The organism is Flavobacterium defluvii, assembly GCF_900129555.1.
Taxonomy (GTDB): Bacteria; Bacteroidota; Bacteroidia; order Flavobacteriales; family Flavobacteriaceae; genus Flavobacterium; species Flavobacterium defluvii.
Window position 1 is genome coordinate 57,672 of the sequence record NZ_FQWC01000007.1, and the last position, 210,607, is coordinate 268,278.

The window sequence follows — 210,607 nt, forward strand, 5'->3', positions numbered from 1 at the left end:
AACGATGGCGTCAGCCATTTCCATAATACCGCGTTTAATACCTTGAAGCTCATCTCCAGCACCGGAAATTTTCAGTAAAAGAAAAAAGTCAACCATGCTGTGAACCGCAGTTTCGCTTTGACCAACACCAACTGTTTCAATAATTATAGTGTCAAAACCTGCAGCTTCACAAAGAATAATCGTTTCACGGGTTTTGCGAGCCACGCCTCCTAAATTTTCTCCGGAAGCACTCGGACGAATAAAAGCATTTTCATCTTTTACCAATTCCTCCATTCGGGTTTTGTCGCCTAAAATACTTCCGTGTGAAATTGTACTGCTTGGATCAACGGCCAGAACAGCCACTTTTTTTCCTGCTTGCGTTAAGTAAGTACCAAAAGCTTCGATAAAAGTACTTTTTCCAACTCCGGGAACACCCGTAATTCCTATACGAATTGATTTATTAGCGTGAGGTAAACAACCTTTTATAATTTCTTCTGCTTTTTCAGTATGTTCAGGATTTGTGCTTTCGACAAGTGTAATCGCACGACTCAGGGCCGTTCTGTTTCCCAAAAGAATTCCCGAAATTAATTCTTCTGCCGAAGGCTGCTGTCTGCGTTTGTTTTTAATTTGATTTATAGCCGAAACATTGGTGATTTCGGGAGGTGAAATTCCAGCTTTTTCAGTTAAACTGCCGGCTTGTTTATTAAAATCAGACAAAACGCATTTTTTAGAATTGTAAAAGTACTGAAAACAAAAACAGTTTCAAAAAGTTAGTTTGCCACGAATTACACTAATTTTAACTAATTTGTTATCATATTTTTTTCATCCTGAGCGAAGTCGAAGGACACGCAAGCAGCTCGACAAAGATTGTTAATTACAAAGTTTTGAGACAAAGAGACCCGACAGGTTTTTAAAACCTGTCGGGTCTAAATAGTATTGCGGAGTTTCTAGCGTGTCCTTCGACTTCGCTCAGAATGACACACAGAACTTAATTTTAATTATAAAAAATTCGTGAATTTGTGGCTATAAAAAATTAATACGCCGCAGTAAAACGAACCTGATGATGTTTTGGATTTTCGATTTCATCTGCAATAACAACTGCTAAATCTTCTACAGATAAAATACTTCTTTGTTCATCATTGAAAACTGGATTTTCTAAACCTAAACGATATTTTCCGGTTCTTCCTGTTGTAATTCCCTGATGCATTTCAAGAGCTGGACTAAAAAATGCCCAATCTAATTCTTTTTCTTCTTTAATAACATTTAGATAATCTCTTGCTGCAGAAGCTGCTGTGTAATATTCTTTCGGGAACTCTGGAGTATCAACTGCTTGCACGCCTGGCGCAACATATAAACTTCCAGCTCCTCCAATGGTAATAAAACGTTTTACACCTGATTTTTTTGCAGCTTCCTGAATCGATTTTGATCCGTTTTCGAAATCAACGGCATAATTTGTATTTGTCCAGCCTGGATTATAAGCGTTGATGATGACATCATGACCTTTTAAGATTTCTGCCAAAGCAGCTGCATTAAAAATATCTGCTGCAACCCAAGTTGCATTTGCAGTATCTTTTGGAGTTCTTGCAATTGCTGTAGTTTCGTGTTTTCTGTCTGCTAACTCATTTAAAATTGCTGAGCCTACAAACCCTGTAGCTCCAATAAGTGCGATTTTCATAATATATAAATTTATTTAGTAATAAAAAATGTTACAGTTTTGAGTAAAAAAATAGCTTTAAAATTGGTTCGAAAAATCTTCCAAAGAAATTCCCTGCAATTGTGCGCTGACTTTCTCATTCATATCGGCATATAAATTAGCCAAATGCTGATTTATATTTTTACCAACGGGACAATCCGGATTTGGCTGATTTTTGGCATAGCCTAAACCAATAGTTTCAAAAGTCATTTCGAAAATTTCTTTTAACGTCAGTTTAGACGAATCTACGGCCAGTTTTGTGCCGCCATTTTTTCCTTCTTTACTTTCTACAATATTGTGTGCTTTTAGGTTTGCAATTTCTTTTCGAACCAAAACCGGATTCAAATTAATGCTTCCCGCAATATATTCTGATGACAAATAATCATTTGGGAATTTATTGAGCAGAGTAAGAATGTGAATTGTTATGGCAAATTTACCTGAAAGCATACTGTAATAAAATATATTACAAATGTAATAAGTTTTTATGATTGAAAAAAGGATTTAAGGTTTTTTTAGTAATTAGTTTTTTAGTGATTAATATAAGTTAGTGATTAATAATTGGTTTAAATGTGCCTAACGGCACGTTTTTAACTTTGTAAATAAATTATTTATGCTAACCACTAAAATATAAATAACTACTTTTGTCCTGAAGCCTTGATATGAACAACTTTATTATAATATTCTTCTTTTTGTTTTTAGGATTGCTTTTGCAGAATGTAAAGCGGTTTCCAATTCATATTTATAAAACAATCAATAAAATCGTCATTTCTATATGTCTTCCGGCGATAACATTATATCACATTCCGAAAATAAAATGGAACAATGAATTGTTGTTCCCGATAGGAGCCGGATGGATTAGTTTTTTTCTTGCTGTTGTATTTTTTCATTTTTTAGGAAGGAGACTAGGCTGGTCAAATAAACTTATTGGATGTTTAGTTTTAACCGCCGGATTAAGTAATTCGTCGTTTCTTGGTTATCCAATTGTGGAAGCATTATTTGGAAAAAAGGGTTTAGAAACTGCTGTTTTGGTAGATCAGCCGGGAACTTTTGTTATCGTTTCTACTTTAGGTGTTTTTGTTGCAGCTTTTTATTCTAAAGGAAATCCGGATTTTAAAAGTATTTCAAAAAAGATTCTTTTATTTCCGCCTTTTATCACATTTGTCGTTTCATGTTTAATGAATATTTTCAATTTTGATTTAGATGAAAATATCCAATCTTTATTATTAAAATTAGGAAGTTTAGTAACACCTTTAGCATTATTTTCAGTCGGTTTACAGTTGACTTTTAATAGAAAAAGCAAACATTGGAAGTTTTTACAGCTTGGACTTCTTTTTCGACTTATTATTGCGCCGCTTATTATTTTCGTTTTATATGTTTTTATTTTTAATCAGCATTCTGAAGCTATTAAAATCACAATTATAGAAATTGCAATGGCACCGATGATTACAGGTGCAATTCTGGCTTCAACTTATGGTTTAAAGCCCAAATTGAGCAGCATGATGATTGGTTTTGGAATTCCAATTTCGTTTGTAACCCTTGCCATTTGGTACTTCATTGTGAGTTTTATTTAATTTAGAATATTAATTAGATAGAGAATGTAGAATTTTAACTTTTTTTTAATTCTTACATGTTTTCTAAATGTATTTTTTAGTTAATTTTAGTGGAACTAAAAAATATAAATTATGTCAACATTAAGATTAGGCGATATAGCTCCGGATTTTCAGGCAGAAACCACACAAGGACCAATCAGTTTTCATGAATGGTTAGGAGATTCATGGGGCGTTTTATTTTCGCACCCGGCAGATTTTACTCCGGTTTGTACAACCGAATTGGGTACTGTGGCAAATTATGTTCCGGAATTTGCCAAAAGAAATACAAAAGTTATTGCTTTGAGTGTAGATGGTTTAGATTCTCACAAAGAGTGGATTAAGGATATTAACGAAACTCAGAATACTGAAGTTAATTTTCCAATTATTGCCGATGAAGATAAAAAAATAGCGAATTTATACGATATGCTTCACCCAAATGCAAGTGATAAATTTACCGTACGTTCTGTATTTGTTATTGGCCCGGATAAAAAAATCAAATTAACATTGACTTATCCGGCTTCAACCGGAAGAAATTTTGACGAATTACTTCGTGTAATTGACAGTTTACAATTAACTGCAAATTATAGTGTTGCAACTCCTGCAAACTGGAAAGACGGAGAAGATGTGGTAATTGCGCCGGCAATTCCGGATAGTGATATTCCTGCAAAGTTTCCAAAAGGACACACTCCAATTAAACCTTATTTGCGTTTGACGCCGCAGCCGAATAAATAAAAAAAAGGTTCTGAGATACTGAGGGACTAAGGTTCTAAGGTTTTTTTTAGAATATAATATAAAGGCGCTGAGTTTTTTAGAAACTCAGCGCCTTTATTATTCCTTAAGATATATTAACAAAGAAAGATCTTAGAACCTTAGTACCTCAGAACCTTAGCCTCTTAAAAGATCATTCATTTTCTTTTTATCTCCTACCACCCAGATAATATCATTTGGCTGTAAAAGTAAACTCGATTCAGGATTTAAAATACGATTTCCATTTCGCTCAATTCCCACAACCATTCCATTGGTTTTAGCTCTGAATTGTCCGATGCTTTTTTGGATAAATTCATCCTGAGAAACCTCAAGCTGACGCAGTACAATATCAGTTTCTTCTATTTTTCCGGGATCTTCGGTTTCATTTTTATTTAAGTACTTTGTAAACTCAGTAATTTGAGCATCGGTACCAATTACACAGATTTCATCGCCGGGAAATAGACGTTCGCTTTTGGTAGGAATAGGAATCGTAACCTCACCTCGTTTGATGTATGCAATATTGATCCCTAATTCTTCGCGAATCCTTAATTCTTCTAATGTTTTACCCACTAAATTAGATTCTTTTCCAATATCAAAAAATGACATGTGACCATCCCAAGGAGTTAAATTGGCATATCTTCTGTCTATTTTTTTGTTTTCACGATCGTTGAGGTTTTTCAGAAAGTGACTTTCAATTCTATGGTATTGTTCGTTTAGTTTTTTAGGGAAAAGCTGATACGCTCCAATTGCAATAATCAGGGCAACAAAAGCAACTAAAGGAGAGAAGAAAATATTCAGTAAAAAACCAACGAAAAATAAGCCTAGGCTCATTCTAATTAAAATGAGCATTAAAAGCGCGCCGCGATATTTACGTTCTTCCCAAAGTATTTCGACTTCATCAACTTTTACTCGACGAAGTGAAAGTGCCCATAAAAACGGAGCAATTACAACAAGTGTCAGGAAAGCAGCCAAAGTGTTTCCGAAACGTGTATCGGCAACTAAAGGCGCTACAAATTTTGATGATAATAAAATAATCGCGGTTATGATTATCGTGTGAAGAATAATTTGTGTAATCGAAGATCGTAATACAATCTGCCAGGTACTTACAGATTTGATAGCCTGTGCATTTACACTGTAACGATTAATATTTTTAACCCATCTTTTGGGCATTTTTTGTTCTAAAAGTAATGCGAAAGATTCAGAATATTTAATTAAAAACGGCGTCGTAAAAGTCGTTATGGCCGAAACTGCTACAATTATTGGGTACAAGAAATCGCTTGTAACTTTTAATGTCATTCCTAAAGTCGCAATAATAAAAGAGAATTCCCCAATTTGTGCCAGACTCATTCCGGTTTGAACGGATTGTTTAAGCGGCTGTCCGGAAAGTAAAGCTCCAATAGAAGAACTAAATGCTTTTCCGAAAATGGTTAAAAGTGTAATTAAAGCAACAGGAAGCGCATACGTTACTAAAGTTTCCGGATTAATTAACATTCCTACAGATACAAAGAAAACGGCTCCAAATAAATCTTTTACAGGCTGAATTAAATGTTCGATTTTTTCGGCCATTGTAGTTTCTGCAATAATAGAACCCATAATAAAAGCTCCTAAAGCCGGAGAAAACCCAACATTTGCGGCAAAAATTACCATCATTAAACATAATGCCAATGAAATAATAAGCAGCATTTCATCGGTTAAAAGATGTTTGGCTTTTTTCAAAATCGTTGGAATAATGAAGATTCCGCCCAAAAACCAAATGATTAAAAAGAAAACTAATTTTAAAACAGATTGTAATAAAGCACCGCCCGAAACCTGATCGCTTACGGCAATGGTCGATAATAAAACGAGCATTAAAATTGCTACAATATCTTCAACAATTAAAGCTCCAAATACAATCCCAACAAACTTTTTTCCTTTAACTCCTAATTCGTCAAAAGCCCTGATAATGATTGTTGTTGACGAAATGGAAAGTGTCGCCCCGAGAAAAATACTGTCCATTTTTCCCCAGCCCATCCATTGTCCGACACAATAACCAATGAGTGTCATAAATAAAATCTGTGTTATGGCGGTGACAGAAGAAGTCCCTCCAACTTTCATTAGTTTCTTGAAGCTGAATTCGAGTCCTAAACTAAATAATAAAAATATAACCCCGATTTCGGCCCAGACTTCCACACTTTTCATGTCGGTTATCGAAGGGAAAAAATCAAAATGGTTTCCGGCTAAAAAACCTGCAATCAGGTAACCTAAAACCAAAGGCTGTTTCATTTTTTTAAATAATAGAACGGCGATTCCGGCAGTCATCAGGATTAATCCCAGATCACTAATTAAAGGTTGTAAATGGTGTGTAGTTTCTGCTGTGGCATTTAAGGCAATCATAAATAGGTGTTTTAGTTTTAGAAAATCATTCCGTTTTTATTTTAATAAAAATCACTGGATTTCTTTCTAAATAAGGTTAAGTGAAGTATTCTGGTCTACTCCGGATTAAAAAAAAAGCTATCTCGATAAAGATAGCTTTTTTTGACAAAATATTTTAGGTTTTCTTTAAATTCCTGTGTAATTACTAGGAGTTATCTGCAATAATTCTGCTCGAACAGCATCAGAAACTTCTAAAGTTGCAATGAAATTATGAATCGCATTTTTATCAATTGCTTCATTAGTTCTGGTTAAACCTTTTAAAGCTTCGTATGGATTTGGATACGCTTCACGACGTAAAATAGTCTGAATTGCTTCAGCCACAACTGCCCAGTTTTTCTCTAAATCTTCGGCAAATTTACTTTCGTTCAATAATAACTTGTTTAATCCTTTTAGAGTTGCTTCAAAAGCAATAATGGTATGTCCCATTGGTACACCAACATTTCTTAAAACAGTACTGTCTGTTAAATCACGCTGTAATCTTGAAATTGGAAGTTTTGCAGCTAAATGCTCAAAAATAGCATTGGCAATTCCTAAGTTTCCTTCAGAATTTTCAAAATCAATTGGATTTACTTTATGCGGCATTGCCGATGAACCAATTTCTCCGGCCTTGATTTTTTGTTTAAAATAATCCATCGAAACATACGTCCAGATATCACGGTCTAAATCGATAATGATATTATTAATTCTTTTTAAACCATCAAAAAATGCAGCAAAATGATCATAATGCTCAATTTGAGTTGTTGGAAATGAATGCTGTAAACCTAAATTGGTTTCAACGAATTTATTTCCGAATTGTTTCCAGTCAATTTGCGGATAAGCTACATGATGTGCATTGAAATTTCCTGTCGCACCGCCAAATTTAGCAGCAAACGGAACATTGAATAACAAACGCATCTGCTCTTCTAAACGCTCAACAAAAACCAGAATTTCTTTTCCTAAACGAGTAGGAGAAGCCGGTTGTCCGTGCGTACGTGCCAACATCGGAATATCTTTCCATTCTACACTTAATTCTTTTAATTTAGAAATTAGAGCAATTAATGAAGGCATATAAACCTGCTCAAAAGCTTCTTTTGTAGAAAGCGGAATTGCAGTATTATTGATATCCTGAGACGTTAATCCGAAGTGAATGAACTCTTTGTATTGAGATAAACCTAATTTTTCAAAAGCATCTTTAATAAAATATTCAACCGCTTTTACGTCGTGATTCGTTACTTTTTCAGTTTCTTTAATCCAAAGTGCATCTTCAGTAGAGAAATTTTTATAGATATTTCTTAAGCTTTCAAATAAACCGGAATCAATACCTTGTAACTGAGGTAAAGGAATTTCGCATAAAGCGATGAAATATTCCACTTCAACCAATACGCGGTATTTTATTAAAGCTTCTTCAGAAAAGAAAGGGGCTAAATTTTGAGTTTTATTTCTATATCTTCCGTCAATTGGCGATATAGCATTCAATTCGTTTAAAGTAGTCATTGTTATGTTGTTTTTCGAAAGGTGCAAATATAAACAGAATTTGCGGATTTAAAGTAATCAGAAAGTCAATTGAAGACAATTTAAAAGTAAAACACAAATTTCACAAATTGACACTAATTTTTTTATTGCTTATTGGATATAGCAAAACATTCGTGTTAATTCGTGAAATTAGTGTTCAATAATTGCGTTTATATCGATTTTAATTTTTCTCTCATTTCAGCAACTCCTTCGGATGCAACTTTAGCAATAACTTCAACTTTGTTTCGAATATTCGGAATTGAAATGGGCTTTGGATCAATGTAAAAAACCGGAGTTGTACTTGGTGTATACGAAATCAAACCCGCTGCCGGATAAACTTGCAGAGAAGTGCCGATTACGGCAAAATAATCTGCCGTTTCTGTTATATCAATGGCTTGTTCAAGTGCGGGAACTTCCTCACCAAACCAAACAATATGCGGACGAAGCTGATGTCCATTTTCATCTAAATCGCCCGTAAGTAAATCCTCTGTCCAGTCTAAAATTAAATCACGATTTTTTGTACTTCTTACTTTTAATAATTCCCCATGCAAATGCAAAACTTTTGTACTTCCGGCGCGTTCGTGCAGATCATCAACATTTTGAGTGATAATATAAACGTCAAAATCCTTTTCTAATTCGGCTAAAATCTGATGACCTAAATTCGGCTGAACTTCTTTTAACTGCTGACGTCGCTTGTTGTAAAAATCTAAAACCAAATCCTGATTTTTATGCCAGCCTTCGGGAGTTGCAACTTCCATTACATCATGACCTTCCCATAATCCATCGCTGTCACGAAATGTTTTAATTCCACTTTCGGCACTAATTCCGGCGCCGGTTAAAACAACAAGTTTCTTTTTCATTTTCAAATTTTATTAAAAGATAAAAATAGTGATTTTTACAAATTAAGAATTAAAATGTGCCGTATGGCACATAATATCGGTAGAAAAAAGTGTTTGAATTGATTTGGCGTGCCGTAAGGTACGCAATGTTAGTTCTGTTGCGTACCTATGGCACGCTAAATTTGTGTCTATTTTATATTTTCTACCGATATTATGTGTCATACGGCACATTTGTACGATTCTTTTTTTTAATATTTTTGAGAAAATAAAACCGTAATTATACTTATTGTTTTGACTTTGCAGATTGTCTAGTTTTAATGCCTCATATAAACAAAAGATTTTCTAAATGATTTTAATTCAGTTTACAGGATTATCGGGTTCCGGAAAAACGACTTTGGCAGAAAATGTTCGGCATTTATTAATCGAAAACGGTTATAAGGCTGAAATTGTTGATGGCGATGTGTATAGAAAAACGGTTTGTAAAGATTTGGGATTTTCTAAAGAAGACCGATGTGAAAATGTCCGAAGGTTATTTAAAATTGGAAAAAACTTTGTCGAAAAAAATACAATTGTATTAATGTCGGTAATAAATCCGTATGAAAATCTTCGAAATGAATTAAGGGCAAATGATTTTGTAAGAACTATATTTCTGGATTGTTCAATAGATAATTTAATTGAAAGAGACCCGAAAGGATTGTATAAAAAAGCATTGCTTCCGGATAATGATGCTAATAAAATTAAAAACTTTACCGGAATAAGCGATGTTTTTGAAACGCCGCAAAATGCAGATTTAATCTTAAAAACCGATTTTGAAACAGTATCATTTTCAACAAATAAACTCTACCAGTTTATTATTGACAATTTATCTTAGACAGTAAGATTGTAAGATAAGAATTTCTCAATTTGTAAAATTTTGCTTATTTATTCGACAATTGGTTTCGTGTATTTTATATATTTACACAACCAAAACAAATCTCAAATTTAATCCTTCGTAGCTTATGAATCCTTCGTCAAGCAAACTGCCTATTACTTTTTCGGTCGAAAAATTGCAGCATGAACTTACCATTTGCGAAAATGATTTATGGACACCGCATTTTAATACAAACCGGTACGAAGGAAATTGGACAAGTGTTTCGCTGCGGTCGCAGTCTGGTTTGGTAAACGATATAACTTCTTTTTCTAACAAGGAATACAAAAATACGCCGCTGCTTGATAAGTGCCATTATTTTAAAGAAATTATGGATTGGTTTGAGTGCGAAAAAGAAGCCGTGCGTTTGCTTCGGTTAGGGCCAAACAGTGAAATCAAGGAACATAGAGATAATGATACTTCTTATGAAGATGGATTTTTTAGAATTCATATTCCAATTGTAACAAACTCAAATGTCTTTTTTTATGTAGATAAAAAACTCGTTCCTATGAAAATGGGAGAGTGCTGGTATGCTAATTTTCAGCTTCCGCATAGTGTTGAAAATAAAAGTGATGAACCAAGAATTCATCTCACACTTGATTGCATACGGAATGAATGGTCGGATAAATTATTTGAAAAAATGGGATTTGATCTCAATTTTACTTCAAATAAAAATGAATTTTCGGATGAGGTAAAACAACAGATTATTGCTGAACTTCAGCGGAATCCATCTGAAGTAAACAATAAAATTATCGCAGGTCTTCAATCTAAATAAAATCAAAAATGGAAAATATAAATCACCCTCTTTCAAACTGGATTCCTTATAAATTAATAGAAAAAGACAACAATATTTATTTTGAATGGATTTATTTGGGTGATATAAAATATCTCGATCCTTTTTTTGATGAGACGATTTCAAAATGCATGAAACTTGACTACAATTCAAAACGATTTAGAGTAATAAGTACTGTAGAAAATCTTATTGAATGGTCTGATGAATTAGTTTCTGTCGATTTAAAATCTTTAGTGTTTCATGTTTCAAGATGCGGCTCTACAATGCTGAGTCAGTCACTTGCAACTTCTTCAGAAAATATTATGGTTTCTGAAGCTCCCATTTTTGATGAAATTTTAAGGAGTAATCTTTTTGGACTTGATACAAAAACGACTCTCCTAAAAGCGGTACTTAAATTTTTAGGGCAAAAAAGATTTCCCGAACAAAATAATCTTATTCTAAAACTAGATGCCTGGCACATTTTTGACGCCGGATATTTGAGATCTCTTTTTCCTGAAATTCCCTTTGCATTGCTTTACAGAAACCCGACAGAGGTTTTAAAATCACACCAAAAATTAATGGGAATGCACATGGTCCCGAATTTACTGCCGCCAAGCGTTTTCGGAATTACACCGCAGGAAATTAATGAAATTAGTTTTCAGCAGTATGGCGCTTTGGTTTTAGAGAAATATTTTCAGGGCTTTTTAAGTTTTTATGAATCAGATCAAAATGTTACATTCCTTAATTATAATGATGGAATGAAATCCGTTATCGAAAAGTTTATTTCTTTTATTGATGCCCGTTATGCTGATCAAGAAATTGATAAAATGTTTGAACGCTTAAACAAACATTCTAAAAATGAACATGCAGATTTTAAAGGAGATTCTTTTAAAGAAGAAGCACTTAATGTTGATTTTACGAAACTAGTTCTATTACATGAAAAACTGAATAATGCATTGCTGGAGCATTCAGAAAGTTAGAAAACAAGAATGAATTTTCATTCTGTTTATTTATATGTATTTTTGCGCCAAATACAAATAAAATGATTGATTTAGATTACCTCGCTTTTCTTGAAGATATATTAACTGATAACCGAAAGGAAAGATTTTTAGAAGTACTTAAAAACCGCACCAAACATTTTACAGTAGCAGTTGAAGATGTATACCAAATGCACAATACGAGTGCCGTAATGCGCAGCTGCGAAGTTTTCGGAATTCAGGAATTGAATATAATTGAACAGCGTTTTGGCAAAAGAATCGATAAAGAAATTGCTTTGGGCGCGCAAAAATGGGTTGACATTAACAGATTTGATACTATCGATGGCTGTGTTTCAAATTTAAGAGAAAAAGGATATCAAATCATCGCTACAACGCCTCATGAAAATGATTGTATGATTCAGGATTTTGATATTTCTAAACCAAGTGCTTTATTTTTTGGAACTGAAAAAGACGGACTTTCACCGGAAATTCTGGAAAAAGCAGACGGTTTCCTAAAAATTCCAATGGTGGGTTTTACAGAAAGTTTGAACATTTCTGTTTCGGCTGCAATCATAATCCAAAATCTAACAAACCGATTACGAAATTCAGATATAAAATGGCAGTTATCTGACGAAGAAATTCTGCAAAAACGTCTGGATTGGGCTAAAAATTCGATTAGAGATATTAAAAGAATCGAAGCCAGATATTATCAGGATAATCCGAGATAAGATACTAAGGTCCTAAGAGGCTGAGGTACTAAATCTAAGTTTTTAAAAAGAAAATTTTAAATAAAATAGCCACAAATTCACGAATGTATTTAATAAAAATTCGTGAATTCGTGGCAAAAAAACTTAGATCCTTAGTACCTTAGCATCTTTAAAAAAAAATCTATCTCCCAAAAGAATCATAATTATCTTGGGCATATTTTTCAAAACGTTTTAACAACACGATATTTTGTTTTTCAATTTCTGTTAATTGGTCATCAACATTTGTCGAAACAGGAATATACCATTCAACATTATCAAAAAACTGACGAACGGTTTTGGTTTTAAACGAAAGTCCGTGTCTGGCAAAAATTGTATTTCTAAGAATTTCTAAATCAATTTTCTTTAAATTTTTAACATCAGATTCTTTTAGTTTTTGTGTAGATGAATTGATTTTTATAATGCTTTCTGATGCAGCGCGATATACACTTTCAATATAAGTTTCGGTTTTTGTAGTGTCTGTTTCTTCTTCATCATTTTCTTCTTCATAAGTCACTTTTTCTTCTTTTGGATTTTCATAATCGATATACATATCGCTGTCCGGCAGCATTACTCCAGGATCATATTTGAATTGTTTTTTTACAAGTTCAAATTTTCTTTTGGTAACTTCTTTTTTAGGATTATTAGCTGTCCAGGTTCCTACCAGAAGAGTGTCTTTTTGTATTTCAAAAGTAAAAACACCGTCATTTTTGTCATCTCCGGGTTCTTTAAGAGTAAAGTAAAAAGTATTTCCTGTTCTTCGCATAGTACCTTTGAGCGGTCTGTTATTACCAGCGACAATACTTTGACCTATAACTTCTGTTTCAGTAATTCTTTTAATGACAATGTTAATCTTGTTAATGTATCTTTCTTTTTCGGGCTGAGTTGTATCGCGTTCTGCAACTATAAAATCACCAACCCATGAGCCATAAAAATCGGTTCTTATTTCTTCGGGTATTTTGTTATCGGCACTAATTTTGGGTTGTTTTTCTTTAGAATTACAGGAAAAAAGTAAAACGGCTAAAAATAAATAAAGAAGTTTTTTCATTTTTTTGATTGATGATAAAGATAGTATTCGACGATTAATAAATTCGGAACCCAGCCCAGCCATGCTATAATTTGGTATAAATCCATTGGTGCAGGATGAAACAAATATGCAAGAATAACCTTCCAAAAACGTAAGGTGACTGCTGAAAATGTTAAAGCAAAACTTCGCATTAAAAATGCCCTGTGCTGTGGGATATTTTTGTTTTTTATATAAAGAAAACCTTTTAAAGTAAAATAAAACCAAAATAGAGATAATGCGACAAAAGATATTTTGGAATAAAATCCGCCATTGGCAAAAAAGCCAATAAATAGTCCCGAAGGTGCGCTTAGAAACAGAATTACAAAAACATATAATTTTCCAAAATTTCTGTGAATGCTTGGGTTTTTCTTTAAAAGAGAATCACTAAACTGGAAAAATCCCGAAAATAAAACAAAAATTGCCGAATAAACATGAATATAAAAAAAGACAATATAATATGGAATTTCAGAAACTTCTGTTTGTTTAATTTGAAGAAAAGCAGCGTCACTTTTTAATGGAATATACTGCAAAGTTAGTTTCAGCATTAAAATAAAGAAATAGCTAAAAAGGATTGTCCAAATTAGTATTAATGAAAACTGAAGCTTTTTTCTCAATTTTTGTAAGAGTTTGTTAGTTGTTAAATATAAAAAATCCCCAACTACTTTTAATAATTGGGGATGGTTTTTTGCCACAAATTTACGAATGTATATTTACAGTAATTAAAAGCGAATTTTTGCTGTACGCAGCTAGTTTTTGAAATTTCTTCCTGATACGTTTAAAAGAACTATAAACAAAGAAACTTATAAAGAAGGGAGGAAAAGAGTATGATAAAAAATCTTTTCACAGCTTATTTCTTCGTTGAATGTTAAAGTGTGTAATTCAAATTAATACTCCATCTATAATTAGCTTCCATATTGCCATTTGAAAGATTTTGCTGAATAGGCAGCATCGCATTTATACCAATTGAAAAACGATCTTTTCCAGCTTCAACACCAAATTTTCCAAATAAAATATCTCCTGCAGTATTCGGCAGATCCAGATTGTGCTGCTTATTAGTTTGATAGACCTCTCCGGCAAGTCCTGCTTGCGGAACAATCTGAAAATTATTTATGTCAAATAAATAAAAGAAAGTTCCGGCATAGTTAAACTGATCACCGTATTGATAATTTTTACTGTTTTCTGTTTTAATAATATAATTAAGCGTTGTGTTTAAACCAAGATTATTGTGTTTAATAACATATTCGGTAACTAAAGGAAAGTCCCAGCTTCCGGTTCCTAACTGAAAACTTTGGTTGATTGTTCCCAAATTATTAGTCTCTTTAAATTTTCCTGTTGGCAGTTTAACTCCACCGCCAATATTTAATTTATGGGAAAAAACAGTGCTGTCTTTTTGGGTTTCATAAATTGTGTAAAGCCCCATAATTGTAATGTCTCCAAGGCCTTCAATACTTTGTGTTCCGGCAGTTAATTGTCTTTCATGAAAATGATAGGGAACTAAAGCCGAAATCTGGATTTTCTCTGTAACGGGAATTCTTGCCCAAGCCTGAATAGTGTTGAAGTTTTCATCGATCCACGGAGAATTGGCAAAGATTCCGTCGCGGCTTGTATAGCTTTGTTTAAAATACCTTACGCCAACAAAATTATTATTAAGCATAGAACTAAAACCCATACTTCCGCCGCTTGCCGAACATCCACACGCATCACAGTCAAAATCTTCCATCATTTCCAAACGATGAAAAGTAAATGCCGAAATGCTATCTTTTTCAGTAAAACTAAAGGCTGAAAACCCAACCAAAAAAGTACAAATTACTACTAATTTTTTCATTTTAATTATTGTTTATGCCTTAGATTTCACAGATTATAAGGACTTTTTATTGAGATTCAATTTGGTTTTTAATCTGTGAAATCTGCGGCTATATTTTTATTCTAATATTCTGCAAAACGTTTATCTGTCAAATATTGAGTATCAGTTAATGTTTTCAAAAAGGCAATTATCTGCTGTTTTTCAGTTGTAGAAAGCGGAATTCCAAATTTTCCGTTTTGTTTCAAAATTGGATCTAATGTTGGAGAATCTTCAATTCCGCTTGCATAATGATCTAAAACGCCTTCAAGAGTTCCAAATCTACCATCGTGCATATAAGGTCCTGAAACTTCTACATTTCGCAAACTTGGTACTTTAAACTTATAATAATCGCCTGCCAGTTCGGTTACTTTATACCGGCCAACATCGTTAACAGCCGGATTGACAGCTAGGCCATTGTTTCTAAAAGAATTATCAGTCTGCAAATCGGTTGCATGACATGACGCACATTTTGATTTAAATAAATCATAACCTGCCAATTCATCAGAAGTCAATGTTCCACCGGTTTCATTTCTTCTGTATTTATCAAACTTTGAATTTGATGAAACTACCATAACCATAAACTGAGAAAGAGCTTTTAGCATATTTTCGGTTGTAATAGCATTCTCTCCAAAAGCCTGCCCAAATAATTTTTGATATTCTTTATCAGCTTTCATCATTTTCAGAATCGCATTCAAATCCCCATTCATTTCGATAATACTTTTAAGCGGAATAAGCGGTTGTAAATCTAAATGATCTGCAGCACCATCATACATAAATATGGTTTGATAAGCCAAATTTTGAATTGATGGTGTGTTTCTTGTTCCTTCGGCATTATTAACACCGTGACTTACTGTATGTCCGTGATGCGTAAAAGCATTGGCCTGAATATGACAGAATCCGCAGGAAACTACTCCGTCTGACGCTAAACGTCCATCATAAAATAGTTTTTTTCCTAATTCGAATCCTTTTTCTGTTGGCGGATTTAATTCGATATTGTAAGCAAGTGCAGGAAAGTTGGATGGAACTTTAAATTCAAGCGGAATGTTTACATATTGACTGTCATCATCCTGATCTGAACAACTCCATAATAACGGGACGATCAGCCAAAGAAAATATTTTATTTTCAACATGATTTTTTGGTTTTAAAGAGTACAAAAGTTCTGGTTTAGCCCTTCCGATAGCAATCGGGATACTCGGCATCCTTTTGTTTGCAGCAACAAACGTAAACATATAGCGGATAGCGGGACATTTTTTCTGTGGAACCTTAACTTTTGTGCTCCCGAAAATAAATTTAATCGTTGTGTACGTGATCTACTCTAAACATTGCGCTAATGTTTTCAGTGATTAATGGCAAATTAGTACCGCCCATAATCATCGCACCCATTCCGTTTGTGTTATTGTCAGAAAGTTTGATTTTATTTTTACCGTCAATGATTTTTGAAAGATCAGTAATTAAGTGAACTTCCGGAGTAATTGTAGTACGAACCAATGCTTTTGTTGGCATATCAACAGTAACTTCGGTGTAGTTGTAATCTGTTCCGGTTTTTCCAGTATGAATCATAAACGGAGTTGCAGTTGTAACAGTTGGAGACGTAAAAGTGCCCTCGAAAGCAAGAAATTTATAGCCTGCAGCCCAGGTCCACATCATTCCAGCTGCATCAGCCTGAGCAAGAAAATCGTCCTGACCGGCAGCACCTAATTCCCATTGTGCTTTGTCAACACCAATCCCGAATTTTACTTTTACATAATCTCCAGCAGGAACATCTGTAAGTTCAAATTCACGGCCAGCTGCAGATGATTCATCGGCAATAAAATAGCTTTTGCTTTTTGGATAAGTAAAAGTAGATCCATCAGCTTTTGTTAAAACAACATTACTGATAATATATTTAACCAGACTTATTTTTAAAACTTCATTATTTGAAGTTACATTTCCCTGTGTATTTAAAATAAGGTCATTTGCTCCGTAAGCATTGTCAAATTCTAAGATAAGTTTTCCGTTTCCTGAAACATTATTGTCGTCATCATTTGAACAAGAAAATAAAGATATAGATAGTGTTACAATAGCTAAAGCTCTGTATAAAGTATTTTTCATTTTGTGAATTTTATATAATTTAATTAAAATTTAAGTATGCGTAAACGCTTTTTCATTGGCTTTACAGCAATGAAAATTGATTTCAATTTTGAAATGAAATCTGATTTTTAAAAATTATATAAAAAGGGAAGGAGGGTGAAAAGCAACAATCGAAACCGAAATTGGTTTTTTGTTTAAAACTGCAAAGTTTTGCGTTTTAGGTTCAATTGGAGCGATCAATTTATATTGTGCAGTAATTGTATTTTGAATATAAACAACCTCTGATTTCTCTTTTAAGTTGTCTTGCATTTTCTTTTCGTTATCGGCGTATTTTTTCAAACTTTTTTGAAGTTCGCATCGGCCATTACAGGTATTAAAAACTTGCTTGCGCTGTACACAGATAGTTCTTACGATTTCGTCCTGATTGATTTTAAAAGAAGCGTAAACAAAGAAATTGCCAAAAGATGGCACCAAAAGGATACAAGAAAGTAATATGATAAAAAACTTCTTCAAGGTTTGTTTCGTTGTTTCGAATGCAAAAATACATTATTTATTATTATTAAGTATTATGATTTTTGTCATTTTGCGAAAAAAGTTTTCAGTTTACAGTTGCAGTTCTTAGTTTCCATGCAGACTGAATACTGCACTGTAAACTTAGACGGAATACTGAAAAACGAAACCCGACAGGTTTCAATAAACCTGTCGGGTTTGATATATATTTAAAGTTTTAGTCTATAAACTACGACTGTAAACTGAAAAAATTATTCTTTAACCAAAACCCAAGTTCCGGCAGCTAATAAACTTTCAGCTTTTTTATATTTCATCGTTTCTGTTTTGCCAGTTGAAACTTCCTGAACAGTTACAGTATCATTTCTGTTGATTTTTGGCATATCTCTCACGATAGTTTCTGTAACCTGACGCTGTTGAGTTTCTCCAGCCTCACGGTTGATGCTTTCGCTGTTTGGAATTTCGTCTTTACTTAGTTGTAAGTTTTCTTTTTGACGAATTTCTCTTGCTTCTTGAATTTCAGAAGTAACATTTTGAGCCGGTAAATCTCCTTTGAATAAGAATGAAATTACTTCTTTGTTAACGTTGTCTAACATTGCTCTAAACAAATTAAAAGCTTCTAATTTGTAAATAAGCAATGGGTCTTTTTGTTCGTGAACAGCCAATTGAACAGATTGTTTCAATTCGTCCATTTTACGTAAATGTTTTTTCCAGGCTTCGTCAACAATAGAAAGTGTGATATTTTTCTCAAAATCAGCAATCAATTGAGTTCCTTCGCTTTCGTAAGCTTTTTTAAGGTCTGTAACAACATTAAGAGTTTTAATTCCATCCGTAAACGGAACCACGATTCTTTCAAAATGGTTGTTTGGTTCTTCGTAAACTCCTTTGATGATTGGGAAAGCTTCTCTGGCGCTTCTTTCTGTTTTTTCTGTATAGAAAGCCAATGCTTCTTTGTATACTTTTCCTGTGATTTCAATATCTGATAATTTTGAAAAATCAGCTTCTGAAATTGGAGATGTGATTCCGAAATAACGAATTAAGTCAAATTCAAATCCTTTGAAATCATTTCCAGCTTTGTTGTTGCTTACGATTAATTCACAAGTATCATAAAGCATGTTCGCAATATCAAGTTTCAAACGTTCTCCGAATAATGCGTGACGACGACGTTTGTAAACTACTTCACGCTGCGAGTTCATCACATCATCATATTCTAATAAACGTTTACGAACACCAAAGTTATTTTCTTCAACTTTTTTCTGAGCACGTTCGATAGATTTGGTCATCATAGAATGCTGAATAACTTCACCTTCTTTTAATCCCATTCTGTCCATTACTTTAGCAACTCTTTCAGAACCAAATAAACGCATTAAGTTATCTTCAAGAGAAACATAAAATTGAGAACTTCCCGGATCTCCCTGACGACCAGAACGACCACGTAACTGTCTGTCTACGCGACGAGAATCGTGACGCTCAGTACCTACGATTGCTAAACCTCCGGCAGATTTTACTTCTGGAGATAATTTAATATCGGTACCACGACCAGCCATGTTTGTTGCAATTGTTACAACTCCCGCTTTACCAGCTTCTTCAACGATTTGTGCTTCCTGCTTGTGCATTTTAGCATTCAATACGTTATGTGTGATTCCTCTCATTTTAAGCATACGGCTTAATAATTCTGAAATCTCTACAGATGTTGTTCCAATTAATACGGGTCTTCCAGCTTGTGATAACTCGGTAACATCTTCGATTACAGCGTTGAATTTTTCACGTGTAGTTTTGTAGATATAGTCTTCTTTATCTTGTCTTGCAATTGGACGGTTTGTTGGAATTTCAACAACATCCAGTTTGTAAATCTGCCATAACTCGCCAGCTTCTGTAACAGCTGTACCAGTCATACCCGCCAATTTGCTGTACATTCTGAAATAATTCTGTAATGTAACGGTTGCAAATGTTTGTGTAGCTGCTTCGATTTTTACATTTTCTTTTGCCTCGATCGCTTGGTGAAGACCATCTGAGTAACGACGTCCATCCATGATACGACCTGTCTGCTCATCGACAATCATAATTTTGTTGTCCATGATCACGTATTCTACATCTTTTTCAAAAAGAGCATACGCTTTTAAAAGCTGTGTCAAAGTGTGAATACGCTCGCTTTTTACGCCAAAATCCTGGAACAATCTTTCTTTAGCTTCAGCTTCAGCGTCTTTGTCTAATTTTTGTTTTTCAATAGCTGCGATTTCAGTTCCAATATCCGGTAAAATGAAGAAATCAGCATCTGTATCTCCAGATAGATATTTGATACCGTTGTCGGTTAATTCTACCTGATTGTTTTTTTCTTCAATCACAAAATATAAAGCTTCGTCAACTTTATGCATTTCGCGATTGTTATCCTGCATATATTGATTTTCGGTTTTTTGAAGTAATTGTTTGATTCCTTCTTCACTCAAAAATTTAATTAATGCTTTATTTTTAGGTAAAGATCTGTAAGCTCTTAATAATAAGAAACCTCCATCTTTAGTATTTCCTTCTTTGATTAATTTTTTAGCTTCTGCTAAGAAACCATTTGCTAACTGACGCTGCTGAGAAACTAAGTTCTCGATTTTTGGTTTCAATTCATTAAATTCATGACGGTCTCCCTGAGGAACCGGTCCTGAAATGATAAGCGGTGTTCTGGCGTCATCAATTAATACAGAGTCAACCTCGTCGACAATAGCAAAGTTGTGTTTTCTTTGTACTAAATCACTAGGCGAGTGCGCCATGTTATCTCTTAAGTAGTCAAAACCAAATTCATTATTGGTTCCGTAAGTGATATCAGCATCGTATGCTTTTTTTCTAGCTTCTGTACTTGGCTGATGATTATCGATACAGTCAACAGATAATCCGTGGAACTCGAATAAAGGCGCTTTCCACGTGCTGTCACGTTTTGCTAAGTAATCATTAACCGTTACTAAGTGAACACCATTTCCAGTTAAAGCATTTAAGTAAAGCGGAAGAGTAGCTACCAAAGTTTTTCCTTCTCCCGTTTGCATTTCGGCAACTTTACCTTCGTGCAATACCATACCTCCAATTAACTGAACATCATAATGAATCATATCCCAAGTGATGTCTTTTCCGGCAGCATTCCATTTGTTAGCCCAGATCGATTTTTCACCGTCAATAACGATATAAGGTTTAGTTGCAGAAAATTCGCGGTCTTTTGCAGTTGCAGTAACTTCAATATGAGAGTTTTCTTTAAAACGACGAGCTGTTTCTTTTACTACAGCAAACGCTTCCGGAAGAATTTCTAATAAAGTTTTTTCAGAGATTTCATAAGCTTCTTTTTCAAGAGCGTCTATTGCATCATAAATATCTTCTCTTTTGTCGATATCCTCAATATTTTCAACTTCAGCTTTAAGCGAAGCAATTTTTGCATCTTTATCTGCTCTTGCTTCTTTAATTTTTTCTTTAAAATAAACGGTTCTAGCTCTTAGTTCGTCATGAGATATACTCATTAAACTAGTTTCGAAAGTTTTAATTTTGTTTAAATAAGGCTGTAAAGCTTTTACATCTTTTTGAGATTTATCGCCTACAAAGACCTTAATGATGCTATTTATGAAACTCATAATTTATTTGTATTTCTTTATTATATAATGTGTATTTGAACCAAAAAAAAAGCCTCTGTGATGAGACTTTTTCATTTGGTTTATTTTTTTAATATTCATCCTCATTCCAAAGATAATCTTCGTCTGTTGGATAATCAGGCCAAATTTCTTCCATTGATTCATATATCTCCCCTTCATCTTCGATAGACTGAAGGTTTTCTACTACTTCTAATGGAGCACCAGCTCTAATAGCGTAGTCAATAAGTTCGTCTTTGTTAGCAGGCCATGGCGCATCACTTAAATAAGATGCTAATTCTAATGTCCAATACATCTGTTATCTGTTTAGTTTGTGCAAAAATAAATTTTTTACTGAAAAAGACAAGTAAAATTTGATTTATTTTAATAAAATTTAAGAACGTCCCATTAATTGCAGATTTTTGATTCTTGATTTTAGATTTAGGAACTCTTAAAAATCTAAAATTCGAAGTCTAAAATCTAAAATTTTACTTCCTCGGTATCCATTTCACTTCTTCCGCTTTTAAGTCTGAGGACAACTTTCGTGCCAAGACAAAAAGGTAGTCAGAAAGTCGGTTTAAATACATAATTGCAATTTCAGGAACGTGTTCATTATGGCTTAAATGTACTGCCAAACGTTCTGCTCTACGGCATATACAGCGCGCAATATGACAATGTGACACGGTTGGATGGCCGCCAGGTAAAACAAAATGGGTCATTTGCGGAAGACTTTCTTCCATTTTATCAATTTCGTTTTCAAGTAATTCAATATCCGAATCAATTATTCCGAGATTTTTTAAACGAAGTTCACCATTTTTTAAAACTTCTTTTTCTGGCGGAGTTGCCAATATGGCGCCAACAGTAAAAAGACGGTCCTGAATTTCGATTAAAATGGTTTTGTAATGTGAATCAATTTCCTGATCCCGAATTAATCCTATATAAGAATTTAATTCATCGACAGTTCCGTAACTGTCAATTCTAATATGGTCTTTTGGAACACGTGTGCCTCCAAAAAGTGCTGTTGTTCCTTTATCGCCAGTTTTGGTATATACTTTCATGGTTATTTTAGATTGTAGATTTCTGATTTTAGATTGAAATGCAAGAGTCTTAAATTTTAGATTTAAAAAATAATCTAAAATCTAAAATCAGAAATCTAAAATTATTTCGTCGTGTCGCTTTCAATTAATCCGTCTCTTAAACGAATAACTCTATGCGCATAAGCTGCAATATCTTCTTCGTGAGTTACTAAGATTACTGTATTTCCCTGTGCGTGAATGTCTCCAAAAAGTTTCATAATTTCTACAGAAGTTTTACTGTCTAAGTTTCCTGTAGGTTCATCGGCTAAAATAATTGAAGGTTTATTGACCAGTGCACGGGCAATGGCAACACGCTGGCGCTGTCCTCCTGATAATTGGTTCGGCTGGTGATCCATTCTGTCGGCAAGATTTACTTGTTTTAAAACCTCTGTAGCTCTTGCGTTTCTTTCTGTTTTTGAATATCCGGCATAAATCATTGGTAATGCCACATTGTCTAATGCTGTTGTTCTTGGTAAAAGATTAAAGGTTTGAAAAACAAATCCTATTTCTGTATTACGAATTCCGGCCAATTCATCATCACGCATTTGGCTCACATCTTTTCCATTTAAAACATAGCGTCCGGAAGTTGGCGTGTCTAAACAGCCTAATAAATTCATTAAAGTTGATTTTCCTGATCCCGAAGGTCCCATTAATGCAACATATTCTCCTTTATTGATTTCTAAATTAATTCCTTTTAAAACATATACGATTTCATTACCTAGTACAAAATTTCGTTTTATGTCGGTTATTTTAATTAATGGATTTGCCATTTCGGTTTACAATTTGGATTTAAAAGTACAAAACACTTTTGAATTAAAAAGATAAGTAGTTTAGAATTGGATTTTGTTACAAAAGCTTTTTGATAAATATATCGTAAAAAATTATAAGTTTTTAATTTGGAAAATGGTTATATCTTTCTTGATTTGTTTTGCATAATTATCATTATTTTAAGAATTTTATAGTTTTAAAATGTTTTTAAATTTATAAATGTGATAATAATGTAATTTCTTTGATTGTGTATTTGGTAAATTTGATTATCAATTAATTAAAACAATCAAGATTATGAAAAATATCAAAATAACTGCAGCAGTTACATTATTAGTATTAGGATTAACATCATGTAAAGATGAAAAACAAGAACAAGCACAAAAAAAAGTTGATGCTTATGTAGCCTATGTTGATTCAGTAAAAAATGTTTCTGCAGAAAATTTAAAAGCAGACTGGAAAGCAGTTGATGCAGAATACGATAGAAGATCTCAGGAAGCTCAGGCAGCACTGGCAGATTTAAAAGATAATTCGGCAGCAACCGAAAAGGTAAATGCCAGCAAAACTAAATACGAAGAGTTTAAAAATGAAATGTCCACCGTTTTTGCCCCTCCAGCTCCGGCTCCAAGTCCGAAACAGCAATTAAGAGACGCATTATTTGGAGCAGGAAAAATTGGTGATGATATGAATTTTAACTGGGTGAATGCTCAAAATATTCATAGCGTTTACCAGCAGTTCGTTCATACTGTTGAAGATAATAAAGATAAATATTCCCGTGAAGACTGGGACGAAGTTAAACTGATGTATGAAGCACTTGACAGCCGTAAAAATACAGTTGAAAAAGAAGGACTTACAGCAGAAGATAACAGAAAAATTGCTGGTCTAAAAATTAAATTTGCACCAATGTATACCGTTAACAGAATGGGTGCAAAATCTGAAGAGAATAAAGACGCTAAAAAATAATTGTAATTATTTTGAATTAGTATAAAAAAGGCGATCAGTAATGATCGCCTTTTTTATGCTCGAATAACAAAATGTTCTTTTTCTTGTTCGTATCGAAAAAATACAAATCCCCATTGAAATGTATCGATTGTAACCTTTACTTTTGGATGATTTTTTATAGTCTCCCATGCTTCTTCCATTTCCGGAGACCAATGTATATCATCAAAAATCCAAACCGAATCGTTATTGATTGTTTGGAGTAAAATCTCAAAATACGTTAAAGTCGCTTTTTTTGAATGATTCCCGTCGAAATATATTAGATCGTAGATTTTAGAATTAAGATTTTCTGAAATCAAAAAAGATTCAAATTCAGAAACTATATTTTCAACATTTTTACAATCAAATCTATCTAATTCATTTTGAGCAACGTTTGCCGTATTTGGACAGCCTTCAATTGTAATGACTTTTGCATTTGTATTTCCTAAGGCCAGGGCAGCAGTTGCCAGACCTAATGAAGTTCCAATTTCAAGAACATTTTTTGGCTGAAAATAATTTGTTACGCGAAATAATAATTCGGCTCTTTTAGGAGAAATTCCAGCAGTTGATGCAATTTTAGAAATTTGTCTTCGGTTTGATTTAAAGATTTTAGAACCTGCTCCAAAATCTGTTACTTCGATAAAGTTTTTATTTTCAAGAAGTGATTTTCTATAGTTTTTTAGAATTTGATATTCTGGTTTTGGTTTCTTATCATAGAAGCATTTGGTTAGTAAACTAAAAACAAATGGAGAATGAACGCCATGTTCGTTTTTAGAATTCCAAAGAAATTTTAAATAAGATTTAATTTGAAAAAACATGTAGAATTTTAAAATTTCTTAATTAACCGATTTTAGCTTTATATCAAATATAAGTACAGATCCTCCGGGAATACTTTGGTAATCTTTACTCCCGTAACCTAAATGTGCCGGAATAAAAAGTTTACCTTCTCCGCCTGGTTTAAAAAACGGAATTCCTTCTTTCCAGCCCTGAATTACCTGATTTAAGCCAAATGAAATTCCTTCAGCATCACTTTGATCGAATACTTTTCCGTCTGTAAAATAACCTTTGTAAATTACAGTTACATTTGAATTAGCCACAGGATTATCGCCTTCTCCTTGTTTTTCAATGATATAATACAATCCAGAATTGGTTTTTTGGGCTGTTAGATTATTTTTAGCTAAATATTCGGTAATCTCCTTATCGTTTTGAGCAGTATAATCTTTTACTTCATCTTTATCTTTAGAACAAGAAATAAAAAGCGTTAAAGCTAGTAATGCTGATAAAAGTTGTTTCATATTTTTATTTTTTTTGTACTTAAAAATAAGTTTTGTTTTTCAAAGATTCACAAAGAAAATGCAAAGATTCATAAAAATTTCGTGCACCTCTGTGCTTTCTTTTTGAATCTTTTGTAATAGCTATCCTTCAAGTTTCGCAGAAAGTTCAAACCATCGTTCTTCTTTTTCGTCAATTTTATTTATAATATTTTGCAGCTCGTTTGCTTTCTTTTCAATATCAGCATCGGCCACTTTTCCGTCAGAGAATAATTGTTCGATTTTAGCTTTTTCTATTTCTAAATCTTTAATCTCTCGTTCGATTTTCTGATATTCTTTTTGCTCGTTAAAGCTTAAATTTCCAGTCGGATTATTTTGCTTCCAGTCTTTTTTTTCAGCTTTGTTTTCTTCTTTTTGAGCAACATCGGCGCTGTCTTCGTAAGCGCGGAAATCTGAATAGTTGCCCGGGAAATTTTCTATTTCGCCCTGTCCTCTAAAAACAAATAGATAATCGACAATTTTATCCATAAAATAACGGTCGTGAGAAACCACTAATAAACATCCCGGATAATCTAAAAGGAAGCTTTCCAAAACATTAAGCGTTACAATATCCAAATCGTTTGTTGGCTCATCTAGAATCAAAAAGTTCGGATTCTGAATCAAAACCGTACATAAATACAAACGTTTTAATTCGCCGCCACTCAGTTTTTCTACATAATCATATTGTTTTTTCGCATCAAAAAGAAAACGCTCCAACAGTTGCGAAGCCGAAATAATTTTTCCTTTTGTCAGCGGAATATATTCTCCGTATTCTTTTATAATGTCAATAACACGCTGTCCCGGTTTTGGATTAATTCCGGATTGTGTATAATATCCAATTTTTATTGTATCGCCTTTTACAACGCGGCCGCTGTCTGGTGGGATTGTTCCTGTCAACAGATTTAAAAACGTCGATTTTCCGGTTCCGTTTTTACCAATAATCCCGATTCTTTCGCCACGCTGAAAATCAAAACTGAAATTATCCAGAATAACTCTGTCTTTGAATTTTTTAGAAAGTTTATGAAGCTCAATAATTTTGCTTCCCATTCTTTCCATATTAATTTCAAGTTCTACTTTGTTTTCTTTACGTCGGCTTTGTGCTTTTTCTTTAATAATGTAAAAGTCGTCCTGACGAGATTTAGATTTGGTTGTTCTCGCTTTTGGCTGACGGCGCATCCATTCTAATTCTTTTACAAACAAGTTTTTAGCTTTGTCAATACTTGCATTTTCAGAAGTGATTCTTTCTTCTTTTTTCTGAAGGTAATAAGAATAATTTCCTTTGTATTGGTATAATTTTCCGTTGTCAAGTTCGATAATTTCGTTGCATACGCGCTCCAAAAAGAAACGGTCGTGCGTTACCATAAACAGCGTAATATTTTCTTTGGCAAAATAACTTTCAAGCCATTCAATCATTTCAAGATCTAAGTGGTTGGTTGGCTCGTCTAGAATCAATAAATCTGGGCGATTGATTAGAATTATAGCCAATGAAAGACGCTTTTTTTGTCCTCCAGAAAGATTTTTTACTTTAAGTTTAAAATCTTCCAGTTTTAATTTAAATAAAATCTGTTTGTATTGTGTTTCAAAATCCCAAGCATTGTGCTGATCCATAGCATCAAAAGCTTTTTGATAAGCTTCTTCGTCAGAAGGATTTTCTAAAGCCTTTTCATAAGCTTCAATAACTTTAAGCGTTTCATTGTCTGAAGCAAAAATACTTTCTTCAATCGTAAGTTCATCCTGAAGATTATTGTCTTGCGAAAGAAACGCCATTCTGATTCCTTTTCTTAAAACAACCTGTCCTGTATCTGGTTCTTCCAATCCGTTAATGATGCTCATCATCGTGGTTTTTCCAGAACCATTTTTTGCAATAAAAGCTATTTTTTGGTCTTTGTTGATTCCAAAAGAAATGTTGTCAAAAAGGACTCTTTCGCCAAATGACTTCGATATATTTTCTACAGATAAGTAATTCACTTTGTAAATTGTATGTTATAAATTGTACGTTATGACTTTTTTGAAAACATAACTTTTTTGCAAAAGTAAACTTTTATCCTACGATTTGCGAATTGTTAATCTTATTTAAGTTTTTATCTTTTAAAATATAAGCAGATGTAACAATTTAAAACTATCTCCGACATATTCGAAGTTAAAGACTTAAATATGAGTAAAAAAGAAATAATTTAAAAAAAGTTTCTTAGGAAAAGATTTAAATTTAAAACATAAAGAATGAATCAAGAATCAAAACTATCGTTTAGAAATACAGGAAGAATTGCGGGTTTGTTATATTTAGTAGTCGTAATAACAGGGATTTTTAGTTTAGGATATGTTCCTTCAAAATTAATAGTCTGGAATGATGCTGCTGCAACTTTTAGCAAAATTGTAAATTCTGAGTTTCTTTTTAGACTAGGTATCGTAAGCGGATTAATTTGTTATACTTTTTTTATATTTCTGCCTTTAGTTTTATATAAACTGCTGAAACAGTTTCATAAAACATATGCTCTATATATGGCAGTTTTGGCTATTGTAAGCGTGCCGATTTCTTTTGTAAATATGCTGAATAAGTTTGCAGTGCTTTCAATAATTAGCTCGGCTGGACAGGAAAAAGACCTCGTAATGTTTTATCTCAATCAATATGATTATGGAAATCTAATTGTTCAGGTATTTTGGGGACTTTGGCTTTTTCCGCTGGGTTATTTGATTTTTAAATCAGGAATAATTCCCAAGTTTTTCGGAATATTATTAATGCTTGGCTGTGTGAGTTATTTAGTAAATTTCTTTGGAAATGCATTGTTTTCAAATTATTCAGAACTCGGAATATCTTCTTTTGTAAGACTTCCGGCAACTCTAGGAGAAATCGGAACATGTTTATGGCTTTTAATAATGGGGGCAAAAAACAACATTTTTACTGCCGATTAATATATTCAGTTAAAAGTGAACTCAAATCTAAATAGTGAATTTGCTGCTGCGTATTTAAAATAGGTTTGCGAACCAAAGATTCATTGGTAATAAAATAATGAAGTCCATCTTTTGTCGTAATTCCTTCTATTTGATGAAACGGAAGTTTAAGATCGATTTTTCGTTTGTTTCCTGATAAAAAGGCATTGTTTTTAAAATCGTATAAAAGATAAAGAAACGATCTTCCGGTTTTTGAATAGCCGCAAAGGGCTAAAATTTTCTTTTTTTCAAAAAAAACTGCGCCTGTCACTAAACCTTTTGTGTCTAAAGTTTCTTTAAATTTTGCAATATAATTCCCCGGTTGATTGGGTAATACATAAATATTGGTTTTAGACGATTTCCATTGTTTCGAAAATAAATAAATACTGTCTTTAGAAACGATAAAAGCTTCGCAGTCAAAATCGGTCGAATTTGGGCTTTGTGCCGAAAAATCATTTTGGTCAGCATACAGAAATGAAATTTTTTCAATAACCGGATTTTGCTCCAAAAATGATTTTTTTTCGATTTTTAGAATATTTAAATCTTTTCGGTTTCCTTTAAAATTATTTCCAAAATCACCAATATATACGTATAAACTATCCTGTGAAATCTCTTCCCAATCGTGATTTACAGCTTTTTCTAAAACAATTTTCTTTCTAATTTTTCCTAAAGAATCCAATCCGTAAATTGTTTTGTCATGATCGTCATTGTGCGTCCAAAACAAATTATCAAAAGCAATTAATCCGGAAGTTTCTCTAACAGAATCGCTTAGTTTTTTAGAGTATTTGGGTTTTATTTTGATGTTTTCGTAAATGCAGCTGCCGTTGTTTTGAATTGATTTTGGGTTGTAATTTTTTGAAAGCGGATCTGTACAGCCTGAAGTTTGAGACCTAATCGAGAAAACAGATATAAGAAAAAGTAAAATAATCCTGCGCATAATATCCCTTTTAAATTTGGATTACTATAAAATTAAAATTTTAAAGAAGAATATGATTTCTTAGAATTTAAAAAACTGATTATTCTTTATAACTTCTTTTAAGTTTTCGTTCGAATCTATCTTAATTTTTTGATGCAATGATTCTATATGCCTGCTATGATGGACATCGGTTCCAGAAAAATCATACATGCCTTTTTTAAGTAAAAGCTCGGCCGTTTTAGTGATTTCGCTTCCATAATAACCCATAACTGCCAATAAATTCAACTGAAACACACATCCGGCTTTTTTTAGTTTTTCGTATTCAGAAAAGTTTTTATGATAATATAAATACCTTTCCGGATGTGCCAAAACCGGAATATAGCCTGCAAGCTGAATATCAAAAATGATTTTATATAAGTTTAACGGAGCGCTTAAATACGATATTTCAACTAAAATATAATTGTCTTTTAAAGTTAAAAGTTTTCCTGTTTTTAAATGATTTTGAAACCAGTCATCCATAAAATATTCAGATGCGGCTTTAAAGGGAATATTGATGCCTTCTTCTTGTAATAAAAGCTGAGTTTCATTTAGTTTACTTATAATATTTTCCTCAGAATTGTTCCATACATAATGGCTGATGTGCGGTGTAGTAACAAATTGAGCAATTCCCAATCCATCAAAAGCGTTTGCCAGTTTTATTGTTTTTTTGATATTCTTGGCGCCGTCATCAATCCCTGGGAGTAAATGCGAATGAATGTCGATATAATCGCCGGCTAAAAGATCTTTTAAAAATGGTTTTGATTTAAGGAATGAAAGCATTCGGCAAAAGTAAAGAATTGATATTGTTTTTGTTCAACCATAAAAAAATATTTCAAAAGAAAATTTATGTAACAACGTAACCAACATTTTATAATTATGCTATATTTGAATAAAAAGTAAAAATTTATGAAAATAAAGGAGAATTTATACAATAAAAGGATTATTTCGATAGACGCTTTACGCGGAATTACCATATTTGTAATGATATTTGTAAATGAACTCGCAAGCGTCAAAAATGTGCCTCAATGGATGAAACACATGCCAGCCGATGCCGATGCCATGACCTTTGTTGATTTAGTTTTTCCAGCCTTTTTATTTATTGTAGGGATGTCAATTCCTTTTGCTTTTAATGCCAGATTGATTAAAGGTGACAGTCCAAAAGTAATCTGGACACATACTTTAAAACGAGCTTTAGCTTTGATAATAATTGGCGTTTATATGGTAAATGCCGAATATGGGTATGATACCTCAAAAATGATAATCGCGCCTGCTTTCTGGGGACTTTTGGCGTATGCAATGCCAATTCCGATTTGGAATAAATATCCCAAAGATTTTTCGGTTTGGCTGAAATACATTCTTCAATATGGCGGAATATTAGTTCTAATTATGCTTTACTTTTTATACGTTCAGGAAGAAACGGGAAACATAGGAATTACGCCAAAATGGTGGGGAATTCTGGGTTTAATTGGCTGGGCCTATCTTATCTCGGTAATTTATTATTGGCTCGTTTCAGGAAGATTATGGGCAATGATTGCTTTTCTTGTAGTTTGTGTTGCGGCAAATTCTGCTAATTTAACAAAAGGTTTAATTTTGCCAGAATACGTGAAATTTATCGCCGGACATTTAACCCATGCAACTTTAGTAACAGCTGGAGTTATAATTTCATTATTGTTTTTTGACCGAAAAATCGAAAACAAAATTAATTGGACGGTAATAGCGTTTATAGCTCTATTTTTTGGTTTTGGTTTTTTTCTGCGTCAATTTTATGGAATTTCAAAAATACAGGGAACTCCGGCATGGACTTTAATCTCTGCTGGAATTTGTACCACTCTATTTTACTTTTTGTATTGGTTGATGGAAGTAAAAAAACAAACCAAATGGAGTGATTTTTTTATGCCCGCAGCAGCAAATCCGTTATTGATTTATATTCTGCCGGGCGTTATTTATTATTTTAATCTCGCTTTTAAAATCTCCATTATTCCGGAATATTTCCGAGAAGGAGTTCCTGGAATTATTTGGTCATTAGTTTTCTCTACTATAATGTTATTTGTGATGAAAATCTTTAATAGGTTTAAGATTCAATTGCATTTATAATATTTTTTAACACAAAGCACGCTAAGGTTTTTCGCAAAGTGCACAAAGTTTTATTTAAGTGAGTTTTACAAACTGCAAAGTTCTCAAAGCTTTGTGTTGATAAAGCTTTGAGAACTCAGCTAATTTTTAGCTATAACTTAAATCTTCGCGAACTTTGCGGTTAAAACTCTCATTTTAGAACAACAGATTTTATCTCCAAAACCGCTCCCGAAACCGGATTATAATTCACAAAGTTGAATTTACAAATATTGTAAATATCTAAAGTTTTCCCGTTTGGATCGCCATCTTGTTTAAAATCCGTCCACGGAATTTTTATCGTTGTGAATTTTTTATCCGAAACAGGCAAATCAACTCTTGGATGCGAGCCGCCGTGAATACAGCCAGTTCCTTCAAGATTTCCTTCTCTTGCCTGTAATTTTATTAAATGAGAAGATTTATAGGTAATACTAACATATTTTGAGTCAGATAAATTTGTGGGAGTTCCGTCATTAGACCCCGATTCTGTAATCATTACATTTAATTCAATTTCACCAGTCGGATTATCTTTTGCAGTAACTTTAACTACGGCTTTTTCTTTTCGGATTTTATTGATTGTTTCCTGATTTTCTTTGGCCGGACCTGCAATAAACCAGGTTGAAGTTTTTACAAGATCAATTTTTGTGTTCGAAATTTCCTCTGCAGGAGCGAAACTTAAAAACACAAACAAAATGGTTGTAAAAATCAATGAACCAAGTATAGAGAATATTTTACTTTTCATAGAAAACAACGTTTGATTTGAACTCAAAAATAGAATTTTCTTTTTTATTCTTTTAAAAAAAGCGACTATTCTGAATAAAATTTTAATTTTGTAAGATATTGTATTTGAAAAACTTACATTATGAAGAATGCGAAATTTCTTTTGGGTTTATTTTTCTTTTTTCAGATACAATTTTGTTATTGCCAAAACGATTCCATTTCAAGAAATAATAAAGATATTTTGGATGTTTTGTATAAACTTTTTCATAAAAATGATTCTATCAGAAAAAATCAGGATAAAAAAATAGCTTTTTCTTTACTTCCCGTTCCAATCGATGCTAATAAAAATGCGGGATTAGTAGTCTCTTTTTTAACCACTTTTTATCTCGGTGACAGCGAAACTACAAAAATGTCTCAGGTTTCATTCTCGCCTTATTTTAGTTTCACAAATCAATATGTTTTTCCTGTTCAAAGCTATATTTATACAAAAAATAACAACTGGAATTTTATAGGAGATTATCGTTTTATGATTTATCCGCAGGATACTTACGGTTTGGGCGGCCATAATACAGATGAAAAAATGTCGACTCTTGATTATCAGCAATGGCGTTTTTATCAATTTGCGACCCGAAAAGTTATTGGTGATTTCCGACTTGGGCTGGGACTTTTATTCGATAATTATCAAAACATTTCCGAAGATTCTTATATCGATACCGAAACGGATTATTCTAAATATATGAATAGTGATTTTTCAGATGAAACTTCTTTTGGGATTGCTATTCAGGGACTTTACGATTCCAGAGAAAACAATGTAAATCCCGAACAAGGTCTATATATAGAAACAGATTACCGAATTAATACAAGCGGCGTTGATGGAAAAAAATGGAATTCGGTTTATTTTGATGCACGAAAATATCATTCTTTTAGTAAATACAAACATCACATTTTAGCGTACAGAGCCTTTTATTGGTCAACTTTTGGCGGAAAACCCCATTATTTAGATCTGCCGAGTATCGGCTGGGATCGGGATGGAAGAACGGGCAGAGGTTTTACCAGAAACAGATTTCGAAGCAATGCTTTAATTTATTTTGAAACCGAATATCGAACGGATATTTCTAAAAACGGATTTTGGGGCGCTGTATTTTTTACCAATATTTCTTCGGTTTCAAAATTAGATACGTATCAGTTTAAAAAATGGAATCCGGCAGTTGGAACCGGATTACGTATTAAATGGAACAAGAAAAACAACAGTAATCTGGTTCTCGATTACGGAATTAGTAAAAACGACTGGTCTTTGCGTTTAGGTTTAGCTGAAAATTTCTAACTTTCCCCAAAATCAATTTTAAAATTTTAAATGCAGTTATCGGTTATTATTCTTAATTATAATGTGCGTTACTTTCTGGAACAATGCGTTTTAAGTGTTCAGGAAGCCATTGCCGGTCTTGATGCCGAAGTTATTGTTGTAGATAATAATTCGTCTGATGACAGCTGTTTGATGATGAAAACAAGATTTCCTGAAGTAAAATTGATTGAAAATAAACAAAATTTCGGTTTTCCGAAAGGTAATAATATAGGTGTAGAAAATGCCAGCGGCAAATATATCTGTATTTTAAATCCCGATACCGTTGTTGCCGAAGATACTTTTACTAAAATTTTAGCTTTCGCCAAAGAAAAACAAGATCTCGGAATCATTGGCTGCAAATTAATCGACGGAACCGGAGAATTTCTTCCCGAAAGTAAACGCGGAATTCCCACGCCATGGGTTGCATTCACAAAAATTTTTGGATTGTATAAAGTGTTTCCAAAATGGAATCTTTTTAATCGTTATTATGCCCAGCATTTAAATGAAAACCAAACCGGAAAAGTTGAAATTCTCGTTGGCGCATTTATGTTTTTAGAAAAACATTTGTATCAAAAATTAACCGGTTTCGATGAAGACTGTTTTATGTATGCCGATGATATTGACTTGTCTTACAGAGCACTTCTCAAAAAAAAGAAAAATTATTATTTTCATGAAACAACTGTGCTGCATTATAAAGGAGAAAGTACCGTAAAAGATGAATTGTATATGAAACGTTTTCAGGATGCGATGAACTTTTTCTATCAAAAGCATTTTAAAAAGTCATGGTTTTTTAGTTTTTTTATTCAAACAGGAACATGGTTTTTTTCTTTTGTAAAAATGTTTCAGGGAAAACCTAAAATAAAACCGCTGCCGGAAAGTTATATTGTATACTCTGAAAATGAGAATTTGTCAGTAAAGTTGGCTCCGATTTTAGAAAATAAAGTCAGTTTTTTAGATTTCAAAAAAGAAAAAATGGTAAATTCGTCGCTTATTTTAAAGGGTAAAAAGACAGAGATCATTTTGGATAATCAATATGTTTCATTCAAAAAATGTATCAAAATCATAGAAACTCTTAAAGATAAGAATATTACTTTTAAGATTTTCCCTAAAAAGACAAATTTTATAATAGGAAGTAATTCGAGAAATGACAGAGGGCAAATCAGAAAAATTCAGTAAAAATTATATTAAGTGTAATTTATATTTAAAATTTTCATTAATTTCGCAATCAGAAAATCAAAATCACCCTTTAGAATAACAATATGGCAAGATTTGAATTAAAGCTTCCAAAAATGGGAGAAAGCGTCGCTGAAGCAACCATTACTAACTGGTTGAAAGAAGTGGGAGACAAAATTGAAGCTGATGAAGCTGTACTGGAAATCGCAACAGATAAAGTTGACAGTGAAGTACCAAGTGAAGTATCAGGAATTTTAGTTGAACAATTATTTGGCAAAGATGATTTAGTTCAGGTAGGGCAGACTATTGCAATTATCGAAACAGAAGGTGGTGATACACCTGCAGCAACTCCAGCTGCTGAGGTTTCTGCGCCAGTAGAAGCTGTCGAAATCGAAAAGACTATTGAAGTAGTAAAAGAAACTGTTGCAGCTCCTCAGGATTTTGCAGGATCGGATAAATTCTTTTCTCCTTTAGTAAAAAATATTGCAAAAGAAGAAGGCGTTTCTGTTGCTGAATTAGATAATATTCAGGGTTCAGGAAAAGACGGCCGAGTAACCAAAGATGATATTTTAAAATATATTGACGATCGCAAGTCTGGAGTTGCACAAACTCCAAAAGTGGTTGAAGAAGCTCCAAAAGCGGTGGCTGCTGAAACTCCAAAAACAGTTCAGGCTCCAGAACCAGTTGCGCAAAAAAGCCAGCAGGCGGTTCCGGTTTCTGTAAACGGAGCTGATGAAATTGTTGAAATGGACAGAATGCGTAAACTAATTTCAGGTTACATGACGGCATCTGTACAAACTTCGGCTCACGTTCAGTCATTTATTGAAGTTGACGTGACAAACATTGTAAAATGGAGGGATAAAGTTAAAACAGCTTTTGAAAAAAGAGAAGGTGAGAAGCTTACTTTTACTCCAATTATGATGGAGGCAGTTGCAAAAGCTTTAAAAGATTTCCCTGGAATGAATATTTCTGTTGATGGCGATTATATCATCAAAAAGAAAAACATCAATTTAGGAATGGCGGCGGCACTGCCAAACGGAAATTTAATTGTACCTGTAATTAAAAATGCAGATCAGTTAAATCTTGTTGGAATGGCAAAAGCGGTTAACGATTTAGGGAATCGTGCAAAAGCAGGAAAATTAAAGCCAGATGATACACAAGGCGGAACATATACGGTTACAAACGTAGGTACTTTTGGAAGTGTTTTCGGAACACCGATTATTAATCAGCCGCAAGTGGGAATTTTAGCGCTTGGAGCGATTCGTAAAGTTCCTGCAGTGATCGAAACTCCTGAAGGTGATTTCATTGGAATCCGTCAAAAAATGTTCCTTTCCCACTCTTACGATCACAGAGTTGTAGACGGTGCATTAGGAGGAAGTTTTGTGAAAAGAGTAGCAGAATATTTAGAAGCTTTTGATATAGACAGAGATTTCTAATTTGATTCATAAATAAATTTTAAACCCGAAAAATTTTAAAAGTTTTTCGGGTTTTTTGTTTTACACCTAAAACTGAAAACCGGGTTATTTTGGTCTGATTTTAAACTTAAAATCAACAAAAAAAGCCAATTTTGCTCAAAAAAATAGAAATTTGGGCAGGAAATTTGGCTTTAAAAATTTACATTTGTAATCTTATAAAAATTAAAAATGGAATTAAAACTTAACAAACCAATCTGCTTTTTTGATCTTGAAACAACCGGAATAGACATCGGTAAAGATCGGATTGTAGAGATTTCGATATTTAAAGTTTTCCCAAACGGAAATAAAGAAAGTAAAACCTGGCTGGTTAATCCAACAATTCCAATTCCTCCACAAACTACAGCTGTTCATGGAATTACAGATGAAAAAGTAGCCAATGAACCTACCTTTGCAGAACTGGCGCCTCATATTCATAATATGATTAAAGATAGTGATTTAGGAGGATTCAATTCAGATCGTTTTGATATTCCCTTATTAGCAGAAGAACTGCTTCGCGCCGGAGTTGATTTTGATATGAAAAATAAAGTTTCTGTAGATGTACAGACTATTTTTCATAAAATGGAAGAGCGTACATTAAGTGCGGCTTTTAAATTCTACTGCGGAAAAAGCCTGGATAACGCTCACTCAGCAGAAGCGGATACGATGGCAACTTATGAAATTTTAAAAGCGCAGCTAGATCGCTATCCAGAATTGGAAAACGACATGAAATCATTGTCTGAATTTACAACCCGTAAAAAGATCGCCGATTTTGCAGGAATGATTGCTTTTGATAAAGATGATGAAGAAATCTTTACTTTTGGAAAGCATAAAGGAGCAAAAGTGGAAAAAGTTCTGGAAGCAGAACCGGGTTATTTCAGCTGGATTCAAAACGCTGATTTTCCTTTGTATACCAAAAAAGTTTTGACAGGAATTAAATTAAGAAAATTAAATACAAAATAAGGTTCTAAGATTCTGAGATGCTAAGGTTCTAAGTTTTAAGCTTGATGCCTTAGAATCTTAGAACCTTAGCATCTCAGCACCTTTAAAAGAATGAAAATTATCTGTATCGGTAGAAATTATACCAATCATATAGAGGAGTTAAAAAACGAACGTCCGGATGAACCTGTAGTTTTTATGAAGCCGGATTCGGCGGTTTTGTTGAAACAGCATCCGTTTGTAATTCCGGAATTTTCTGAGGAAGTTCATCACGAATTAGAAATAATTGTGAAAATTAACAAAGTTGGAAAATACATCGAACCTAAGTTTGCGCACAAATATTATGATGATATAAGTGTAGGTATTGATTTTACTGCCAGAGATTTACAGGATAAATTAAAAGCAAAAGGGTTGCCTTGGGAAAAAGCAAAAGCTTTTGATGGTTCGGCAGTCATTGGAGATTTTTTACCAAAAAGTGATTTTGTTTCGTTAGAAAACCTTACGTTTGAACTCAAAAAAAATTCTGAAACGGTTCAAAAAGGAAATACAAGTTTGATGCTTTGGAAAATTGATGAATTGGTTTCTTATGTATCACAGTTTTTTACACTAAAAATTGGAGATATTATTTTTACAGGAACACCAGCAGGTGTTGGGCCGGTAAAACCAAATGATGTTTTGGAAGGCTTTTTAGAAGATAAAAAATTATTCAGAATACAAGTAAAATAATGGCTTTAAAGTACAATCTTTCGAAAGTGTATGCGCTTTCAGACAATGACCCTGAATTTGTAAACGAAATTTTAAAATTGTTTGTTACAGAAGTTCCTGAAGATTTAAAACAAATCAAAGAAGGAATTAAGAAAAAGGATCATAAATATGCTTATTCCTATGCGCATAAAATTAAACCTACATTAGATTTAATGGGGTTAAATGTTGCCTTTGAAGAAATTCTTCAGGTTGAAGCATGGACAAAAGCAGAAGGAAAGAAAAAAGATATTATCGAAACTTTTAAAAGCATAAAAGTTCAGGTAAAAGAAGCTATCAAAGAAATCAAGAAAGATTTTGATGTATAAAACTCAAGATAATTCCGCTTTTTTAAAATGTTAAAAAAGCGGAATAAAATTTTGGTTATTTAATTTTGCATTTCTTCAAAAGATTGACTTCATAAAAAAAGAAAAATTTCTTTTATTCCTGCCTCAAATCATTTCCGCAATCCAACTTCATAATAACTTATATAATTTATAAGTAAAATATTTTATAAATATGAAAGCAACAATAGTTACCATTGGAGATGAAATTTTAATTGGTCAGATCGTAGATACAAATTCGAATTTTATAGCCAAAGAGCTTGATCGTATTGGTGTTGAAACATATGAGATGATTTCAATAAGTGACGATAAACAACACATTCTAAACACGTTTGCCCAATTACAAAACAAAGTCGATATTGTTATTATAACAGGAGGTTTAGGGCCTACTAAAGATGATGTTACCAAAAAAACGTTCTGCGAATATTTTAATGATGAACTGGTTGTGAATCCTCAAGTTCTGGCACATGTAACAGAATTAATAGAAGGTTTTTACAAAAGACCGATCTCGCAGTTAAATAAAGATCAGGCACTTGTTCCGTCGAAATGTACGGTGCTTCATAATAAAATGGGAACGGCGCCGGGAATGTGGATGAAAAAAGAAAATACAGTGTTTGTATCGCTACCGGGAGTGCCGTATGAAATGAAATATCTGGTAGAAAATGAAATAATTCCAAAAATTGCAGAAGAATATAAACGTCCTTATATAATTCATAAAACCATTTTAACCTACGGTCAGGGCGAAAGCTTAGTTGCAGAACGTATTGAAAACTGGGAAAATAGCCTGCCTGAATTTATTAAACTGGCATATCTTCCTAATCCCGGACGCGTTCGCCTTCGTATGACTGCCCGCGGAACGGATAAAGAAGAGTTAGAAAAAGCAATTGAAGAAAATGTTCAGTCGCTCGATGCTATAATTCATGATATTATAGTAGGTTATGAGGAAAATGAAACAATAGAAACTGTAGTAGGAAAACTGCTTGCAAAACAAAATAAAACAATTGCAACTGCAGAAAGCTGTACCGGCGGAAAAATTGCATCGCTTTTATCATCTGTTCAGGGAGCGTCACGATATTTTAAAGGAAGTATAGTATCGTATGCTACTGAAACAAAAGTTAATGTTCTTGGTATTTCACAAGATTTAATAGACCAGTTTTCAGTAGTTAGTGCTGAGGTTGCAACAGCTATGGCTTTGAGCGCGAAAGATTTGCTTAAAACCGACTATGCAATTGCTACGACAGGAAATGCAGGTCCTTCCAAAGGTGATTCAGAAGCTGAAATTGGTACTGTTTTTATTGCTCTGGCAACACCAAACGGAGTAATTACAGAAGAATTTAACTTTGGTCAACCGCGTGAAAAAGTGATAGATAGAGCGACTATTAAGAGTTTAGAAATATTGCAGAAAGAAATTTTAAAAATTGTGCAATAATTTTTTGCTACAATGGTTTATTTTTCTTTTCTTTGCACCCTGATTTTGAATAACGATAAAAGATAAGTATAATGTCAAGAGTTTGTGACCTTACAGGTAAAAGAGCGATGGTAGGAAATAACGTTTCTCACGCTATGAACAAAACTAAGAGAAAGTTTTCTGTAAACTTAGTTAAAAAGCGTTTTTATCTTCCAGAAGAAGATAGATGGATTACTCTTAGAGTAGCAGCATCTACGATAAAAACAATTAATAAAAATGGAATCACTGCTGTTTTGAAAAAAGCGCAGTCAGAAGGATTTATCAAATAATCTTTTCCTAAATAAATATATAGCAAGATGGCAAAGAAAGGTAATAGAATCCAGGTAATTTTAGAATGTACTGAGCACAAGACTTCTGGTGTTCCGGGAACTTCTAGATATATTACAACTAAGAACAAAAAAAATACTCCAGATAGATTAGAGATTAAAAAATTTAATCCAATCTTGAAACGTGTAACTGTTCATAAAGAAATTAAGTAATAATTAGAGATTTTTGTAAATCTCAATGGTTTGGCCATTAGAGTTTTATAAAAAACTTCAAATAACATTTGAATCATGGCAAAGAAAACCGTAGCATCGTTACAAACATCTTCTAAGAGATTATCAAAAGCCATTAAAATGGTAAAATCTCCAAAAACTGGTGCATATATATTCGTAGAATCTATTATGGCTCCTGAATTAGTTGATGAATTCTTGAAAAAGAAATAATTACAAATACAATATATAGAAAAGCTACTTTCATTCGGAAGTAGCTTTTTTATTTTTTATATTTGTCTAAAAATTTAAAGAAAGTATAACAATTGACCTTCTTTAAAGATTTGGATTTCTGATTTATGAATCTCGAAGTCTGATAATCAAATAATCTACAAAAAAAATGAGTTTTTTTAAAAAATTATTCTCTACCGAAAAAAAAGAGACTTTAGATAAAGGTCTTGAAAAAACAAAAACTACTTTTTTCTCTAAATTAAGTAAAGCTGTAGCCGGAAAATCTAAAGTTGACGACGATGTTTTAGATGATCTTGAAGAAGTTTTGGTAGGTTCTGATGTTGGAGTTAATACAACATTAAAAATCATCGAAAGAATTGAAAAACGCGTAGCCGAAGATAAATATTTAGGAACAGAAGAGTTAAATCAAATTCTTCGTGACGAAATTGGCGGATTATTATCTGAAACCAATACAGGCGAAGCAACTGAATTTGAAATTCCAAAAGATAAAAAACCGTATGTTTTAATGGTTGTTGGTGTAAACGGAGTTGGAAAAACTACAACGATTGGTAAACTTGCTTATCAGTTTAAAAAAGCGGGGCATAAAGTTGTTTTAGGAGCTGCTGATACTTTTCGAGCTGCTGCCATTGATCAATTGCAGGTGTGGGCAGATCGTGTAAATGTGCCTATTGTAAAACAGAGTATGGGAAGTGATCCGGCTTCTGTAGCTTTTGATACGTTGCAATCTGCAGTTGCTCAAAACGCAGATGTTGTTATTATTGATACTGCAGGTCGTTTGCACAATAAAATCAATTTAATGAACGAACTTTCGAAAGTAAAACGCGTTATGCAAAAAGTTGTTGCTGATGCGCCACATGATGTGCTTTTGGTATTAGATGGTTCTACAGGTCAAAATGCTTTTGAGCAGGCAAAACAATTTACTGCTGCTACTGAAGTAACTTCATTAGCTGTTACGAAACTAGACGGAACTGCAAAAGGCGGAGTGGTGATTGGTATTTCTGACCAGTTTCAAATTCCGGTAAAATATATTGGTGTTGGTGAAGGAATTGAAGATTTGCAGGTCTTTAATAAATATGAATTCGTTGACAGTTTCTTTAAATAAAAAATAATGAGTTTAGAATCTTTAAAAAATATATCTGCTGTAGCTTTTTATTTTGCCAGCGTAGTTTGTTTTGTTTTAGCAAATATCTTGAAAGATAATAACCCATCAGTTTATTATGTATTACTTGTAGGTGGAATCGTTTTGTTCTTTTTGGGGGTATTTAAAAGGATGCGATCTAATCGATAAAAGAAATATTATTTTAAAATATTTAGAGCTTTTAAATAAAAAAGATTGACTACCTTTTTTTATTTAAAAGCTCATTTTTTTTATTGATATAACGCACTAATCTTTTCCCATAAAACTTTATCAAAGTCAGAAAGTGCAAGATTTACATTGTCTGCCGCGTCTCCCATTCTAATGACTACCATGTTTTTGCTTGGGACAACATAAATTTTCTGATCGTTTTTTCCTAAAGCCATAAACATATCATTTGGTCCAGTTGGAATTACACTTCCCTGAAAAGTAAGTTGAGATTGTGGTAAATGATAAGAACTTTTTCCGTTAAGCCACCATAAATAGCCGTATCCTAAATTAATATTTTGTGAAGTGTTCGTTGCTTCATTAAAATAAGCTTCGTTTAAAATTATATTGTTTTCCCATTTTCCTTTATTGAGCATTAACAATCCAAAACGTGCCATGCTTCTTGATGTGCTTGTATAAACGCTGTTTACGCCAAGCTGGACCCAAGTTCCATTCATGCCGATTTTGTCTCTTAATTTAGCATTGAAATAATTTTCCCAGGTTTGCCCGCTTGCGCTTGCAACAACGTCCTGAAGTTTTACATAAACATTGTGATAGGCCCATCTGGTTCCGGCATCGGCTTTATAAACTAAACTTGCTGGATCAACATCATCGGTTGCGTCGTCAAGTCCAGATGTCATAGTTAATAAATGTTTACAGGTAATTTTGTTTTCCTGTGCCAGAGTTTCACTTGTCCATCCGGTTCCGATATATTGCGAAACTTTGTTGTTGATGTTTAGTAAATTTTCCTGCTGTGCAATTCCGGTAACGGTTGATGTTAATGTTTTTCCTGCACTTGCCCAATACCAGTTTGTTGTTGCCGAATGTCCGTTGAAATAATTCTCAAGAACAATTCGTCCGTTTACTAAAATAATAAAAGATTTTGAGTGTTTTAGTTCCAGATAATCTAAAAGCGGTTGTACTGCACTTTGATTCCATTTTAAATCGGCTATGGATCTTGTTTCCCATGTCGTTCCCGTTAATGGCGGAAAATACATAGTTTCTGATGGTGCTGGCGTAGGATCTGGTTCTGTCGAATCTTTACTGCAGCTTATAAATAGTAAAGCTGTCAGAAGTGTGCAAATAGTTTTGATCATGGTTTTTTTATTTTTGGTTTTGGGGTTTGACCAAAAATATGCAAAAAAGTTTAATCGTAGTTACAACTTATTTTGCATAAAGACCTGAATCATTGATTTTTTTATTTAAGCTGCCACTTCGTTCCATCTGTAAATACTACATAATAAGCCCTTGCTTTTATGACACGATTTGCGTCAGTTGAAAAGTCTTCCCAGATTTTTGACCTTGTCGTTCCTGCTTTCAATAAATAAGTGATTTCTCCGGTAGATCTTCCTTCTCCATAAAAAAATCTACTGTTTGCAGGCTCATCAAAAGAGTTTTCACAATACCATTCAAATTTGACTGCCTGAATGTCTTTTTTTTCAGAATTTTTAAATACGAGTTTAATATCCTTGTGGTTAGAATATTGAGTTTGGGATAACTGAGCTGCTATAATTTTTACTGGTGAGTTTTTTGCGTTTTTGTTGTTGAGAAAATCATTTTTTATTGATTTTCTTTTTTCATAATCGTGATTTTCATTGGTATGATTAACCTCAGAGTATACAGGTTTATAAGCAGCAATACTTTTTTTCTTGGGCTTAGTGCACCCGGAAATCATTAGCAATATGCTAAACAAAAGAATTAACGATTTTTTCATTGTTTTTTAAGTTGAGAAATTTTTGATCTTAATTTTTAATGTCCTTATATATTGTTGGAGAAATCAAGGATAATTTTTGCTGCAAAATTCTTTTTTATTTATAGTTTTTTTAGCCATAATATGGTATAAGGCTGTTAGAATAGGTTTTTTTTGTTTAGGGAAAAGTTTTTTAGAAATTGGAATAATAATTTGTTTGTGAATATTTCTTTTGAATTTTATAAGTTACCTTTGCAAATCACTAAATTTTCTTTTGAAAACGTAAGCTCTAGCCCTGATGGAAGCGGCATCCTTTTATGGCCTCGTTAAAAGACGAGGTGATAAAAGATATAGCGGACAGCAGGAAACAGCTTCGAATAAATATTATAAATATTATGAGAAACACTTTTATGATTTTGGTTTTATCGCTTTTGTTTGTAAGTTGTAAACAAGAAATAAAACCGGCAGATATTGCAAAATTAAATGGTTATTGGGAAATTGAAAAAGTGGTTTTTGATAAAGGAGAAGACAAAACTTATGGAATGAACGAGAATTTTGATTTTTTTGCATTTAAAGGAAATAAAGGAACCCGAACTAAAGTTATGGCACAGCTTGACGGTACTTTTTTGACAACCAATACTTTTGAAAATGTTTCGGTGAGGTTTACAGATAAGGGGACTTTTTTGGACTATAGTACTAATTATGCTAAATGGAGTGAAGAATTAATTTCGATTTCTAACGAGGAATTTGTCGTAAAAAATGACCAGAATAAAGAATATCATTATAAAAAAGCAGGACCAATAAATATTTTAAACGATGGCAAAGAGACTAAATAATGAGAGTACTATTGGGGCTGTTTTACAGCAAATCATTGAGGTAAATAAATTACAACCGGGAATGGATCAAATTGATGTAAGAGAGGCTTGGGGAAACTTAATGGGAAATGGTGTTAAAACGTATACAAGAAATGTTATTTTAAAAGGTAGTACACTTTATGTAGAACTGGGGTCATCTGTTTTAAGAGAAGAATTAACTCACGGGAAGTCTAAAATTGTGAAAATGATTAACGAAGAACTTGGGCGTGAGGTTGTTAAAGATGTGGTTCTGCGATAGCATATTTTAGTTTTCTCAGTAAATTTTAATGTTAAAAAATAAAAAAACACTTCTTAATTTAGAAGTGTTTTTTTTATGATATATTTGAACGGTAAGTATTTTTTTATTAAAGCTTACTTTCATTTATAAACATTTAAAAACTACCAAAAAACAATGAAAAGAATTTTACTTATTTTAACTGTATTATTTGCTTTAACTGGTTATTCACAAAAGAAAAAAGTGGCTGTTGTTTCGTTTTACACAGATAAAACAATAGATCTTTCTGATTTGGGTTTAAATGGATTAGCTGCTATTGCTGATTTAGGAAACAATCCAAATTTTAACCTTTCTCCAATTTTAGAGAAATATCATAATGCATTTTTTAATGATTATTCTAAAAAATTTCCGTTTGATTTACTTCCAGAAACTGAAGTAACCCAGAAACCGGAATACATTGCTTTTACACCTAAATTTGCAAGAGAAGGTGGAGAAAGCGGTACTATCATCAACTATCCGGGATATAAATATATTTATGAAGGAATGAATGGTTCTGTAAATGAGGAAGCGTCTGCTAAGATTTTTAGTGAAGTTGCTGATGGTGTTTTATTTACAGAAATTCATTTTGCTGTAGTAAAAGGATTTGCTGTTGGTGGAACTGGAACTATAAAAATGAGAGCTAATGTAAGACTAGCTTTGTATGATAAAACAGGGAAAAAAGTATTTGCTATTTCTGAAGGGGCAAACTCTAAGAAAACCGGAACAATTGTAGGCGGAGTTCCTGTTTTAAGTGTTGATAAAGTATTGCCTATGTGCGAAAGTGCATTAGAAGAACTTTTAAAAGATCTTGATGATAGACTTGAGAAAATCGTTAAAAAGTCAGACAAGCTTTAATCGATATTTCTATTAATAAAAAAATCCCGTTTCATTTGAAACGGGATTTTTTTATCTGAACTTTAAAATCTAAAATTAGAATTGCTCTCTTCCTGCAAAGTGGAATGCGCTTTCAATTGCAGCGTTTTCATCGCTGTCAGATCCGTGAACTGCATTTTCTCCAATAGAAGTAGCGTATGCTTTACGAATAGTCCCTTCAGCAGCTTCAGCTGGGTTTGTAGCACCAATTAAAGTTCTGAAATCTTCTACTGCGTTGTCTTTTTCCAAAATTGCTGCAACAATTGGTCCGCGTGACATAAATTCAACTAATTCTCCGTAGAAAGGTCTTTCTGCGTGAACTGCGTAAAATGCTTTAGCATCAGCTACAGTTAATTGAGTTAATTTTAATGAAACGATTTTGAAACCACCATTTGTGATCATTGCTAAGATATTCCCGATGTGTCCGTTTGCAACAGCATCTGGTTTAATCATTGTAAAAGTTCTATTTGTTGCCATTTTTATTTTATTAAATTTTGTGCAAAAGTAGACTTTTTTTGTGAATTGATTTTAATAAATTCATAATTAAAACGTGGTAGAATAATGTTTTTGACTAAGAAAAAGGTTTTTAAATAAAAAGAGACGTATTATCGGTACGCCTCTTTAAGATATGGTGAAATGTTTTTAAACTTTAAATATTAATTTGTTTCTGTAGAATATCCATAAAATAAATGTCCAAATCCCCACGTAAACCAATGCACCTGCTAAAGAAGCAGTCATCGGGTTGTCGAAAAATGGTGCAATCCAAAAGCGATACAAGTAATTTAATAAGTTAATTTTTTCTGAAGGATTATGCGGATTTTGAAACTCGATCATTACCAGTGCCTGCGGAATAATTTGCGAAGTAAAGAAAACAATCATTGGGTTTACTCCCCAGATTAAGAATAGTTTGAACCCTTTTTTATAATCCGCAATATCAATAATATAATATAAAATAGTTAAAAATACTGTGGCTAGTCCTGTTGTGTATAAAACATAACTGCTTGTCCAAATCGATTTATTTATTGGGAAAATCAAATCCCAAATTAGTCCAAAGAATATTAATAATGTACCAATAATCCCCATTTTTTGTGCTTTTTTGATTTTAATAGTACCTGCCTGTAAAACCTGTCCAATTAATAAACCGATAATTCCGTTTACAATTGACGGAATTGTGCTCAAAATCCCTTCAGGATCCCACGTTACGGTTCCGCGATACATATGTCCTTTTAATAAAACGCTGTCGAGCCAAGCTGATAAATTTGTTCCTTTGTCAAGGTTTGCATCACCAATTCCGGGAACGGGAATTAAAGTCATGATTGCCCAATATCCTAGTAATAAAACGATTCCGGTTATGATTTGGGTTTTCTGTGAAGTTTTTAAATATAATAAAGAAACTACAAAATATACGATAGCAATTCGTTGTAAAACGCCAGGAAGTCTCACATCACTGTAAGCTTCTATGCCGCTGTAAGCCAAAAACAAATAAATAATCAAAATTGAAAATGCTAAAACATTCTTGATTTTAGAACTAAAATTTCCCATTAAGGCATAACCCACTGCGATAGTAATAGCAAGTCGGCCAATTAAAAGCGGAATTCCTTCAAGTCCAAATAATTGAATTTTTCCAAAAAAATTGAAGAAAATCCCCAAACAGAGCATTCGCAGAGAACGAACCAAAATTTTGTTGAAAGTTGTGCCGTCATAAAATTTGTCGGGCATTGCAAGTGGGACAGCAACTCCCATTATAAAAACAAAAAACGGAAATACTAAATCTGTTGGCGTACAGCCGTTCCATTCGGCGTGTAATAATGGCGGATAAACATTGCCCCAGTCACCGGGGTTGTTTACAATTGTCATTAATAAAATTGTTAGTCCACGAAAGACATCTAGCGAAATTAAGCGTTCTTTTACCATTGGTTTTGGGTAAATTGGTTAGTTAATAATTTTTAAAAATCGCTATTTGGTTAAAGAATAATAATTTTGAGAAGATAGGTGGTTATTTGGATCTCAAGGATTATTATTTTATAGTTTTTAAATCGTTATAATGTTAAAATTCATTTCTAATGGTTTCAGTTTCTGTAATAAAAGCGGAATTAATTGTTCCCCTTTTTCTAAATAGAATTCAGAAAAATTATTTTGACGCTCCTGCAAACTGTTATTTGGGAACAGTTCGCATTGCAAATCTACTACACGCTGTAATTGGTCACTCAATTTTCTTTTTTGCGCTTTTAATAAACGTTTTTCTAAATTTTCAAGACCTTTTGTTTGTTTTACTTCCTGAGCTTTTACCGCGCCAGAAAAAGATTTATCGGTTTGATCGGCCAGTTCGTAAAGATATTGAAATTGGGTTTTCAATATTTCTTTTTGAGGCGTTAAATCAATTGGAAATGCTGATATTTTATGCGTTATAGTGTTTATTAAATTTTCTTGTTTTGTGAATAAATCTTTCCAGCTCAAATTTAACTGATCTGCTTTTTTAGCTTGTTTTTCGGTTGCCAAAAGAACAGAATTACGTACTAAAAGTATAGGGAAAGTGATTTTTACAGCATCAAAAAATGATTTCAATTCGAGCCAGTAGGCAATTTCTCCGCCTCCTCCGATGTAGCATAAATTAGGCAGGATAATTTCCTGATAAAGCGGACGCATGATAACGTTTGGACTAAATTTTTCAGGATGATTTTCCAGTTCAGCGAAAATTTGTTCTTTAGAAAAAGAGAGTTTTGTATGGTTTACAAAGTATTTTTCTTCTTCAAAAATAATTCTTTCACGCAAGTTGTCTTCAATGTAAAATAAATTAATCTCACGCGGATTTACCTGAACGGTATAATCTTTAAATTGTTTTTCAATTGTTTCCTGAACCGTTTTGTATGAAGTCTGGTTTTCTAATTCTTCTTTTACATACGGAATAAAGGCACGTTTTAAACCAGCGTCATCGGCATCTAAAATTACTAAACCATAATTAGCAAATAAACTATTTGCTAAAAAACGAGTTGCATCGGCCAGATTATCGTGTTTAAGGTAAGCATCTTCAAAAAGTTTTTTCAAAGTATTGGCGTTTGTACTTGAACCTAATTCCTGAGAATAAATTTCTAAGAATTCTGCCAGGCCTTCAGTTGAAAGTCTTCCAACAGGACCGTTACTTTCTTTGTTCCATCTAAATTTTTTTCCTTTAAAATTAAAATAGTTAATTTCTTCAAAGTCATGATCTTCAGTAGCCATCCAATAAATTGGTACAAAATTATATGACGGATATTTCGATTTTAACTCTTTGGTTAAGTTAATCGTTGAGATAATTTTATATAAAAAATACAAAGGTCCGCTGAATAAATTCAACTGATGTCCTGTTGTAATAGTAAAAGTATTTTCAAGCGATAAAAGTTCAATATTTTGTTTGGTTGAATCTGAGATTTCAATATTCTGATATTGTTTTTTTAAAGTTTCAACTAAAGGAATTCGATTGCGGTTGTCAAAGTTAGAAGCTTTTTCAGCGATTTGTTTTTCGAAATTTTCTAATGTTGGAAAATGGTTGTACAGCGGTTTTAACTCTGATTTTTGGTCTAAATAATCCTGTATTAATTTAGAAAAATATCCGGAGGTTTGGTAGCTGATACAGTCGGTAGGCATAATTATAAATTTATTTTTGACAGCTGTAAATTTAATGAAAATATACAGTTAAAAACGGTTTTAACTAATGCTTAAGAATTGATTTTTATTTTTTGCTTCAAAGTTCATAAAATCAGGTTTTTAAATTTAAGTAAAATAAGGTTGGATGGAATGTAAAATATATTGAATTTGTTAAAAATGTATTTATAGTTTAAAACTAATTTGTATAAATATGAATTATTAATAATGAAACTATATTTTTGTAAACAAAAAAAGATATATCTATTTTACATGGAAGCTAACCCGAATCAAAAGAACTCATTAAAGCATGTTCTTTTTGGAAGCCTTATTGGCACCACAATCGAATTTTTTGATTTTTATATTTATGCCAATGCAGCGGTGTTGGTTTTTCCTCAATTGTTTTTCCCCAGTTCAAATTCTACAATGGCAACCCTGGAATCGTTAGCAACTTTTTCAATTGCGTTTTTATCGCGTCCTTTAGGTTCAGCTTTTTTTGGGCATTATGGTGATAAAATTGGTCGTAAATTTACATTAGTTGCAGCCTTACTTACCATGGGGATTTCGACTGTAACGATTGGATTTCTTCCAAGTTACGCCAGTATTGGTATAGCTGCGCCGTTATTGTTAATGCTTTGCCGATTTGGTCAGGGTGTAGGTCTTGGAGGCGAATGGGGTGGAGCGGTTTTACTGGCTATAGAAAATGCACCGCCAAATAAGCGTGCCTGGTATGGAATGTTTCCGCAATTAGGGGCACCGATTGGATTATTGCTTTCGGGAGGAACTTTTTTGCTCTTGACTGATTCAATGAGCAATGAAGATTTTATGGATTATGGCTGGAGAATTCCATTTATTGCCAGTGCACTTTTGGTAATTGTTGGGTTTTACATTCGAACAAAAATTACTGAAACACCTTCTTTTGAAAATTCTAAAAAAGAAAAAGAAGAAGTCAAAGTACCTTTTCTTACAATAGTAAAATCGTATAAAAATCAATTGATTTTTGGAACATTTGCAGCCATTACAACATTTTTAGTTTTTTATTTGATGACAGTTTTTACATTAAGCTGGGCAACATCAGATCTTGGAATTGTGAAAAGAGACGGTTTATTGATACAATTATTTTCAGTACTGTTTTTTGCTGTCTTTATTCCGGTATCTGCAGTAGTTGCAGATAAAATTGGTCGTCGCAAAATGCTTATTGCTGCTACAGCTGCTATTGCTGTTTTCGGATTTTTCTTTTCTTATTTTTTAAGTACAGGAAATATTGGTTTAGTGACAACTTTTGCCTGTATCGGAATGGCCTTAATGGGATTCACTTATGGGCCATTAGGAACTTTTTTATCAGAGTTATTTCCAACCAATGTTCGTTATTCTGGTGCATCATTAACTTTCAATTTAGCGGGAATACTTGGAGCAGCTTTTGCACCTATGATTGCAATTTGGCTGGCAAAGAAATACGATGTGAGCTATGTAGGGTTCTATTTAGTTACCGCGGCACTTATTTCTCTAATTTCATTTTTAGTAATAAGTAAAGACGAACACAAGTTTTAATAAATTTCAATATATGAGAAAAAGCAGCAATTTAAATTGCTGTTTTTTTTTGCCAATTTAAAAAGTATTTAGATATTTGTCTAAATATATAAATGTTATGAATGATATTTTTAAAGCTTTAAATGATGCCACAAGAAGGGAAATTTTAGATCTTTTAAAAGAAAAAGATATGTCTGCTGGTGAAATCGCTGACGCTTTTAATATTTCAAAACCAAGTATTTCTCACCATTTGGATATTCTAAAACGAGCAGATTTAATTACGTCTGAAAAAAACGGACAATTCATTATTTATTCCATCAATACCACCATAATGGAAGATGTTTTGCAATGGATACTAACTTTTAAAAAATAATAAAATGAATTTAGAATTAAAAAAAGAGCTTCCAATAATTGGAATTGTTTTAGCGCCTTTTGTTTATTTGGCCAAAATTTGGAATAGTCTTCCGGAAAGAGTACCTATACACTGGAATTATAGAGGAGAAATTGACAAATGGGGAAGTAAGTTTACTTTAATAATCATACTTTTTATGCTTCCTGTTTTAGTATATACTTTGATGCTTACGGCGTTAAAATTTGATCCTAAAAAAAGATTATCATTAATGGGCGGTAAGTTTTACCAGCTTAAATTTATATTAGTTCTTTTTGTATCTCTGCTGGCTTTGTTTATTATTTATATTTCCAAGAATCAATCTCTTACCAGCCCGAGTTTATTGCATGTAGGAATTGGCGTTTTATTAATGGTATTAGGAAATTATTTTAAAGTAATTCAGCCTAATTATTTTATTGGAATTCGAACGCCATGGACATTGGAAAATAATGAAGTTTGGAAAGCCACACATTCATTTGCAGGAAAACTTTGGTTTTTTTGGGGATTGCTCTTAATGATAGGTGGATTAGTTTTTCAAGACGCCTTTTTTTCTAAAGCCTTTTTAGCTGTAGTTCTTGTTTTGGCAGTTGTGCCAATCGTTTACTCTTATTTTAAATTTAAAAGTTTACAAGAATAAAGAAGATTGAAATGAAAGGCTTTACGGTTTTTATAAACTGTAAAGCCTTTTTAAATTTATCTTTTTAAACTAAAATGCCCTCTAAATTCGGTTCCGTTTAAACGTTTAACAACAAACCAATAATCAGATGCAGGCTCTTGATTTCCTAAATATAATCCATCCCAGGAAGCGCCGGGAGCTAATTCTTTAATTAATTTTCCGTAGCGGTCATATATTCTGATTCCTGTATTTGGAGCTAAATATGCCGGATCAATCGTCCAATAATCGTTAAAGTTATCATTGTTTGGAGTAAAGAATTTTGGAAACGGAAGTTCGTCTACAAAATTTATACAATCTCCGATTGTCGCTCCAAGAATATTAATAATGATTGGAATTCGATCACTTTCGCAGTTGCTGATTGTTTGTGAAGCATAATAAGTTATTCCATTTTCAAGAGGCATTGATTCAGATAAAGGAATATTTGAAGATATATTATCAAACCATTTTATATTTTCACCTGTAATATCAATATCTCCAATTTTCGCATTTTTTTGAATACAAAATGACTGAGGCGAATCAGCAATCGGAATTTGAGTATCCTGAATTTTTACATTAACAGCAAATCTGCCACTTTCGCAGTTATTTAATGTTTGAGAAACGTAATAAATGCTATTTTGTAATAAAGTTGTTTCAGGCAAAATGTTTCCGCCAGAAGCTGAATCATACCATTTTAAATTTGTTCCAGCAACATTAAGATTATCTATTGTGGCAATTTCATCAATACAAAATTGTTGATTACTACTTCCTGTTGGCAAAGGAGTATCATAAATCCTAACTAAAATTGGAGTTCTGTCACCTTCACATCCAATTGTCTGTGAAGCATAATAAGTTTTGTTATCTTCTAATAAAGTCGTATTTGGCAGGCTGGAAGCAGAAAAGTTAGTGTCATACCATTTTATATTCTGTCCAGAAATTTGAATGTTGTTTAAAGCAGCATTTTCATTTTTGCAAAAAGATTGAGTTCCGTTTGCAGTCGGAGTTGAAGGTGTATTTACAATCGAAACAGTTATTCCTAGTCTTTGACCTTCACAGTTATTTTCTGTTTGCGAAGCATAATAAGTTTGACCATTAACAAGGTTTGTAGTTTCTGCTAATAAAGTACCATTACTAATGGCATCATACCATTTTACTGATGTTCCCGTAACCTGAATATCTGCAATTGTTGGATTTTGTCCTGAACAAAAAGACTGATTTACATTTCCTGTTGGAGGAAAAGTAACCTGAATATTGATTTTTACAGGAACTCTTTCACTTTCACAGCCATTTATGGTTTGCGAAGCATAATAAGTTGCTTTATCCTGAGCTACTGTTGTAGCGGGTACAACTGTTCCTCCAGTTTGGTTACTGTACCATTTTATATTTTGCCCAGTTATTTGAATTTCATTTAACGTTGCATTTTGCTCAACACAGAAAGTTTGTGTTGAATTTAAAACTCCGGGTACTGGTAAAGAATTGATAAAAGGCACTATAGTCACTTTTGTACTTTCTGAAATGCAGCCGCTGGAATTTTTGATTTTTAGATAATATTCACCCGGCTCCAGAGATCCTGAAGCTGGATTGTTAGTCCATGTCATTCCATTATCAAAACTATATTCTGAAGCATTAGAAAGAATATTTATTTTTCCTTTACTATCACTACAATTTGGCTGAATAGTATTATATGAAGGAGGAAAAGGATAATCTGCTGGTGGATTTATCTGAACAGTAACGGGATCAGATATACAACCAGCTGAATTCTGAATTTTAATTTTATAAGTTCCAATAGTTAAATTGCCAGAAACTGTACTGGTTTGCCAGCTAATTCCATTATCGAAACTATATTTTGAAGCTGGAGTTAAAATTGTGATGCTTCCAAAGGGATTAGTACAACTTGTGGGCTGGATAGATGTATAAGCAGGATTCGTTATTGCATCTAACGGAGGATCGATTGTTACTTTAATAGCAGGAGAAGGACAGGCTACAGCACTATTTCTTACTCTAACAAAATAATTTCCAGGATCCAATCCTGTTACCTTATTATTCCTTGTCCAGTTTATTCCGTTGTCAAAGCTATATTGATAAGCAGTTGTTGATACTGCCGTAATAGTTCCTTTTGAAGATGTACAGCTGCTTGGCTGTTGAATTAAAATGCCAGGTGCCTGAGCAGCAGGATCTGGATCGGTAAGAGTAAGTAATTTAGGGCTGGATTCGCATCCTAATGCTGATTTAATTATTAAATAATAATCACCGGCTTTTAAATTTGAAAAGACAGGATTTGTACTCCAGTTTTCCCCATTATCAATACTGTATTCAAATGCTGGTGAAGTAAACTTAATACTTCCTAAAGATTCGCAATTAGGCTGAGTCAACGTAATTGAAGGTTCATCCAAATAGAATCGGGATATATTAACCGCTTTTGGATAAGATTGACATCCAAATTTATTTTTCAATATTATATAATAAGTTCCTTCGTCTAAATCAGTAGAAACCGGGTTTTTAGTCCACGTCATTCCATTGTCAAAACTATATTCATCTCCAATCGGATCAATAGAAATACTTCCGCCTTTCTCGCATGTGGGTTCTGTTGTTGTGTATTCAGGTGTTTCTATGAATATAGCGGGAATACCTATAACGGACTGATAAGACTCGCAGCCTGTTTCGTCTTTTATCATAATATAGTAATTTTCAGAGTAAATCGATGCTGGAATATTCAAAACTTTATTGGAGTTACTCCATGTTCTTCCGCCGTCAAAACTATATTGTGCAGCAGGAGTATTTACTATAATACTTCCTTGTGATCCACATTTAGGCTGAGTTACCGTTATATCGGGATAGATTAATTTTGGTTCTGTAAAATTGACGCTATAATAAGTTGGGGAAACACAGCCGAATTCATTTTTGATTTTGGGATAATAAAAACCTGGCGGTAAATTTAAAGCGGTTGGGTTAGTTCCCCAAGTTTGTCCGCCATCAAAGCTGTAAAATGGGGCTGGAGTTGTGATAGTAATACTTGCTCCTTTATTACAAGTTGGATTTGTATAAGTATACTCCGCATTTCTTAGTTCAAATGGTATGAAATTAATATAGATGCTTTCTGAAACACAACCATCGCTGTTTTTGATTTTTATACGATATTCAGAATCAACAGGAAGATTTTCAGCCGTAGGATTGGTGCTCCATGTTGCTCCATCATTAAAGCTGTAAAAATCAGCTTTAGTTCTTACAGTGATACTTCCAGTAGCATTTTCGCCACAAACAGTAGGCTGAGTAATGTCTAAGGATGGCATTGGAAGATAAAATGGAAAAAGATGGATATAAAACGGTAAACTAGTACAACCCTCTGCATTTTTTATTACAACATAATAATTACCTTCTTCTAAATTAGATTTTGCTGGGCTTGTTCCCCAAGTTACTCCACCATCAAAACTGTAAAATGGAGCCGGAGTAGTAATTGTAATACTCCCTTTTTTATTACATTCAGGCTGGACAACCGAACAAGTTGGAAAACTTAAATAATTATCATAGATAGAAACCCTTGTTTGGTAAGTTATGCATCCATTGCTGTTTCTTGTTTTTAAATAATAATCACTAGCTTTTAAATTTACAGCCGTGGGATTTGTAGACCAAGTTTGACCATCATCAAAGCTATATTCTTCGGCTGGCGATGTAATAGTTATACTTGCACCTGAGTCGCATGTTACTTGCTTATTTATTACGTATTTAGTGTCCCCAGTAATAATTTCGGGATTCATATATACATATTGAGGATCTGATGTACAGCCAAATTCATTTTTTATAGAAATAAAATATTGCGAAAAAACAGTAGGTACTGTCATTATTGGATTTGTAGTCCAGGTTAACCCTCTATCAAAACTATAAGCAGCTGCAGGAGTTGTAATTGTGATACTTCCATTAGTAGTACAGGTAGATTGTACAGTTGCATAAGTCGGGGTAGGAAGAAAATAAGGTTTCAGATAAATATATAATGGCTCAGTTTCACAGCCAAGGCTGTTTTTAGTTTTTACTGCATAAGTTCCAGATTCCAAATTTATCGCTTTAGGATTTGTTGTCCATGTTATGCCATTATCAAAACTATATTCAGCTGCAGTGGTTAAAATAGTTATAGAACCTAAATTTGCACAAGAAGGTGCAACCGATCTTACTTTTGGAAAAGGAGCATAAAACTTTTTCAAATAAATATATTCATGAGGAGTATTGGATTCACATCCATTTTGATCCTTAATTTTTATAGAATAATAACCTGAAGGCAGATTTGTTGCAGTTGGATTTGTTGTCCACGTGACCCCATTATCAAAACTATATTCAGATGCAGGCGTTGTAATAGTTATACTCCCTCCAGAAGTACAGCTCGGAACTGTAAAGGTGTATTTAGGGAAATCTAAATGCGGAATAAAAAGTAATACGTTTTGCGAATAAGACTCACAACCTAAATTGTTTTTAATTTTAATGTTATAATTTCCTGCCGGTAAATTGCCTTTTGTAGAATTCGTATTCCAGGTTAATCCATCATCAAAACTATATTGTGATCCGGGAGTTGTAATAGTGATACTGCCATTAGTATTGCATGTTGGCTGTACAATTGAAAATGAAGGTCTGTCCAATAATACTGGATCAATAATAGTTATAATAGAAGGTGATGAAATACATCCAGCGGAGGATTTAGTTTTAACATAATATTTTCCTGGGCCAGTTGGAATAAAAACAGGATTGGTCTGCCAGGATTTGCCATTGTCAAAACTATAATTTAAACCAGTTTCTTTAACAGTTATGCTTCCTTTAGTATTATTACAGTTAGGTTGAGCGACAATTGTTTCGGGACTTAAAAGCGAATTATTTATGGTGAAATTTGAACTCACAAAGCAAGTATTTCCATTCGTTATTTTAACTGAATATGCTCCAATATTAGATGGCATCGATGATATGGAATTAGTTTTATTTGTTGCTCCATTTATAGCAATTCCATCTTTATACCATTGATAGGTGGTGTTTGAGTTTAGATTTTTAGTAATGTTCGCAGTTAGTTGTAAATTACCATTACAAAAAGATCCTGTTTCAGAAATAGTTACGCCAAAATTTTCTGAAGTGTTCAAAATTAAATTGTCGTAAAGAAATGCCAGTGTTTCTAATGTGTCAAATAATGGCGGTAATTTCCCTGAAGGCGGCCCCAGCATAATTGAATTTATGTTTACACTTGGAGTAAAAGTCATGGTGATTTCTCCCCAAACTGATTGAGGCTGATAGGTTACATGACCAATCTCAATCCAGCTAGGATCAAAAGTATCTGGACTTGAATTGGTGTATAATGGTAAATTATCACGATTACTACATCCAAAAAGGGTAATATTAACAGGTTCTAAGTAGTTAAAATCAAAATCTTTATTATTACTTTCATCTATATAGATACTAGTTAACGTAGCGATGTTTAATTTTAATTGATATTTTGTTCCTGCGATTAAAGGGGTTAGTAATTTAGTTGCAAGGTATTCTTTTCTGCTATTTTTATATTCAGCCCTGATTATTCCATCACCATCAGGAAAATTTTGAAGTTGTTTATTGTAAATTGCATTTTGTTTTTCACAATTCATATAATCAGGCGAAGGCTGTGTTCCTTTTACCCATGAAACTACCGCACTTAAATCGTTTAAATTATATGGGCAATTTGTTTTTTCTTCAAAAGATGGATTTGCTAAAATAGAAGTTGTTTTATTACAAATGCAATCACTGTCATTTAAGTCTATTTTTCCGTCACCATCGTCATCAATACCATTATTACAGTTTTCCTGAGCATTAGTAAATAAAGAAAATAATAAAAATATAAAGAGTAATTTATGTTTCATTTGAATAATTTGGCTCCGGCAAATGTAATTAAATATCTACAAAACCAAATTAAAAAGTCAGGAGTCAGGCCAATAAAATCTTTTCCTGAAAAAGTCCCTAATATCCCGTATTTTTGCAGAAAAATAAATCCTTTTGAAAACGAAAATTTTTATAATTACACCACCTTTTACGCAGCTGAATACACCGTATCCGGCAACGGCGTATATAAAAGGTTTTCTAAATACAAAAAACATAGAATCTGTTCAGGCAGATTTAGGTATTGATGTGATTTTAGAATTGTTTTCGAAGAAAGGACTTCAGGATTTGTTTCAGGTTTCAGGTTTGAAGTTTCAGGTTGTTGGAAACGAAATCTCAGATAATTCCAAAAGGATTTTCGCTTTGCAGGATGAATATATCAAAACTATTGATCCTGTTATCCAATTTTTGCAGGGAAAAAATCCAACATTAGCTTTGCAGATTTGTCAGGAAGATTTTCTGCCCGAAGCGTCTCGTTTTGCACAACTGGAAGAACTTGACTGGGCTTTCGGAACAATGGGAACTCAGGATAAGGCAAAACATTTAGCAACTTTATATCTCGAAGATATTTCGGATTTTATTGTAGAATGTGTCGATGAAAATTTTGGTTTTAGCCGATATGCCGAACGTTTAGGCCGAAGCGCTAATTCTTTTGATGAATTATACGAAGCGTTACAGCCAGAGCCAACTTATATTGATTCGATTTTGATTTCTATTTTAAAAGAAAAGATCGAAGCCGTAAAACCAACATTGTTTTTAATTTCTGTTCCCTTTCCTGGAAATTTATACAGCGCTTTCAGATCTGCACAATGGGTAAAACAAAATCATCCCGAAATTAAAATTTCAATGGGCGGCGGTTTCCCCAATACCGAATTACGTTCACTTTCAGATAAACGAGTTTTTGAGTTTTTTGATTTTATTACTTTAGATGATGGTGAAGTTCCAATCGAAGAATTAATTTCCAATTTAGAAAATCCAGATTCTGTCACTTCGAGCGAAGTCGAGAAGCGTTTCAAAAGAACATTTTTATTAGAAAACGGAGAAGTTGTCTATAAAAATAATTCACTTAAACACGATTACAAACAATTACAGGTTGGAACTCCGGATTATTCAGATTTACCTTTGGATAAATATATTTCGGTTATCGAAATTGTAAATCCAATGCACAGAATGTGGAGCGACGGACGCTGGAATAAACTCACAATGGCACATGGCTGTTATTGGGGAAAATGTACTTTTTGTGATATTTCGCTTGATTATATTAAAGTTTACGAACCTGTTGCGGCAAGTTTACTTTGCGATCGAATGGAGGAATTGATTGAGCAAACGGGACAAAACGGATTTCATTTTGTTGACGAAGCTGCACCGCCGGCATTAATGCGGGCTTTAGCCTTAGAAATTTTAAAAAGAAAACTCGCCGTAACCTGGTGGACAAATATTCGATTTGAAAAAAGCTTTTCTAAAGATTTATGTTTATTGCTAAAAGCTTCGGGTTGTATTGCCGTTTCGGGCGGTTTAGAAGTGGCTTCAGATCGATTATTAAAACTAATTGATAAAGGTGTAACGGTAGAACAAGTCGCCAAAGTAACCCGAAACTTTACTGAAGCTGGAATTATGGTTCACGCGTATTTAATGTACGGATATCCAACACAAACCATTCAGGAAACAATTGATAGTCTTGAAATGGTTCGCCAATTGTTTGAAGCCGGAGTTTTACAGTCAGGGTTCTGGCATCAGTTTGCATTGACGGCTCATAGTCCGGTTGGATTATATCCTGAGCAATTTGGTGTGATCAAAAAAACAGAAGTAATTGGAACTTTTGCCAATAATGATATTGAATACACAGATTCTACAGGAATCAATCACGATAAATTCAGTTTTGGGTTAAAGAAATCGCTATTCAATTTCATGCACGGAATTTGTTTTGATTATGAACTGCAGGATTGGTTCGATTTCAAAATTCCGAAAACAAAAATCCATCCCGATTTTATTTTTAATGCGCTTGAAGAACAAAACGATTTCAACACAAAACCAAATGCAAAAGTAGTCTGGCTTGGCGGAAAACCTTCGGCAGAAATCTTCACCAAATCAAAAAAGGGAAGAAGCTGGGAAATGATGTCCCTGACTTTTCATGATAAAAAAGAAAGTTTTTCTATTCAGACGAATCAGGAAGAAGGAAATTGGTTAATCGAAATTCTAAACAAAATATCAGTTTCAAATCCTAAAAATTATACTTTTCAGGAAGTGAAAAATGATTTTGAAAATCAGGCTTCTTTAGAAGATTTTGAATTATTCTGGTATTCAAAACCAATCAATACTTTGCGTGAATTTGGTTTGTTAGTTTTGTAAATCAATAATCTACACTAGTTCCATCACTCGGAATGGCAACTTTCGATAAAAGATTATTTTCAGTCAAAGCTTTTCTTAATTCCTCACGAGTTGTCGGGCAGTGATTTAAAGCTTCAAGATGATTGGCAAAAACTTTTCCGGGAGCAAGAGCAGTAAATTTCAAAATATCATTCATTCGCATCAACAAAGGCTGTCCAATGTCTAATCGGGCAGTACCGCAGGCGACTGTTGCAATGTCTGGTTTAAGTTCAATTAAAACTTTTTGAACATCGTCTGTAAAAATAGTGTCAGAACTAATATAAATTGATTTTTGATTAGGAAGTTCTATATGAAAACCCATTACATTTCCCATCAATTTAGCAATGAATCCGTAACCATGACGAGCGGGAATCCCAATGATTCTTCCACCCAAAAAAGGCTGTGGTTCCCAATAATTTAAAGTTTGTACAATATTGAGTCCTCTTTGTAAAAGAACTTTTTCATCTTTTGTACTGCAAATAACCGGAATACTTTTTCTTCTCAAAAAAACTTCACCAGCTTTGTCGATATGATCAGGATGTAAATGCGTAATCAAACAATGTGTAACATTACTCAAAATATCTCTGCTGTTTTTGGGCAGAGCCACAAGCGGATTTCGTTTTGGCTTATATCTAAAAATAGTAAATGGCGCGATTGTTTTTCGTTTTCCTAACATCGGATCGACAAGAATCACATGCTCTTCTGTCTCAATAACCAACGTGGCATTTCGCAAATGATGTATTTTCATATCTGAGAAAATTAGAACTTTAAAAATACAAAGATTTTTGAAAATCTATTTACAGATTATTCTTTATTTTTAACAGAATTGTGATTATTTGAAAGAATACACATCGTAATTATTGAATTGAAAATCTAAATCCAATTCCGTGCAGATTTTCAATAGAAATGCCCTTTTCATTAGATAAAATTTTACGGAGCCTCGAAATAAAAACATCAAGACTTCTTCCCATAAAATAATCATCTGTTCCCCAAAGAGCGGTTAAAATCTGCTCTCTTTTAAGAACTAAATTTTTATTGTCAATGAAAAGCTTTAACAATTCGGCTTCTCTTTGTGTCAGGCCAACTTTTTCCTCATCATTAAAAAGAATAAAATTTTTAGTATCAAATTGATATTTGCCAATTTCGTAAACTGATTTTTCAGACTTAGTATTTTTTTGAGAACGTTTTAAAAAAACTTCAATTTTCAAAATCAATTCTTCGATACTGAAGGGTTTTACCAAATAATCATCGGCGCCAAGACGAAGCCCTTTTATACGATCTTCCTTTAAAGTTTTGGCCGAAAGAAAAATAATTGGAACATCTGTGTCAATTTTTCTAACTTCTTCTGCCAGTTCAAAACCGTCCATTTTTGGCATCATAATATCAAAAATGCAAATATCAAAATCTTCATTTTTAAAAGCTTCCAGACCAGATTTTCCGTTAGTACAATGAATAACTTCATAATTATTCTGCTCCAGATTATCTTTGGTTAAAAACGCTAACGTTTCGTCGTCTTCTGTGTAAAGTATTTTGAAATTTTTCATTTTTTATAAGGAATTGACAAAGTTAAAGTAACTCCATTTTCAGTATTGTTTTCGGCTTTTATTTTCCAGTTCTGTAAATTACAAATTTCTTTTACATAATATAAACCAAGACCAAAACCATTTACTTCATTACTTTTTTCGTTTTGAATACGGTAAAACTTATCAAAGATATAAGATAATTTTTTAGAAGAAATCCCAATTCCGTTATCGATAAATTCTAATTTTAAAATTGAATTTTCTTCTACAATCTTAATCGTAATTTCGGGTTTTTTATTGCAGTATTTAACTGCATTATCTAAAAGATTATAAACCAGATTTCCAAAGTGAAAAACATCAGTTTCTAATAAAAATTCCTTCGACGAACTTTCAATATTAATAATAGCATCAGGATATTTAAGCTGAATATTTTCAATTGCTTCTTCAATAATCGGAACAATTAAAACCGGTTCTTTTTTTAATTCTAAAGGCGCGTGATCTGATTTTGCAATATTTAAAATCTTCTCAACATGATGATTCAGTTTATTGCTTTGATTGATAATAATTTCAGTATAAGTATGCAGTTTTTTATCCTCTTTAATGGGGTTTTGTTCGCTTAAATATTTCGAAGCAATTAAAATAGAAGACAAAGGCGTTTTAAATTCATGCGTCATATTATTGATAAAATCACGCTGTAATTCAGAATATTTCTTTTGCTGTAAAAGCGTAAAAATCGAATAAACATAAATCAATAAAATCAAAATCAGCATAATCGAAAGCACAAACCAAAAACGCATCGAACTAAATAAATAAGTCGTTTCATTTGGAAAACGAACCGCAAAATAGTAGACTAAATTTTTATGCTTTGGGAAATAAACCGTCTTTTTACATTCTGATTTTTTTTTCGATAACGAAATATAATCGCCATAAATCATTTCATCGCTCTGGCAATTGTACATCGCATATTCAAAATCGGTTATAATATTCATTTTTTTGAATTCTGTTTTTAGATAAAATTCTAAAATATCAGGTTCAAACTCATTGTCGACATTTACAATATAATAGTCATTCGAAATTTTCTGCACAGGACTTTGGGCCGGAAGTTCGTGACTCGTTCCTTCATACAATTTTTTAGCCACTTCAATAAGTGCAATATGTGCCTTTTGGCTCAGCTTTTTTTGTTCAATCGTAAAAGCTTCTTTCGTCCAAAGCAATTGCGCCACCAAAATACTGATAATGGCGACCAAACCTAAAACGATAATACTATTGAGTTTATTAATTTTCAAGAAAACAGACTTTTGAGAGTGTAATATTAATCAAAAATATACTTAAAAACAGCGATTAACAAGTCATTAACAAACATTTGAAACCGCTTAACAGCGATTTCTTTTTGTCTGAAATATCTTTGTAATATAAAATTCGAACTATAAACCATTAATATATTTAACTATGAAAATCATTAAAATTTCTATGCTGTTTTTGGCTTTAAGCCTAATGTCTTTTTCAGCAATTGCTCCGGTAAAATCATTAGTTTCTGAAACAAAAGTTTCGACAGCAGAATCTACAATTGTTTGGAAAGCAGAAACAATCGATGTGGGACAAATTCCGCAAGGAACTCCAAAAGCAATTGTTTATGAGTTTAAAAACACAGGAAAAACAGCCGTTGTAATTACACAAGTTCAGGGTTCATGCGGTTGTACTGCGACAGATTATACAAAAGAACCAATTCAGCCTGGTAAATCTGCAAAAGTTACCGCAACTTACAATGCAGCAAACAAAGGTGCTTTTACAAAAACAGTTACAGTTACTACAAGTGCTGAAACAACTCCAAAAATACTTACTTTAAAGGGGACAGTTATTTAAAAATAAGGTTAGTTATAAAGTGGAAAGCTCTGAATACATTGCGTATTTGGAGCTTTTTTATTTTGAAATTACATCAATACATTTATAAAAACGATTTGTATAATGTTCTGTATCAAGTGAAGTAATAGTAACTTGCTGCGCTTTTCCTGATGAAGCGTGAATAAATTTAGAACTCATTCCGTCGGCCTCGCAAATTATACCAAGATGACCAATAACGGTTTTGTCTTTATAGCCGTAAAAAACCAAAATATCTCCAACCTTAAAATCTTCGGGTTTTAATGCCGTTCCTAAATTTTTATATCCGCTGGAACTTCTTGGCAAAGTCATTCCAAAATTTTTAAAAACATAACTCACAAAACCAGAACAGTCAAAACCTTTTTCAGGATTACTGCCCGCATACAAATACGGAGTTCCCAAATATTTTTTGGCAAAAACAATAATAGAATCCCGATCAATTGTCGATTGCTCTTTTTCAATTATAGTCTTGTTTTTTTCTTTAGGTCTAAAAGAAGAAAAAACAATAACAGAAACTAAAATTATATAGAAGTAGGTTTTCATTTTTTATAAGTAAGAAAATATTTAAACGATAAAAATAGATGGTTATTTTTAAAATACACATAAATTGTAAGAATTAGCATTTAAATCATGCATTTGCGTGGTGTTTTTTTATTACTTTTTGATGTTTTAGTATCTTTTTGTCTAATAGATTTGAGATATATTTGTGAATCGTATTTATATTTTAACAAATAAATTATGTTTCTAAAAAAAAATGCACTTTTAATTCTGTTTTTACTGATTTCGATTGTTTCGACATCACAAAATCAAAACACTTTTCTTTATAACGGAAGAGTTGACAAACTTCAAAACAACCAGGTTATTTTAATCGGAACAGCATCTTCTGTATCATTCAATTTTACGGGAAATGAATGTTCGATTTTACTTCAAAGCGTTGATTCATATGAACATCATAATTATGTTCAGCTGGTTTTGGATGGAAAATATATTGGAAAAATCAAAATTGAAAAAGGTTCAGTACAATCATTTCCAATAAAAATTACTTCAAACAAAAAAGAACATCATTTAGAAATCTATAAAAATACCGAAGCGCAAAGCGGTAATATTCTTTTTGCCGGAACAACTGCAAAACTGACGTCAATTTCGTCTAAAAAGAAAAAGAAAATAGAGTTTATCGGCGATTCCATTACTTGCGGAGCGGCCAGCGATTCGTCTGATATTCCGTGTAATGAAGGCGAATATATGGATCATCATAACGGTTATTACGCATACGGACCAAGTGCGGCCAGAGAAATTAATGCTGATTATTTGATGAGCTGCGTTTCTGGAATTGGAATTTACAGAAACTGGAACGATGAAAATAAAGACGAAGCTATAATGCCGGATATCTATCAAAATCTTTATTTGACAAAAGATCCGTCAAAACCTAAATACGATTTTGCTTTTCAGCCCGATATTATCAGCATTGCTTTAGGAACAAATGATTTTTCTGGCGGTGATGGAAAAAAAGAACGCCTGCCTTTTAATCCCGAAAAATATGTTTCGAATTACATCAACTTTATAAAAATGCTTTACGAACACAATCCAAATGCTCAGATTGTAATCACAAACAGTCCAATGGTTGGCGGAGACAGAGCCGTTGTTTTTGAAGATTGTCTGAATAAAGTAAAAAACGCTTTCGCGGAAGATAAACAGCACAAGCCCATTCAGATTTTCAAATTTAAACCAATGACACCAAAAGGTTGTTTAGGTCATCCGGATGTGGCAGATGAAAAAGTTATGGCCGATCAATATGCTCCATTTTTAAAAAAGCTTTTAAATGAAAAATAATATATTCTACGTTTTCTTTTTAATGATTTCAAGTTCAGTTTTAGCAAATGTTACGCTTCCGAATATCTTTGGAGACAATATGGTTTTACAGCGCAATTCTGAAGTAAAAATCTGGGGTTGGGCAAATCCGAAAGAAGAAATTAAATTAGTTTCAAGCTGGAATAATCAGGAATATAAAACCGTAGCAAGCAATCAGGCGAAATGGGAACTTACCATTAAAACTCCCGAAGCGGGCGGACCTTACACGATTTCGATAAAAGGATATACCGAAGTTATTTTAAAAAATATTTTAATTGGTGAAGTCTGGATTTGTTCCGGACAATCCAACATGGAAATGTCGGCAAGCTGGGGAATCGAAAATGGCGATGAAGAAGTAAAAAATGCCGCAAATCCGAATATCCGTTTTTTTACCGTTTCAAAATCAACAGCGACAAGTCCGCAGAATAATGTATTAGGAAATTGGGTCGAATCGACTCCCGAAACCATGAAATATTTCAGTGCCGTTGGTTACTTTTTTGCTAAACGCTTACGCGAAGATTTAAAAAATGTTCCCATCGGATTAATTTCTTCTAACTGGGGCGGAACTCCAGCCGAAATCTGGATGCCGGAAGAAGTGATTCAAAACGATCCCATTTTATTAGAAAATGCTAAAAAACTAAATGAACAGGAATATGGCCCGCATCAACCCGGACGTGCCTATAATGCTATGATTGCCCCAATTGTAGGTTTTAAAATTGCGGGAACAATTTGGTATCAGGGCGAATCAAATGTTGGTTCTTTGGTTTATGACAAAACTTTAGGCGCCTTAATTACTTCATGGAGAAAAAACTGGAGCGATGAATTTCCTTTTTATTTCGTTCAAATCGCACCTTATAAAACCGGAACAAATAATTTCTCGAATGTAACGGTTAGAAATTCTCAAAGAAAAATTTTAAAAGAAATTCCGAAAACAGGAATGGTTTTGACTTCGGATATTTCGGATACAATTGATATTCATCCCAAAAACAAAAAATCAGTCGGAATTCGTCTGGCAAATCTGGCTTTAGCCGAAGTTTATAAAATAAATTCAAATTTGGTTAATGGCCCGCTTTTTAAAGAAATAAAAATTGAGAAAAACAAAGTAACAGTTTCTTTTAATTATGCTGACGGATTATATTTTAAAAACAAAATTTCGAATCAATTTGAAGTTGCCGGAGCCGATGGAATTTTTGTTCCAGCAGAAGCGTTGATAAAAAATAATCAGGTGATTGTGACAAATAAAAAAGTGTCAAACCCAGTAAAAGTGAGATTTGCATGGGGAAACACAACACAATCCGATTTGTTTAATAAAGCAAATTTGCCAGCTTCTTGTTTTACGACTGAATAAGGAATTTTAGATTTTAGAATGTAGATTTTAGTCCCGATAATAATCGGGATTGCCCACGGATTTTACTGATCGAACTGATTAAGACTGATTTTTTGTTTTTGTTTGTCAGGCTGAGCGAAGTCGAAGCCCCGCAATGTATAATTTGAATCTCGCAAAGACGCTAAGTCGCAAAGTTTTGAAAAAAAACTTAGAATCTTAGCATCTCAGAACCTTAGCACCTCAAAAAAACTAGCCATGAAAAATAAAAAAATAATAATTATTATTGGGGTTTTGTCCCTGTTTACCGTTGGAAATATGAATGCACAAAAAAAGCCGTATTTAGATAAAAACAAAACTATTGAGCAAAGAATTGATTTGCTTTTGCCGTTAATGACTTTGGAGGAAAAAGTAGGGCAGATGAACCAATACAATGGTTTTTGGGATGTTACGGGACCAGCACCAAAAGGCGGAACGGCTGAATTAAAATACGAGCATTTAAGAAAAGGTTTAGTTGGCTCAATGCTTACAGTTCGTGGCGTAAAAGAAGTGCGTGCCGTACAGAAAATTGCGGTTGAAGAAACCCGTTTAGGGATTCCGTTAATTATTGGTTTTGATGTAATACATGGTTATAAAACGTTAAGCCCGATTCCGTTGGCAGAAGCGGCGAGTTGGGATTTAGAAGCGATTAAAAAATCGGCGGCAATTGCAGCAGATGAAGCTTCGGCATCTGGAATAAACTGGACTTTTGGGCCAAATGTCGATGTGGCAAATGATGCCCGTTGGGGACGTGTGATGGAAGGTGCGGGAGAGGATCCGTATTTAGGAAGTAAAGTGGGTTATGCACGTGTGAAGGGTTTTCAAGGCGAAACGGTTGCAGATTTGGCGAAAGTAAATACGATTGCGGCTTGCGCGAAACACTTTGCGGCGTATGGTTATGTTGAAGCAGGATTGGAATATAATATTGTAGATATCAGTAATTCTAAATTGTATAATTCGGTTTTACCTCCTTTTGAAGCAACGGTTCAGGCTGGAGTTCGTACGTTTATGAATTCGTTTAATACGTTGAATGGCGTTCCTGCGACTGGAAATGCATTTTTGCAAAGAGATATTTTAAAAGGAAAATGGAAGTTTGACGGATTTGTGATTTCTGATTATGCTTCTATCCGCGAAATGATTCCGCACGGCTACGCAAAAGATGAAGCCGATGCAACAGCAAAAGCAGTTATTGCGGGCTCAGATATGGACATGGAATCGTATTTGTATGTCGCAAAATTGGTTGATTTGGTAAAATCTGGAAAAATAAAAGAATCTTTGGTTGATGATGCCGTTCGCAGAATTCTTCGTGTAAAATTTGAATTAGGATTATTTGATGATCCGTACAGATATTGTGATGAAAAACGTGAGAAAGAAGTTGTTGGAAGTAAAGCTAATAATGATGGCGTTTTGGATATGGCGAAAAAATCTATCGTATTATTAAAGAATGAAAAGAATTTGCTTCCGCTGAAAAAATCAGGACAAAAGATTGCTTTGATTGGTGCTTTGGCAAATGATAAAAACAGTCCGCTTGGAAGCTGGAGAATTGCGGCCGATGATAATACTGCGGTTTCTGTTTTAGAAGGAATGCAGCAATACAAAGACAATCAATTGGTTTTTGAAAAAGGTGCTGATTTATTAAAACAAAAAGCAACTTTTTTAACCGAAACAGTTTTCAACACAACAGACAAAAGCGGATTTGAAGCAGCAAAAACTGCTGCAAAAACTGCCGATGTTGTTGTAATGGTTTTAGGTGAATACGGTTTTCAAAGCGGAGAAGGAAGAAGTAGAACAGATTTAAATTTGCCAGGTTTACAAGAAGAATTACTAGAAGAAATTTATAAAGTAAATCCAAATGTAGTTTTGGTTTTAAATAACGGTCGTCCGTTGAGTATTCCGTGGGCTGCAGAAAATATTCCGGCTATTGTTGAGGCTTGGCATTTAGGAACGCAAGCTGGAAATGCAGTTGCACAGGTTTTATACGGAGATTATAATCCGAGCGGGAAACTGCCTATGTCGTTTCCTAGAAATGTGGGTCAGGTGCCAATTTATTACAACAAATACAGTACAGGAAGACCAACAGACAGTGATAAAAATGTTTTCTGGTCACATTATATGGATGTAGAGAAAACGCCTCAATTTCCGTTTGGTTTTGGATTGAGTTATACAACTTTTGATTATAAAAATCTGAAAGTAAATAAAACTGCTTTCGCAAAAGGAGAAAAGGTTCAAGTAAGCGTTGAGATTACAAACTCAGGAAATTACGACGGAAAAGAAGTTGTTCAATTATACATTCATGATGAATATGCGAGCATCGTTCGTCCGATAAAAGAATTGAAAGGTTTTGAATTGGTAAATCTGAAAAAAGGAGAAACTAAAACGGTAAACTTTATTTTAACGGATAAAGAACTTGGTTTTTATAATAATGAAGGGAATTATTTAGTTGAACCTGGGACTTTTAAAATTATGGTTGGAGGAAGCTCGGATAAAGGTTTGCAGAGCGCTTTTGAGATAAAAGACTAAAAGGTTTAATCTCGCAAAGTCGCATAGTCGCAAAGTTTTTTTCGCCACGAATTCACGAATTAATTATTTAAAAATTCGTGAATTCGTGGCGATTTTAATTTTTCAATAGAATAAGATTGAATATAAAAGGGCTTTAGCCGAACTTTACAGGTTTGGCTAAAGCCCTTTTGATTGCGTTACTATTTTTCATCCAGCTAAAGCTGGACGCTATTGATCTTAAATTAAAAAAAACTTTGCGACTCTGCGACTTTGCGAGATTAAAAAAACACAACTTTTGAATTAATAGCTTTTGATATTTTTCTACCTTTAAATTCTATTAAATCACCAACCTTTAAACTAAAACAATGAAATATAACAGATGTGGAAAAAGCGGGTTATTACTGCCTGAAATTTCTTTAGGATTATGGCATAACTTCGGTTCGGTAGATAATTTTGAAAATGCCGAATGTATTGCCGTAGAAGCTTTTGACAAAGGAATTACCCATTTTGATCTGGCAAACAATTATGGACCTGTTCCGGGTTCTGCCGAAGAGAATTTTGGTAAAATATTATGGCATAATTTTCAGGGAAACCTGCGTGATGAAATCGTGATTTCTACAAAAGCAGGTTATACCATGTGGAAAGGTCCTTATGGTGATTGGGGTTCGAGAAAATATCTTCTTTCAAGTTTAGATCAGAGTTTGAAAAGAATGAGTATTGATTATGTAGATATTTTTTATTCACATCGTCCAGATCCGGAAACGCCTATTGAAGAAACAATGATGGCTCTGGATCACGCTGTGAGAAGCGGAAAAGCTTTATATGTAGGGATCAGTAATTATTCAGCAGAGCAGACTCGCGTTGCGGTTGATGTTTTAAAACAATTAGGAACGCCGTGTTTGATTCATCAGGCAAAATATTCAATGTTAGAACGCTGGGTTGAAAACGGGTTATTGGATGTTTTAGAAGAAAAAGGAGTAGGCTGTATCGCATTTTCACCTTTGGCACAAGGACTTTTAACAGATAAATATTTAAATGGAATTCCTGAAAATTCAAGAGCGCATAATCCAAATGGACATTTAAAAGAAGATGAGGTGACACAGGAAAGAATTCAGAAATTGATCCAATTAAACGAAATTGCGCAAAATAGAAATCAGTCTCTGGCACAATTGGCTTTAGCCTGGCTTCAAAAAGATAAACGAATTACATCGGTTTTAATTGGTGCAAGTTCTGTAAAACAATTGTGTAATAATATTGATTGTCTGCAGAATACTGAATTTACATATGATGAATTGAATGCGATTGAGAAGATTTTATCTTAATCATGAATTCATATATTAACACCCGCATCGTAGAGACGCACCGCAGTGCGTCTACGTCCAGTTTACGTTGCGTATATTCGTTGCGCATAATACGCACAGCAGTGCGTCTCTACGGAAAATTGGAATGAATAATAATCTTATTTTTTTAATTGTAAATTATATTTTCTCACAATTTCCAAAGTAGATTTATCCGAAGAAAAAACAGAATTCAGACCTTGTGGTTCCTGCGGAGGATCTGTAGTTAAAGGATTGCCCGGATTCCATTTTCCATCTTGAGTTACCGCTTTTCCTTCCCCTCCAAATCCCCAGAAATTGGCAGCTTGCAGCGGACCATTATTTTTTACACTTTCTGCAACTCGTCCAAAAATATAATTGTAGAAAATATCTCGATTTACAACAGAAGATCCTGCAATTAGATTTTCATTTTCTCTAGGTAAACCAAATTCTTCAATAATAATTGGGCGTTTTAAATTGTCTGCTACTTTTATGTGATCGTCAATATATTTTCCGGCATTTTCTAAAGTTGTCGGAAGCGTTTTTTCGGCGTTATCTGCTTTAAACCAATTCCAGTTTTTTGGCCAAATATGCATTGTCAAATAATCGATATTTGGATTCTGATGCGTGCGTTCAAAAATTTCCATACTGTCATTTGAACTGTTTTTGCCTTCAGAACCCGTCGAGATTAAGTGGTTTTTGTCTAAGCTGTCAATTAAATCGACAATGGTATTTAGCCAAACTGTGAATTTTTTTTCGTTTTCCGGCGTAAAAGTTCGCGGTTCATTTCCAACCTGCCACGCCATAATGGTATTGTCTTCGGTGTATTTTTTTTTAGAATACGAATTTATTCTGCCAATAATAAACTTTACATGATTTTCAAGAGCTTTCATACAAGGTTCACAGCTGTGAAATTGCTCTGTATACGACATAAACTGCGGCCATGTATTGGGTGGAATTGCCGGAACCGGAATTGGCCCTTTTCCATTCCATTCTAAATATTGTGACATTCCGCCAGACCATTCCCAATTGTTGGTCAAATACAAAACAGCATACATTTTGCGTTTGCTCATTTCATTTATTAAAAAATCTAACCCGTCTAGTAAATCTTCATCGTATTTTCCCTGCTCATACTGTAATGCTGGACGAACGGTAAAATCATATTTTCCACCGTCAGCTCCAACTAAAATGCGAAGATTATCGATTCCGTTTTTCTTCATCAAATCTAGCTCGCGAAGCAGTCTTTTTCGGTCACCAACTTTTTTCGAAGCCAGTAAACTTCCGTACCAATAATTGGTTCCAATGTAAGCGTAAGGTTTGTCGCCTTTATAAAATTGGTTTCCTTTTACAGTAATTCTTTCCTGTGCCTGACAAGCGATTACAGAGAAAATTAAAGCAAGGCTGAGGTTTTTTAGAAATATGTTTTTCATATGATATTTTGTTAGAACTTAACGTAAAACTGGACTGAAGTCCAGCTCTACAATATTTGGCCGAGCCTTTGACTCTTTTTTCTGTGTCGCACAATCTGCTAAATTTGCGTGCCGTTAAAAATGCTATTTTGGCATTTCATACATTTTTGGCAGGGAATTTAATAATGTCGATTTTGTTTTGGTACTAAAGGTTTTAAAATCTGCTGCATTCGAAACCGAACCATTTGGAACATAATATCCGTCATTGTTATTGTTCCAGAACATGACATAACTTACCTGAATATCATTTGCTGTTAAAGCGTCGTATAAATAAGTTGAAAACCAGTCTGTAACTGGCGGAATTGAGCTTGTAACTCTGTAACCGGTTTCGGTTAAAGCTGCGATTTTTACTTTCGTTTTCGCAATATCAGAGATTATTTTCAGCTTAGCATTGGCTTTGCCAGAACCTGTAGAACCTTGATTGTTGAAATCTCCATAATTATCCATTCCCAGAATATCTACATATTTATCGCCCGGATATCGGCTTAAATAACTGGCTTCTGTTGTGTAGGAGTTGTCTGGAGAAAAAGCGTATAAAATGTTGTGAACGCCTTTTGTGTTTTTCAAATAATCAACCGTAAACTGATACGCTTGTTTGTATTCATCGGCAGTGCAGAAATTTGCGCCCCACCAAAACCAGCTTCCGTCGAATTCATGAAATGGCCTGAAAATTATCGGAATCAATTCTCCGTTTGAGCCTTTTAAATTTAAAACTATGCTGGCTACTTTATCCAGTTTCTTTTTGTACCATTCGTGATTTGCTCCCCCTGGTAAAATACTTTTAAAAGCCGTTGCTTTTTCTTGTGCAGACATATCTGCTGCATAGAAAGATTCATCTTTAAAAGGTTCTCTGATATGCCAGCTGAAAGTGTTGATTATGCCTTTCGCGTAAGCGGCTTTAACATCGCTTGTAATTTTTAGTTCCTGTTGATAAAACCAGTTATCGGTCTGATTGTTATTGTTTTTATCGGTAATAAACATAAAATCTGAACCCAAAACTGCGGGATCAAAACCTGTATTTTTTTTGATGTCAGAATCTCCTCCGGCATCCTGATAGAATCCATTAAAAGCGTCTTGCTGACCAATAGCAACTTTCGTTTGTGCCAGTCTTTTTAAATTATAAAATAAAGCAACAGTTTCTTTAGTTGCGCTTGCATCAACCATATAAGTTGAGGCATTTTGAGTCGTTAAGGGATCGTTCTGCGTTGGCGGATCAACAATAACTTCCTCTTCAGATTCTTTGTCTGAAGAACAGCTAAAAGTTAAGATTGATAAGCTTATCAGGGTTATTTTTAGAAATATCTTTTTCATGGTTTATTTTTCAGGATTTTGTTTTAAATACTCTTCTTCTGAAAGAGTGGTAACTTTTACATCATCAAAATAAATAGTGCCGTTTGTTTGTGCAAGAGCCAGCATGATTCTCACTTTTTTAGCTTCGGCGGGAACTTTTACGATTTTTTTGTAATTCATCCAATCGGTTGTGCCTTTTACTTGTGCAAAAGTTTCTGCTGTAATTTTTTTATCGCCAGATGACGTAAACTCTGCAATGGCTGCACCGGCTTTGTAGGCTTCTTTTTGTTCTTCGATGCTTTCAGATTTTATCCAAATACTGAATTCCAGTGCATAAATATTTTTCGGAATGTTTATAATTTGGTCAACAGCTTTCCATTCTGCACCCACAAACTGATTGATGGCAGCGCAGTTTTTCCCTGATTTTTTATCATAAGGAGTTATATAGGCAGTTTCGCCGCCGTTCCAGTTTACAAATTCGTATTCGAAACCGGGATTTTTGACAAGATTACCTTGTGCATTTGTAATTGTAGTTAGAAATAATAAACTAAAAAGAAAAAGTGTTTTCATGAGCAATATTTTTAATACAATTAATTGATTTATAATAAAAAAGAATTTAATCTTTTATTCTCTGAATGAGTTCCATGCACGCTCGGCTGTTATGATACGGACATTTCCAGAATCCGGCTTTGTCTTTTTCGATTAATGAATAATCACGGTAAACGCCCCAGAACCATTCTCCGTTTTTAAGATCGAGAATGTGTTTTAGTATAAATTCCCAGTTTTTAAAAACAATTTCAAGATACTCTTCATTTCCGGTTAATTGATAAGCGTTGTAAAAGCCAATTAAAGCTTCGGCCTGAACCCACCAATGTTTTTCGGCAATTAATTCGTTTTTTTCAGGATCAAATTCATACCATAAACCACCGTCAGAATCCAAACCTTCTTTGGTAACTTCGGCCATTTGAACGGCGTGTTTTTTATAATTTGAAATCAGATTTTCATCTTCTAAAACTTCAGCACATTGCAATAAAAGCCACGCTGCTTCAATATCGTGTCCGTATGAAATCACGTCCGGTTTTTCGATCCAGTTTTCATCAAAAAATAAACGAAGATGTCCGGTTTCAGTATTAATGAAATGTTTTTCTATTGTTTCTAATAATTCGATGCTGTTTTTTCGAAGCGTTTCATCTTTCCATACTTTATACAAATTCGCATAACCTTCAATAATATGCAAATGCGTGTTCATTGTCTTTTTTTCGTTGGCATCTTTATCGCTTAAACGCAAATCTTCAATGGGCTGCCAGTCTCGTGTAAAAGCTTCCAGATAACCTTTATTTACAGGATCGTAACTGTGTTCCTGAATTTTGAAATATAAATTTTTGGCAATTTCTAAAGCTTTTTCATCTTTTGAAATCGCATAATATTCGGTTAAACCATAAACAGCAAAAGCTAAAGCATAGATTTGATTTTTAGTATCTTTTGGTGTTTTATCAGCATTGATACTCCAAAATAAACCTCCAAATTCTGGATCATAAAAATATTTTGAAAGATATTCAAAAGCTCTTTCGGCAATTTGTTTATAATTCTCTTTTTTTGTGATTTGATAAGCCGATGAAAAACTCCAGAGAATTCTGGCGTTTAAAACAGAACCCTTTTCGGCATTGGCAATTACATGATCGTTAAAATCAATCTGGCCAATGAAACCTTCATTTTCGTTATCAATGGTGTGCTTTGTCCAATAATTAAAAATAGAATCAAGTTCAGTTTTTAATTCAGATTTAAGCTGCTTTAGTTTTACTGGCACGGTGTATTAAATTGCGTTATTTTTTTCAATTTGATTGATGATCGTTTCTACTGAACCTGCAGAAATAAAAGTATCTGCCGGAGTATTAATAACATAATCAACTAATTTTTCTACAGATGAAACGGCAACGTGCATTCTTGTATCTGATGATGCATAATATACGTAAACTGTTCCGTCAGTATCTTCAATCCATCCGTTTGAAAATAAAACATTGGATACATCGCCAACTCTTTCAATTCCTTGCGGTCCCATAAAATGTCCGGCAGGAACGTGTGTCACTTTCGAAATATCATTCAAATCGGTCATGAACATATATAGTGTGTAGCGTAATCCTGCTGCAGTATTACGAACGCCATGTGCCAAATGTAACCAGCCTTTTTCTGTTTTGATAGGAGCAGGGCCAAGTCCATTTTTCAATTCATAAATGGTATGATATTGTTTTCCGAAGATGATTTTTTCGTCTTTTACAACCGGATTTGTCATATCGTCAACATATCCTAAACCAATTCCGCCGCCGCTTCCAACATCAATAAATCCATCTTGCGGACGTGTGTATAAAGCGTATTTTCCGTTTACGAATTCCGGATGCAAAACTACATTTCGCTGTTGTCCGGTATTTGAAATTAAGTCCGGTAATCTTTCCCAATTTACTAAATCTTTCGAACGCACGATTCCTGCATTGGCTACAGCCGAACTTGTATCGCCTTTTGGAGCTTTTGGATCCTTTCTTTCGGTACAAAAAATGCCATAAACCCAGCCGTCTTCGTGGTTAATTAAACGCATATCGTAGACGTTTGTGTCTGGTTCTGTGGTTTGCGGAATTACGCACGGTTTGTCCCAAAATTTGAAATTATCAACTCCATTTGGACTTTCTGCAATAGCAAAAAATGATTTTCTGTCGATTCCTTCTACGCGAACTGCCAAAAGATATTTTCCATTCCATTTCATTGCTCCGGCATTAAAAGCAGCATTTACGCCAATTCGTTCCTGCAAAAACGGATTTGTTTTTTCGTTTAAATCGAAACGCCAGTTCAACGGAACGTGAGCTGCTGTAACAACAGGATTTTTGTAACGTTCGTAAATCCCGTTTCCGGCATTTTCTTCCGGTGTATTTTTTTGTTCGATTAGTGCTTTATGTTCTTTTTCTAATGCTGCTTTTCGGTTTTGAAAAGTAGTCGAAGAGGTTATTGTTGTCATATTTTTGATTTCGGTATCTGATTTGTATTTATTTCATTTGGTCTCTTTTTTCGTTTAAATCTTGTTCTATCGTCTGGAGTTTTTCTTCAGATAAAGGATAGAATAATATAAAAGCGACTGATATTGCTGCTGCGATTGCAGGAAGAATACTTAGCATTAATTGAATTCCGTTTTGAGTTACGGCTGTTTGTTCGACATTGGCCTGAAATCCGTAATAACCTAAAAGCCATCCGGTTCCGGCACCGCCTATTGTCCATCCAAATTTTTGTGACATTGAGGATGCTGAGAAAACTAATCCGGTTGCTCTTCGGTCTTGTTTCCATTCTGAGTAATCGGCGCTGTCAGCATACATTGACCAGATTAATGGGAAAATACAGCCTGCACAAATGCTGATTAAAACCTGAAAACTCATAATTAGGAAAACGTCTTCTTTTCCGAAGAAATAAAAGATTAAGCTTAAAATTGAGGCGATTGCCATTGCGCCAAAGAATGTTTTCTTTTTACCAATTTTATTGGCGATTGGCGTTGCGATAATTACGCCAATAATATTTGCTGCCTGACCCAAAACCAAATAAATTGAAGTTGGTGTCATATGGAAATCGGTTCCGAAAAGTGAAAAATCAAAATTTACATTGCTGCTTACATAATATTTGAAATAGTAAACTGCAGCTCCGTCTCTGATAGAATTAAAAACCAAAGTTCCGATTCCGGCTCCTAATAAAATCCACCAAGGTCTGTTTTTTAGGAGATCTTTTAAATCTTCTTTTAAGTTGGATTGTTCATTTTCGATAGGTTTTACTCTTTCTTTTGTAAAGAAAAAACAGGCCCAGAAAAATGCTGTTGTAATAATTCCGAAAACAATAATTGTTGCAAGCCAGCCAGTTTTAGAATTTAGGTTTCCTCCAAAATAATTGACAAACGGTTCAATTAACCAAAGCGCCAAAAGACTTCCGCCAAAAGCGAAAACCATTCTGTACGATGATAAAGTGTTTCTGTCTTTTCGGTCAGAAGACATTACGCCCAAAAGAGATGCGTAAGGAACATTGATTAACGAATATATCATCATCATTAAGGAATAGGTTACGTAGGCGTAAATTATTTTTCCTTTTTCGTCAAAATCCGGTGTGTAAAAAGTTAAAACTCCAATTACGGCAAAAGGAATCGCAACCCATAAAAGATAAGGTCTGAATTTTCCCCATTTAGTTTTTGTTCTGTCGGCAATGATTCCTACGATTGGATCAAAGCAGGAATCCCATATTCTGGTAATCAGAAACATGGTTCCTACTACGGCAGGCGCCAACCCGAAAACGTCGGTATAGAAAAACAAAAGATACATACTAAATATTTTCCAGAACATTGATGACGCAGCGTCGCCAAGTCCGTAGCCGATTTTTTCTTTTAAACTAATTTTGTCGTGCATTAGGTTTTTGTGGTTTTATTTGGTTAATTATTTTAATGTTTCTGTATATTTTTTTGACGCGGATAAAACGGATTTACTTCGTAAAGACGCGGATAAAAACAGATTTTTGGTTGTGAATTCTTTAGCGCACAGATAACGCGGATTTTTGATTTTTAATTCTCAATTTTTAATTTTTTAATGTCTTTTTCGAACAATGTGTTTTTCATATTATAATATTCGATAAAATCTTTTTCGCTTGTCTGACCTTTAAATGGCGCATAATAATGCATTTTTTGTTCTTTTTCCTGCCAGCCGTGATTTCGCCATAATAAAACATACGATATTTTATAATCGCCAATCGCTTTTGAGAAAGTTCCTGTCCACCATTTTGGGTCTGGAATTGCTTCGTATCCTGCTTCGGCGACGGCAATTAATTTGTGTTTTTCCTGTCCAATTTCATTCAGAATTTTTAACTGATTTTGAACTTCTGCAATAAACTTTGTTCCTTCTTTATCATTATTATTTTGATAGGAATCAAAACTTAAAATATCAGCAAAATCATCTCCGGGATAATTGGTCAGAAAATCTTCTTTTGAGCTGAAACTTCCTGTGTTATAAACATAAATTAAATTATGCACGCCTTTTTTCTGTAGATATTCAAAGGTAAATTTCCATGCAGTTTTAAATTCTTCTGGTGTGCAGTTTCCTTTTCCCCACCAAAACCAGCCTCCGGAAAGTTCATGATAAGGTCTGAATAAAATCGGAATATTTTTTCCTTTTTTATCTTTTAAAGAAAGAAAGAAACTTGCCGCTTTGTCTAACCAAGAAGTAAATTTTTGATGATTTTCTCCGCCTGGTAAAATGGTTTTTAAAGAATTTGGTTTGTTGTCCCAGGCACTTCCTCCGGTTGCCGGATTATCAAAATGCCAGCTTATTGTTGAAATTCCGCCTCTTTCGTTGGCATCAATAATATATTGTTTCATTTTTGAGAACGGAACGCCGTCTATATTATTAACGTTGCCTTTTTCTAAACCTGCAATATCCCAGCCGTAAACTGCGGGATAATCGCCAACAACATCTTTAATGTCGCTTCTGCCTTTTTCGTATTTCCAGTTTACGCCATAAGCAAGATCATCCTGATGTCCGAAAAGATATCCTTTTTGAGTAAGCTGGTTTAGTTTTTTGTATAGTAAAACGGTTTCAGATGTTGCTTTTTTATCTGAAAGTGACAAATTCGTATTACTATTATGATGCTGTGCAGAACAGGAAGATCCTAATAATGCGGTAACTAAAAGCTTAAAAAAATATTTTTTCATTTTGAGAATATTGTTTTTCAGTGCATTCTTGATTTTTGATTAGAAAATATCAACTTGCTGCTGAAGCTTATTTTGTCTATTTGTAATTCGGTATTGTTTTCCTGCTAAAATTATTAAAACTATAAAAAGACCGAGTATTAAAAACGATTAATGTTTATTATTAATACCGATTCTGCAAAGTTGATAATTCTATTTTTCAAAGATAAATTTATGTTTATAGCGCAATTAATATTATTTTATCAATTATATATCATATTATTGCAGGAAAAAATCAATTGATATCACCTAATAACAGTTTTAAGAGATGAGTACTGCTAAAAATTTTTATAGAGAAATCGCTCCGCTTTCAGCCGGAGATAGTTTTTTAGTCTTTGACAGAGTTAAAGATAGTTTTGATTTTCCGGTTCATTATCATCCTGAATTTGAGATCAATTTTATTTTGAATGGAAAAGGTGTAAGACGTGTTGTAGGTGATAATATTGAAGAAATTGATAATGTAGAATTGGTTTTAATCGGACCAAATTTATATCACGGCTGGGAACTAAATAAATGTACAAACAAAAAAATCCACGAAATTACGATCCAGTTTCATAATGATTTGTTTCATGAATCTTTACTGGCAAGACGAATTATGAATCCGATTCGTGATATGTTTAACCGATCGATTCACGGAATTTTATTTTCTAAAAAAGTGGCCGAAGAATTAACACCAAGACTCGTAAGGCTTTCTAAATTAGATGGTATGGACTATTTCCTGGAAATTACTTCCTTATTATATGATCTTGCTAATTCCAGAAATCAACGTTTGCTTTCTACTTATACGGTTGACTACGATAAATTTGATGATTACGACAAAATGAAATTGGTGTATGAATATGTACAAAAACATTTTGCGGATAAAATTACTTTAGAAGACGTGGCTAATGTGGCGAGCATGTCGATAATTTCTTTTAATCGTTTTATTAAAAAACGCACCGGAAAAACTTTTGTCAATTATATTAATGATATTCGAATAGGATATGCGGCCAGATGGCTGGTTGAAAAAGACATGAGTGTTTCTGAAGTAGCGTTTAAATCCGGCTTTAATAATATTGCGAACTTCAATCGTAGCTTTAAGGCTATTAAAAATTGCACTCCTAGTCAATATCGTGAGGATTTTTCTGGATTAAAACGTATTTTGTAGTGATACTTTTTTTGCACAAATAAATATTATTTTTAACGAAAACGTTTGATTTTTGCAATTTTGTTAACTTTTCTTTATTATTTGTGGTTGTTAAAGACTGATTGATTGCGAATAATTTAATTTTTTACTAGTTTTATTTTGATATGTGTTTTTTTAAGCAGATATAGTAAAAATATTATCATTAAATGATGTAATACTATCGATTTGATAATTTCTTCTGTTATAGATTTGTTAAATAATTTCGAAGTAAAAGTTACCCTTTATTGCTTAATTATAAGAAGACAAATTTAAAATAACCAAACACTTATTATGAAAAAACTACTGACCAATTTTATTCATTGGAATGCTAACCACAAAGCAATTCCCTTGATATTATTTTTGTTACTGAGTAATTTTGCTCTTGCTCAGGTAAAAGTTTCGGGAACGGTATCTGATGAAAAAGGATTATCGATTCCTGGTGCAAATGTCTCCATCGCAGGTTCAAAAACAACCACTTCAACTGATTTTGATGGAAAATATTCTATCGATGTTCCTGTAAACGGAACACTTGTATATTCATTTATCGGATTTAATACGCAAAAGATTGCTGTTGATGGAAGAAAAACTATCAACGTAATTTTAAAATCAAGTGCCGAAGACTTAAAAGATGTTGTTGTAATTGGTTACGGTACGCAAAAGAGAAAAGATGTTAATAGTGCTATTTCAAGCATTAGCTCAAAAGATATTGAAAACCTGAAAGTTGCTTCATTTGACCAAATGATGCAGGGTAAAGCGGCTGGGGTTGTTGTAAATAGTAACTCCGGAGAACCTGGAAGTAACGTTTCGGTAAAAATTAGAGGGGTTTCTTCTTTAACAGGAACAAACGAACCTTTGTATGTAATTGATGGAGTTCCAATTTCGGGAGATGCGAGAAACTCGTCTACTTCTGGAAGAAATGCTCAGGGGAATTCTAACTTTTCAAATAATGGAAATATTACGCAAAGCCCGTTAGCACTTATTAATCCAAGTGATATTGAGTCTATAGATATTTTAAAAGATGCTTCTGCAACTGCGATTTATGGTTCGCGTGGTGCAAACGGGGTTGTAATTGTTACTACAAAATCGGGTAAAAAAGGAACGGGAAAATTATCTTTCGAAAATTCTTATTCTGTGAGTAATCTTCCTAAAAGACTTCATTCTATGAATCTACAGGAATATGCCATTCACCAAAATGCTTTGGCAGATGTTTACGATCCTACAGCTCGTCGTCCTGAATTTGCTCACCCTGAATTATTAGGAAAAGGAACAGACTGGCAGGATGCGATTTACCAAACAGGATTTATGTCTTCTAATCAATTGTCTTTCTCAGGAGGCAAAGAAGGAATTAATTACTATATCTCCGGAGGAGTTTTAAAACAAGACGGTATCGTAATTGAATCTGGATTTAAGAGATATAATTTTAGAACAAATATTGATGCTAAAGTAAACAGCTTTATTAGAGTAGGAGTAAACATCAGCGGTGCCATTACGGATGAAAAATTAACTTTAAACGGTCAGTTTAACGGAGTTGTTGCTACTTCATTATTAGCGACTCCGGATGTGGCTGTTAGAGAATTATCTGGTGCTTTTGCAGGACCTCCAACTGGTGGAAACACTTCATTTGTAAATCCGGTTGCAGTTTCTTTATTAGGTTCTAATACTTTAGTTAGAAAAAACTATTCTGGGAACTTCTATACTCAGGTAGATTTATTAAAAGGTTTAGATTACCGTTTTGAAGCGGGTGGATATATCTATGATAATTTAGGTCAGCGTTTTGATCCGATGTATTCTTTAGGAAATGCGGTAAAAAGCTATGCAAACTTGTATTACAATCCATCAACTGGAAATTCCTGGAACTTAAAAAACATGCTTACTTATAAAAATACTATTGGTAAACACAATTTTACAGTTTTGGCTGTACAAGAGTCAAACAGAGCTCATTGGGAAGGATATTCTATAACAGGTTACGGTTATAAGGATAATAATGACAAATCGCTTTCTGCTTCAGATTTATCTAAGGCAGTTACAAGCGGAGTTTATTCAGGAACACAAACTTTGTCTTCTTATTTAGGAAGGGTTGTTTACGATTATGCTGACAGATATAGTCTGACAGGTGCCGTTAGAACGGACGGATCTTCAAAATTCTTCGTTGGAAATAAATGGGGTGTTTTTAGTTCTGTAAGCGGTTCATGGAAACTTTCGAATGAATCTTTCATGGAAAGCACTAAAAAATATGTAGACAATATTAAAATTAGAGCCGGGTGGGGACAAACTGGTAACAACCAAATCGGAAATAATTTATACGATTCTAATCTGCATATTGTAAACAGCACAATGGGAACTTCTTACCTTCCATCAAATACGCCAAATAAAGATTTGAAATGGGAAACTCAGGAGCAGACAAACTTAGGTTTGGATTTTACAATGTTTGATTCTAAACTTACTGCAACGGTTGATGTTTACAAAAAAGTATCTAAAAACTTCTTATACCAAGTACCCCTTCCAAATTACCTTTCTGGTGGTGGAGATTATGAGGGTGGTGTGAATCCTCCATATTTTAACCTTGGAAGTATGCAGAATAAAGGTATTGAGATTACTTTGGGCTACACAGAAAAATTCTCAGATAACTTTACATGGAATTCTAACTTAAACTTTACTAAATATGTAAATAAAGTGACAGATATGGCTGGTTTAAATATTGTGAAAACAATGAACACACTGGCTTATAACACAGTAACAGTTTCAAGAACTCAGGAAGGACTTCCAATTGGTTCATTCATTGGTTACGAAGCCGTAGGGATTTACAGAACAGATCAGGATTTATTGACTTATGGACATACAGCCGGAGGAACTCAGGTGCCTTTAAAAGACGGAACAAACTCTCTGAAACCAGAATTTCAAAAAGGAGATGTTATCTATAAAGATCAAAATAATGATGGTGTTATTGACTTAAATGACTTAGTTCCTATCGGAAATCCAAATCCAAAATTCACTTACGGATTCACTAATAATTTCAAATACAAAAATGTCGATTTGTCAATTTTCCTTCAGGGAACTGCCGGAAATAAGTTAATGAACTTGACTCGTTTGTCTGGAACGATGAACAGTTATATGGGAACAAATTATTTAACTGAAGCTGCGGATTTCTATTCTGCAACCAATACAGATGCTTCTCTGCCAAGACCTTCAACTTATGACAATATTAATAATGCAATTTCAACACGCCATATAGAGGACGGCTCTTATTTAAGAATTCAAAACGTAACATTAGGATATTCTCTTCCTTCTGATATAATTTCTAAAATTAAACTGTCAAGATTGAGACTTTATGCTTCAGGACAAAATTTATTCACTTTTACAAAATACAAAGGATATGATCCAGAAGTAGGTTCATATAACCAGGATGCTTTACTTTCTGGTGTTGACAATGGCCGTTATCCGGTACCAAGACAAATAACTTTTGGTTTTAATGTTGAATTTTAATACGAAATTAATATGAAAAATATATTTAAAAGAAGCAGTGCAGTTGCTTTGACATTTTTAATGCTGATGTCATCATCTTGTTCGCAGGATTTTATCGATGTACCGGCAGAAGGAACTCCTACGATTGGTAATTATTACGATTCAGATGAAAAGCTTGATAATGCATCAAACGGATTGTACGGAATTGTATGGTTTAATATGAATAAATCGGCATTTTATGGAATCACAGATGTTATTTCAGGAAATATGTACGCAAGTCAATATAATGATTTTGGAAAATTTACAGATTTGAGTTTTACCAATTCACAGGCATTTATTTCAGATGCATGGAGATCATGTTTTGGAGCAATTGCAAACTCAAATGCATATATAAACAATTTGCCTCAAAGTGTTGGGCCGGCAGTTAGTAACGAGGCATTAAACAATGCATTGGGAGAGGCTCATTTTATCAGAGCGTTTTCTTATTTCTTCTTAGTAAGACTTTGGGGAAATGTGCCAATTATCGAAAACAATGCTGATTATTCTAAAAATTATGTTATCCCGAGTAATCCGGTTGCAGACGTTTATACTTTTATAGAAAACGACTTAAAATTTGCAATCGCTAATTTAAGATCAAAAAACAGAGGTTCAAATTATGCTGCAAATGCACACGTGTCAAGCGGATCTGCAAAAGCATTTTTAGCAAAAGTGTATTTATATCAAAAGAAATATGAATTGGCAAGAGCAATGGCTCAGGAAGTTATCAATAGTGGAGAATTTAAGTTATTAGGAGGAGACGAACTTCCAACAAAATCTTTTGCAGATTTATGGCTTCAAAAAAATAATAACAACGAAGAGTCTATCTTTTCATGGCAATGGACAGGAGCAGGAACTTATTTTGAAGGAAACTTTTCAAACACATTATTCGCTCCGGAAAACAGATTGGTTGAAACAACGTATTCTGGACAAATTGCGCCATCTCAGGATTTAATTCATAATGTTTTTGAAAATGGAGATAAAAGAAGAATTGAAACTTTTATGCTTCCGGGTGATTATTATCCAAACATCACGTATGCGCAGACGCTTGCTGTTGATTCTCCAAAACTTTTAGGATATACATTTGAATTAGCAAATGAAGCCCAAAATTCTGGAGCAGGATTAAAAAAATATGTAATCGGAAAAGAAAATTTGCCAATAACAGGACCATTCAATGCGCCATTTAATGGAGAAAGCAGTATGAACAGCTACATGATGCGTTATGCTGAATTATTATTAATTCATGCCGAAGCAATTTTAGGATCTCAAACAGGAAGTACTACAGATGCAAATGCATTAAAATCATACAATGCAGTTCGTAAAAGAGCAGGTTTAGCGCCAAAAACTGCTATTACTTTTGATGATATTTTTAGAGAAAGACGTGCAGAGTTGGCTTGTGAAGGAGATTATTATTTTGATTTAGGACGTCTTCCGTTCAGTCAGGCCAAAGCCATTTTAGAAGCACAAAACAGAGGAGATAAACAAAACGAAAAACACATTACCATTTCGGCATCCAATCTTTTACTGCCTTATCCTGCAGATGATTTAATTAAAAATCCAAAATTAACAGAAGTAGCACCGTATACTTTTAAATAATTTTAAAAATATAAATTATGAAAAATATAAAAATTGTTTCGTTAGCGGCATGCATGGCATGGATGTTATCCTTAATGCTTTTTACTTCATGCTCAAATGATGATAATAATGGTTCCGAAGCTTACAGCGGTCCGCCGGTTATTGAATCAGTTTCTCCATCGGGATATAATGAAGATGGAAGCATGAAACCCTTAACTCCGGTTACAGTTGGAGACCCGAAGAATTATTATGTAATTCACGGAAAAGGATTGCTTTCAACTACGAAAATCTATTTTAATGATTATGATACGTATTTCAGACCCACTTTTGTAACTGATACAGATATTATTGTATTAATTGATGAAAACACACCATATGCAAACGCATCAAATAAATTAAAAGTAGTTACCAAAAGCGGTACAGCTCTTTTTGACTTTACAGTTGCACCGCCGGTTCCAACTTTCTCAGGGTTTAATTTTATTAATTGTGCAGAAGGCGATCAGGTAACTATTAAAGGTAAGTATTTCTTAAATCCGGTTGTAACACTTGCAAAAACAGCAACATTACCAGAAGTTCCGGTAACCGTAGTTTCTTCAACATTAGAAGAAATAGTGATCAAAGTTCCTGCAAATGCAGATAAAAGATATCTTGCCGTAACGAATATTTCTGGAACAGCGGTTTCTAAAGAAGCGATTGGAACTGCATTGTATGACGATAAATTGTACGGCATGCAATGGGGAGGACCTTGGGCGGGAAAAGGTGTTGATTTTGAATATGATGGAGATTCTTATCAGGGTGAAAAATCATGGAAATGGGAATTCGGACAATGGGACGGTGGAAACTGGGGCTTCAATGTTGATATGACACCTTATAAAGCAATCAGAATGGCCGTTAAAGGATCTAAAAACGGTCAGGTTAATTTTAGTGTAAACGGAGGACCAAATTATGTAATTCCGGTTACAACTGCGTGGGTTTACATGGAAATTCCTTTAAATAAATTAGGAGATCCAACAAGCGTAACAATGTTAACATTCCAGGAATCAAATAATGATGGTGGAAATACTGTATTGTTTGACGACATCGGATTTGTATTAAAATAAAAAAAATATCAAGTTGAGTTAGTTTGAGATATTCCCTAATTGAAAAGTTAGGGAATATCTTTTTATAATGTATTTTAAAATTTTATAAAATGAAGAAAATAATTTTAGGATTAGCTTTATGTGTTTCTTTTTTTGGCTTTAGCCAGGGAAATACACACACGCAGACAGCCGGAAAATTTGAAGGTTTAGCCATGACGCCGCCAATGGGATGGAACTCATGGAATACATTCGCAACTAATATCGATGAAAAATTAGTAAAAGAAACGGCTGATATTATGGTTTCATCAGGATTGGCCGCCGCGGGTTATAACTATATAGTATTAGACGATGGCTGGATGACAAAAGAACGTGATACAAATGGAGATTTGGTTCCGGATCCGGTAAAATTTCCTAACGGAATGAAAGCCTTAATTGATTACGTACACAGCAAAGGTTTAAAATTTGGTTTGTACAATTGTGCAGGAACGCAAACCTGCGCCGGATATCCGGGAACTCGCGGTTACGAATATCAGGATGCCCGTTTTTATGCCAAATTAGGAATCGATTTCCTAAAATACGATTGGTGTAACACAAAAGGAATTACAGCGCCAGAAGCTTATACAACAATGAGCAACGCACTAAAAACTGCCGGAAGACCTATCGTTTTCAGTCTTTGCGAATGGGGAGACAATCAGCCGTGGGAATGGGGAAAACCTGTCGGAAATCTTTGGAGAATTTCGGGAGATATTTATCCTTGTTTTGACTGCGAATTCAAACATCCTGAAAACTGGTCGTCTTGGGGATTTATGAAAATTGCAGAAATGCGAAAAGACATTCGTAAATACTCAGGGCCCGATCACTGGAATGATTTTGATATGATGGAAGTTGGAAACGAAATGAACGATACCGAAGATAAATCGCATTTTGCGATGTGGTGTATGCTTTCGTCGCCATTATTTACAGGAAACGATTATAGAAAAATGTCAAAAGAAACGCTGGCAATTTTAACTAATAAAGAATTGATTGCCATAAATCAGGATAAATTAGGAATTCAGGGTTTTAAACATTCGGCTGAGGATGGACTGGAAGTTTGGGTAAAACCTTTGTCAGATGGAAACTGGGCTGTAACTTTTTTAAACAGAAGTGAAGTTTCGAAAAAAATTAATTTCGACTGGAAAAAAAATGCAATAAAAGATGTAGATTTCGGCTATGAAGCTGACTTTCAAAAAACAACGTTTAAACTAAAAAATCTTTGGACAAATAAAGATGCAGGAAACACAAAAAAGAATTTTACAGCAGAATTAGCTTCACATGATTGCATAACATTAAAATTGTCTCTTTAAAATTTAAATTTATGATGAAGTTTAAAAAGTTAATTACAATTACATTCCTATTAATGTGTGTTTCTATAAATGCACAATTCGTTAAAAAACACGGACAATTAAGTCTTCTGGGAACTCAGCTGATTGATAAAAATAACGAACCCATAGTTTTACGCGGACTAAGTTTTGGCTGGCATAGTATGTGGCCTAGATTTTATAATGAAAAAGCAGTAAGCTGGCTCAAAAAAGACTTTAATTGCAATGTGGTTCGTGCCGCAATGGGAATTGAACTTGGCGATTACTCCTATACTAATGATCCGCAGTTTTCAAAAGAAAAAATCGAAGCCGTAATAAACGGAGCAATCAAATCTGATATATATGTAATTATTGATTGGCACAGTCATAATGTTAATTTAAAAGAAGCAAAAGCATTCTTTGCCGAAATGTCTCAAAAGTATGGTAAGTATCCTAATATAATATATGAGATATTTAATGAACCGGATTATGAAACGTGGTGGGAAGTAAAAACCTATGCCGAAGAAGTAATAAGTGTAATTAGAGAAAATGATCCCAACAATATTATATTGGTTGGATCGCCGCATTGGGATCAGGATGTAGACCTTCCGGCAGAAGATCCAATTTTAGGATACAATAATATAATGTATACTATGCACTTTTATGCAGCCACCCACGGCAAAGAATTAAGAGACCGTACTGATTTAGCTTTAAAAAGAGGTATACCCATATTTGTATCCGAATCTGCCGGAATGGAAGCTTCAGGTGATGGACCATTAAACTTAAAAGCCTGGCAGGAATATATCGACTGGATGGAATCAAAAAAACTTAGCTGGATAACATGGTCGGTTTCTGATAAAGATGAAACGTGTTCAATTTTAAAGAAATCTGCGAAATCAGATGGAAAATGGAAAGATGAAGATTTAAAAGAATCTGGAATAAAAGTTCGTGAGTTTTTAAGAAAATATAATAATAGCCAAGAGTAAAAAAAACTCTTTTAGAAACAAAAAGCCTGTTCAAATTTGAGCAGGCTTTTTTGTTTTTTAGAACTAAATATCAGCGTTTAGAACAATCAATTCTGAAAGTGTTTAAGGATGTTGTTTTTGTAAGAATTTTTATCGTGACTTATAATTGTATGTATTATAGTGAATTTGTTTTTTAAATTGTGTTCTTGTTTTTTAATTTTAAACATACCCCTAAAAAAAATAGGGGTATTGTTTTTAAAATACATTTTTAAGTCTTTTTTTGGTGTTTTTTACATGTGGTAAATGCTTAAAACCCTCATTTTTTATGTTTAAATTGTAAAATTGTGTTATTGAATTTTCAAAAACAAAACGCTATTAATGTCAAATCACGATTATTGGCAGTTTAATTTTTGTAATCCATAATTCTTCGTTGAAAACGTCAAAAAAGTACTTTCTGATTATTCTACTCATACAAAAGTTAATAAATTCGCTAATGAAAATGAGGAGGTTTTAGGGGAAAGATTCAAGGTTTTAAAAATGACTTATACTATTAAACTAGATATATAAACGATTAACTAACCAAAATCAATTAATAACTAAAAACCAATTAACACATGAAAAGAGTATTTTACATTTTAGCTGCCACGTTAACGAGTTCTTTTGCCTTTGCACAAGAGGATGATAAACCTACTTCACCAGCAACAACTTGGGGAGGGTCTGCGGATGCTTATTATAAATATGATTTTTCTAAACAAATGAACGGATTAACGAGCTTTACCAACTCACAAGATTCGTTTGAATTAGGAATGGCTTCGATCGAGGCAGGTCATACATTTGGAAAAGCTTCTGTTTTTGTAGACTTAGGTTTCGGAAAAAGAGCAGGAGAGTTCTCATATAATGAAACAACAGATAAAGATATAAATGCTAAATTTTTAATTAAACAATTATTTTTCACTTACCAGATTACAGACGAATTTAAAGTTGTTGCCGGTAGTTTTGGTACACACATTGGGTATGAAGTATTAGATGCCGTAGATAATAAAAACTACAGTATGTCTTATGCCTTCTCATATGGGCCATTCTTTAATACAGGGGTAAAAGCTCAGTATACATCAGGGAAATTTACGGCTATGTTTGGTATAACTAACCCAACAGATTTTAAATCAGCCATGGATGCCGGTTCAACTCAAAAAACATACATCGGACAAGTGGGATACATTGGAGAAACCGGAAGTGCCTATTTAAATTTTACATCAGGAAGCAGCAACCCTGCGTCTGACGAAAACAAAACTCAGTTTGATTTAACAGCTTCTAAAACAATAAGCGATAGTTTTGGTTTAGGTTTAAATGCAACTTATGCTAAAACTAAAAATGATTTCGATTCAACTTTAGATGGCGAGTGGTTCTCATTAGTAGGATATGCAAATTACTCTTTCAGCCCATCATTATTATTGGCTTACAGAGTTGAATATTTCGATGCAAAAGATGCAGCTCCAAGTTTAGGCACATTAACAGGATCTAGCGTATTTGCTAATACAGTTTCATTAAATTACAAAGTTGGAAAACTTACAATTATTCCCGAGTTAAGATACGACGCTGCTTCTGAAGATATTTTCTTAGATAGCGATGCTGCTCCAACAGGAGGTTCATTTTTCGCTTTGCTTGCTACAACATACTCTTTCTAGAGATAAAGATTGATATTTTTTTTTTTTTTTGGAGCTGTCGAAACATACTAATGTTTTGGCAGCTTTTTTATTTTTTTTGTTTCAGGTTTCAAGTTTGAAGTTTCAAGTTTGAAGTTTCAAGTTTCAGGTTTCAGGTTTGAAGTTTCAGGTTTGAAGTTTTGATCATCCTAATATTGTTTAATTGTATATCATCCCATTTTATTTGTAGAGACGTACTGCAGTGCGTCTTCCCTTTATTATTGAATGTTTTATAAATAAATATTTTATTGCTGCTAGTACAAAAAATAAAAACGCATTTCTAAAATTCATAGAAATGCGTTTTTATATTTTTTAAAACAGCTGTTTACTGTATCTGTTTTTTGTAAATTGAATAGATTGTATCAATTGTTTTTCGATCTAAAACAGATGTTGCATCAGTTTGGATATAATGTAGTTTAAAAGCCTGTATCGCCGCAGAAAGATTTTTAGTATTATAACCAATAATTCTCAATGCAGGTTCAATTTTAAAATCAAAAGGAGCTTCTTCTAAAACTTCATCCGGCCAGATTCCAAAACCTTTTTCGGCTAATGTTTTCCACGGAAATAAGGCACTAGGATCTTGTTTTCTTCCCGGTGCAATGTCAGCATGACCTAAAAAGTTTTGAGTTGGAATATTATAATCTTTTTTAAGTTTTGTCAATAATGCGACTAAACTGTTTATTTGAGCTTCAGTAAAAGGTTTAAACCCATTATTGTCTAGTTCAATTCCTATAGATGAAGAATTTAAATCAGTATTTTTTCCCCATGTTGATGCTCCGGCATGCCAGGCTCTTAAATAATCATTCAGCATTTGAACTACTTTTCCGTTTTCAGAAATCACATAATGAGCACTAACCTGAGTTTTGGTTTTAGTAAACGTATTTATGGTCTGCTGAAGAGAATCCTGAGCTGTGTGGTGAATAATAACAAAACTTGGTTTTCTTAAGTTGAAATTTACAGTACCAATCCATTCCGTACTAATGCCGTTTAATAAAGCTGTAGAACCAGTTTTAGATAGGGTGTCTTTTACAATTCCTAATTGTGAAGCATAAGTAGTATCAATAATCAGCGGACTTACCGGCGGAATTGTTTGAGCTTCTTTACTCGTGATTTGATTTTCTAAAGTTTTCAACTGTTGATCATAAGCCTTTTCGGTATGCTTATAAGGATTAGTTGAGCAAGAAGTAATGATAATTGCTAAAATCAAATAACAAAAATGTTTTTTTACCATGGTTAATTACATTTGTGATAGAATTAGAACAATTATTCCTGAACTTTTTCAGCTGGCTTTTCTTCTTCTTTTATATCTTTTGAATCTTTATCTTTTTTCTTTTTTGATTTTGTTTTCTTAACCTCTTTAAAATCAGCCATGAAGTTATTATATTTCTCTATTTGGTCAGGATTTAAAAAAGCGGTTATTTTTTTAGTCATGGCTTCTTTTAGAGCTTTTAGCTGCTCCATTTTTTCGTCCTGGCTGCTGCTTTCATTTTTTATAAGAATTCCTTGTTCTCTCAAACCATCGGCAAAAACATTTGTAATTGCAATTGCCTGAAGCTCGTCAAGATTTACTACCGGTTTCATCTGTTCAACGATCTTAGCAGCTGTTTCTTCAACAGGAATTTCTTTAGGTTTACTTGTGTTTTGCTGCGGACCACCCATCATGCTTCTGTCCATACCCATTCCGCCGGCTCTTCCGTAGCCACCATAGCCATTGCCGTAACCATTACCATATCCGTTTCCGTATTGAGCCGAAGCAAAATTGAAACAGAATAACGTAAAAACCAGAATAATTAAGTTTTGAGTAGCTTTCATAAAGTGTTTTAGTCTAAGTTAACAATAGTTTACGGTAAATTTAAGCAGGTTCTCCGTATAAATCAAATTCTGTCGCTTCAATTATCTTGATATTAACAAATTCGCCGGTTTTTACATAATGTTTAGATGCATCAATTAATACTTCATTGTCTACATCCGGGCTGTCAAATTCCGTTCTTCCCACAAAATGAGCGCCTTCTTTTCTATCGATAATACATCTGAAAACTTTTCCAACTTTTTCCTGATTCAGGTCCCATGAAATTTGAGATTGTAATTCCATAATCTCATTAGCTCTTGCTTGTTTTACATCATCCGGAACATCATCTTCCAGTAAATAAGCATGAGTATTTTCTTCATGAGAATAAGCAAAACATCCCATTCTGTCAAACTTCATTTCCTGAACAAACTCTTTCAAAATTTCAAAATCTTCCTGTGTTTCACCAGGATATCCAACAATCAGCGTAGTTCTAATTGCCATTCCAGGAACCGCAGCACGAAAATCTTTTAATAGCTGAGTTGTTTTAGCCTGAGTTGTACCGCGGCGCATAGATTTCAAAATAGTATCTGAGATATGTTGCAATGGAATATCAATATAATTACAAATCTTAGGTTCGCGTTTCATTAATTCCAAAACATCCATCGGGAAACCAGTTGGATATGCATAATGTAAACGAATCCATTCAATTCCTTCAACTGCTGCTAAAGCTTCTAATAATTCTGCCAGATTTCTCTTTTTATAAAGATCTAAACCGTAATACGTTAAATCCTGTGCAATTAGTATTAATTCTTTAACGCCATTTTTAGCTAAACCTTGTGCTTCTTTAACTAATTTTTCAATTGGCTGAGAAACGTGAGAACCACGCATTAATGGAATTGCACAGAAACTGCAAGGTCTGTCGCAGCCTTCTGCAATTTTTAAATAAGCATAATTTTTAGGAGTTGTAGTCAATCGTTCTCCTAATAGTTCATGTTTATAATCGGCGCCAAGAGCTTTTAAAAGCTGAGGTAATTCAGTTGTGCCAAAATATTGATCAACATTTGGAATTTCTTTTTCCAAATCAGGTCTGTAACGTTCAGACAAACATCCGGTAACGAAAACTTTATCAACTAAACCTTTATCTTTTTTATCAGCATATTCCAAAATCATGTTTACCGATTCTGCTTTTGCATTATCAATAAAACCACAAGTGTTAATTACAATAATGTTTCCTTCATCCTTTGGAGCTGCCTCGTGAGTAACTTCTTTTCCGTTTGCACGAAGCTGACCCATAAGTACTTCACTGTCATATACATTTTTTGAACACCCAAGAGTGATTACGTTAATTTTGTTCTTTTTTAAAGACTTGGTTCTCATACTTTTATAAATTGGAGTGCAAAATTACACTTTTTTATTCAAACACCGCTTTTTTCAGTTTCTTTTAGATGTTTTTTATGAAAGAGTTTGCTAATTATTTTATGCCAAAAAAAATCCGCCAAGTTACACCTGACGGACTTTTCCATTCATCTATTTAATTTTAATTACAATTCAAATAATAAAGTCAAAGAAACATTATTTAATTTAGAGGTAATGTTAGCTCCGTCAGTAAACCCAGTGGCAAAGAAGCCCTGATTTGATTTTCTTTCTAAATAAGAATAAGCTAGATCTAATTTGGTTGCTCCAAAGTTATATCCTAAACCTCCGGAATAGCTGTTTAAATCTCCAATTGTAGTTCCGTTTTTATAAGGACTTCCTTCAAAGCGATATCCACCGCGTAAGCTTAATCGGTTTATTTTGAATTCTGCCCCAACTCTCAATTCTCCATTTGTGGTTAATTGATTGCTCATGTCTGAATTTAATTGTCTAAAACCTGAGTCGCTAGTTGGTCTAAATTTGGTGTTGCTATAGTCTTTTATTGAGTAGTCTACGCTAATTAAACCTGATTTGCCAAATACATACGCACCGCTAAAAGTAAATTTTCCAGGTGTTTGCAGAGAGTAAGAGTCGTAAACATTTACGACATCAGGGTTTACATTTTTGTATAGTTCTGGTCCGCCATTTGCTTGTCTTGTAGTATAAAGACTTTGTGAAACTTCATCATACAATTCATACCATGTATTTGATTCATAAGCTAAACCAAGTCTGAACTCTTCAGTAACTTTTGCAATTGCACCTAATTGGAAAGAAAATCCATTTCCATAAGTATAAAGTTCATTATTGAAACGAAGATTGGAAATTGTAGGGGTGGGTTCTAGTGGATTAGAATTGTCTTCATAAAAACTACTTGATCTTCTATAGTCAGTAATATGAACGTTTAAATTAGCTCCTAAGTAAATACGATCTCTATATGAAGTTGCTATGTTAAAACTTGCCTTACTATTGTAGCCTCTAGTGTAAACTTCATTTTCATGATAGTAATTTCCTCCTGCAGGAACATTTGAGGTGTATTGAGTGTTATTGTTGTTGTCGGCAACAGGATTTATTACAAAACCTTGGTAGCCAAAATAAGCTTGTTGTTCATCATAAAACTGATCTCTGTAAGGAATGTTTGTTATGTCACCCAGAGGTATTCCATTGGCATAAGCTAAAAAATAACGATCAATAGAGTTTGTTGGGTTTGTTCCTGCAGAAAATACATTGTTATTGAAATTATTTGTATTCTCATAACTTGCTCCAATAGCTATTTTATTCCAGCCGTTATTTGGGTTTCTATCCTTAAAAACAAAAACTCCGCCAGCTTGGTTTAGAATAAAAGAATTGTCTTTGTCTGAAGTTTGAGTTCCAAAATAGTTAGAATTGTTCTTAATATTTTGATTGCTTAAAGTTATTCCAACCTGATTATTGTTAAAAATTGCTGATCCAGCCGGATTTACTGAAATTGCTGACAAATCTCCGCCAACAGCTCCGAATGCTCCACTCATAGCTCTAAATCTTGCGGTTCCGGTTATGTTGTCTTGTGCAAAACGAACAGCATCAGAAACTTCCTGAGAATATGACGCGCTGAAAGTTAGCCCAGTAATTAAAAGGAAAAATATTTTTTTCATTTGGGTAAGTTTTTAATGTCTTTTTATTAGATGTTCAAAAGAAGGAAAATGTTACCTTCTTCCGCCTCCTCCGCCTCCGTAGGATCTTCCACCGCCTCCGCCGCCGGATGATCTCATGCTTCCGCCTCCACTGTTCATAGAGCGTGATGGGCTAGGAGAGTAAGTTCTTGATGGACTGCTGTTGTTATTGTTGTAGTTATAACTTCTGTTAGTTGCCGAACTTGATCTTCTGTTAGAATAATCGTAGCTGTTATTTTGACCTTGAGAATAACTTCTTCTATTTGTAAAAGTAGGACTGGAGTTGTAAGTTCCTCCGTTTATAGAAGAGCTTCTTCTGTAGTCAGAAAAGCTATTTCTGCTTGTGTAATTTCTGTTTGAATTGTAGTAGCTTCCTCTATTTGTATAGTTTCTGCTGTTTACGTAGTTTCTGTTATAAGCATAATTTCTGCCGCCGTAGTAAGCTGCTGATCCTCTTCTTCCATAACTGTAAGAGTAATTTCTGTAATAACCGCCCCAGTAGCCAGGATATCCCCATCCAGGTCCCCAATACCCTGGGTATCCCCAAGCGTATCCAGGATAGCCCCAGCCCCAATAGCTGCCCCAGTATCCGCCATATCCCCATCCGTAATAAGGGTATCCCCATCCGAATCCGAATGACCATGTTGGGTCAGAATAAACGTTTACAGAAACATCAGAATTACTGCTTCCCCATGCCGGGTAAGAAGCAACAGCTGCGGTCTGTGTGCTGTCGCTTTCAGAATAATTGCCATAATTGTCTACATCTGTAAAAATTTCTGTTGGCTGATTATCATCCTGAAGAGATCTGAAATAATCTTTATATTGATTGTTTGTGTTTGTGGTATTTGATTGCGCGTATCTGTTGGTAGAGTTACCATAAACACCATCGTTGTCCTGATATGATGTATTTTGGTAAGAACCACACGATGCTAACAGAAAACTCAGTAATCCAATTAAGTAAAAATGACTTGAGTTTTGGCGGAGAGTAATATTAGTTTTCATATCTGTGGTGTTTTTTATTGTTGCACATTACAAAAATAGTTAGTTTTGTCAAACTATTTAGTTAAAATTATTAAAACAAAATTTGTGCCAAACTATATAATATGAGTAAGAACCTTACTACACGATCAGAAGATTATTCTAAATGGTATAATGAGCTGGTTGTTAAAGCAGATTTAGCTGAAAATTCAGGAGTTAGAGGATGTATGGTGATCAAACCATACGGCTATGCAATTTGGGAAAAGATGCAGGCAGAGTTAGATAGAATGTTTAAAGAAACAGGACATCAAAATGCTTATTTCCCTTTATTTGTGCCGAAGAGTATGTTTGAGGCTGAGGAAAAAAATGCAGAAGGATTTGCAAAAGAATGCGCTGTTGTAACGCATTACAGATTAAAGAATGATGAGGAAAGACCTGGGAAATTAATGGTTGATCCAAATGCTAAACTTGAAGAAGAACTGATTGTTCGTCCCACAAGTGAGGCAATTATCTGGTCTACATATAAAGGATGGGTGCAGTCATATAGAGATTTACCTTTACTTATTAATCAATGGGCAAATGTGGTGCGTTGGGAAATGCGTACACGTTTGTTTTTAAGAACAGCAGAATTTTTGTGGCAGGAAGGGCATACGGCTCATGCAACAAAAGGTGAGGCATTAGAAGAGTCTGAAAAAATGATGAATGTCTATGCAGATTTTGCTGAAAACTTTATGGCGATTCCGGTTGTAAAAGGTTTTAAAACTGAGAGCGAGCGTTTTGCTGGTGCTGATGAAACGTATTGTATTGAAGCATTAATGCAGGATGGAAAGGCATTACAGGCTGGAACTTCTCACTTTTTGGGTCAGAACTTTGCAAAAGCTTTTGATGTGAAGTTTGCTAATGCTGAAGGAAAACAAGAACATGTTTGGGGAACTTCGTGGGGAGTTTCTACCCGTTTGATGGGTGCATTAATTATGACACATTCTGATGATCAGGGATTGGTCCTGCCTCCAAACCTTGCGCCAATACAAGTTGTAATTGTTCCTATTCATAAAACAGATGAGCAGCTTGCTGAAATTACCACAGCTGTAAATGAATTAACTGCTAAGTTGAGAAAACTTAGGATTTCAGTTAAATATGATGACAGAACAACTCAAAAACCGGGATTCAAATTTGCGGAATGGGAATTAAAAGGAGTTCCTGTTAGAATTGCTGTTGGTCCAAAAGATTTAGAGAACGGAACTTTTGAGGTTGCAAGACGTGATAATTTGACAAAAGAGGTTGTTTCTGCTGAAAAAATTGTAGAACATGTAAATAATCTATTAGAGCAAATCCAAACAGATTTATTTGACAGAGCATTAAATTACCGAAACACTCATATTACGGAAGTAAATAATTTTGAGGAATTTAAGCAGGTTTTGGAAGGAAAAGGAGGGTTCATTTCGGCTCATTGGGATGGAACTGCTGCTACTGAAGAAAAGATAAAAGATTTGACAAAAGCGACGATTCGATGCATTCCTTTAGATGCTGTTGAAGAGGCGGGAACCTGTGTGTTTACTGGGAATCCTTCTTCTAAAAGAGTGCTTTTTGCGAAGGCGTATTAAAAAATTATATATTTTTTTGTGTTAGGTGTTGCGCAAATAAAAAATAGATGTATCTTTGCATCCGCAATACAGAAGCGCGGTCCGTTCGTCTATCGGTTAGGACGCCAGGTTTTCATCCTGGTAAGGGGGGTTCGATTCCCCCACGGACTACAAGTTATATTACATGTTGAAAAGTTTCCAACTTAGGAGAATTTAGGTCCGTTCGTCTAGGGGTTAGGACGCCAGGTTTTCATCCTGGTAACAGGGGTTCGATTCCCCTACGGACTACAAAATTAGTTGTAAATAAGTTTTGTAAAATAAAAATTGGTGTCTCGGTTTTTATTTTATTAGTTAAAACCAAAGTGATTGTTTTGCAATTGTGGGAGGTTTTTCTTTTTTAACTAGTATTTATAATAATTATTACATCTAAAATTAAAGAAAATGGCAAATCATAAGTCAGCATTAAAAAGAATCAGAAGTAACGAAAAGAGAAGAGTTCTTAACAGATATCAACATAAAACTACTCGTAATGCTATTAAAGCATTAAGATTAGCTACTGATAAAGCTGATGCTACTGCAAAATTATCAACTGTAATTTCTATGATTGATAAATTAGCTAAAAAGAACATCATTCATGATAATAAAGCTTCTAACTTGAAGTCTAAATTAACTAAACATGTTGCTAAATTGTAATTAATTACAATATGCTAAATATATAAAAGTCCTCTTTTAGAGGACTTTTTTTGTTTATATCTGTATGGAAAAACTCAATTTTAAAATCCCCTCAGGAATTTAATTACATAATTTTCTTTTTAAGGTATTCCAGCATTGCCTGTGTAATTGGCTTTGAAAGGAAGTCTATTATAATTGGATATTTTTTTGCTTTCATTAAATCTTCGGGATCTATAGTAGATGAAAGTACTATTACTTTGGCAGAATTGAATTCTGCGTAAGCATCTGAAGTAAAGTGGTCTAAAAATTCCCAGCCTCCCATAACGGGCATATTTAAATCTAAAAAAATCAGTTCGGGTTTTTTGCTTACTTTGTTTTTGTTATTGGTGTATTTTAAAGTATTAAAATGATGTAGTGCTTCTTCGCCGTTTTGAGCTGTAATAATTTCACGAGAAAACGAAGATTTTAAAATTACTTTTTTGCAAAGCATCAATGTAATTGGATCATCGTCAATACATAAAATTTGCTCAAGCATACGTGTTAGTTTTTAAATGTTATGGTAAATGTGGTGCCTTTGTTTACTTCGCTGTCAATACTAATTGTTCCTCCCATGGTTTCTACCTGAGATTTTACAAGATACAAACCTAGTCCTTTACTGTCGGGATAATTGTGAAATCTTTGATAAAGCCCAAAAACTTTGTCTCGGTTTCTTTCTAAATCAATCCCTATTCCATTGTCTTTAAATGTTATAATAGCTTGATTTTCTATTTGTTCAGCGGTAATAGATATTTTTAATTTTCTGTTTTCTGATTTGTATTTTATTGAATTAGTCAGTAGGTTAAGTAAAATGCTTTCAATATACGCTTTGTTAATATTTAGCAAAGGTACTTTATCAAACTTTAATTTGATAATTGGTTTATGTAATTCGATTTGAAAAGATAACTGACTGAAAACATTCTCAAAAACTTCTTTTAAAGAAACTTCTTCTTTTTGCATAGAAGGATTGTCTTTTATTATAATGACTTTTACCAAATCATTTATGGTTTCATTTAATAAATGAGTAGATTTGGTAAAACCAGCCAGAATTTCTTCAAGTTCTTCATCTTCAATTGGGATATCTTCTATAAGATTTAAGAGACCGATTAAATTAGATAATGGCGCTCGAAGATTATGGGAGGTAATGTATGAGAATTGTTTTAAATCTTTATTGTTTTGGGTTAATTCACGGATAAGATGTTCTTTTTCAGTTTCTAGCTTCTTTTCATCCGTAATGTCTCTTTGAATAGAAATCCAGTGTGTGATTACACCTTCATTATTAAAAATTGGAATCATGGCAAAACGAACCCAATATTCTTCTTGTGTTTTGGTGTACGTTATGGTTTCGATTACACATTCTTCTTCGTTTTCAATGGCTCTTAAAAGCTTTTTTAATTCTTCAGAATCAGATTTTGGACCTTTAAATATATTAGTAGATTTTCCAATAATTTCATTTGATTCGTAGCCCGACATTTGAGAAAATGCAGGGTTAACGTAAACAATTTTGGGTATTTTATGATCTTTAGAGTTTGCCTCTGTAATTAAAATGGAATCTTTAGATTGTGTAATTACTGTTTCTAATAATTTTAATCGCTGTTCTTCTTCCTTTTGTTTGGTGATGTCCTGAATAGCCCCGATCATTCTGATGGCTCTTCCATTTTCATCTTTTAATAAAAAACCTCTGTCTAAAACATATTTATAAGTTCCATCGGCGCATTTAAATCGGTATTGATCCTGCCATTTTTCGGTTTTTTGCTCAATAAAAGAGTATAATTTAATAGACATTCTGATGCTGTCTTCGGGATGAATTTTGTCAAACCACCATTTTGAAGTTTTTCCAACTTCTTCGGGATTATAACCGAAAACACTTTCAATTCCCTTGTTCCAATTTATCTTGTCTTCCTGTATTTTCCAGTCCCAAATTGTATCGCTTGTTGCCTTTGCTACAATGTCGTATTTTTCATTAGATTCCTTAATTTCTTCATTCGTTTTTTTTAATTTTTTAAAAACAGAAATATTTTTGCTTTCATTTTTTGCTAATATGTATCTGAAAATGAATGCTGTAGTTATTATGAAAAAAACGTCTTTTAGAAAAAACAAATAAGAATATCTGGTTTCAAAAAAGTACTTAGTAAGTAGATTATGGCAGATGATTGCCATAATTAACGATATGATAACGTAAACGAGAGTAATTTTGAGAGTTTTACTTTTCATTACTCAAATATAGTTAAATTAACTATAACTAAACAATATGTAAAGTTCATTTTAGGTCTTAAAATAATACTGATTTAATGAACTAATTCGTTGTATATACGATAACTATCGCAGAAACGTTTTTTTTATCAAAATAAAGTGTACTTTTGCACCCATTAAAAATAACAAATGGAATCTATTAGAAATATTGCAATTATTGCCCACGTCGATCACGGTAAAACCACTTTGGTTGATAAAATTATGTATCACTGTCAATTATTTCGTGAAAACGAAAACACAGGTGATTTAATTCTTGATAATAACGATTTAGAGCGTGAGAGAGGTATTACTATTACTTCAAAAAACGTTTCTGTTCAGTACAAAGGAACAAAAATCAATATTATCGACACTCCAGGCCACGCCGATTTTGGAGGTGAAGTAGAACGTGTATTGAACATGGCCGATGGTGTATGTTTGTTAGTAGATGCTTTTGAAGGACCTATGCCGCAAACGCGTTTCGTATTGCAAAAAGCTATTGACCTAGGTTTAAAACCATGTGTTGTAATTAATAAAGTTGATAAAGAAAACTGTACTCCTGAAGAAGTTCATGAAAAAGTTTTTGACTTAATGTTCGAATTAGGCGCAACAGAAGAGCAATTAGATTTCCCAACTGTTTATGGTTCTGCTAAAAACAACTGGATGTCTGATGACTGGAAAGTACAGACTCAAAACATTGAGCCATTATTAGATATGGTTATCGCTAATGTTCCGGCTCCTAAAGTTTCTGAAGGTACTCCTCAAATGTTAATTACATCTTTAGATTTCTCTTCTTTTACAGGTCGTATTGCTATTGGTCGTCTTGAAAGAGGTGTTTTAAAAGAAGGAATGCCAATTTCTTTAGTAAAAAGAGATGGAAAAGTAATCAAATCAAGAATTAAAGAATTACATACTTTTGAAGGTTTAGGCCGTAGAAAAGTTGAAGAAGTTGTTGCTGGAGATATTTGTGCTGTTGTAGGTATTGAAGGTTTCGAAATTGGTGATACTATCGCTGACTTCGAAAATCCGGAAGCTTTACAAACAATCGCTATCGACGAGCCAACAATGAGTATGTTGTTTACAATTAACGATTCTCCTTTCTTTGGTAAAGAAGGTAAATTTGTTACTTCTCGTCATATCCGTGAAAGATTAACAAAAGAGCTAGAGAAAAACTTAGCAATGAAAGTTGGAGAAACTGACTCTGCTGATAAATTTATGGTTTTTGGTCGTGGTGTACTTCACTTATCAGTTCTTATTGAAACGATGAGAAGAGAAGGATACGAACTTCAAATTGGTCAGCCGCAAGTTATCATCAAAGAAGTTGATGGTGTTAAATGTGAGCCAATTGAGGAATTAACAATCGACTTACCAGAAAACCTTTCAGGTAGAGCGGTTGAATTCGTAACAATTCGTAAAGGTGAAATGCTTTCTATGGAAGGTAAAGGTGAGCGTATGATTATTAAATTTAACATTCCATCTCGTGGAATTATCGGTTTAAGAAATCAATTACTTACTGCTACAGCTGGTGAAGCTATTATGGCGCACCGTTTCATAGGATATGAACCATACAAAGGAGAAATTCCTGGACGTAACAACGGTTCATTAATCTCTATGGAAAACGGAAAAGCAATTCCTTACTCTATCGATAAATTACAAGACCGTGGAAAATTCTTTGTTGATCCTAACGAAGATATCTACGAAGGTCAGGTTATTGGAGAAAATACTCGTAGCGACGATATGACTGTTAACGTTACTAAAACTAAAAAACTTTCAAACGTACGTTCTTCTGGAGCTGATGATAAAGCTAGAATTATTCCAGCTATCAAATTCTCTTTAGAAGAAGCTTTAGAATACATTCAAAAAGATGAGTATGTTGAAGTTACTCCAAAATCTTTACGTTTAAGAAAAATCTACTTGAACGAAAATGATAGAAAAAGATTCAAAATCTAATCTGATAAAGATTCGATATAAAATCCCAAATTCCAATTCTGGAGTTTGGGAATTTTTTTTGAATTATATTCTCTTTTGGAATTTTTTTTAAATGGAATTTGCAAAAAGTTATCTCTTCAAACTAAAATGTCCTTTTACATTTCTTCCATCTGCAAAAAGTAATGTAAACCAGTAATCATCAGAAGGTAGCTGCTGGCCATTGAAAAGGCCATTCCATCCAGAACTGTTTTGATTCATTTGTTTTATGAATTTTCCGTAGCGATCAAAAATTTGGATTGTATAATCAGGAAGAATATTAGAGTTTTGAATAAACCAAAGATCATTAAATCCATCTCCGTTTGGCGTAAAAAATCGAGGGTAATCCAAAACATAAACGACAAACGAATTTGATAATCCGCAGCCGTTTTTATCTCTGGCAATGGCATTATAAATTCCCGGAAGTACATTTTGAAATAATGGCTCATTCTGAAAAACTTCTCCATCTAATGAAAATTCATAATTGCCAACACCATTATATTGTATTAAAACAGAATTATCATTTCCGGAAAAATCCTTAACTACTGCTTCGGTTATGGCTGCCGGCTCAGATAGAATTATTTTAAATTTTTTAGTTTTTTCGCATCCATTCATATCTGTTACAGTCACTGAATAATCACCCGGAACATTTATCAATATCGAATTAGTAGTTTCTCCATTATTCCATAAATAACTGCTAAAACCTGTAGCAACTGATAATGTTATTTGATCATTTTTGCATATAATAGCAGATTCATCTTCAAAATTAGGCGGATCAAAAGTATTTACAACCAGATTAACTGGTATTATACCGTAACAATCGGGTCCATTAATAACTCTGGCATAAATAGTTTGATTAAAAGCTGAAGTATTTTTAAAAATATTAGGAAGCGCGTTCGTTTCTGTAACGGCATCATTTGCAGTTGTATAGTAAAAAACCGTTAATCCGTTAGGAAGTCCCGCTGTAATTTTTGGAGTAACTTCTGCATTCAAATCAAACTGATATAAACCATCCTGAATTTCGTCGCCGTCGCAGGTACTTATCGGATTTGGATTTGTAATGCTGTTATTAGCAATTTGTAATGTTACTTGGGAAATTTTAAAGCACCCAAATTCATTTTCTAATCGGGCATAAATGATTTGATTAGCCGTTTTATTAGTATAACTTTCAGGATTAGCTATTTTGTTGATTTTGTTTTCGGCATTAGCTTGTGATTCGTAATATCCTTCATTCAAGATAGCGGCATTATTGTTTTTTACAATATTGTTTACTTTATTCAAATTAAAAATAGTCGTTCCGTCTGCATTGTCATCACATTGAACTAAAGTTGTATTGGTAAAAAGGATTTCAGGAGCGATATCAATTTTAATTTCCCCTTCTAAACTACAGGAAGAAGGTGTTAACGTAACTTCTACTTTGTAATTTCCTGTTTGAGTAACTGTATATGTTGGCGTAGTGGCAACTTCTACATTGTCTTTAAACCATTTATAAGAATAGGCAGGGGACAATTTAGGATCTAATAAATAACTGTCTCCAAAACATAAAGGATCATCATTAGCGGTTGTTTTATTAGGTCCAAAATCTATTTTAGAAGCAAAACTTCCGGCTTGTAAAAAAACAGCCGAATCATAATATCTGTTTTTATCATCGGCAATAACTAATTTTATATGATATTTTTTCCCGGCAACTACGTCAGTTTGCGCAGTCATAACAATAGTTTGTCCGGCATAATTAATGGGACTTGTATTATTGTTGAGACCATTAAAATAATCAATATTGACTTCTGAACATCCCGGATATTTATCTCCATTTGGAGCAGTTCCCGGTTCAATTTTCGGGCGAACATTTAGCGAAGAAACCGGAGTATTTGTATTGGGTAAAACGGCTAAATTTTTATAAGGATCTGCAGTCCCTGCTTCTTTAATTAAAAAAGCAAAACCATCTGAGTATTCACAAGGATAAAAATATTGATATTCGTTTGAGGCAAAAATATAATTGAAACTCAGAAAATCGGTTAAAGGGACAAAATCAAATTCGAATGAAGTGGCGTTTACAGAACTTATACCCAAAATTTGATTTAAATCATTATCTCCAACCCAATTTTCGCTTCCACCACCTTCATTGCTAAAATAAGGACCAATTCCTTCTGTGCTTGTAGAAGTCGAAAGTATAATTCCTTCCTTAAACGGAAAATTACTTGTACCTGAATTAAAGTAAGCAAAACTCTTTTTTCCGGGAGTATATGTATCCCCAATTCCGGTTATATTGGTAACAGCAGCGCATGTACTGTTTACTAAAACATCTTCTATGAGCTGCTGTGGTGTTTTTTGATCATCAATAGTTATATATTGAGCATTCATCTTTGAAGATAAACAGCATAAGAATAAAATAATTAAAAAACATTTTCCCTGATTCATAGCATAACAAATATACTACAAATCTCTTCTTTTTAATAATTTGTAAGAAAAATAAACAAACAAAAATGTCCAGACTGCAACGATAAAAATCGAAAGATAATGAACACTGTAATCCTTTGTATTTTCTACTCCAATTTGAGTTCCGATGCTTTTTATTACTGATAATCTTGAAAAAGGTTCTATGATTAAATTTGACATTGCTTCCAGCGGCAAAAATTGCATAATGTAATCGCCGGTATTGCTATTTGGGAAAATTCTAAAAACCAAAATTCCTTTTATTATGCCTTCAAGAATACTCCATACTAACAAAAATCCTAAAGCAAAAGCAGAGCGTTTTACTAAAATTCCAAGGAATAAACAGAAAGAAAAGAATCCTGTTAGTTTTATAAAAAAAGCTAACAAATAATCCAAATCCATTAAAATGACATCCAGTTCATTGTAAGACGAAAAACTTAAACCAAGAAGTAAACTCATCACAAAAACAAAAATAGTAGAGCAGAATGCAAAAACCACAACGGTAAGAAATTTGGATAAAATGAATTCTTTTTTGCTTAAACCGTCAATTAAATTTTGTTTTAAAGTTCCGTAACTATATTCATTTGCCATCATCGAAACGATAACAATAGCAAGGAAAAATTTAAGAAAAGCAGCAATGAAAGTATTAAAATGCCATATAAAAGGAAAATTAAAAATTCCCATTTCGGCCAAATGAAATTTAAAAGGGCCAATGTCAAATTTAATTGAGGCAATTAAAGCTATAAATGAAAGTAAAATAAAATATGTTAAAGTAAGAATACGGCTGGCTCTGTTTTTCCAGATTTTTTGCAGTTCTATAGAAATAAGTCTGTTCATGGCTTAGTTAGTTTTTTGGATTTGTATTTTTTGTTAATTCTAAAAATTGGGCTTCCAAACTATTTTTACGTTTGACCAAATGACTTAAAATAATATTTTTAGAGAATAAAAACTGATTCAGTTCTGAAGCTGATAACTCTGATTTTAAATAAATTAAAACTTTCCCGTCTTCATCTTTAATTTCGGCAATAGATGGATGGTTATATAAAACAGATTTTAGCGCCAGATTATCATTCGAAGAAACTTCAAAAAAACCTTCATTTGCAGACATTCCATCTACAGAACCAGAATATAAAACTTCGCCTTTTCGTAAAACCACAACGTGTGAACATACTTTTTCGACTTCGTCTAATAAATGCGAAGCCAATAAAATGGTAGTGCCCTGCGAAGCAATTTCTTTAATAATATCACGAATTTGATGAATTCCCTGCGGATCTAATCCATTTGTTGGTTCATCCAGGATCAAAATTTCAGGATCATTTAAAAGTGCCGATGCAATCGCCAGACGCTGCTTCATTCCCAGCGAAAAAGTGCTGAACCTAGAATCTTTTCTTTCCATTAAACCCACAAGATTCAATTTTTCTTCGATTTTAGAATAATTGATGCTTTTGATTTTGCAAACCAATTTAAGGTTTTCTTCGGCTGTCATGTACGGATAAAAATTTGGACGCTCAATAATGGCACCTACTTTTTTCAATGCGTCATGCGTCTGTACATTTCCGTCAAACCATTTATAATCGCCTGATGTTTTATTTACAACATTCAGGACAATTCCTAAAGTAGTCGATTTTCCGCTTCCGTTAGGGCCTAAAATTCCGTAGACATGCCCTTTTTGTATGCTAAAAGATACATTTTTTAACGCCTGTATGCGCCCGTATTTTTTGCTTAGATTTTGAATAGTAAGTATGGTTTCCAAATTTGTTTCGGTTTTAGTTTTAAGTATGACGATTCAAGTTCTATATTGTTACGTCAAATTTATTTTTATCAGCTTATTGATGTAAATTTGTAATAAAGATATTCAAAATGAGCGAGCCTTTGATGGTGTTAAAGAAACCTTCTTTTCCTTTAACACAGCCACTTTTAAGTTATTTAGACAGATACGAACGTATTTCGAAAGTATCTGTGTTTTATGATGACTTGCTGCGATTTGCGGGTTCAATTAATGTTTATGATAAAAATGAAACCGATACTTTATGGATTCGCGTTTATTACAGCGAATTCGAAAGAAACGAAATCGACCTCAATCTCAAAAAAATATATTCGCTTTTGCATTCTGATGGAAACAGTGAGATTATTCAGTATTTAAATATTGATGCAATCGACTATTGTACTTTTGGAAATTCGAAACCTTTTAGAATAAAAGTTCGAAATATTCTCAATGATAACTACGTTCATTTTTATATTAAAAAAGCCGACGCTTCAAGAATTTACGGACTCGAATTAGAAGATATCCTTTCTCCGGATAAAATCAACTTTTTGGTGTATAACGATACTTTGATTGAAGAACATATTATCGGAATTCCCGGTGATGTTTTTATGGATACTCTGCTGGACAAATGTTCCGAAATGGAAAAAGCCCAAATCGCAAAAGAGTTTGTAAAATTTAACGAACGTTGTATGATCAGGCTTTTGGGTGATATGCGCGCCTACAATTATGTAATTGTTCCTATTCACGATTTTGATCAGGTAGTGTACAAAATTCGCCCGATTGATTTTGACCAGCAGTGTTACGAAGGCAACTTTAAAGTGTATCGCCCACAGTTTTTCAAGGAAAATTATCCGATGATTCAATTGATTAAGGAAAAATTAGAAGAACGTTCGATCATTCAGTATAAAGATGAAGAAAGAGCGATTTTAGCAAAAAGAATCCATTCTGCCGAAAACAGAATCAAAAAATTATTGAATATAATGTGTCACGATACCATTTCGACAGAAGAACATCTGAACCAGCTTAAAATGGAATTGTACCGATATACAAACGATATGAAATTTAAAAATGCGCGCTCAATGGGACACATCATGCAGGCCGCTTTTGAATTTATTATCCGTAATTTTAAAAACACAAACTTAGTTTAAGGATAAAACCCATATAAGTTATATAATTTCATTTAAAGCAAAACTTAATTTTTTTTGTATTGTTATTACTTATATGATTTAAAAGTTAATACAAGTTTACAGAGCAAAACTTAAATTTTCTTACATCACTTATATGGTTTAAAAAAAACAATCTTATGAAAAAAACTTTTTTAATAGGTATTTCTATTGTTTTATTAGCTTGTCAGCAGCAGTCTGGCAGTGATTTAAAAACGCTTTATTCGCTTCCGAAGAAATTAAAAGAAGTTTCCGGAATTGCTTATTTTCCTGAAACGAATACAATTTATACCCTTGAAGACAGCGGAAATAAAAATGCCATTTATGCCATCAATTCAAAAGGAAAATTAGAAAAGACAATCACAGTTTCAAACGCCACAAATGTGGATTGGGAAGATATTACTAAAGACAAAACCGGAAATATTTATATTGGTGATTTTGGAAACAACGATAATGAACGCAGGGATTTATGCATTTATAAAGTGGCAAAAAATCAGTTGAATAAAGAGGTGGCTTCTGCCGAATATAAAATCTCATTTTCATATCCAGAACAAACTGAATTTCCGCCAAAGAAAAAAGAAATGTTTTACGACGTTGAAGGTTTTTTTGAACAAAACGGTTATTTTTATCTTTTTACCAAAAACAGAAGCAAAGGTTTTGACGGTACCGCATTTATCTACAAAATAAAAAATGCAAAAGGAACTCAGAAAGCAGTTAAAATCGGGGAATTTAAAACCTGTGATAATTACAATCATTGTGTTTTAACAAGTGCAACAATAAGTCCTGATGGTAAAAAAGTAGTTTTGTTAAGTCACGATAAAATAGTTTTATTTAAAGGTTTTAAAGGCGATTTATTCCACAAAGGAACACAAACCGAAATAAGCCTAAACCATTTTTCTCAAAAAGAAGCCATAGTTTTCAAAGACAACAATACTTTATTAATCGCCGACGAAAAAACAAATAAAACAGGAGGGAAGGTTTATGAGTTTAAGCTTTAAGATTCTAAGTTGCTAAGGTTCTGAGATGCTAAGATTCTAAGAAAAAATTAGCCACGAATTCACAAATTAATTTTAATAAAAATTCGTGAATTCGTGGCTGTTTTTTAATCAGAGCTAAGAAAAAAACTTAGAACCTTAGCATCTCAGTATCTTAGAACCTTTTTTAAAAACTATACGCTGCTCCAAAAATAACTCTCCCAACTTCATCAGGAGATTTAAAATAAGATATTCTGGCCGTTAAAACATTAATAGCGTTTAACCAAAGTCCGCCACCGTAATCCTGGTGCCATTTTCTTGAATTTTCTCCATCAAGCCAGATTCTTCCGTAGTCGAAGCCGCCTAGTATTCCGTATGTAAACGGTGCAAGTGTTTTACGGATTTTACCAAGACTTAGACGTAAATCAGAACTTTGAGAGAAATACGAATTACCTAAAAAACGCTCGTTTCTAAAACCTCTCAAATCAGTATCGCCGCCCAAAGCAGCTCCCTGATAAAATTCGTAATTATTATTTAAGATCGCTTTTCCTTTTAGATACGTTGCCAAAACCAGTTTTCCGTTGTGATCGAGTCTATGTGTGAAACCTAAAATACTTTCCAGCGTTGGGAAGTTTTTATTAGTATCATCTAAATTGGTTGTCCAGGTTCCGGCAATCATAAAATACATTCCCAAAGTTGGTTTTGCAGCAAAATCAGAATTTTTGAAAAGATACTTCACTTTCAGACTTCCGTAATTCTGGCTGTTAAATACATCAGGATTTACAATGTTCGGAAGATTAATAAATCTGTTCTCTGTTTCTTCAACCGTCATTCTCTGGAAAATTGGCTGAATGCTGAACTCACTTCCGTATCTTCCAACATGACGAATTGCTCCCGAAGCATTAAATTTTCTGATTCGAACACGGTTGTAATCCATGCCTAAATCGTCATTATATTGAGATTCATTTCCGTAACCAAAATAATTCATTGCAAAATTCGGTGTTGTATAAAGTGATTCAACATCAATAACCCATTTTCCTAACAAACCAGGAAAATGCGCCGCATAATTAAACTCTAAACCTCCGGTTGCGAAATAGTAAAAAGCATTTAAAACATGTCTCTGTGTATACGGATTTTGTTTAAAATTATTTACTGTATAATTTACATTAACACCCACTTTTACACCATCATCAGGATTGTAGCCAATATTTGGCAGACCAGAAACTACATTATATTTTGGTTTTTGATAATTATATAAGTTAACATCGTAATCATCAGTTAACTGCGTTTGTGTTTTAGAATCTAAATTGTATGTGTTTTCTTTTGATTTGAAGTCGTAAACAATAACCTTTCTTCCGTTTTCGATATTATAAGTGTCATTGTTTTGACCGCCTATTAAACGAACTTTAATTCTTGATTTTTGATCGCCTTTTACTTCAAAAATATCATTATCATCCAAACCATAAATCCATACATTTTTGGTTTTAGAGTCGTTTACTGTTTTAGAATAAACCAATTCATCGCCTTCTTTTTTAACTCTGAAAACCTGAATTTCAATACTTTTTTTGTTTTTATGATCCAGAACAAATTTGTCTTTTTTATCCGTTCCGGCAATCATAACTGTTTTGCTTAAAACATCAGAATATTTTATGGCATATTTTTGAAGCTCTCTTTTTCTGTTTTTAAATTTTCGAATGATTTCATCAACCGTTCCATCCTGAACTTCTTTTGGCATAGCTTTAAAAGCGTTTTCAATATCGCTGTCCGTTAAATTATCCTGAATAAATTTTGCCTGTTCAACCCAGTCTTTTTCTTCGGCAGTCCTTAAAAATGCCAAATCCATTGGATAAGGTTCACGGCTCAGCCATTTTACATTACCAATTTTATCTTTAAAAGTTCGCATGTGGCGCAGTGCCGGAATATTCATCAAGATTGAAAGCAAAGCACCGTCGTATTTCGCAAACGCCTGATCCCGATCACGCGGAATTGGTTTATAAATAACTTTACCGTCTTTTTTAAATTCTGCCCAGCGCCATTGATCGGCGTGTCTGTCCCAATCGCCAATAAGGATATCAAATAATCTTGCTTTTATATATTCTTTTTCGTCAACCGAATATTTTTCATCCTTATGAAGATTCATCATCATATCATCTGTACTGATAATATTGCTTGGATTTCCAAAGTTTTTTCCATCCAGATGATTATCGGCTGGTCTCTCTTCAATCATATACAACTGATCGCCAAAACCAGCATTAAATTCACCTAAACCATTTTGTTTCGGGATATAATATAAAATGGGATTGGTATGATAAAGACCAATTTTATCTGACATACTTCCCGTTACATAAGGCGCATACGGATGTGAAGTCGTATAGAAATCAAACAAGAAACTTTCGGTATAAGTATCTTCAAAATCATTTACGACATACTGATCTTTAAAAGCAACAGATTGTAAAAAAACCGAAGCGCTTTTTTTCATACCTCGCATTACATATTCGCGCCCTTTTGGATCAGACATTCTCAATGAAACAGACTGATGCCCGCCGCCTTCGCGTATAGGTTTCAAACCACCTTTTAAAGTATCTACAGTTGCAACCTGAGCTTCAATTGGGGTACTGTAATATTTTCTGTAATGCTGCCCGAAAAGAAAGCGATGAAACATACTTTTATCTGTCATTTCAGGAGAATAGATAGAAGTTGTAATTTTAGAAGGAAAGTTATTCGGAATATCTGAAGCCCAGTTTATTTCTTTCGCCTTAATAATTTCACGTTCAAAAAGTAGTTTTTCTTTATTATTTTCATTTCCGTAAAAAGAAACTTTGGCATCGCCGCTTTTATATAGACTTAAAGTTGCATAACCATTCCCGCCATACGAAAAATCAAAAGGATTTACGGCTCTTGCAGCTTCAGATTTTGATCCTGCGCCGCTTATGATCTGCTGAATGTTTTCTTTGCTGATATATTGCAGATTATGATCGTGGCCCGAAACTACAATTACATTTCGCTGTTTTTGTAAAAGCGTCTTTATTCTTTTGGCATAAATGGTATATTGCTTATTTTGAAGATCCTGCGGACTTACTCCGGATGTTTTTCTTAATAAATTAATAAATGATCCAATTACAGGAAGTGGAATTTTTTTCTCCAACGGAAATAATTGTTTTTCCATCGAAAATTGCCCTCCATGTGTTCCGTTGCTTAACAAAGGATGATGAATAGCAAGAACAACTGTTTTTTCCTGATTTTTGTTTAAGATATTTTCCAGTTCCTCAAAAAAATCTTCTCTCGTTTTTATATCGCAATTATCGTTTATTGTTGGATGATCGTCCCAGTCTTCCAGAAACCATTCACTATCAACGGTTACCAACGTTGTAATACTATCAATTTTTACATCTTCGATAGGACAGGTCTTTCTTGGCAGAAAAGCTTTTTTATCATTTAAGTTCTTCGTTACAAAATCAGCCTGTAATTCTAAACCTTTTATACCGCTGTACCAATCGTGATTTCCGGGAATAAAAATAGTTTTTCCCCTAAAACCTTTGGACAATTTTAGTTGATTGTTAAGTTTTGTTTCTGCCAAAGCAGCAGCGTCGGCGTTTTTATCACTCGGAAAACCTTTAGGGTAAATATTGTCTCCTAAAAAAAGCAAAGTAGATTTTTTACTCGCTTTTTTAAGTTTTTGATGCAAAAGTTCGAGCGTTTGCTGCGACTGTTGTTCATCAGCATTTCCGGCATCTCCAACAAGATAAAAAGTATGGGCAATTTTTATAGTATCTGTTGCGTTTTCAGTTTCGTTAGCACTTACACTTTTCCCGTATTGTGCTTTATGAGTAGCACAAGAATAAATAAATGTTAAAATTATAATTGCTAAAGAAAAGTTTTTAATCTTAGCAATAAAATGAATATCCAAAAACAATTTCATAATTTAGTGGTATAAAAATATTCTTTTATGAATCTAATAGAACAATCCGAAGATTTCGTCAGTAATTTACTCAAAGATAAACTTTCTAATTTATATTCTTACCATAATTTTAACCATACTTTTAGTGTTGTAACAGCAGTAAAAGAGCTTTGCAAAAAAGAAGATGTAGAAAGTGATGATAAAGAGGCACTTTTGGTTGCAGCCTGGTTCCATGACACCGGATATGTTGAAGGGTATGAAAATCACGAAAATAAAAGTGTAAAAATTGCAGCTGATTTTTTAAAAGAAAAAGGAAAATCAGAAAAATTTATAGAGCTGGTTTCCAGCTTAATACTGGCTACATCCAAAGAATATGTTCCTAAAACGCATTTAGAAAAAATTATTAAAGATGCAGATTATGCCCATTTAATGGGAACTGAATATGTAACAACCTGCGAATTATTACGTTTGGAATTAAAAAATACAGGAATTGTAAATTTCTCGAATGCAGAATGGACAAAAGAAAATCTTAATTTTCTGCTGAATAAACATCGCTTTTACACCGATTATGCCCTGAAAAAGTGGCAGCCTTTAAAAGAAAAAAACCTGCTTTTGATTCAGAAAAAAATAAATAAGCAGGAACTGAAAGCCGCAGAAGCACTTGAAAAAGAAAATAAAAAGAACGAAAAAATCGAAAAACCAGACCGTGGTGTTGACACTTTATTTCGTGTTACACTCGGAAATCATACACGTTTAAGCGGCATTGCCGATAGTAAAGCCAATATTTTATTGTCTGTAAATGCAATTATTATTTCGATTGCACTTTCAACCATTATCCCAAAATTAGACAGTCCGAAAAATGCGCATTTAGTTGTACCAACATTTATAATGCTGATGTCTAGTGTAATCACGATAATTTTTGCGATTCTTTCAACACGTCCAAAAGTAACTTCAGGCGTTTTTACCAGAGAAGATATTGAAAACAAAAAAATCAATTTATTGTTTTTTGGAAATTTCTACAAAATGCCTTTAGAAGAATACGACTGGGCCATGAACGAAATGATGAAAGACCGTGATTATCTTTATTCAAACATGATTAAAGACTTGTATTATCTGGGATTGGTTTTACAGCGAAAATATAATTTGCTGCGTATTGCGTACAATCTTTTTATGGTTGGAATTATCGTTACGGTAATTTCGTTTGTTATTGCATTCAAATCAATTTAAATTTTAACACAGATACAATTAAAGGCAGATAAAGCGTATTCGCTTTGCGAAGACGCAGATTACACGAATTTGTATAATACAATAAAAAAATCCGTTTTATCCGCGCTCAATTCTATAAATTTAGCGAGACAAAAAAGCTCAACTTTTAGTTGAGCTCATCTAATAAATCCTGATAAGTAATTTTCTTTATTTTCGAATTATTTACGTTATTAATCACTTTTACTCGAATGGCTTTTAAGCCCGAAACTCCCTGAAGATCTTCGACTTCAAATTGTTCAATCGAAGGTTCTAAAACTTTTTTATGCTGCAAATATTTAATGTATTTTAAATATTCAGCTTCTTCACTATTTTGAGAATATACAATTGTAATTTTCTCTTTTTCAGTAATTCTTTCGTTTGTCCCTTTAATGTGGGATTTGTCTATACGTTTTTTAACGACTTCATATCTTGCATTATACGTTCCGTCAACGTCAAAACGTTTTTCATCCATTCTAAAACGAATAGAAAGCGGAGAACTGAAAACCAAAATCAGCGAAGTAACATCAAGTTCATACGGAAGCGATTCTTTAAGCTGATGATGTTCTAATTCCATTTCGCATAAAGTCTGCAATTGCCATAAACGTAAATTATGCAGGTACATAATATCAAACGGTTTTGTTGGCGAAATAGAAGCTCCAATATATAAATTATGTTCTACACCATCCGTTTTAAAACGCTCATAATAATGCGGATAAATCTGCTGTGCTTCAACTTGTTTTTTATCTAAAACCGAAGCCAGTTTTTTGTTGATAATCGACATCGCATTATCAAACTTTTTTCTTTCCTGATAAAACATTCCGGTTTTTTCATCCAGACTTTCAAAATACAATTTTTCAAATTTTTCGTTTTTAGAATTGCTTTTAGTGTTTTTTAATATCGGATGAATTTCTTCTTCTATATAACGCTGAACATGCTGTTCCATATCTGCTTTAAGCGGAAAATCTAATTCGCTTCGAAGGGATTCTAATTCAAATTTTCTTTGTTCAAGAAGTACTAAATTAGTGTTTGGATCCTGATTTTCGAAAATTTCCAAAAGAGCCGTAAGCTGATTTTTCAAGTCGATTTTAACCGTTTCGTTTCGATGTTCAGATGAACCTTTTATATCGATTTGTCCGTAAAGCGGAAATACATTTTTAAATACAATTTCCTTAAAAATATAATCTTTCGTATGATTTATATTTTGGAAATAGTTTTGCGATTCTTTTCTGAATTTCCAATAAACACTTGGGTGAATCGTAGTGTATTCACGCTGAATAATCGCTTCAACCTGATGCTGCATATCCGTATTATAGCGATCGATAGTATCTGTTAAATACGGCAGAACTAATTCTAGTTTTGTGGCATTTACACTGTTCAAATCTCTAGGATTTTCAGAAACTAATTCGACAACGCCCAATAAATGACCATCTTTTACAACAGGAGCAAAAACACAGCTTTGAATTCCTTGTTTTAATAAATGTTCTCCAAGTTTTTTGCTAGAAGATTCTTCGATGAATTTTTTAACATTAGAGATTGTAAATGGCTCTTTATTATTTAGAAGATTCTCAAAAGAACATCCAAAGAAAGCATTTTTACAATCGACTTCCTGATCTGTTTTTAATAAAAAACTCTGAATCTGATTATCAAATTTTATTGGTCTTATGAATTTTTCCTCTTCGGGGTTGTAAATAATAAAACCAACTTTTAAACTCGGAATTTTAAATATTGATCTAAAAATATTCTCAATAATATCATTAGAGGCAACCGTTTTGGAATCGGGTTTTAATAAATTACTTTTTAAATTTGAAATAGCACTTTCGGTAGTGGCATCAAATAAAGAAACAATTCCAAAGCCTTTTAAAATCCAGCTTCCCGGAGGGAATTTTGATTTCCAAAGATCGATATCATTGTAATTATCAAATAATAAATCAATATCGTCCTGAGTTAAAGGCACCGATTTATCTGTTGGAAGAATTTCCATGAAATCTGCATTGTACAGAATTCGATAATGTTTTTCTACACCTCCTTCATCAGGAATATCGTAGAAAAAAGGTTTATTAAAATCAATTTTTTGATTGTAATAATACGCCAATATTAAACAGCAGTTGTTTATATAAAATTGGTGATCATCAAAATCACGAATTTCCATATAAAACTCATCTCCTGCATTACGCAGAATTTTTTTGAAACGTTCTGTATAATTGAATGAAATATTCTGAAAAGGAATTGTTATAGCTTTTATTTCATTGTTTGTCAAAGCAGTAGGAAATAAATCGGCTGTAATATTTTTAATTAATGCTTCATTATCCTTAATAATACTGTAATCGCGAATTCCGGTTCTAAATTCCGGATAAGCTTCAACTTCTTTTAAAATAGCTTTGGCGTAGTTAGATCGGTAATCAACATCTGATAAAGCAATCTCTTCAAAAGATTCGATCAATTTATGAAATGAGATTATCGTTTCGAAAGGGCTTTCGCTTGGTAAAAGACGATCCATCTTGTTTTTTGTTTTTAGAAATACAAAATTAAGCATAAATTAAGAATTCGCATCATTTTACGATTTGTTTCATTTATAGTCGCATAGATATAATCCCTTATAGATTGGGGCTTTTGAAACGACTTAATTATTTTAACTAAAAATTAACATATTAAATAACGGAACGATCGTTCCGTTATTGTATCTTTGTACCATAATAATTGAATAATCAATAACTTAAATAACAACAAAATGAAAAATTTAGAAAACAAAGTAGCAATCGTGACAGGTGGAAACAGCGGAATTGGATATGCAGCCGCAGCTGAATTAACTGCAAAAGGTGCAAAAGTAATCATAACAGGTAGAAATAAAGAAGCTTTGGCAAAAGCAGAAACAGAATTAAACGTTACCGGCATTGTTGCAGATCAATCTGATTTAAAATCGATTGACAATTTAGTAGAAGAAATAAAAGCAAAATTTGGTAAAATTGATATCGTATTCTTGAATGCAGGTGTTGCTTCTTTTGCTCCGGTAGAATTTGCTCCGGAAGATCATTACGATACCATTATGAATGTAAACACAAAAGGAGTTTATTTTACAGTTCAAAAATTGCTTCCAGTTTTAAACGATGGCGGTTCTATTATTTTTAATACTTCTGTAAATGCTCATCTTGGAATGCCAAATTCAAGTGTTTATGCAGCAAGTAAAGCAGCAGTTTTATCTTTCAATAAAGTATTTGCAGTAGAATTAGCTCCTAGAAAAATCAGAGTAAATGCGGTTTCTCCTGGTCCGGTTGAAACTCCACTTTATGGAAAATTAGGTCTTCAAAAAGAAGAAGTAGAAGGTTTTGGTGCTGTTCTTGGCGAAAAAATCTTGTTGAAACGTTTTGCGCAATCTGAAGAAATTGCAAAAACTGTTGGCTTTTTAGCTTCTGATAATTCATCATTCATAACAGGAACTGAAATTGTGGTTGATGGCGGGCTTACTGTAAATGCTGTAGTATAATTTTTTTGATTTATTCAGGAACGATTGTTCCGTTTTATTTGTATCTTTGTATAGAATTTTAATTGAAAGTCATGGCTAGAACGAAAGAATTTAATGAGGATAAGGCTTTAGATAAAGCTATTGAAATTTTTTGGCACAAAGGCTATAACGGAACATCGGCCCAGGATTTGGTAACACACTTAGGTTTAAGTCGTTCGAGTTTATATGATACTTTTGGCGATAAGCAAAAATTGTTTGCGAAAGCTTTAAAAAAATATCATGAAGAGAATTACATTAAGATTAAAGAAATTCTGGAAGCTTCTGTAAATATAAAAGAAACACTTTCAGTTATTTTTAAATTGGCCATCGTAGAAAGTCTTGAAGACCGAATTACAAAAGGCTGTTTTATGGTCAATTCTTCTGTAGAATTGGCTATGCACGATGAAGAAATTGCCAAAATTGTAACAATGAACAGTCAGCTTATGGAAGAAGTCTTTACCAATGCAGTAAAAAAAGGGCAGGAGGCAGGACATATTTCAAAAAAACTGGAAGCAAAAGTTTTGGCTCGATTTATTTTTAATAATTATTCAGGAATCAGAGTTTTAGCTCGTACAGGAGAAAGAAACAAACAAGTTTACGATGATATTGTAAAAGCGGTATTTTCAGTTTTATAAAATCGAATTTATCTTAATAAAAAATGGCAGTTACATCTTGTAACTGCCATTTTTTGTTTTAAGTAAGTAATAGAAAATGAAAACTTCTTAGCTTTTTTCTTCTTTGTTGAAATACACTAAGTAGTAATACATTTGTTTTTCTTCATCCCAGCCTTTTTCAACAAATTTTTCTGCGCTTTCAGGATTAATAAAATCCATTTTAATCTGAATGTGAGTATCCAGGTTAATCACATTTTTAATCGATTTTCTGGCGTCAGAAACTGCTGCGTTTGCAATAGGGAATGAGGTTACATCTTCGATGCTGTATTTTTCTCCTTTATCAACTTTATAGTTTTTGAATTCAGGAATTAAGTCCGGATTGTCTAATACTTCATTCAGGAAATTCTGTTCTTCAAACTGATCATTTTTAGCGAAATAATTCACAGATCGGTTCATAAACATTACTTCCTCTTTTTTGTCTTCTGCTGGCAAAACCACGTCTTTTGCGAAGTTCTGGCAGAATTTTAAATATTTTTTAGTGATGAAGTTTTCATCTTCAAAAGCGTCTACAGATAAAAAATGCTCTAGCCAGTAACGCGCGTCATAACGGTTGCTGTCTACAGTCAGGATTTTGTAGCCTTCTTCTTTTTTGTAATTGAAGATCAAACATCCTTTGTCTAATTTACTAAGATTAATACCTTGCTGCAGAATCATCTCAAGGTTACTTTCCTTTTCTTCAAACTGTAAAAAGTCAGACTGCAATTCGCTTTTAAAAATACCAATTGCATCAACGACATTATTATCAATACTTAAGTTTGTCAAGTAAGTAACATATACCTCTCCGTTTTTAATGTGCGGATGATTTGACTGCTCGAATAAATGCTTTGTGATGTTTTTCGAAATTTCATGAACATTTGACGGATTTGCAAAAATCTCAGTTGCATATTTGAACATGTCGTTGTAATCCAAGTCCACTTCGTGTGCAAACTGATAATAGTTTTCTTCTTTTTCTCTAAAAGGCTTAAAAAAGAATTCTTTAATCAAAGGAACAATCTCATCATTTAGATTAAATGGCTGCTCTGATAAAAAAATCGCTTCATTACGGCTTTTGTTTCCTACGCGGTGTATCGAAAGTGATTCGATGTGGGTGTTGAATAAGTTTATCATTTTTAAGGTGCTGAGGTTCTAAGTTGCTAAGGTACTAAGGTTTAGTTTCTATCTTTTATTTTTTTTATAAAAGAAACTAACATTCTTTCCACCTCTCGACTATCCTCGTATAGTTTGTTAAAATCTTCTTCTTTTAAATAAGATATATTTTTTGCGATCTCTAATTGCGTCTGCATTTCAAATAGAGAACCGATAGAAATACTTAAAAAGCGTAAAAGTTCTTTATCACTTTCTCTTCCATATCCTTCGGCAATATTGCTGGGAATAGAAATCGAGCTACGTCTAATTTGTGAAGTTAATCCGAAGACTTCTTCTTTGGGAAATTTGTTTGTTAAGGAATAAATTTTGGTAATCAAGGTCATTGATTTCTGCCAAACTAATAAAGTTCTAAAATTGCTCATTTCTTATTTTTATATTCGAATTAAAAATAAGAAAAATCTTTCAAAATAAAAACCTTAGTATCTTAGCATCTTAGTACCTTAGAACCTCAAAAAAAACTAATTCCAATTCTCCTCAAACCCATAATCTTCGAAGCTGTCGTCGCCGTCGAACATATCAAGGTCATCTTCGTCAAGATCATCTTCAAATTCTCCGTAGATATCGTTGTGCATATCATCGGCTTCGAAGTTTTTTTCGATGGCTTCGTCCGGCATAACTCCATGAGAAAATAAAGTTTCAGGATAAGTTGCACCAACAGTCTCTTCTTCAATTGCTGCCAATTCTACTAAGAAAGTCCACATGCTGATGAAATCATAAACGTAGATAATCTTTGTATTTTCTTTATCTAAAATACTAGATAACGGATAATCGTTCATGGTTCTTTGTTCTCCCGGAACATCGCCCGTATCAAAAAGAGGAATTTCATCTTCCTGATTCCAAGTCTCATCACAAGTATAAAATGAAGCAACTTCTGATCCGTCAAAACCAAAAGCATTGAAGATTGCATTGTGTAAATCCTCAAGTGTATCGTCTTCAAGAATTGCAATGTCTCTGAAAATATCTTCTTCGGCGTCTAGAATTACTCTAAATTTATAAACCATAATCTTTGTTTTTATTGAGAGGTCAAAGGTAAAATATAAAAAATGAAATACGAATCGTGAAATACGATTTGTTGAAAAGATTTTTTCAGTTTTTTGGTTAAGCGATGTCGATTGTCAGGCTGAGCGAAGTCGAAGCCTTACACCAATAGGAAAGCCCTTCGACTTCGCTCAGGTTGACAAACTATAGAAATAATATCTATTTGCCAGTCAGTCTCTTTCTAATTTTATGATACTGTTTGTGGTAAGTACTGTGACTTGGATAACTTCTGCTCGAAGTCATATTGTTAAAAATCAAAGCTGTAAAAAATAAAATTAAAACTCCGGTTAATACTGGAGAAAGTACATACATGTATCCTAAAGCTTTTACTTTTTCGGTACCGATAACAGCGATTAAAGCCGTTGCACCTCCCGGTGGATGAAGTGTTTTGGTAATCTGCATTAAAATTATGGCAATAGAAACGGCCAGCGGAGCTGCTATATACATAATATCCGGAACCAATTTATGAACGGTTACGCCAACAAAAGCCGAAATTACATGACCGCCTATCAGGTTTCGAGGCTGCGAAAACGGACTTTGAATAATACCGTAAACTAAAACACTCGAAGCTCCAAAAGAACCAATTAAGTAAACGGCATCATTTCCTGAAAAATGCATCGATTGAAAATAAGCTAAAATTCCAATTCCGACAAATGATCCTAAAAAAGACCAAAAATGCTCTTTATAATCGATTAGAGTTTCTTTGTAAAGTATGTAACGGGTTTTGCGATAGCTTCTTTTTATCTTTTGAGTTGGCATAATTTTAAATATTCGTTGTGGTATTAATAGTCATGAATTCACGAATTTGTATGTTCAATTAAAGAAAAATAATTCATGAATTCGTGGCAAAAAAAATTATTTCGTCAGGTTTGGAGCATAGCTGTATACTGTATAAGGATAAATTGTTTTTGCTGTATATTTTGAAATTAAACAAACAGCCAGAATTGGTAAAAACAGAGTATAATCGTTTGTTAATCCGCATACTAAAAAGATAGCTGTAAACGGAGCGTGGATACTGGCGCTTAAAACAGCAGCCATTCCGATAATTACAAAGTTAACCGGAATTACATTCACATGAAAAAAACGGTTTAAAGCCGAAGCCAATAATAATCCTAAAAAAGCACCAATAAAAAGACTCGGAGCAAAAACGCCCCCGTCACCTCCGGAAGCCAGTGTTATTGAAGTAACAATTGGTTTTAAAATTAATATTCCGATGAAAGTTAAAGCCAAAGTTACCGTTAATGTAATATCTGCCGAATTTCCGAAAATGTCTTTTATTGCGTGGTAACCTTCGCCATATAATTGCGGAAAAAAGAACAATGAAATACTCAAAACTGCAGAACCAATTATGATTTTATAATAATGTGTATCGATTTTTCCGAATTGCGATTTGAAGAATAAAACACATTTGGTTAAGTAAACTGAATTCATTCCGGCTAAAATCCCTAAAAGAATAAAATACGGAATTGCTTTAAGATGCCATGTCGTTATAGAAACGGCAAATAGAGGCTCTTCTTTTAAAATAAAAAGTAAACCAAAAGCAATCGAGACTGCAATTGCATTTGTAATAACAAATGCTCGTGTTACTTTTCTGGAAATTACTTCGAAAGCAAATAAAATTCCCGCAATCGGACTGCTGAAAAGTGCAGTAACTCCGGCTGCAACGCCAGCGCAGATTAATTCGGTTTTGTATTGACGGAAAACATTTTCTTTTTCGTGTGCTACAGAACCAATTGTAGCCGTGGCAACAACGGTAGAAACTTCGATTCCGGTTGAACCGCCAAAAACTACAGTAAGTAATCCGTTTATAAAGTGTGATGGAATTTTATATGAAGGAAGATTTTTTGTGGTTTTGGTACTTTCAAAAACTTCTTTAATTCCTTTGTTTTCTTTTTTCTTAAAAAGATATTGTCTTAGAAAATAAATTACAGATAATCCAAAAACCGGAAAAATAATATAATATATTGGGTTTACCGAAACTTCGTGAAAGAAGATTTCTTCATAATATTCGGTTATTTTTTTGAGTGAAATTCCGAGGAAAGCCGACAGGAAGCCAATTAAAATAGAAACAATAACTAATTTTCGGAATTTAATGAATTGATGATTTTTCTTGATTTGCGCCGTTTTATTCATCAGGAGAGAATTTGTATTCGCATTTTTTTATGCGGATTACAAAATTAAGGATGAAATTCGGTTTTTTATAGGAAATATTAATTTTAGTGTGTTAAAACTGGTGTAAACAGGAAAATTCTTTCAGTATGTTTTTCTTGAATATTACTGATTTAGGGCAAAGGTTCAAAGGAAAAGAGGTTCACAGTTTTGAAATATTAAATAGCATAAATTGCCTCCAGCTTTAGCTAGAGGAATGAATTAGATTAGTAAAAAGGCTTTAGCCAAACTAACGTTAGTTTGGCTAAAGCCTTTCAAGTTTGACTTTTAAATCATCCAGCTAAAGCTGGACGCAATTAAACTATTTGTTCTTTAGACAAACGAGAAATCACACAAGTGAATCGAAGAGATTGGTAATAAAAAAGTAAACCTATGTACTTCCGTTCCTTTAAACCTTTGTTTCTTAGAATTTATCTTTCATAAAACTCAATCGGTAATAAATCAGGATCTGAAATAAATGTAAAACGCTTTTCAGTCGTTTCGTCAATTCTTATAGGTTCAGATTCTATATTTTTTGAAGTTAAAAAAGCAACAGTTTCATTTAAATTAATTACTTCAAATGCCAAATGACGCAATCCAACGGCTTCTGGTCTTGAAGGTCTTTTTGGCGGATCTGGAAAAGAGAATAATTCAACCACATAAATTCCATTTAAAGCCAAATCTAATTTATAAGACTGGCGTTCTTCTCTATAGATTTCCCGAATAATTGTTAATCCTAAAATTTCGGTATAAAAAGTTTTAGATTTTTGATAATCAGAGCATAAAATGGCAATATGGTGAACTTTATTTAAGGTAAGCATTTTTTATTTTGATTCAGATTCTTGATTTAATTTTCGGATTACTTTTGCCGGATTCCCTACTGCCAATGAATTATCAGGAATATCTTTTGTAACAACCGATCCGGCACCAATAACGCAGCCTTTTCCAATCGTTACGCCTGGACAAATAACAGAATTTCCGCCAATCCAGCAATCGTCTCCAATTGTTACAGGATAAGCATTTTCGAGTGTTTTTCGTAATTCGGCGTCAAGCGGATGCGATGCTGTATAAATTTGAACATTTGGCGCAATAAACACATTCGATCCAATATTTACAGGCGCACAATCTAAAACAACACAATTTACATTGAAATAAACGTTTTCTCCACAGAAAATATTATAGCCGTAATCACAGTGAAAAGGTGGTTCGATGTAAAAACCATCTCCTGCATTGGGAATCAGTTCTTTTAAAATTTCTTTTGCTTTTTTGGTAACTCGGTATTCTTTTACATTTAAACTATGCAGAAGATTTTTTGCAGTTCGGCGGCCTTTTACTAATTCCGGATCAAAAGCGTTATAGTATTCGCCCGAAATCATTTTTTCTTTCTCTGTTTTCATTTTTTACATTTTCGTCTTGGCAATCTTATCATGTATTTTCACAGTTTCCTGCAAAGCTGCGGTACAATACCAAGGCGTTAATTCGGCTTCGAGTAAATTGGCTTTTATGGCAGGATCTGTTACTACGAGTGCTTTTGCTTCGTCTACTGTTTCAACATTAAAAATATATATACCACGATAATTTCTATCATTTTTCATAAAAGGTCCGGCAACAACCAGTTTTCCTTCTTTTGCCAGTTTATTGATATTGGCCATATGCCCTTCAAAAAGTTTTTTGGTTTCTTCTTTTGAAGCCCTTGTATTGGTTCCCGATTTCAAAAGACAGAAAACATATTTCTTCATTCCGTATTCATCGGCATTTAAAGATTTTGCCAGATTTTCATCAAATTTGATTTCAGTTTCTTGAGAAAAACCGATTACATTAATCAATAAAAAACCTAATAAAAAGAAGGATTTTTTCATGACAATGTTTTTAAAGAAGTTTTTTCAAAATTACAATTTGTCCCATATGATACACATCATGCTGAATGATCCCGTGAATATCTTCATAAAAATTATGATTGTTATTTTGATCTATTTTCTCGAAATCCTCATCATTAAAATTACTCAAACACTCATTCCATAATTCCTGAGATTTTGCCAGACTTTGCAATGATTGTTCCCAAGCTGGTTCAGATGAATCTAAAATGGGTACAAAATAATTATGATCGGGAGTTGTGATTATTTCCCCCTGAACGCGTTTTAATATGTTTCTTCGCCATTGTATTAGGTGATTGACAATTTCCCAAATTGTGTTTAAATTAGGATTGATTTTTTTATAAGCCTGAGCCGCAGTTACATCCTTTAAAGTATCTGCTAAGGTAACTTCAAGCCACGGATTTCCATTATAAATGGATTGATACAAATTCGAAACTCTTTTACTTTCTGACATAATTAATAGTTTTAGAAACACTACAGCTAAGATACAAATTAGTAATTTACAACTCATCCTTAAAATTCTACAATTCGGTTATTATATATTTTTTAACAGGAAATGTTAAAATACATTTGCTTCATCAAAAACCAATACTATGAAAACCAGAATTACTTTTATTTTATTATTACTAAGCACTTTTACTTTTGCTCAAAATATTATTTCAGGAAAAGTTTTGGACCAAAAAGGGAAACCAGTTGCCGGAGCAAACATTTATATTGATGGAACTTACGACGGAGCTACAAGTTCTGAAACAGGAGATTTTTCTTTTGAAACTTCTTCAACAGGAAATCAGTTTTTAGTTGTTAGCTTTTTGCTTTTCGAAACTTTCAAAAAAGAAATCGATGTTACGAACTTTAAAGATCAAACGGTAAAATTAAGAGAAAATGTAAATGCTCTTGATGCCGTTGTCATAACAGCCGGAACTTTAGAATCTGGAGACAAAGCGAGAGTATCGGTTTTAAAACCTTTGGATATTGTTACAACGGCAGGTTCAGCGGGAAATATTGTTGCGGCTTTACAGACTTTACCGGGAACACAAAGTGTGGGCGAAGACGGACGTTTATTCGTTCGTGGAGGTGAAGCAAGTGAAACACAAACTTTTGTAGACGGAATTCGCGTGGCACAGCCGTACGGAGCAACGACAAATAATTTACCAACAAGAAGCCGTTTTTCTCCTTTCTTATTCAGCGGAATTGCATTTTCTACAGGAGGTTATTCTGCCGAATATGGTGAGGCTCTATCAAGTGTTTTACTTTTAAATACACAGGATGAACCGGATCACAATAAAACAGATATTGGTTTAATGACAGTTGGGTTGAGTTTAGGAAATACTCAAAAATGGACAAAAAGTTCATTAAGCGTTAATATGGCTTACATTAATTTAGCGCCTTATCAGGCAGTAATTCCACAAAATGTGGATTGGAATAATCCGTATCAATCACTTGGAGGTGAAACAGTTTACCGATATAATTTTACAAACGGAATTTTCAAATTATACGCTGCCTTTGATTCTGAAAAATTCGATTTAAATCAAAAAAATATCAATTTCGAAAATCCTGTCAGAACAGATTTGAACAACAATAACTTTTATTTAAACTCTTCTTATAAAGGAACTTTTGGAACGGGATGGCAGTTAACAACCGGAATTAGCTACGGTTACAGTAAAAACAAAACAAAATACGACATTAACGATATTAATGCTGATGAAAATGCAGCACAGTTGAAATTAAAATTAGGAAAGAAATTTTCAAACTATTTCAAATTGTCTTTTGGTACAGATTATTTCATCACTAAATACAATGAAAACTTTAATGATAATATTTCTATTAATGTAGATAACGGATACGATTCTAATATTTTTGCAGCTTATACCGAAGCAGATATTTTATTCTCTAAAAAACTGGCCATGAAAGTTGGTCTAAGATATTCAAACAATAGTTTATTAGACGAAAATAATATTGCGCCAAGAGCATCATTAGCTTATAAAGTTTCAAAAAGCAGCCAGTTTTCTTTTGCTTACGGAGATTTTTCTCAAACACCTGTTGTAGATTATATTAAGTATTCAAAATACCATCAGTTTGAAAGCGAAAAAGCACAGCATTATATTTTGAATTATCAGTTTACGCAGCCGGGACAGACTTTTAGAGCTGAGGCTTATTATAAAGATTACAGCAATTTAGTGCAATATAATACAAGAGATATTCAGTACAATTCGGTTTTCAATAATAACGGAAAAGGTTATGCAAAAGGATTGGATTTATTTTGGAGAGACAGCAATTTGTATAAAAACTTAGAATATTGGATTTCCTATTCTTATATCGATTCTGAAAGACAATACAAGAATTTCCCAACCATGGCAACGCCAAGTTTTATTGCCAATCATACTTTATCTGTAGTAACAAAATATTTTATTACAGATTGGAAATCACAAATCGGATTCACAAATAGTTACAGTTCAGGTCGTCCGTACAACGATCCAAACCAAACGCAGTTCATGAACGGAAAAACTAAATCATATAATAGTTTGAGTTTTAACTGGGCGTATTTATTGACAACACAAAAAATCTTGTATTTCTCAGTTTCAAACATTTTAGGAACGCAGAATATCTTCGGATACGATTACGCAAAATTACCAGATCCAAATGGAGTTTACCAAAGACAAGCAATCACACCAACTGCCGATAGATTTTTCTTCGTAGGTTTCTTCTGGACAATCAGCCAGAATAAAAATGAGAATCAATTGAAAAATTTGTAGCCGCTAAGTTGCGAAGGTTCTGAGGTGCTAAGATTTTAAAAACTAAAAAAACTCAGAACCTCAGAACCTTCAAAAAAACAATTCATCATCAAAAATCAACAACTCAGTATCATTTAATTTTAAGAGAGTAAAATCTGATATACTTTTGAAGAGTAAATTAAAAGGAACAAAGAAATAAAGTAACAAAGTGACAAAGGTTCAAAGTTTTTTAGAATGTCAATAATCATAAAATCTAACCTTTGTCCCTTTGCCACTCTGAACCTAAAAAAAAGAGTTTTAATCATCAACAAAAAAACTTAGAATCTCAGAATCTTAGCAACTTAGAACCTTAAAAAAAAAGAACCCATGACCAAAATTATTACCATAATCACGTTATTTATTTGCAGCTTAATGTCTGCTCAAAATGTTAAATTGACTGTTTCTGTTACAGGTGTAAAAAACAATACAGGAATTGTAAAAGTAGGTCTGTATAATTCAGACGGTACTTTTCTTAAAACGACATACAAAAGCCTTTCTTCTGAAATTAAAAATAATGAGGCTGTTGTAACATTTACAGATCTTCCGGCAGGTGAATATGCAATTTCAACATATCACGATGAAAACAATAACGGAAAGCTTGATAAAAACGCAATGGGAATTCCTTCAGAAGATTATGCCACTTCAAACAATGCAAAAGGATTTATGGGGCCGCCTTCTTACAAAGATGCTAAATTTGTTATAGCAAAAGATTCTAAAATTGAAATTATATTATAAATAGTAACTAACAAACAAATCAAAATAACCATTTAATAACTTATAAAATGAAAAAAATCATCACTTTAATCGCATTATTTGTAGTAGTAATAAGTTCAGCTCAAACGCAGTTTGAACAAGGAATGACAAAGGCTTTCGGACTTTGGAAAGAAGGTAAAAATGCAGAAGCTTCGGCATTATTTGAAAGAATTGCTGCAGCTGATAAAACAAGCTGGCTTCCTAATTATTATGTAGCGATGGTAAACGCAACAGCGGTTTTTTCAGAAAAAGATAAAACAAAAATTGATGCTCTTTTAACTAAAGCTCAGGATGCATTAGATGTAGAATTTATTAAAGATCAAAATAATGCAGAATTATATGTGCTTCAGGCTCTAATTTATACAGGATATGTAGTAGCAGACCCAATGACAAACGGAATGAAATATTCTGCAAAAGTTATGGAAGCTTACGCAAAAGCAAAAGCCATTGACCCAAATAATCCAAGAGCTGTTTTTGGAGAAGCTGATTACCAGATTGGCGGCGCAAAATGGACTGGTGTTGATACAAAACCGCTTTGTGCACAAGTTGATAAAGCTATTGAACTTTTTGCTACTTTTAAACCAGAAACTCCTTTTTCTCCAAAATGGGGATTAGACAGAGCTCTTGAAGTTCAAAAAAATTGTAAATAATTTAATTTAAAATAAAAAGAATGACCTTAAAACCAAATATCTTAAAAGCACTTTTAATAGGCGGAGTAGTTTTTATATTCTCCTTTTTGATTCGCTTTGCATCATTTGGAACTGCGGTATTTACCAAAGATTTGTACATCTATTTTTTGTACTGCATGTTGTACAGCGTTGTTTTGTATGTGGTAAACGCTTCATTATTTGTGTATTTGGATAAGGTTTTTGAAGGAGCAAACAGATTTTCTGCCAGACGAATTTTTATTGGCTTTATGAGTTCATTTTTCATTTCGCTTTTCGTCATTTTTATATTGCGCATTTTTACGCAGGTTGTTATAGAGAGACGTCCTTTATTGAGCTTTTTAGCAAATGAAGATCCGGCAAATTATATAGAATCCTCGGTCATTACTTTTATCGTTTTACTGATATTTCACGCATTACATTTTTATAAATTATATCAGGAAAACAAAGTTATACAACAAAAGATTATTGCGGGAACGGCTAATGCCAAGTTCGAAAGTTTAAAAAATCAAATCGACCCACATTTTCTTTTTAACAGCTTAAACGTTCTAAGTTCTTTAATTGAAGAAAACCCGGATAATGCACAGCGATTCACCACTTCTTTGTCTAAAATTTACAGATATGTTTTGGAACAAAAAGATAAGGAACTGGTTTCTGTAGAGGATGAATTATCATTTGCAAAAACCTATATGAACCTGCTGAAAATGCGTTTCGAAAATAGTTTGTTTTACGAACTGCCTGCAGAAAACATAAATCCGGATGCCAAAGTGGTGCCGCTTTCTTTACAGCTTTTACTAGAAAATACAGTAAAACACAATGTAGTAAGCGAACAGAAACCATTACATATTAGAATTTTTATTGACAAAGATTATTTGGTTATTCAAAATGATCTTCAGAAAAAAGAAGTTCTGCAGGATAGACAAGGTGTTGGATTGCAGAATATTGTAAACCGTTACGGAATTATAACCGACAGAAAGGTGCTGATTGAACAAGATGAAAAGAATTTCTCGGTTAAGATTCCAATTTTAACAAAACAAATTACTGTTATGGACATAAGTACAGAATACAACGACGAAGCTAAAGCGTATTACAGAGCTAAAAAAAGAGTAGAAGAGTTGAAAGGATTTTATGGAAATTTAATTTCATATTGCTGCGTGATTCCGTGTTTGGTTTTTATCAATTTACAATTCTCACCTGGATTTCAATGGTTTTGGTTTTCAGCTTTAGGCTGGGGATTTGGAGTTGCCATGCATGCATTTAAGGTGTTTGGTTACAGCTCTGACTGGGAAGAAAGAAAAATTAGAGAAATTTTAGAAAAAGAGAATAATCAAAAAACCTGGAAATAATGACCGATAAAAATCATCTTGAGGGAGAACGATATTATCATGCTCAAAAAAGAGTAAAAGAACTCAGAGAATTTTACGAGCATCTAACAGTTTTTGTTCTTGTAAACCCAATTGTAATTGTTGTGAACATTATGACTTCGCCAGGATATTTATGGTTTCTGTGGTGTTTGATGGGATGGGGAATGGCAATTGTTTTACACGGATTGAAAGTTTTTAATCTTCCGCCTTTTTTTAATAAAAAATGGGAAGAAAGAAAAATCAGGGAAATTTTAGAAAAAGAAAGCAATCAAAAAAACTGGGAATAATGGAAACAAATTCTAGTAACAGTTCAGAAGAAAATGTTTTGAAAGAACTGGCCAGCAAAAAAGTAGTTAAGTTAAAATCATTTTATAAACATACATTTCTGTACCTGATTGCTTTAGCACTTTACCTTTTAAAAGAATATACAGAACTGCCGCTGCATTTCATTCCGATTAATTTTCTAAATGATGTAGTAATAATTATTTGGTCGGCCGTATATGTTGGATCTGCTATAGATATGTTTGTCTCTTTCAGAATCTTTGGACATGATTGGGAAGAACGTAAATTGAGAAGTCTTTTAGAAAAGAAAAATAAAACACAAAAATGGGAGTAATCATGGAAATGAATTTTAATGAAGACGATAAATACTTTCAGGCAAAAAAGAAAGTAGAAAGTATTAAAGGATTTTACGGAAATCTGGTTGCTTATGTATTAGTAAATGCAATTTTGATTTTTATAAACCTGTATACTTCACCAAAATATTTATGGTTTTTCTGGCCATTAATGTGGTGGGGAGTTGGAGTAGTCCTTCATGGTTTGAAAGTTTTTGAAGTATTTCCAGTTCTTGGAAAAGGCTGGGAAGAAAGAAAAATCAAAGAATTCATGGATAAGGAAAAAGAGAACAAAAACAAGTGGAAATAATTAAATAAATAATATATGGGACGTTTTAGAAGACGTATGTATGAAGCATATGCGCATGAATTCAGCACAGACGAAAGCTACAATAATGCATACAGAAAAGTAAAAAGATTAAAAGGTTTTTACTCACACTTAAGAATTTACCTAATTGTAAATGTGATAATTATTATCGCAAATTTAAACAGGGATATTTTTACTGAAAACATTCACGAAAGCGGATTAATGGACTGGCAGACGTATTCGACAGCATTTTTCTGGGGAATTGGTTTATTGGCTCATGCAATGTCTGTTTTTGGCCGTGATCTTTTCTTTAGCAACGACTGGGAGCAGAAAAAAATCCAAAAATATATGGAAAAAGAAGCCGCAAATACAAATAAATGGGAGTAACTTTGAACTAGTATTTTTCTAAATTTTGCATTATAGTAAATGATCACATTAATTATAGAAGACGAAAAACCAGCTGCAAGACTACTGCAGAGAAAACTTGAAAAATTAGATGTTACAGTAGAAACGATGCTTCACTCGGTTGAAGAATCGGTTGAATGGTTTGCAAATAATCAGCATCCTGATTTGATTTTTCTGGATATTCAATTGTCAGATGGTTTATCGTTTGAAATTTTTGAAAAAATAGATATCAAAAGTGCCATTATTTTTACAACGGCTTATGATGAATATGCTTTAAAAGCATTTAAATTAAATAGTATAGATTATCTTCTAAAACCAATTGACGAAGATGATCTCGAAGCTGCCGTTTCTAAATTCAAGTCAAGGCTTCCAAAAACAACTGCTGAAACTTCAAATATTCAGCTTGATTTTGAGCAGATTCGCCAAATGCTGTCAAACCCTTTTGAAAAAACTTATAAAAAAAGATTTACAGTTAAAATCGGCCAGCATTTAAAAGTAATTACTAAAGAAGAAATTGAATGTTTTTTTAGCGAAAACAAAGGAACGTATATTCATACCTATGACAATCGAAATTATTTAATCGATTCTACTTTAGAAATTCTTGAACAGGAACTAGACAAAAAAGATTTCTTTCGCGTAAGCAGAAAATTTATTGTTCCGCTTCAGGCTATTAAAGAAATTCAGGTTTATACCAATTCACGTTTAAAAGTAATTTTACCAACTTACAAAGAAGATGAGGTAATTGTAAGCCGGGAAAAGGTTCAGGATTTTAAATCCTGGCTGGGATAAAATTGATTTGTTTTAAATGATTATTATTTTGGATGGATTGTCTGACGGATTTAAATCCGTCCCTCAATATGAATCATTCCTTCAGAATTTTAAAATTATGCAAAAAAGAGCCAAAGACTCGGTTTATATTGTATGGCCGGATTTCATCCGGTTAACGAAACGTAAATTTTCAAACAGAAGTAACCAAACACATAAAATAAAAAAGAGCCGAAATTTTCGGCTCTTTTTTATTTTATTTAAAACATTATTTGCTCAATCGATGCAAAGTATACGTCATCGCGCTTAAAAGGAAAAACGCCATAATTTGGTGAATCAATCCTAAAGCCAAAGGAACGCTGTACAATAAAGTAAATACACCAAGAAGAAATTGTATAAAAACAAAAACAACTAAAGTGTTGATTCCATTTGCCTGTGTATTAGTAAGCGTATATTTTTTGCTTTTAAAGAAAAGAAAAAGAATAGCAGCAACCACAACATAAGCAAAAGTTCTGTGAACAAACTGAACACCACTTTTTCCTTCAATTAAATTCTTGATTAAACTTGACTGCTCAATAAAAACCGATTCGTGAATAAATTCTCCGTCGCTCATTAAAGGCCAGTGATTGTGAATTAATCCTGCGTTTAATCCTGCGACAAATCCACCGTAAATAATCTGGATTAATAATGCAGCCAAAGCATATCTTGCAATTGTGCGAAGCGGTAAAATTTTATTAATATTTCTTTCAGGATAAATCAAATCCAGCGCAACCCAAAGTGTATAAGCAAATGTTATGAAAGCAAAAGTTAAGTGAAGAGAAAGTCTAAAATGACTCACATCCGGATTATCAATTAATCCGCTTCGAACCATAAACCAGCCCAAAAATCCCTGGAAAGCTCCCATTGCCAAAAGAACAATACATTTTTTGATTGTTGGGGTATCTAATTTCTTTTTGGCTAAAAAGTAAACAAACGGCACAAAGAAAACCAATCCAATAATACGACCGATGAAACGATGAAACCATTCCCAGAAATAAATGAATTTATAATCTGCTAATTGAAAATCGTTGTGAATATTGATTTTTTGATATTCAGGAAACTTTTTATACTCGTCAAATGCAGCCTGCCATTTGGCTTCCGTTAAAGGTGGAAATGTGTCGGTTACCAAATGCCAGTCCGTCATAGATAAACCTGAATTGGTTAAACGCGTGATTCCGCCTACAACGACCATTAAAAATAATAAAACACAACCTGATAGTAACCAAATGATTACTGATTTATTCTCTTTTTTCATTCTTTTCCGATTAATTCGATTTCATTTTTTGTTTTTGAAATTCTTTTCAAGTAGAATTTCGCGAAATTATAGTTTGTAATAATAATTAAAGTGAGTGCTGTAATGGATTTTATAATTCTATTAGTATAACGATTAGTAATTTCGATCTTTAAATATTCAATTAGTATATGACGCTCAAAGGCGTAACAAAGTAAGCCAATGGCAATAATTGAAAAAAAACAGAATAAAAAAAATAGAAATATATATTTAAAACGTCTTTGATTTTTTCTTAGTCTTTTAATAAAAAGAATATTTGAGACAATTACTATTAGTATAATAATAACTAATAAAACACCACCGAGAGCATCCATATTACTTTTTAAGCGTTAGATTCAACTTCGCAGCTCTTTTAATCACAAAATCATAAGCCGCCTGATATTCATTTGGAATATCTCCTTCAAGAATTGCTTCTTTCACCGCTTCTTTCAAAATTCCGATTTCTCGTGAAGGTTTCAAATCGAACATTTCCATAATTTCTTCTCCCGTAATTGGCGGCTGAAAATTACGCACATGATCGCGTTCTTCTACTTCAACGATTTTTTTGCGAACGAGTTCGAAATTTTTATGATATTTCTTGAATTTTGACGGGTTTTTGGTTGTGATATCCGCCTCGCACAAAGTCATTAAATTTTCAACATCTTCTCCAGCATCAAAAACCAAACGACGAACCGCACTGTCAGTCACAATATCCTGAGCCAAAACAATCGGGCGCGAACTCATAATAACCATTTTCTGAACAAATTTCATTTTGTGGTTCAAAGGCATGTGTAAACGCTCGAATATTTTCTTTGCCATTTTTCCGCCCAAGAATTCATGTCCGTGAAAAGTCCATCCTTGTTTTTTTGTGAAACGTTTCGTTGGTGCTTTTCCAATATCGTGCAATAATGCCGACCAGCGTAGCCAAACATCATCTGTGTTTGGGCAAATGTTATCGACAACTTCCAACGTATGATAGAAATTGTTTTTATGCGTATGACCTTCAATTTCTTCCACCTGATTTAAAGCCGTTAATTCAGGCAAGATTAGATCTAAAAGTCCTGTTTGGTATAACAGTAAAAATCCTGTTGAAGGTTTATCGGTCATGAGAATTTTGTTTAACTCATCAACGATTCTTTCACCAGAAATTATTTTGATGCGATCTGCATTTTTTGTGATGGCATTTAATGAATTTTCTTCAATTTCGAAATTCAATTGAGTAGCAAAACGAATCGCGCGCAACATTCGCAAAGGATCATCAGAATAGGTAATATCTGGATCCAAAGGCGTTTTGATTGTTTTATTTTCTAAATCTGTTAATCCATTGAACGGATCTAAAAGATCTCCGAAATTATTTTCGTTTAATGATAGAGCCAGCGCATTGATTGTAAAATCACGACGATTTTGATCGTCTTGCAAAGTTCCATTTTCCACAATCGGATTTCGGCTGTCGCGAGTGTACGATTCTTTTCGTGCACCAACAAATTCGATATCGGTATCTTCAAAACGAAGCATCGCTGTTCCGTAAGTTTTAAAAACCTGAACTTTTGGTTTATTCGGAAGTAAACCTGAAACTTTAAGAGCCAATTCGATGCCGCTTCCAACTGCTACAACGTCAATGTCTTTTTTAGAACCTCGGTTTAAAAGCAAATCACGAACAAATCCGCCGATCACGTAAGAGTCAACTTTTAATTCCTGAGAAGCTTTCGAAATAATATCGAAGATTTTGTTTTGTAAAGCAGTTTTATAGTTTGTTTGTATCGCCACGAATTCAATTTTTGAATAAAAAAGTGCATTCCAAATTTTCAGTCGAAATAAAATGCATGCAAATTTACAACATAGAAAATGCCTATTATAATCTAGAGCTGACTTTTTTGAACAATTTCACATTTTGTAGCGTCAATTTTCATGAATTGGAAAGGTTTGCCACTAATTGCACGAATTTCCACGAATTTATTTTTTGTAAAGATTTTTTTGCCACAGATTAAAAAGATTTGCACAGATTTTTTTAATCATTTTAATCCTGTAATCTGTAGCTATAAAAAAGATAATTCGTGGAAATTCGTGGCGAAAAAAAATACAGCGATAGAACAAATCAATTGCAAACGATAAATTTTAAAATTGCAATTTGTATTTTTGATTCATATAAAAATGCACAAATGAAAATTGTTATATCGCCAGCGAAATCATTGAATTTCGAAAAAGAATTACCAACATCTCAATATACTGAGCCTTCATTTTTAAAAGAAGCAAGATTGGTTCATAAAGTAGTAAAAACCAAAAAGCCAGCTGAATTATCACAACTAATGTCGATCTCAGACAAACTAGCCGATTTAAACTGGAAACGCAATCAGGATTGGAAAACTCCATTTACAGTTGAAAATGCCCGTCCTGCAGTTTATACTTTTGATGGTGATGTTTACACTGGTTTGGATGCTTATTCTATTCCGTTAGAAAAATTAGATGTTCTTCAGGATAAACTTAGAATTTTATCTGGCCTTTACGGACTCTTGAAGCCACTTGATTTAATGCAGGCTTACCGTTTGGAAATGGGAACAAAAATGCCAGTTGGTGAATCTAAAAACTTGCACGAATTCTGGAAACCAACGGTTACTAAAGCTTTAAACAAAGAATTGAAAAAAGGTGAATTATTCGTGAATTTAGCGAGCAACGAATATTTTTCTGCTGTTGATGTAAAAGCTTTAAAAGTTCCTGTAATTACTCCGGACTTTAAAGATTATAAAGACGGAAAATTAAAAATGATCAGTTTTTTTGCTAAAAAAGCGAGAGGTATGATGGTGCGTTATATTATTGATACCAATGCTGAAACTATTGATGATTTAAAAGGTTTTAATTACGAAGGATATCAGTTTGATGCGAATCTTTCAAAAGGAAATCATTTGGTTTTTACAAGGTAACTTTTTAAGGGCCTGAGTTGCTAAGATGCTAAGGTTCTAAGATTTTTTGCTAGAGAGCCGAAGGCTCGGAACATATTGTAGGCAGGGATTTTAATCCCTGAAGAGATAGAAAAAATAAACGCCGAATTCTAAATGATGAATTCGGCGTTTCTGCGTATTATAAAATTATTATCATTAATGCATTGCGTCGGCTGCATTAATTTTGTTCTTCCCTTTTTTGATAAAGAGAATAATCGGTATGCAGCATAAAAACATAATTCCCAGATAAAGGAAAATATCCATATAAGCCATTACTGTGCTTTGTTTTAAAACAGAAAGGTCTATCGCCTGATATGCTTTTTTCAATGCAACATCTGCGCTGTAACCTTTTGCCATAAATGCGTGCTGCATTCCGGTAATACGCTGCTGCACGTCAAATCTAGCAGGATCTAAATTGTTAATTAAATCTACTCTGTGAGCCTGGCTGAAACGTGTTATAAAAGTGGTAATAATCGCAATACCAAAAGATCCTCCTAACTGACGCATCATTCCTGTAAAAGCTGCTCCTTCACCAATTTGTTTACCTTTTAATGTAGAAAGAGAAAGGGTTGTAATAGGAACGAAAAGCAATCCTAAACCAATTCCTCTTAAAATCAAAGGCCAATACATATGTTCTACACCAGTATCTGGCGTCATACGGCTGTACATCATAAAAGTAAAGAAGAAGAAGATTAAGAATCCTACTCCCACCATATATCCCTGAGGGACACCTCTCTGAATCATATTACCCACAAATGGCATCATGATTGCCGTTGTAATAGATCCGGGAATTAATAACAATCCGGCATCAGTAGCTGTCCATCCTAAAATGGATTGCGTATAAATTGGGATAATTAATGTCGATCCGTATAGACCAAAACCAAGAATAAAACACATTACGGTTCCAATTCTTAAGTTTCCATCTTTTAGAACACTTAAGTTTACAATTGGATGTTTGTAAGTCAGCTCTCTCCATATAAAAAGAACTAATCCTAAAACGGTCACAACACTTAAAGTTACAATAAGTGAATCGTTAAACCAATCGTCCTGTTGTCCGTGTTCTAAAACGAACTGCAGTGATCCGATAAAAGTACTCAACAAAATAATTCCCCACCAGTCAACCTGGTTTGCTTTTAATTTCTCACCGTATTTCGGGCTTCGTACGAAAGTTAAAGCCAAAATAGTAGCAATAATTCCTAAAGGAATATTGATGTAAAATATATAAGGCCAAGAATAATTGTCTACTAAATATCCTCCCAAAGGCGGACCAAGGGTAGGACCAACAATTACACCCATTCCGTAAATCGCCTGTGCCATTCCACGTTTTGCGACCGGATAACTTTCTGTAATAATCGTTTGGGCTGTTACTAATAATGCTCCACCGCCCATACCTTGTACAAAACGGAAAGCGACTAGTTCCCAAATATTTGTGGCATTACCACACAAAAAGGAACAGACCGTAAATATTATAATGGAAGCCACAAAATAATTACGTCTTCCAAATTGCTGCGATAGCCAGCTCGTCATCGGAATTACAATAACATTCGCAATTGCGTATGCTGTAATTACCCATGCCACATCGGTCAAGGTAGCACCAAGACTTCCGCGCATGTCTGTCAGCGCTACGTTTACAATCGTAGTATCCACGATTTCCAGCAGTGCACAAAGTACTGCCGTAATCGTAATGATAACACGTCTAAAACCGTATTCTACTAAATCGTCGTCTGCTTGTACTGTTCCTGCCATGTTTTATTTTAAATGTACATCTACATCAACATTCATTCCTGGTCTTAAAAGTTTTACTTTTTCAGGATCGTTAGATTCGTCAATACTAATTTTTACTGGTAATCTTTGAATTGTTTTTACGAAATTTCCTGTTGCGTTATCTGGCGGCAATAATGAAAAACGTGATCCTGTTGCCGGAGAAAATGAAGTTACAGTTCCTTTGAACTCATAGTTTGGATAAGCATCAACTTTTAAACTTACTTTTTGTCCCACAACCATTTTGTTCAATTGTGTTTCTTTGAAATTAGCCACAACCCAAGCTTCAGAATTATTGATGATATAAAATAATGACTGACCAGGCTGAACTAATTGTCCCGGCTGAATATCAACTTTTGAAACTTGTCCGTCGATAGCAGCTGTAACTACAGTATAGCTTAAATTTAAGTGAGCAACATCAAGCATTGTTTTTGCTTTTTTGATATTTGCTGCAGCAACTTCTGTCTGTTTGTCTGAAACTTTAGATTTTGACTGAATAACCGATTTTTGATAAGAACTAGCTTTTTGCTGTTGTTCTAAAACACGTACTTGGTTTTCAGCTTCTTCTTTTGCAGTCAAAGCTTGCTCGTATTGTTGTTTTGTAATAGTATGAGTTTTGTACAAGTTATTGTAACGGTTGTAATCGTTTGTAAGCTGTCTCAATCTAATTTTTGCACTTTCGATAGAACCTGTTGCAGATTTCATTTGAGCATCTGAAACTGAGATGCTAGCATTTGCACTTCCAATATCTGCTTTTGCAGCTTCGTATTGTCCTTCAGCTCCTAATAAAGCAGCATTTGCTTCATCAATTTTTAATTGATAATCTCTTTTATCGATAGTAAATAAAGTATCTCCTTTTTTTACATAATCATTGTCTTTCACATAAACTTTGCTGATATATCCTGATACTCTCGGGATAATTGGGTTCATTCTTTTCTCAATTTGAGCATCATCTGTTTCTTCGTGAGCCTGAGCGTGTAGATATTTAGAGATTCCGTAAGTTCCGCCTCCTAAAATCAGAACTGCAAGTATGATGATGAATTTTTTATTTGTCTTTTTCTTTTCCATGAGAGCTATCGATTATATTTTAGAAAGATTGAATGATTGTGATAATTGTCCTGATACTGAAAGTAATTCGTAATATTTTTGAATAATGGTTGCCTTTGCTACAGCTGTATTGATTTTTGCACTTAATTGTTCAACATCAGCTTCAACTAGATCGTTGGTGTCAGCGAGTCCATTGTCAAATTTGTCTTTTACAAGTCTATAGTTTTCAGCTGCTTGCTGTAAAGCTTCTTCATAAACCACACTTTGGTTGATTGCCAAGTCATAATCTTCAATAGATTTCTGAACTTCAACTTTAATGCGGTCTGTCATAATGGCTTCCGTATTTTTTACCTCAAGAGCTTTGCTTTCAGCTTGTTTTACGTGTGCGCTGTTTTTTAAGATTCCTGATAAATCATATGATAAACCTAAACCGAAATTCATTGCATATTTTACAGTAATGATGTCTTTAAGATCCAAAGCTGTATAACCTCCAAGGAGTGAAATTGTTGGGTAATATCCTGCTTTTGCAATTTTTACATTAGCTTCGGAAGCTTTTTGTTGTAAACGAATTGCTTCTAAATCTTTTCTGTTTTCAAGTGCCAAGGCATCAGATGTTGGTGCATTGGTTGTTTTTAAATTGAAGAAATCATCTTCATTAACCTGAATTTTTACAGATGGATCTAATTTAAGTAATGTCGTTAGATAAAAATTAATGTTATTGATATTATTATTAGCTTCATCAATAGATAATTGTGTTTTTGAAACCAATAATTGGGCTTTCAATAAATCATTTCTTGGGATGATTCCGTTTTTTTCTAATTCAGTGAAATCCGTAACACGCTGTTTTGCGCTTTTTTGGTTTTCGTTTAAAACATCCAAAGTTTTTTGCGCCTTGTATAAAGCTGTATAGTAAGTAATTACTCTTAAAGCAACATCTTCTTTTGTTTTAGCTGCATTAACAGTTTCTGCTTCATATAAACTTTCATAAGCATCAATACTACTTTGAATTTTAAATCCTGCAAAAAGAGGTAAACTCAAATTTGCCATTCCAAGCATTGCGCGGTCTGGAGAAGCAAGAGAAGCGCTTTCACCCTGATTTGGCATATCAATCGAAGCTTTTGTTAATCGTTGATATTGTCCGGAAATTTTTAAATCCGGATATTGGTTATTCTTAACCGTTTGTAATTCGTATTTTTTCGAGTTTACCTTAGTATTGGCAAGCGTAACTTCGTTACTCTTTTCCCAGGCCATTTTTACGGCTTCGTCTAAAGTTAAACTTGTTTTTTCTTGTGCTTCTATTGAAGATATTCCGATGAAGAAAACTCCAAAGAGCATTAATTGACTAATTTTCATAAACAAGTAGCGCTTTTATAGTTTGTTGAATGTGCTTTGTAAGATCGTTTTTAATGTAATTGTTAAACATTTCTTCTGTTTTTAAATCAAATAATTCTTCGAAGAAAGAGCGATTCATGTGAAAATGAAAAAAGGTTCCAATAATTGTTGGAGTGATGAGCTGGATATTGACATCTTTTCTAAAAACTCCCTGGGCTTGACCTTGTTTAATAATGCTTTCTACAGATTTTAAGTTTCCTTTTTTAAGTTCTGTAAAAGCCTGCAGGCTTTTTTCTCTCTTTTTATTATAAAGTTCAAAATGTAAAACCCTGTAAATCCCTTTGTTAAGGCAGATTCTATTGATGTAAATTTCGATTAATTTATTGACTTTTTCAAGAGGTTTTATGTCTTCTTGTAATAAATTTTCGAGTTGTAGTTTTAAATCAACAGTTTTGTGAAAAATAAGAGCTTCCAGAAGTCTTTCTTTTGACCCAAAATAATAAGAGACCATGGCAATGTTAATCTTGGCCTCTTTGGAGATATCCCGTATCGATGTACCTTCAAATCCTTTCTCAGAAAAAAGCTTTTCTGCTACATTAAGAATCTGAATTTTTTTATCGTTCAATTCGATGTGTGACATGGTATTGTTTCTAATCGGATGCAAAATTAAACACTTGTTTAATTTAAACACTTGTTTAATTTTGTTTTAACATAATATTAACATAATACGTTTTCGATAATTTATGTTAAATCGGCCTTAATTAATTAAAATAAAAAAGCCTGAAAACTCTATTTTCAGGCTTTTTTTCGCAATCTTGTCATTTCGACGAAGGAGAAATCTTCACAAGTAGCTCCGTAAAGTGAAATCCAATCTTTGTCGATTTTGCAACGAAGATTTCTCCTTCGTCGAAATGACAAACTAAACGTATATTATATTTTAATTAGATTTATTTATCGAATCCTTCCAACAAACTCAGCAATTTTCCCACTTCCGCTTTCGCTTAAATGTTTAATAAAAGCACTCCCGATAATAGCGCCTTTTGCATATTTAGTTGCCTGACTGAAAGTTTCTTTATTTGAAATTCCGAAACCGACAATCTGTGGATTTTTTAAATTAAGATTTGCAATTCTCTCAAAATAATTTTCCTGAACATCTCCAAAACCGCTTTGAGATCCTGTAACACTCGCAGAACTTACCATATAAATAAATCCGTTTGAAACACTGTCGATAAAACGAATGCGTTCGTCTGAAGTTTGGGGGGTAATTAAGAAAACATTGATCAATCCGTATTTTTCAAAAATAGCTTTGTATTCATCTGCATAAACATCAACAGGAAGATCTGGAATAATTAAACCATCAATTCCAATTTCTGCACATTTCTGACAGAAAGCTTCAACACCGTATTGCAGCATCGGATTAAAATATCCCATGATAATCAATGGAATTTTTACGCTTTCGCGAATGTTTTTCAGCTGATCGAAAAGAAGTTGAGTTGTCATCCCGTTATGAAGTGCCTGTGTTGAACTCGCCTGAATTGTCGGTCCGTCTGCCAAAGGATCACTAAAAGGAAGTCCGATTTCGATTAAATCAACTCCGTTTTTTTCTAAATCCTGAATAATCTGCACAGTATCGTTTAAATTCGGATATCCCGCAGAAAAATAGATCGAAAGGATCTTTTTATCTTCTTGTAATTTCTGAGTTATTCTGTTCATTTTATATCTTTTTATTTTAACAGGTTTCAAAAACCTGTTAGGTATGTTTATGTTATGCTTTAGCCAAAGATTAAAAGTTTATTTTCACGCAGATTTAAACTGATTTTTGCAGATTTTTTTTTAAAATAATTTTAATAGAATCAGCTTTAATCTGCAAAATCTGCGTGAAAAAATCTTTGAAAATCTGTATAATCTGTGGCATTATTTTTAAAATTTTAAAACCTTGCTTATCCAATCATTATTTTGTTTTTCAACCAATAATAAACCAGAATCTGAGTCATTCATTTGAGCAGCTAATTCTCCTTTGTTGTTCCAAAAAGCACTTTGACCTGCCGATGGAGATCCCCAGGATTCTCCGCTAAAATTCGACATTAAAACATTCATTGCATGTTTTTCAGCATAATGCTGTAAATCTCTGTAGGCATTTGGAATTCCGTTTGGAGAAAAGAAGATACTCGCAATATAAATATCTGCGCTATTTTTTGCTGCATTTTCAGGATGTTTTGGGTTGTCAATATCAGCACAAATTGCAAATGCAATATTTTGATTATCAATTGTAATCATCGGATTATTATCAAATGAAGACTGGAAAAACTCATCTTCACCCTCATGCAAAAACTGCTTTGTATAAATAGAAACCGAATCGTTAGGCGCAATAATATATTCGCCAATAAACAACTGATTTTCAATTAAAATTGGAGCGCCGGCAATAATGACAATATTATTATCGGTTGCCAAATCTTTCAGATGGTCTATTCTGTAATCATCTTCGGCGAAAGCCATTTCTTGAGCATTTTCTCTTTCATATCCGGTAATAGACATTTCAGGAAAAACAATTAGTTGAGCGCCATTTTGTGCCGCCAGTTCAATAAACCGATAATGATCTAATAAATTTGAGGCAATATTTCCTCGTTTTGGTTTTGTTTGTGCCGCAGCTAAAATCATTTCTTATTATTTATTTTCGGTATAAACCCAGGCAACTGTTCCTGATTTTAACTCGACCTGAACTCTTCTGTACGAATTAGATTCAAATAAATCTACTTTTGCTAAATCTGTAATGGAGACATTAAAAACGACACCATGAATGGTTTCTGATGCATTTTCACTTGGTATTGCTACCACATAATCGGCCATTCCAAATTCTTCTTCAATTTGAAGACTTTTTAGTTTATAGCCCAGTAATTGGTCTGCAGTTCCTGTTAAAACTTTATTGAAAATCTGCATTTGAATTTGCTTTGATCGTAATGTTCCGTAAGAGAATAACTTTTCCATATTTACTTTTTTCTCGTTATTTGTTTGCGTTAGGGATGGAGCGGCATTCTTTTTATTTTTTCTTTAAAAATAAAAAGATATAGCGTACAGCCTCCCGATAAATATCGGGATTGGAACGCCCAAATTACGATTTTTATTACAATTTAAAATAGTCAATATAATTATCTAAATCTTTATCGCCACGGCCAGAAAGACTGATTACTACAACATCTGTAGGTTTAAATTTCTTTTGATCTAAAACTGCAAATGCGTGAGCACTTTCGATTGCCGGAATAATTCCTTCTAGTTTTGTTAATTGCAAACCTGCATTCATTGCATCATCATCAGTAACAGAGAAAAATTCGCCGCGTCCGGTTTGTGCCAAATGTGCATGCAAAGGTCCAACTCCCGGATAATCTAATCCTGCCGAAATTGAATACGGTTCTGTAATTTGGCCATCAGGAGTTTGCATTAAAAGTGTTTTACAACCGTGAATAACACCAACTTTTCCTAATTTACTAGTTGCTGCACTATGTCCGCTGTCGACACCCTTTCCAGCAGCTTCAACCGCAATAATTCCCACTTCCGGTTCGTGCAAAAAGTGGTAGTAAGTTCCTGCAGCATTACTTCCTCCACCAATACAAGCTACAACGTAATCAGGATTTTCACGCCCTTCTTTTTCTTTTAACTGCCATTTGATTTCTTCAGAAATAATACTTTGAAAACGCGTCACCATATCTGGATAAGGATGAGGCCCAATTGCCGATCCGATAATATAATGGGTATCAACCGGATTGTTAATCCAGTCACGAATCGCTTCGTTTGTTGCATCTTTTAAAGTTCTTGATCCAGAAAGTGCGGGACGAACTTCTGCGCCTAACATTTTCATACGCGCAACGTTTGGAGCCTGACGCGCAATGTCGATTTCGCCCATATAAACGATACATTCAATTCCCATTAAAGCACATACTGTTGCAGTCGCAACACCATGCTGACCCGCTCCGGTTTCGGCAATAATTCTTTTTTTACCCAAGCGTTTCGCCAATAAAATCTGCCCGATTGTATTGTTTACTTTATGTGCTCCGGTGTGGTTTAAATCTTCTCTTTTAAGATAAATTTTTGTGTTGTATTTTTCAGATAAACGTTTTGCAAAATACAGCGGACTTGGGCGTCCTACATAATCTTTCAGTAATTGATTAAACTCAGCTTTAAAATCTGGTTCATCCATTATGCTTAGATATTTTTGACGTAATTCTTCTACGTTTGGATAGAGCATTTCCGGGATGTATGCTCCTCCAAATTCTCCGTAATATCCTTTTTCGTTGACGTTAAAACTCATTTTGTTAAAGTTTAAAAGTTGGCAACATCAAATTTGCGTTTGAAATTGCTAAATAAATTTCTGTTTTTAAGCCCTGGTTCGATTTCAAATTTACTATTTACATCGATAGCATAAATAGGTAAATTGCTTTTTGAAATTTCTTCAATGGCTTTTAATTCTTTCATTCCGATTCCGCCGCTCAAAAAGAACGGTTTCTCAGAATTGTATTTTTTTAATATTGTCCAGTCGAATGTTGTTCCGTTTCCGCCAGGAAGTTTTCCTTTTGTGTCAAAGAGAAAATAATCGCAGAATGGTTCGAAAGGTTTTATCGTTTCAAAATCGAAATTTTCATCTGCCGAAAAAGCTTTTATGATTTCAATTTTCTTTGACAATACTTTTTTTAGTTCCGATAAAAATTCAACGGATTCATTTCCATGTAACTGAACGGCTTGTAAATTGTATTTTGCGACTTTTTCCAGAATCTCTTCCTGACTTTGATCTACAAAAACACCTGTTTTTTTGATTGTTTTTATAAGTTCAGGAATTGTTCCGTTAAAATATCGCGCGGATTTTTCCCAGAAAATAAATCCCATGTAGTCAGGCAGAAGTGCGCCTACTTCGAGAATGTTTTCGGGATATTTCATACCGCATATTTTGAGTTTCATTTTGTTGTGGTTTTTTAACGCAAAGTGCGCTAAGTTTTTTTCTTTATATTATGTTTAAAATGCGAAAAAGTTCGCAAAGGTTTTCCGCCACGAATTCACGAATTAGATTCACTATCATTCGTGAATTCGTGGCTAATTTTTAAACGCTTAGATTTTTAATAAATTCCGTTGCTGCTTGTCCGGCGTTGTCGGTTTTCATGAAGTTTTCTCCAATAAGGAAACCTTTGTAGCCGTAAGGTTTTAGTTCCTGAATTGCTTCGATGGATGAAATCCCACTTTCGGAAACTTTTACAAAATCATCTGGAATTTGAGATGCTAATTCTTTGCTGAAATCCAGACTTACTTCGAAGGTTTTCAGGTTTCGGTTATTTACACCAATCATATCTAAACTTGGCATAATTGATTTTTCTAATTCTTCCTGATTGTGAACTTCCAGTAAAACTTCTAAACCTAAATTTTTAGCAAATTCAGATAATGATTTGATTTCTTCGCGTGTTAAAACAGCAGCGATTAATAAAATCAAATCTGCTCCGTGAGCTTTTGCTTCTAAAATTTGATATTCATCTACAATGAATTCTTTTCGCAAAAGCGGAATATTTACAGAAGCTCTTGCTAACAATAAATCATCTAAAGATCCACCGAAATATTTCCCGTCAGTTAAAACCGAGATTCCGCAAGCACCAGCATTTTCGTAGCCTTTTACTACTTCTTCAACTGTAAAATTATTGTTGATTATAGATTTTGACGGAGAACGACGTTTGTGCTCCGCAATAATTCCAGAATTGCTTTCTTTTAATTTCTGGCTTAGAGAAATAGTTTGTTTTCCAAAAAACACAGAAGCTTCCAATTGCGAAACCGGAATAATCGATTTCTTTAAAATTACTTCTCGTTTTTTGTCTATAATTATTTTGTCTAGGATATTCATTTTTTAAGATGCTAAGTTTCTAAGGTGCTGAGGTACTAAGTTTTTATTTTAAATAGATAGTTTTTGTAATTTTTTTAATGCCTGATGTCCTTTTCCAGATAATAAACTTTCTTTTGCTAATTCAAAACCTTCTTTTGGAGAACATTTTGTAACCGTTGCAATTGCCATTGCAGCATTAGCGCAGACCACATTATTTTGAGCTTCAGTTCCTTTTCCTGAAATAATATTGGTAAAGATTTCAGCCGATTCTTCGATAGTTTTTCCGCCTTCAATTTCTGTCTGAGATAATAAACTAACGCCAAAATCTTCTGGATTTAACATTCCTTCCATATGATTAGAAATGGTTTTTGTCGGACCAGTTAATGAAATTTCGTCATATCCGTCAAGCGAATGTAAGATGGTAAAATTTACATCTGTATTTTGATATAAATAAGCGTACATTCTCGCCAATTCTAAATTGAAAACTCCAACCAATTGATTTTTTGGGAAAGATGGATTTACCATTGGCCCCAGCATATTAAAGAAAGTTTTTACGGCCAATTCTTTTCTAATTGGTCCAACATTTTTCATTGCCGGATGAAACAGTGGAGCGTGCAAAACACAAATTCCTGCCTGATCGATACATTTTTCTAAAAATGAAGGATCGTTGCTGAATTTAATTCCCATTTTTTCCATTACGTTACTTGATCCTGAAATAGAAGAAACACCGTAATTTCCATGTTTGGCTACTTTAATTCCTGCTCCGGCCGAAACAAAAGAAGCTAAAGTTGATATATTGAAAGTATCTTTTCCGTCACCGCCCGTTCCGCATAAATCGATTGTATTGTATGCTGATAAATCAACACGAATACATAATTCTAATAATGCTTCGCGAAAGCCCGAAAGTTCATCAATCGTAATGCTTCGCATCATATAAACAGTCAAAAATGCCGAAATCTGACTCGGATTGTATTGACCTGTTGAGATATTAATCAAAACGTTTTTGGCTTCTTCTTTAGAAAGCACTTCGTGGTTGATTAATTTGTTTAATATAGTTTTCATTTTTTTTTAAGTCTTAAAGTCGAAAGTCGAAGGTCTTAAAGTCTTCACTTTTGACGTTTTTTAGAATTGATTAATTTTTAGTTTTAATGTGAAAGGTTAAGTTCTTAATATTTGACTTTATGACTTTCGACTTTTAAACTTTCGACTAACTTCTAACTCTTAATCCAATTCTCCAAAATCCTTTTTCCTTTTGGCGTAAGCACACTTTCAGGATGAAACTGAACGCCTCTTACGTCAAATTTTTTGTGTCTTAGTGACATAATTTGTCCGTTTTCGTCGATTGAAGTTGCTTCTAGAACTTCGGGTAAATTACTGTCAACAACCCACGAATGGTATCTTCCAACTTCAAATTCGTTTCCTAAACCTTCAAACAAAATCTCATCAGAAACTACCGTTTTTACGTTTGTCGAAACGCCGTGATATACTTTATCAAGGTTAGAAAGCGTTCCGCCAAAAACTTCTCCAATTGCCTGTTGTCCTAAACAAACACCAAGGATACTTTTTGTTGGGCTGTATTTTTCGATTACAGCTTTTAATAAACCTGCTTCATCAGGAATTCCTGGGCCAGGAGAAAGTAATATTTTATCAAAAGAAGCGATTTCGTCAATTTCGAATTCGTCGTTTCTATAAACCGTTACTTCACAGTTTAAATCTTCCAGATAGTGTACTAAGTTGTAAGTGAAACTATCGTAATTGTCTATAACTAATATTTTTTTCATGTCTTTTGTTTTTGTTTCAGGTTTTCTTTGTTTCAGGTTTCAAGTTGTTGGAACGCGAAACCTGAAACTTTAAACTTGAAACTATTTTTTTATTTTTCTCGAACGTATTTTTCAGTAATAATTCGGTCGATTCCTAATTTTTCTACTTTTTCTACTCCTTTTTGAGTTAAGGTGTCGTTTTTAACTTTTACAACAAACTCAAATTTTCCATTTTCCCATTGACGATTATTGAAGTACTCTAAATTTTCAGTATAAATACTATCTTTTAAAGTATATTTTCCGCCTCCGCCAAAAAACACCGCATTTGTTGAATCTTTACCATTATTTAAATCATGATTAAAAAAAGCAAAATGTGTATCGTTTATAATTTTAATCATTTTTGTTTTAGGGTTAAAAGTCGAGAAAGTTGAATCTTTTTCTGTCGTTTCAGCTGATATCAGACGCCAGGTTCCTTTAATTGGATTCTCTTTTTTTTCCGAATTACAAGCGGTTATACTAATGATTAAAACTAAAATTGAAATTGCTTTTTTCATAATTTGTGGTTTTTATAGTTTGTTGTTATTGTTTCAGGTTTCATGTTTCATGTTCTAACAACTTGAAACCTGAAATAAAAGAAAACTTATATTTTCTCAGCCATTTCCAGCGCTGTATTCAACGCTCTTAATTTATTATACACTTCCTGCATTTCGCTTTCTTCATCAGAACTTGCTACGATTCCCGCACCGGCCTGACAATGCAGTTGATGGTTTTTTGAAAGGAAAGTTCGTATCATAATCGCGTGATTAAAGTTTCCGTCGAAATCCATGAAACCAATTGCACCTCCATAGAAATTACGATTTGTTTTTTCGTAATCTTCAATCAACTGCATCGCTCTGTGTTTTGGAGCGCCGCTTAAAGTTCCTGCAGGAAAAGTATCGGCAACAACCTGCATTGTGGTCGCTTTGTCATGTAAATGTCCCGTAACTTTTGAAACCAAATGAATTACATGCGAGAAAAACTGAACTTCTCTGTATTTCTCCACATTCACGTCGTGACCATTTCTGCTTAAATCGTTTCTTGCCAAATCGACAAGCATTACGTGTTCGCTATTTTCTTTTTTATCTTCCGAAAGTTCTTTGGCTAAAAGTGCATCACGTTCGTCATTTCCGGTTCTTTTAAAAGTTCCGGCGATTGGATGAATTTCGGCTTTTCTGTTTTTTACGATAATTTGTGCTTCTGGCGAAGAACCAAATATTTTGAAATCTCCGTAATCAAAAAAGAATAGGTAAGGAGAAGGGTTGATGCTTCTTAAAGCTCTGTAAACATTGAATTCGTCACCTTTAAAACCTTGTGTAAAACGACGAGAAAGTACTAATTGAAAAACATCTCCGCGGAAACAGTGTTTTTTAGCTAAAGCGACGTTATGTTTGAATTCGTCATCGGTTAAGTTAGAAAAACCTTCGCCTTCTTTTGAAAATTTATAAGAGGCAATATTTCTTGACTGCAGTAATTGTTCAATTTCAGAAATATTGTTTTTCCCATCTACGCTGTGGCAGAAAATATAAGCTTCATTCTTAAAGTGATTAATTGCAATGATGTTTTGATAAACTGCATAAAAAACATCCGGAATTGAAGTGGCATTATCTTTTTTAGCTATCGAAACTTTTTCAAAATAACGAACGGCATCATAAGAAATGTATCCGAATAAACCGTTATTAATGAATTTAAAATCGTTTTTTTCTGATTGAAATTTGCTTGAAAATTCCTGAATAACTTCTGGAATGTTTGTTGAAGCATCGATTTTAGTTTGTTCCGAAGTTCCGTCAGGAAAAGTTTTAGAAATTGTTTCGTTTTCGATTTTAATCGTTGCAATCGGGTTACAGCAGATGTACGAAAAGCTATTGTCATTTCCGTGATAATCACTACTTTCCAGTAATAAACTATTAGGGAATTTGTCTCTTATTTTAAAATAAATACTAACCGGCGTAATGGTGTCTGCCAGAATTTGTTTGTAATGTGTGTTGAGTATAAACGGTTTCAAAGTATGTTGTTTTTTTAGTTTTAATATATTTTTCTACTAAAGTTTTGATCAAAAAAAAAGGCTTGTCGTGATGACAAGCCTTTTAAATTTATAGTTTTGAAAATACCATAGGAAGCTTCGTTCACGACGTTTGACGTAAATTCTTCCACCACCAAGTATTGTTCATTATTGTTCTCATTTCTTTATTTTGATGTGACAAAGATATAAATGTAATTTGAATTAGAATACATAAAATCTCAAAAAAAACTTTTCGAATTTTTAAAATTTGTTAAATTTTGAATTCTGAGTTTTTTATAAAAGCTTAATTTCCAATTGCAATAGTGTTATTTACATTAGCTCTAAAATCTGGATTTCCTTTGATATTTGGCAGTGTAAACAACTCGCTATTCTTCCATTTTGAGTATTCTATATTCGAATTTGGATTGTAATAATTTTGAATTTCGTCATTTGCGCTAGAAGATTCGCTGGTGATTCCGCCATTGCAATTGTTTACAATTATGTTTTTGAAACTCAGTTTAGCCAGATTTTCTTTCCCGCTTCCAATGTTACTTTCTAACAAAACAAAAGGCGAAAAACCAGATACAATGGCATTGCTTAAATTGAAATATGTATTTTCTCTAACAAAAACAGATTCTCGAACTAATCCCTGATTGTTTTCTTCTAAATTAACCAAAGTAATGTTGCTGGCATTAATTTTAGTCATTTTTTTGCTCATATCTGTGTTTTGAACTTTGTCGTATGAATCAACTTCGAAACATCTTGAGCCTGAAATATCTGATGAAAAAGGATGACGAATCGCAATACTATTATTGATATTGATTTGTGCGCCTTGTGTAAAATCAAAATCATCATCTGTAGTTCTATACGAAATTAAATTTGTCATATTCAAATCTCCACCGTAACATTCGAAAGAATCGTCGTTAGAAAAGCTGATTTGAATATTATTTAAAATCGTTTTTCTTCCAACACCTGCTAACGAAAGTCCGTTAAGTTCTTTTTCAGAACTTAATTTTCTGCCGGCAAATTCTACTCTGACATATTTTAAAATTCCGGAATTATCTTCGGCATCCTGACCTCCGTAATGATTTAAAATAGGATCTAAATTAAAAGGAAGTGTATGAAGTCCGCCAAGTGAGTTAATTGGTGCTTTTCCTAAAATGATGATTCCGCCCCAGTCGCCCGGGCGCCTGTCTGCAATTTCTTTGTTTGAAGTAAAAACAATTGGATCAGTTTCTAAACCTTCGGCTACAATTTTTGCTCCATTTGTAACTACAAGTGTACCGCAGGTTTTATCATCGCCTCGAATTACTGTTCCTGGCTCAATAGTTAAGATTGCATTATTGGTTACATAGACAATTCCGACTAATTGATAAGTATTTCGCTTTACCAATCTTGTGTCTTTGTCGATTGTTCCCGCAATTATATTCGTAGCTTCGCTGTATTCTTGTTTAGCAGGATTAAAATTGGTCCAGTTGTTCATCCAGTTATTAGTACCAATAATTCCTTTTGCCTGCTGCTGGGCTTGTAGAAAAAAAGTGCTTAAAAGTGTAATAATTATAACACGTATTTTTGTTTTCATAGCTATAATTTTAATGTCTAGTTTTGGATTTTTAATTCCTCAAAATTAGACCCCGAATGTTAATCAATACGGGCATAGTTATTATGAAAGCGTTATTTTACGGTTAAGAATGTTATGTTTATGAAAAGGATAATAAAAAAAAGAAACCCCAATAGAATTAACTATTGGGGTTTTTCTTTATATATGAATTAGTAAGCCTGAAATTAGAATTTTAAAGCTACAGTTAATTCAAATTCGTCATTGATAGTTTTATCTCCTAAACCTTCGAAGAAACTTCCAGAACCATATTTAATATCGTATTTAGTTCTGTCTACTTTAAAAGCAGTTGTTGCAGTGTTTCCAGCTACAGTAATATCAAAAGTTACAGGTTTAGTGATTCCTTTGATAGTTAAATCAGCAGTTACAGTATAAACGTCAGCAGATTTAGCACCAATTTTTTTGAAAACTAATTTTGAAGTTGGGAATTTTTCAGTTCCAAAGAAATCGTCAGCTTTTAAGTGACCGTTTAATTTACCTTGGTATTCTCCAGTTAAATCTGTAGAAGTTAAAGAAGTCATATCAACTGTAAAGCTTCCTCCAACTAATTTTTTTCCTTTGAAAACTACAGCACCTTCTTTAAAGTTTACTGTTCCAGAGTGCTCTCCAGTTACTTTTTTACCTACCCATTTAATAGTAGAAGCTTTTACGTCGATTTTTTTAGTTTGAGCGTTTACTGAGATACCAGCAGCTGCTACGAATAATGCAATTGCAATTGTTTTTAAATTTTTCATGTTGTTAAAATTTGAATTTGATTAATAATAATTATATAGTGATAAATAATTCCTCGTGAGATTTTCTAACTTTTTTGAAATGCTGAGCGTCATCCTCATCATGTCTGTACCCTACAGCAGCAATAACAGCAGCATTTAAGCCAAGTTTATCGAAACCTAAGATTCTGTTGAATTCTGCCGCGTTGAAACCTTCCATAGGTGTAGCATCTATTTTTAATTCAGATGCTGCAGCTAATAATGTTCCTAAAGCAATATAAGTTTGTTTTGCTGTCCAGATATTTTTAGCATCCTGTGATAAATTTGAAATCACGCCGTTCATCATATCTGCAAAGCCACCTAAAGCTTCGGTAGGAATACCTCTTGTTTCGCTAATGTTTTTGATGTAAGCGGCTACAGATTCTTCTCCGGTGTTTAAGTCATTTGCAAAAACAAAAATTTGAGAAGCATCTGTAAGTTGTGTTTGTCCGTAAGCAGCTGCTTTTAATTGTTCTCTAATTTCAGGATTTTCGACGATAACAACTTTATAAGGCTGTAATCCGTATGAAGAAGCAGCTAATCTAACAGCTTCTTTAATAGTATTTAAATCTGCAGAAGATATTTTTTTAGATGCATCATATTTTTTAGTTGCATATCTCCAATTTAAATTCTCTAATAATGTGCTCATAATATTAATTTTGTTGGGTTCGGTATTTTTCTAATAATTTATTTAATAATTCTAATTCTTCCTGACTTATATTGTCGGCAAACATACGCTCGTGCTCGTCTACCTTTGGATCTAATTCTTTTAAAACATCCAGTCCTTTTTGTGTAATTAAAACCTCGATCTTGCGGCGGTTTCCGGGACAAACATTTCTTGTCACAAATTCCTTCAATAATAATTTGTCAACTAATCGGGTAGTGTTGCTTGTTTTAGCCAGCATACGTTCTTGTATCACACACATATTAGCAGGTTTTCCTTTTTGTCCTCTTAATATACGCAGCACATTATATTGTTCTCCAGACAGATCATACGGTTTCATTATTTCGCTGAAATGATCCTGAATCACATTTTGTGTGTACATAATGTTCAGAATAACTTTTTTCGCATTATCCATCTTAACCGTACTCTTAATAACCTCTTCAATTGTCATAGTCGTAAGTGTATAATTTGTATATACAAATGTATAAACTTTAATAGTTGTATATACAAATGTTGTGTTAATTTTTTGTTAATTTGAAATATTGCTGATTCTCAATAAAATAAAACTAGAATAAAAATAGCATATTTTTAGTTTTAAAACGCTGACATAATGATATTTAACTTAAAATTAAAATGGCTTATTTCAACTTGTGCAATGTTTTGGATTCTAATGGAGTTCTTACAATTCAAAATATGCATTTTTACAAAATCAAATTCAAAATTTTAATAATAGGGGCGTGCCACCATCCCGATAAGAGGGCAAAACAACTTTGCGCTTATACGCCCTCTTATCGGGATGCTGTCGGGCTTTCGCTGCTACTTCGGTAGCTTAGCTCAATCCCTCACGCAGGCAAACGAAATAAAAACCCCGACAGGTTTTCCAGAAACCTGTCGGGGTTTAAATATATTATTTAAATAAAGAATTAAATTAGTTGTTTTTCATAAGCTCTTCTGGCACCGCCTCTAAAATAGACCTGACCACAATATGTATATTTTAATTTATCCAAAATTTTCAGCATCGGAACATTATCAAAATTGGTATCTACCTTTATGCTGTAAATATTATTTTCAAGAGCTAAACCTTCAATACTTTCAAATAGTTTTGTGGCGATCCCTTTTCCTTTTGCCAATTTTGAAACTGCTACGCGATGTACAACAGTATAATCGCCATTGCTCAGCCATTTGCCCTCGATACCTTCGTAAGCAGGTTCTTTGTCGAAAATAATAGCAGCATAACACAAAATCGATTCATTTTCTGTTAATACGTAACCGTAACCATTATCTATATCATTTTTAATAGAAAGCTCATTAGGGTAACCGTCCTGCCATTGTGTACTTCCGTCTAATCTTCTTTGTTCAATTGCATCCTGCAGTATTTTCCATATTACAGGTATTTCAGTAATAGCAGCTTTTCTTAATACTAGTTTTTCTGTAGAATCCATTTTTAGATTTAACTTTATAAGGAATTAATGAGGCAGTTTATCTTTTATCAAACCATAAAACCAGGTTCCTGCAATAGCACTTAACAATGTAACTACAATTACAGTTGCTCCAGTTCCAATTTGGGCAAAAAGCGGTCCCGGACATGCTCCGGTAATTGCCCATCCAAAACCAAATAATAATCCGCCATAAATTTGTCCTTTATTGAAAGTCTTAGGCTGAATTTCGATTTTTTCTCCATCAAGAGTTTTGACGTTGAATTTTTTAATCAGAAATACTGAAATTACGCCAACTACAACAGCGCTTCCAATTACCCCATACATATGAAATGACTGCAAATGAAACATTTCCTGAATACGGAACCAGCTGATAATTTCGGCTTTTACGAATACAATTCCGAAAAAGATTCCGACGATTAAATATTTAAGATTTGCTAATGCATTTTCGTTTTTGTGACTTGCATTAATTCCTTCGCCGTCTATATTTTTATTTTCTAAATTGCTCATTTGTCAAATTTTAAAGTGAAAGAATATAAGGTAAAATCAAAAGTGACATTACAAAACCGCCAATCATAAAACAGATGGTAGCTACCAATGATGGCCATTGTAAATTTGATAATCCCATAATAGCGTGTCCGCTCGTGCATCCGCCTGCATAACGAGTTCCAAAACCTACTAAAAATCCGCCTGCAATAATCATAATAAATCCGCGAAGCGTTACTAAACTTTCCCACGAAAATAATTGTGAAGGAACTAATCCCGTATGATCTGTAATTCCATAAGAGGCTAATTGATTTGAAAGTTCTGGCGTAATTTGAATATCATTTGGATTTGATAAAAAGTAAGCAGCAATAACGCCACCGAAAAATATTCCCAAAACGAAAAATAAGTTCCAGCTTTCTTTTTTCCAGTCGTATTTAAAAAACGAAATATTTGCGGGAATACAAGCCGCACAAATATGACGAAGGGAAGAACTAATCCCGAAAGATTTATTTCCTATAATTAATAAAATAGGAACAGTTAATCCAATTAACGGACCTGCTACATACCAAGGCCAAGGTTCTTTAATGATTTCTAGCATTTTTTTTAAGGTTATAAGGTGCTAAGATTCTAAGTTACTAAGGCTTATTTAAGATTCTGATTAATTAAGTTTAAAAGTAAAAAAAACTCAGAACCTTTGCATCTTAGCAGCTTAGCCTCTTTAAAATTATTTTAATACTTTACTCTGGCAAACGAAATCTGATTTTGGAATTTCAGTTTTTGCGATAGCTCCAAAACCACCGTCAATTTCGCTAAAATTCCTGAAACCACGCGCTTGCAAAATCGAAGCTGCTATCATACTGCGATAACCGCCGGCGCAATGCAGGTAAAAATGCTCATTCGGATTAATATCTTTTACCCAGTCATTAATATAAGCCAAGGGTTTGCTGTAAGCATCTTCAATATGCTCTGCTTCATATTCGGTTTCTTTACGAACATCAACAACTTTATCTTCTTTAAGATTAAACTTAGCAGCAAATTCTTCTGCCGAAATTCGGTTTATGGTATCAATTTCAAAACCGGCTTTTTCCCACGCTTCGAAACCGCCTTCAAGATGACCAATAATAGTATCAAAACCAACACGACTTAAACGTGTTACGGTTTCTTCTTCAAGACCCAATTCGGTTACTAGTATAATAGGTTGTTTTACATTTCCAATTAAAGTACCAACCCAAGGAGCAAAATCACCATTGATTCCAATATTAATAGATTGCGGAATAAATCCTTTGGCAAAGTCACCGCTTTTACGAGTGTCTAAAATCAAAGCTCCGGTTTCTTCGGCAACAGCCTCAAATTCTTCGGCTTTAATTTCTTTCATTCCGTTATGCAAAACAGTTTCAAAGCTTTCATAACCGCCTTTGTTCATGGCAACGTTCATGCTGAAATAGGCTGGAGGAGGAAGTAAACCGTCGGTTACTTCTTTAATAAATTCAGCTTCGGTCATATTAGCGCGCAAAGCATAATTTGTTGCTTTTTGATTTCCGATAGTCGAAACAGTTTCTTTACTCATGTTTTTTCCGCAGGCACTTCCAGCACCGTGCGCAGGATAAACAATTACGTCATCGGCTAAAGTCATAATTTTATCTCTTAAGGAATGAAATAAAATTCCGGCTAATTGATCCTGAGTCATTCCGGCAGCTTTTTGCGCCAAATCCGGACGGCCAACATCACCAATAAATAACGTATCACCAGAAAAAATGGCGTGATCTTTTCCGTCTTTGTCAATCAATAAGTAAGTGGTACTTTCCATAGTATGACCCGGAGTATGTAAAGCTTTTATCGTTACATCTCCAATTTTGAATTCCTGTCCGTCTTTTGCAGAAATGCAGTCAAATTCGCAGGCAGCATTTGGTCCGTAAACAATTGGAGCCTGAGTTTCTTTGCTTAAATCGATATGTCCCGAAACAAAATCGGCGTGAAAATGTGTTTCAAAAATGTATTTTAGTTTAACATTATCGCGTTCCAAACGATCCAGATAAGGCTGAATTTCTCTTAGCGGATCAATAATTGCCGCTTCTCCGTTTGAAGTTATATAGTATGCACCTTGTGCGAGGCATCCGGTGTAAATTTGTTCTATTTTCATGATATGAATTGAAAAATGATGGGATACAAAGATAACTTTGTTTTCTTTTAAAATAGGTGACTTATGTTACAGAAATTTGATTTTTGTGTAAAAAACATTGATTTTCTCATGAGGCGTTATATTAATTAATTTAAACTTGAGCAATTACGCCTTAAGCTTTAATTTTGCAAATGACGAATATCATTTTAAACTAAATAAAAATGAACACAGAAGATTTATTAAATCAAATTGCTTTTATAAAAGAAATTGATAAAGTAAAATATATTCAGCGAAAAACGAAGCTCTTTAATAGCGACCGATGCGAAAATGACGCAGAACACAGCTGGCATCTGGCTTTAATGGCAATTGTTCTGGCCGAGCATTCTAATGAACCTATTGATATTTTGAAAGTCGTAAAAATGGTTTTGATTCATGATATTGTAGAAATCGATGCTGGGGATGTTTTTATGTACGATACAGTAAAAAATCACGATAATACAGATGAAGAACGATTGGCGGCGAATAGAATTTTTGGTTTACTGCCCAAAAAGCAATCGGAAGATTTTATCGCTATTTGGGAAGAATTTGAAGCGGGAGAGACCAACGAAGCCAAATTTGCAAGATCTATGGACAGATTAGAACCTTTATTACAAAATACGTCTAACAATGGCGGAACATGGAAAGAGTTTAACGTAAAATATGATAAAGTTTACGAAAAGAAAAGCGTTATTAGAAATGGTTCAGAATCAATATGGAATTATGCTGAAGGTTTGATTAACGAAAGTGTAGAAAAGGGGATTTTGGAGAAATAATCAATAATAATTACTTAATCAATCAAACATAGCCTGCGGTTTCAACCGCAGGAACACAATGCATATCACAATATGTCTCCCGTGGTTGAAACCACGGGCTATGTTTAATCACGCAAACCTATACATAATATTGTCATTTCGACCGAAGGGAGAAATCACACGCGGTATTCCGCAACGTATGTCTCCAATCTTTGGAGTTTCTCGTGCGATTTCTCCCTTCGGTCGAAATGACAAACTTTGGCTTAAAACATAAGTGCAGTTTGCACATTTAAATTGTTGAAAAGTTTCACAAATATCAAGCGATAAACTTCTTTTTAACAACAACAATTCGGGTTGTAATGGTTAAATTTGTAGAACTTCATAAACAAATTACCATTATGGAAGAAATGCTCTTTTATGATCGAATGCAATTTGCCTTCACGATTACGTTTCATTATCTTTTTCCACAACTTACAATGGGTCTTTCGCTCATTATTGTTTACTTTAAGTGGAAATATCTAAAAACTAAAAACGAACAATACAATCACGCTACCCATTTCTGGATGAAAATCTTTGCCCTCAATTTTGCAATGGGCGTTGTAACAGGAATTCCGATGGAGTTTCAGTTTGGAACCAACTGGGCAAAATTCTCCGAATTGACTGGGGGAATCATAGGACAAACCCTCGCCATGGAAGGAATGTTTTCCTTTTTTCTCGAATCGTCTTTCTTAGGTTTATTTCTATTTGGAGAAAAACTTCTCGGACATAAATGGCATTTTGTAACCGGATTATTAATTATGATTGGTTCCTGGGCCAGCGGATTTTTAATCATTGCCACACATTCCTGGATGCAGAATCCGGTGGGTTATGAAATCCTTGAAAACGGAAAATTTGTGCTGAATAATTTTCAGGCTTTGTTTTTAAATCCTTGGCTTTGGCCTTCTTATCTGCACAACCAGGCTGCATCACTTGTAACAAGTTCCTTTGTTGTGGCCGGAATTGGAGCTTTTTATATTTTGAGTAAAAAGAATGTTTCTTTTGGGAAATTGTTCTTGAAAACAGGAGTTATTTTCGGATTGATTTCGAGTATTGTTGTTGCAGTTCCTACTGGAGATTTACTGGCCAAAAATGTTGTGAAATACCAACCCGTAACTTTCGCCGGAATGGAAGGAATTTTTCATACCGAGAAAAAAGGTTCTGAAATTGTTTTAATAGGTCAGCCCGATGTAAAAGATAAAAAACTCGATAATAAAATTGCTGTTCCTAATATTCTGAGTTTCCTGACTTACGGAAACTGGAATCAGGAAATTAAAGGTTTAGATCAGTTTGAAGAAGATTTGCATCCAACCAATATTTCGGGATTGTATTATGCGTATCATATTATGGTGGGACTCGGAACTGTATTTATCGGTTTAATGGTTCTTTCGCTTTTCCAATTAATTAGAGGAAAATTATTCGAAACCAAATGGATTTTATGGTCATTAATGTTCATGATGCCGTTTCCTTATATCGCCAATACAACAGGCTGGTATACTGCAGAATTAGGAAGACAGCCATGGCTGGTTTATAATTTACTGAGAACCGCATCCGGTGCATCGCCTACAGTTTCATCCGGAAATACGTTATTTACATTACTTGGTTTCATTGGTTTATACCTTTTACTGGGAATGTTGTTTTTACTTTTGATTGGAAAAATTATAAATAAAGGACCGCATCATGTGGAACTTTCAACAGAAAAAATATAAGTATGGAATTTTTTTGGTACATAGTTTTAATGGGAATTCTGGCCGTTTATCTGGTTTTAGACGGTTATGATTTTGGTGCAGGAATTATTCATTTATTTTTTGCCGATACAGAAAGAGATAAAAAAGTAATTACAAATTCGATTGGTCCGTTTTGGGATGCTAATGAAGTTTGGCTGATTGCGGCCGGAGGTGTTTTGTTTTTTGCTTTTCCAACTTTATATGCGTCATCTTTCAGCGGATTTTATCTGCCTTTGATTATGATTTTATGGCTTTTGATTTTCCGTGCAGTAGGTTTAGAAATGCGCGGACAAGTGCATCACCATATGTGGGAAAGTATCTGGGATAAAGCTTTTGGAATTGCGAGTTTACTTTTGGCACTTTTCTTCGGAATTGCCCTAGGAAATATTGTTCGCGGTGTAAATCTAGGAATGGTTCAAAATGGCGTTTCAACTCAGGAAGCGCATTATTTCTTTCTTCCTTTATGGAACCCGACTTTTAGTCCGCAGGCAAATGAATTGGGAATTATCGACTGGTTTACGCTTTTTTTGGGAATAGTAAGTGTTGTTGCATTAACGATTCACGGTGCAAACTGGATTATTTATAAAACAAATTCATCTTTAAACCCAAAACTTAAAAATGTGGTTTTTGTATTGAATATTGTTCTGCTGGTTTTAGTTTGTATATCCTTGCAGGTTTGGCATTTTATCGAGCCAAAACCGTTTCATAATTTCGTTGAAAATCCAATTCTTTGGTTTTTTCCGCTTTTGACTTTCGTTGGAATTTTGGGATTATTTAAAGTACGTTCGTTTCAAAAAGACGGTTACGGATTTATGTTTTCGACTTTCTTTTTAGTGGGTGGATTTGCTTCAACAGCCGTTTCGATTTTTCCGAATGTTCTGCCTTCGACTAATAAAGTAAATCCGTCGCTAACAATCTACAATACAGCCGCTCACGAATACGGATTGAATGCCGGATTGAGCTGGTTTTTTATCGCTTTGTTTTTGGTGATAGTTTATTTTGTTATTCAATATAGAGTTTTTAGTGGTAAAATGGATGATGTCGGGTATGGGGAGCATTGATATTTGTTTTTTAGTCACGACTCGAGCGATAGCGAACAGGCGAAGCAATTCACGAATTAATTACATCAATAGCCTCCAGTTTTAACTGGAGGTTTTTTGTTGAGATTTGAATTGGGCTTTAGCCAAACTTTGCGTTTTTTGGCTAAAGCCTTTTTTGTATACATTTGTTTACCTCCAGCTAAAGCCGGAGGCAATTCATTAATAATATTAAAACCAAAAAACGTCATTTTACCTGAGTGTGCGTTAGGGATAGAAGCGGTATCCTTTTTGTTTTTTCTTTAAAAACAAAAAGATATAGCGGATAGCCCGGCCGGAGGAAACGTCCAAATATTTCATATTAAATTTCTTTAATATAATTTTTCCAAATATTGTATTTGATTTCCTTTTTCTTAGTTTTGTTAGAAGAGAAATAATTAAAATTTTGAAAGATGTATAATTGTTTTGATATAGCGAAGTACTTCATAGAATTGGCAAAAGAAGAAGGCATGGGACTTGACCCAATGAAATTGCTAAAGCTTACTTATATTTCTGATGGATGGCATTTGGGAATCACCGGAGAGCCCCTTTTTGACAATGAAATCCAGGCATGGAAATACGGAGCGGTTATTCCGGATTTGTATTATGCCATACGAATGTTTGGGAAAGATCCTGTTGATCCGTTTTTGTTGAATATTTATGCCAAAACTCCATTAAAAGAAGAAGACAAAGAATTCCTGAAAAAAATCTGGGACAATTATAAAGGTTTATCGGGATTACAGCTCTCGGCATTGACGCATGAAGAGGGAAGTCCGTGGTCGCAGACTTGGGACGGAACGCAGGATGCTGTTATCGGAAATGATTTAATTAGAGAATATTATAAGGAAAAACTAAATAGTTAATGGAAAAAACTTTAGCAGAAAAATTACCGCAAAGCGCTTTAGGAAACGATATTATTAATGTTCCGAAAGATGTAACGAAAGAAGCTGAAAAAGAAGATCATTTAATGAGACCTTATGATCCGAAAAGTCATTCGGAATATATTGAATTGAAAAGGTTTGAAATCGAACAAGCAAATGAAAGTCTGGAGCGAAAGCTTAGACAAGAAAATGCCAAAAAAGCTTTTATTTTTTCCTCAAGATGGGCTATTTTTATTGCTCTTGTTATTTTACTGCATGGAGCGGGTGCATCTTATAAATTCTTTATTTTATCGCAAACAGAATTTTTGTTTGTGGTTGGCACTTTAACAACTTCAATTTTTACTTTTTATACTTTGGTTTTAAGATATTTATTTTACAGAAAACCAAATGCCAAAACTGCTGAAAAGAAAACGGTATAAATAGTTTTAATCTTTGTCAAAGTTTTAAACTTTGACAAAGATTGTCTACAAGTAAAACTAAAACAAAACCTCTTTAGCAATTATATAAAATCCCATTATGAGAACAAACCAGCCAAAAAGCGGTTTTAATTTTGCGCCGTTAATTTTTTTAGAAAGCTGGCTTCCAATAAGCATTCCTAAAAGAGCCATTCCCGAAACGCCTAATAAAAAAGTATAATCGATTGGAGTTCCAATATATAAATCACCTCCAAAACCTATTGAGGAATTAATTGTAATAATCAATAATGAAGTTCCAACGGCTTGTTTCATTGGTAATTTGGCAAAAAACAAAAGTGCCGGAATAATCAAAAATCCGCCGCCGGCTCCAAGAAATCCGGTTACAATTCCCACTAAAAAGCCGATGATACTTAATTGAATATAATTGGTTTCGGTACTTTTTATTTCAGGAAGGTTTTTTCGAATCATCGAAATTGCTGCGGTTATCATTAAAACCGAAAAGACAATCATTATCAGAAAATCTTTTGAAACCGTATATGAAGCAATTGAAAAAAGTGTTGCCGCAATTTGAGGAAATATTACTTCGCGGATTATCAAAATCGAAATCACAGACGGAATGGCAAAATAAAGTGCCGATTTCAATTTCAAATTCCCCATTTTATAATGGCTGTAACTTCCGAATAAAGCGGTTAATCCAACAATAAATAAAGAATAAGAAGTGGCCTGATCAGGATTTACTTTAAAAAGATAAACCAAAATAGGAATGGTCAGAATAGATCCGCCGCCGCCAATTAAGCCCAGCGAAATCCCGATTATAATCGAAGCAAAATATCCTAAATATTCCATTGCATTTATTTTTATGCAAAGTTGCTTCGGAAATTAGAAACCTACAGTAACATTTATCACAGAAAGAATTATTAAACACAAATTTCACTAATTAACACGAAGTCAGATGTCATATTGAGCGAAGTCGAAATACTTTGCGGGTTCTCTACTTCGCTCGAACTGACATTTTTCAATAATCAAATCTGTGTTAATTAGTGAAATTTGTGTTTAATAACTCAATCTGATTTCGATTAAGTTTGACCAAACCGCGTTGTTCCATTTTTTTGAGTAATCTGGAAACCACTTCACGTGAAGTGTTCAATTCAGTTGCGATTTCCTGATGTGAAAGATTAACTTCAGAGCATCCGCAGGCATCAGAATGTTTTTTTAAATAAAACTCTAAACGTTCGTCCATAGAACGGAAAGCGATATTATCGACAACTTCCAGAACTTCTTCAAAACGGCTTCTATAGGTTTCAATAACAAATTCATACCAGGAACGGTGCTCCATCATCCATTTGTCCATCATTTGTAGCGGGATCATCATTACTGAAACATCTTCGACAACTTTTGCCATAATCTGGCTTTTTTCGCTCTTTGCGGTACAAATCATAGAAATAGCGCAGGCTTGTCCCGGCTGGAGATAATACATTAAAAATTCGCCGCCATCTTCGCCTTCACGATAAATTTTGATCTTGCCTTTAGTAATCAAAACCGTGTTTTTAATGTATTGTCCGGTACGCATTAAAATAGTTCCTGCCTCAAAATCCTGATGGCTTCCGTTTTCTTCAATTGTAGCAATAAGTTCACTTGAGAAATTAGGAAAGATATTTTTTAATGAATTTTGCATTTATTGTATTTTTAAACACATAGAGACATAGGATTTTGAAACTCGATAAAGGCGTTTCACTTTCATAAATGCACATAGCTATGTGTTGATAATATATTATCTATTTTGAACTTTACTTAAAATTTAATCTATGTTTCTATGTGTTGAAATTTGTTTTTTTGACACAGATTTTACAAAATTCCAGAAATAAATTCGTGAAATTTGTGACGAATACTTTTATCAAAAAGAGATTAAAAATTATAATTTTTTACAAAGATAATAGTTTGAAATGGTAATAATTGTCAGAAAACTATATTTAAGGGTGTTTTGTGCAAATGAAAAAATCCTATTTTCTATCGATTTTGCAGACTATATTTTTAAAAATAGTAAGTAAATTTGTAATTCACTGATTATAATACTTTCTCTAAAACGTTTTCTGAGAATAATAATCGAAATCGCATTTAGAACGTTTTTAATTAATAGAAACGTCGTAATTTTACAAAAAACACATATTATGAATTTATCACAAGAAGATTGGGTTAATCAGCTGGCTGCTGACGAGAATGCAGTTATACTGGACGTAAGAACTGAAGACGAATTTAATGATGGCTATATTGAAAATGCTGTAAACATTGATATCAATAAAGGTCAGGGTTTTATTTATGAAATCGAAGAATTAGATAAAAATAAAAACTACTACGTGTATTGCCGTTCTGGAGCAAGAAGCGCTAAAGCATGTCAGATTATGAATGAGTTAGGCATAGAAAATGCCTATAATCTGCTAGGCGGAATCCTGGATTGGGAAGGCGAAACCGTACAACCATAAAAATGAAGAAGAGGCGAAAAAAAGCCTCTTTTTTCATTAAAATGCTATTAATAACCAAATAAAAATTACCAGATTATGAGTTTAATTCCTGAAGAATTTGAAATTAAAAGCCTTATAAATCAAGATACCTACCTTGTAAATGGAGAATTAAAACAATGGACAGGGCAAACCACACCTGTTTTTTCGACTATTTCTTCTACAGAAAAATACACACCTACTTTATTAGGTTCCATTCCTTTTATGGCCGAAGCCGAAGCTGCAGAAGTTGTAGAAGCTGCAAATGCTGCCTATGATAAAGGACAAGGATTATGGCCAACAATGAAAGTTGCTGATCGTATTAAATGCATGGAAAATTTTGTTACGCAGATGAAAGAAACCCGCGAAGAAGTGGTAAAACTTTTAATGTGGGAGATTGGAAAAAACCTTGGTGATTCTCAAAAAGAATTTGACAGAACTGTCGAATATATTTACGACACAATTGCCAGTTATAAAGAATTAAACGGACGCAGCGCACATTTTGAAAAAGTGCAGGGTGTAAACGCTATGATTCGCCGCGGGCCTCTTGGAGTTGTTTTGTGTCTTGGACCATACAATTATCCGTTAAATGAAACTTTCTCATTGTTAATTCCGGCTTTAATTATGGGTAACACCGTGATTTTTAAACCTGCAAAACATGGTGTTTTATGTATTTCTCCATTATTGGAGGCTTTTAGAAGCAGTTTTCCAAAAGGGGTTATCAATATCGTTTACGGTAGAGGAAGAGAAGTAGCTTCTCCAATTATGAAATCAGGAAAAATTGATGTTTTGGCATTAATTGGAAATAGTAAATCGGCGATTGCTTTACAAGATCAGCATCCAAATAAAAATAGATTACGTTTAATTTTGGGTCTTGAAGCTAAAAACCCTGCAATTATCCTTCCGGATGCCGATTTAGATTTGGCAATTCAGGAATGTATTACAGGAACTTTATCTTTTAATGGACAGCGTTGTACGGCTTTAAAAGTATTATATGTTCACGAATCTATCGCAGAAGAATTTAACAGAAGATTCTCTGAAAAAGTAGATGCATTACCATTCGGAAATCCGTGGGATAAAGGTGCGGCTTTAACACCGCTTCCGGAAACGGATAAACCAAAATACATTCAGGGATTAATTGACGATGCGACAAGCAAAGGCGCAAAAGTACTGAATGAAAAAGGAGGAAAACACACAGATAACTATATATTTCCGGCAGTTTTATATCCGGTAAACAACAAAATGCGTGTGTATCACGAAGAGCAGTTTGGTCCTGTAGTTCCAATTATTTCTTTTAAAGATATTCAGGAACCACTTGAAGATATGGCCGAATCTAACTACGGGCAGCAGGTAAGTTTGTTTGGAAAAGATATTAAAACTCTTGCACCGCTTATCGATGCTTTGGTAAATTTAGTGTGCCGTGTGAACTTAAACAGCTCTTGCCAAAGAGGTCCGGATGCTTTCCCGTTTACAGGTCGTAAAGATTCTGCTGTTGGTACTTTAAGTATTCCAGATGCTTTGCGTTCTTTCTCAATTCGTACGTTTGTCGCTTCAAAAGATATCGCTTATAACAATGAAATTTTGCAGGAATTGCTAAACAGCAAAGAATCAAATTTCATTAATACCGATTATATTTTGTAGTATCAAGGTTATATATTAATTGTAGACGCCGTCTTTTTCTTTTTGAATTAGACGGTTTTTCTTTTTTAGCTTCTAAGTTACTAAGATGCTAAGGTTCTAAGTCGCTAAGTTTTTTGATTTTATAACCTGGAAGATAAATTTTATCAATTTTGTAACTTTATTTTAAAAATACGGTCTTATTATAAAACACTTAAATTTTATAAAACCAAAAACCAGCTTATGAAAAAAAGACTATTACAATTTGCATGTATTGCATTTTTGTTTTTGGCACAAACAGGCTTTTCACAAGAGCTTTATATGCCAAGAAATATTAAAGAGGCTTATGCTAAAGGAACCCGTTCAACAGATGGAAAACCAGGAAAAAACTATTGGCAAAACCATGGTACATATACTATGGATATTACTGTAGATGCCAAAACAAAAATTGTAAGCGGAACTGAAACAATTGTTTATGAAAATAACAGCAATGACAGTTTAAGAAATTTACCAATTCGTTTTGTAAATAATCTTCACAAACCATCTGCTCCAAGAAGCGGAAATGTAAGCGATGATTTTTTAAGTAACGGATTAACCATTACTTCTTTAAAAATTGCCGGCGAAGTGTATAAAGAAGATGCCAGAGGCTGGGGAACTGTTGGAAATGTAAAGCTAAAAAAAGCCATTGCACCGCATTCTAAAATAACAATCAATATCGATTGGAATTATCCTTTATCGAAAGAAAGCGGAAGAGAAGGACAAATTGACGAAACTACTTTTTTTGTAGCTTATAGTTATCCGCGTGTAACTGTTTTTGATGACTATAACGGCTGGGACAGAATTCCGCATACTGATCGTCAGGAGTTTTACAATGACTTTAATGATTATATTTATTCTGTAAAGACACCAAAAAATTATGTGGTTTATGCAACTGGAGATTTCTTAAATCCTGATGAGGTTTTACAGCCCGAATTTGCAGCGCGTTTGAAAAAGTCGTATGTAACAGATGAAATTCTGCATATCGCAAACGAACAGGAAATGAAAAACGGTTTGGTAACAAAACAAAACGAGTGGAATGTCTGGAAATTTGAAGCCAAAAACATTTCTGATGTATGTTTTGGTTTAAGTGATCATTATTTATGGGATGCGAGCAGCGTTGTGGTTGACAAAAAAACAAATCGCCGTGCAAGTGTTCAGGCGGCTTATGATATAAAAGGAACTGATTTTGTGAATTCAGTTAAAAACAACCAATACGCTTTGGATTGGTTTTCAAACAACTGGCCGGGAATTCCTTATCCGTTTTCGAAAATGACAGCTTTTCAGGGATTTGCCGATATGGAATATCCGATGATGTGTAACGATTCTCAAATGGATGATCCAAAATTTGCACAATTAGTTCAGGATCACGAAGTAGCACACACTTATTTTCCATTTTTCATGGGAATCAACGAAACACGTTATGCTTTTATGGACGAAGGCTGGGCAACAACTTTTGAATATTTAATTGGAATTGCCGAACACGGTAAAGAAGCTGCTGATAAATTCTATAAAGAATTTCGAGTTGAGCAATATATTAACGACAAATCTACAGAAGAAGATCAGCCTATTATCTCAATGTCTACTCAGGTTTCCGGGCCGGGTTACGGAAATAACTCTTACGGAAAAGCTTCTCTTTCTTATATCGCCTTAAAAGACTTACTTGGCGATGATTTATTCAAAAAATCGCTTCATCATTATATGAATACATGGAACGGTAAACATCCAATTCCGTGGGATTATTTCAATTCGATGAATACAGGCTCAGGAAAAAATCTCAATTGGTTTTTCAATAACTGGTTTTTTACAAACAATTATATTGACCTTTCTGTGAAACAGGTTTCAAAAAATACAATTTCTGTAGAAAACAAAGGAGGTTTTGCCATTCCGTTTGATGTAAATATTATTTATGCAGACAATTCAACAGAAACAATTCATCAGACACCGGTTGTTTGGGAGAAAAACCAAAAATCGATTTCAGTAGCTTTAAACACTAAAAAACAAATTAAGAAAGTTACTCTCGATGGTGGAATTTTTATGGATGCAACACCAGATAATAATACATGGAATTCTAAATAATTATTTGACTTAACTATATTTATAACCGCTTTTCGAAGCGGTTATTTTTTTATTGTTAAAAAATAAGTAAAAACCTACATTTTTAAAAATATTCATTACGTTTGCGGTATTCAAATGCTTAAAAAACCAATGAAAAATTTTTTAATTCTTATCATTTTTTTCTGTTCAGTAACTACAAAATCTCAAAATGCTGATAAAGAGAAGTTTCAAAAAAATAAATACGAATTAGCTGTTTCTTATTTAAAGAAATCAAATTATATAAAAGCTTTGGAGCAGTTTTCTATTGCGTCAAAGATTAAACCCGAAACGGAGATAGCTATAAATTCGTTACAAGAAATAGATACTTTAAAAGATATCTTAAGAAAAGAAATTCTGGAAAAAATAAGCGGAACCTGGATAATGACCGGTAACAAGCCAATCTGGACAGTCGATTCTCATAAAGAATTCAAAGAGAAAAACAATGACGAGCTGATTGAGGTAAATCAGGACAAAATTTTATTTTATAAACAGGATCGTAAATCAAAAATAAAAACCCTAATTAAAACAGAAGATCTGGTTTATTTTAATAATGACAGGGCAGATGATTTGTATTCGGCCATTATATTATCTGACGGTAAAATTTGGGATTATTATTTGGATGAAAATAATACCGTTTTAAGGGCTATTAATATTGCAAAAAAAGGCAGAAAAGGAGTAGAAAAAATTGAGACAAATAATAAAGAAGTATATTATACAAAAGCGAAATAATTATTTAAAAAGCAGAAAAGAGAATCTAAAATTGATTCTCTTTTTTTATTCCCGGTATTTGACTTTAACTATTTTATAAAGCTTAGATTTGTATTAAAATAAATACATTCAAAATAAATTATAAATGTCTGGAGAAAAAGATTTGGAAAAACTGCTTAAAACGATGAAACCTGAACAAAAATCAGGAGATTTTGTTTTTTGCAAAGTTGATAAACTGGAAAATTTTGATTTAGAAAAAATTGAAATGTTTTTTAGAGAAGAAGAGGGCATAACTTTAATTGTAAGAGAAGAAACCGCTCAGAAGCTAAAATTAGATTATTCTGTTGTAATGGCATGGATTACGCTTACAGTGCATTCATCACTGGAAGCCGTGGGTTTAACAGCAGCATTTTCAAAAGCACTTTCGGAGAAAGGAATAAGCTGTAATGTCGTTGCTGCATTTTATCACGATCATATTTTTGTCAATAAAAATGATGCAGAAAAAGCTATGAAAATCTTAAACGCATTTTCAAACTAAAAACAGTATTGAACCAAAATGTCTTAGTTTCGCTTGTGTTTTTTTTAAAGAAAATTGTTTAATTTACGTTAAATCCTAAAAAGAAAAAAAATAATATTGGTATGTTTGAAAAGTAAAAAACAAACGCCCCAATCATGAAAAATTATTTAATTCTCATCGTTTTGCTTTTTTCAGTAAAAAGTATATCGCAAAATGACCCAAAGGAGAAATTCCAAAAGAACAAGTACGAACTGGCAGTTTCCTATTTTAAAAAATCGGACTATGTCAAAGCTCTTGACGAATTTTCTATTGCTTCAAAAATTAATCCCGAAAATGAAATTGCACAAGAGTCTTTAAAAAAAATAGACACTTTAAAAGAAGTACTTAGAAAAGATATTTTAAAAAAAATAAATGGAACATGGCTGTATACAGGCGATAAACCAAATTGGACTGTAAATGCTAAAGAAGATTTTAAAAATAAAAAAGCAGACAAACTAGTCGAAGTAAGCAATGATAAACTTTCATTTTACGAGCAGGATCGCAAAACAAAAGTGAAGAAGTTAATTAGAACTGAAAAGATTGTATATTTCAATAATGAAAGGTCAGATTCTTTATATTCTGCCATTATCTTATCTAACGGTACTATATGGGATTGTAATTTCGACGAGAGTTCTAAGGTTATAAGAGCTATTAACATTGCGAAACAAGGAGAAAACGGAGTTGAAAAAATAACAGAAAATAACAAGGAAGCTTATTTTACTAAAGCAATATAATTTTCAATTTTCAAAATTTTGAAAGGAATCTAATTTTAGATTCCTTTTTTTTTATCTGAATCTCAATTCTATTGCCTTAAATTTGTTTTACTTATAATCGATAATAAAAATGGAAATCAGAAAAATTCAGGCTTCAGAAACCTGGCAGATAAGACATGAAGTCATGTGGCCAGATAAGCCCTTTGAATTTGTACAGTTAGAAGAAGATAATTCAGGATTTCATTTTGGAGTTTTTGAAGAAGATAAATTAGTTTCTATCGTATCCTGTTTTATTGAAGAAAAAGAAATGCAGTTTCGAAAATTAGCAACTTTAGAAAAATTTCAGGGAAAGGGAATTGCATCAAAGCTTTTAGAATATATCCTGAATTTTGCAAAAGAAAAAAAGATAGAAAAAGTCTGGTGTAATGCCAGAACCAGCAAAAAGTCTTTTTATCAGAAATTCGGAATGAACGATACTTATGAAACTTTTATAAAAGCGGGTCAGGAATTTACAATAATGGAAATTAAACTTTAAAAAATAATAATCTCATAATTTATTGTAAGTTTTTATTTTACAGTTGTTTATAATTTTATTTTTTGAAAAAATAGTACTTTTCTTCATCTGTTCTTCATATAGAAAACCGATGAAAACGTTTTCGTTTTATATAACTGTTAAACGTTGTTAAAATTTCTTTTTTTGTTTTAATTCTTTTATTACTTTCGCACCCAAATGAGAAAGTTAATAGTATTTTTAGTATTCATGAATTTGCTTCTGTTAGGCGGAGGCCAATATCTTAATGCAAATACTTTTTCTCATAATCATAGTCTTGCACAAAAACACAGAGTTAAATTTACAAGTCAGGATAGAGGCTCATCGATTATAGAAGATGCTGATGTTGATCTTGAAGAAGACCTTGTGGGAAATGATGATGCTAATTTACTTACGGGTAAGTTTTTTGCTGTTTCGTACAGTTTAGTAGACACAATGTATCTAACACTTTTAGATCAGTCTGCTGCGAATGATTCAAATCGTTTAAAAATTTCTACGCCTATATTTGGGCATTCAAATCCTATCTACATTACTCTACGAGTATTAAGAATTTGATTTTACAATATACATCGGTTACCTAAGTTGTGATCTCCATATCTCGTTGATGTATATTTTTACTTCTACTTATATGAAAGTTAAGTTCTGACTGAGGCTGACTGATGCATTTATCATCTTAACAGAATCATTATTCCAAGCATTCAATCGCTTAATTTCCAAACTAAATCATGAAAAAAATTATCGTGTTCACGGGCTTGATTGCCCTAGTGTGCCTAACTAGTTGTACATCTAAAAAAGAAGAAAAAGAAGAAGTAGAAAAATTCACGGTTACAAACCCTGTTAGAATTGACACTTCATTTACCAAACAATATGTTTCGCAGATTAAATCTGTTCGAAATATCGAAATCCGTGCTCAGGAAAAAGGGTTTTTACAAAACATTTATGTTGACGAAGGTCAGTTTGTAAAAGCTGGACAATTGTTGTTCAGAATTATGCCAAACATGTATCAGGCAGAATTACTTAAAGCACAAGCAGAGCAAAAATCTACAGAAATTGAATTGCAAAATGCTAAATTACTGGCAGATAAAAATATTGTTTCTAAAAACGAATTGAGTGTTGCACAAGCAAAACTACAATCTGCAAAAGCAGAAGTAGCACTGGCAAAACTACATTTATCATTCACAGAAATCAGAGCTCCATTTGACGGAACTATCGACAGAATTCCTTTAAAATTAGGAAGTCTTATTGATGAAGGCGAATTATTAACAAGCCTTTCAGACAACAGCCAAATGTTTGCATACTTCAATGTTTCTGAGCCGGAATATCTTCAATATCAAACTGATGTAAAAGACCGAGCTGACAATAAAGTAAGCTTAGTTTTGGCAAATGGAGATACTTTTAAAGAAAAAGGAAACGTAGAAGTTATCGAAAGTGAATTTAATAATGAAACAGGAAACATTGCTTTTAGAGCAAGATTCCCAAATTCAGGAAAACTACTTAGAAATGGTGAAACCGGACAAGTCCAAATGATGGTTCCGCTTAAAAATGCTATCGTAATTCCGCAAAAAGCAACTTATGAAATTCAGGATAAAAAATATGTTTTTATAGTAGATAAAAATGATAAAGTAAGCTCAAGAGAAATCATAATTACAGGTGAAATTCCAGATTTGTATGTGATAAAAAGCGGAGTTACTGAAAATGATAAAATTTTACTTGAAGGGGTTCAGAAAGTAAAAGAAAATGATAAGATTAAATATGAATTCCAATCGCCAAAAGAGGTAATCAATCATTTGCGTGTTAAAGCAGAATAATTTCTGTCTCGATTACCAATTGATTCGCATTTATTTTAATCATAAAAAAGTATAAAAATGTTTAATAAATTTATTCAAAGACCAGTACTGTCGATAGTAATATCGCTTATCATTGTCTTTTTGGGAGTACTTTCGGTATTAAATTTACCAATTACCCAATTCCCGACAATTTCACCACCAATGGTGAATGTTACTGCAGATTATCCGGGATCAAACGGTGAGTTGATGATCAAGGCGGTTGTTATTCCCCTTGAAAGAGCTTTAAATGGTGTTCCCGGAATGAAATATATGGCTTCTGATGCCGGAAACGATGGTGAAGCAACAATTAAAGTTGTATTTAACTTAGGAACAGATCCTAATCAGGCAGCAATTAATGTTCAAAACCGTGTGGCTTCGGTTACCAATAAATTACCTCCATTAGTAATTCGAGAGGGTATTAAAATTACCCGTGAAGTACCAAGTATGCTTATGTACGTGAACCTTTATAGTACGGATAAAAATACCGACATGAAGTTCTTGTACAACTATGCTGATATCAACGTACTTTCTGAATTAAAAAGGGTAAACGGTATTGGTTCCGGAGATATCTTAGGTACACGTGAATATGCTATGCGTATCTGGCTGAAACCAGATCGTATGTTGGCTTATAAAATTTCTGCTGATGAAATAATGGAAGCATTATCAAGTCAGAGTTTGGAGGCTTCTCCGGGTAAAACAGGGGAAAGTTCCGGGAAACGTTCTCAGGCGTTTGAGTATGTATTGAAATATTCAGGACGTTTTACAACAAAAGAACAATATGAAAATATCGTAGTAAAAGCCAATCCAAACGGAGAACTTTTACGTTTAAAAGATGTTGCCAAAGTTGAATTTGGAAGCTCGATGTATGATATCTATTCTAACTTGAATGGAAGACCTTCTGCCGCTATTGTATTAAAACAATCTTTTGGTAGTAACGCGAATCAGGTTATTGAAGAGGTAAAAGCGAAATTAGAAAAAATCAAACAAAAATTTCCAAAAGGAATGGATTATGAAATCTCTTATGACGTTTCTAAATTCCTTGATGCTTCTATCGAAAAAGTAATCCATACCCTGGTTGAAGCTTTCGTTTTGGTAGGTTTGGTAGTATTCCTGTTTTTAGGAGACTGGCGCTCGACGGTTATTCCGGCAATTGCGGTACCCGTTTCGCTTGTAGGAACCTTTGTGTTCATGACATTTTTTGATATTTCATTAAACTTAATCACATTATTCGCTCTGGTTTTGGCGATCGGGGTCGTAGTCGATGACGCAATTGTAGTTATCGAAGCCGTTCACGCCAAGATGGAAGAGGAGCATCTGTCGCCATTTAAGGCAACTAAAAAAGCAATGCACGAAATTGCGGGGGCAATTATTGCGATTACTTTCCTTATGGCGGCAGTATTTATTCCGGTTGCATTTATGTCAGGTCCTGTTGGGGTATTCTACAGACAGTTCTCTGTAACTATGGCAACGGCAATTATACTTTCTGGTATTGTGGCTTTAACTTTGACACCGGCACTTTGTGCGATGATGTTAAAAAATAATCATGGTACACCTAAAAAGAAAACACCAGTAAATAGATTTATAGACTGGTTTAATGATAAATTTAATCTTGCTCAGGGCAGATATCAAAATCTGTTAGGTAAAATTATCGACAGAAGAGTAGTTACTATCGTGGCGCTTCTTGGTTTCTGTGCAGGAACATGGATAATAAGCAGTAATGTTCCTTCAGGATTTATTCCAAATGAGGATCAGGGAATGTTTTATGCCGTTATTCAAACACCTCCGGGATCATCACTAGAAAGAACTAATAATATAGCAGAGAGAGTTCAGAAAATTGCAGAAACTATCGATGGAGTAAAATCAGTTTCGTCATTAGCAGGTTATGAAATCTTATCTGAAGGTACAGGAGCAAACTCAGGAACTTGTTTAGTGAACCTTAAGGACTGGAGCGACAGAAAAGAATCTGTTCTTGAAATCATGAAAGAAATGGAGGAAAAATGTAAAGATATTGCAGGAGCAAATATCGAGTTTTTCCAGCCGCCAGCTGTACCGGGTTATGGTGCTGCCGGAGGATTTGAGCTTCGTTTGTTAGATAAAACGGGTTCTGGAGATTATAAAAGAATGGAGCAGGTAAATAACGATTTTGTTGCTGAATTAAACAGACATCCGGAATTGTCGAACGTATTTAGTTTTTACAGTTCTAGTTTCCCTCAGTATATGATGAAAGTAGACAATGATCTGGCACAGCAAAAAGGTGTTTCTATCGAAAATGCTATGAACACATTGTCAACGCTTGTGGGAAGTAACTACGAAATCAGTTTTATTAAATTTGGTATCAACTATAAAGTAATTGTTCAGGCTTCTCCTGAATACCGCGCACTGCCAGAAGATATCCTGAAATTGTATGTAAAAAACGATCGTGATGAAATGGTACCTTTTTCTGCTTTTATGAGATTAGAAAAAGTATATGGACTTTCTGAAATTACAAGACATAATATGTACACTTCTACACAAATTAGTGGTTCTGCAGCTCCGGGATATAGTTCCGGAACAGCGATTAAAGTAATTCAGGAAGTTGCAGCAAAAAAATTACCAAGAGGATATGATATTGACTGGGCAGGTATTTCTGCCGATGAGGTTGCTCAGGGTAATCAGGCAATTTGGGTATTCTTAATCTGTTTAGGATTCGTTTACTTAGTATTAGCAGCACAATACGAAAGTTTTATTCTGCCTTTGTCAGTAATTCTTTCATTGCCAGCGGGTATTTTTGGAGCTTTCCTTCTGTTAAAATTAACCGGATTAGAGAATAATATTTACGCTCAGGTTGCAATGGTAATGCTTATTGGTTTATTAGGTAAAAATGCCGTTTTGATTGTAGAGTTTGCTATTCAAAGACACGCAGCAGGATTATCAGTTTTACAAGCAGCAATGGAAGGAGCAAAAGCGAGGTTCCGTCCTATCTTGATGACTTCATTTGCTTTCATCGCCGGATTATTGCCGCTTGCTTTTGCAACTGGTCCGGGTAAAATTGGAAACAGAACAATTGGTACTGCAGCTGCGGGAGGTATGCTTGTAGGAACTATTTGCGGAGTATTTGTGATTCCGGGATTGTATTTCATATTCGCTAAAGTTGCCGAGAAGTACAAATTAGTAAAACATGAAGAAGAAAATCCACTAACAGAAGAAATTGATAACAATCATGTATAAAGTTAAAACATATCAATACAGTATTGCATTGGGCTTATGTCTTGCCGTGGCAGGATGTAAAGCTCCTGCAGCTGAAACAGCAAGTACAAGCGCTCCGGTTCCGGAAGCATTTGGAAACGTAAAATCTCAGGACACAACCAATATCTCTTCTCTAAAATGGAAAGAATTCTTTAAAGATCAAAACCTTGTAGAGTTAATTGATATTGCACTGAAAAATAATCAGGAACTAAACATGACTTTGCAGGAAATTGAAATCGCAAAGAATGATATTCGAGTTCGTAAAGGTGCCTTACTGCCAACAGTTGGAGTTCGTGCCGGAGCAGGAATCGAAAAAGTCGGCCGTTATACAAGCCAGGGTGCCGGTGATGCTACTACAGAAATTAAACCAGGAGTTGAAACACCAGATCCGTTACCGGATTATACCATTGCAGCTTATGCAAATTGGGAAGTGGATATCTGGAAAAAACTTCGTAATTCTAAAAAAGCAGCTGTAAACCGTTATTTAGCAACTGTTGAAGGTAAAAACTTTGTGGTTACAAATCTTATTGCTGAAATCGCCGATTCTTATTACGAATTATTGGCTTTAGATAGTCAGTTAGAAATTGTAAAACAAACTATTGAATTGCAGACAAACGCTTTAGAAATTGTAAAAGTACAAAAACAAGCTGCAAGAGCAACAGAACTTGGAGTTCAGAAATTTCAGGCTGAGGTTTTAACTTCAAAAAGTTTAGAGTTTGATATTCTTCAGAAAATAAAAGAAAACGAAAACAAAATCAACTTTTTGTTAGGACGTTATCCTCAGGATATCAAAAGAGATAAAACCAATTTTACAGATTTGCTTCCGGCAGCTGTAAATTCTGGAATTCCATCTCAATTGTTAACAAATCGTCCAGATGTTAAGCAGGCAGAATTAGAATTAGTTGCAGCAAAACTAGATGTAAAAGTAGCTCGCGCTGAGTTTTATCCTTCACTAGATATTTCGGCAGCTTTTGGAGTTCAGGCGTTTAAACCATCTTATTTGTTTACATTTCCTGAATCACTGCTTTATTCTTTAGCCGGAGATCTGGCTGCGCCTTTAATTAACAGAAACGCAATTAAAGCGGAATTTTCTAGTGCCAATGCAAGACAGCTTCAGGCATTGTACAATTATGATAAAACTATTCTAAATGCTTATTTAGAAGTTTCAACTCAGCTTTCTAAAATCGAAAATCTTCAAAAAGGATATGATTTAAAATCTCAGCAAGTTGACGCTTTAAATAGATCAATTGATGTTTCAAATGATTTGTTTAAATCAGCAAGAGTAGATTATTTTGAGGTTTTAATGACGCAGAGAGATGCATTAGAAGCTAAACTGGAATTAATCGATACTAAAAAAGAACAACTTAATGCTGCAGTTCATGTTTACAGAGACCTGGGCGGCGGATGGAAATAATATTGCCAATTAATTTGTAGAGAAAAAAGCCTTTCGGGAGTAAAATTCTGAAAGGCTTTTTTTGTTTTTGAGATTCATATTAAATTGATAGAAAATAATTATATTTATAAAATTATAAAGCGTATTTCCATGAAAAAGTTTCTGCTGTTATTAATCATTTTTAGTCTTTTTGGATGTAAAAAGTTTGTTGTTTCATTTGAACAGCCAACTGACAAGAAGTTGGATAATTTAAAGATGGAAGTGCTCCTGGACAAAAAGAAAGTTCAGGAAATTAATCTAAAAGCTGCAGACGGAATGCCTGGTTATGAAACGGTTTCGCTTTCAGTATCTGATGAGGGAAAACACCAGCTTCAGGTAAAAGTAAAAGACACAATATTTAATTATGAAATAAAATATCCCGAAGAAAAATATGTTTTGGTAACTGCACACTTAAAAAATAATGGAAAAGTACACGTCGGAATTTTAAAACAAGCGTACAAATACAGATTAATAAAATAAAAAAAGAGCCTTTTAGGATTTTACTCCCAAAAGGCTTTTTATTTGAATAGATAATTTAAGATAAAAAATCTTTAAACCACAATCCTGAATTTTTGATGGTTCTTTTTTGCGTTTCAAAATCAACATGAATTAATCCGAAACGAGCGTTATAACCTTCAGCCCATTCGAAGTTATCTGTTAAACTCCATACAAAATAACCTTCGACATTTAAACCTTCGTTTTTGGCTTTTAAAATTTGTTCTAAGTTATCCTGAATAAAATGAGTTCGTTTGATGTCAAATACTTTTCCGTTTGTAACTGTATCAGCGAAAGCTGCACCATTTTCGGTAATAATAATTTTTTTAATGTTTTTATATTCGTTGAATTTTTTCAAAACGTGATACAATGCAGGCGGATAAACTTCCCAGCCCATTTCGGTAGAAATTACATTTCGTTTTTCGGCACTTATTAATTCTGCGCCAATATAAGGAGTTAAAATAGAAGATTTTACAACTTCGCGTGTATAACACTGTAATCCGATGAAATCAAAATCAAAAGCAAGATTATTTAAATCATCTTTTAAAATATAATTATTAAGCTTTTTAAGAACCGGAAGATCTTTTTGCGGATAACCCAATCCTAAAATCGGTTCAATAAAAGTTCTGTTTAGTAATGTATCAACACGTTTTGCGGCTTCAAGATCCTTTGGATTATCTGTTGCGGGTTCGATATGCGTACATGAAAACGTAGTTCCGATATTAGCTTGCGGAATTCTGTTTCGCAATATTTTTGCACCTGCAGCTGTAGCCAAAGTAACGTGATGCATGGCTTTTAAATAATTGGTGATTCCTTTTTTTCCCGGTGCGTGAATACCCAGAAAATATCCAGCTCCCGTAAATACAGAAGGTTCATTGATTACTATCCAGTTTTTAACACGATCGCCAAAATATTGCGCACAAACTTCGACATATTCAGAAAACCATGTAACAGATTCTCTGCTTGTCCAGCCGCCTTTTAATTCTAATTCATGTGGTAAATCCCAATGATAAAGCGTAATCCAGGGTTCAATTCCCGAAGCCAGTAACGAATCGATAATTTTGTTATAATAATCAATTCCGGCCTGATTTACAGGATGAATTCCTGTTGGCATAATTCTGGGCCAGCTGATAGAAAATCGAAAATTAGGAATATTTAATTCCCGAATCAAATCAATATCGGTTTGATACGAGTTGTAGAAATCACAGGCGGTTAAGGCATTATGACCGTTTTTAATTTTTCCTTTTTGAGAAGTAAAAACATCCCAGATAGAAGAACCTTTTCCGTCGACATCATGTGCACCTTCAATTTGGAAAGCGGCGGTTGAAACACCCCACAAGAAATCTTCACCAAATTGGGTTTTGTTCAAAAATGAGTTTTCAATTTTATTCATTCAATAGTACTTTCCTTTATTTTAAACGATTTATTAGTGTAGGAAAGAAGATTGCATAGCTCTTAAAAAAAGCCATTCTTTGAATGATACCAGAAAATTTAGGTTAAAGAATTTCATAACGATTAGTTTTATATCAAATTAATAAAACTAATGTGAAATTATTGTAAAGCGATTATTATCAAAAGATTAAATAAAAAAAATGGAAAGATTTAATCTTCCCATCCGCAAAGAGTCAAACCCAGACCCTGGGCTTTTTTTTGTGTTGTTTTTAAAACTTCATGACTGCATGAACTTAAGCCGCGGCAGGTTTCTTTGTAATGGTATTTTTTTGCACCGGCAGAACCACAAATAAAAACGTAAGTTTCTGGTGGTCGAAATGAAGTTGAAAAAATAAAAAGTAAACGTAAAAGTAAAGTATATTTCATGAGTTATTTTATTTGACAATTAAATCGTATTGATTTCCTTTTTTATCTGTTGCTTTTAATTTACCGTATGCAATCCATTCGGTATTAATTTCGATTTCGGCAACGGTATCACTGTTTAAAATTCCGGCGCCATATTTTCCCTGAACATTTATGTTCCCAAAAACCGAATCGCCTATGGCATTTATTCCTTTTACATCGTAATTATATTCGTAATTTCCTGATGTTCCGGTTCGGTATTCGTAATGATAGGTTTTATTTACATGATACGTTTTAGCTTCTTCCGGCGTAATTGTTTTGCGATCATCGGCCGTAATTACCTCTTTATAAAATGTTTTTATTTGAGATGGAGGTGCAGAAGTTTTTTTGCAGGAATAAAATGTAAATAATAAAACTATGATGAAGTAGTTTTTCAGCATAGGCGTTTGTGGTATTTGGTTAGACTTAATTTGTTTTTGGATGTGATAAATCTAATTAGAATTATGGTTTTTAAAATGAGTATTTATACGGGATTTAATTCGGTTTCATAAAGAGATACAGTTTCTAATAATTCATTTTCATATTGGTAAATATCGTCTATTGATGCAATAGAAACTTTAGATTCTGTTTTGTTATTATTGAAAAGACTTAGGTATTTTTTACCTCCATTTAGATGAAGCCTGCACAAAGGTTTGCGATTATTATCATCTAAAAGAATTCCAAAATACGATTGCGTATCGCGATAGACAATTCGGCTAACTGGAAGTTTTCGTCGCAAAATAGCAACAACGATACGATAACCGTCAAGTTCTTCTTCTGTGGTAATAATTTTATTATCATCTTCAACGGTTATAGTTTCTTCATCCTGCTGTTTAATAGTTTCTTTTGTAAGAGCAGCATTTAGGCGATCATTAATTTTGTCATTAATAAATTGACTAACCGATTTTTGAACTAAATCTTTAAATTCGTCGACAACTTTTTCAGTCAATCTTCCCGTATATATTTTGCCTGCAAATAGTTTTGTAAAATCGTTTGACGGACTTTCTAATTCAGAACTAATCAGTTTTTTAATTTCTTTAATGTATTTTAATGAACTGGCATTGCTTACAATGTTGTCAACGTCGAAATTGGCTTTATGAAATTTGGCAATTTCGTTTATCGTATTTTCTTTTAGGTTGCAGATATCAAACTCTAAAAAAGGTTTTTCATCCATTTTATTCTGATCGTCCAAATCAGTAAAAAACTGATAATGAATTCCGTTTGTTAAAAGAGCAAATCGGGTTTTTGTAACATGAAAATAACGGAATAATTGTGAATTATGAACCGTAAGTTTTTCTTTCCAGCTTTTGCATTCGACAATAATTATAGGTTCACCGTTTTGAAAAATGGCATAATCTACCTTTTCACCTTTCTTTAAACCAAGATCTGCTGTAAATTCTGGTACTACTTCTAACGGATTAAAAGCATCGTAGCCCAAAACATGGATAAACGGCAGTACAAAAGCGTGTTTTGTAGATTCTTCGGTTTCAATTTTACTTTTCAGCTGATTTATTTTGTCAGCTAACGATTTTAGTTGAATATTCATTTCCATTGGTCTATAATTTTAAATTAATATTCAAATGTAAAACCAATAAAAATCAGTGTTTTATGGAAATCCGTAATGCGATAAAATTTTAAAAGAAGTTTTTTATGAGATAGATTTAAACAGAAAAAAGAGGACAATGAAATTCCTCTTTAAAAAAAATTAGGTTTTGCTTTTTATGCTTTTTCTAAAATAAAATCTTTGATAATTTTATCCATGTTCGAAGGCAGTTCTGCACTTTTAATTTCAAAATGACTGATTTTTATTTCCTTAAGCCATTTTGCCCAATAAGCCTTGATTACTTTTTCTTCATAAGGATTATTTTTGTCTGGATTAATGCCTAAAACCAGCACTTCAAGATTCGATAAATTAGTACCTGTTTTAACAAAACCAAAATTTTCGGTTGTAAATTTCTTTTCCCAGTCGTTTGTATTTAAACCATTTTGTTTAATTAATTGAGGCGTTAGATAGCTGGATAAATTACCATTTTTAAATTTTGTTCCGTCATAATACATATATCCGTCGGTTAAGATAACGAGGATATTTCTGAAGCCCTTCTCGACACATTGATCCTCTGCTTTGCTGTCGAAAAAATTCCAAATATCTGATCCAATATATTTATCGTCGTCAATTGCCGATTGATATATTTTTGATGTCTTCGCAGCATAAGTTTCATTTATGGAATTAAGCAATTTTTTTGACGCATTATTTTTGTCTACCGAAATTTTTAACTGATCTGCGATTGAATTAATTTCAGGGCTTTCTGGTTCAGGATTAAAAAATAACTGCATTTTATCATCAATCTGCCTCATTCTTTTTGACTTTAAATGTTGCGTAAAAGCTTCTGAAACAGATTTAATGTATCCTAAATCTCTCTGATAAAACTCCATTGTTGGGTTTGGATTTTTTTTGAGACTTATACGGTCTGATAAATCAACCAAAATACTGATATTGTAATTTTCTGAAACAGAGCTTTTAACATCAGTTTCTTTTTCTTCATTTTTAGAATCTTCTTTACATGAAAAAAATAGAATCAGCAGCAATGACAGTGAAATCTTAAGTAAAGTATTTTTCATTTTAATTAATTTTAGAATATATCAATTGTTGAAAATCAGGATCAACTAAGTTTAATCTTCCTAAATGTTCTTCGGATAAATTTTCGCAGTTTTCCAGTAATTCTACTTTTTCTTTATGAGGTAAAGCTATTTCTGTATTTATGGCCTGAAACCATCCTTCTTTATATTGGTGATGATAATGTAAATACTCTTTTACGGGAAAAACAAAACCATCAATTTTGGCTTGCAGCTCTGATATTTTCCCGTTTATAGTCACAATCTGCTCTTTAAAACCATTTATTTTATTAATGTATTCTGATTTCAATTTTTCTAAATCGATCAGGTTTTCTTTTTTACCTCTTATAAAAGCTCTGATTTTATCAATGTTTTCAAATTCTTTCATTACAAAATCAAAAACAAGTCCCCAGATAATATACACCACGAATCCGGCAAAAATTATCATCCAAAATTCAGCTTCTCCCAAAGCGATATTCAAATTGTAAGGTGCAGAATCTGTAGTTTTATTAAACTCATATATTTTTTTCTCGATTTGATAAGCCAGGAGGGCATCAAATAAAAAAGTGGTAATAAATAAAGCGGCCATTCTTAGTATATTTTTTATGCCTTTTCCTTTTTGTACCATGTGAATTACATAACCTAATCCCATAAATACAAACGGAATTGTTACAACCAAAACACCTTCGAGCCAGCTGGCTTTAAAAGAATTAGTTAAAGCGTCGGCATCAAAAATTGCAGCCGTTAAACTATCGTTTGCAAATTCCTTGAAAAAAGCAGAATACGATGCCGAAACATAAAAAACTAAAACATAAAGTGTAATAGGAAGAAGTAAAAATAAACCAATATAAAATTGGGCTTTTAAACCTTTACCATCTTCGATACCGTATTTGTCAGGATTGCGTTTTACTTCGATAATTTCGTTTTTTATCTGATCGATATTTTCATTGATATCCTGTTCTTTTTTTTCATAAATACCAATTGCTGCTTCAGATTTTTTAAGTTCAGTTCTGTTTTTTTCCTGTTCTTCGCGATACGGTTGTTTTAATCTGTCTTGCTCCATTTTTTGTTTTCGGCATTGATCTTCAAAACTCATATATAAATTCTGGAGGCAGGCTTTTAAAACAATAGGTTTTCCGGTAGCTTTTACAGAAGCAGCAAATCCGCTTTGGTAATACGTAATTCTAATTTGTTCTCTGTCTTCTTCATTTTCTTCGAAAATTTTAAAAGAAGAACCTTCAGATTTTTTTAAACTAAATAATTGGGTAAGTGTTTTCATAACTTATGCGTTTAGTTGACTAATAATTTCTTCTTTTCCGATGTTTTTTTGAACACAATCAATCAGATAATCAGATAAATCGTTGATGTTTTCTTCCAGAAAATCAAATTTTCTGCAATACTTTCTCAGCATATTTAATTCGTCATCGGTAATTTTTCCATCGGCCCAAATAATTCTCGTAAGATCGTATAGATATTCAATTTTTGTGTTTAAAGTTTCCGGAACAATAAATTCGGTATTAATTGGATTTAAGAAAAGCTTATCAAGTTCTTCTTTCGGAATTCCTCTTTCGTCTGCAAAATGATACAGCATTTGAAGTTCTAAAACATCAAACTGATCATCAGATAATGCCATTTGATATAATCTTAAAAAATGACTTTTTACTTCTAGTGTTATCATGGTTTTTGGTTATTTATTTAATTAGTCTTTCAGCAATTTCTTCTCTATCAATTATTGTTTGCGATGGAAGAATCATTTGAATTTTATTATCAATTGGATTTTGAAAAATTGAAAAATTTCCCCTGCAATTTTTATATCGAAATTGAAATGCTTTTAATCCTTTAATAAATCCTTCTTTTTGGGTTGTCTCAAAAACATAATGTGAACAGGATTTTTTAAAAATGCATTTTTTTCTTTTAGATTGAGGAATTAAAATCCAATACAATCGGATAATTAATAAGATTAAATATTTCATTTTTTCTGAAAAACAACCATTTGACTGTTTGTTGTATAACCAGGTTTTGCCCCTAGTCCAAAACATCCACTATCCGGATGAACAAATGTTGATACACTTTCTAAACGAACATATTCCCAGCCTTGATTAGTATAGTTTTTTATTAAACTCTCAAGTTGTTCAGCTACATGATTAGAAGTCCCTTTTTTAGGATCAATTGAAGCTACGAATGGTACTACTTTGTATTCCATAATTTTTCTAAGGTTTTGATTAATATTAAATTGATTTACATTTCAAAAGTAAACCCAATCAAAACCAGTATTTTACGGAAATCCATAATCCGTATTTTTTTAGGAAAAGAAATAAAAAAAAACCCTAAGGAGCTTTAAAAAATGAAGTGAAGAGAATTTAAATAATTCCCATATCTTTTGTAATCGAAACCAAATGCACTGTATTATTGGCTTTAAAAAAGTCTTTGAGTTTAGCCAATCTTTTTTCAATTATAGATAAGCTTACATATTCCCCATTTTGGTTTAGAAATTCTTTTATTTCTAATGAATTTTTTCCTTCGGCTAATAAATGAAGTATTTCGATGTCAGTTATATTATTAATACTGTCATAATTTTTAGGATCAAAAGATTCTGATATTGAAATAAGTTCTAATTCATTTTTACTTGGAATTGATTTTATTGATTCAAGATCATTAAAGTCTTTTAATGCTTCGGATAATTTATTAAAAACTTTTATTTCGATCGTAGGATTTAATTGAATTAGGTCATTTTTTAGAATAGGATTTAAATACAATACATCTTTATTTTCTGTATAATAATCTTGATCCTTTGAAATTATCCAAATGCGATTAATATTTTCAGCGATATTCAAAAGCATTTCCCAAGATAATTGATCTCCTAGAGGATCGCTTTTTTTCCCAGGTGGATTACCAATTTCTTTTCTTAGTCTTGCTTTGTTCAAATTATCAATTGAAGGTTTTCTAGATTTCTTGTATAATGACGATAATGCCTTAGATACATTATCTTCCGATGATGATACGTTTTGTAGTGTTTCATTTAAAATCTCTAGAAGCTTATTGTTAGATTCCTTAATTTGTATTTCTAACTCTTTTCTTGAATTATTCCATGAAATTAATTTTGATGAATGATCTTTATCCAGATGTTCTGGAAGTATTGTGTTAACTAGTGATACTTGTTTTGTATAATTATCAATTGACTGTTTAAAAACATTTAGTTTGTTTCTATCAATTTCATATTTGAATTGTTCAGTAAAAAAGATTTTATCTTTAACTTCTATTATTGAATTCAATAGTTTTTTAAATTCAGGACGATTTGAATTGTAAAACCCTAAAAAAATATTTGCATCAATATATAATATATTCATATGATTACATTGTTTATAATTGTGTTTTTTACGCTAAATGAAAACTTAAATAATTCCCATATCTTTTGTAATTGAAACTAAATGGATAGTATTGTTGGCTTTAAAAAAGTCTTTGAGTTTAGCCAATCTTTTTTCTACGGCGCTTTTACTGTTGGGTTTAATATCTGAGCTTTTAAAAATCTCGATAATTTCATCCTGAGAAGTTCCGGCAGATAAATATTTCAGGATTTTAATATCGACGTCGTCAATTTCGTAATTGTTTTTTTCTAGTAATGAAGGAGCAACTTCAGGGGAAATAAATTTTTGATCAGAAGTCGAAATTACATTAATCGCTTTTTTTAGTTCTACTATACTATTTCGGCTTTTTAATACAAAAGCGTCAATTTCAGCATTATCAAAAAGAGATTTAATACGAGGACTTTTGTCTTCGATAGAGTAAGCAATGATTTTAATATTGGGCTGTATTTCTCTAACTTTTTGAATCAGCTCGTCGCCATTACTAATTTTTACTTCACGATGATCTTTTTTAAACGAAAGATCACTAATTAATAAATCAAAAGGTTCATTATCCTGAATTGCTTTTCTTATTTTCAGAAAAGCATCGTCACAATATTTTGCGTGTTGAAAATTGACAATGTTGAGATCTTTTAAAGTTTGTTCGACAGCTAAATTAAATTCTTCAAAATCTTCGGCAATAATTACTTTTTTAAACATAAACTCTTATTTAGGCATTGTTATTTTAGCTTTAAAACCTTTATCAGGTTCAGTTTCAAAAGTAATAGTTCCTTTTATAGCCAAAATACGGTTTTCCATATTTTGCAAACCATTTTTTATAATTTTTGATTTATCACAGCCTTTTCCGTTATCTGAGTAGTTTATAAATAAGGCATTTGAGTTGCTTTCAAACTTTAAAACCACAACCGAAGCGTTACTATGTTTTTTCATATTAACCATTAATTCATGCAGCACTCGCTGAATGGCTATCTTTTTTAAGTCTTCAACAGAATCCCAATTTACTTTTTCGATTCTGTTAATACTAACGTTAATTTCATTACTACTATAAGCAGAAAGCATTTCTTTTAAATTATTAAAATAATTTGGTCCGGTATCAATATCATTATTTTCTCTCGAAATGCCTCTTACACGTGAATAAATATGATCTAGTTTTTGAACCAAAGTTTCCTTAGTGTTTTGAAATTCTAATGGTTGTGTCTGTGTAAAAGTTATGGTGTTAAAAACATCATTAGCCAATCCGTCATGAATATCTTTGGCAATTCTGGTTTCGGTTTCATAGGCTGTTTTTATTTCAACCAGCTTAGTTTTGTTTTTATAATGTTTTCTCAAATAAGCCAGTAAAAAGAAAAGCGATATAATCCCGATTATATAGAAAATGTTTTGAAATCGGGCTCTCTGAAGCGATAATTCATTTTCAGCTCTTTCTAATCGAAGTTTTTGATTTTCGTCTTTTTCTTTTTTAGAATCGTATTTTATTTTGGCAAATTTGTTTTTATAGTTATTTCGAACTTTTATTATGCTGTCGTTTATCGAAATATATTTTTGTCCGTATTGTATTCCGGCATCATTAGAAATTAAAAACGATAAAGCTCTCAAACGCTCGTCTACGCTATTAAATTTAGTTGCGATTTCGTAAGCGTTCTTTGCATATTCATTTGATTTTTTAATATCGGTTTTTGCATAATATTCGGATAGATGGAAATAGCTTTCAATACTTCCGTATGAATCGTCAATTTGTTTTCTCAGCTTTAGACTTTCGGTCATTAATTGCAGTCCTTTTTCGTTTAAACCTTTTTTAAAATAAGTAAAACCAAGATTGTCCATAACCCGGTATTTGCTTTTTAAAGAAGAGGTTTTATTATCGAATATATTTTTATTTAAGATAGATTCTAATATTTCAATTGCTTTATCATATTTATTTTGTTTCATATAAACTACCGCAATATTATTTAAGGGAGATTGTCTAGAAATAGAATCACTAACATCTTTAATTGCCTGTTTATAATAGAAAATGGCATCATCGTAGATAGAAAGTTCTTTATCTGCAATTCCGAAGAAATTATTAATTGCTGCACTGTAATTAATATCGTTTTTTACATAAGGTAATGCCTCGGTAAGTGTTTCTTTACTGCCATAATAGTCACCGTTTATTTGCTGGATTTGCGCCATTTGAACAAGATTAAAAGCAATGTTTCCACTGTCTTTAAACTTTTCAAAAGCTACTTTTGATTTGTTGAAATAATAAAACGAGCTGTCGTATTTGTTTTTTTGAAAATAAGAGATAGCTTCCTTTTGTAAGCTTGAAGCATAGTTTTTTATTGGATTAACTTTATAAATAGTTGTGCTTTTTTCTTCACATGAAAGAAAAAAGAGAAGAATAAATAAAATAAAAATCGGGGATCGCAGCATGATAGTTACTTTCCCCGAATTTAGTAAATTAATAAAATTTACAAGTTTTTAATTATTATTTTTTTGGTGGATTAATCGTAATAGGATCATCACCAGGTCCTGGAGGCGGATCACTCGCTTGTGTGTCATTAGGAATTACCTCTTTTTGTATTTCAGTTTTTTTAGCATCTGTTTCGAATTCGTCAGCAGTGCAAGAAAATAATGTAGTTGACAATAGCGCGCACGCTCCCAATAAATATAGAGTTTTCATTTTTTTAATTGTTAAAAATTAGACAAAGGCGCTGCGGGCCGGAATTATTTCCGGGTTTTTGGATTTTGCAACACCCAATTTTTTTGGGAAGTGAAGTGCGTAGAACAGTAAGATTTTTATTTATACTTCCCAGATAAACTCCGTCTTACGGTTTTCCACACTTTGATTTAAACTAGTTTTGTACATTTGTTTTTGACCTGCAGATCAAAGCGCTAACTAATTTTGTTGAAGCAAAGTAACGGCGGTTTTAGAGCTGTATGGATCGAAAAGTCGGGAAAGTCGAATATGTTTTTCTAAAGTTCGAATAAGTTTTATAAAGTCATAAAAAGTCGAATAAAGTACTTTAGAAAAAGTTTTAAAAAGTTGAAAAATGCCTATGCCAAACTATACTTTTGAAGATTATAAAAATGCGATTAAAGCAAAGTACGAAGAGGAAGTAAGAGGAGGATATTCAAATAATTTGAATTCTCCAACTCCAGCAAACCTTAGAAATTTGTGTCTAAAAAGGTTTAATACAAATACTAAAAAAGAAGACTTAATTATTTTTGAATCTTTTTTTGAGTTTGCGTTTGATAAAGACAAACGAAATTTGTATGGAGATTTGGAACTAAATAAATTGACATCAGTTCAGAGGTTTCTTCTAGGTAAAACAGAAACTCCAACAGAAGATACAGTTCAATTTTCTGCAATTTTAGTTGATTTTCAACCTAGACCTTTTTTTAAATTTATGGAAGAATTTAGAGAAGAAAATAATGAAGAAGAGAAAGAAGAGGAATTGAAAAAAGAGCTAAGAGGCACTAATTTTTCTAATGATTTATCTGAAGAAAAAAAATATGTAGATGTAAAGATAGAAGAACCAAAAAATGAAGTGCAAGAGATTTTTCCCTCAATTCCAAAATTACCTATAGTAAATGTTCCAGTAAAAAAGAGAAGAACACTTTCAGAAATAATTTATAGAAGAACAAAACCAGTTATAATTATCACAACATTTATTTTTTCTTTAATAGCAGCAGTAATTTATTTTGCCTTTTTCCAAAAACACTGCATGCAATGGTCAGAAGATCATTATGAAGTAGTAGATTGTTCACCAAATGAATCAGCATTAAATGAAATAATTCCTTATGATGAGAGTCTTTTAGATTTTAAGAAGCTTAAAGCCTGCGATACGACAACTTGTTTTAGAAAAAATGGAGAAGCTTTTGTGTGGTATGGAAAAAGAGGAGATGAGGTTGATTTTTTTAATAATAATGGAAATGGAAGACATCCTGAGACTAATGGGGCTTTAAGACCAGTTACATCTTATATGTTTGGAAAATATTTAAAAGGCAAACCATGTAAATAAAATGCGATTTATGTAAAATATTCTTAAAATCATGGAAATTTCTGTAAGATTATACTTTTAATTTAGCATTATTAAATTAATTCAATAAAAAACAAATCGACATGAAAAGTAAAAACATATTATTCGTATTAGCCTTAAGCTTGGGAATGTTTGCTACGTCTTGCAGCAACGATGATAATGAAGGAGAAACAATTATTCCGTTAGCAGGAAAATATAATCTTAGCCAGACAGGAACTATTGTTAATGGACAAGAAGTATTAGTAGACGCTCCACAAAATCAAAGTGGATGCAGTAGAGATTATTTGGAATTAAAATTAAGTAACGCAGCTGTTATTGGTGATTACAATGGTGAAAGTTGTGCTTTAACACAAACAGAAGGAACTTACGTAAGATCTCATAATGATTTAACGATTACTATTGGTAATACTAGTTCAGTAAGCGATATCATGAATCTAACGAATAAAGAATTGAAACTTAAAGACAAAACTACTGGTGTTATTACAGTATATACCAGATAACTTTGTGTAAAGTACTCCTAATTCAAATGAATCAGGATGAAAACGGAAACGGCTTAGTAAAGTTGTTTCCGTTTTTTTATGAATTTATTCTGGGAAATTATTCCAGCGGAATATAAATGTCAAACGAAGCACCTTGATTTAGCTCGCCTGTAGCTCTGATAATTCCGTTATGGTTTTCAACGATTTTTTTTACAATGGCAAGACCAATTCCGGTTCCTTTATACTGATCCCTTCCATGTAAACGCTGAAAAACATCAAAGATTTTTTTACTGTATTGATGTTCAAACCCAATTCCGTTGTCAGAAATAGTAAGATGCCAATAATTAGTTTGAGGCGATAAAACTTTTTCGCCAAAGTCAGACCCTTTGGCAATTTCATTTTTTATTTTAATTATGGGCGAAATATCAGGTTTAGAAAACTTAAGCGAATTGCTGATAAGATTATAAAGCAGTTGTCTAAACTGAAACGGAATAATATTTACTTCGCCAATATCACTGCTTTCAATAATGGCATTTTTTTGTTCCAGCTCTTCTTTAAGGTCTTCTCTTACTTCATCAATAATTTTAGATAAATTCGTTTTTTCGAATATTCTTTCCTGAATATTAGTTCTCGAATACGAAAGCAAATCATTAATTAAAGTCTGCATTCGCTGTGCGGCATTTTGCATTCTTTTGAATTTGTCTTTTCCGAAATCTGATAAATTTCCAAATTCCTTGTCAATAATCTGAGATGCAAAAGTTTGAATTTTTCTAAGCGGTTCCTGTAAATCGTGGCTCGAAATATAAGCAAAAGACTGAAGCTCTTTATTCATTTGCTCCAGTTCTGCATTTTTTTGTTCGAGTTCTAATGCATTCAATTTAATTTTGTCGTCGGCTTTCTTTTTCTCTGTTAAATCGTGTGTTACTTTAGAAAAACCAATTACGTCATTATTTTTATTATGAACAGCCGTAATTACAACACTTGCCCAAAACAGGCTTCCATCTTTGCGCACACGCCAGCCTTGCTGTACGGCACGGCCTTGTTCTCTTGCTAAATTAAGAAGCGTATTAGGCAGATCATTTTTTTGATCTTCGGCGGTATAGAAAGCAGCAAAGTGTTTTCCTGTAATTTCCTGGGCTTTATAGCCTTTAATTTTTTCTGCACCAACATTCCAGTTTTCCACAATTCCGTTGTGATTTAGGTATAAAATGGAATAATCCTGAACCTCTTCAACCATTAAATGATAACGTTCTTCACTTTTCTTGAGCGATTCATACATTTGGCTGAGTTCTCTGGTTCTGGCGGTTACTTGCTGCTCTAATTCTTGGGTAAAAGCTTTTTCTGTATGAATATCTGTAAAAGAACCAACCCATTTTACAATTTTATTGTCGGCATCAAAAACAGGCTCGCCAATTACCGCGTGCCATCTGTAACTGCCATCTTTTCGTAAAATGCGAACATCAGATCTAAAAACCTGACCTGTATGCAGACTGTGGTTCCAGATTTTTATATTTTCTTTGTAATCTTCAGGATGAACCAACGACTGCCATTCAGTATCGGCAGTTGGTTTAATTCCGGTATATTCTGTCCATTTTCGCGAAGCAAACAAACCATTTCCTTTATCATCGGTTTCCCATATTAACTGCGGAATACTTTCTGTTAAAGAACGGAAACGTTTTTCACTTTCGGCAATCTTATTTCTGGCTTGAACTTTTTCTGTTACATCGATTATAGTGGCTCTGATTCCAGAAATACTATTATCTGTTTCGTACATTGGTGCATATTCAAAATCAATATAAAATAGATTTTCGCCATCATCGCCATTAATTAATATAGGCGATTCGATTTCAGAATATACTTTTCCGTTTTTGTAAACTTCTTCTAAAAGTTTAGCATATTTTTGAGTAAGGAGTTCCGGGAAAATTTCGAACAGTTTTTTACCCTGAACATCACTTTCTTTTTTCTTCCAGATATTTTTGAGTAAAGCAAGATTGGCAATTTCTACAACCATTTCAGGACCTTTTAAAATGGTTTTTGGTACAGGAGACTGCATAACCAGATTTCGAAATCTTTTTTCACTTTCTTCTAATTCCTGCTGATGATTTTTCTCGTTTGTAATATCTCTAATGGTACCTATTAATTTGTCAGGCTTATGGTTTTTATCATAAAAAACTTTTCCTTTTCCTTCAATCCAGTGAATGCTTTTATCATGCCATATTGTTCTGACTTCATAATGAAGAATCCCTGTTTTAAGTGCATTTTTAAAAGCTTTATTTCGAATATGCATATCATCAGGATGCAGGTGCTGTAGCAATTGCTCGTGTGTTAGCAAAATGTCTTCGGTGTAGCCGCCAAGGATTTCAAGATAACGTTTTGAATAATGAGGTTCTTTTGTTTTTGCATTTAGTTCCCAAGTTCCTAATTCACTTGCTTCTACGATAATACTTAAGCGTTCTTCATTTTGTTCAATTTTTTTTCGAACTTCAACTTTTTCGCTTACTTCGGTTACGGTAACAATTATACCCGTAATTTCTCCATCTTCTTCTCTTAAAGGATGATAGAGAAAGTCAAAATACCAAATTCCTAGTTTTCCATAACGGTTTAACGGAACAGGAACTTCATTTCCGTGATACGGAATTCCTGTTTCTAAAACATTTTTTAATAATGAATCGACAGTTTCTCTAACCTCAGGAAGAGAATCAAATAATGGTTTGCCTACAAAATTTTTCTCTTCTCTGTCTACTAATTTTAAATACGATTCATTTGCTGATTCGACGATGTAATCCGGGCCGCGCAAAATAGTAATTCCCAGCGGCGCTTGTTTTACCGTATCACGAAAACGTTTATCGGCAGTTTCAATTTTTTTAGATGCCAGATGTAAATCTGTAACATCAGCACCAGTATTCATTACGGCATAAACATTTCCGTTTCTGTCATACAATGGCGTAAAACTATAATTGAAATAAAAAGTTTCGAGTTTATCGTTTATCGTTATATCGATTCGGGCATTTTTATTATGAAAAGATTTTCCGGTTTTTAAAACGCTTTCAACCTGTTCAAAAACTGACTGGTTATCAAGTTCGGGGAGAATTTCGCGATACGATTTCCCGATTACATCATCACCTTTTCCCCAGACTTTTATAATGGAATCATTTGCGAGTTCAATTCGCATTTCTTCACCTATATAAACTGCAATAGGAAAAGGAGCGTTTTCGACCAGCTGTCTTATTTTTTGCTCGCTTTCCTGAAGTTTTTCGTGGGCTTCAAACTGATCTTTAACTTCTTTTTTTCTTGCTGTAGTTTCAATAACCGTAACTAAAACACCGCCAACATCTCCATTTTCTGTTTTAATAGGTGAATATGAAAAATCAAAATAACAAGTTTCTACTACGCCATTTTTGCTTAACGGAACTACAAAATCAGGAAACGAAAGTGATTTCCCCAGCATAACTTCGTCAAACATGGGACCTGTAATATTCCATATTTCGGCGAAAGTTTCCTGCGGAGAATTTCCTAAGGCTTCCGGATGTTTGTCGGGACCTATAATTTTTAAAAAAGCATCATTGTATAACTGCGTAAAATGTTTTCCCCATGCAATGTACATTCCAAACGGATTGTTAAGCATTACAGAAGTCATTGTACACAAACTTTGAGGCCAGTTTTCAGGATCACCCAGGGGAGTTTGGCTCCAGTCTTTGGAGCGTATTAATTCTCCCATTTCTCCACCATCGGATAGAAAATAATGTTCCTTATATGTGTGGCTCATTCAAAATGATTTAGGGTTGAATTATAAAATGCGCTCTTTCCGGCTGTTTAAAATTATTTTCAGAAGCTGCAATAAGTGCGTTTTCAATAACGGTTTTCAGTTTTGAAAAATCTCCGGGTTTACGAATGTAAAACGTTGCACCCATTTCGTACGTTACGTCTACAATTTTGGTGTCCAGAGAAGTAGAAAATATAATAATAGGGAAATCTTTTAAACGTTCAATCTGTCTGATTTCGGTCAAACATTCAGATCCGTTTTTTCTGGGCATATTTAAATCAAGAAAAAGAACATCTGGAAGACTTTCCTGTGATGTATCTGCTAAAAAATTCATTAAATGAACTCCGTCATTCACAGTTACAAGTGTTGTTGCAAGTGACAGTTCATCAAGAGCTTCTTCAAAGAAAGAGCAGTCATCGTCATCGTCATCGGCAAGTAAAATGTTGTAAATATGTTGGTTCATGAAGTGTAAAGTATTTTTTATATGGAAAAATGAAACAAAAATTAATTGTTTCCTGCTAAGATAAAATTAATTTTCGCAGGAAAATTATTTAAAGACCTATAAAATTAACTCATTTAAATTAAAATCTGTAAAGATTATTGCTTTATAATTCGTCTTAAAATGTTTTTGTAAGTAAAATTTTTCATTTTAGTAACACAATTAGAATTTATAAAAATAACTAAATTAGAATGCAATTTTTGACTTAATTATGCGTTTTTATATTTTACCGCACATTTTTACCATCGCAAAAATCCCTTATTTTACTGTTGTTACACACTAAAAATTGTATAAACATTCTACAAAGTGTAAAAATATTACACACATCGTTTATGTCTTGTTTTTTGTAAACTGCTAAAATTCAGTTTAAAACCTAAATGGCACGCCGCTTGCAAATTCGGAACATGTCAATCTTTAATTTTTCTGGTGTTTACTTAGAAAATAAAAAAGAGAGATCATTTGATAAAAGCCATTTTAGAGAATTAATACAAACAAAAGGACATGGAAAGCGAAACAATTATCTCAAAACAATTTTATACAGGAGGCGATATCAGCAGCGAAGTAATCAGCCCGTCTATTTTTAAAATAAACAATAACACAACCAAAACACATATAGAAAGACCAAAAAGCATCTTTGGTTTTATGATTCTTGCAGCAACATTTTTAGTATTGTTTGCCGGAGCTTTTTTAGTATTTCAATTTCAGCCTGATTTTGATCAGCTTCATTTTGAAAGATTAAATTCAACCGGCGGAATAATTTTACTTATTGTTTCTGCAGCATTATTTCTTTTTAAAGGCGGTATGTTTTTATACAATGTCGTTCTTTATTTTAAGTACAAACCAATCGAATCTGTTTCTGATGAATTGCTGCCAACTTGTACGGTAATTGTTCCGGCTTACAACGAAGGAAAACTGGTTTACGAAACATTGATGAGTTTGGCAGATAGTGATTTTCCTGCACACAAATTAGAACTTTTGGCAATAGATGATGGAAGTAAAGATGATACATGGTACTGGATTCAGCAGGCAAAATTAAAATTGGGCGATCGTGTATCGATTTTTCAACAACCGCAAAACAAAGGAAAACGTCACGCATTGTACCGCGGATTTAATTTAGGAAAAGGAGAAATCTTTGTAACTGTCGATAGCGATTCTATCGTAAAAAAAGATACTTTAAGAAATTTGGTAAGTCCGTTTATAGTTGACGAAAAATGCGGTGCCGTTGCCGGAAATGTTCAGGTATTGAACAACAAAAAAGCAATTTTGCCAAAAATGCTAAATGTAAGTTTCGTAATGAGTTTTGAATTCATGCGCTCTGCAGAAAGTGCACTAGGATCTGTACTTTGTACACCTGGAGCCTTGGCCGCTTACAAAAGAAATGCAGTTTTTGCATGTTTACCGGAATGGATCGACCAGACTTTTATGGGGAAACCATCTGACATTGGCGAAGACCGCGCAATGACCAACATGATTTTAAAACAAGGGCATCATGTTTTATTTCAGCGTAATGCGTATGTGTTGACAAACGTTCCTGAAAATTATACCGGACTATACAAAATGTTTATAAGATGGGGAAGAAGCAACGTTCGCGAAAACATAATGATGGCAAAATATGTTTGGAAAGATTTTAGAAAAGAATCAAAAGTGGGTGCAAGACTATTGTATACAGAACAGTTTATAAGAATCTTAATGACATATCCGTTCTTTATATTTATGTTTTATTTCATTGCAACCCATCCGTTATTATTTGTTAGCTCAGCACTTTTGGGCATATTATTAGTATCAAGCTTTTCAGTTTTCTTTTATGCAAAAAGATATTCTTTTGATGAAGCATTCTGGGCGTATTCTTATAGTATTCTTTATACTTTTTCACTTTTCTGGATTGCGCCTTATTCAATTATAACAGTTGGTAAAAGAGGCTGGCTCACAAGAGGTTAATAAATTCCACAGACTACTATTATATTTAATCCGAAAAACTCCTGTTCCACTAAACAGGAGTTTTTTTATGGTTTTGCTTTCGCCAAAGAAAAACAGAAAATGCATTTACAAAAGCCAGAATCCATAAAACAGGACTTGTAAAAAAGGTCTCGTAACTTCTTCCATTCGGAATTTCAACAAAAGGAACTGTAATAATTACATCCAGCAATAAAGCCGTAAGCGACATTATAATACCAAGCTGCAGGCCGCTTATCTTGTAATTTTTCAAATAATAAAACTTAGCCGAACCAATGGCAAAAAACACAATAAAAATAGTCACCATAACCGATTGCCAGAAAAAAGAATCTTTTACAAACAGAATTTGTTCCAGGAGATAAAAAGAAATACTAACAGCAATCCAAACCAAAATACCCGAAAATATTGCTCTAAAATATTTCATAACTTAATTTTCAGGATTCCAAATTCCGGTTTTGGCAGTTTCTTTTGCGTAAACGCTAAAATCTTTTGCTTTTCTGCCCAGTACTTTTTCAATATCAGAAGTAACGCTGGAGTTTCTTCCGTCCAGAACCTGTTCAAAAAGATAATTTACCAGCCAGATATGATCATCAGGAATCTGATATTCTTTTAACATCTGCACATATTCTTCTAAAGATAAACTTTGAAAAGAGATATTTCTCCCGCTTGCATTCGCAATTTCGTTTACAGCATCTTTAAAAGTCAATAATCTTGGACCAGTTAAATCGTACGTTTTTCCGTTGTGAATTTCGTCTAAAAGTGCAGCCGTAACAACATCCGCAATATCATCGGCATCGGTAAAAGGTTCAAGTGCTTCAGCTCTTGGCAGAGCAACAATTCCGTAAAGAATTGGATCTAAAAAGAAGCTTTCGCTAAAGTTTTGATTGAACCAGCTTGCGCGCACAATAGTCCAGTTTTTGGCGTTTTTCTTTACGGTTTCTTCGCAAACCTGCGCTTCTTTTTCGCCTCTTCCGGAAAGTAAAACTATTTTTTGAACTCCGGCTTTTGTAGCAAGCTGTGTAAAATTTTCTATCGCTTCTGCCGCAAAAGGAACAGCTAAATCCGGTTGAAAAGTAATATAAACCGTGTCAATATCTTTTAGAACATTTTGCCAGGTTTCTGGTTTTTCCCAATCAAACGGGATTTTTTCGTTTCGAGAACCTAAACGAAGTTTAACTTCAGTATTATTTTCTAATCTTGCAGCAACTCTGCGTCCTGTTTTTCCTGTAGAACCCAGAACTAAAATTTTCTTTTTCATATCAGTAGTTTTTTAATGATGATTACTGATACAAAGTTGCTTCGATTAATACACAATCATTTGTCGCAAAAGAATTATGATTTGTTTGAAAAGAACTGTTGTTTTACATCGTTAGGACGCATGCCGAATTTTTTATGAAAAGCATTCGAAAACGAACTCAGACTTTCATAACCAACTTCCCAAGCCGATTCCTGAACTGTTTTTTCGCTTTCGCGGAGTAACTCATACGCCTTATTTAAACGTTCTTCCTGAACATATTTAAAAACAGGAATTCCAAAAAGTTCTTTAAAATTCTTTTTTAATTTATTACTATTCAAGCCCACCATCTGCGATAATTGCGTAATCGACGGAGGAGTAGAAAAGTGCGTTGTTACAATTTCCCTGGCCTGAAAAAGTTTGTTTTTATCAATCTCTGATAAATCCGATTTTTTTTCAGAAGCCAAAAGGCCATAGAAATGTGCCAAAAGTTCATTAATCTGACTTTTTAAAAATAGAAAACGCGTATTTCCTGTATAAGTCGTATTGAATATTTTTTGAACTGCCAATTGCATTTCGAGTGTCATATAAAACGATGGACCTTTTACAAAATGCTCTTTTGGATTTAATAATTCCGGCAGATAATTTTCGAAAATCTCTCTTTCTGCCTGCGGAAGTGAATTTAGGTTTTTCAGTTTTGTAAAAATACTAATTGACTGTAAAGGTTTATCAGGCTCAATCTTATGAGAAAATTCAACTTTTTGATTTCCAAAAAAACAAATTGCCAAACCCGTTGTGTTCATCAAATATTTAGTCTGATTATTATGTTTAATTTCCAGCTCTACATTTCCCGAGCCATAAAAAGCAAAACCAACAGCATCGCCGTCAATTTCACATTTCTGCACTATAGTTTTCATAGTATTCGATTGTTCGACTAAAACAATACAATCATGTAATTCTATAATATCGGTCGTCATAATTGAAATGAGGTTGGATTAAAAAGCAGGAAAAGTTACTATTTATTTTTTAAATCGATATTTTTAACTCCATGATTTTTAAATTTTTATCAAGCGAAAACCCTTGTTTTTGCTTGATTTTTAATGATTTAAAAAAAATAAATTAAAAAATATTTGCAAATTTAGACCGATCGGTCTAAATTTGCAGTGTCAAAATGAAAAAGATCATGAGTAAAGCAGAACGAACAAAACAGTTTATTATTGAAAAATCGGCCGAGATTATCAATAAAAAAGGAATGGCAGGAACTTCTTTAAGTGATATTATGGAAGCGACAAAACTGGCAAAAGGAGGTATTTACGGAAACTTTGAAAGTAAAGAAGAAATTTGCAAAGAATCATTTTTGTATTTAAGATCGCAGTTAGCTGCCAAATTAGACAATGCGGTTTCGCAGGGAAAAACTGCAAAAGAAAAGCTTTATAAATTATTGGCGGTTTATGAAAATAAAAATAATATGACCGACGGCTGTCCCATTTTAAATTTTGGAATTGAAGCAGATGATACAAACCCAGTTATAAAAGAACAGGTAAAAAAAGCTATTGGCTCAGCGCAAAAAAGATATACGGATATAATTGAATTGGGAGTTAACAACAAAGAACTTTTGGCAGAAATCAACCCGGAAAGATTTGGAATAATGGCATTTACGATGATTGAAGGCGCCATTTTATGCCGAAAAGTTTTTGATAACAATGACCAGATGGAAGTTGTCTTAGAAATTATAAAAACCGAATTTGAAAGATATGTTATCTAACATATTTTTTTTAAAATATTTTAGACCGATTGGTCTATTTTGTAATAAATTAATTAATAATAAGAATGAGAAATTTAAAAGAGGATCATAAAGGATTCAGTACCATATTGGCTTTGGCCCTAATTCCGTTATCCGGTTTTGCGACAGATGTATATTTGCCTTCGCTTCCGGCAATGACAAAAGATTTAAACGTTTCGACATCAGCAGTTCAGCTTACATTAGTATTTTTTATGTTTAGTGTCGGCATCAGCCAGATTTTTATCGGCAGTATATTAGACAGTTTTGGCCGATTTAAAATCAGCATTGCATCGCTGGCTGTATTTTCAATAACCAGTTTTATAATTGCTTTGGTTCCGAATATTTATCTAATATATGCCATGCGTATTATTCAGGGAATTGCTATTGCCTTTATTGTAATTGCCAAACGTGCTTATTTTGTGGATTTATTTAAAGGTGAAAAATTAAAAAGCTACATTAGTTTATTTTCTATAATTTGGGCAAGCGCACCAATATTAGCCCCGTTTTTAGGTGGATATCTGGAACATAGTTTCGGCTGGAAATCTAATTTTTATTTTCTGGGCGGATTGTCTTTACTTATTTTGGTTTTAGAACTTCTTTACAGCGGAGAAAGCATCAAAGAATTTCATCCGTTTAAATTTAAAGCGATTGCCAATACCTATTCAAACATGCTGAAATCGGCTGATTTTACTTTAGGATTTATAATTCTAGGAATTACTTTTGCTATAGTTTTAATGTTCAATTTATCAAGCCCGTTTATCATTGAACGTATTTTTGGATATTCGGCAATCGAAACCGGTTACAGTGCTTTATTGTCTGGATTATCTGTTATGATTGGTGGAATTACGGCAAAATCTATGATCAAAAAACCTTTGGCAAAAAAAGTTGGAACAGCCATAACTATTCAGCTGATTTTAGCTTTACTCATGATTTTTACAAGCCAGTTTGAAAGTAATATTTATACGTTGGTTGCTTTTACAATGGGATTGAATATCTGTGGAGGTTTCATCTACAATATCGTTTTGGGTTATTGTTTAAGCCGATTTTCTAAAAATGCCGGAGTTGCAAGCGGATTAACCGGCGGTGGCGCTTATATGATAAGTGCACTTTTTAGTTATAGTTTTGTAAATATTTATGCTGTAAAAAGTCAGTTCTTATTAGGAGCAGCAAACATTTCTTTGCTCTTAATCGTGGGAGCAGTTTTTATCATTTTCAATAAATACAGATTGAAAAACTAAAATGCTGAATTTGCAAAAAATGATGTCTTTAAAACTTAGATTTTAGAGGCATTTTTTTTATTCATTAATTATTGAAAATACATCATTTTGTAGTATAATATTTATTTGTGTTCAAACACATTCAAATTCTGTACAAAAAACATTAAAATTATGTAATAAAAAACTTTCAAAATGTTTAAAATTTGTGCTCGAACACATTTTTTCTAATTATTTTCTTGCAAATTAGAATACAATATTTACTTTAGTCACAAATAAGCTTTTTTATGTCATTCAAAAAGAATAAAATAGAACATTAAAACGATGTTTTTGAGTTCGAAATTGAAGTACAGAAAAAGCATATTTTAAATAGAAAATATTGCAATATTCTATCTATAATTTTTTTTAATTGTTAACCCAAAAATATCAAAATTATGAAAGTCAAGAAAATTACATTTTTTATTTTATTCTGCTTTATACAAGGTTTTTCGCAAACTTATGTATCTACAACAGGAAACGACACAACAGGAACAGGTACTGCAGCGCTACCTTATAAAACCATCGTAAAAGGAGTTCAGGCAGCACCATCTGGAGGAACAGTTTTAGTGCTTTCGGGAACTTATCCAGTTACAGGTCCAATTTATGTTGGAAAACCTTTAACGATTCAAAAAAGCGGATCCGGCGCTGTAGTTGTAAATGCTTCGGGATGGACAAGTACAGATACTTATGTTCTTGGAATCGTAAATACTAGCAATGTTACAATAGACGGTTTGACGATTTCGAATAAAATTGGAAACGGAAGTAAAGGAATCTGGATTTTGGCCAATTCCGGTGCAACAGCCAATTTAGATAATATTACTGTTAAAAATTGTATTGTTAGAAATATTGGCTGGACCAGTAATAATCTTTCGGCAATTCCTGCAAACAGCGGTATTGTGGCCAACGCCATTAAAGTAGATGGTGGAAACGGAACTTATGCCATTACAAACGTAAAAATCGATAATAATGAAGTAAACAATTGTGCTACCGGCTGGGGAGAAGCTGTTACGGTAACAGGAAACGTAAACGGATTTTCGGTTTCAGGAAATACGGTTTATGACATTGCCAATATCGGAATTGTTGCAGCTGGAAACTATTTATCTACCGGAGCGGCAAGTAATAATCAGGCTCGAAATGGTGTAATCGCTTCAAACGAAGTTTTTAATTGTATGAGTGCGGTGGCAAACAGTGCCGGAATTTATGTTGACGGAGCTTTAAACATTACCGTACAAAGAAATGAAGTTTTTAGATGTGGAGTAGGACTTTCTGTTGGTGCAGAGCAAAATACTTCAACCGGAAACGGCGGTCTTTCTACAGGACATATTGTAAACAACAATTCCGTTTATAACAATGTAATAACCGGAGCAATTTTTGGAGGTGTTAATGGTTCTGGTTACACAACAAGCGTAGGAAATACCAAAATCTTTAATAATACTTTTTATAAAAACAGAACTGGTGCAACCATTAACGGAGTTACAACTATTCAAGGAACGTCGGTTGCTACATTAGCTGATAATTTTGGAGGTGAAGTACATTTTCAAAATAGTTCCGGAATTACTTATAAAAACAATATTATGTATGCGACAACCGATAAAAAAGCATTTTTAGCTTCGTACGGATACACAATTTCAAGTTTTGTTTCGAATTATAATTTATATTACAGAGAAGGAAATACCGATTTTATCATCGATTTGACTGGAACAAGTTTTAACGGAAGTTCGACAACCGGATCGTATAATGCGGCGCAGTTTGCCACAACAACAGGACAAGATGTTAATTCTGTAGTGGGTTTACCAGGATTTACAAACGCTGCAACTTTTAATTTTACGCTGGTTTCTGGAGCTTTTGCGACAGATAAAGGAGATCCAACTTACAATTCGACTTATTCAGGAACCTTGGATTTTGATGATGATATTAGAAAAAGAAACGGCAGAATTGATATCGGATGTTCTGAACTTCAGACAGGATCAACAGCTAAAAAAGCAAATATCGCAGTTGCCGAAGAACAAACTGCAGCGAGTTTTTCTGTTTTCCCAAATCCGGCTTCAGATGAAATCAATATTAATTTCGGAAAAAGTGTCAAATCAGCTAATGTGATTTTATTGGATTTAAATGGAAGAGAACTTCTAAAACAAGATTTCAGTTCTGTTGAATCAGCAAGAATTAATATTTCAGGTTTAAAGGTAAATTCGCAATTAATTATCCTTCAAATCAATGCCGATAACGAAATAACACACAATAAAATTTACTTAAAATAATGCAGTTCAGGAGCAGAAGATTTTTTTCTTTTGCTCCTTTTTCTTTTTAAAATTTCGTACCTTTTTAAAATGAAAAATTACAATGTAAACCGAATCGAAAAAAACATTTTGCAAATAAACGGTTTGGGAGATAATCCTTTTTGGAATCAGGCAGAAATTCTAACCGATTTTACTTCGCCCTGGAGCGATTTAGAACCTGAAAAAATAGAATTCAGATCGTTATGGGATACCGAAAATATGTATTTCTGCTACAAGGTTTATGATGATAACATACACATTGACAGACAAGACGATTCTATTGACAGTATTGGAGAATCAGACCGCGTTGAAATTTTCTTTAGAACAGATGAAAACCTGAATCCGTATTATTGTCTGGAAATTGATCCGACACCGAGAATCATGGATTTTATGGCTTCTCCTAAAAAGAAATTTGATTTTGACTGGAATTGGCCAGAAAATAATCTAACGGTAAAATCAAGTATAAAAAGCGATCATTTTATTGTAGAATTTGCAGTAAGTATTCAATCGCTGAAAAACTTTCATTTGATAAAAGAGAACATCATTGAAGCCGGGATTTTTAGAGCCAAATATATCAAACAGGAAAATAAACTATTTGAACCAACCTGGATTACATGGGTAAACCCAAATACAGAAACTCCAAATTTTCATATCGCCAGTTCTTTTGGTACGTTGACTTTAGGCTAGCTATATAAAACATAGCCAGTGGTTTCAACCACTGGGACGCAATGTGAACACAATAAATTATCATAATTCGTTTCCCACGGTTGAAACTGCGGGCTATATTTACCAATCTTTGGTAGATATTTTAAACACATAGAGACATAGCTTTTCTAAGCGTTTAAAAAAGGCGTTTCACTTGCATCAATACACATAGCTATGTGTGGAAACTAGTTTCTTTTACAATCTTTTTTTATACACATTTAAACCTATGTCTCTATGTGTTTAGAAAATACCCGCAAAGTCCTATAAAAAATAATCCTTAGCGTTTTCGGTATTTACAATATCAATAGGAAGTAATTTTTCCGGGCTGATTTCTTTTTCAAAAATAAAATGCTCAATCAAACTTGTCGTTCCCAAATAAGCCTGACGTTTCGGGTTTTGGTGAATCAAAAAGTCGATAGTTTTATTGTTTAGATATTCCAGATTATTTTCTAATAAATCATAACCTACAAGTGCGATTTTCTTTTCAGGTTTTTTGGCGATAATTTTGGCAACCTGATATGCTTTAGAAGTCGTTACAAAAAGGCCTTCAATAGCCGGATTTGATTCTAGATACTCTTTTAGAGTAGTTTTAAACTGCGGATGTTTTACTTTAAAGGTTTTAATTTCAAATTTTCCGCTTTCCAGATTTTCAAAATAATCCCTGAAACCTTTCTCTTTTTCCTGCATGTGAATGGCGTTTTCGTAATCTTCATCAATATGAACAATTGCGATTGTACCTTTTTTAATCAATAAATCTAATAAACGTGCAGCAATTCTTCCGCTTTGAAATAAATCCTGCCCAACAAAACTTTTAATGGTATTCGATTTAAGCTGGTTATTAAAAATACTAGAAATAATGCCTTTAGAATTATAGGTTTCAATAGCGTCTATCGCTTCTTTATGGAATAAAGGTACGAGCAAAACCGCATCTGGAGATGAATTTAATACCGTTTTGTTAGTTTCTACAAAAGAAGAAGTACTTGTAGGATCAAACAGGAAAATCTCCACTTTTACGTTAAAAGATTTAAACTCTTTTTTAGCTTCATTAATCCCATCAATGCAAGGCTGCCAATACGGATCGTTTGCAGAATCAGGAATTAGGACGCAGATAGAATAAATTTGTTTTTTCTTTAAGCTTCGTGCCATCAAATTAGGCTGGTAATCAATCTTGTCCAGAACTTCATTGACTTTTTTCAAAGCATCTTCAGACACTTTTCCTCTTTTATGCAAAACACGGTCAACAGTCCCTTTTGAGACTCCTGCAAGCTCTGCAATATCCTTAATTGTGTAAATCTTCTCCATATAGAAACAAATATATATAAAAATCAAATATCAGGAAATATTAAATTACATGTGTTCGAAAACATTTTTATTGTGTTCGAGCACATTTTAACATAATTTTCTTTTTTTATAAAGTATTAATATATACTTTAGCCGAATATTAATCACATTACGCATCATATTAACTATATAATTGTCAGATTAATATTTATTTTTCAATTTATAAGAGAAATTTTCAATATCTAAAAATTACAAAATAATCGCTTTTAAAAATCATTTGAAAAAATAAAAAAACGACCAAAAACTTTTAAAAATAATAACCAATTAATATTACTATTTAAATGAGCAAAAATAAACCTACTCTCGTGATCCTGGCGGCAGGTATTGGAAGTCGATATGGAGGATTAAAACAGTTAGATACATTTACGCCCGAAGGAGATACCATTATGGATTTTTCGATATATGATGCATTGCAGGCAGGTTTTGGGAAATTTGTATTTATTATAAGTAAAAACATTGAAGAAGAGTGTAAAGAAATTTTCAATAAAAAACTGGAAGGAAAAGCCGAAGTAGGATACGTTTTTCAGGAAATTGAAAATGTTCCCGCACAATATTTAAATCCAGAAAGAAAAAAACCGTGGGGAACCGGACACGCGCTTTTAATGGCGAAAGATGAGGTAACTGAAAACTTCGCGATCATAAACGCCGATGATTTTTACGGAAAAGAAGCTTTTGAAATCATGGCAAAAGCTTTAACCGAAATGGATAAAGAATCATACAATTTTAATATGATGGCTTATCTGCTCAAAAATACTGTTTCAGATCATGGCTTTGTTTCCAGAGGAGAATGTCAGGTTGATGAGAATAATTATTTAACCGATGTTACAGAGCGTACGCACATCGAAAAAATAAACGGAAAACTGATGCGTAAAGACGATAATGGAGCATTTATTCCGATTGATGAAAATACAATCGTTTCTATGAATTTCTGGGGATTTACACCAAAATGCTTTGAGTTTGGAGGCGCTCTGTTTGAGCAGTTTTTAAAAGAAAACGAGAACGATTTAAAAGCCGAATTTTTTATTACATCTGTCGTAAATGAAATTTTAAAGTCAGATAATGCATCTGTCGAAGTACTTCAGTCCAATGCAAAATGGTTTGGAGTAACGTATAAAGAGGATAAAGAAATAGTAAAAAAAGAAATTGAAAAGTTAAGAGCGCAAAAAGTTTATCCAACAAATCTTTGGTAATATGACAGCCGAACAACTAAAATTTATATTCGAACAGTTTGATCATATCGAGGTTTTTAAAACCTTCGAAGAACTGTCTTCCGGTCATATTAATGACACCTATTTGCTAACGACTCAAAGCGGTAAACAATTTATTTTACAGCGTATTAACGAAGGTGTTTTTAAGGATGTTCCGGGGTTAATAGCCAATAAAGTAAGCGTTAGTAAACATTTGCAGAAAAAATTAAAACATTTATCTGAAGCTGAATTAAAGCGCAGGGTTTTAACTTTTATCGGAACAAAAAAAGGTATTTTTTATTATCAGGACAAAGACGGAAATTTCTGGAATGTAATGGTTTATATTGAAGGAAGCCTGACTTTTGAAACCGTTAAAAATGAAGAAATTGCATATGAAGGCGGAAAGCTTTTTGGTGAATTTTTAAATCTTACCAGCGATTTTGATGCCAGAAAATTGACAGAAGTAATTCCGAATTTCCATAATATGGCATTTCGTTATTCACAGTTTGATACGGCTTTAAAAGAAGCTTCTGGACAAAGAATCGAGCAGGCAAAAATCTTAATTCAGAATGTTAAGGATTTAAAAGAAGAAATGCATATTCTTCAAAATTTAAAAGATGCAAAAAAAATCAAGCTCAGGGTTACACATAACGATACAAAAATTTCAAACGCACTTTTTGACCAAAACAAAAAAGGACTTTGTGTGATTGATACAGACACAGTTATGCCGGGAATTATTCATTATGATTTTGGAGATGCGATCAGAACTATTTGTAACACAGCAGCCGAAGACGAAAAAAATCTGGATTTGGTAAATTTCAATCTTGAGTTTTACAAAGCGTATGTGAAAGGATTTTTAGAAAAAACAAATTCATCGCTTTCAACATTAGAAATTAAGTATTTACCTCTTGGTGCAAAAACAATGACTTTTATAATGGCACTTCGTTTTTTAACCGATTTTTTAAATGACGATGTGTATTATAAAACAGAATATCCGGAACACAATCTGGATCGTTCAAGAAACCAGTTTAAGCTGATTGAAAGTCTGTCGGAACAATTCAAAGAAATGGAAGATTATAATTTGAATTTCGTTGGATCATTAAAATAAAAAAAATGAAAAAATATGTCATTACCGGAGGTGCCGGTTTTATAGGAAGCCATATTGCAGAACATTTATCGAAAGAAGGACATCAGGTTTTGATACTTGATAGTCTTAGAACGGGATTCGAACATAACCTAAACGGATTAAATGTTGAATTTGTAAAAGGAGACATTCGCGACGAAAATTTGGTCAACAAAGTGATAAGCGGAGCAAGCGGTGTTTTTCATTTGGCAGCTTTAGTCAGCGTTCCTGAATCTCTTTTGAAAATAAAAGAATGTATCGAAATCAATACCATCGGGACAATTAATATTCTCGAAGCAGCAAAAAATAATACAGATTGTAAAGTTGTATTGTCAACATCGGCAGCGAATTACGGTAACAATCCGGTTTTACCAAAAGTAGAAACCATGTTTCCGGAACCAATGACACCGTACGCGATTACAAAATTAGACGGCGAATATTATTTAAAAATGTATTTAGATCAATATCAGGTTCCAACAGCTTCTTTAAGATATTTCAACGTTTTTGGTCCGCGCCAAAATCCAGAATCGGCTTATGCGGCGGCAGTGCCTATTTTTATCAATAAAGCACTTCAAAACGAACCGATAACTATTTATGGAGACGGTTCGCAAACCAGAGATTTTATTTATGTAAAAGATGTTGTAAAAGCGAATATTCTCGCTTCGCAAAAAGGAAGTGAAACTTATAATGTAGCTTTAGGACACAGCACATCGGTTTTAGAACTGGCTGAAAAAATTATAAAAATCACCAATTCTAAATCGCAGATTAAATTTTTAGACGAAAGACCCGGCGATATTAAACATTCTAAAGCAAATCCTGAAAAATTCAACCAATTAGGTTTTAAACCAGAATATACAATTGATCAGGCATTAGAAGAAACCATTCTTTTTTATCATCAGGAATTAGTGAGCAAATAGATTTAAATCAGAATATACAATGCATGAGAATATTTAAACACATAGAAACATAGGTTTAAATGTTTTTTAGAAAAGAATACCAAAGAAACAAGTTTCCAGACATAGCCTATGTTTGTTAATGCAAGTGAAACGCCTTTAAGCGCAACAAAAAACTATGTTTCTATGTGTTAAAATTTAATTATGAGCAAAAGACAAACTAATCAAAAACCAAAAATATGTCACAACTAGATCTTACACTAAAAAAAGAGCAAAACAGCACTTTTATTCCTATGGTTATTTTAACCTCATTGTTTTTTATTTTTGGATTCGTAACCTGGTTAAACGGACCGCTGATTCCATTTTTTAAATTAGCATGCGAACTAACCGAATCACAATCGTATTTTGTTACGTTTGCCTTTTATATTGCTTATTTTGTAATGGCGATTCCGTCTTCATTTTTAATCGAAAAATTAGGTTATAAAAACGGAATTTCAGTTGGATTATTAATAATTGCTATAGGAGCACTTCTATTTTATCCGGCTGCCGAAGCCAGAACTTTTGGACTTTTTCTTGTAGCTTTATTTGTAATGGGAACCGGTTTGGCAGTTTTGCAGACAGCAGCAAATCCGTATGTGGTTGTAATTGGCCCACGCGAAAGTGCTGCGGCAAGAATCAGCGTTTTGGGAATTGCAAATAAACTGGCAGGTTTTCTCGCTCCTTTACTATTGACCTCTTTGGTTTTATCCAATATTGGAGATTATTCTGCAGATAAAATTGCCGTTATGACTTCGGTTCAAAAAGAAACTGCTTTAGATGCATTGGCTTTGCAATTGCAGTCGCCATACATTTATATGGCAGTGATTATGCTGGTTTTGGCTGTTTTGGTAAAATTTTCTCCACTTCCGGAAATTGATTTAGATGATGAAGGACAAGTAGAAAATCTGAGTATTTTCAAACAAATAAAAGCAGCTTTCAAACATCCGCAATTGGTTTTCGGCGTAATTACCTTAATGGTTTATATCGCTGCCGAAGTTTTAGCCGGAGATTCCATCGGTGGATTCGGAAAACAATTGGGAGTTTATGGAGAAAACGGCTCTTTCTATCTAAAACTGACTTCGTTTACGATGACTTTTATGGTTATCGGTTATATTTTAGGAATTACCTTGATTCCGAAATACGTTTCTCAGGTTTCTGCTTTAAAAGTTTCTGGATTTTTAGGACTTATTTTGGTTGCTTTAATCGTAATACTTTCTCCAAAAATTATGGTTCATTTACCGGGAATTCCACAATTACCGTTGATTATTATTTTGGTTGCTTTATTAGGTTTGGCAAATGCACTTTGCTGGCCGGCGATCTGGCCAATGGCACTTCAGGATTTGGGTGGATACACAAAAATTGGCGGTGCAATTCTAATTATGGGAATTATTGGTGGAGCCGTTTTTCCTTTATTTTACGGAATGATTGCCGACTCAATTAATGCTTCTAATGTGGCAGCGGGAATTACAGAAACCGCAAAAAGTGGAAATCAATTAGCCTATTTAATATTATTACCAGCTTATTTAATGATTGTGTTTTTTGCTTTTAAAGGACATAAATACAGGAGTTGGTAATTAACCCAAAATATAGTCATTGCGAGGAACGAAGCAACTGCACTAAAAAAATCGACAAAGATAGATACGCAGAACTTTGTCAAAGTTTCAAACTTTGACAAAGTTTAGATACACGCAAACATTTTTATTTCAACATAAAAAATCAAGCACTCAAATATCACATTTGATGTGTTCCAGCTCAACTTATGCCTTTTTTTAACCAAATGGCATTAAAAAAATTAAACAAAAACATATTAAAAATATCCACAATGTTAAAAAGTAAAATAGACAAAGCAACAGGTTTCGAAAAGCGCTTCGAAAATATCAACACCGTTGTTTTTGAAAATTCAACAGAAGCTTCAAAAGCTGTTGCACAGGAAATTGCAGCTTTAATTCAATCGAAACAAAAAGAAAATAAACTTTGTATTTTAGGTCTGGCAACAGGTTCTTCTCCAAAAGGATTGTATGCAGAATTGGTAAGACTTCATAAAGAAGAAGGATTGAGTTTTAAAAACGTAATCAGCTTCAACCTTGACGAATATTACCCAATGGAACCCAACTCGATCAACAGTTACGTTCGTTTTATGAAAGAGCTTTTGTTTGACCACGTCGATATTTTACCTGAAAACTACCATATTCCCGACGGACTTTTAACCAAAGAACAAATCGCGGATTACTGCCACGAATATGAAGCAAAAATCGAAGCTTTGGGCGGGATTGATTTACAAATATTAGGAATTGGAGGAAACGGACATATTGGTTTTAATGAATCAGGTTCGCTTCAAAACTCAAAAACCAGATTAGTAGCTTTAGATCATATTACAAGAGTTGCGGCAAGCAAAGATTTCTTTGGTTTAAACAATACGCCGAGAACAGCCATCACACTTGGAGTAAAAAAAATAATGGAAGCCAAAAGAGTTATTCTATTGGCTTGGGGAGAAGGAAAAGCTAATATTGTAAAAAAATCCGTTGAAGATGAAGTTACAAACAGAGTTCCGGCTTCTTTTTTACAGGAACATGATAATGCTGTTTTTGTTTTGGATAAAGAAGCATCTTCAAAATTAACGAGAATCAATAAACCCTGGCTGGTTGAGAAAATTGTATGGACCGATAAATT

192 protein-coding genes and 2 tRNA genes (1 of these 194 running past the window's edge) are annotated in these 210,607 nt (G+C 33.3%); 89 read left to right on the forward strand and 105 right to left on the reverse strand.

Annotated features, from left to right (window positions below):
• The 3 genes from meaB to BUC29_RS15255 all read right to left on the reverse strand — a co-directional run.
• On the reverse strand, positions 1 to 696 hold the 5' portion of the coding sequence (gene meaB, locus BUC29_RS15245; RefSeq protein WP_073417040.1) for a methylmalonyl Co-A mutase-associated GTPase MeaB. Its footprint begins 396 nt before the window's first position; the window shows 696 of its 1,092 coding nt (coding positions 1–696); its start codon is at positions 694 to 696; its stop codon lies beyond the left edge, outside the window.
• Positions 697 to 1,012: 316 nt separating this feature from the next.
• The gene (locus tag BUC29_RS15250) at positions 1,013 to 1,654 is read right to left on the reverse strand and encodes an NAD(P)-dependent oxidoreductase (RefSeq protein ID WP_073417041.1); all 642 of its coding nucleotides are present in this window, start codon (positions 1,652 to 1,654) and stop codon (positions 1,013 to 1,015) included.
• 57 nt (positions 1,655 to 1,711) lie between these two features.
• Positions 1,712 to 2,119 (reverse strand): Rrf2 family transcriptional regulator, encoded by a 408-nt coding sequence (locus tag BUC29_RS15255; RefSeq protein WP_073417042.1) that lies wholly within the window; start codon positions 2,117 to 2,119, stop codon positions 1,712 to 1,714.
• A gap of 212 nt (positions 2,120 to 2,331) precedes the next feature.
• Here BUC29_RS15255 and BUC29_RS15260 point away from each other — a divergent pair, with 212 nt between their 5' ends.
• Together BUC29_RS15260 and BUC29_RS15265 are read left to right on the forward strand one after the other, a co-directional pair.
• Positions 2,332 to 3,243, forward strand: a complete 912-nt coding sequence (locus BUC29_RS15260) for an AEC family transporter (RefSeq protein WP_073417043.1) — start codon at positions 2,332 to 2,334, stop codon at positions 3,241 to 3,243.
• 111 nt (positions 3,244 to 3,354) lie between these two features.
• Positions 3,355 to 3,993, forward strand: coding sequence for a peroxiredoxin (locus BUC29_RS15265; RefSeq protein WP_073417044.1), 639 nt, complete (start codon positions 3,355 to 3,357; stop codon positions 3,991 to 3,993).
• Positions 3,994 to 4,146: 153 nt separating this feature from the next.
• Here the strand turns inward: BUC29_RS15265 and BUC29_RS15270 are convergent, their stop codons facing one another.
• The 3 genes from BUC29_RS15270 to BUC29_RS15280 all read right to left on the reverse strand — a co-directional run bounded on the left by BUC29_RS15270 (position 4,147) and on the right by BUC29_RS15280 (position 8,771).
• On the reverse strand, positions 4,147 to 6,381 hold the full coding sequence (locus BUC29_RS15270) for a cation:proton antiporter domain-containing protein (RefSeq protein ID WP_073417045.1): 2,235 nt from the start codon (positions 6,379 to 6,381) through the stop codon (positions 4,147 to 4,149).
• 165 nt (positions 6,382 to 6,546) lie between these two features.
• Positions 6,547 to 7,893, reverse strand: a complete 1,347-nt coding sequence (gene purB, locus BUC29_RS15275; RefSeq protein WP_073417046.1) for an adenylosuccinate lyase — start codon at positions 7,891 to 7,893, stop codon at positions 6,547 to 6,549.
• A 188-nt stretch (positions 7,894 to 8,081) separates the two neighbouring features.
• Complete coding sequence (locus tag BUC29_RS15280) at positions 8,082 to 8,771, reverse strand: SIR2 family NAD-dependent protein deacylase (protein ID WP_073417047.1); 690 nt, start codon at positions 8,769 to 8,771, stop codon at positions 8,082 to 8,084.
• Between the two features lie 325 nt (positions 8,772 to 9,096).
• Between BUC29_RS15280 and cysC the strand changes: the two genes are divergently transcribed.
• The 4 genes from cysC (at position 9,097) to BUC29_RS15300 (ending at position 12,134) form a co-directional block, all read left to right on the forward strand.
• The gene (gene cysC, locus BUC29_RS15285) at positions 9,097 to 9,621 is read left to right on the forward strand and encodes an adenylyl-sulfate kinase (RefSeq protein WP_073417048.1); all 525 of its coding nucleotides are present in this window, start codon (positions 9,097 to 9,099) and stop codon (positions 9,619 to 9,621) included.
• A 127-nt stretch (positions 9,622 to 9,748) separates the two neighbouring features.
• On the forward strand, positions 9,749 to 10,432 hold the full coding sequence (locus BUC29_RS15290) for an aspartyl/asparaginyl beta-hydroxylase domain-containing protein (RefSeq protein WP_073417049.1): 684 nt from the start codon (positions 9,749 to 9,751) through the stop codon (positions 10,430 to 10,432).
• 8 nt (positions 10,433 to 10,440) lie between these two features.
• Positions 10,441 to 11,409, forward strand: a complete 969-nt coding sequence (locus tag BUC29_RS15295; RefSeq protein ID WP_073417050.1) for a sulfotransferase family protein — start codon at positions 10,441 to 10,443, stop codon at positions 11,407 to 11,409.
• Positions 11,410 to 11,471: 62 nt separating this feature from the next.
• Complete coding sequence (locus tag BUC29_RS15300) at positions 11,472 to 12,134, forward strand: TrmH family RNA methyltransferase (RefSeq protein ID WP_073417051.1); 663 nt, start codon at positions 11,472 to 11,474, stop codon at positions 12,132 to 12,134.
• A gap of 160 nt (positions 12,135 to 12,294) precedes the next feature.
• Here the strand turns inward: BUC29_RS15300 and BUC29_RS15305 are convergent, their stop codons facing one another.
• From BUC29_RS15305 to BUC29_RS15350, 10 genes are all read right to left on the reverse strand, one after another.
• Positions 12,295 to 13,197, reverse strand: coding sequence for a YARHG domain-containing protein (locus BUC29_RS15305; protein ID WP_073417052.1), 903 nt, complete (start codon positions 13,195 to 13,197; stop codon positions 12,295 to 12,297).
• Positions 13,194 to 13,829, reverse strand: a complete 636-nt coding sequence (locus BUC29_RS15310) for a DUF2306 domain-containing protein (RefSeq protein ID WP_073417220.1) — start codon at positions 13,827 to 13,829, stop codon at positions 13,194 to 13,196. The genes BUC29_RS15305 and BUC29_RS15310 overlap by 4 nt, the downstream gene beginning before the upstream one ends.
• A gap of 251 nt (positions 13,830 to 14,080) precedes the next feature.
• A complete protein-coding gene (locus tag BUC29_RS15315) occupies positions 14,081 to 15,040 on the reverse strand; it encodes a transporter family protein (protein WP_073417053.1) in 960 nt (319 codons plus the stop codon).
• A 101-nt stretch (positions 15,041 to 15,141) separates the two neighbouring features.
• The gene (locus BUC29_RS15320) at positions 15,142 to 16,188 is read right to left on the reverse strand and encodes a cytochrome-c peroxidase (protein ID WP_073417054.1); all 1,047 of its coding nucleotides are present in this window, start codon (positions 16,186 to 16,188) and stop codon (positions 15,142 to 15,144) included.
• Between the two features lie 161 nt (positions 16,189 to 16,349).
• Complete coding sequence (locus BUC29_RS15325; RefSeq protein ID WP_073417055.1) at positions 16,350 to 17,150, reverse strand: MbnP family protein; 801 nt, start codon at positions 17,148 to 17,150, stop codon at positions 16,350 to 16,352.
• A 114-nt stretch (positions 17,151 to 17,264) separates the two neighbouring features.
• Positions 17,265 to 17,642: a hypothetical protein gene (locus tag BUC29_RS15330; protein ID WP_244160834.1), complete on the reverse strand. Its 378-nt coding sequence runs from the start codon at positions 17,640 to 17,642 to the stop codon at positions 17,265 to 17,267.
• A gap of 248 nt (positions 17,643 to 17,890) precedes the next feature.
• Positions 17,891 to 21,238 (reverse strand): preprotein translocase subunit SecA, encoded by a 3,348-nt coding sequence (gene secA / locus BUC29_RS15335; protein ID WP_073417056.1) that lies wholly within the window; start codon positions 21,236 to 21,238, stop codon positions 17,891 to 17,893.
• Between the two features lie 88 nt (positions 21,239 to 21,326).
• Positions 21,327 to 21,548 (reverse strand): DUF2795 domain-containing protein, encoded by a 222-nt coding sequence (locus BUC29_RS15340; protein WP_007138072.1) that lies wholly within the window; start codon positions 21,546 to 21,548, stop codon positions 21,327 to 21,329.
• 172 nt (positions 21,549 to 21,720) lie between these two features.
• Positions 21,721 to 22,290: a cob(I)yrinic acid a,c-diamide adenosyltransferase gene (locus tag BUC29_RS15345; protein WP_073417057.1), complete on the reverse strand. Its 570-nt coding sequence runs from the start codon at positions 22,288 to 22,290 to the stop codon at positions 21,721 to 21,723.
• 101 nt (positions 22,291 to 22,391) lie between these two features.
• Positions 22,392 to 23,078 carry an ABC transporter ATP-binding protein gene (locus tag BUC29_RS15350; protein ID WP_073417058.1) on the reverse strand — a complete coding sequence of 229 codons (687 nt, stop codon included), beginning with the start codon at positions 23,076 to 23,078 and terminating at the stop codon, positions 22,392 to 22,394.
• Positions 23,079 to 23,370: 292 nt separating this feature from the next.
• Here BUC29_RS15350 and BUC29_RS15355 point away from each other — a divergent pair, with 292 nt between their 5' ends.
• Positions 23,371 to 24,036, forward strand: a complete 666-nt coding sequence (locus tag BUC29_RS15355; protein WP_073417059.1) for a DUF6565 domain-containing protein — start codon at positions 23,371 to 23,373, stop codon at positions 24,034 to 24,036.
• Positions 24,037 to 24,089: 53 nt separating this feature from the next.
• Here BUC29_RS15355 and BUC29_RS15360 read toward each other — a convergent pair whose 3' ends face one another.
• The 3 genes from BUC29_RS15360 to BUC29_RS15370 all read right to left on the reverse strand — a co-directional run bounded on the left by BUC29_RS15360 (position 24,090) and on the right by BUC29_RS15370 (position 27,329).
• A complete protein-coding gene (locus BUC29_RS15360; protein WP_073417060.1) occupies positions 24,090 to 24,869 on the reverse strand; it encodes an O-methyltransferase in 780 nt (259 codons plus the stop codon).
• Between the two features lie 18 nt (positions 24,870 to 24,887).
• A complete protein-coding gene (locus BUC29_RS15365; RefSeq protein ID WP_073417061.1) occupies positions 24,888 to 25,346 on the reverse strand; it encodes an FKBP-type peptidyl-prolyl cis-trans isomerase in 459 nt (152 codons plus the stop codon).
• Positions 25,347 to 25,466: 120 nt separating this feature from the next.
• Entirely contained in the window at positions 25,467 to 27,329 is a 1,863-nt protein-coding gene (locus BUC29_RS15370) for an ABC-F family ATP-binding cassette domain-containing protein (protein WP_073417062.1), read from the reverse strand.
• A 252-nt stretch (positions 27,330 to 27,581) separates the two neighbouring features.
• On the opposite strand from BUC29_RS15370, the gene BUC29_RS15375 reads away from it, so the two are divergent.
• Positions 27,582 to 28,271, forward strand: coding sequence for a DUF4386 domain-containing protein (locus BUC29_RS15375; RefSeq protein WP_073417063.1), 690 nt, complete (start codon positions 27,582 to 27,584; stop codon positions 28,269 to 28,271).
• Here BUC29_RS15375 and BUC29_RS15380 read toward each other — a convergent pair.
• Entirely contained in the window at positions 28,258 to 29,226 is a 969-nt protein-coding gene (locus BUC29_RS15380) for a hypothetical protein (protein ID WP_073417064.1), read from the reverse strand. The two genes, BUC29_RS15375 and BUC29_RS15380, sit on opposite strands and share 14 nt — an antisense overlap.
• 60 nt (positions 29,227 to 29,286) lie before the next feature.
• Entirely contained in the window at positions 29,287 to 30,024 is a 738-nt protein-coding gene (locus BUC29_RS15385) for a tyrosine-protein phosphatase (protein WP_073417065.1), read from the reverse strand.
• 126 nt (positions 30,025 to 30,150) lie between these two features.
• Between BUC29_RS15385 and BUC29_RS15390 the strand changes: the two genes are divergently transcribed.
• Entirely contained in the window at positions 30,151 to 31,338 is a 1,188-nt protein-coding gene (locus tag BUC29_RS15390; RefSeq protein ID WP_073417066.1) for a DUF5009 domain-containing protein, read from the forward strand.
• Positions 31,339 to 31,507: 169 nt separating this feature from the next.
• Here BUC29_RS15390 and BUC29_RS15395 read toward each other — a convergent pair whose 3' ends face one another.
• Entirely contained in the window at positions 31,508 to 32,095 is a 588-nt protein-coding gene (locus BUC29_RS15395; RefSeq protein ID WP_073417067.1) for a hypothetical protein, read from the reverse strand.
• A gap of 120 nt (positions 32,096 to 32,215) precedes the next feature.
• On the opposite strand from BUC29_RS15395, the gene BUC29_RS15400 reads away from it, so the two are divergent.
• The 12 genes from BUC29_RS15400 (at position 32,216) to BUC29_RS15455 (ending at position 41,544) form a co-directional block, all read left to right on the forward strand.
• Positions 32,216 to 33,397 (forward strand): BamA/TamA family outer membrane protein, encoded by a 1,182-nt coding sequence (locus tag BUC29_RS15400; RefSeq protein ID WP_244160835.1) that lies wholly within the window; start codon positions 32,216 to 32,218, stop codon positions 33,395 to 33,397.
• A gap of 30 nt (positions 33,398 to 33,427) precedes the next feature.
• Positions 33,428 to 34,591, forward strand: coding sequence for a glycosyltransferase family 2 protein (locus BUC29_RS15405; RefSeq protein ID WP_073417068.1), 1,164 nt, complete (start codon positions 33,428 to 33,430; stop codon positions 34,589 to 34,591).
• Between the two features lie 83 nt (positions 34,592 to 34,674).
• A complete protein-coding gene (locus BUC29_RS15410; protein ID WP_073417069.1) occupies positions 34,675 to 36,024 on the forward strand; it encodes a dihydrolipoamide acetyltransferase family protein in 1,350 nt (449 codons plus the stop codon).
• Positions 36,025 to 36,231: 207 nt separating this feature from the next.
• Entirely contained in the window at positions 36,232 to 37,002 is a 771-nt protein-coding gene (locus BUC29_RS15415) for a 3'-5' exonuclease (RefSeq protein ID WP_073417070.1), read from the forward strand.
• 90 nt (positions 37,003 to 37,092) lie between these two features.
• Positions 37,093 to 37,704, forward strand: coding sequence for a fumarylacetoacetate hydrolase family protein (locus BUC29_RS15420; RefSeq protein WP_073417071.1), 612 nt, complete (start codon positions 37,093 to 37,095; stop codon positions 37,702 to 37,704).
• Positions 37,704 to 38,048 (forward strand): Hpt domain-containing protein, encoded by a 345-nt coding sequence (locus BUC29_RS15425; RefSeq protein ID WP_073417072.1) that lies wholly within the window; start codon positions 37,704 to 37,706, stop codon positions 38,046 to 38,048. The genes BUC29_RS15420 and BUC29_RS15425 overlap by 1 nt, the downstream gene beginning before the upstream one ends.
• 190 nt (positions 38,049 to 38,238) lie before the next feature.
• A complete protein-coding gene (locus BUC29_RS15430) occupies positions 38,239 to 39,492 on the forward strand; it encodes a competence/damage-inducible protein A (protein ID WP_073417073.1) in 1,254 nt (417 codons plus the stop codon).
• 71 nt (positions 39,493 to 39,563) lie between these two features.
• The gene (gene rpmB, locus BUC29_RS15435) at positions 39,564 to 39,800 is read left to right on the forward strand and encodes a 50S ribosomal protein L28 (protein WP_008468080.1); all 237 of its coding nucleotides are present in this window, start codon (positions 39,564 to 39,566) and stop codon (positions 39,798 to 39,800) included.
• Between the two features lie 27 nt (positions 39,801 to 39,827).
• Positions 39,828 to 40,010, forward strand: a complete 183-nt coding sequence (gene rpmG, locus BUC29_RS15440) for a 50S ribosomal protein L33 (protein WP_008253902.1) — start codon at positions 39,828 to 39,830, stop codon at positions 40,008 to 40,010.
• Between the two features lie 75 nt (positions 40,011 to 40,085).
• The gene (locus tag BUC29_RS15445; RefSeq protein WP_012026946.1) at positions 40,086 to 40,238 is read left to right on the forward strand and encodes a DUF4295 domain-containing protein; all 153 of its coding nucleotides are present in this window, start codon (positions 40,086 to 40,088) and stop codon (positions 40,236 to 40,238) included.
• Positions 40,239 to 40,404: 166 nt separating this feature from the next.
• Positions 40,405 to 41,358 carry a signal recognition particle-docking protein FtsY gene (ftsY, locus tag BUC29_RS15450; protein ID WP_073417074.1) on the forward strand — a complete coding sequence of 318 codons (954 nt, stop codon included), beginning with the start codon at positions 40,405 to 40,407 and terminating at the stop codon, positions 41,356 to 41,358.
• A gap of 6 nt (positions 41,359 to 41,364) precedes the next feature.
• Complete coding sequence (locus BUC29_RS15455) at positions 41,365 to 41,544, forward strand: hypothetical protein (protein ID WP_073417075.1); 180 nt, start codon at positions 41,365 to 41,367, stop codon at positions 41,542 to 41,544.
• 80 nt (positions 41,545 to 41,624) lie between these two features.
• On the opposite strand, the gene BUC29_RS15460 is transcribed toward BUC29_RS15455, so the two are convergent.
• Both BUC29_RS15460 and BUC29_RS15465 read right to left on the reverse strand, forming a co-directional pair.
• Positions 41,625 to 42,695 (reverse strand): serine hydrolase domain-containing protein, encoded by a 1,071-nt coding sequence (locus tag BUC29_RS15460; RefSeq protein WP_073417076.1) that lies wholly within the window; start codon positions 42,693 to 42,695, stop codon positions 41,625 to 41,627.
• Between the two features lie 101 nt (positions 42,696 to 42,796).
• On the reverse strand, positions 42,797 to 43,312 hold the full coding sequence (locus tag BUC29_RS15465) for a hypothetical protein (protein WP_139260532.1): 516 nt from the start codon (positions 43,310 to 43,312) through the stop codon (positions 42,797 to 42,799).
• Positions 43,313 to 43,683: 371 nt separating this feature from the next.
• Here BUC29_RS15465 and BUC29_RS15470 point away from each other — a divergent pair, with 371 nt between their 5' ends.
• The 3 genes from BUC29_RS15470 (at position 43,684) to BUC29_RS15480 (ending at position 45,271) form a co-directional block, all read left to right on the forward strand.
• Entirely contained in the window at positions 43,684 to 44,124 is a 441-nt protein-coding gene (locus BUC29_RS15470) for a hypothetical protein (RefSeq protein WP_073417078.1), read from the forward strand.
• Positions 44,105 to 44,401 carry a DciA family protein gene (locus tag BUC29_RS15475; protein ID WP_073417079.1) on the forward strand — a complete coding sequence of 99 codons (297 nt, stop codon included), beginning with the start codon at positions 44,105 to 44,107 and terminating at the stop codon, positions 44,399 to 44,401. The genes BUC29_RS15470 and BUC29_RS15475 overlap by 20 nt, the downstream gene beginning before the upstream one ends.
• 153 nt (positions 44,402 to 44,554) lie before the next feature.
• Positions 44,555 to 45,271, forward strand: coding sequence for a hypothetical protein (locus BUC29_RS15480; RefSeq protein WP_073417080.1), 717 nt, complete (start codon positions 44,555 to 44,557; stop codon positions 45,269 to 45,271).
• A gap of 75 nt (positions 45,272 to 45,346) precedes the next feature.
• On the opposite strand, the gene BUC29_RS15485 is transcribed toward BUC29_RS15480, so the two are convergent.
• The 3 genes from BUC29_RS15485 to bshC all read right to left on the reverse strand — a co-directional run bounded on the left by BUC29_RS15485 (position 45,347) and on the right by bshC (position 48,913).
• Positions 45,347 to 45,766, reverse strand: coding sequence for a nucleoside-diphosphate kinase (locus BUC29_RS15485; RefSeq protein ID WP_012026941.1), 420 nt, complete (start codon positions 45,764 to 45,766; stop codon positions 45,347 to 45,349).
• A gap of 165 nt (positions 45,767 to 45,931) precedes the next feature.
• Positions 45,932 to 47,203, reverse strand: coding sequence for an acyltransferase family protein (locus BUC29_RS15490; RefSeq protein WP_073417081.1), 1,272 nt, complete (start codon positions 47,201 to 47,203; stop codon positions 45,932 to 45,934).
• Positions 47,204 to 47,320: 117 nt separating this feature from the next.
• A complete protein-coding gene (gene bshC / locus BUC29_RS15495; protein WP_073417082.1) occupies positions 47,321 to 48,913 on the reverse strand; it encodes a bacillithiol biosynthesis cysteine-adding enzyme BshC in 1,593 nt (530 codons plus the stop codon).
• A gap of 270 nt (positions 48,914 to 49,183) precedes the next feature.
• Between bshC and BUC29_RS15500 the strand changes: the two genes are divergently transcribed.
• The 3 genes from BUC29_RS15500 (at position 49,184) to BUC29_RS15510 (ending at position 51,465) form a co-directional block, all read left to right on the forward strand.
• Positions 49,184 to 50,461, forward strand: coding sequence for an MFS transporter (locus tag BUC29_RS15500; protein ID WP_073417083.1), 1,278 nt, complete (start codon positions 49,184 to 49,186; stop codon positions 50,459 to 50,461).
• 97 nt (positions 50,462 to 50,558) lie between these two features.
• Positions 50,559 to 50,813 (forward strand): autorepressor SdpR family transcription factor, encoded by a 255-nt coding sequence (locus BUC29_RS15505; RefSeq protein ID WP_073417084.1) that lies wholly within the window; start codon positions 50,559 to 50,561, stop codon positions 50,811 to 50,813.
• Positions 50,814 to 50,817: 4 nt separating this feature from the next.
• The gene (locus BUC29_RS15510) at positions 50,818 to 51,465 is read left to right on the forward strand and encodes an SdpI family protein (protein WP_073417085.1); all 648 of its coding nucleotides are present in this window, start codon (positions 50,818 to 50,820) and stop codon (positions 51,463 to 51,465) included.
• Positions 51,466 to 51,521: 56 nt separating this feature from the next.
• On the opposite strand, the gene BUC29_RS15515 is transcribed toward BUC29_RS15510, so the two are convergent.
• Entirely contained in the window at positions 51,522 to 57,341 is a 5,820-nt protein-coding gene (locus tag BUC29_RS15515; RefSeq protein ID WP_073417086.1) for a T9SS type B sorting domain-containing protein, read from the reverse strand.
• Positions 57,342 to 57,474: 133 nt separating this feature from the next.
• On the opposite strand from BUC29_RS15515, the gene BUC29_RS15520 reads away from it, so the two are divergent.
• Positions 57,475 to 59,706: a B12-binding domain-containing radical SAM protein gene (locus tag BUC29_RS15520; protein ID WP_073417087.1), complete on the forward strand. Its 2,232-nt coding sequence runs from the start codon at positions 57,475 to 57,477 to the stop codon at positions 59,704 to 59,706.
• Position 59,707: 1 nt separating this feature from the next.
• Here the strand turns inward: BUC29_RS15520 and BUC29_RS15525 are convergent, their stop codons facing one another.
• From BUC29_RS15525 to BUC29_RS15535, 3 genes are all read right to left on the reverse strand, one after another.
• Positions 59,708 to 60,472 (reverse strand): MBL fold metallo-hydrolase, encoded by a 765-nt coding sequence (locus tag BUC29_RS15525; RefSeq protein ID WP_073417088.1) that lies wholly within the window; start codon positions 60,470 to 60,472, stop codon positions 59,708 to 59,710.
• Positions 60,473 to 60,581: 109 nt separating this feature from the next.
• The gene (locus BUC29_RS15530; RefSeq protein ID WP_073417089.1) at positions 60,582 to 61,268 is read right to left on the reverse strand and encodes a response regulator transcription factor; all 687 of its coding nucleotides are present in this window, start codon (positions 61,266 to 61,268) and stop codon (positions 60,582 to 60,584) included.
• Positions 61,265 to 62,530, reverse strand: coding sequence for a sensor histidine kinase (locus BUC29_RS15535; protein WP_073417090.1), 1,266 nt, complete (start codon positions 62,528 to 62,530; stop codon positions 61,265 to 61,267). Before BUC29_RS15535 ends, BUC29_RS15530 begins: the two co-directional genes overlap by 4 nt.
• 163 nt (positions 62,531 to 62,693) lie before the next feature.
• Here BUC29_RS15535 and BUC29_RS15540 point away from each other — a divergent pair, with 163 nt between their 5' ends.
• Positions 62,694 to 63,107, forward strand: coding sequence for a DUF1573 domain-containing protein (locus BUC29_RS15540; RefSeq protein WP_073417091.1), 414 nt, complete (start codon positions 62,694 to 62,696; stop codon positions 63,105 to 63,107).
• 57 nt (positions 63,108 to 63,164) lie between these two features.
• Here the strand turns inward: BUC29_RS15540 and BUC29_RS15545 are convergent, their stop codons facing one another.
• Positions 63,165 to 63,665 carry a C40 family peptidase gene (locus tag BUC29_RS15545; protein ID WP_073417092.1) on the reverse strand — a complete coding sequence of 167 codons (501 nt, stop codon included), beginning with the start codon at positions 63,663 to 63,665 and terminating at the stop codon, positions 63,165 to 63,167.
• Positions 63,666 to 63,860: 195 nt separating this feature from the next.
• On the opposite strand from BUC29_RS15545, the gene BUC29_RS15550 reads away from it, so the two are divergent.
• From BUC29_RS15550 to BUC29_RS15565, 4 genes are all read left to right on the forward strand, one after another.
• Positions 63,861 to 64,952 (forward strand): SGNH/GDSL hydrolase family protein, encoded by a 1,092-nt coding sequence (locus BUC29_RS15550; RefSeq protein WP_073417093.1) that lies wholly within the window; start codon positions 63,861 to 63,863, stop codon positions 64,950 to 64,952.
• Complete coding sequence (locus tag BUC29_RS15555; protein WP_073417094.1) at positions 64,942 to 66,318, forward strand: sialate O-acetylesterase; 1,377 nt, start codon at positions 64,942 to 64,944, stop codon at positions 66,316 to 66,318. Before BUC29_RS15550 ends, BUC29_RS15555 begins: the two co-directional genes overlap by 11 nt.
• 234 nt (positions 66,319 to 66,552) lie before the next feature.
• A complete protein-coding gene (bglX, locus tag BUC29_RS15560) occupies positions 66,553 to 68,853 on the forward strand; it encodes a beta-glucosidase BglX (RefSeq protein ID WP_073417095.1) in 2,301 nt (766 codons plus the stop codon).
• Between the two features lie 344 nt (positions 68,854 to 69,197).
• The gene (locus tag BUC29_RS15565) at positions 69,198 to 70,154 is read left to right on the forward strand and encodes an aldo/keto reductase (RefSeq protein ID WP_073417096.1); all 957 of its coding nucleotides are present in this window, start codon (positions 69,198 to 69,200) and stop codon (positions 70,152 to 70,154) included.
• Between the two features lie 137 nt (positions 70,155 to 70,291).
• Here the strand turns inward: BUC29_RS15565 and BUC29_RS15570 are convergent, their stop codons facing one another.
• The 7 genes from BUC29_RS15570 to BUC29_RS15600 form a co-directional block, all read right to left on the reverse strand.
• Entirely contained in the window at positions 70,292 to 71,578 is a 1,287-nt protein-coding gene (locus BUC29_RS15570) for a glycoside hydrolase 5 family protein (protein WP_073417097.1), read from the reverse strand.
• Between the two features lie 123 nt (positions 71,579 to 71,701).
• Complete coding sequence (locus BUC29_RS15575; protein WP_084538662.1) at positions 71,702 to 72,928, reverse strand: glycoside hydrolase family 26 protein; 1,227 nt, start codon at positions 72,926 to 72,928, stop codon at positions 71,702 to 71,704.
• 3 nt (positions 72,929 to 72,931) lie between these two features.
• Entirely contained in the window at positions 72,932 to 73,477 is a 546-nt protein-coding gene (locus tag BUC29_RS15580; RefSeq protein WP_073417098.1) for a hypothetical protein, read from the reverse strand.
• Between the two features lie 46 nt (positions 73,478 to 73,523).
• The gene (locus BUC29_RS15585; RefSeq protein WP_073417099.1) at positions 73,524 to 74,714 is read right to left on the reverse strand and encodes an AGE family epimerase/isomerase; all 1,191 of its coding nucleotides are present in this window, start codon (positions 74,712 to 74,714) and stop codon (positions 73,524 to 73,526) included.
• Positions 74,715 to 74,720: 6 nt separating this feature from the next.
• The gene (locus BUC29_RS15590; protein ID WP_073417100.1) at positions 74,721 to 75,911 is read right to left on the reverse strand and encodes a glycoside hydrolase family 130 protein; all 1,191 of its coding nucleotides are present in this window, start codon (positions 75,909 to 75,911) and stop codon (positions 74,721 to 74,723) included.
• Between the two features lie 28 nt (positions 75,912 to 75,939).
• On the reverse strand, positions 75,940 to 77,331 hold the full coding sequence (locus tag BUC29_RS15595) for an MFS transporter (protein WP_073417101.1): 1,392 nt from the start codon (positions 77,329 to 77,331) through the stop codon (positions 75,940 to 75,942).
• A gap of 152 nt (positions 77,332 to 77,483) precedes the next feature.
• Positions 77,484 to 78,626, reverse strand: a complete 1,143-nt coding sequence (locus BUC29_RS15600) for a glycoside hydrolase family 26 protein (protein WP_073417102.1) — start codon at positions 78,624 to 78,626, stop codon at positions 77,484 to 77,486.
• A gap of 304 nt (positions 78,627 to 78,930) precedes the next feature.
• Between BUC29_RS15600 and BUC29_RS15605 the strand changes: the two genes are divergently transcribed.
• From BUC29_RS15605 to BUC29_RS15635, 7 genes are all read left to right on the forward strand, one after another.
• The gene (locus BUC29_RS15605; RefSeq protein ID WP_073417103.1) at positions 78,931 to 79,809 is read left to right on the forward strand and encodes a helix-turn-helix domain-containing protein; all 879 of its coding nucleotides are present in this window, start codon (positions 78,931 to 78,933) and stop codon (positions 79,807 to 79,809) included.
• A gap of 309 nt (positions 79,810 to 80,118) precedes the next feature.
• On the forward strand, positions 80,119 to 83,310 hold the full coding sequence (locus BUC29_RS15610) for a SusC/RagA family TonB-linked outer membrane protein (RefSeq protein WP_073417104.1): 3,192 nt from the start codon (positions 80,119 to 80,121) through the stop codon (positions 83,308 to 83,310).
• A gap of 12 nt (positions 83,311 to 83,322) precedes the next feature.
• Positions 83,323 to 84,921 carry a RagB/SusD family nutrient uptake outer membrane protein gene (locus tag BUC29_RS15615; RefSeq protein ID WP_073417105.1) on the forward strand — a complete coding sequence of 533 codons (1,599 nt, stop codon included), beginning with the start codon at positions 83,323 to 83,325 and terminating at the stop codon, positions 84,919 to 84,921.
• Between the two features lie 17 nt (positions 84,922 to 84,938).
• Complete coding sequence (locus BUC29_RS15620) at positions 84,939 to 86,000, forward strand: hypothetical protein (RefSeq protein WP_073417106.1); 1,062 nt, start codon at positions 84,939 to 84,941, stop codon at positions 85,998 to 86,000.
• Between the two features lie 89 nt (positions 86,001 to 86,089).
• Positions 86,090 to 87,322, forward strand: coding sequence for a glycoside hydrolase family 27 protein (locus tag BUC29_RS15625; RefSeq protein WP_073417107.1), 1,233 nt, complete (start codon positions 86,090 to 86,092; stop codon positions 87,320 to 87,322).
• Positions 87,323 to 87,333: 11 nt separating this feature from the next.
• Positions 87,334 to 88,302: a glycoside hydrolase family 5 protein gene (locus tag BUC29_RS15630; RefSeq protein WP_208610050.1), complete on the forward strand. Its 969-nt coding sequence runs from the start codon at positions 87,334 to 87,336 to the stop codon at positions 88,300 to 88,302.
• 593 nt (positions 88,303 to 88,895) lie between these two features.
• Positions 88,896 to 89,966, forward strand: coding sequence for an outer membrane beta-barrel protein (locus BUC29_RS15635; RefSeq protein WP_073417108.1), 1,071 nt, complete (start codon positions 88,896 to 88,898; stop codon positions 89,964 to 89,966).
• 343 nt (positions 89,967 to 90,309) lie between these two features.
• Here BUC29_RS15635 and BUC29_RS15640 read toward each other — a convergent pair whose 3' ends face one another.
• The 5 genes from BUC29_RS15640 to BUC29_RS15660 all read right to left on the reverse strand — a co-directional run bounded on the left by BUC29_RS15640 (position 90,310) and on the right by BUC29_RS15660 (position 95,837).
• The gene (locus tag BUC29_RS15640) at positions 90,310 to 91,215 is read right to left on the reverse strand and encodes an N-acetylmuramoyl-L-alanine amidase (protein ID WP_073417109.1); all 906 of its coding nucleotides are present in this window, start codon (positions 91,213 to 91,215) and stop codon (positions 90,310 to 90,312) included.
• A 32-nt stretch (positions 91,216 to 91,247) separates the two neighbouring features.
• Positions 91,248 to 91,796 (reverse strand): hypothetical protein, encoded by a 549-nt coding sequence (locus tag BUC29_RS15645; protein WP_073417110.1) that lies wholly within the window; start codon positions 91,794 to 91,796, stop codon positions 91,248 to 91,250.
• Between the two features lie 40 nt (positions 91,797 to 91,836).
• Positions 91,837 to 93,150, reverse strand: a complete 1,314-nt coding sequence (rimO, locus tag BUC29_RS15650) for a 30S ribosomal protein S12 methylthiotransferase RimO (RefSeq protein WP_073417111.1) — start codon at positions 93,148 to 93,150, stop codon at positions 91,837 to 91,839.
• A gap of 164 nt (positions 93,151 to 93,314) precedes the next feature.
• Positions 93,315 to 94,817, reverse strand: a complete 1,503-nt coding sequence (locus BUC29_RS15655) for an OmpP1/FadL family transporter (protein WP_073417112.1) — start codon at positions 94,815 to 94,817, stop codon at positions 93,315 to 93,317.
• A 51-nt stretch (positions 94,818 to 94,868) separates the two neighbouring features.
• Positions 94,869 to 95,837 (reverse strand): hypothetical protein, encoded by a 969-nt coding sequence (locus BUC29_RS15660; protein WP_073417113.1) that lies wholly within the window; start codon positions 95,835 to 95,837, stop codon positions 94,869 to 94,871.
• 101 nt (positions 95,838 to 95,938) lie between these two features.
• On the opposite strand from BUC29_RS15660, the gene proS reads away from it, so the two are divergent.
• The 4 genes from proS to rpsT all read left to right on the forward strand — a co-directional run bounded on the left by proS (position 95,939) and on the right by rpsT (position 98,089).
• The gene (gene proS, locus BUC29_RS15665; RefSeq protein ID WP_073417114.1) at positions 95,939 to 97,417 is read left to right on the forward strand and encodes a proline--tRNA ligase; all 1,479 of its coding nucleotides are present in this window, start codon (positions 95,939 to 95,941) and stop codon (positions 97,415 to 97,417) included.
• 78 nt (positions 97,418 to 97,495) lie between these two features.
• Positions 97,496 to 97,567, forward strand: a tRNA-Glu gene (locus tag BUC29_RS15670).
• A 45-nt stretch (positions 97,568 to 97,612) separates the two neighbouring features.
• A tRNA-Glu gene (locus BUC29_RS15675) sits at positions 97,613 to 97,684 on the forward strand.
• 153 nt (positions 97,685 to 97,837) lie between these two features.
• Positions 97,838 to 98,089: a 30S ribosomal protein S20 gene (rpsT, locus tag BUC29_RS15680; RefSeq protein WP_073417115.1), complete on the forward strand. Its 252-nt coding sequence runs from the start codon at positions 97,838 to 97,840 to the stop codon at positions 98,087 to 98,089.
• A gap of 103 nt (positions 98,090 to 98,192) precedes the next feature.
• On the opposite strand, the gene BUC29_RS15685 is transcribed toward rpsT, so the two are convergent.
• Together BUC29_RS15685 and BUC29_RS15690 are read right to left on the reverse strand one after the other, a co-directional pair.
• Positions 98,193 to 98,603, reverse strand: a complete 411-nt coding sequence (locus BUC29_RS15685; RefSeq protein ID WP_073417116.1) for a response regulator — start codon at positions 98,601 to 98,603, stop codon at positions 98,193 to 98,195.
• A gap of 5 nt (positions 98,604 to 98,608) precedes the next feature.
• Positions 98,609 to 100,318, reverse strand: coding sequence for a PAS domain-containing sensor histidine kinase (locus BUC29_RS15690; protein WP_073417117.1), 1,710 nt, complete (start codon positions 100,316 to 100,318; stop codon positions 98,609 to 98,611).
• Between the two features lie 168 nt (positions 100,319 to 100,486).
• Between BUC29_RS15690 and typA the strand changes: the two genes are divergently transcribed.
• Positions 100,487 to 102,283 (forward strand): translational GTPase TypA, encoded by a 1,797-nt coding sequence (typA, locus tag BUC29_RS15695; RefSeq protein ID WP_073417118.1) that lies wholly within the window; start codon positions 100,487 to 100,489, stop codon positions 102,281 to 102,283.
• Positions 102,284 to 102,391: 108 nt separating this feature from the next.
• On the opposite strand, the gene BUC29_RS15700 is transcribed toward typA, so the two are convergent.
• From BUC29_RS15700 to BUC29_RS15710, 3 genes are all read right to left on the reverse strand, one after another.
• On the reverse strand, positions 102,392 to 104,659 hold the full coding sequence (locus BUC29_RS15700) for a T9SS type B sorting domain-containing protein (protein WP_244160836.1): 2,268 nt from the start codon (positions 104,657 to 104,659) through the stop codon (positions 102,392 to 102,394).
• A 72-nt stretch (positions 104,660 to 104,731) separates the two neighbouring features.
• Positions 104,732 to 105,568 carry an ABC transporter permease gene (locus BUC29_RS15705; RefSeq protein ID WP_073417120.1) on the reverse strand — a complete coding sequence of 279 codons (837 nt, stop codon included), beginning with the start codon at positions 105,566 to 105,568 and terminating at the stop codon, positions 104,732 to 104,734.
• A 7-nt stretch (positions 105,569 to 105,575) separates the two neighbouring features.
• Positions 105,576 to 106,484, reverse strand: a complete 909-nt coding sequence (locus BUC29_RS15710) for an ABC transporter ATP-binding protein (RefSeq protein ID WP_073417121.1) — start codon at positions 106,482 to 106,484, stop codon at positions 105,576 to 105,578.
• A gap of 107 nt (positions 106,485 to 106,591) precedes the next feature.
• On the opposite strand from BUC29_RS15710, the gene BUC29_RS15715 reads away from it, so the two are divergent.
• On the forward strand, positions 106,592 to 107,644 hold the full coding sequence (locus BUC29_RS15715; protein WP_073417122.1) for a hypothetical protein: 1,053 nt from the start codon (positions 106,592 to 106,594) through the stop codon (positions 107,642 to 107,644).
• A gap of 155 nt (positions 107,645 to 107,799) precedes the next feature.
• Positions 107,800 to 108,657 (forward strand): SdiA-regulated/phytase-like domain-containing protein, encoded by an 858-nt coding sequence (locus BUC29_RS15720; RefSeq protein ID WP_073417123.1) that lies wholly within the window; start codon positions 107,800 to 107,802, stop codon positions 108,655 to 108,657.
• A 163-nt stretch (positions 108,658 to 108,820) separates the two neighbouring features.
• Here BUC29_RS15720 and BUC29_RS15725 read toward each other — a convergent pair whose 3' ends face one another.
• The gene (locus tag BUC29_RS15725; RefSeq protein WP_073417124.1) at positions 108,821 to 112,552 is read right to left on the reverse strand and encodes a metallophosphoesterase; all 3,732 of its coding nucleotides are present in this window, start codon (positions 112,550 to 112,552) and stop codon (positions 108,821 to 108,823) included.
• A 27-nt stretch (positions 112,553 to 112,579) separates the two neighbouring features.
• On the opposite strand from BUC29_RS15725, the gene BUC29_RS15730 reads away from it, so the two are divergent.
• Positions 112,580 to 113,758 carry a Pycsar system effector family protein gene (locus BUC29_RS15730; RefSeq protein WP_073417125.1) on the forward strand — a complete coding sequence of 393 codons (1,179 nt, stop codon included), beginning with the start codon at positions 112,580 to 112,582 and terminating at the stop codon, positions 113,756 to 113,758.
• 145 nt (positions 113,759 to 113,903) lie between these two features.
• Here BUC29_RS15730 and BUC29_RS15735 read toward each other — a convergent pair whose 3' ends face one another.
• Positions 113,904 to 116,273, reverse strand: coding sequence for a GAF domain-containing protein (locus BUC29_RS15735; protein WP_073417126.1), 2,370 nt, complete (start codon positions 116,271 to 116,273; stop codon positions 113,904 to 113,906).
• Between the two features lie 231 nt (positions 116,274 to 116,504).
• On the opposite strand from BUC29_RS15735, the gene BUC29_RS15740 reads away from it, so the two are divergent.
• Together BUC29_RS15740 and BUC29_RS15745 are read left to right on the forward strand one after the other, a co-directional pair.
• Positions 116,505 to 117,257 (forward strand): SDR family oxidoreductase, encoded by a 753-nt coding sequence (locus tag BUC29_RS15740; RefSeq protein ID WP_073417127.1) that lies wholly within the window; start codon positions 116,505 to 116,507, stop codon positions 117,255 to 117,257.
• 71 nt (positions 117,258 to 117,328) lie between these two features.
• Positions 117,329 to 117,910: a TetR/AcrR family transcriptional regulator gene (locus BUC29_RS15745; RefSeq protein WP_073417128.1), complete on the forward strand. Its 582-nt coding sequence runs from the start codon at positions 117,329 to 117,331 to the stop codon at positions 117,908 to 117,910.
• An 87-nt stretch (positions 117,911 to 117,997) separates the two neighbouring features.
• Here the strand turns inward: BUC29_RS15745 and BUC29_RS15750 are convergent, their stop codons facing one another.
• The 9 genes from BUC29_RS15750 to BUC29_RS15790 all read right to left on the reverse strand — a co-directional run bounded on the left by BUC29_RS15750 (position 117,998) and on the right by BUC29_RS15790 (position 124,609).
• Positions 117,998 to 119,056, reverse strand: coding sequence for a nucleoid-associated protein (locus BUC29_RS15750; protein ID WP_073417129.1), 1,059 nt, complete (start codon positions 119,054 to 119,056; stop codon positions 117,998 to 118,000).
• A gap of 41 nt (positions 119,057 to 119,097) precedes the next feature.
• The gene (locus BUC29_RS15755) at positions 119,098 to 119,457 is read right to left on the reverse strand and encodes a four helix bundle protein (RefSeq protein WP_073417130.1); all 360 of its coding nucleotides are present in this window, start codon (positions 119,455 to 119,457) and stop codon (positions 119,098 to 119,100) included.
• Between the two features lie 96 nt (positions 119,458 to 119,553).
• Positions 119,554 to 120,096 carry an IS1096 element passenger TnpR family protein gene (locus BUC29_RS15760; protein ID WP_073417131.1) on the reverse strand — a complete coding sequence of 181 codons (543 nt, stop codon included), beginning with the start codon at positions 120,094 to 120,096 and terminating at the stop codon, positions 119,554 to 119,556.
• 196 nt (positions 120,097 to 120,292) lie between these two features.
• Positions 120,293 to 120,892 (reverse strand): HPP family protein, encoded by a 600-nt coding sequence (locus BUC29_RS15765; RefSeq protein WP_073417132.1) that lies wholly within the window; start codon positions 120,890 to 120,892, stop codon positions 120,293 to 120,295.
• 96 nt (positions 120,893 to 120,988) lie between these two features.
• The gene (locus BUC29_RS15770; protein WP_084538663.1) at positions 120,989 to 122,266 is read right to left on the reverse strand and encodes a chloride channel protein; all 1,278 of its coding nucleotides are present in this window, start codon (positions 122,264 to 122,266) and stop codon (positions 120,989 to 120,991) included.
• Between the two features lie 446 nt (positions 122,267 to 122,712).
• Positions 122,713 to 123,102, reverse strand: a complete 390-nt coding sequence (gloA2, locus tag BUC29_RS15775) for an SMU1112c/YaeR family gloxylase I-like metalloprotein (protein WP_073417133.1) — start codon at positions 123,100 to 123,102, stop codon at positions 122,713 to 122,715.
• Between the two features lie 3 nt (positions 123,103 to 123,105).
• Positions 123,106 to 123,678 carry a sugar O-acetyltransferase gene (locus BUC29_RS15780; RefSeq protein ID WP_073417134.1) on the reverse strand — a complete coding sequence of 191 codons (573 nt, stop codon included), beginning with the start codon at positions 123,676 to 123,678 and terminating at the stop codon, positions 123,106 to 123,108.
• A gap of 3 nt (positions 123,679 to 123,681) precedes the next feature.
• The gene (locus tag BUC29_RS15785; protein ID WP_073417135.1) at positions 123,682 to 124,140 is read right to left on the reverse strand and encodes a YciI family protein; all 459 of its coding nucleotides are present in this window, start codon (positions 124,138 to 124,140) and stop codon (positions 123,682 to 123,684) included.
• A 10-nt stretch (positions 124,141 to 124,150) separates the two neighbouring features.
• On the reverse strand, positions 124,151 to 124,609 hold the full coding sequence (locus tag BUC29_RS15790; protein WP_073417136.1) for a DinB family protein: 459 nt from the start codon (positions 124,607 to 124,609) through the stop codon (positions 124,151 to 124,153).
• A gap of 139 nt (positions 124,610 to 124,748) precedes the next feature.
• Between BUC29_RS15790 and BUC29_RS15795 the strand changes: the two genes are divergently transcribed.
• The 9 genes from BUC29_RS15795 (at position 124,749) to BUC29_RS15835 (ending at position 131,823) form a co-directional block, all read left to right on the forward strand.
• A complete protein-coding gene (locus BUC29_RS15795; RefSeq protein WP_073417137.1) occupies positions 124,749 to 126,908 on the forward strand; it encodes a TonB-dependent receptor in 2,160 nt (719 codons plus the stop codon).
• 345 nt (positions 126,909 to 127,253) lie between these two features.
• A complete protein-coding gene (locus BUC29_RS15800; RefSeq protein ID WP_084538664.1) occupies positions 127,254 to 127,661 on the forward strand; it encodes a DUF2141 domain-containing protein in 408 nt (135 codons plus the stop codon).
• Positions 127,662 to 127,708: 47 nt separating this feature from the next.
• A complete protein-coding gene (locus BUC29_RS15805; protein WP_073417139.1) occupies positions 127,709 to 128,329 on the forward strand; it encodes a hypothetical protein in 621 nt (206 codons plus the stop codon).
• Positions 128,330 to 128,349: 20 nt separating this feature from the next.
• Complete coding sequence (locus BUC29_RS15810) at positions 128,350 to 129,690, forward strand: 2TM domain-containing protein (RefSeq protein ID WP_073417140.1); 1,341 nt, start codon at positions 128,350 to 128,352, stop codon at positions 129,688 to 129,690.
• Positions 129,690 to 129,995 carry a 2TM domain-containing protein gene (locus BUC29_RS15815; RefSeq protein WP_073417141.1) on the forward strand — a complete coding sequence of 102 codons (306 nt, stop codon included), beginning with the start codon at positions 129,690 to 129,692 and terminating at the stop codon, positions 129,993 to 129,995. Before BUC29_RS15810 ends, BUC29_RS15815 begins: the two co-directional genes overlap by 1 nt.
• Positions 129,995 to 130,324, forward strand: a complete 330-nt coding sequence (locus BUC29_RS15820; RefSeq protein WP_073417142.1) for a 2TM domain-containing protein — start codon at positions 129,995 to 129,997, stop codon at positions 130,322 to 130,324. The genes BUC29_RS15815 and BUC29_RS15820 overlap by 1 nt, the downstream gene beginning before the upstream one ends.
• A 2-nt stretch (positions 130,325 to 130,326) precedes the next feature.
• Positions 130,327 to 130,632: a 2TM domain-containing protein gene (locus BUC29_RS15825; RefSeq protein WP_244160837.1), complete on the forward strand. Its 306-nt coding sequence runs from the start codon at positions 130,327 to 130,329 to the stop codon at positions 130,630 to 130,632.
• A gap of 15 nt (positions 130,633 to 130,647) precedes the next feature.
• Positions 130,648 to 131,016 carry a 2TM domain-containing protein gene (locus tag BUC29_RS15830; RefSeq protein WP_073417144.1) on the forward strand — a complete coding sequence of 123 codons (369 nt, stop codon included), beginning with the start codon at positions 130,648 to 130,650 and terminating at the stop codon, positions 131,014 to 131,016.
• Positions 131,017 to 131,055: 39 nt separating this feature from the next.
• Positions 131,056 to 131,823, forward strand: coding sequence for a LytR/AlgR family response regulator transcription factor (locus BUC29_RS15835; protein ID WP_073417145.1), 768 nt, complete (start codon positions 131,056 to 131,058; stop codon positions 131,821 to 131,823).
• 244 nt (positions 131,824 to 132,067) lie between these two features.
• On the opposite strand, the gene BUC29_RS15840 is transcribed toward BUC29_RS15835, so the two are convergent.
• Together BUC29_RS15840 and BUC29_RS15850 are read right to left on the reverse strand one after the other, a co-directional pair.
• A complete protein-coding gene (locus BUC29_RS15840; RefSeq protein WP_073417146.1) occupies positions 132,068 to 133,093 on the reverse strand; it encodes a COX15/CtaA family protein in 1,026 nt (341 codons plus the stop codon).
• Between the two features lie 351 nt (positions 133,094 to 133,444).
• On the reverse strand, positions 133,445 to 134,875 hold the full coding sequence (locus BUC29_RS15850) for a CCA tRNA nucleotidyltransferase (protein WP_073417148.1): 1,431 nt from the start codon (positions 134,873 to 134,875) through the stop codon (positions 133,445 to 133,447).
• 392 nt (positions 134,876 to 135,267) lie between these two features.
• Here BUC29_RS15850 and yaaA point away from each other — a divergent pair, with 392 nt between their 5' ends.
• Positions 135,268 to 136,026 carry a peroxide stress protein YaaA gene (gene yaaA, locus BUC29_RS15855; protein WP_073417226.1) on the forward strand — a complete coding sequence of 253 codons (759 nt, stop codon included), beginning with the start codon at positions 135,268 to 135,270 and terminating at the stop codon, positions 136,024 to 136,026.
• Positions 136,027 to 136,200: 174 nt separating this feature from the next.
• Here yaaA and BUC29_RS15860 read toward each other — a convergent pair whose 3' ends face one another.
• The 22 genes from BUC29_RS15860 to BUC29_RS15965 form a co-directional block, all read right to left on the reverse strand.
• Positions 136,201 to 137,790, reverse strand: a complete 1,590-nt coding sequence (locus BUC29_RS15860; protein WP_073417149.1) for an MDR family MFS transporter — start codon at positions 137,788 to 137,790, stop codon at positions 136,201 to 136,203.
• Between the two features lie 3 nt (positions 137,791 to 137,793).
• A complete protein-coding gene (locus BUC29_RS15865) occupies positions 137,794 to 138,873 on the reverse strand; it encodes an HlyD family secretion protein (protein ID WP_073417150.1) in 1,080 nt (359 codons plus the stop codon).
• 12 nt (positions 138,874 to 138,885) lie between these two features.
• The gene (locus BUC29_RS15870) at positions 138,886 to 140,205 is read right to left on the reverse strand and encodes a TolC family protein (RefSeq protein ID WP_073417151.1); all 1,320 of its coding nucleotides are present in this window, start codon (positions 140,203 to 140,205) and stop codon (positions 138,886 to 138,888) included.
• Entirely contained in the window at positions 140,195 to 140,824 is a 630-nt protein-coding gene (locus tag BUC29_RS15875) for a TetR/AcrR family transcriptional regulator (RefSeq protein ID WP_073417152.1), read from the reverse strand. The genes BUC29_RS15870 and BUC29_RS15875 overlap by 11 nt, the downstream gene beginning before the upstream one ends.
• Before the next feature lie 311 nt (positions 140,825 to 141,135).
• Entirely contained in the window at positions 141,136 to 141,897 is a 762-nt protein-coding gene (gene trpA / locus BUC29_RS15880) for a tryptophan synthase subunit alpha (protein WP_073417153.1), read from the reverse strand.
• 207 nt (positions 141,898 to 142,104) lie between these two features.
• Positions 142,105 to 142,842, reverse strand: coding sequence for a carbon-nitrogen hydrolase family protein (locus BUC29_RS15885; RefSeq protein ID WP_073417154.1), 738 nt, complete (start codon positions 142,840 to 142,842; stop codon positions 142,105 to 142,107).
• A gap of 6 nt (positions 142,843 to 142,848) precedes the next feature.
• Positions 142,849 to 143,169: a gamma-glutamylcyclotransferase family protein gene (locus BUC29_RS15890; protein ID WP_073417155.1), complete on the reverse strand. Its 321-nt coding sequence runs from the start codon at positions 143,167 to 143,169 to the stop codon at positions 142,849 to 142,851.
• Between the two features lie 136 nt (positions 143,170 to 143,305).
• Positions 143,306 to 144,487, reverse strand: a complete 1,182-nt coding sequence (gene trpB / locus BUC29_RS15895; protein WP_073417156.1) for a tryptophan synthase subunit beta — start codon at positions 144,485 to 144,487, stop codon at positions 143,306 to 143,308.
• An 11-nt stretch (positions 144,488 to 144,498) separates the two neighbouring features.
• The gene (locus BUC29_RS15900) at positions 144,499 to 145,131 is read right to left on the reverse strand and encodes a phosphoribosylanthranilate isomerase (RefSeq protein WP_073417157.1); all 633 of its coding nucleotides are present in this window, start codon (positions 145,129 to 145,131) and stop codon (positions 144,499 to 144,501) included.
• A gap of 139 nt (positions 145,132 to 145,270) precedes the next feature.
• A complete protein-coding gene (gene trpC / locus BUC29_RS15905; protein ID WP_073417158.1) occupies positions 145,271 to 146,056 on the reverse strand; it encodes an indole-3-glycerol phosphate synthase TrpC in 786 nt (261 codons plus the stop codon).
• Positions 146,057 to 146,104: 48 nt separating this feature from the next.
• Positions 146,105 to 147,097: an anthranilate phosphoribosyltransferase gene (gene trpD, locus BUC29_RS15910; protein ID WP_073417159.1), complete on the reverse strand. Its 993-nt coding sequence runs from the start codon at positions 147,095 to 147,097 to the stop codon at positions 146,105 to 146,107.
• A 152-nt stretch (positions 147,098 to 147,249) separates the two neighbouring features.
• Positions 147,250 to 147,816 (reverse strand): anthranilate synthase component II, encoded by a 567-nt coding sequence (locus tag BUC29_RS15915; RefSeq protein ID WP_073417160.1) that lies wholly within the window; start codon positions 147,814 to 147,816, stop codon positions 147,250 to 147,252.
• A gap of 89 nt (positions 147,817 to 147,905) precedes the next feature.
• Complete coding sequence (locus BUC29_RS15920; protein ID WP_073417161.1) at positions 147,906 to 148,349, reverse strand: hypothetical protein; 444 nt, start codon at positions 148,347 to 148,349, stop codon at positions 147,906 to 147,908.
• Positions 148,350 to 148,435: 86 nt separating this feature from the next.
• The gene (locus BUC29_RS15925) at positions 148,436 to 149,836 is read right to left on the reverse strand and encodes an anthranilate synthase component I family protein (RefSeq protein WP_073417162.1); all 1,401 of its coding nucleotides are present in this window, start codon (positions 149,834 to 149,836) and stop codon (positions 148,436 to 148,438) included.
• A gap of 301 nt (positions 149,837 to 150,137) precedes the next feature.
• Complete coding sequence (locus BUC29_RS15930; protein ID WP_073417163.1) at positions 150,138 to 151,415, reverse strand: hypothetical protein; 1,278 nt, start codon at positions 151,413 to 151,415, stop codon at positions 150,138 to 150,140.
• A gap of 203 nt (positions 151,416 to 151,618) precedes the next feature.
• Positions 151,619 to 152,185 carry a YceI family protein gene (locus BUC29_RS15935; protein WP_073417164.1) on the reverse strand — a complete coding sequence of 189 codons (567 nt, stop codon included), beginning with the start codon at positions 152,183 to 152,185 and terminating at the stop codon, positions 151,619 to 151,621.
• Between the two features lie 31 nt (positions 152,186 to 152,216).
• Entirely contained in the window at positions 152,217 to 152,849 is a 633-nt protein-coding gene (locus BUC29_RS15940) for an NAD(P)H-dependent oxidoreductase (RefSeq protein WP_073417165.1), read from the reverse strand.
• A gap of 4 nt (positions 152,850 to 152,853) precedes the next feature.
• Positions 152,854 to 153,315 carry a MarR family winged helix-turn-helix transcriptional regulator gene (locus BUC29_RS15945; RefSeq protein ID WP_073417166.1) on the reverse strand — a complete coding sequence of 154 codons (462 nt, stop codon included), beginning with the start codon at positions 153,313 to 153,315 and terminating at the stop codon, positions 152,854 to 152,856.
• A gap of 472 nt (positions 153,316 to 153,787) precedes the next feature.
• On the reverse strand, positions 153,788 to 154,306 hold the full coding sequence (locus tag BUC29_RS15950; protein ID WP_073417167.1) for a GNAT family N-acetyltransferase: 519 nt from the start codon (positions 154,304 to 154,306) through the stop codon (positions 153,788 to 153,790).
• Positions 154,307 to 154,330: 24 nt separating this feature from the next.
• Positions 154,331 to 154,810, reverse strand: coding sequence for a DUF6691 family protein (locus BUC29_RS15955; protein WP_139260534.1), 480 nt, complete (start codon positions 154,808 to 154,810; stop codon positions 154,331 to 154,333).
• Positions 154,811 to 154,820: 10 nt separating this feature from the next.
• A complete protein-coding gene (locus BUC29_RS15960) occupies positions 154,821 to 155,384 on the reverse strand; it encodes a YeeE/YedE family protein (RefSeq protein ID WP_073417168.1) in 564 nt (187 codons plus the stop codon).
• A 126-nt stretch (positions 155,385 to 155,510) separates the two neighbouring features.
• On the reverse strand, positions 155,511 to 156,926 hold the full coding sequence (locus BUC29_RS15965; RefSeq protein ID WP_073417169.1) for an MBL fold metallo-hydrolase: 1,416 nt from the start codon (positions 156,924 to 156,926) through the stop codon (positions 155,511 to 155,513).
• 200 nt (positions 156,927 to 157,126) lie between these two features.
• On the opposite strand from BUC29_RS15965, the gene BUC29_RS15970 reads away from it, so the two are divergent.
• The 5 genes from BUC29_RS15970 to BUC29_RS15990 all read left to right on the forward strand — a co-directional run bounded on the left by BUC29_RS15970 (position 157,127) and on the right by BUC29_RS15990 (position 161,835).
• Positions 157,127 to 157,717 (forward strand): HD domain-containing protein, encoded by a 591-nt coding sequence (locus BUC29_RS15970; RefSeq protein ID WP_073417170.1) that lies wholly within the window; start codon positions 157,127 to 157,129, stop codon positions 157,715 to 157,717.
• Between the two features lie 377 nt (positions 157,718 to 158,094).
• Positions 158,095 to 159,441 (forward strand): cytochrome ubiquinol oxidase subunit I, encoded by a 1,347-nt coding sequence (locus BUC29_RS15975; protein ID WP_073417228.1) that lies wholly within the window; start codon positions 158,095 to 158,097, stop codon positions 159,439 to 159,441.
• Between the two features lie 2 nt (positions 159,442 to 159,443).
• On the forward strand, positions 159,444 to 160,520 hold the full coding sequence (gene cydB, locus BUC29_RS15980; RefSeq protein WP_073417171.1) for a cytochrome d ubiquinol oxidase subunit II: 1,077 nt from the start codon (positions 159,444 to 159,446) through the stop codon (positions 160,518 to 160,520).
• A gap of 428 nt (positions 160,521 to 160,948) precedes the next feature.
• A complete protein-coding gene (locus tag BUC29_RS15985) occupies positions 160,949 to 161,398 on the forward strand; it encodes a Panacea domain-containing protein (RefSeq protein ID WP_073417172.1) in 450 nt (149 codons plus the stop codon).
• Complete coding sequence (locus BUC29_RS15990) at positions 161,398 to 161,835, forward strand: hypothetical protein (protein ID WP_073417173.1); 438 nt, start codon at positions 161,398 to 161,400, stop codon at positions 161,833 to 161,835. The genes BUC29_RS15985 and BUC29_RS15990 overlap by 1 nt, the downstream gene beginning before the upstream one ends.
• 57 nt (positions 161,836 to 161,892) lie before the next feature.
• Here BUC29_RS15990 and BUC29_RS15995 read toward each other — a convergent pair whose 3' ends face one another.
• The gene (locus tag BUC29_RS15995; RefSeq protein ID WP_073417174.1) at positions 161,893 to 162,678 is read right to left on the reverse strand and encodes a sulfite exporter TauE/SafE family protein; all 786 of its coding nucleotides are present in this window, start codon (positions 162,676 to 162,678) and stop codon (positions 161,893 to 161,895) included.
• 187 nt (positions 162,679 to 162,865) lie between these two features.
• Positions 162,866 to 163,507: a Crp/Fnr family transcriptional regulator gene (locus tag BUC29_RS16000; RefSeq protein ID WP_073417175.1), complete on the reverse strand. Its 642-nt coding sequence runs from the start codon at positions 163,505 to 163,507 to the stop codon at positions 162,866 to 162,868.
• Positions 163,508 to 164,000: 493 nt separating this feature from the next.
• Here BUC29_RS16000 and BUC29_RS16005 point away from each other — a divergent pair, with 493 nt between their 5' ends.
• The 12 genes from BUC29_RS16005 to BUC29_RS16060 all read left to right on the forward strand — a co-directional run bounded on the left by BUC29_RS16005 (position 164,001) and on the right by BUC29_RS16060 (position 177,567).
• Positions 164,001 to 164,312 carry a rhodanese-like domain-containing protein gene (locus BUC29_RS16005; protein ID WP_057120946.1) on the forward strand — a complete coding sequence of 104 codons (312 nt, stop codon included), beginning with the start codon at positions 164,001 to 164,003 and terminating at the stop codon, positions 164,310 to 164,312.
• Between the two features lie 75 nt (positions 164,313 to 164,387).
• Positions 164,388 to 165,968 (forward strand): NADP-dependent glyceraldehyde-3-phosphate dehydrogenase, encoded by a 1,581-nt coding sequence (locus BUC29_RS16010; protein ID WP_073417176.1) that lies wholly within the window; start codon positions 164,388 to 164,390, stop codon positions 165,966 to 165,968.
• Positions 165,969 to 166,187: 219 nt separating this feature from the next.
• On the forward strand, positions 166,188 to 168,059 hold the full coding sequence (locus tag BUC29_RS16015) for a M1 family metallopeptidase (RefSeq protein ID WP_073417177.1): 1,872 nt from the start codon (positions 166,188 to 166,190) through the stop codon (positions 168,057 to 168,059).
• Between the two features lie 129 nt (positions 168,060 to 168,188).
• Entirely contained in the window at positions 168,189 to 168,806 is a 618-nt protein-coding gene (locus BUC29_RS16020) for a hypothetical protein (protein WP_073417229.1), read from the forward strand.
• Between the two features lie 124 nt (positions 168,807 to 168,930).
• Positions 168,931 to 169,323, forward strand: coding sequence for an ACT domain-containing protein (locus BUC29_RS16025; protein ID WP_073417178.1), 393 nt, complete (start codon positions 168,931 to 168,933; stop codon positions 169,321 to 169,323).
• A 134-nt stretch (positions 169,324 to 169,457) separates the two neighbouring features.
• Positions 169,458 to 170,075 (forward strand): hypothetical protein, encoded by a 618-nt coding sequence (locus BUC29_RS16030; RefSeq protein ID WP_073417179.1) that lies wholly within the window; start codon positions 169,458 to 169,460, stop codon positions 170,073 to 170,075.
• Positions 170,076 to 170,184: 109 nt separating this feature from the next.
• Complete coding sequence (locus BUC29_RS16035) at positions 170,185 to 170,589, forward strand: GNAT family N-acetyltransferase (RefSeq protein WP_073417180.1); 405 nt, start codon at positions 170,185 to 170,187, stop codon at positions 170,587 to 170,589.
• Between the two features lie 195 nt (positions 170,590 to 170,784).
• Entirely contained in the window at positions 170,785 to 171,159 is a 375-nt protein-coding gene (locus tag BUC29_RS16040; RefSeq protein WP_073417181.1) for a hypothetical protein, read from the forward strand.
• A 170-nt stretch (positions 171,160 to 171,329) separates the two neighbouring features.
• Positions 171,330 to 172,412: an efflux RND transporter periplasmic adaptor subunit gene (locus tag BUC29_RS16045; RefSeq protein WP_073417182.1), complete on the forward strand. Its 1,083-nt coding sequence runs from the start codon at positions 171,330 to 171,332 to the stop codon at positions 172,410 to 172,412.
• Between the two features lie 57 nt (positions 172,413 to 172,469).
• Entirely contained in the window at positions 172,470 to 175,637 is a 3,168-nt protein-coding gene (locus BUC29_RS16050) for an efflux RND transporter permease subunit (protein WP_073417183.1), read from the forward strand.
• A complete protein-coding gene (locus BUC29_RS16055) occupies positions 175,630 to 177,069 on the forward strand; it encodes a TolC family protein (protein WP_073417184.1) in 1,440 nt (479 codons plus the stop codon). The genes BUC29_RS16050 and BUC29_RS16055 overlap by 8 nt, the downstream gene beginning before the upstream one ends.
• Positions 177,070 to 177,198: 129 nt before the next feature.
• The gene (locus tag BUC29_RS16060) at positions 177,199 to 177,567 is read left to right on the forward strand and encodes a hypothetical protein (RefSeq protein ID WP_073417185.1); all 369 of its coding nucleotides are present in this window, start codon (positions 177,199 to 177,201) and stop codon (positions 177,565 to 177,567) included.
• A gap of 55 nt (positions 177,568 to 177,622) precedes the next feature.
• On the opposite strand, the gene BUC29_RS16065 is transcribed toward BUC29_RS16060, so the two are convergent.
• From BUC29_RS16065 to BUC29_RS16125, 13 genes are all read right to left on the reverse strand, one after another.
• The gene (locus BUC29_RS16065) at positions 177,623 to 178,975 is read right to left on the reverse strand and encodes a GH1 family beta-glucosidase (RefSeq protein WP_073417186.1); all 1,353 of its coding nucleotides are present in this window, start codon (positions 178,973 to 178,975) and stop codon (positions 177,623 to 177,625) included.
• A gap of 209 nt (positions 178,976 to 179,184) precedes the next feature.
• The gene (locus BUC29_RS16070) at positions 179,185 to 179,400 is read right to left on the reverse strand and encodes a hypothetical protein (RefSeq protein ID WP_073417187.1); all 216 of its coding nucleotides are present in this window, start codon (positions 179,398 to 179,400) and stop codon (positions 179,185 to 179,187) included.
• 8 nt (positions 179,401 to 179,408) lie between these two features.
• Positions 179,409 to 179,816 carry a hypothetical protein gene (locus tag BUC29_RS16075; protein ID WP_073417188.1) on the reverse strand — a complete coding sequence of 136 codons (408 nt, stop codon included), beginning with the start codon at positions 179,814 to 179,816 and terminating at the stop codon, positions 179,409 to 179,411.
• 83 nt (positions 179,817 to 179,899) lie between these two features.
• A complete protein-coding gene (locus tag BUC29_RS16080; RefSeq protein WP_073417189.1) occupies positions 179,900 to 180,967 on the reverse strand; it encodes a type I restriction endonuclease in 1,068 nt (355 codons plus the stop codon).
• A gap of 167 nt (positions 180,968 to 181,134) precedes the next feature.
• Complete coding sequence (locus BUC29_RS16085) at positions 181,135 to 182,034, reverse strand: hypothetical protein (RefSeq protein WP_073417190.1); 900 nt, start codon at positions 182,032 to 182,034, stop codon at positions 181,135 to 181,137.
• 1 nt (position 182,035) lies between these two features.
• Positions 182,036 to 183,307, reverse strand: a complete 1,272-nt coding sequence (locus BUC29_RS16090) for an ABC transporter permease (protein WP_073417191.1) — start codon at positions 183,305 to 183,307, stop codon at positions 182,036 to 182,038.
• A gap of 3 nt (positions 183,308 to 183,310) precedes the next feature.
• On the reverse strand, positions 183,311 to 183,706 hold the full coding sequence (locus BUC29_RS16095) for a tellurite resistance TerB family protein (RefSeq protein WP_073417192.1): 396 nt from the start codon (positions 183,704 to 183,706) through the stop codon (positions 183,311 to 183,313).
• Between the two features lie 13 nt (positions 183,707 to 183,719).
• A complete protein-coding gene (gene yidD / locus BUC29_RS16100; RefSeq protein WP_317043492.1) occupies positions 183,720 to 184,067 on the reverse strand; it encodes a membrane protein insertion efficiency factor YidD in 348 nt (115 codons plus the stop codon).
• Positions 183,998 to 184,231 (reverse strand): hypothetical protein, encoded by a 234-nt coding sequence (locus tag BUC29_RS16105; protein ID WP_073417194.1) that lies wholly within the window; start codon positions 184,229 to 184,231, stop codon positions 183,998 to 184,000. The genes yidD and BUC29_RS16105 overlap by 70 nt, the downstream gene beginning before the upstream one ends.
• A gap of 157 nt (positions 184,232 to 184,388) precedes the next feature.
• Positions 184,389 to 185,375: a PIN-like domain-containing protein gene (locus tag BUC29_RS16110; protein WP_073417195.1), complete on the reverse strand. Its 987-nt coding sequence runs from the start codon at positions 185,373 to 185,375 to the stop codon at positions 184,389 to 184,391.
• A gap of 45 nt (positions 185,376 to 185,420) precedes the next feature.
• The gene (locus tag BUC29_RS16115) at positions 185,421 to 186,089 is read right to left on the reverse strand and encodes a response regulator (RefSeq protein ID WP_073417196.1); all 669 of its coding nucleotides are present in this window, start codon (positions 186,087 to 186,089) and stop codon (positions 185,421 to 185,423) included.
• A gap of 6 nt (positions 186,090 to 186,095) precedes the next feature.
• Positions 186,096 to 187,559: a tetratricopeptide repeat-containing sensor histidine kinase gene (locus tag BUC29_RS16120; RefSeq protein ID WP_317043493.1), complete on the reverse strand. Its 1,464-nt coding sequence runs from the start codon at positions 187,557 to 187,559 to the stop codon at positions 186,096 to 186,098.
• Between the two features lie 295 nt (positions 187,560 to 187,854).
• The gene (locus BUC29_RS16125) at positions 187,855 to 188,049 is read right to left on the reverse strand and encodes a hypothetical protein (protein WP_073417198.1); all 195 of its coding nucleotides are present in this window, start codon (positions 188,047 to 188,049) and stop codon (positions 187,855 to 187,857) included.
• Positions 188,050 to 188,419: 370 nt separating this feature from the next.
• On the opposite strand from BUC29_RS16125, the gene BUC29_RS16130 reads away from it, so the two are divergent.
• Positions 188,420 to 189,391 (forward strand): hypothetical protein, encoded by a 972-nt coding sequence (locus BUC29_RS16130; protein WP_073417199.1) that lies wholly within the window; start codon positions 188,420 to 188,422, stop codon positions 189,389 to 189,391.
• Positions 189,392 to 189,537: 146 nt separating this feature from the next.
• On the forward strand, positions 189,538 to 189,909 hold the full coding sequence (locus BUC29_RS16135; RefSeq protein ID WP_244160838.1) for a lipocalin family protein: 372 nt from the start codon (positions 189,538 to 189,540) through the stop codon (positions 189,907 to 189,909).
• Positions 189,910 to 190,006: 97 nt separating this feature from the next.
• Here BUC29_RS16135 and BUC29_RS16140 read toward each other — a convergent pair whose 3' ends face one another.
• The gene (locus tag BUC29_RS16140; protein ID WP_073417201.1) at positions 190,007 to 193,654 is read right to left on the reverse strand and encodes a PAS domain-containing sensor histidine kinase; all 3,648 of its coding nucleotides are present in this window, start codon (positions 193,652 to 193,654) and stop codon (positions 190,007 to 190,009) included.
• Positions 193,655 to 193,664: 10 nt separating this feature from the next.
• Entirely contained in the window at positions 193,665 to 194,114 is a 450-nt protein-coding gene (locus tag BUC29_RS16145) for a response regulator (protein ID WP_073417202.1), read from the reverse strand.
• A 537-nt stretch (positions 194,115 to 194,651) separates the two neighbouring features.
• Here BUC29_RS16145 and BUC29_RS16150 point away from each other — a divergent pair.
• Positions 194,652 to 196,088 (forward strand): glycosyltransferase family 2 protein, encoded by a 1,437-nt coding sequence (locus BUC29_RS16150; protein ID WP_073417203.1) that lies wholly within the window; start codon positions 194,652 to 194,654, stop codon positions 196,086 to 196,088.
• Between the two features lie 49 nt (positions 196,089 to 196,137).
• Here BUC29_RS16150 and BUC29_RS16155 read toward each other — a convergent pair whose 3' ends face one another.
• The 3 genes from BUC29_RS16155 to BUC29_RS16165 form a co-directional block, all read right to left on the reverse strand.
• Positions 196,138 to 196,527: a DUF5367 family protein gene (locus BUC29_RS16155; RefSeq protein WP_073417204.1), complete on the reverse strand. Its 390-nt coding sequence runs from the start codon at positions 196,525 to 196,527 to the stop codon at positions 196,138 to 196,140.
• A 3-nt stretch (positions 196,528 to 196,530) separates the two neighbouring features.
• Positions 196,531 to 197,361 (reverse strand): NAD(P)H-binding protein, encoded by an 831-nt coding sequence (locus BUC29_RS16160; RefSeq protein WP_073417205.1) that lies wholly within the window; start codon positions 197,359 to 197,361, stop codon positions 196,531 to 196,533.
• A gap of 74 nt (positions 197,362 to 197,435) precedes the next feature.
• Positions 197,436 to 198,314 carry a helix-turn-helix domain-containing protein gene (locus BUC29_RS16165; RefSeq protein ID WP_073417206.1) on the reverse strand — a complete coding sequence of 293 codons (879 nt, stop codon included), beginning with the start codon at positions 198,312 to 198,314 and terminating at the stop codon, positions 197,436 to 197,438.
• Between the two features lie 206 nt (positions 198,315 to 198,520).
• Between BUC29_RS16165 and BUC29_RS16170 the strand changes: the two genes are divergently transcribed.
• The 4 genes from BUC29_RS16170 to BUC29_RS16185 all read left to right on the forward strand — a co-directional run bounded on the left by BUC29_RS16170 (position 198,521) and on the right by BUC29_RS16185 (position 203,336).
• Positions 198,521 to 199,102: a TetR/AcrR family transcriptional regulator gene (locus BUC29_RS16170; RefSeq protein ID WP_073417207.1), complete on the forward strand. Its 582-nt coding sequence runs from the start codon at positions 198,521 to 198,523 to the stop codon at positions 199,100 to 199,102.
• 65 nt (positions 199,103 to 199,167) lie between these two features.
• Positions 199,168 to 200,358 carry an MFS transporter gene (locus BUC29_RS16175; protein WP_073417208.1) on the forward strand — a complete coding sequence of 397 codons (1,191 nt, stop codon included), beginning with the start codon at positions 199,168 to 199,170 and terminating at the stop codon, positions 200,356 to 200,358.
• A gap of 410 nt (positions 200,359 to 200,768) precedes the next feature.
• On the forward strand, positions 200,769 to 202,631 hold the full coding sequence (locus BUC29_RS16180) for a T9SS type A sorting domain-containing protein (RefSeq protein ID WP_073417209.1): 1,863 nt from the start codon (positions 200,769 to 200,771) through the stop codon (positions 202,629 to 202,631).
• A 69-nt stretch (positions 202,632 to 202,700) separates the two neighbouring features.
• Complete coding sequence (locus tag BUC29_RS16185) at positions 202,701 to 203,336, forward strand: carbohydrate-binding family 9-like protein (RefSeq protein ID WP_073417210.1); 636 nt, start codon at positions 202,701 to 202,703, stop codon at positions 203,334 to 203,336.
• Positions 203,337 to 203,615: 279 nt separating this feature from the next.
• Here the strand turns inward: BUC29_RS16185 and BUC29_RS16190 are convergent, their stop codons facing one another.
• Entirely contained in the window at positions 203,616 to 204,656 is a 1,041-nt protein-coding gene (locus BUC29_RS16190; protein WP_073417211.1) for a LacI family DNA-binding transcriptional regulator, read from the reverse strand.
• A gap of 320 nt (positions 204,657 to 204,976) precedes the next feature.
• Between BUC29_RS16190 and BUC29_RS16195 the strand changes: the two genes are divergently transcribed.
• The 5 genes from BUC29_RS16195 to nagB all read left to right on the forward strand — a co-directional run.
• Positions 204,977 to 205,885 (forward strand): sugar phosphate nucleotidyltransferase, encoded by a 909-nt coding sequence (locus BUC29_RS16195; RefSeq protein ID WP_073417212.1) that lies wholly within the window; start codon positions 204,977 to 204,979, stop codon positions 205,883 to 205,885.
• Position 205,886: 1 nt separating this feature from the next.
• Entirely contained in the window at positions 205,887 to 206,990 is a 1,104-nt protein-coding gene (locus BUC29_RS16200; RefSeq protein ID WP_073417213.1) for a phosphotransferase enzyme family protein, read from the forward strand.
• Between the two features lie 5 nt (positions 206,991 to 206,995).
• Positions 206,996 to 207,922: an NAD-dependent epimerase/dehydratase family protein gene (locus BUC29_RS16205; protein WP_073417214.1), complete on the forward strand. Its 927-nt coding sequence runs from the start codon at positions 206,996 to 206,998 to the stop codon at positions 207,920 to 207,922.
• Between the two features lie 215 nt (positions 207,923 to 208,137).
• The gene (locus BUC29_RS16210) at positions 208,138 to 209,511 is read left to right on the forward strand and encodes a sugar MFS transporter (protein WP_073417215.1); all 1,374 of its coding nucleotides are present in this window, start codon (positions 208,138 to 208,140) and stop codon (positions 209,509 to 209,511) included.
• Between the two features lie 248 nt (positions 209,512 to 209,759).
• Positions 209,760 to 210,607 (forward strand): glucosamine-6-phosphate deaminase (nagB, locus tag BUC29_RS16215; protein ID WP_073417230.1); only part of this gene is annotated, 848 nt, incomplete at its 3' end.

Bases quoted from the DNA above. Each gene is read 5' to 3' on its own strand.
- BUC29_RS16090 (WP_073417191.1), bottom strand. From the start codon at position 183,307: ATGAAAACACTTACCCAATTATTTAGTTTAAAAAAATCTGAAGGTTCT.
- BUC29_RS16160 (WP_073417205.1), bottom strand. From the start codon at position 197,361: ATGAAAAAGAAAATTTTAGTTCTGGGTTCTACAGGAAAAACAGGACGC.
- BUC29_RS15935 (WP_073417164.1), bottom strand. From the start codon at position 152,185: ATGAAAAATTTAAAAACAATTGCAATTGCATTATTCGTAGCAGCTGCT.
- BUC29_RS16155 (WP_073417204.1), bottom strand. From the start codon at position 196,527: ATGAAATATTTTAGAGCAATATTTTCGGGTATTTTGGTTTGGATTGCT.
- BUC29_RS15765 (WP_073417132.1), bottom strand. From the start codon at position 120,892: ATGCCAACTCAAAAGATAAAAAGAAGCTATCGCAAAACCCGTTACATA.
- BUC29_RS15915 (WP_073417160.1), bottom strand. From the start codon at position 147,816: ATGAAAAAAATATTAGTTATAGACAATTACGATAGTTTCACTTACAAC.
- rpsT (WP_073417115.1), top strand. From the start codon at position 97,838: ATGGCAAATCATAAGTCAGCATTAAAAAGAATCAGAAGTAACGAAAAG.
- BUC29_RS16000 (WP_073417175.1), bottom strand. From the start codon at position 163,507: ATGCAAAATTCATTAAAAAATATCTTTCCTAATTTCTCAAGTGAACTT.
- BUC29_RS15385 (WP_073417065.1), bottom strand. From the start codon at position 30,024: ATGCTTTCATTCCTTAAATCAAAACCATTTTTAAAAGATCTTTTAGCC.
- BUC29_RS15295 (WP_073417050.1), top strand. From the start codon at position 10,441: ATGGAAAATATAAATCACCCTCTTTCAAACTGGATTCCTTATAAATTA.
- BUC29_RS15615 (WP_073417105.1), top strand. From the start codon at position 83,323: ATGAAAAATATATTTAAAAGAAGCAGTGCAGTTGCTTTGACATTTTTA.
- BUC29_RS15300 (WP_073417051.1), top strand. From the start codon at position 11,472: ATGATTGATTTAGATTACCTCGCTTTTCTTGAAGATATATTAACTGAT.
- BUC29_RS15380 (WP_073417064.1), bottom strand. From the start codon at position 29,226: ATGCGCAGGATTATTTTACTTTTTCTTATATCTGTTTTCTCGATTAGG.
- purB (WP_073417046.1), bottom strand. From the start codon at position 7,893: ATGACTACTTTAAACGAATTGAATGCTATATCGCCAATTGACGGAAGA.
- BUC29_RS15340 (WP_007138072.1), bottom strand. From the start codon at position 21,548: ATGTATTGGACATTAGAATTAGCATCTTATTTAAGTGATGCGCCATGG.
- BUC29_RS16210 (WP_073417215.1), top strand. From the start codon at position 208,138: ATGTCACAACTAGATCTTACACTAAAAAAAGAGCAAAACAGCACTTTT.
- BUC29_RS15530 (WP_073417089.1), bottom strand. From the start codon at position 61,268: ATGAAAAATTTCAAAATACTTTACACAGAAGACGACGAAACGTTAGCG.
- BUC29_RS16150 (WP_073417203.1), top strand. From the start codon at position 194,652: ATGGAAAGCGAAACAATTATCTCAAAACAATTTTATACAGGAGGCGAT.
- BUC29_RS16200 (WP_073417213.1), top strand. From the start codon at position 205,887: ATGACAGCCGAACAACTAAAATTTATATTCGAACAGTTTGATCATATC.
- BUC29_RS16005 (WP_057120946.1), top strand. From the start codon at position 164,001: ATGAATTTATCACAAGAAGATTGGGTTAATCAGCTGGCTGCTGACGAG.
- BUC29_RS15545 (WP_073417092.1), bottom strand. From the start codon at position 63,665: ATGAAAACCTACTTCTATATAATTTTAGTTTCTGTTATTGTTTTTTCT.
- BUC29_RS15550 (WP_073417093.1), top strand. From the start codon at position 63,861: ATGTTTCTAAAAAAAAATGCACTTTTAATTCTGTTTTTACTGATTTCG.
- BUC29_RS16175 (WP_073417208.1), top strand. From the start codon at position 199,168: ATGAGAAATTTAAAAGAGGATCATAAAGGATTCAGTACCATATTGGCT.
- BUC29_RS16050 (WP_073417183.1), top strand. From the start codon at position 172,470: ATGTTTAATAAATTTATTCAAAGACCAGTACTGTCGATAGTAATATCG.
- BUC29_RS16075 (WP_073417188.1), bottom strand. From the start codon at position 179,816: ATGCTGAAAAACTACTTCATCATAGTTTTATTATTTACATTTTATTCC.
- BUC29_RS15250 (WP_073417041.1), bottom strand. From the start codon at position 1,654: ATGAAAATCGCACTTATTGGAGCTACAGGGTTTGTAGGCTCAGCAATT.
- bshC (WP_073417082.1), bottom strand. From the start codon at position 48,913: ATGCCTACCGACTGTATCAGCTACCAAACCTCCGGATATTTTTCTAAA.
- BUC29_RS15410 (WP_073417069.1), top strand. From the start codon at position 34,675: ATGGCAAGATTTGAATTAAAGCTTCCAAAAATGGGAGAAAGCGTCGCT.
- BUC29_RS15515 (WP_073417086.1), bottom strand. From the start codon at position 57,341: ATGAAACATAAATTACTCTTTATATTTTTATTATTTTCTTTATTTACT.
- BUC29_RS15570 (WP_073417097.1), bottom strand. From the start codon at position 71,578: ATGAAAAACATATTTCTAAAAAACCTCAGCCTTGCTTTAATTTTCTCT.
- BUC29_RS15875 (WP_073417152.1), bottom strand. From the start codon at position 140,824: ATGTCACACATCGAATTGAACGATAAAAAAATTCAGATTCTTAATGTA.
- BUC29_RS15305 (WP_073417052.1), bottom strand. From the start codon at position 13,197: ATGAAAAAACTTCTTTATTTATTTTTAGCCGTTTTACTTTTTTCCTGT.
- BUC29_RS15360 (WP_073417060.1), bottom strand. From the start codon at position 24,869: ATGTTTTTTCAAATTAAATCTTATTTAAAATTTCTTTGGAATTCTAAA.
- BUC29_RS15600 (WP_073417102.1), bottom strand. From the start codon at position 78,626: ATGAAAAAATATTTTTTTAAGCTTTTAGTTACCGCATTATTAGGATCT.
- BUC29_RS15965 (WP_073417169.1), bottom strand. From the start codon at position 156,926: ATGAAAATAGAACAAATTTACACCGGATGCCTCGCACAAGGTGCATAC.
- BUC29_RS15790 (WP_073417136.1), bottom strand. From the start codon at position 124,609: ATGTCAGAAAGTAAAAGAGTTTCGAATTTGTATCAATCCATTTATAAT.
- BUC29_RS15900 (WP_073417157.1), bottom strand. From the start codon at position 145,131: ATGAAACTCAAAATATGCGGTATGAAATATCCCGAAAACATTCTCGAA.
- BUC29_RS16110 (WP_073417195.1), bottom strand. From the start codon at position 185,375: ATGAATATATTATATATTGATGCAAATATTTTTTTAGGGTTTTACAAT.
- BUC29_RS16095 (WP_073417192.1), bottom strand. From the start codon at position 183,706: ATGATAACACTAGAAGTAAAAAGTCATTTTTTAAGATTATATCAAATG.
- BUC29_RS16170 (WP_073417207.1), top strand. From the start codon at position 198,521: ATGAGTAAAGCAGAACGAACAAAACAGTTTATTATTGAAAAATCGGCC.
- BUC29_RS15590 (WP_073417100.1), bottom strand. From the start codon at position 75,911: ATGACAACAATAACCTCTTCGACTACTTTTCAAAACCGAAAAGCAGCA.
- BUC29_RS16125 (WP_073417198.1), bottom strand. From the start codon at position 188,049: ATGAAAACTCTATATTTATTGGGAGCGTGCGCGCTATTGTCAACTACA.
- BUC29_RS16030 (WP_073417179.1), top strand. From the start codon at position 169,458: ATGAAAAATTATTTAATTCTCATCGTTTTGCTTTTTTCAGTAAAAAGT.
- BUC29_RS15460 (WP_073417076.1), bottom strand. From the start codon at position 42,695: ATGATCAAAACTATTTGCACACTTCTGACAGCTTTACTATTTATAAGC.
- BUC29_RS15505 (WP_073417084.1), top strand. From the start codon at position 50,559: ATGAATGATATTTTTAAAGCTTTAAATGATGCCACAAGAAGGGAAATT.
- BUC29_RS16205 (WP_073417214.1), top strand. From the start codon at position 206,996: ATGAAAAAATATGTCATTACCGGAGGTGCCGGTTTTATAGGAAGCCAT.
- BUC29_RS15470 (WP_073417078.1), top strand. From the start codon at position 43,684: ATGAGAAACACTTTTATGATTTTGGTTTTATCGCTTTTGTTTGTAAGT.
- BUC29_RS16025 (WP_073417178.1), top strand. From the start codon at position 168,931: ATGTCTGGAGAAAAAGATTTGGAAAAACTGCTTAAAACGATGAAACCT.
- BUC29_RS15990 (WP_073417173.1), top strand. From the start codon at position 161,398: ATGGAAAAAACTTTAGCAGAAAAATTACCGCAAAGCGCTTTAGGAAAC.
- BUC29_RS15430 (WP_073417073.1), top strand. From the start codon at position 38,239: ATGAAAGCAACAATAGTTACCATTGGAGATGAAATTTTAATTGGTCAG.
- BUC29_RS16180 (WP_073417209.1), top strand. From the start codon at position 200,769: ATGAAAGTCAAGAAAATTACATTTTTTATTTTATTCTGCTTTATACAA.
- ftsY (WP_073417074.1), top strand. From the start codon at position 40,405: ATGAGTTTTTTTAAAAAATTATTCTCTACCGAAAAAAAAGAGACTTTA.
- BUC29_RS15745 (WP_073417128.1), top strand. From the start codon at position 117,329: ATGGCTAGAACGAAAGAATTTAATGAGGATAAGGCTTTAGATAAAGCT.
- BUC29_RS15315 (WP_073417053.1), bottom strand. From the start codon at position 15,040: ATGAAAAAATTAGTAGTAATTTGTACTTTTTTGGTTGGGTTTTCAGCC.
- BUC29_RS15500 (WP_073417083.1), top strand. From the start codon at position 49,184: ATGGAAGCTAACCCGAATCAAAAGAACTCATTAAAGCATGTTCTTTTT.
- BUC29_RS15860 (WP_073417149.1), bottom strand. From the start codon at position 137,790: ATGGCAGGAACAGTACAAGCAGACGACGATTTAGTAGAATACGGTTTT.
- BUC29_RS15730 (WP_073417125.1), top strand. From the start codon at position 112,580: ATGAATCTAATAGAACAATCCGAAGATTTCGTCAGTAATTTACTCAAA.
- BUC29_RS15415 (WP_073417070.1), top strand. From the start codon at position 36,232: ATGGAATTAAAACTTAACAAACCAATCTGCTTTTTTGATCTTGAAACA.
- BUC29_RS15390 (WP_073417066.1), top strand. From the start codon at position 30,151: ATGAAAATAAAGGAGAATTTATACAATAAAAGGATTATTTCGATAGAC.
- BUC29_RS15630 (WP_208610050.1), top strand. From the start codon at position 87,334: ATGATGAAGTTTAAAAAGTTAATTACAATTACATTCCTATTAATGTGT.
- BUC29_RS15725 (WP_073417124.1), bottom strand. From the start codon at position 112,552: ATGAAATTGTTTTTGGATATTCATTTTATTGCTAAGATTAAAAACTTT.
- BUC29_RS15375 (WP_073417063.1), top strand. From the start codon at position 27,582: ATGAATCAAGAATCAAAACTATCGTTTAGAAATACAGGAAGAATTGCG.
- gloA2 (WP_073417133.1), bottom strand. From the start codon at position 123,102: ATGCTTACCTTAAATAAAGTTCACCATATTGCCATTTTATGCTCTGAT.
- BUC29_RS16130 (WP_073417199.1), top strand. From the start codon at position 188,420: ATGCCTATGCCAAACTATACTTTTGAAGATTATAAAAATGCGATTAAA.
- proS (WP_073417114.1), top strand. From the start codon at position 95,939: ATGAGTAAGAACCTTACTACACGATCAGAAGATTATTCTAAATGGTAT.
- typA (WP_073417118.1), top strand. From the start codon at position 100,487: ATGGAATCTATTAGAAATATTGCAATTATTGCCCACGTCGATCACGGT.
- BUC29_RS15490 (WP_073417081.1), bottom strand. From the start codon at position 47,203: ATGGTAAAAGAACGCTTAATTTCGCTAGATGTCTTTCGTGGACTAACA.
- yaaA (WP_073417226.1), top strand. From the start codon at position 135,268: ATGAAAATTGTTATATCGCCAGCGAAATCATTGAATTTCGAAAAAGAA.
- BUC29_RS15640 (WP_073417109.1), bottom strand. From the start codon at position 91,215: ATGGTAAAAAAACATTTTTGTTATTTGATTTTAGCAATTATCATTACT.
- BUC29_RS15610 (WP_073417104.1), top strand. From the start codon at position 80,119: ATGAAAAAACTACTGACCAATTTTATTCATTGGAATGCTAACCACAAA.
- BUC29_RS15400 (WP_244160835.1), top strand. From the start codon at position 32,216: ATGAAGAATGCGAAATTTCTTTTGGGTTTATTTTTCTTTTTTCAGATA.
- BUC29_RS15700 (WP_244160836.1), bottom strand. From the start codon at position 104,659: ATGAATGCTCAATATATAACTATTGATGATCAAAAAACACCACAGCAG.
- BUC29_RS16055 (WP_073417184.1), top strand. From the start codon at position 175,630: ATGTATAAAGTTAAAACATATCAATACAGTATTGCATTGGGCTTATGT.
- BUC29_RS15830 (WP_073417144.1), top strand. From the start codon at position 130,648: ATGGGACGTTTTAGAAGACGTATGTATGAAGCATATGCGCATGAATTC.
- BUC29_RS15820 (WP_073417142.1), top strand. From the start codon at position 129,995: ATGGAAACAAATTCTAGTAACAGTTCAGAAGAAAATGTTTTGAAAGAA.
- BUC29_RS16185 (WP_073417210.1), top strand. From the start codon at position 202,701: ATGAAAAATTACAATGTAAACCGAATCGAAAAAAACATTTTGCAAATA.
- BUC29_RS15800 (WP_084538664.1), top strand. From the start codon at position 127,254: ATGACCAAAATTATTACCATAATCACGTTATTTATTTGCAGCTTAATG.
- BUC29_RS15555 (WP_073417094.1), top strand. From the start codon at position 64,942: ATGAAAAATAATATATTCTACGTTTTCTTTTTAATGATTTCAAGTTCA.
- BUC29_RS15605 (WP_073417103.1), top strand. From the start codon at position 78,931: ATGAGTACTGCTAAAAATTTTTATAGAGAAATCGCTCCGCTTTCAGCC.
- BUC29_RS15510 (WP_073417085.1), top strand. From the start codon at position 50,818: ATGAATTTAGAATTAAAAAAAGAGCTTCCAATAATTGGAATTGTTTTA.
- BUC29_RS15975 (WP_073417228.1), top strand. From the start codon at position 158,095: ATGGAAGAAATGCTCTTTTATGATCGAATGCAATTTGCCTTCACGATT.
- BUC29_RS15920 (WP_073417161.1), bottom strand. From the start codon at position 148,349: ATGAAAAAAGCAATTTCAATTTTAGTTTTAATCATTAGTATAACCGCT.
- BUC29_RS15575 (WP_084538662.1), bottom strand. From the start codon at position 72,928: ATGAAAAAGATATTTCTAAAAATAACCCTGATAAGCTTATCAATCTTA.
- BUC29_RS15815 (WP_073417141.1), top strand. From the start codon at position 129,690: ATGACCGATAAAAATCATCTTGAGGGAGAACGATATTATCATGCTCAA.
- BUC29_RS16120 (WP_317043493.1), bottom strand. From the start codon at position 187,559: ATGGCGCAAATCCAGCAAATAAACGGTGACTATTATGGCAGTAAAGAA.
- BUC29_RS15690 (WP_073417117.1), bottom strand. From the start codon at position 100,318: ATGAAAAGTAAAACTCTCAAAATTACTCTCGTTTACGTTATCATATCG.
- BUC29_RS16145 (WP_073417202.1), bottom strand. From the start codon at position 194,114: ATGAACCAACATATTTACAACATTTTACTTGCCGATGACGATGACGAT.
- BUC29_RS15870 (WP_073417151.1), bottom strand. From the start codon at position 140,205: ATGAAAATTAGTCAATTAATGCTCTTTGGAGTTTTCTTCATCGGAATA.
- BUC29_RS15255 (WP_073417042.1), bottom strand. From the start codon at position 2,119: ATGCTTTCAGGTAAATTTGCCATAACAATTCACATTCTTACTCTGCTC.
- BUC29_RS15270 (WP_073417045.1), bottom strand. From the start codon at position 6,381: ATGATTGCCTTAAATGCCACAGCAGAAACTACACACCATTTACAACCT.
- BUC29_RS16195 (WP_073417212.1), top strand. From the start codon at position 204,977: ATGAGCAAAAATAAACCTACTCTCGTGATCCTGGCGGCAGGTATTGGA.
- BUC29_RS15770 (WP_084538663.1), bottom strand. From the start codon at position 122,266: ATGAATAAAACGGCGCAAATCAAGAAAAATCATCAATTCATTAAATTC.
- cydB (WP_073417171.1), top strand. From the start codon at position 159,444: ATGGAATTTTTTTGGTACATAGTTTTAATGGGAATTCTGGCCGTTTAT.
- BUC29_RS15810 (WP_073417140.1), top strand. From the start codon at position 128,350: ATGACCTTAAAACCAAATATCTTAAAAGCACTTTTAATAGGCGGAGTA.
- BUC29_RS15970 (WP_073417170.1), top strand. From the start codon at position 157,127: ATGAACACAGAAGATTTATTAAATCAAATTGCTTTTATAAAAGAAATT.
- bglX (WP_073417095.1), top strand. From the start codon at position 66,553: ATGAAAAATAAAAAAATAATAATTATTATTGGGGTTTTGTCCCTGTTT.
- BUC29_RS15465 (WP_139260532.1), bottom strand. From the start codon at position 43,312: ATGAAAAAATCGTTAATTCTTTTGTTTAGCATATTGCTAATGATTTCC.
- BUC29_RS15750 (WP_073417129.1), bottom strand. From the start codon at position 119,056: ATGATAAACTTATTCAACACCCACATCGAATCACTTTCGATACACCGC.
- BUC29_RS15350 (WP_073417058.1), bottom strand. From the start codon at position 23,078: ATGGCAAATCCATTAATTAAAATAACCGACATAAAACGAAATTTTGTA.
- trpB (WP_073417156.1), bottom strand. From the start codon at position 144,487: ATGAGTTTTAACGTCAACGAAAAAGGATATTACGGAGAATTTGGAGGA.
- BUC29_RS15795 (WP_073417137.1), top strand. From the start codon at position 124,749: ATGAAAACCAGAATTACTTTTATTTTATTATTACTAAGCACTTTTACT.
- BUC29_RS15480 (WP_073417080.1), top strand. From the start codon at position 44,555: ATGAAAAGAATTTTACTTATTTTAACTGTATTATTTGCTTTAACTGGT.
- BUC29_RS15455 (WP_073417075.1), top strand. From the start codon at position 41,365: ATGAGTTTAGAATCTTTAAAAAATATATCTGCTGTAGCTTTTTATTTT.
- BUC29_RS16105 (WP_073417194.1), bottom strand. From the start codon at position 184,231: ATGGAATACAAAGTAGTACCATTCGTAGCTTCAATTGATCCTAAAAAA.
- BUC29_RS15685 (WP_073417116.1), bottom strand. From the start codon at position 98,603: ATGCTTGAGCAAATTTTATGTATTGACGATGATCCAATTACATTGATG.
- BUC29_RS15265 (WP_073417044.1), top strand. From the start codon at position 3,355: ATGTCAACATTAAGATTAGGCGATATAGCTCCGGATTTTCAGGCAGAA.
- BUC29_RS15995 (WP_073417174.1), bottom strand. From the start codon at position 162,678: ATGGAATATTTAGGATATTTTGCTTCGATTATAATCGGGATTTCGCTG.
- BUC29_RS15445 (WP_012026946.1), top strand. From the start codon at position 40,086: ATGGCAAAGAAAACCGTAGCATCGTTACAAACATCTTCTAAGAGATTA.
- BUC29_RS15945 (WP_073417166.1), bottom strand. From the start codon at position 153,315: ATGACAATTGAAGAGGTTATTAAGAGTACGGTTAAGATGGATAATGCG.
- BUC29_RS16140 (WP_073417201.1), bottom strand. From the start codon at position 193,654: ATGAGCCACACATATAAGGAACATTATTTTCTATCCGATGGTGGAGAA.
- BUC29_RS16080 (WP_073417189.1), bottom strand. From the start codon at position 180,967: ATGGAAATGAATATTCAACTAAAATCGTTAGCTGACAAAATAAATCAG.
- BUC29_RS15835 (WP_073417145.1), top strand. From the start codon at position 131,056: ATGATCACATTAATTATAGAAGACGAAAAACCAGCTGCAAGACTACTG.
- BUC29_RS15475 (WP_073417079.1), top strand. From the start codon at position 44,105: ATGGCAAAGAGACTAAATAATGAGAGTACTATTGGGGCTGTTTTACAG.
- BUC29_RS15985 (WP_073417172.1), top strand. From the start codon at position 160,949: ATGTATAATTGTTTTGATATAGCGAAGTACTTCATAGAATTGGCAAAA.
- secA (WP_073417056.1), bottom strand. From the start codon at position 21,238: ATGAGTTTCATAAATAGCATCATTAAGGTCTTTGTAGGCGATAAATCT.
- BUC29_RS15540 (WP_073417091.1), top strand. From the start codon at position 62,694: ATGAAAATCATTAAAATTTCTATGCTGTTTTTGGCTTTAAGCCTAATG.
- BUC29_RS15715 (WP_073417122.1), top strand. From the start codon at position 106,592: ATGAGCGAGCCTTTGATGGTGTTAAAGAAACCTTCTTTTCCTTTAACA.
- trpA (WP_073417153.1), bottom strand. From the start codon at position 141,897: ATGAACAGAATAACTCAGAAATTACAAGAAGATAAAAAGATCCTTTCG.
- BUC29_RS15655 (WP_073417112.1), bottom strand. From the start codon at position 94,817: ATGAAAAAAATATTTTTCCTTTTAATTACTGGGCTAACTTTCAGCGCG.
- BUC29_RS15645 (WP_073417110.1), bottom strand. From the start codon at position 91,796: ATGAAAGCTACTCAAAACTTAATTATTCTGGTTTTTACGTTATTCTGT.
- BUC29_RS15930 (WP_073417163.1), bottom strand. From the start codon at position 151,415: ATGAAAACAAAAATACGTGTTATAATTATTACACTTTTAAGCACTTTT.
- BUC29_RS15395 (WP_073417067.1), bottom strand. From the start codon at position 32,095: ATGAAAAGTAAAATATTCTCTATACTTGGTTCATTGATTTTTACAACC.
- BUC29_RS15580 (WP_073417098.1), bottom strand. From the start codon at position 73,477: ATGAAAACACTTTTTCTTTTTAGTTTATTATTTCTAACTACAATTACA.
- BUC29_RS15325 (WP_073417055.1), bottom strand. From the start codon at position 17,150: ATGAAAAATACTTTATACAGAGCTTTAGCTATTGTAACACTATCTATA.
- BUC29_RS15755 (WP_073417130.1), bottom strand. From the start codon at position 119,457: ATGAGCAATTTTAGAACTTTATTAGTTTGGCAGAAATCAATGACCTTG.
- BUC29_RS15760 (WP_073417131.1), bottom strand. From the start codon at position 120,096: ATGGTTTATAAATTTAGAGTAATTCTAGACGCCGAAGAAGATATTTTC.
- BUC29_RS15355 (WP_073417059.1), top strand. From the start codon at position 23,371: ATGAAAAATATCAAAATAACTGCAGCAGTTACATTATTAGTATTAGGA.
- BUC29_RS15635 (WP_073417108.1), top strand. From the start codon at position 88,896: ATGAAAAGAGTATTTTACATTTTAGCTGCCACGTTAACGAGTTCTTTT.
- BUC29_RS15825 (WP_244160837.1), top strand. From the start codon at position 130,327: ATGGAAATGAATTTTAATGAAGACGATAAATACTTTCAGGCAAAAAAG.
- BUC29_RS15940 (WP_073417165.1), bottom strand. From the start codon at position 152,849: ATGAGCACATTATTAGAGAATTTAAATTGGAGATATGCAACTAAAAAA.
- BUC29_RS15660 (WP_073417113.1), bottom strand. From the start codon at position 95,837: ATGAAAACTAATATTACTCTCCGCCAAAACTCAAGTCATTTTTACTTA.
- BUC29_RS15785 (WP_073417135.1), bottom strand. From the start codon at position 124,140: ATGAAAAAATCCTTCTTTTTATTAGGTTTTTTATTGATTAATGTAATC.
- rpmG (WP_008253902.1), top strand. From the start codon at position 39,828: ATGGCAAAGAAAGGTAATAGAATCCAGGTAATTTTAGAATGTACTGAG.
- BUC29_RS15420 (WP_073417071.1), top strand. From the start codon at position 37,093: ATGAAAATTATCTGTATCGGTAGAAATTATACCAATCATATAGAGGAG.
- BUC29_RS16085 (WP_073417190.1), bottom strand. From the start codon at position 182,034: ATGAAAAATACTTTACTTAAGATTTCACTGTCATTGCTGCTGATTCTA.
- BUC29_RS16070 (WP_073417187.1), bottom strand. From the start codon at position 179,400: ATGAAATATACTTTACTTTTACGTTTACTTTTTATTTTTTCAACTTCA.
- BUC29_RS15565 (WP_073417096.1), top strand. From the start codon at position 69,198: ATGAAATATAACAGATGTGGAAAAAGCGGGTTATTACTGCCTGAAATT.
- BUC29_RS15625 (WP_073417107.1), top strand. From the start codon at position 86,090: ATGAAGAAAATAATTTTAGGATTAGCTTTATGTGTTTCTTTTTTTGGC.
- BUC29_RS15260 (WP_073417043.1), top strand. From the start codon at position 2,332: ATGAACAACTTTATTATAATATTCTTCTTTTTGTTTTTAGGATTGCTT.
- BUC29_RS15950 (WP_073417167.1), bottom strand. From the start codon at position 154,306: ATGGATTCTACAGAAAAACTAGTATTAAGAAAAGCTGCTATTACTGAA.
- rpmB (WP_008468080.1), top strand. From the start codon at position 39,564: ATGTCAAGAGTTTGTGACCTTACAGGTAAAAGAGCGATGGTAGGAAAT.
- BUC29_RS16040 (WP_073417181.1), top strand. From the start codon at position 170,785: ATGAGAAAGTTAATAGTATTTTTAGTATTCATGAATTTGCTTCTGTTA.
- BUC29_RS15595 (WP_073417101.1), bottom strand. From the start codon at position 77,331: ATGCACGACAAAATTAGTTTAAAAGAAAAAATCGGCTACGGACTTGGC.
- BUC29_RS15890 (WP_073417155.1), bottom strand. From the start codon at position 143,169: ATGGAAAAGTTATTCTCTTACGGAACATTACGATCAAAGCAAATTCAA.
- BUC29_RS15620 (WP_073417106.1), top strand. From the start codon at position 84,939: ATGAAAAATATAAAAATTGTTTCGTTAGCGGCATGCATGGCATGGATG.
- BUC29_RS16045 (WP_073417182.1), top strand. From the start codon at position 171,330: ATGAAAAAAATTATCGTGTTCACGGGCTTGATTGCCCTAGTGTGCCTA.
- trpD (WP_073417159.1), bottom strand. From the start codon at position 147,097: ATGAAAACTATATTAAACAAATTAATCAACCACGAAGTGCTTTCTAAA.
- cysC (WP_073417048.1), top strand. From the start codon at position 9,097: ATGATTTTAATTCAGTTTACAGGATTATCGGGTTCCGGAAAAACGACT.
- BUC29_RS15740 (WP_073417127.1), top strand. From the start codon at position 116,505: ATGAAAAATTTAGAAAACAAAGTAGCAATCGTGACAGGTGGAAACAGC.
- BUC29_RS16190 (WP_073417211.1), bottom strand. From the start codon at position 204,656: ATGGAGAAGATTTACACAATTAAGGATATTGCAGAGCTTGCAGGAGTC.
- BUC29_RS15955 (WP_139260534.1), bottom strand. From the start codon at position 154,810: ATGAGCAATTTAGAAAATAAAAATATAGACGGCGAAGGAATTAATGCA.
- BUC29_RS16020 (WP_073417229.1), top strand. From the start codon at position 168,189: ATGAAAAATTTTTTAATTCTTATCATTTTTTTCTGTTCAGTAACTACA.
- BUC29_RS15705 (WP_073417120.1), bottom strand. From the start codon at position 105,568: ATGAACAGACTTATTTCTATAGAACTGCAAAAAATCTGGAAAAACAGA.
- BUC29_RS15485 (WP_012026941.1), bottom strand. From the start codon at position 45,766: ATGGCAACAAATAGAACTTTTACAATGATTAAACCAGATGCTGTTGCA.
- BUC29_RS15805 (WP_073417139.1), top strand. From the start codon at position 127,709: ATGAAAAAAATCATCACTTTAATCGCATTATTTGTAGTAGTAATAAGT.
- BUC29_RS16015 (WP_073417177.1), top strand. From the start codon at position 166,188: ATGAAAAAAAGACTATTACAATTTGCATGTATTGCATTTTTGTTTTTG.
- BUC29_RS15885 (WP_073417154.1), bottom strand. From the start codon at position 142,842: ATGATTTTAGCTGCGGCACAAACAAAACCAAAACGAGGAAATATTGCC.
- BUC29_RS15840 (WP_073417146.1), bottom strand. From the start codon at position 133,093: ATGAAAAAAGAGAATAAATCAGTAATCATTTGGTTACTATCAGGTTGT.
- BUC29_RS15425 (WP_073417072.1), top strand. From the start codon at position 37,704: ATGGCTTTAAAGTACAATCTTTCGAAAGTGTATGCGCTTTCAGACAAT.
- BUC29_RS16065 (WP_073417186.1), bottom strand. From the start codon at position 178,975: ATGAATAAAATTGAAAACTCATTTTTGAACAAAACCCAATTTGGTGAA.
- rimO (WP_073417111.1), bottom strand. From the start codon at position 93,150: ATGAGAACCAAGTCTTTAAAAAAGAACAAAATTAACGTAATCACTCTT.
- BUC29_RS16165 (WP_073417206.1), bottom strand. From the start codon at position 198,314: ATGACGACCGATATTATAGAATTACATGATTGTATTGTTTTAGTCGAA.
- BUC29_RS15320 (WP_073417054.1), bottom strand. From the start codon at position 16,188: ATGTTGAAAATAAAATATTTTCTTTGGCTGATCGTCCCGTTATTATGG.
- BUC29_RS16035 (WP_073417180.1), top strand. From the start codon at position 170,185: ATGGAAATCAGAAAAATTCAGGCTTCAGAAACCTGGCAGATAAGACAT.
- BUC29_RS15720 (WP_073417123.1), top strand. From the start codon at position 107,800: ATGAAAAAAACTTTTTTAATAGGTATTTCTATTGTTTTATTAGCTTGT.
- BUC29_RS15865 (WP_073417150.1), bottom strand. From the start codon at position 138,873: ATGGAAAAGAAAAAGACAAATAAAAAATTCATCATCATACTTGCAGTT.
- BUC29_RS15345 (WP_073417057.1), bottom strand. From the start codon at position 22,290: ATGAAAGTATATACCAAAACTGGCGATAAAGGAACAACAGCACTTTTT.
- yidD (WP_317043492.1), bottom strand. From the start codon at position 184,067: ATGTTTTGGACTAGGGGCAAAACCTGGTTATACAACAAACAGTCAAAT.
- BUC29_RS15405 (WP_073417068.1), top strand. From the start codon at position 33,428: ATGCAGTTATCGGTTATTATTCTTAATTATAATGTGCGTTACTTTCTG.
- BUC29_RS15960 (WP_073417168.1), bottom strand. From the start codon at position 155,384: ATGCTAGAAATCATTAAAGAACCTTGGCCTTGGTATGTAGCAGGTCCG.
- BUC29_RS15525 (WP_073417088.1), bottom strand. From the start codon at position 60,472: ATGAAAATACATCATTTGCGAAATGCCACGTTGGTTATTGAGACAGAA.
- BUC29_RS16115 (WP_073417196.1), bottom strand. From the start codon at position 186,089: ATGTTTAAAAAAGTAATTATTGCCGAAGATTTTGAAGAATTTAATTTA.
- BUC29_RS15780 (WP_073417134.1), bottom strand. From the start codon at position 123,678: ATGAAAACAGAGAAAGAAAAAATGATTTCGGGCGAATACTATAACGCT.
- BUC29_RS16010 (WP_073417176.1), top strand. From the start codon at position 164,388: ATGAGTTTAATTCCTGAAGAATTTGAAATTAAAAGCCTTATAAATCAA.
- BUC29_RS15735 (WP_073417126.1), bottom strand. From the start codon at position 116,273: ATGGATCGTCTTTTACCAAGCGAAAGCCCTTTCGAAACGATAATCTCA.
- BUC29_RS16135 (WP_244160838.1), top strand. From the start codon at position 189,538: ATGTTTGCTACGTCTTGCAGCAACGATGATAATGAAGGAGAAACAATT.
- trpC (WP_073417158.1), bottom strand. From the start codon at position 146,056: ATGAATATCCTAGACAAAATAATTATAGACAAAAAACGAGAAGTAATT.
- BUC29_RS16060 (WP_073417185.1), top strand. From the start codon at position 177,199: ATGAAAAAGTTTCTGCTGTTATTAATCATTTTTAGTCTTTTTGGATGT.
- BUC29_RS15290 (WP_073417049.1), top strand. From the start codon at position 9,749: ATGAATCCTTCGTCAAGCAAACTGCCTATTACTTTTTCGGTCGAAAAA.
- BUC29_RS15365 (WP_073417061.1), bottom strand. From the start codon at position 25,346: ATGAAACAACTTTTATCAGCATTACTAGCTTTAACGCTTTTTATTTCT.
- BUC29_RS15280 (WP_073417047.1), bottom strand. From the start codon at position 8,771: ATGAAAAAGAAACTTGTTGTTTTAACCGGCGCCGGAATTAGTGCCGAA.